The organism is Bacillus sp. ZY-1-1 (assembly GCF_003047165.1).
GTDB classification, from domain to species: Bacteria; Bacillota; Bacilli; order Bacillales; family Bacillaceae; genus Bacillus; species Bacillus velezensis.
In genome coordinates this window covers 1-230,686 of record NZ_CP027061.1, presented here as the reverse complement: position 1 = coordinate 230,686, position 230,686 = coordinate 1, and the positions used below count along the sequence as shown (strand labels likewise).

The following is a 230,686-nucleotide window of genomic DNA, read 5'->3' as shown; positions in this document are numbered from 1 at the left end:
CTCCGGCGCTGCCGGTTCGCTCGTATTGGCGGAGCGCGCATTAGAGACGGCAAACCGGGAGGTGGGAAAATGACGAAACTCTTATTTTTGGAACCGGTTTTTAAAGAAAGATTATGGGGCGGGACGAAGCTGCGCGATACATTCGGGTATGAGATTCCTTCTGAGCGGACGGGAGAGTGCTGGGCGATTTCAGCTCATCCGCACGGTACATCCATCGTGCGGAACGGGCCATTTTCCGGAACATCATTACACCGTCTCTGGAATGAACACCCTGACCTGTTCGGACATCCGAAAGAAGAAGCTTTTCCCCTGCTCACAAAAATTCTTGACGCAAATATGGACTTATCCGTGCAGGTTCATCCGGATGACGCATATGCACATCGGCATGAAAACGGAGAACTCGGAAAAACGGAATGCTGGTACGTGTTGGACTGCAAAAAAGACGCGGAGCTCATTTTAGGGCACCGCGCCCAAACAAAAGAAGATTTCGTTCGGCTCATTGAACGAAACGAGTGGGATCACCTGCTCCGCCGCATCCCCATTAAGCCCGGCGACTTTTTCTATGTCCCGAGCGGCACACTGCACGCTTTATGTGAAGGTACGCTCGTCCTTGAAATCCAGCAAAGCTCTGATGCCACCTACCGGCTTTACGACTATGACCGGACGGATGGGAACGGGAATAAACGCGAGCTTCATCTTCAGAAAGCAATTGACGTAACAGACATTCCCCATACCGATGAAAATGTAAAAAGCACTAAGCATCGGATCGGAGATGCTCTTATTACAACACTCGCCGAAACACCTTTCTTTTCAGTTTATCAATGGGATGTGAGCGGGAAAGCATCATTCCCCGCACCCGGCCGGTATTTACTCGCAAGCGTCATTAAAGGGCGCGGAGAACTGGATGGATGCCCCGTTCACAAAGGCGATCACTTTATCGTGCCGGCGGATTCCGGAGATTTTGTTATAGAAGGAGATTGTGAGGTTATCGTTTCACATCCTTCATCATCTTAAAAATCAGGAGGTCTTTTATATGCTTAAAAAGTTAGCAGTCTGCCTGTCTATCGTTTTATTACTCTTAGGAGCCGCCAGTCCGATATCGGCTCACACCGTTTATCCCGTCAACCCAAATGCCCAGCAGACGACAAAAGATATCATGAACTGGCTGGCCCACCTGCCCAACCGTTCAGAAAACAGGGTCATGTCCGGAGCGTTCGGCGGGTACAGCGATGTCACTTTTTCAATGACAGAGGAAAACCGCTTGAAAAACGCGACGGGACAGTCTCCCGCCATCTACGGCTGTGACTATGGGAGAGGGTGGCTGGAAACAGCGGATATCACCGATACTATCGATTACAGCTGCAACAGCAGCTTAATCTCATACTGGAAAAGCGGCGGCCTCCCTCAGGTCAGCCTGCATCTCGCAAATCCGGCCTTTCCATCCGGAAACTATAAAACGGCCATCTCAAACAGCCAGTACAAAAACATCCTTGACCCTTCAACTGTGGAAGGAAAACGGCTTGAGGCGCTGCTCAGCAAAATTGCCGACGGCCTTACTCAGCTGAAAAATCAAGGCGTCACCGTTCTGTTCAGACCGCTGCATGAAATGAACGGCGAGTGGTTCTGGTGGGGGCTGACAAGCTACAACCAAAAAGACAATGAGAGAATCTCGCTGTACAAAGAGCTTTACAAGAAGATATACCGCTATATGACAGAGACAAGAGGATTGGATAACCTTTTGTGGGTGTATTCGCCGGATGCCAACAGAGACTTTAAAACAGACTTCTACCCAGGCTCATCTTATGTGGATATTACCGGTCTGGACGCTTACTTCACTGATCCGTATGCGATATCAGGCTATGATGAAATGCTGTCTCTGAAAAAACCGTTTGCCTTTGCCGAAACCGGTCCGTCCGGCAATATCGGAAGCTTTGATTATGCTGCTTTTATTAATGCGATCAGGCAAAAATACCCTCAGACCGCGTACTTTTTGACATGGGATGAACAATTAAGTCCGGCGGCCAATCAAGGCGCGCAAAGCCTTTATCAAAACAGCTGGACGCTGAACAAGGGCGAAATATGGAACGGCGGGTCCTTGACGCCGATCGCGGAATAACCGCTTCTTTTGAAAATCGGTTTTAAAAAACGGCTCTGCTGGGCATATTGTTACCGTTCAAAAAGGAGGGTTCAACAATGGAAAATAACAAAAACAGCGAAAAAACGCTTTCCAGTAAGACGACCGGTAAAGGCGAGTCAGAAGACACGCTGACAAACCGGCAGGGCCATCCGGTCACTGACAACCAGAATGTCAGGACAGTCGGCAATAGAGGACCGACGACATTGGAGAATTATGATTTTTTGGAGAAAATCAGCCACTTTGATCGCGAACGGATTCCCGAGCGCGTCGTTCACGCGCGCGGCGCCGGCGCACACGGATACTTTGAGGCGTACGGAAGTTTTGGAGACGAGGAGATTTCTAAATATACAAGAGCGAAAGTGTTTCAAAAGAAAGGAACGAAAACTCCGGCGTTTGTGCGGTTCTCTACCGTCAACCACGGGAAGCATTCCCCGGAAACATTGCGTGATCCCCGGGGTTTTGCCGTTAAGCTTTATACCGAAGACGGCAACTGGGATCTGGTCGGCAACAACCTGAAAATCTTTTTTATCCGTGATCCGCTGAAGTTCCCGGATCTTGTGCACGCATTTCAGCCTGATCCCGTTACGAACATTCAGGACGGCGAGCGTATTTTCGACTTCATTTCCCAATCACCGGAAGCGACTCATATGATCACTTTCTTGTTTTCGCCGTGGGGCATCCCGGCCAACTACCGGCAGATGCAGGGCTCAGGCGTCCATGCCTACAAATGGGTCAATGAAGAAGGAAAAGCCGTGCTCGTCAAATATCACTTTGAACCGAAACAGGGCATACGCAACCTGACACAGAAGGAAGCGGAAGAGATTCAGGGGAAAAACTTTAACCATGCGACACAGGATTTGTATGAGGCGATTGAAAAAGGCGATTACCCTGAATGGGAAGTGTATGCGCAAATCATGACTGATGACGAGCATCCCGAGCTGGATTTTGATCCGCTTGATCCGACCAAGCTGTGGTATAAAGACGATTTCCCTTGGAAGCCGATCGGCAAATTGGTTCTGAACAAAAACCCGGAAAACTACCATGCCGAGGTGGAACAAGCATCATTCGGAACGGGCGTGCTTGTGGACGGCCTTGATTTTTCAGATGACAAATTACTTCAGGGACGGACATTCGCCTATTCAGATACCCAGCGGTACCGCGTCGGCGCAAATTACCTGCAGCTCCCGATCAACTCGCCGAAAAAGCATGTCGCCACCAACCAGGAAGGCGGGCAAATGCAGTATCGGGTCGATCGGGCAGAAGGACAAAACCCGCACGTCAACTATGAGCCGTCCATTATGGGAGGACTCACCGAAGCAAAGCAGGATGGGAAAGACCATATACCTCATGTCGAAGGCGATGTGAAGCGGGAAGCGATCGACCGGCCGAATAACTTCGGCCAGGCCGGTGAAACATACCGCAGATTTTCGGAATTTGAACGGACCGAATTGATCACAAACCTGGTCAATACGCTTTCTTCCTGCCGGAAAGACATTCAGGATCAAATGATTGAGAATTTCACAAAAGCAGATCCGGACTACGGAAAACGTGTTGCGGAAGGGCTGAAAAAAGCCTCCGAAAGCAGCAGCGGCGGGCCGATCGGCACTACTGATACAGCACAAGCCGCAAAACAGGCTGAACAGGAAAGCCATCCGTCTGATCCGTATTAAATAAAAAAACAGGACAATCGCGTCCTGTTTTTTTTTGAGCTAATTCAGCTCCTGTATATTCTGCTCCGCCGCGGCCGCAAATACTTTCGGCTCCGGACGGTCAAGATCTTCATGGAATAAACTTACTTTGTGAATCTGCCGGTTGTCGTACAGATGAAAGTAGTAGTTCCCGGTGTCACAGCACATAACCGACGTATACTGCGTATAATCAATTTCATTCTCCTCTGTGATCACCGCGCCTTTTGGAATATTCACATTGGACAGCACGTGAAAAGCGGCCGTAACGCCATCCGTCTCATGGGCGGCAGGCTCTAAATGCTCTTTCAGATAAGCGGCTCTGATGAACCGGGATGGCGGCGTGTAATCACCGGGAAGCCCGATCGTTCCAGATCCTTGGCCGAAAGCGGTTAATGTCATTCCGCCCAATGTTTTGCTTTCTGACTGCTGCGGCCTGATTCCGATATAATGGCGCAGATTGGTCACATGCCAAGGAAATTCCGGACTGTTGGTCATCACTCCGGGTTTGTTGTCATATACTTTCATTCCCTCCGGTGTCGGCTCGATGACAATGCAGCCGCCCGTGCGGTCTGATAAAATCCAATGAAGAGGCAGCACCGTATCCAATAACATTAACTTCTTCTCTACAATCGTCAGCATTGAGAGCTTTTCCTTTATGTCTTCAAGAGATTCACAGTTTGATAAGGCCCAGGTGACAAACTCATGAGGAGCGATGTGACAGGTGCCCTCCCGTTCCGCTTTCTCGTATCCCGCAAAGCCCGGAAAATACAGCGTCGAACACGACAGCCCTTTTTCATTTACGCCGTCGGCAAACAGAACATTGCCGAGATTTCTCCCCATGCCGATAAATGCGTATTTCGTCTTATGCATCCTGCCGTCAGCTTCGCTTTTCCAGCTGTACTGACGAGGGTAAAGCACGACGTCCGTACCGAGCTGAAATGCAAAATCCATCGTTCGCGCCAATAGGTGATTACCGTCTGTCGTTTTCAATGTAAGACTTGTACACATATCATCAATCCCCTTTTCATTAATGAAATTTACACAAAGTAAACTATTCTTTCAGCTTAACGAATAATGGCTCCATTCGTCAAAAGATTGACACATTTCTCCTTCATACATATTAGTCCGTAAGCATATCCATGCCTTTTAATCCCTGGTAAATCGTTTAGGCGGCAGTGTTTGTACCGTTTTTCAAAAAAACTTTGAACGGCTGTCAGCGAGGCTTTACAATGTTTTTCCTGCATGCTGGAATTTGTAAACGGCAGGTCAATCTGTTAAGCTATGTCTTTATGTTAAAGAAGAACATACGGAGGAGATTATCTATTGAAAGTAGAAAGGCGAACGATTGAACATATTCCGCATGACGAAAGACACGGAAAGGCTAAAGATTTATTCCCCGTCTGGTTCGGGGCTAATATGCATATTACGACGTTAGTCACAGGCACACTGCCTGTTACAATGGGACTCGATCTCTTTTGGAGTATCGCCGCCATTATAATCGGAACCTTTATCGGCGCAATCTTTATGGCGTCTCATTCCGCACAAGGACCTCAGCTCGGAATTCCGCAAATGATTCAAAGCCGCGCGCAATTCGGCGTGATCGGAGCGATTCTGCCCCTCTTTTTGGTCATGTTTATCTACCTGGGCTTCTTTGCGAGCAGTACGATTCTCGCAGCCGGTACACTGAGCAGCTTTGTCCCGATTCCGGCTTCATGGTGTATTATCGGCTTAAGCGCCATCTGTTTTTTACTCACGATCTACGGTCATGATCTGATTCACAAAATGCAGAAAATCCTCTCTTGGACCTCCTTTGCCGTTTTTTTTGCTGCAACGATTCTTATTTTTCAACTGCCGATTCCTTCAGGAAGCTGGGTGCCCGGCTCATTAGATCTGCCTGTTTTTCTAGTGGCGGTCAGCGCGGTGGCCACATGGCAGCTGGCATACGCGCCATATGTCGCAGATTATTCCCGTTATCTGCCGGTCAAAACACCGGCATCGCATACTTTTTGGTACAGCTATGCAGGTACGTCAGTCAGTTCCATCTGGATGATGCTTCTCGGCGCCATTTTGACGACGGCGCTCCCGGAATTTACCGCTAATGCGGGTAATGAGATTGTCCGATTGTTCGGTCCGTTTTCCTTTATTATGCTGATCATCGTCCTGTTCGGGCAAATGGCGATCAACGTCTTTAATTTATACGGAGCCTTTATGTCAACCACGACTACCTTGGAGCCGTTTTTAAAACTGAAGGTGACGCCGAAAACGAGAGTGGTAATGATCCTTTGTGTGACGGCAGCGGGTACTGTATTAAGTCTCTTGGGCCAAAGCAATTTCATGGAACTGTTTTTAAATTTCATCTTTTTCATCAGTTATTTCTTAATTCCATGGACGGCGATCAACCTCGTGGATTACTATTTTATCCGCCGCGGAAAATACCACGTCAAATCGATGTTTGACGTCAACGGACAATACGGCAGGGTCAATTGGATTACAGCGGCCGCCTTCGTTTTGTCGATTATATTAGAAATCCCGTTCATCAATACATCCTTTTACATCGGGCCGCTCGCTGAAATATTCGGCGGAGGCGACATTGCCTGGGTCATCGGCCTGGCCGTTCCGTCGCTGCTGTATTATGTCCTGATGAAATCAAGGTTAAAACAAAAAGAGGCGCCTTCCCTATGAAGACGCCTTTTCTTTATTCATATTCCTTCCATACACGCGGCAGCAGTTCAGAAAGTTCGTGCGCCAATAAGGTATGGGCGGAGCGCTCTTTCGTCCATAATTCCGCACATTCGCCGTGAAGGCGGACGGCGTTCAATACGGCGTGCTTCGGATCTTGATGACAGCACAGCATGCCGAGAATCATTCCCGTCAGCGTGTCGCCGGTCCCGCCTTTTGCAAGCGCGCCGTTTCCGGTTGTATTCCTGCGGCATTCCCCGTCGGGAAAAGCGATAATGGTTTCGTTTCCTTTCAGGACAATCGTGACATGAAGCCGCTCCGCCCATTCCGCGGCATATTCCGCTCTGTTCTGCTGAATCTCTTGAATCGGAAGGCCTGTCATTCTGGAAAATTCGCCGGGATGAGGCGTCAAGATCACGGGAGCTTTCCTCTTCGGATAGGTTCTTTTCGTAATGGCGCCCGCATCCAGTATGACGGGATAATCGCCAGAAAGCAGCTGATCAGCCGCCTGCTGCACCTCGTCTGTTTGGGGAAGGCCCGGCCCGATGGCAGCGGCCCGGATGGTTTCCCCGGGCTGGCCCGCCGCGGCTTTTATCCACCCGTCCCGCCAGTACGTGGCTTCCGGCAGCTCCGGGACGATAAGCGGAATGACGCCTGCCGATGTACCGATGACGAGCTTGCCGACACCGCTTCTCATCGCGCCCAATCCGGCCAGAAGGGCGGCTCCCGGCATGTCATCGCTCCCGGCCAGCAATAACGCCGTCCCGAACGTTCCTTTATGGCTGTCCGCCTCCCGTTTCGGCAGCGTATCTTTCACATCCTGTTCCGTCCAATCCATTATATTCATCCTGTACCTCCTCTTCTGTCTCCTATTTATATTCCAAACAAGAAGAGATTTTAAACCGCACAAAAAAACAGCCGCTCGTTTGCGGCTGTTTATGTTCTGATCGGAACATCAAGACGGTAAAGCTTCCGGTACCGTTCGTTTTCTGCAAGCAGCTCTTGATGGGTTCCTTCCATTTCTGCTTTTCCATTTTCTAAAAAGACGATTTTATCAGCTGTTTCCACACCCGCTAAATGGTGTGTAATCCAGAGGATCGTTTTCTCTTTAAAAACATCAAAAATCGTATCAAGCAATTCACGTTCAGTGACCGCATCAAGGCCGACCGTCGGTTCATCAAGGATAATGACCGGCGTATCTTGGAGCAGAATACGGGCAAGCGCGATCCGCTGCCGTTCTCCTCCTGAGAAACGAATCCCCGTCTCCTGCACGGACGTTTCATATCCGTCAGGCAGTGATTCAATATAATCATGCAGCTTCACTTGCCGAGCCGCACGCTTAACATCTTCATCACTCGCCTTGCCGTTTCCGAGCCGGATATTGTTCATAATGCTCGTGTTAAAGAGATGAGGTTTCTGATTCAAAACGGCCACCGCTGAGGAAATCTGCTCCTGCACGGCCGCAGTTTCCAGCCCGTTCAGCATCACCTTGCCCGAATCGGGAACTAAGGCGCCTTCAATTAAAGCGAGAGAGGTCGACTTACCGGAGCCGCTCCTGCCGAGCAGCGCCATTTTTTCCCCCTGGCGGAGAGTGAAGGAAAAACGGTCAAGCACATGACTGTGCTGATCATAAGAAAACGTCACGTTATCAAATGTAAGTGTCACATCGGATACATCCAGTATCTCATCTGTCTGCTTCACCTCACGACTTCGCAGCTCCGGAGCCGCCTTACTCATTCTTTTGATGGAATCCTGATAAGAAGGCACTTCCGTCAGCGCATCCGAAAGGGGCAGAAACGCCTCCGTCAATGGAAATACGACAAGCACAAAGGCTGCGATCATCGTGTTGGCGATGCTGCCGTCCGCATACTGACCCGCCGTCCAGAACAGCATGATCAATATGAAGCCGCCGACAAGGCATTGCGCGGCGAGATCACGCCATCTCGTAAACCGCTGACGTTTGCTTTCAAGGTCAAACCATGCCTTCTCTTTCTCTTCATAAGAGGAAATAAAGGCCGCCTGTCGTCCCGAGAACATCCAGTCGCTCACGCCGAGCACGGCATCTGTCAGCCGGCTGTAGAGCGTATTCCGGCCGCTTTTCAGCCTCATGTTTTTCGCTCTCGTCACAAGAAGCGACACAACCGGAAACAATACAACCAATATAAACAGGTAAATCGCCGCAAAAGCGGCAAACGGCCAGGAAAAAAAGCCGAGTCCGATAACGGATGCCGCATACAGCAGCAAAGCGGAAACCGCCGGGAAAATCGTTTTTAAAAACGCATCCTGCAAATGCTCAATATCCTCAGCCAAAATGCCGAGCATGTCGCCCGTCCGAAAACGGGATGAAAGCATGAGCGAGGCCGGCTCCAGCATATTGTAAAGCCGCACCCTCATATCGGACACGATTTTCAAAATGATATGGTGCCCCGTCAGGCGCTCGGCGTACCGTGAGACTGAACGGGCAATCCCGAAGGTGCGCACGGCCACAATCGGAACGTACACCAGCAGGATATTCTCAGGCCTTGTCGCCGACTTAGAGATCAAAAAACCGGAAGTGAACATGAGAAAGGCCGCCGAAAAAATCGTCACCGCGCCTAAAAAAATCACAAGAACAAACAAACGGGCATTTTGCTTTATATACGGCAGAATCCATTCTTCTTTTCTCATGTTCTTTCCCCCAGTTGCGCCTTTACAAGTTTGGCATATACGCCTTGTTTCGCCATCAATTCGTCGTGGGTGCCGATTTCCGCCACCGCGCCGTCATCAAGCACGATAATTTCGTCCATCTCAAGCATCCAGTGAAGACGGTGAGTGGCCAGAAAGACAAGTTTGTTTTCAAACAGGTCTTTCATCGTTTCTTTTATTTCATATTCTGTTTCAATATCAAGGTGAGCGGTCGGCTCATCCAAAAGGAGAATCGGCCGGTTTCCTAAAAAGGCTCTGGCCAGCGCGACACGCTGAGCCTGCCCTCCGCTGAGCGCCCGTCCGCCCTCGCCGATCCGGCCGTCAAGGCCGCCGGGCAGATCGCGGATCAGTCCGGAAAGACCCGCTGAATCAGCAGCGCGCGCCGTTTCCTCACGGGAAGCATCAGGATGATAAAACCGGATATTATTCATAAGCGTGTCATCAAAAATGTACGGATGCTGCGGAATATAAAGCAGCTGCTTCTGCCAGCCGTCTGACTGCAGATGCGAGCGGGATTCACCGTTTACCTTGATCTCACCGGACGCAGGCTCTAAAAAGCCGCCCAGCACATCAATGAGTGTCGATTTTCCCGCACCGCTTTCCCCGATAATTCCGATTTTCTTCTTCCCTTTAAAGGACAGATGAAATTCAGACATCGATTCTCGGACGGACAAACGCGTAAGCTGTAATTCATCCCCGTCAGTCCACGTATCAAGTTCGAGCGGCTTTTCTTCTTTAAAACCGGGCTGCGCCAAAATCGCTTGAATGGTTTTCCCCGCCTCCTGCCCGTTTAACGTCGCGTGGTAATCATTTCCCACTTCGCGGACCGGGAGAAAATATTCAGGCGCGAGAATCAGAGCTGTCAATGCCGGACCGAGCAGAATTTGTCCGTCTATCAGCCGCAAGCCGAGAAACACAGCCACTGTCGCCACCGACAGCATCGTAAAGAAATCCAGGGCGAATGATGATAAAAACGCGACCCGGAGCGTGCTCATCGTCGCCTTGCGGTATCTCTCACTGACATGAAAGATGTTTTTACTGTGTGATTTGCTTAACCCTAAAAACCGCAATGTCTCCAGTCCGCGGAGCGAATCCACGAAATGATTGGAAAGCGTCTGATAGGACTTCCATTGGCGATCGGCTTTTTTCTGTGCGACAAGTCCGAGCAGGATCATAAATACAATCAAAATCGGAAGCGCAAGAATCAGAATCAAAGCCGATGTTTTATCCTGAAAAAACACGTAAATAACAACGGCCGCCGGCACAATCGCCATGCTGACCATTTTCGGCAGAAACAGCTCTAAATAACGGCGGAACTGGCTGATGCCTTCCATCGCCAGCGTCACCATCCGGCCCGTCCCCTCTTTTTTCGCAAAGCGGGGGCCGAGACGGAACAATTGCTCAAGAAATCTTTTTCTTAAGTCTGCGCCGGTTTGCGCGGCATATTGGTACACGATTTTCTGCCGGACCGCGGTTACCGCATGCCGGACCAAAAACGCAAGCAGGAAAAAGCCGATAACCGGATAAAGAGAAGCAATCCGCTTCCCGTTAAATAATCCGGTTACCGCCTGGCTCAGCCATTCCGCCTGCAAGATGATGGCGGCCGTTTGTATAATCGTTAATCCCGTAATGATCGCAAGAATCCGCTTCATTCCTTTATAAAGAAACAGGTCTTTTCCCATTAATAAGTCATAGGCTCCTTATGGCTGACGCGTTTCCGGAAGACATAATAGCTCCAGATCTGACTGCCGATGACAAACGGCAGCAGAGTCAGTGCAACAATTGTCATGACCTTAAGTGAATAATCACCGGAAGACGCGTTAGCTACTGTTAAGTCATACGCGCTTTTCAGCGAGCTGACCATGACGCGAGGGAACAGAGAGATAAAAATCATCGCAACTGTCAAAGCAAGACCCGCGCCGGTCATACCGAATGCCCAGCCGTCTTTTTTCTTGCTCATGAACACAACAGCAAGAACGTTGCAGATGACAATCAGCACGAATACCGGAATCGTGATGTTTGCCCGGCGTGTAAACATATCCGTATCGTATGCAGACATCGCAAAGAAAGCAAGTACAACAAGAAAGATAACACCGATTACGCGTTTTGCCATTTTTCTCGCACGCTCTTGTAAATCACCGATCGTGCGCAGTGTGACAAACATTAAACCGTGCAGGAATGAAAGAAGGGTGACGGCTGCTCCGCCAAGGACGGAATACACGTTCACAATATCTGAGAAACCCGCATGCATATTCATATGGCCGTCAATCGGCATGCCGCGGAACAAGCTTGTGAAGATAAGGCCGAATACAAACGGCGGGATAAGGCTGCCGAAGAAAATCACCCAGTCCCATGTTTTGACCCATTTTAAATGATTCACTTTTCCGCGGAATTCAAACGCCACCCCGCGGCCCATTAAAGCAAGAAGGATGATGATAAACGGAATATAATATCCGCTCAGCATCGTCGCATACCAGTTCGGGAATGCCGCGAAGATCGCTCCCGTACCTGTCAGCAGCCATACCTCATTCGCATCCCAGAACGGGCCGATGGTGTTAATCAGCACTCTGCGTTCTAATTCATTATGGCCAAGAAATCGGGTCGAAATGCCGACACCGAAATCAAAACCTTCTAAAAAGAAAAATCCGACAAACAAAACTGAAACGAGTACAAACCAAAGATCATGAAGTGACCCCATGGTAGACCTCCTGACTGAACGGATCCGTTGATACAGGAACATCCTTGTGATCATCATGGTCCGCACCTTTTTTAATTTCACGAACGAATAGGAAGACAAGCAGCGCGCCTAAAATCAAGTACATGACGCCGAAACCGATAATTGAAAACAGCAGAGATCCCGTCGTTACGTTAGGCGAAACGGATTGTGCGGTTGTCATTTGCCCCATAACCGTCCACGGCTGGCGGCCGATTTCAGTCATAATCCATCCGGCAGAGTTCGCAATGAACGGGAATGCGATCAGTGCGATCATGCCCCGTAAATACCACTTGCTCGTATGAAGCTTTTTGCGGCGGTTCAGAATAAAGCCTGCAATCGCGGCAAAAATCATAAGCGCACCCGCTCCCGCCATAATGCGGAAACTCCAGAACGTCGTTTTAACAGGCGGGATATAGTCGCCTTTTCCGTACGTTTTTTCATATTCTTTCTGAAGTGTTTTCATCCCTTTCACACTGCCGCTGAACTTCTGGTAAGCCAAGTAGCTGAGTGCGTAAGGAATTGAAATTTCTGATGTGTTTTTTTCTTTATTCGTATCAATATTCGCAAAAGCCGTCCACGCGGCAGGATCACCGCTGTCATCCCAAAGCGCTTCACTGGCGGCCATTTTCATCGGCTGCGATTCCATTAAATGCTCAGCCTGCATGTGTCCGCTGAACGCAACTCCGATACCGGCGATCAGACCGACAATCATCGAAAGCTTGAAAGATTTATGGAAGAAAGGCACTTCTTTTTTCTTCAATAATTTAAATGCGCTGACACCGGCGATAAAGAAAGCACCCGTCGCAAGCGCTCCGAAAATGACGTGAGGGAATTCAACCCAAAGCTGAGGGTTTGTCAAAAGCGCTCCGAAGTCATTCATTTCCGCGCGGCCGTTTTTAATCGTAAAGCCGACCGGCTCCTGCATGAATGAGTTTGCCGTCAAAATCCAGAAAGATGACATAATCGTTCCGAAGGATACAAGCCAAATGCAAAGCAAATGCACTTTTTTAGATAAACGGTCCCAGCCGAAAATCCATAATCCGATAAAAATAGACTCCATAAAAAACGCCAAAAGCGCTTCAATCGCAAGCGGAGCCCCAAATACGTCCCCGACAAAACGGGAATAATCAGACCAGTTCAATCCGAACTGGAATTCCTGAAGAATCCCTGTGACGACGCCGACAGCAAAGTTAATTAAAAAGAGATGCCCCCAAAATTTAGCCATTTTGAGATAGGTCTCTTGTTTTTTGACAACGTAAAGCGTCTCCATCAAAGCAACCATAAACACAAGCCCGATAGACATAGGCACAAACAAGAAGTGAAACAATGTTGTAGATGCAAATTGAATGCGGGCTAATACCAACTCACTCATGATGTTTTTCCTCCAATCTGGTAAATTGCTCAACATTTCACAAACATAGTGAAATCATTGCTCGGTATTTCACAAAAAATGATATATTTGCTCAATGTTTCACAAATTCGTCAAAACTATTGAAATATCAGCCTGTACACCCTGGGGGACAGCGGCTGTCATAGAAATGATTCAATATCATTACTTTACAACGATTCAGCCCAAAAAAAAAGATCAATATACCTAAAATCAGGCTGAAATTGTGACTGATTATTGTCGGATTTGTAGAGATTTTATGTCAGCACCTAGGATATTTGTCCCTTTGATATCGTACCTCTTTTTTATTCGTGTGGCGAACAAAATGCTTTTCTCGGTGAAAAAGCCCGCCAAATCGCCATTTTGAGAAAGAAAATGTGAAGAAAGCATGCCCTCTAGTAAATTCATAATATATGAACAATTTAAATTTTTTAGTATACTTTAAATGGGGATATTTTTTCACTACATAACGACTGGGGGAACAAGCATGGGAGAACTTCAACCAAAATTGCAAACGGATTCAATCCAAAAACAGGAACGGACTGATAACTGGTTTGCCAGAGCAATGAATATAAGAATCGGCATTATTCCTCTTCCTATCTATATCCTGCTTTTCTTGCTTATTACGGTGTTTGTCATGAGCCGTGATGTAAAAAGCGACATTCTGACATCAATTGCCGTCATGAGTTTTTTCGGATTTACCTTCGGCCAGATCGGAAAATCCATTCCGATCGTGCGGTCCATCGGCGGCCCTGCGATTCTCGCAACCTTTATTCCATCCGCTGTCGTCTACTACCACCTGCTTCCGAAAGACATTATTACTTCAACAACAGAATTCACGGAAAGCTCCAACTTTCTCTATCTATTTATTGCCGGTATCGTCGTCGGCAGTATTCTCGGGATGAAAAGAGAGACGCTCGTCAAAGCTTTCGTTAAGATTTTTATTCCGCTGATCGCCGGCTCTATCGCGGCCGCCATCGTCGGCTTATGCGTCGGGACGCTGCTCGGGCTCGGCTTTCAGCACACGCTGCTTTATATCGTCGTTCCGATTATGGCGGGGGGTGTCGGTGAAGGCGCGATTCCTTTATCCATCGGCTACTCCGATATTATGCCGATGTCCCAGGGAGACGCCTTTGCGCTTGTGCTGCCGTCCATCATGCTCGGCAGCCTGTGCGCCATTATGTTATCGGGTTTGCTGAATGTCATCGGGAAACGCAAACCGGAATGGACGGGCAACGGGAAGGTTGATAAGTCTGATCATTCCGCTCCCGCATTGGAACAGCCGGCCGATGATAAAACGTTTGATTTGTCCTTTTTCGCTTCGGGCGGTATTTTAGCGGTTTCCCTTTATCTGGTCGGCATGCTGGCGCATGATTTCTTTCAGCTTCCGGCTCCAGTCGTGATGCTCGTCCTTGCCGTTCTCATTAAGCTGTTCAGGCTGGCGCCGGCTTCGATTGAAAACGGAGCCTTCGGCGTCTCGCGCTTTTTCTCGACAGCCGTGACCTATCCGCTCTTATTTGCGATCGGCGTTTCAATGACACCGTGGGACAAGCTGATTGCGGCGTTTACGATCAGCAACATCATTACCATTTTATCAATCGTCGTCACGATGATGGCCGTCGGTTTTCTGACCGGAAAATGGCTGAATCTGTACCCGATTGAGACGGCGGTTATTAATGCCTGCCATTCCGGCCAGGGCGGCACCGGCGACGTCGCGATCTTGAGCGCCGCTGAACGGCTGGAGCTTATGCCGTTCGCCCAAGTGTCGACCAGAATCGGCGGAGCGATTACCGTGAGCGTCACCCTTCTGCTGCTTCATCAATTCTATTAAACTGAAAAAAAGCCTCCGCATATGCGGAGGCTTTGTTATTTCATCACATTTTGAATATAAGAGCCGAATGCCGCGCCGGACATGCCCGGCGACACACGGACGCGGTGAAGCCCGTAAAGCCCCTGATCTCTAGACGCCGCTCCCGGCTCTGTCGTGACCGCCATACGGTAGCCTGACGAGGCGGCGGCTTTAAATGTTTCTTTATTATATCGTCCGACAGGGTAGCTGATCATAGACGTCCGCTGCCCGAACATTTGATCAAATAAACGCTTAGAGTCCTTCATTTCACGTCGCTGCTGCTGCGGTGTGAGCCCGTTCAATTCGAGATGGTTCATCGTATGGCTCTGAATGGAAATGCCGTGGGCGGCCATCTCCTTCATCTGCTTCTCAGTCAGATGATTCTTATGCCCGATAAAGTTTCCGATCATAAAGATTGTCGCTTTCATCTTGTATTTCTTTAAAATGGGATAGGCCGCTTTCACATTGTCTGTATAGCCGTCATCAAATGTGATCAGAACACATTTTTCACGCGGCTCCTTATCCTCCGTCAGCATCAGATAGGCTTCTTCAGGAGTCATCGTATAATAGCCGTGATCATGAAGCCACTTCATATGCTGCCGGAATTCTTCCTTCGGCACACGCAGGCTGTTTCCCTCTGAAATGCTGTGATACATCAGAATCGGCAGTCTCGCCGTCCCTTTCGTTTGAACCCAGGCGGACGTATCCGGCTCTTTTTTGATTTGCCGCTTTACGGACTTTTTTTCGCTGTGCGCTTCTGCCTTCGGAATGCTTTGTTCGGCGCTTGCCTCATGACCCGAGCAGGCGGCAAGTGTAAACACGGCAGCCAAAAGGCACATGCACATGATCATGCGTTTCATCGTTTTCCTGCTTTCTGTCTTCTATTTACTATTTATATCGGTTATGCGTCATAAATTGTTACATCAAAAAAACCGGACATCCAGCTGTCCGGCTTTGCGTTATGAGCGGATTCTGATTTCTGTTTCACTGTCAAAAAAGTGAGCCTTATTCATGTCGAAAGCGACGGTCAATTCCTCACCGGCACGAATGTCATGGCGGGCGTCAATCCGGGCGATAAAATCCTGATCCCCGATCCGGGAATAAACCATAATTTCTGACCCAAGCAATTCCGCGACATTGATTTTAGCTGTGATGGATGAATTCTTATAAGATTCTACCACAATCAGCTCGTCATGTATGTCTTCCGGGCGGATGCCGAAGATGATATCTTTGCCGGCATACCCTTTTTCCCGGAGCATTTTCATTTTCCCTTCCGGCACGCTGAGAGCGGCTGAACCGATCTGAATGGCGCCGTCCGTCAGCTTTCCTTTGAAAAAGTTCATCGCCGGAGAACCGATGAACCCGCCGACAAATACGTTTTCGGGATGTTCATACACTTCTTTCGGGGTGCCGATCTGCTGAATTTTTCCGTCCTTCATGACTACGATGCGTGTCGCCATCGTCAGTGCTTCTGTTTGGTCGTGCGTCACATAGATTGTGGTTGTTTGCAGCCTTTGGTGGAGCTTAATAATTTCTGCCCGCATCTGCACCCGAAGCTTTGCGTCCAGATTTGACAGCGGCTCATCCATTAAGAACACTTTGGCGTCCCTGACAATCGCCCGCCCTAATGCAACCCGCTGCCGCTGCCCGCCGGAGAGCGCCTTCGGTTTGCGGTGCAGATACTCTGTGAGCCCCAGCATTTTCGCCGCTTCTTCGACCCGTTTTTTAATCTCCGGTTTCGGCATCTTCCTCAGCTTCAAACCGAATGCGATATTATCATAGACCGTCATGTGCGGATATAACGCATAGTTTTGAAACACCATGGCGATATCCCTGTCTTTAGGAGCGATGTCATTCACTCTCGTGTCACCGATATAGAAATCGCCCTTCGTAATGTCTTCCAGCCCGGCTACCATCCGCAAAGTTGTAGACTTGCCGCACCCCGACGGACCGACAAACACGATAAACTCTTTATCTTTAATATGAAGGTTAAAATCATCGACAGCCGCTTCTTTTTGATCGTAATACTTATAAATATGCTCGAGCCGAAGTTCCGCCATGTATATCCCCCTTTATTTGTAAACGCTTTCTTAAATAGGATTGTAACAGCGTCAGACGGCGGCGGATATAGGCAATGTTCATAAAAAAAGTCCGCTGCCTTCGTGCACATTTCCCATTTAATGTGATTTTTCATATTGCAGACAAATGAAATAAGCCAGCAGGGCGCCCCGATATGTCTTAATATCAATACCTGAGCGTTCCGCAAATTTATCAATCCGATATTGAAGACTGTTGCGGTGCAAATGCAGTTTTTTCGATGTGAGCGACATGTTCGAGTTATGTTCAATAAAAGTCTGAATCGTATGCTTCAGCTCCGGTTCTTTCTGAAACAGCAGCGCCGCTTCTTCGTGAAGCAAGGCTGAGAGCTTTTCTCTGCTTTCCTCCGTGAGCATGGCCGGAAATACCGTTTCCGCGGTCAGCGTGCTCAGCTGCGGGAGATGACGCCGGCCGATCTGACAATATTGCTGTTCTCTCTGATAATGAAGGCGCAGACGTTCCCCCTTGCAGTAATACCTTCCGACGAAAAAACGGACACTGAAATAAAAATCGCCTTCGAGAATCTTCACAAAAGATGCGATGTCATCCGAATCTGGCGCTTCCAGCTTTTCTTCCTCCACAATCACGCCATGATCCCTCCCCGTCCGGACAACTGTATATGAAACCGGCCAGAAATGGCGCAGCGCTTCTGTGAATGCCCCCCAGTCCCGTTCTCCCAATAAGTCATAATGGATAAAACGGACACGCGGCTCCTTGACATCAGGCACCGGACCTTCTTCCAGCAGAAAACGCCGCCACCTCTTTGCTGCCGCCGTCTCCGGAAAAAAAACGCCTTTTTCTTCAGCGGGCGTCAAAAATGATTCCAGAAGCAGTTTCTCCTTCGGGGTGATATCCTCCTTCGGAATGGCGACATAGACCCGCCTTTTCTCATCATAAAAGCAAAAGACATCCTCCGCCGTACAGCACGTATCAGACAACACAGCCCTCGGGTAAATTGCCAATAACGGGTTCATATGCGCTCCTTTCTATCGCTCTATCATATTTTCAGTATAAAACGTCCGGCCGATTGTATCCACTTCGTTTTAAGAAACAGCTTTCAGGCTATTTCCCGGGAAACGGATATAACCGCTTCTGCCGGCATAAGAAAAAAACCCTCCGCGCCGGCAGAGGGATCCTTTTTATTTAGAGATATCGACGAAGCCTTCACCAAAGACATCACGCACATCATGAACAATGACAAACGCTTTTGTATCACAGCTTTTAATAATTTTTTTGAGCATGGAAAGCTCTTGTTTCTGGATGACGATATATAAAATTTCCTTCGACTGCCCCGTGTAATTTCCTTTACCCGACAGCAGCGTAACCCCTCTGTCCATCAGCGTGTTGACCTGTTCAGCGATTTCGTGCTTATGCTCAGATATAATTGTCACCGCTTTTTTCGTATTCAGGCCTTCAATGATAAAGTCCATCACCTTCGTTCCGATGTACAGCATAACAATGGTAAACATCATTTTTTCCGCACCGATGATGAAATAAGAACTGAAGACGACAATCAGATCAAAGAACAAAAGCGCATAGCTGATATTCCAATCGAGATATTTGTTCGCAATCCTCGCCAAAATGGCAGAACCCGCAGTCGTGCCACCGACTCGAATAATGATCCCGATTCCGACACCGGCAAACACACCCGCAAAAATAGTATTAATAATGAGTTCATGTGAAGGCGAGTGCCAATCATGCGTCAGATGCAGAAACAGTGAGTTGGCGACAACGGTAATGATCGTATAAAGCGTTGTTTTTCCGTCTAAAAATTTATATCCGATAATCAATAAAATCCCGTTCAAAATGATATTCGTCACCCCGGGCGACCATTCAAACACATAGTACAAGATCAGGGTGATTCCCGTTACCCCGCCCTCTCCAAGATCATTCGGAATGGCGAATAAATTAACGGCCAAAGCAAAGATAAAAGCTCCAATAATCAGCATCAGCACATCCAGCAATCTCTTTTTCATCCCAGACACTCCCTTTTTTATAAAATCAAAAAAGCCCGGGAGAGCACTCTTCATTAAAAGAGCAGAAACTCCCGGGCTTTTATCCCAACGTGTCACAGCAGGAACCTGCTGTGTGTTTTCTCTCGGTCCAGACCAATTCAGCATTGCGGAACCCTAGAAAACCACTGTTTTTTATGTTCAGTTTTTATATTATCTTTCAAGATTATACGGGAAATCACGAACATGTTCAACCACTCTTTTTTCATTAAACCTATGGAAAATGCGAACGATCTGCCGATACTAAAAAGGACCTTAAAATACATGACTAAAAAATCATTAAAATACTTTTTTTCTCAAAATATTATTGACTATAGGTTATTTTACAGGCATTATAGTATGTAGTTTTTAAGAAATAGTTTACATAGGAGGAAATATTATGGCAGGCAACCTGGTGTCTTGTAAGGCATGCGGCAAAGAAATCGCTAAAGGCGTTAAAAAATGCCCAAACTGCGGTAAAGATCAGAGAAACTTTTTCATGAGACATAAAATCATCACATTGCTTCTGGCAGTGGTGGTTATTATCATTCTCGTAAACATCGGCGGCGGAGGCGGTTCTTCGTCATCTAAAACTGCGTCTTCAAAAGCTGCGGAATCTAAAGAAAAACTGTATAACATCGGTGACACTGTTAAGACTGAGAAAACTGAAGTTACTGTTACGAAAGTGGAAAAAAGAGATTCAGTAGGCTCTCAATTTGTCGAGAAAAAAGCGTCTGACGGCGGCGTTATCGTAGCTGTTCAATACACGGTTAAAAATGTTTCAAACAAGCCGTTAAGCTCTTTCTCCATTCCAAGAGCGAAATTAGTAGATTCTAAAGGAACATCTTATGATTCAGATATTGATGCTTCTTCAAGCTATGCAACAGAAACAAAAGTAGACAACAGTAAAATTTTAAGTGACTTGAACCCGAACATTAAAGTGACTGACGTAAAAGCTTTTGAAGTGGATAAAAACGCATACTCTAAAGGCACTTGGAAATTAAAGTTCAGCAACGATGTTGAAGTGAAAATTAAATAATCATCATAACAAAAGAGACCCTCATCATTTGAAGGTCTCTTTCTTTTTACACCTTTTGGTACCCGTTCACATTGGAGGACTGCCACTTCCAAGAGTCGGCGCACATTTCTTCAAGCCCGCGCTTTGCTTCCCAGCCTAATTCAGCCTTCGCTTTTGCCGGGTCTGCGAAGCATGCGGCGATGTCTCCCGGGCGCCGGTCGGCAAAACGGTACGGCACTTCTTTTCCTGATACTTTTTCAAACGCCTTGACCATCTCCAGAACGCTGTAGCCTCTTCCTGTGCCGAGATTATAGGCGTCGGCGCCCGTTGTGTTCAGCACCTTTTCGAGCGCTTTGACATGGCCCTCGGCAAGGTCAACGACATGGATGTAATCCCGCACGCCGGTGCCGTCCTTTGTCGGATAATCATTGCCGAACACCTGCAATCGCTCAAGCTTGCCCACAGCGACTTGTGCGACGTACGGCATTAAATTATTCGGGATGCCGTTCGGGTCTTCTCCGATCCGGCCGCTCGGGTGCGCGCCGAACGGATTAAAGTAGCGGAGCAGCGCAATGCTCCATTCAGAGTCCGCATTATGCAGATCGCGTAAAATCTGTTCCAGCATCAGCTTTGTCTGCCCGTAAGGATTGGTGGCGCTTAAAGGAAAATCCTCAGTGATCGGCGTTGTTTCCGGAACGCCGTAAACCGTCGCTGAAGAACTGAAGACGATTTTTTTCACACCGTGTGCCTGCATGGCTTCACATAAAATAAACGTTCCCGTCAGATTATTATGATAATAACGGAGCGGAACAGCCACAGACTCACCGACGGCTTTTAATCCCGCAAAATGAATGACGGCTTCAATCTCATTTTCAGCAAACACCCGGTGAACGGCGGCACGGTCAAGGAGATCCGCTTCATAAAACACAAGCCCTTTTCCGGTAATGTCTTTCACACGCTCCAATGCTTCCGGTGAACTGTTTGACAGATTATCCAGAACCACGATGTCATAGCCGCCGTTTAACAGCTCGACACATGTGTGGCTTCCGATATAACCCGCTCCGCCTGTCACTAAAATCGCCATGAAGAAAGCCTCCCCTATTGAATGAATTGACCATATTATATCGGTTTTTTCTTCCTCAATCATCCATTTCCAAAAAGTTTAATCGTTTAGTCATCGTTTCTTCATAATTTATTTTCATTCGCGTAAAAAACAGAGCCCTCGATTCAAACGGGTTGTGAAATAGAAATCCCTCCCCCGCGCATGGTAAGATAAGACAAAGGAGATGACGGTATGAAAAATGAAATCATTGAACGCTTTACCTCTTACGTAAAAGTCGATACACAGTCTGACGAAAACAATGAAAACTGCCCTTCAACCCCCGGCCAGCTGACATTGGCCAACATGCTGGCAGATGAATTAAAGTCGATCGGCATGACAGAAATTACAGTCGATGACAACGGGTACGTCATGGCGACTCTGCCGGCGAATACGGATAAAGACGTGCCGACTGTCGGTTTTCTGGCTCACGTGGATACCGCGACCGATTTTACCGGAAAAAATGTGAATCCTCAGATTATTGAAAGCTACGACGGGCATGATATCGTTCTGAATGACAAACTCAATGTCGTCCTGTCGCCTGAGCAATTCCCGGAACTTTCCCGCTATAAAGGCCAGACGCTGATTACAACAGACGGCACGACGCTGCTCGGAGCCGACAACAAAGCGGGCATTGCCGAAATCATGACGGCAATGGCGTACTTGATCAAACATCCGGACATCAAGCACGGAACGATCCGGGTCGCGTTCACGCCTGATGAAGAAATCGGCAGAGGCCCTCACAAATTCGATGTCGGCCGCTTCAACGCCGCGTTCGCCTACACGATAGACGGAGGCCCCCTCGGCGAACTGCAATATGAAAGCTTTAACGCAGCCGCCGCAAAGCTTACTTGTTACGGAAAAAGCGTCCACCCGGGAACGGCGAAAAACAAAATGGTCAACGCTTCAAAAATCGCGATGGAATTTCATCACGCGCTGCCGAAAGAAGAAGCGCCGGAATATACGGAAGGGTATGAAGGCTTCTATCATTTACTTTCCATGGACGGAGACGTTTCTGAAGCCGCCCTGTCGTACATCATCAGAGATTTTGACAGAGACCGCTTCGCAGAACGAAAAGAATATATGCAGAAAACCGCCGATGCGCTGGCGGCCAAATACGGCAAGGAAAGCATCAAGCTTGAACTGCGTGATCAATATTACAACATGAGAGAAAAAATCGAACCGGTCAAAGAGATAGTCGATGTCGCGTATCAAGCCATGAAAAACCTCGACATCGAACCGATTATCGAACCGATCCGGGGCGGAACCGACGGCTCACAGCTCTCTTACATGGGACTGCCGACACCGAACATTTTCACGGGCGGCCAAAACTTCCACGGAAAATATGAATACATTTCCGTCGATCATATGGAAAAGGCGGTAAACGTCATTGTTGAAATCGCCAGGCTCTTTGAAGAGCGCGCTTAAAACCAAAGCCCCCTGCTTTGGTTTTTTTCTTTCACATGAAACCTTTCCTTCTTTCTTTCCGTATATAAGGTATGAAATGGAAAGAAGGAGTGAAGACTATGGCAAGAGGGACTGTAGCGAAAGAATTGAAAAAAACCTTAAAAGACCCGCGTGTACTGGAGACAAAATCAAACCCTTTTAAAAAACTGCGGAAAATGTTCAAACGATTTTTTTAAGATAACATCTCGTTTTCTTTAAAAAAATAAAGAAAGCGCTGTCAACTCGCAGTCATCTGTTAGAAGCAGTTATTTTGCATATCATAAGGTTTTTTAGGGTACTGAATAACACAAGGCAAACGAAAACACCGAAGTAGTTAATTAGACACTGTCAAAAAATAGTAACAAAGTTATATAAACGATCATCATTCATCAGCCGATACAATCTATAGAACCACAACAAGAGCAAAATTTCTTCAACCCATAGTTATTTTTACGGAAAATGACGTTATTTTTTAAAAAAGTGACAATTGTTTGAATACTTTTCGTTTGTTTTTTCGTACAATAATAATACCAAAACTTTTTTTGGGAGGTATGTAAAATGATGCTACTTATTTTCGCTGCTTTGACAGGGTATCTTGTTTTCTCTTTCAGTAAGGACAACCGCCGGAAAACGCCAAAGACAAGCCCGCTGGTGACAGCTGCCGACACGAATAACATCATTGATTTAAATGCGATCCGTCAAAAACGCCGGATGCCGCTATCATAAAAACGACAGCTGCCGCAAAATCGGCAGCCTTTTTTTATGCCCCGGCCGATATGAAACCTTCCGCCTCCTTTTTTCGTACAACATAAAAAAGGAGTTTTTTTATGTACCATTTTTACATCAAAGAGCGAATGTTTACGTTTAAGAATCGTTTTCAAGTGTTTCTTGAAAGCGGAAAAGAAGTCTACAATGTTGAAGGAAAGCTGTTTTCATTCGGTGATGAACTGAAGCTGACTGATTTGGACGGCCGCACGCTCGCCAGCGTCAATCAGAAACTGATGTCGCTCGTTCCCCGTTACGAGATTTCCGTCAGCGGCAAACCCGTCTGCCAAGTCATCAAGAAAGTCACGTTTTTCAAACCGAAATTTGAAATTTCCGGACTCGGCTGGAATCTTACCGGCGATGTGTGGGGCCGGAATTTTCAAGTGACAGACGGAAAATCAAACCGGATGACCGTCACCAAATCATGGATGAGCTGGGGCGATTCCTATCATTTGCAGATTGAAAAGGAAGAGGATATTGCTCTTTGTCTTGCGATCGCCATCGTGATAGATATGATTCTATTTGAGGGTGACAAATAAAAATATTTATCGAAATATATTGACAATATGAGAAAACATACTAAGATTAAGAGTATTACAGTTTATTCTGAAAAATAGCATATTTCCTTATCAAGAGAGGTGGAGGGACTGGCCCTATGATACCCGGCAACCGCTGTTCAGCAGAATGGTGCTAAATCCTGAAGATAAGGTTGAGATTTGCGGACGCAAGCTCTTCCCTATCCGAGGGAAGAGTTTTTTTATATTTCATCAGGAAAGAAGGAATCGTTCATGTCACAGCAAAACACAGAACAACCATCGCATACTCTTCTAAGAAAAAACCCGCCGTTTCGCGCGGATCAGGTCGGAAGCCTGCTGCGGCCGGCGGCTGTGAAGCAAGCCCGCCTGCAAAGAGGGGCGGGTGAGATTTCGGCAGAACAGCTGCGCGAAATCGAAAACAGAGAAATCATCCGCAGCGTGGAAAAGCAGAAAGAAACCGGCCTCAATGTCGTGACTGACGGCGAATTCCGCCGTGCCTGGTGGCATTTTGATTTTCTCGAAAATTTAGACGGGGTTGAGGCATTTACGCCTGAAAGCGGCATTCAGTTTCACAACGTACAGACGAAAGCGCGCGGCATTAAAGTAACGGGAGATATTGATTTTTCTCAGCATCCGATGCTCGAAGATTATAAATTCCTGCACAGCATTGCCGGCGATGCTGTTCCGAAAATGACCATCCCAAGTCCGAATATGCTGTTTTTCCGCGGAAAATTGGAAAAAGCGGCCTACCAGAATGATTACAAACAATTTCAGCACGATGTGTCAAAAGCGTATAAAAAAGCGATTCAGGCTTTCTATGACGCCGGGTGCCGCTACCTTCAGCTTGATGACACCGCATGGGCCGTTTTCTTATCTGAAGCGGGGCTTCGTCAGATTGAAGATTTCGGCACAACGCCGGATGAGCTGCGCAAGCTGTTTGCCGCTTCCATTAATGACGCGATCAAGGACCGCCCTGACGATCTGAAGGTTACGATGCATATCTGCCGCGGCAACTTCCAATCCACATGGACGGCTGAAGGCGGCTATGATGCAGCGGCTGAAACGATTTTTGACGGGCTTGACCTTGACGGATTGTTCCTGGAATATGATGATTCCCGCTCCGGCGGCTTTGAACCGCTCCGCTATGTCAAACGCTCTGATCTTCAGCTTGTGCTTGGATTGATTACATCAAAACATGGCGAACTTGAAGACAAGGACGCGATTAAACGCCGGATTGAAGAAGCTTCACAATATGTCAGCCTGGATCAGCTTTGCCTCAGCCCGCAATGCGGATTCGCCTCCACTGAGGAAGGAAACCTGATCACAGAAGAACAGCAATGGGCGAAACTGCGTCATGTCGTCAGCATTGCCGGTGAAGTCTGGAAATAAAAAAAAGACACGCGATCAGCGTGTCTTTTCTGTTTACAGAGGACCGGTTCCGATTAAAATATCGATATCTATCGTAATATCCGCCGCTTTTCGGCTGATAAACCGCCGGATGCTTTCATCAGTACATTTCCATGTTAAGGGCGTCATTTTCACAAGCCGCTCGAGGTCAGGCTGCGATAAGGTCTTCGTGTAACACAGCCGTTTGCGCTCAAAGGTTTGAAAGCCTGCTTGGAATCGTCCGGCCGCAGAATCGGCGGTGTCATTCCGCCGAGGACTGTCTCCGAAGAAGAATTCCCTTACTTCCTTCAAATAATCACGCCGCGGCACCGCTTTAATGACTGTGCCGCCCTTTCGTAAAAGCCTGCTGCATTCCTTGTAATTCCAAGGTGATAAAACAGACATCACGACATCAAAACAGCTGTCGGCAAACGGCGCATCCGCCACATCAGCGACGGCAAAAACCAAATGATCCCCGAAGGCCTTTGCGGCATGCAGCACACCTTCTTTCGAGAGATCAATGCCGATTCCCGTCACGGAAAAAGCGGGCTGAAGCCATTTGCATACGGCGGCTAAATGAGTACCTTCTCCGCATCCCGCATCCAATATCGCCGCCGTTGTTTGCGGAGATTGAATGCGGCTGATGATGGCGGCGATCTCCTTTTGAACCGGGACAAAAAATTCCCGGCTGTCAAAAAGAGCGCGTCTCGCTTCGAACAGCCGCCTGTCATAGCGGGTTTTGACCGATTTATTGAGGAAATTCACATATCCTTGCTTTGATATATCAAATGTATGCCCGTGTCCGCACATCAAGCTTTTGTATTGTGAAACCGCCATGGCCGAACTGCATAGCGGACACCTGAATACTGACTGGCATGATTGCAGTAATTCCGCGCGTTTTCTTTTTATAGACGTCAATAAAAACACCTCATTCATTCGTTATTCCGATGAAATGAAAAAGGCATAGACAAATAAACCTCGCAAAATTGGAAGTTTAACCTATTTATCTATACCTCTCATTATCTGTAACGAATGAACTGAATGATCATGAAAATGACCCCTTTTCTGCCGTCTTTTGAAGGCGGTGCCCTCAGATCCATTTTATCAGCTGCATCCCGTCTTTACAATGAACCGGAACTATTTTTCGGGGGCTTTTATACCTTTATTATCCAATTACTTGTGAACATCCTTTATTTTCTTTATTTATAATATAAATTTATTATTTTGAAAATATCTAAAAAGGTTGATTTTCAAAAATTGAAACGATAAAATACTGCTATCTCATGTAATATCGTTATTCTTGTATATGATCAGTAATATGGTCTGATTGTTTCTACCTAGTGCCGTAAAAGACTAGACTACAAGAAAGTTTGCATAAATTTGAACGAGTGAAAAGCATATGATGCTGTCAGTCTATTCTTTTCTTTTGGCTCTTATTTATCACACTTTCTGGCTTTCAGGAATTTGTGACGAATAAGAGCTTTTTTTATTTCCATAATACCCTTATAGGAGTTGCTCACATGTACTTTTTATTGAACATTGTCGGTCTCATTGTTGTCATGGCTGTTGTTTTCTTATGCTCTCCCAACAAGAAGAAGATTAAATGGCGTCCGATTGTCATGCTCCTCGTCTTTGAGTTTCTGATTACTTGGTTTATGTTAGGGACAAAAGTCGGCGGCTTTGTCATCGGGAAGATCGGCGCGTTCTTTACATGGCTGATTTCCTGCGCCAGTCAAGGGATTGCGTTCGCCTTTCCGTCTGTCATGGCGAACCCGACGGTTGATTTTTTCTTCAGCGCATTGCTGCCGATTATCTTCGTCGTGACCTTCTTTGATATGCTGTCGTATTTCGGTATTCTGCCGTGGCTCATTGATAAAATCGGCTGGGTGATTTCTAAAATATCCCGTCTGCCGAAGCTGGAGAGCTTTTTCTCCATCCAGATGATGTTTTTAGGAAATACGGAAGCTTTAGCCGTCATCCGCCAGCAGCTTGCCGCCGTCAGCAACAATCGGCTTCTGACATTCGGGCTGATGAGCATGAGCAGCATCAGCGGTTCGATCATCGGATCGTACTTGACGATGGTTCCGTCCACTTATGTGTTTACAGCCATCCCGCTGAATTGCTTAAACGCGCTTTTAATCGCCAATATGCTGAATCCCGTGGACGTTTCTAAAGAGGATGATATTATTTACGTTCCTTCAAAAGCGGAGAAAAAAGACTTCTTCTCCACGATTTCTAACAGTATGCTTGTCGGCATGAACATGGTCATTGTCATTTTAGCGATGGTAATCGGCTATGTGGCGTTAACGGCTGCGTTAAACGGCGTACTCGGACTGTTCATGCACGGTTTGACCATTCAAAAGATTTTCTCATACATCTTCAGTCCGTTTGCCTTCCTTCTCGGATTAGGCGTACATGACGCGATGTATGTCGCACAGCTGATGGGCATCAAGCTCGCGACGAATGAATTTGTGGCAATGGCCGATCTGAAAGGGCAGCTGAAATCACTTCCGCCGCACACGATTGCCGTGGCTACGACATTCCTGACATCATTCGCAAACTTCAGCACCATCGGTATGATCTACGGATCTTATCAATCTCTGCTTGATGGTGAAAAATCAGCCATCATCGGGAAAAACGTCTGGAAGCTGCTTGTCAGCGGAATTGCCGTTTCCTTATTGAGCGCGGCGATTGTCGGATTGTTTGTCTGGTAAAAGAAAAAAAGCGATACCGCTCCGTTTTGGAGTGATATCGCTTTTTTTTATTGATAGACGGATGCAGGCACGAAAACGTCCCGGATTCCTGCCGCGTACGGTCCGAGATCATATTGTCCGAACACAACGGCAATGCCGTTTTTCGTAAAGAAGAAAGGTCTTTCGTTATTGAGGATGATCTCTTGTTTTTTGACGTCCTGGTCAAACAGATCGTTATGTTTCTTAATGTAGCCGTAAAGATAGTCTCTCGTTTTGTTGGCTTTCGTTTTTGTATTCAGCACATCATTGAGTGTGACCCGTTTTTTTGCGGCCAGGTCGTAATTAAAGGTCTGAACGGCTGTCAGCCCGTGTGCGCCGCCTGTGTAACTGTAGTTTTCCGTCTGAATGCTGAGCTTGCCGCCTTGATTATACTTCACCTTGAAATCTGCCTGGTATTCCGCTTTGTAGCCTTGTTTTTCACCGTCTTTTTTGTTTTTTACATATTCTTTGTACGAGTTTTCAATATAGCGTTTGAAGTCCTGATTGATTTTCTTTTCAAAAGATGCATTTCCCGTATTTGTGACCTCGGGGTACGTCAGCTGCTTTACATGCTTATACGTCTGGCTTTTGACGACGGGCTTTGCGGTTTGCGCGGCCTCTGCTGAAGGCGCGAAACCTCCGAACGGCGCGGCTGTCAGCACGGTTAAGAGCACGGCCGCCATCATTTTGAATGCTTTTTTCATCACAACTCCTCCTTTTCATTACCGTTCCCTTTTTGAAAACGGTTTACACTCTATAGACAGCGCAGATCAGCAAATTGTTTCTGGGCCTTCTTTCACATTTTCTCCATGAAAAAAGAGACATGGATAATCCACGCCTCTTTTACCGTGAAGGTCTTTGCGCAATGGCTTCATAAACGGCTTCCGCCAAATCGGAGTTGCCGAACATCTCCAAAACGCCGATGACGGTTTGATCAGGAATCGGTTCTGATTCCTCCTTCGGCACGACAAGCTCTTCAGCCGTTTTTCGCAGCTCTTTGTTTAAAGGCTGTCCGGGGTAAGCTTTGCTGTAAATGGCCATCGGATCAAGGTCATGATTGACGCACCATTGGGCAAACACCAAAATCATCATGTTTTCGTCACGCCGGTAATATTCTTCGAGTTGTTTTTCGGTAAACGGCTTCACTATCAATCGCTCCTCCAGAAAATCTATCCCTAAGATACACAAACACAGAGCGGAAGTAAACCAAAGAGGGTGAAACATATTATTTCATCAACCCGCCTGCTTTAAATAATGCAATGCCCTGACTGTCCCGGACAGCGGAAGGTACGGATTTGCACGGAAGCAATTTCGTTTTCTCTCAATATTCTTTCACAAGAAAAAAGCGCCCCTCTCATAAAAAGGCGCTTTTTCATTCTTATATGTTTCTGTCCCAATGCCGATGCTCAGCCACGGCTTTCAGAAATTGTTCATGGTTTCCGTCCGGAACAAGACCGGGGCCGCTTTCGGTTCCGGCGGCGAGGGCGAGAAGTTCTTTTCCTTCACCGGAGGCGCCGATCGCTTTGTAATGGCTGAAAGCTTCGTTGACGAAGTCTCTGGCCGATTTTTGGGCTTTGAGGCTGTCTGTGCTTTGTTTTCCGCCCGGAATGAAAACAGCGTCGTACAGGACGGAATCCGCTGTCAGGAACGTGGCTGACGCTTCGAGCTCCGTGCCGTTTTCTCCCTTGACGGTTCCAAGCACAGGACTGATGATATCGGCTCTGACTCCCGCCTGTTTGCACGCGTCAAGCACTTGTTTGACTTTCTCATCAGAAAACCCGTGGTCGGTTAAAACCGCAACCTGCCTTGTCGCTGCCGTCTTCACCGTGTTTTCCTGGCTTAAGGCCGGGGAAGTGAACGTTTCATCAGATTCACGGTCCTTCGGCGGCGGGTTCACCCCGATTCCTTTCGCAACACGCTCGGCAAGACCGGCGTCGACGTGACTGAAGACATCAACCACCTGCTGCTGCACATCCTTGCTGTTCACTTTTCCGACTTCAAAACAGAACGCGGAGATGATATGTTCTTTCTCGGCGGGAGACATGCTGTTCCAGAACATCTTGGCCTGAGAAAAATAGTCATTGAAGCTCTCACTGCGCTGGCGGATTTTTCTGCCTTCTACTTTTTCCTGGTAATGAACGTATCCGCCTTCTTCTTCTGAGGCCGGCGACGGATCATTGTTCTGCAGGGAATTTTTATGATAGGCGACAGGGCCCTTATTAATCGTCATCCGGTGATAGCCGTCGTATTGGTTGTTATGGAACGGGCAGACCGGCCGATTGATCGGAATCTCGTGAAAATTCGGCCCGCCAAGACGGATGAGCTGTGTATCTGTATAAGAGAAAAGCCGGCCTTGAAGAAGCGGATCATTGGTGAAATCAATGCCCGGCACGACATTTCCCGGGTGAAAGGCGACCTGTTCCGTTTCCGCAAAGACATTGTCCTGATTGCGGTCGAGGGTCATTTTTCCGATCAGCTTGACGGGAACCAACTCCTCCGGCCACAGCTTCGTCGGATCAAGGATATCGAAATCAAACTTAAATTCATCTTCTTCGTCAATCATCTGAACACCGAGCTCATACTCGACTTTGCCGCCGTTTTCAATCGTTTCCCACAGGTCGCGGCGGTTGAAATCGGGATCTTTCCCGGCAATTTTCTGCGCTTCATCCCATACGAGGGAATGAACGCCGAGCACGGGTTTCCAGTGGAATTTGACAAAGCGCGCTTTTCCTTTCTCGTTGACGAAACGGAACGTATGCACACCGAAGCCCTCCATCATCCGATAGCTTCGCGTGATGCCGCGGTCAGACATCGTCCACATGACCATGTGCGCGGATTCAGGATTGTTTGCGACAAAATCCCAGAACGTATCATGAGCCGTCGCAGCCTGCGGCATTTCATTGTGCGGTTCCGGTTTTATGGCGTGAACGAGATCCGGGAATTTGATCGCGTCCTGAATGAAGAACACCGGAATATTGTTTCCGACGAGGTCATAGTTCCCTTCTTCAGTATAAAACTTCGTCGCAAATCCCCTGGCGTCACGGACGGTGTCGGCTGACCCCTTGGAGCCTGCCACTGTTGAGAAACGGACGAAAACAGGTGTTTTGACAGACGGGTCCTGCAAAAATTTCGCCCGTGTATATTCCGTCATCGGTTCGTACACCTGAAAATGCCCATGAACGCCGTACCCGCGTGCATGAACAACCCGTTCCGGAATCCGCTCGTGGTCAAAGTGCGTCATTTTTTCACGAAAATGAAAATCCTCCATCAGCGTGGGGCCGCGGACGCCCGCTTTTAAAGAATGCTCATCCTCAGACACGCGAAGCCCCTGATTGGTCGTCATTTTTTTGCCGCTGTTATCAGATCGGTACTGCTCCAGCTGTTCGTCCTTTGAGTGTTCATTTACTCGTTTGTTTTGATCATCACTCATGTCAGTTCCCCCTTCTAAAACGAAACATTCTACAGCACATTTACCCGCGGCGTTCTTCAAATAAACTGCTGATCCGCTCATTAGGATTTTAGGTCTGTATTTACGTATGCGGTCATACACATTTTGAAATAAGCCATTTTCACAGAAACAAAATGTGAAAGCGCTTACAAAACAGCTGTTGAACAGGGGAGGTCATATCATGCTTGCCATACTCGGTTTTGTGATGATGATTGTTTTTATGTACCTTATTATGTCTAACCGGCTTTCCGCACTTATTGCTTTGATTGTCGTTCCTGTTATGTTTGCCCTGATCAGCGGATTTGGCAAAGATCTTGGCGGGATGATGATTCAGGGTGTTACAGACCTCGCTCCTACCGGGATTATGCTGTTATTCGCCATCCTGTATTTCGGCATTATGATCGACTCAGGCCTGTTTGATCCTCTCATTGCCAAAATCTTATCGTTTGTCAAAGGAGATCCGTTAAAAATCGCCGTAGGCACAGCGGTTCTGACGATGACCATTTCGCTGGACGGAGATGGGACAACAACGTATATGATTACGATTGCGGCAATGCTGCCCCTTTACAAACGGCTCGGCATGAACCGTTTGGTGCTGGCGGGGATTGCGATGCTCGGTTCGGGCGTCATGAATATTATTCCGTGGGGCGGACCGACGGCGAGGGTTTTGGCTTCCTTGAAATTGGACACGTCAGAAGTTTTTACGCCGCTGATTCCCGCTATGATCGCCGGCGTTCTCTGGGTGATCGCCGTTGCTTATCTCCTTGGAAAAAAAGAACGGAAGCGTCTCGGCATCATTTCGATTGAACACGCGCCGTCTTCTGATCCGGAGGCGGCGCCGCTGAAGCGTCCCGCTCTCCAGTGGTTTAACCTGCTGCTGACTGTCGCTCTGATGGCCGCGCTGATCACCAGCCTGCTTCCCATCCCTGTTCTTTTTATGATCGCGTTCGCCATCGCCTTGATGATCAACTATCCAAATGTCAAAGAGCAGCAGAAACGGATTTCGGCGCATGCGGGTAATGCGTTAAACGTTGTCTCAATGGTGTTTGCGGCAGGCATATTTACAGGCATTCTCTCAGGCACAAAAATGGTCGATGCGATGGCGCATTCTCTCGTTTCCCTCATCCCTGATGCCATGGGTCCGCATCTGCCGTTGATCACGGCGATTGCCAGCATGCCTTTCACCTTTTTCATGTCGAATGACGCCTTTTACTTCGGTGTCCTTCCCATCATCGCCGAAGCCGCTTCCGCTTACGGAATAGATGCCGCTGAAATCGGAAGGGCCTCCTTGCTGGGACAGCCGGTGCATCTGCTCAGCCCGCTTGTGCCTTCCACCTATCTATTGGTCGGAATGGCAGGCGTCAGCTTTGGCGACCATCAAAAATTCACTATTAAATGGGCCGTGGGAACAACGATTGTAATGACCATTGCGGCGCTTTTGATTGGGATTATTTCGTTTTAATTAAAAAAGGATTTCCGCTGGCGGAAATCCTTTTCTGTACATTATTTTTTTGTATAGCGCACCCAGTCATAATGAGCGTATAGCGGATTTACACCATTGTAGGAACCGAGCCAGTCATCGACACCTATCCCATTCCACAAGTTCATCATGATCTTTCCCGGTGTTGTCGGGATTTGGCTTGTCGCAGTATGTTTTAATTGCCCATCGACATACCATTTAATAGAGTTCGGCTGCCAATCGAACGCATACGTATGATAGGCATTGGCCGCGTCAAATCCGAGATCCGCAACCTTCTCATGGTTTCCCGCGCCATTTGTATAATAATTAAATTGAACCTTTGTCGTGTCTTTTCCTAAAAATTCGATATCAATCTCATCCCAAGGGGTACCATCCGTTGGACCTGTATAAGTGAAGAACGATGAAACGATCCCCGTGTTTTTAGCCGGTTTCATTCTGACTTCATAAAGTCCATAGCCATAGGTTTGAGCGGAGCGGTTCTCCCCGCAGTCAAACTTGTTATAAGACGGGCTTGTCAGCGCCAAACGCATTTCACCTGATGACGTCACAGATACGTTATTTGCACGCCAAGTGCAGTTAAACATATCTCCATTGGAGTAACCATTTGCTTTTTGCCAGAAACCGGAGTTATAGCTGTTAAAAGGTTCAAAAAACGATCCGCCTGTTTGAGCTGATGCAGCAGAAGTGATCGCACACAAACTCAAAAACAATCCAGTGACAAGAATGAGCAGCACTCGTTTCATACGATAAAACATGTCGGCATTCCCCTTTCTTTGAGAGCAATTTCTTTATCGATCATACATGATTCTGTTAAAAGGGAACATCGGTCAGAATAATGATAATAACGAATCTTAAAAAAACCTAAATTACCATCAGCACAAACAGAAATGATCCGCGCTCATTGTAATTTAGGTTTTGCATGCTTATCAGCAACAATCCTAACAAGATCATATGTGAATGTAAGAAAAAATGAATCCAAGAACAATAATGCCAACGCTTTCATTATGCTTGTTTGACTACCCTTTCTATGTGAATCGTTAAATACAGCAGCTCGTCACTGGTGAGCTTGTGCTCATACGCCCTCTCAATGCAAGTTTGGATTTTCTTCGTGCATTCATACGCCCGGCGGTATTTTTCTCCAGCAAAAAGTCGATGTGTGCCGTTAAAAAGACGCTGCGCGAAAAACTTTAAGTGGGTGACAAACCGATAATAGTGAAGCGATTCTTCGTTGAATTCAATCTTAAAATGGTATTTTACGATACTCAAAATCTCTTGCATGACTTTTGTAATGCTGATGATATTGGGCATCTCCTCATTCAGCTCGGCATTTACAATATGCAGCGCAATAAAACCTGCTTCATCCTCCGGCAGAGACACGCCAGTCTTGTTTTTCACCATGGCCAACGCTTGTTTGCCGATTGCAAATTCGTCTTTGTAGAGCCGCTTCGTTTCCCACAGCAAGGCGTTTTTGATATCCAGCCCTTTCTTATTGCGCTGAATGGCAAAGTTAATATGGTCGGTCAGCGACACATAGATGCTGTCGTTGAGCTTTTTGCCAAGCTGTAATTTCGCATAGCTGATAATCTCCTCGGATACTTCCATACACTCGATCGGAATATCATACAAAAGGGTTTTGAACTTCGGATACATCTTTGTTATCGAGGGTGAGCACTTTCTCAATGCGGGCTTCATCTGCCGGATCTCCCGTTTTCTTTTGAAAAGCAATGCCCCGGCCCATGATGACCAATTCCTGATTGCCTTCTTTGAGCACACTGACGACATTATTATTAATGACTTTCGCAATCTTCAATTCCGTCTCCCTCCCGCCTGACCATTTACCTGCTACACCTTGATTGTACATCCTTTTTGTACCAGGTCAATATCTCCAGGTCAATCAGAAAACGCCGTTCAGAAATCATTGTCCAACGATGAGGCAGAGGCGCATATAATGCAGAGAACCGGTTTTTGGGAAGGAGCGTGTGTGATGAAACGGTTTTCGAAAGAAGAAAGCAGCTGGATGCTGTATGATTGGGCCAATTCAGCTTATTCGGTCATTATTATGACGTCGGTGTTCCCCTTGTTTTTTAAAGCGGCGGCGGCGGAAAACGGCGTCAGCGCAGCTGATTCCACCGCTTATTTGGGCTATACGATTGCCGCCGCGACTTTTATTTTGGCGATGCTCAGCCCCGTCTTAGGAACGATTGCCGACTACAAAGGATGCAAGAAACGGTTTTTTGCCTTCTTTTTTCTGATCGGTGTGGCGGGCACCGCCGCGCTGGCTTTGATTCCCGGCGAATCTTGGATGCTGTTATTAATTTGTTATACGATTTCCACGATCGGCTTTGCCGGATCTAATGTGTTTTATGATGCGTTTCTCGTTGATGTGGCCGCAAAGGAGCGGATGAATATGGTGTCCGCCAGGGGGTTTGGACTGGGCTATATCGGCAGTACAATCCCTTTTCTCCTGAGCATTGCCGTGATTCTGTCAGCACAAGCGGAGGTGATTCCGCTGTCCGCCCAGACTGCGGGCCGCATTGCCTTTTTAATTACGGCGGCATGGTGGGGGCTGTTTTCGATTCCGCTCCTTCTCCGCATCCGCCAGCGCTATTATATCGAGAGGGAGCCGCGGCTTGTGATCAGCAGTTTTATACGGCTGGCCGGCACGCTGAAGCAGATCAGGAAGCACCGGGCGCTGTTTTTGTTTCTGCTCGCCTATTTCTTCTACATCGACGGGGTCGGCACCATCATTACGATGTCCACGTCATACGGGGCTGACCTCGGTATCAGCGCGGCAAATCTGCTGATTGTTTTATTTGTCACTCAGGTCGTCGCCGCCCCTTTTTCAATTTTGTACGGGCGGCTGGCCGAACGGTTTAAGGGAAAAACAATGCTTTATGCCGGCATCGGCGTGTATATGATTGTCTGCACGTATGCTTATTTTATGGATTCCGCTTTTGATTTCTGGGTTTTGGCTATGCTTGTCGCCACTTCCCAAGGCGGTATTCAGGCGCTGAGCCGCTCTTACTTTGCCAAGCTTGTCCCCAAACAGCACGCCAATGAGTTTTTCGGCTTTTATAATATCTTCGGCAAGTTCGCTTCGATTATCGGCCCGCTTTTGATTGCCGTGACCGCTCAGCTGACCGGAAATTCGTCAGCGGCCGTGTTCAGCCTGATTTTGTTATTTGTGATCGGCATTGCCATCCTTGCGTTTGTGCCTGAGGAAACGGCGTAAAAAAAGCCTGCACGCGGCAGGCTTTCTTTTTTTATTTCTTGGCTTTATGGACTTTCAGTTTTTTGCCTTTGACCGTCGCATTTTTCATGATATCAAGAACGTGCGGGCCTTTTCCGTTCAGAATTTCGACGTACGATGCGTTGTCCAGAATCGTGATAATCCCGATATCATCGGCTGAAACGCCGTCGATTTTCGCGATCGTCCCGACAAAATCGACCGCTCTGAGTTTTTTCTTTTTCCCTCCGTTAAAATACAGTTTCATGATGTCTTTGTTTAACTGTTCGCTTTTGTCTGTTTTGACATCGGGGCGGGCGTTCAATTTTTCCGCAAATGCCGCTTTCCGTTCCGCTGTTTCTTTCTCCGACGGCGCTTCCCGCTTTTGGATGCGGAAACCGATATATGTCTCAATGTCATTCAGAAACCGCGATTCAGCCGGCGTCACAAACGTAACGGCCCGTCCGCGGTGTCCGGCGCGGCCCGTTCTGCCTGTGCGGTGCACATAGCTTTCTTTTTCAAGCGGAATATCATAATTGATGACGAGGCTGATGTTTTCGATATCAATTCCTCTGGCGGCAACGTCGGTCGCAATGAGATAGCGGAACTCGCCGCGCTTGAATTCATTCATGACGTCAAAGCGGTCTTCCTGCACCATTCCGCCGTGAATTTTATCGCAAGGGTAGCCCAGCCTGTCCAGCTCATCGGTTAACTGGATAACTCTTTCTTTTGTCCGGCAGAATATGATGCAGCTGTCCGGGTTTTCGGTGATCAGGACATCACGCAGCAAAGATGATTTATCCTCTTCTTCTGTTCTGGTGACAAAATGCTCAATGTCTTTTGTCGTCAGGCCTTCCGCTTTTACTTCAATCAATTCAGGGTCTTTCATATATGTGCGGCTCAGCTTCTCGACGTCATCCGGCAGCGTCGCTGAAAACAACATGGTGACTCTGTTTTTCGGCAGATGCTGAATGATGGCTTCCACCTGTTCAATAAATCCCATATTCAGCATTTCATCCGCTTCGTCAATCACCACATACGCCAGCCGTTCAAGCGGCAGCGTCCCTTTTTCTATGTGATCAAGCACACGTCCCGGCGTTCCGGCAACGACGTGGCTTTTTTGCTTCAGTTCGGTTTTCTGTTTGTCAAAAGAAGCTTTTCCGAAAACCGCCGTGGCTTTTATCCGTTTGAAACGGCCGATATTCGTGATATCTTCTTTAATCTGCGCCGCAAGCTCGCGGGTCGGCGTTAAAATCAGGGCCTGCGGTTTGTTTTCCTCCCATTCCGCAAGCTCGCAGATCGGAATGCCGAAAGCTGCGGTTTTGCCGCTGCCCGTCTGCGATTTGACAACGAGGTCTTTTTTTTGCAGCGCGGCGGGGATGACGCGCCGCTGCACTTCAGTCGGCTCGGTGTATTGCAAGCCATTCAGCGCCCGTCGGATCTCGGGGCTGATCGCATATTCATTAAACTCATTCATGACTAAACTCCTTCTCTGTCCGGCTCCCCTCATTATACGCGAAATGCCGCCGCTTTACCCTGACGTTTTGCCGGGCCGTTCGGGGGACTGCTTTTTCTTCATGTCGAGCACGACCCATTTGGCGCAATAAAAGCTCATGCTTCCTTCCCCGTCATTGACATAGTAGCGGATCGATTCCCAGCCGCCGTCAACCGGGCTGATATCCAGATGGATGTCGGTGATGCTTTCAAGATCATCCAGCCGGGCAGACCTCACATCCTCAAACCGCAGTACGGCATCATACTGTCCGTCAGTCAGCTTCAGCTCAAACACCGGGATTTTATCATAATACTCGTTATACCCGGTATAGAACGTAAACTCCGTCAATTCAAAACAACCCGGCGAACCCGGCCCCGGCAGAACTGCTTTCTCATGTTTGTGCCATTCCATTTTGCGCCTCCTTACTTAACACCTTCTTCTCTGCTGCTTCATATTGACGGCAGTAAAAACGGAACGTTTGGTTCTCCCACTCCTCCACGAGAAAATGCTGTCCATCATCTCCGTCAGCAGGATCAATTGCTACAATGCCTGAGCCAGCCGTTTGACTCTCCATTTCTTTTATTTGAACGGAAGAAACGTCTTTGCATGTGAGCCTTACACGAATGAGCTGATGTTCATACTCAGAGGAAAACGCCAGCTCAATTACAGAAATCTCTCGTCCCCGAAGGAGGCGGAATTCTAAAAGCTCCTGAATCAGCCACTTATTCTTTTTCATTTTCTATAAATTCTCCTATAGAAGCGGCATACAACTCAACATCGGCAGTCTCATGATCCCACAGATAGACAGTCTCCTCCATTACACTGTCCGTCTTTTTCAAGCACAGCTTATCCCCGGTTCCGTTGTCGGCAATTACGATCAAATCGTCGGGCATACTCTCTTCTCTGCACACACTGTTTTGCCTGATCACATCATCCCAGGTTTTCTGCAAACGGCTTTGTTCACGGATAGCGAAAAAAATCCACTCTCCGATCTCCGCAGGGTTCTTTTTATGAAGCAGCCGTTTATACGCTTTCGGAAAAGACGCTCTCAAGCTTTTTTCCGCAGCCCTGAACTCTTCTTCTGTCATCCTGTTATTCCCCCCCCCCCGTAAAAACATGAGATTCATTCGCAAGCGGTCTTCACTTTTGAAATAAGACAGGAGCGTTTCTTTCTATCGCCCTTATTAGCGGTGAGCCAAAAACCGTAATGGTTTGCTGCCGCGGATCCCCTAGCAGCCCCCACTGGAAGTCCTGATGAATAAAGAAACAATAGTCTCCATTTGGAATAACGGAGACCAGCCATTCACCGAATTCATCTTTATCAATTGGCGAATGAGGATTAAATAGATAACATTCATGCTGCCAGTCCAGCGCATATATAAACTCTTGCTTTAAGGTACAAGATTGAAGTGCCTTTAGTATCTGCAGTACGATGAGTTCCACTGCATTCATGGTCAGAATGATTGGGTCGCTTGTGTTTATTTTTGTATTGATTTTTGTAAAGACTAATTCCGACATGAACGCACCCTTTCTTCATGCGTTTTCATATAACCCTGCACCCAATCTTTTAATTCTTCAATCGTATGCAGATACGAATCAGGCGAATCTTTCAGATCAAACCCGCTCAAATACACGAGCATCTCCCAAACGTTTTCATCCTCAACCTCCGGATCATCTGCAGCCACGTACTCGCATGCCCAATCCGACACTTCTTCCCTCGCCGCTTGACCGTTCAGGATCAGATCAGCCTTCTTCAGACATTCTGCTATTGTGGGTTCTTTCACGTCAGAAGCCTGCCTTTCTTGTTTAAAATGCTGACCAACAGCCCTCTCACCCGTTCATGCCGCCCGATTTCCCGGCTGAGCTCCGGATAATCTGTTAAAGCGTTTTTCAGCTGCGCATATTGCGGATACAGCTCAAAAAAGGATTTATATAAGGCTTTACGCTGGCGCTTAGGCATTTGTTTATTCGCCAAAACAAAATCTAAGCTGCCGCAGACAAGCGCGAAATACTCATAAAAATCCCCCGCGCAGGCAGCCCCCTCAAAGTCTTCTTCGAATCTCCCAGCATCCGAAGGCAGCGGACCCTCTAATTCTTTTTTGTGTAATTTCAGGTTTTGGATGACGTCATCATTTAAAGAATATCTGTTGGATCTTAACATCTCAGAATCACTCGAATATCACCTAATTCATCGATAATCGTAAACGAAAGCCCGTCATTCTGATGCCGTCCGAGATACAGATGCCCGCAGTTATCAAAATGGAAGAAACGTCCTTTTATTGATTCGTCATGTATCTTGTTCATTTTTATTTTCATGTCATTGCCCCTTGTATTTATAATGCGCCGCGAGCTTTTTTTGAAATTCATCCGAAACAATCTGATCCGGGAATACAACAGATACCCAGTCTAAAACACGGTCGTCTAAGGGCCTCCATGATCCTAACGTTTTTCCCGCAATCTCCTGATCAATACCTAGAATACAGATTTCAAAATCTCTCTCTCCGTAAATCGCCCACTTTAAAGTCGGTGAAGCCCATACGACGCGGGATGCAATATTCATTATGCTGTCATTTTTACTGTGCTTTGGATAATCAGTTAAGATTGAAAGATATTCATCTTCGGTTATATTTAAAGGAATCTTTAACCAGTTAAAATATCCGAATTCCTCGTAAAACCGATTCATATCATCCGGTTGTGTCAGAACAGCCATTAAGATAAATTCATCGTGATGATGATGCGCCAAACTTTTGAGCATTTCCCAGCCTTCTTCAGACAAGACCCAGTGGAATTCTTCGAATAGATAATAATGTTTTCGTTGTTTAAAAACTTGTTCGGGCAACGCTTTGTCTTCATGAAATAAAGAATATATTTGAAATTGAAAGACTGCCGATTCCTTTGTGTTCTTTATAAAAAAGGGATGCATCTTGTACCTCTTTTCGGCGGTTTACACACAAGCTCACAGCCGTATTCTGTGTGAAATAAACAGACAGAAAATGAGAAGGACGGCTCCACTAAAATACAGCTGTTAGAAAGCAGCCGGCCTTCAAAATCTATAAAATCCATGAGACAGTGCAGATGACTTGCACAATCCTTCAGCGCACATTTGATAGCACCGACTTCATTACTATACGGATGAAACAGATAAACAATATCATTCATCCGTTCAACCCCCGTATCCGCAATGTTTTCTAAAATAAGCGATATGGCTGTCTCCTTGTCGCTTATATCAACTTCACGCACTGCACTTGGGAAAGAATTCGATAATATAGTCTCAAATATCTGCCTGCTTTGTTCTGCCTCAGCTAATTGATAAACAAACCCTGATTCTTCACAAGATCTTAGCGAGGCACGCACCTGTTTCATTAAAAAATGCCTCTTGTTTTCCTCAAGCTTGTCAATTAACTTTTCTCTCATCACTGAACACTTCCTTACAGGATATTTTCATTCTGCCGGCATGTATGCTGCATAGAAGTAATCAATACTTCACCAGATATAAATCGTTATCACTAAAGATAAACATGCGATCCTGTACGGCTCTGTACGTTGTTTTTCCTTTTCTATCAATACCGTGTATCATGACGTCAGCCTCTGATAACCCTTTGCTCTCTTCATGAAATGCAAATAGGTTATCCTCGTGATTCTGTATCAGCAGCACCCTATTTTTCGAAACGGACAGCTGGTCACAATAGGAGTATTGATCGCCGTTTAGCACATATTCTGCAACAGTACGAATTCTGTCCCGTCCAATCTGATAATGACCGATGACACAGCAATCCTCTCCCTCAAAACATACATACAAATCAGATTTGATCGATTGTATGGCATAGCATTCGTGCATCATTTCTTTAAAATCGTCTTTAAAATAAAACGTTCTGTCTTCTGCATGAAAAGCAAATATCGCTTTCCCTTGAGGGTTTCTCTCATCATACATACCCTCGTCTGTTAATCCGATCCATAGTAATCCATCCTCACCCAGATGAAATACATTGGCGCTTAATAGAAAAGAACAAATCGGATTGATTTTATTACTGTTTACGCAGTATACAGCTAATTGACACGTATAATTTTCCAGGTAAACGATCACGATAGTGTCATCATACGAATCAACCAGATTGAAATGGGCATCTTCAGAAAATCCGTGTAACTCTTTTTTGATTAAAAGAGAGCTGCCTTTCATAACCTCCAATATTACTTTGTGATCATGCACCGACACAATAAATACTTGATCATCCCGACCCGCATTGAAATAAATGATGTGCTCTCTTTTATATGACCCAACCCGCTTCGCGGTAAGTTCTAACATCAGCAACACTCCGTTGAATAGGAACCTGAAATTTATATTAAATTAATCAATGATATATAAATCTGCTGCATCGTATTCAAACCAAATGATTTTTTCATTACTTTCAGTAGTTACATCAACCTTTTGAGTGTTCAGGTTCATGCAGGACTTATTTTTGGCAGGGTTTGCTATTATAACAACAAAATCATTGATCGATGCTAAAAAATATAATTCATCTAATAAGTAATCTGCCATCAATTCTTCTTTGGTTAGGACACATTCAATATGAATGAACTTTTTCGATACAGTATTCATATTTATCATTTTCTTTTCAACCTTCTTCTTCCATTCTTCAATAAAAGAAGGGAATGCCATTACTTCTATTAGAGCTGTTTCGAACTCTAAGTCATTCATTAATTTGAGAAAAAGTATCTTTACTCACTAGATCACATGAATAAATCGAATTGTATTTAAGCGGATTAATCACATCCAGATTCCCTATAGCCCTCAATGATTCTTTTTGTAAATTTAAAGGAGTGTTCATGTTTGCCTCCGCGAACGATTTCGTTATGTAAGAAAAGAGAGGCTGGGAACCTCTCTTATTTGTTTATTTATGATTTCGGATGATACGCATAAAATGATTGGTCGTCAAAGCGAACTGTTTCAGCTTCTACAGCAATCAGCATTCTGTTCATGTCAATGAGAAAATTAGCATTTGATTGATACTCCGGAATTACAGCATTTGATAGATTACCGATTCCTTCCGGGTGGTAACTCATCTCAAATACTTGCCAATTGTATTCTTCCGAATCTATTTTTTCTAATCTCATATCACCAATATCTGCACTAAAATAAACAGATGCTACATTTTGAAAAAGAATGTTATGCGTATATTCGGCTTTATTTTCAACGACCTGAATCTTAAGTGAAAGTTCTTTTTTAAACACTTGAAAATCAAAATGAAGGACAGCGCACCCCCCATCTATGTAATCTACCCATTCATTAATTGTTTTGTACATCGTTTATCTCCCCAATTACGTTTTGGAGTCTTTGAGATCTGATTTTAAAGTCTTCACGAAAAGTTCTAGCTTCTCTTCATTACAGTTCACTTTATAGAAAGTCGTATTTAAGTGATTTTCCACAAATCTAATGATAAATCTGTAATATTCGTTTTCTTTATCAATACTCAAAATAAAAAATGGTTCAATTGTTTCTAAACGTATCCTGTCTTGATTCCCCGCTAATAATGCTTCAATCCCTGATGTCAGCATTTTATATTCACTTTCTAATAAAACGGCAGAGTAATCGCGGGCGATTACTTTATTAGGTTCCAACAGTTCAAACATTGTTGAGATAAAAGGATCATCCTCCGCCTCTTGATACCTTCTCGGTTTTATTTCAAGTTCCAGACAACCGTCTCCTATTTTGGCCATGCTGTCTTCTCGTTCTCTACTCAGCAGCTTTAATTTTTTAGTAAATGATTTGAATGACGCTCTAATTCAAGCTAAGTTTCAATCGATTGTTCACCTTTTACTGTCTCGGTTCTAATCACCTACCCACTTATATTTTTTTAAAAAAAGAAAGCCTGTTGACCAAAAGATGATCAGCAGGCTCATCTATTTTTTATTTAATGCCATTATTTAATAATGTTTGTAATATTTTCCCTATGTCTAGATCCTATTCTGATTGTCTCGGAATCTGTTATTTCTATATGATAAAGAACATAATCCAGTAAATCTTTAATAATTGTTTTCTCTGCTAAAGGGGCTCCATTTAATATATCTTTTAACTCAACATCTTTTTCCAATAAGATTATATTTTCATGAGCAATTATTGTATTCTTGTACTCTTCTGCTGAGGTTTTCATAAAAGAGATTTTTTTATTAAACAAAGTATTTGTTTTTAAGCTCGCTGAGAATATACAAGTATCACTATCTTTATTTGAAACAGAGTAAGAATACATTGCATATTGTTTATTTTCCATATTTTTTAATATAACAAATATTAAATCCTCTATTGAAGCTTTTCCACAAAGATTTCCTCCTAGGAAAGCAATCTACCAATATACAAGATCGCACCCATATTCCGTGTGCAATATACATAAACCAAACTGACACTCAGGCTCAACCAAGATAAAACTATGATTGGGAAAAACCTTCGTCGAACTCAATACATTCCAATAAGCCCTCATGGTGCTCGAGACATTTTCCAAAAGCACAAACTTCGCTACAGTGTTGATGAAATAGCAGGACGTCCCGGCCATCACAAGCAACATATTGCTGAGTTGTTTTCAAGATCAGATGTTCGCTTCCATTTTTCCGGGAGCATCAACCTCACGGATGTCGGCTGGTATTGAATTTGATAAAACCAGCTCAAGCAATTGCTTGCTTTGACCAGATCAATAAAGCGATAACTTTTGCACAAGGGACTAGTTATTCTTTGATTTGGCTCTTCAATCGGCGAGTTTTTCGATTAATCTTTTTTGAATGAGCTGCATACCCTCCGCCGGCACTTTCTCAAGTTCTTTTAAATTGATTATCCATTCTCTTGTTTTCTTTGTCATTCACCCTTCAGATTTGATCTAAAAAGAGCTTGTATCGCTTATTGATACAAGCTTTCATATTCTACTATTTAAAAATCACCCAGCGGATTATCCCCAAAACGCTCCCACAGTTTTGGAAACCTATCAGTCAAATCTTCTTCTTCCCAATCCAATTCAATACCGTCCGATTCGGCAAGTCCCTTTTGTTCAAGTGCATCTAAAAGATCGTCGTGTACTTTATCATTCCATTCATCGTCACTAGTCTTCTTATATGTCAACGCCTTGATTGCCACTGACAGCAAGTCTTCATTTTGCGGATGGCCTTCCTCGTCAAGCTTCTCTTCTGTGATGTAGGCTGCCAAATACTCATGATCATCAAGTACTTTTTCAAAAGTTTCTTTTCCCTGAGCAATTAGCCAGCCGCGAAAATAATCAAACGTATCGTCTGAGCAACCGTCCATGAGAATGAATGCAGCTGCCCATAGGGAAGACTGGTAGCTTTTTTGAATCAAAGTCTGAATCATAAACTCAAAATCAAGGATCTCATTGGTATCTTTTTCCGATAATATATTACACAGCCACTCGTTAGGTTCTTCCTGGTTGGCAGCTTGGTCAATAAGCTGCCAAAAAGATGATTCATTCATTTGATTTTCCCCCTCGGATATCCCTCTTATAGATCCCCGAGTCTGATATTGCATAAATAGCATTACTTGTTAGTTTCAGCTGTTGTATCGAGAGCTCTCGCCCGTCTGGATCACAGCACTTCACCTCTTGCATCGGCAGACTGACATCAGCCGGTATGAGGGACAGTGATTGTTCATCTTTGCATATCCAAAACCCGTCATCTGAAATCGCTAGCTGGTCGTAAACCCCGGAATATGCTTTATCAGAAACAATCCAAACTCGTTTCACGTCGGTTTCATCAAACGCAGCAATGATTGTATAAGCGTAATACAGCATGTAGATGAGTCCATCTTTTTCTGCAAGCGCATAGCAGTCATCTACAACGGGCGCATATATTTCTGAAAGCTGTTGATCAATATGCGTTTCCTTTAATTGTCCATCTAAAGTGAAGCACAGCACACTTTGACCATTTGAGTTTTCATCATCATAAATGCCTTCATCACTTAAACCAACCCATAGGTTTTGTTTCTCATCCAGAAGACTGCATGAAGCCCCTGAAGGCAGAGAAAATACACTTTGTTCTTTTCCATTTGCTGAAAACACCTTAACTTTATACTCATGCAGCTTAGAGTAAACAAATACATAACGGTCATCCGAACTCTGTTGAAACAATATAATATCCTCGCACAGGATTTGTTCATTGGTTTCAAATCTCCGGATATCGCCGGACAAATCAAAGATCGAAATTATAATTCCTGTTTTACCCTTTTTCCCGATGTACATGCGTTCATGATTATCCACATGAAAAAAACAACCTTCATTTACTTCTTTTTTTATCTTGTTCATTATTAATTTTTTCATTATATCCCCCTAGTACGTTAAGAACTGCCATTAAAAGCAGTTCTATCACAACTTAATATGGAAAACTTGTTACTATTCTTCCATTCCTATCTCTAATAACTCTAACACGTTTAGTTTTTCTTTTATTACCATTCACTCCAACATATCTTTTAAAAGTCTTTTCGTAAACTGTACGTCCATATTTTCCTTTACGCGCTTTCCCTGACCTTAATGTACTTCTTGTTGTTCTTTTTAAAGCTCTGTTACTCTTAAATTTCCCTTTGTTTCCATACTTTTTATCGGAACGCTTTGGACCGTGTCTATCTTTTATATGATGCCAAGACTCTTTATTAAACCAACCTCTTTTTGCCTTATTAGCAAACCTATAAACCCTTTTAGCACCCTTAAATAACTTCCCAGGACCAAAGTTCGAAGCCGCTGCCCAGGCTGCACCTCTCCATCCTTTACCTGATTTATATGCCTTATATCCGTCATAAGCCGCAAAGCCGGCGTTAATGGCTAGCCACACCCAATGCCCATCTGGATCAACATTCATCACCGGGTTGTTGTTTCCGTATGCATATCCATTCTGATCTAAAGAATCCCCATCGCTGCCCGGGTCTGGGTCTAGTGATAAGAATACACCGTTTCTTGGTTCGTAGTAGCGGGCCATGAGATAGTACAGGCCGGTTTCTTCGTCGTATTGGTAGCCTGCGTAGCGGTAGCGGTTGTCTTTTACTTCGTCGCTTGCTTCGGTTTTTGTCGGATTTCCCCACGCATCGTACTGATATTTGGCAACGGTTTTTCCGGTGCTGTCTGAGATGGCGATGACGTCGCCGTGTGCGTTGTAGTGATAGAAATATTTCTTGCCGTTCTCTGTATAGGATAACAGCTGGCCGCTGTCACCGTACGTATATGATTTTGTGACGTTGTTGTCGGCGTCTGTTTCATACAGAACGTTCAAGCTGTCTCCGTCATAGAAGTAGTTCGTAACGTTTCCGTTGACGGTTTTTTGGATTCTGTTTCCTTTTTCATCGTATTTGTATGTTGCGAACGGCTTGTCTTCGCCTTTTTTCGTGACGGCGGTCAGGTTGTCTTCCGCGTCCCACGTATATGTGTATTTGCCGTCAGATATGCGGTTGCCATTTTTATCATAGGACAGGTCTTCGTCATTCACCTTCGTCAGCTGGTTCATGATATTGAATGATGCGTTGACTGATTTGCTTGCGCCGTCCTTTGTGGTGGTGACGTTTGTCCGGTTGCCGAAGCCGTCGTACGTATATTGAATGACGGTGCCGTCTTCATGAGTTTCTTTGACGAGCTGGTTGAGCTTGCCGTATTCGTACTGCACCTTTCCGCCGGCTGAGCTGTCGATGACCGTGCGGTTGCCGTTGGCGTCGTATTCATAGCTTTCCCGGAAGATGCTGCCGCCGTTTTTGGCTCCGATATGAAGAGAACTGACGAGATTCCGCTCATCATACGAGAAGCTCGTGCCGACTTCATTGCCGCTGATGAATGTCTGGACATTGCCGTTTTCATCATAATCAAATGTATAGGCTGAAGTGCCGTCTTTCATTTCAATCATTTGATCAAGTTTGTTGTACGTAAAGCTGTTTGTTCCTTTTTGGCCGCCGTGGCTCCATGAGAAAGTTTTCAGCTTATCTGAATCAGCCGGATACGTCCAGCTTTGGCTGCCGCCGCGGTCGGTTAATTCGGTCAGGCGGTTTTTGTTGTCAAAGGTGCGTTTCTTCGTTGTATTTTGTTCTTTGTTTGTGACTGACGTTTCATTGCCGTTTTTGTCATAGGTAAAGTTGTATTTTTCAGTGCCGTTATACGCTTTTGACTTAACCCGGTCGGTGCCGTCATAGGTCAGCGACACTTCATTGCCGTTGGCGGAAACGGTTTTCGTCAGGTTGCTGTTGGCGTCATATTCACTCTTCAGTACATTGCCGAGCGGGTCGGTTGTTTTGACGAGCTTGCCCATGACGTCATATTCATATTGATAGGTCTGGTCTGCGCCGGCCCGAATCGTTTTTGTCAGCTCATTTCCTTCCTTGTCATAGCTGTGAAGGATGGATGTGCCGTTTGACAGGGTCAGCTTTGTCAGCTGGTCGGCCTGATCGTATTCGTAGGCGGTTGTTTCGCCTTTCGCGTCGGTTTCAGACATTTTCTTGCCAGTCTCGTCATATGAAGCAGTGCTTGCATACCCTAGTTCGTCTTCTTCTTTTGTGACGTAGTTTCCTTTTTCGTCATAGGTGTTTTTCGTCAGGATGCTTCCTTCAATTAAACGGATGTCATCAAACCACGCCGTTCCCGTGGCGCTTTTTTGGAACAGAATGCTGATTTCGATTTTATTGATCGGCTTTGTTTTCGGAATGACTGCCGCCGCCCGGTTCCATTCCTGTGTCCCCTGCGGGAATTTGGCGGTATAGACGCCTGTCGTGCCGTCCGCATAAGTGACGCCGGCCTGAAGCGCGTAATCATTGTCGTTCGTTAATTTTACGCCGTCTGCCTTGGACATCCCTGTCAGCGTAATATATACCGGCTTATCGTCCGCGCTTTGGCCTAATGTAACGGTTTGTTTTGCGGCCGCATTGGCTTGTGATGCATTTGTGCGGGACGCTTTTAATGAGCTGTCATCATCGAAGCCTTCATCAAGGTCAGCGGCGGTTCCGCTTGTGCTCCATCCGTCTGTTTTGGCCGTGAAACTGCTGTTTTGAACCGGGTTATAGCTTGAAGAGACTTCGCCTTTTTCCAGCTGAACCTGATCAAACCACGCTTTTCCTTTGCCGTCCTTGTCTTTATGATCCACTTCCATATAGACGATGGCTTTTCCTGCATTGGCCGGTGTTGTAAAGGTAATCTGCCGTTTCGTCCAGTCATTCTTTCCGGCTAATGCGCCTGATTCATTGTGAATCCATTGAATGCGTTTTTGGTCTTTGTCACGCAGATCAATGTTGAAATACGCTCTCGCCTTTGTCAGATCCGTTTTGATCTGGCCGCTGAGTGTATACGTCGTATTCGGCTCAAGCTGCACTTCCTGCGTTGCGGACGCATGGCCGTGCTCTGTTCCGGCTGAAGCGGATTGTGAGGTGATCTCCAGTGCTTTTTGTCCGGACAGCGCGCCGCTTCTTGCTTTTACAGACGCGATGCTTCCGCTGTCTCTCGTAGCGGTGAGATTCCAGCCCAGCTTTGTTCCTTCAAAGCTGCCGTCTTTCAGCAGGCTTGCCGAAGCTGCCAGCTCTTTGCTTGATTGAATGAGATTTCCATACTTGTCATACACGGCGGCGGATGAGGATTTTCCGCTTTGATCCGTCTCAGAAACAGCATCAAGTCCGTCGTACGCAATATCAGTGACGTTCCCCTCGGTATCCTTCATTTTCGTCACGTCATTGTTTTTGTTGTACTGATACGTTTCGGTGCCGTAGTTGTCTTTTACGGCTGTGACGTTTCCGTCTTTATCATATTGATAGCTTTCTGTCGCTTTGCCCGCATCCGCGTCGTTCGGATCGGTGTCCTGAATGACGTTGTTGCCTTCGTATACAGTGTTGGTCGTGATTTTCAGCCCTTCGGCATCATCGATCAGTTGAATCGGGTTGCCCGCCTCATTATAGCCGTACTGCACTTTGCGGCCGTTCGGCTGCGTCATGAGCAGCGTTTTTTTGTCCGCGTCATAGCTGTAGTTATACGTTTCTTTTTTCGCATTGACGGCTTTGGTCAGACGGTGGCCGCTGTATTGGTATTCAGTGAACAGCGGTTTGTCCTCCGTGCTGTTTGCGGAATACTGCTTGACGAGGCGCCCTTCGGCATCATAGTCGTAGCTTGTGACGCTGCCGTCAGTATCCGTCACCTTTTTGAGAAGGTCTTTGTCATATGAATACGAAATCTTTTTGTTTTTCGGCCCTGTAAGAGATGTGACATGGCCGTTTTCATCATAGGTAAATGTCAGCTTGCGCCCTGATGCGTCTGTTATGGCGGTCAGCTGATTGCTGTCGTTATATTCGTATACGGTTGTGTTGTTGTGTCCGTCAACGACTTTTTGAAGCTTGCCGCCTTTTTTGCTGAAATAAGCGTTCGTCTGATCCTTTGTTTTTAATACAAATTGGTCGCTTGTTTCTGTCAGTTCGAGATAAACACCCGTCGGCGGCTGATACGTGCCGTCAGATTTTTTCGTGAAGACATGTGTTGTCGCGTCCTCATCAATATAAACGGCTCTGCCGTCTTCAGAAAGGATCGACGTTTCCGCATCGGCATACCAGCCTTGGCCGAACATATGGTCAGAGCTGTCAAGGCTGTTAAAGGTCCGGGAGAGTCCGAGCCCCGGCCCGCGTCCGTCGATTGACATATCTTCTTCATTGACGATGACATTTCCCGTCGCGCCGTTCAGCTGTCCGTCCGGAATGTCGATAATAGACCAGAATTCTTCCGTTCCGAGGAATTCCGCACCTTCATGGAAAACAGGGTTAAAAGGTGCCGTCGGTATACTGTCACCATTTGCGTCATAGGCGGTCAGCGTAAAGGAATAGTTCTTCTTCCCTTTGTAATTGCCGTTTGCGTTTTCGTAAACAGGTGAAGGGTCAAGCGCCAGTTCGCCGCCCTTTCCGTCCGTGTGAAGCTGGAATTTTCCCGCTTTCACTTCATCGGCTGACGGCCAGATGTGTTTGTTTTGGGTCGTCCAATGATCGGTATCCCCGACATCGAATGATTGATAGTCTTTTCCGTTGTAAATGTTGATTTTGTAGCCTTTGGCGTTTTTGACCTTATCCCATATGAGATTGACATAACCCGTTTGGCTCGATTTCGTGTTCGTATAGACATAGCCTGTCAGGTTTTTCGGCTTTGCGATATCAGGCAGCGCCGGACTCGCTTCCGGTGAGGCGATCGCTTCTCCGTCTTTGTTATAAGCAATGACTTTAAATCCGTAGGTTTTCCGGTTCGCATCTCCGCCGGCGTTTTTATAAACGGGGCCCGGGTTGATCGGCAATTCCGCGCCTTTTTTGTCTTTCAGGTGAAGCGCATATTTTCCGGCGCTGATTTCCGCCTTTGTCGGCCAGATGTTTTGATCTTTTGTGGACCAGGATGTTTTATTTCCGAGGTCAAGCGTTTCAAAGCCTTTGCCGTTAAAGACTTGCATTTTATACCCGGCTGCGCCTGATACGGCTTTCCAGGAAAGATCAAACCAGCCTGTGACGTTGTTGTTATTAAAGCCTTTCGTGCTTGGTTTCTGAACTCTTCCGATATTCGGAATGACGGGCTTGGCGGCCGCAGACATGGCGCCCTCTCCCTGGTCAAACACCGCGCTGACCGCGACCCAGTAATTTTTACTTGCCGGATAGCTGCCGCCGGCGTTTTTATAGACCGGCGAAGGATTAAGCGCTAATTCAGTTCCGCCTTTTCCGTCTGTATGCAGCTTATATTTGCCGGAGTCGATTTCCGCTTTTGTCGGCCAGATGTTTTTTCCTTTTGTGCTCCAAGAGGTTGCATTGCCGACAGAAATGGCCTGATATTCTTTCCCGTTATAAAGCCACACTTTATAGCTTTTGGCGCCTTCAGCTTTTTTCCAGCTGATATTGAAAAATCCTGTCGAATCTCCGTTATGATACGCTTTGACAGACGGCGTGTCCGCCTTCGGAATCGTGTATGTCACTTCAATGTATGGTTTTTTAGCAGAGTTTGCTGATGACATCAGCTTCTTCCAATATTCTTTTCCGTTGCCGTTTGTGTGAAGCTTAAAGCCGTAATTGGCGCCGCCGCTGTTCCACGACTTGACTGCGGATGTGACATCGAAGCTTGCCCATTGGCCTTTATAGACCTCGGCTTTGCCGATGTTTTTGGAGCCCGGCTTGTTTTTCCACGTGATCTTGGCATTGTCGTAATTGCTGTTTACGGTGTCGAGCCAAAGCCCCGTCGCCTTTGATCCGTAATAGGAGTGGGCTGTGTATGCTTTAAGCGTCGCTTTTGTCACCGTCATGTTTTTGATCGGCTTTAGATTATCAAACTTCATAAATGCGTAGTTCGTTCCGGTTGTGCCGTCATAATAACCTGTTTTCAGCACGTACGCTTTCAATCCGGCGTCCCATTTCTGCGACGCGGCAGAGTAGTTTGTCGTCGGGTACGCACTCATGACAAAGGTATCGGATGACACGGATACTGATGTGGAAGGATCAATAGATACCGGATAAACCCGCTTGGGATCTTTCAGCCATTTTTCATCGGCCGTTACATGCAGCAAGTAGCCTTCGCTGTTTTTTTCAAGCTTGAAGCTGACATCTTCTGACCTGCTGACCTCACCTGACTTCTCGTCGAGATCTGAGTCGGTCATAAAAGGCTTCGGCACGGTGTAGACGACATTGTCTTTGTCATCAGAAAACGCGATCGAGCCGTCTTCCTGTTCTCTTGCCTTAAGGTCGGTTTTGATTTGAAAGGTGAAGGAATTGTAGCCTTCATATTTGTGAAGCACAAGGTCTTCTTTTATGTTTTCGTTAAATGTGTAGGTTTGTAAATCAATAGCAGGAAACACTTGCTGATACGTAAGCTCGTTGCTGTCTTCCTTCACTTTTGCTGAGGCATCTGTCGGAGTGATTGCAGCCTGATCGGGGCCTTTTGCGCCGGTTAATGAGTATGTGAGCTTATGATCATCATGTTCAAATGTAGCGTATAATCCGTTTTTCATTTGCTTCAGAAAATCGGAGTTCAGCACTGTATTTTCCGTCCCGACATCCTTTGAGCCGGTTTTCAATTCAGGGGAAACGTCTTCCCAGTCCGCATTGGCGGTTTCTTTCGTGTGAATGGGGTCTGTGTAGATTTCCTGTTTGTATACACCTTCGCCCTCATAATAAAGTTTTGAATTCTCAGTTCTTTCAGACGTGATCTCACCGTCTTGATTGATATCTTTTTGATCAAACGGCATCTGCTCGGATGCTTTTTCCGCCGGAAGATCTTTTTCCGGGTCTGCTGCCGGAATGGCGGCGGTTTTCGCTTGATCTTGTTTTTCACGCGTTTCTGCCGCAAATACATCGGCAGGCGCAATGGAAATCATAAGCGTTGCCGCAAGAGTGCCGGCCAGCCATTTTTTCCACTTGTTCTTTTTTCCTATTTTCATAGGTTCTCCTCCTTCTTTTGTAATATAGGCTTAACAATAGTAATATTATTGAAATTGTTTATCAATATTTTCCTAGGTATTTAAGGTTATTTTAAGGATTATAGGAATTTTGAACCTTTTATTCATATAAAAAAACCGCCGGCTGCCGGCGGTTTTTCGTATTATGGATAGCGGAGATTTGTATTTTGCGCTCCCGCGTAGGATTGGGCGAAGTTTTTGGCGTCCTGGGCTGAAAGCGTGCCGTAGCTGTAATTTGATCTCGGATTCCAGCCGGTGCGCGGTGATTTCGGGGCTTTGAGCGACGGGAATGAACCGATGTCGGTGAATTGGGCCGTCCCGTAGTCGTCTATCATTCCGCCTTTTTCATTTCCGTTACCGAAATAGTTGGCTTCTGAGAAGACAGTCGCGTTTGTATGAATGGTGAATCCTAAATTGAAATTGGTCACATAGTTGTTTTTTGCGTGAAAATAGCCGTATCTCATCAGGCCCGGTGAACGCACATAGACGTTATTAAAATAGTTGTTGGTGATCGTCATATGCGGATAGCCGATATAATTGCGTCCTTCGTTATCATCATTCGGATAACCGAGAATCAGGCCGTACAGATGGTCTGTGAATTTAGAGTTAGACAGCGTCACAAAATCCGCTTTGGCGCCGACATACAGAAGCTTGCCCAAATCGCTGTGGCTGTTCGGATTGTAGCTGTGTCCTTCAAACCACACGTGGTCAATCCAGTAATTCTGCCCGTTCGCTATGTACATCGGAATGTCGTTGTTGCCTGTAATGGCGGCATTATGGCTGATAATGAGATTTTTGAAAATCACATTGTTTGATCCGGAGCCGGTGGTCAGATAGATGTTGGTCAGCCTGTGGCTGGTATAAGAGCCGACGATGGTTTTATTGGCGCCGACTGTCACAACGGCTTTCCCCGGGGAAGAAATATCACTTGTGATGACGATGGTTTTGCGGTCCGTTCCGCCCGCATTGTTTTTCAGATCATTGAGATTGCTGACGTAGACGACGGGGCCGCCCTGGCCTCCCGATACGGCGGATTTTGCTTTTCCGTTATGATCCTTCGCATTGCCAGCGAATCCGGTAAGTCCCTGCATCACATCCGGATAAGCCGCTGCCGCTTCTGCCTGCTTGGATGCGGAACATACGATGGCCAGACAAAGCGCAAAGCCGAGTGCAGCCAAGAAAGCGAGATGACGCGTCTTCTTTTTCATGCCCTTCACTCCTTTAATCTCTTAAATTGTAAACACATGAAGTATTATACAATTACTATCCTCTTTTTCCATGATCTGTTTGTCTGCTTTTTCGTTATGGCTGAAAAGCCCCAAAATAAAAAAAGCAGCCGGTACGGCCGCCTATATACGGGTGCTGTCTGCCTGAGTTTCCGCCGGCACAGCTTTTTGCTTTCGAATCAGGGACAGCGCCATTCCCGCAAAAATCAATACAATCCCCAAAGATTGATAAAGGTCGGGGCGAAACCCCGTAAATACGGTGTCAAGCACAATCGCCACCGCCGGATCAAGAAATACGATGATTGATATAAACCGGGTGGATAAAAACCGCAAGCTGTCAAAAAAAAGCAAATACACAATTCCCGTATGAATGATACCGGTTGACACAATCATGATCCAGTTCACATGCGACAAATCAGAAAAAGCGCCGAAACGGACGAACGGGAGAAGAATGATAACGCCCAACCCGGTCTGCAAACAGGTGACCGCATATGGGCTGAGACTGTTGATACCTTTCCCGGCCAGTGTCGTAAAGGCGTAAAAAAGGGCGGCCAGCACGGCCCAAATAATACCCGATCCCATCAGCTGAGAAAATGATGTACTTCCGTTGATGCCGGAAATCAGGGCGGTGCCCAGAAAACAAATTACGATGGAAGTGACGGACACAATATGCAGTTTCTCCCGGTATATAAGGCTCCCTAGAAGAAGGACGAGAACCGGAGCCAGATGATAAACGGAAATCGCTATCGTCACTGATGTTTCCTCAAATGATTTAAATAAAAACACCCAGTTCAGCACGAGAAAAAATCCGCAGGCCAATGTCTGCAGCACCTCGCGCCGGTTCCATTGTTCGGTGCGGTGCCGTCCGGAACCAAACCAGCAAACGCCCAGAAACAAAGAGGCGCACAGACATCTCACAAAGACCAGTTCAATTGAAGGAACATTCGTATGTTCCGAGAAAAAGCCGATTGATCCGAAAATGACCATGGAAATGACCATTTTGATGACGGCATTTGATGTTTGTTCAGCTTGCATTGATTCGCTTCCCCCATATCATTGACTGTTTATTCAGACAAATACTAACAGCCATTTTACTTGATTCAGAGGAAGATTTCATCCTATTTTTCGAAAGACGGCGGTCTTTTCTCATTAAAAAAAGCCCCGCATCAGCAGGGCCTTCTATTTAATGAACGATCAGTACAGGACAAGGAGACAATTGTGAGACCTTATGGCTCACGCTTCCGAGCATCATTTCTTTAAATCCGCTGATTCCGCGGCTTCCGACGACAATCAGATTGAAATGCTGTTCTTTCGCTATGTTTAAAATTTGATGCGCAGGTTCGCCTTGGACGTACAGGCTTTCCGCGTTTACCCCGCTTTCAGCCGCTTTCTGCTTGGCATTTTCCAGAATGGCCGCTCCTTTTTGCTCGACTTCATGTTTGATGTCTTCAATGAAGTTTTCCGGAACATAGACAATCCCTGTTAAGGCTGATGTGGAGACAACGGCTTCACGTCCCGCATAAAGAATGGTGAGTTCAGCCTGCTGTTCTTTCGCCAGATGGATCGCTGCGTCCAAAGCTTTGCTGCTCATGTCTGAACCGTCTACTGCTGCAAGAATTTTTTTAAACATATGAATCCCGCCTTTCTGCTTTTATTGTCCTCCTCTCTTTGCTGAATGTCAATTTTGCCGGCTTTCTCCGGAACATTGCGCTTACAGACTTTCTCCGTTTGTGGCGATGACGTTTTTATACCAAACCAAACTACCTCAGCGTTATTTTTTAAGCGCTTAATAAATAGGACTTTATTCTCTTCTTTTTCAGCATTACCTATTGGTAAAAGTAGTGATAAAATGGAATTATTGATATAAAAAAGGAGATTATGATGAGAAATCATAGAGGCTTCCATGAGGAAATTCAGCAACAACAAAAACTTTATCCAACATCACATTGCATTCAACCGGTCAGCCCAAAAGAATATGCAGAGGTTTTGACTTTACATACGGCAAAACAACTGAGCGAGACATTTCAAACACTTGTGGATCAAGATCAGTATGAACAAGCGATTCAGCTGAGCGAGAAGGTTGCCTCTCAGCTTGGAAAACATACGAATTTTTCATTGCCACTTTCCACAGTGCTTTATAGTTTAAATGAAATGGAACTTCCTATTTCAGAGGAATTTTCTCTACATCGTCTGAAACTGCTAGGAAATCATCAAACTCATGAGAACTTTTTCAAAGCATTAAAACACGAAATGTTAACGGCGGATCGGGTAGACTTTATGGTTAGTTTCACAAGGTGGTCTGGTGTTCAGCTTTTGATCCCTCCGCTTCAGGAGCTTGCTAAAAGACATGTCCCTGTACGCATCATTACATCTACCTATATGGGTATTACAGAACCGAAGGCGTTAAGACATCTTCTTCAATTTGAAAATGTTGAGTTGAGAATTGTAAATGAATATAAAAAATCTTTCCATACGAAAGCATACTTATTTGAACGCTGTTCTGGACAGCATAGTGTCATTGTAGGATCTTCAAATCTATCACAAGCTGCCCTTACGACTGGGTATGAGTTAAATGTGAGACTACCTGAAACCAGATATCTCCCCGTTTATCAACAAACAAAAGATTTGTTTGACACTGTTTGGAATGAAAAGACACAGCCTGTTGACGAACAATTTTTACAAGCCTATGAGGAATTCCAAGCTGGAAGCCAAAAGGTAAGTGCTTCCTTTGCTGCTCAAAACTCTCTTTACAAAACGAAAATGTCCCCGAATGCCATGCAAAAGGAAGCATTACGAAACCTTAAAAAAACAAGAAACGAAGGGGAGACAAAAGCAGTCATCATCGCCGCCACTGGAACCGGAAAAACATTTTTAGCAGCATTTGATTTTGAGCAATTTAAACCAAATAAATATCTTTTTCTTGCCCACCGGGAAGAGTTACTTTCAAAAGCAATCGAAACATTCAAGAAAGTCACAAATAATCATGAAGATTTTGGCTTATTGACTGGCACGAAAAAAGAAAGAGATAAGCGTTTTTTATTTAGCACTATACAAACGTTACATAAAAAAGATACTTTGGAATCTTTTTCAACAGATGAGTTTGACTACATTGTGATTGATGAATTCCATCATGCAGAAGCATCTACCTATCAAGCTGTATTAAACTACTTTACACCAAAGTTTTTATTAGGTTTAACTGCAACACCAGAGCGTCTTGACGGTAAAGATGTGCTTCAGATTTGTGATCATAATGTTGTTTATGAAATCAGACTCCGCGATGCCCTAAAGGCAGAGCTACTTGCGCCATTTCACTATTTTGGAATTTCAGATCATACTGTAGATTACGAAAAAGTAAAAGTGAAAAACGGACTGTACGAAGAGAAATCGCTAGTCAATCATTTAAAAACGCATAAACGAGTAGAATATATCATCAAGATGATCAACATGTATGGATTCCACGGCGAGAAAATGGTTGGCTTAGGTTTCTGTACAAACGTCGAACACGCAATATACATGAGTGATGAATTTAATAAATTGGGTTTTTATACAACTTATTTAACAGGAAATGATTCTCCTGCAAAAAGACAAGAGGTCATTCGTCAATTAGAGGACCCGCACCACAGTTTAGAACTTATATTTACAGTAGATATTTTCAACGAAGGAATAGATATCCCAAAGCTCAATCTACTATTGTTTCTTAGACCAACGGAATCACCAACGATTTTCATTCAGCAATTAGGACGGGGACTTAGAAAAACTGACGACAAAGAGTTTGTAACGATACTGGATTTTATCGGAAACTATCAAAAGTCATTCGTTATTCCACTCGCACTATCTGGACAAACAAGCCAAAAATCTTTTGATAAAGATTCCCTCCGAGTGGCCGTGACGCATGAGTTTTCAGATTTACCTGGAGGATCTTATGTTGACCTTTCAGCCATAACGAAGAAAGAAATTTTAAATAAGATCGATCATATTAAACTAAATTCAGATGCCATGCTGAAAACGTTATACAAGCAATTTAAACAAGAGCTAGGGCGCTCTCCAGAATTAATTGATTTTCTATACTCTGAACAGGCACCTGGGCTTACCTTTTTTATAAAGAAATACAAATCGTGGGTACAGACCAAAAAGAAAATGGACGATTTGAATGTTACAGATGAAGGGATTCTCAATAACCCCTTGGTTGTAGGGATAGTAGCAAGATTAGAACAGCAATTACCTATTAAATGGCCTTATGAATGGTTAATTTTACAGAGCGGTTTTCACAAAAATATCATCACAATAGAAGATGTAAAAGAATCGTTAGAAAAACAGTTTCATATTCAAATCACAACAGATACACATGATGACCTCATTCAGCGAGCAATGGAGCGTTTAACGAAATCAGATCAAAAACAGAATTGGCGCTTTGGTACATTACAAGGTGATACATTCAAGTTAGATCCAGAAGTAAGCGAGATTTTAACCGATCCATTATTCGGACCGTATATTAAGGAGCGCGTCCACTATGGACTGATTGAATTTAGACGTATGAACAATATAGAAGCCCTTGCTTCAAAAGAGATTAAGCTAACATTGTATCAGACCTATACAAGAAATGAGCTCATTTATCTTTTTCAGTCAACTGATCAGGAAGGGACTTGGCGAGAGGGTGTACGTAGAGTTAAAAATCACTATTTAATCTTTATCAATTTGAATAAGTCAGAAAAAGTAGAAGATCATTTGCTATATAAAGATTATTTTATTGATCCTAGCCATTTTCACTGGCAAAGTCAAAACCAAACCTCACATATATCAAGCGTAGGGCAAAACTTTATTCACCATAAGGAAAAAGGATACCATATTCATTTATTTGTGAGGAAATTCACTGAAATGCACAACATCACTTTACCATTTATTTATTTAGGAGAAGCGGATTACGTATCAAGCCACGGAGACAAGCCAATGAATGTCAAATGGAAGCTCCATCAGCCTGTCCCAGAAAACTTGTATGTGGATTTAACGAATTAAAGCAGATACGGTCGGAAGATCAGCGGGTGCCCACTCTAGTGATTCTAGCTCACGAATAGGCACCCATCTGAATTCCGCATGCTCTTTTGCTACCGGCTTCCCTGATACAATCCTCGCTTTTATTGAAATTAAATTGACGATGACCTTCTCATATTCATGATGAATATCAGCTATCACATCGCCCGTAACAATTTTACAATCAAGTTCCTCTTCAATTTCTCTTACAAGTGCTTCCCGAGCATTCTCCCCTTCTTCAAGCTTTCCACCAGGAAACTCCCACAGATTAGGAAGAGACATTGTTGGAGAACGTAGAGCGCATAGAATTTCATTGTTTTTATTTTGTATAACTGCGGCGGCTACTTTTATTGTTTTTTTCAAAATTAAACTTCCTTTCGTTTTTTCTTAGGTATGTATTCATATTTTTGTTATCAATTTTATACTGTTCACTGTAAACGATAGAGGTTGAGTCCATCATAATTCAAATGGTTTATTAAAAGCAATAGAAGGTCATTCTCCTAATTAGCAAGAAAAAAGCACCCTCCAAACTGGAGTAGGTGCTTTTTCACTTCACTCCCCAAACAGCCTCCCCATCACCGCTCAGCACACTAAACGTCACAACTTCTTTCTCTCTCGCTGAGTCCCATTCTTTCAGGAAGACACCGTCATAATGTGTGCCGTTCAGGTTGATTCGGGCTTTGCTGCTGTCCGTTATTGTCCAGGTTCCGGTCATTTCCCCGGAAATGGTGCCGTCGTTGTTAAGCCGGATGGTTTTTGGGGGTTTGATCGTAGCTGTAATGTCTTTTCCGTGCTGGATGAGTTTGTAGGCTCCGGATGCGGCGGCTGCCGATATGTGTGTATCCGGTTCTCCTGCGTAGCGGTACGGCGCTGCAACGGGCCATCCGTCTTTGTTCATGTACAGCCGATGCACTCTGACTTCGTGCTCTTCGCCTCTGTTCGGGAAACGGGTGTGGAAAATGAGGTATGATCGTTTCGTTTTCCCGTCGTAAAACACGGAGTTGTGTCCCGGTGAAACGTAGCCCGTGCCTTTTTCAGATTGTGAGGCGAAGCTGTAGCCGCCCATGAGTTTGACCCCGTACGGTTCAATTGCTTTGTCATCGAAGAAACTGCCGTCTTTTCCTTTGGCGTCAAGCATGTTATGGCCTGCGGCGTCATAGTACGGACCGTCCGGATTTTTAGAGCGCGCCACACGCATATTGTAGCCGCCGGCTGTGTCAAGTCCGCCGAATGACAGATACAGATAGTAATATTTCGTTTCCGGATTGTAGCTGATGTACGGGCCTTCGATTCTGCTGTGATTTCCGCCGAGCAGTTTTTTTCCGTAGCCTTGGTTCGGGAGCGGGAAACCGGTTTTCGGATTCATTTCCAGTATAAAAATCCCCCCGGAGTAAGAGCCGTACACCATCCAGAGCTTGCCTTTATGGTCAAAAAACGTTTGCGGATCTACGACGTTCGGGTGAACGTTTGCATGATACGTCGTGCCGTCTTCGCTTTTTCCTTCCATGCCTGATTTCAAAAAGATGCCTTTGTTTTTGTAGGGTCCTTCGATTTTGTCACTCACGGCGACACCGAGAGCGGATCGCGGCGAGTCTCCTTTACAGGCGTTATAGTACATGTAATATTTCCCGTCAGCCAGCTGAGCCACATCCGGCGCCCACAGCGTATCAGACTGGGCCCAGTCGAATGTCCCTTTTAATTCGGAGTAGACGTTCGGGATCAAGGGATTATTGGGATTGACGCTTGAAGACAGTTGCTGCCACTGCATCAGGTTTTTCGACTTGGCGGAAGCCAAATGCGAGCCGAATACATAGTATGTATCGCCTGTTTTAATGACGGACGGATCATGCACGCTGACCTCTGAAAAAACGGGATGCTGGGCTTTTGCCTGCGGCAGAGTGAACCCGATAATCGCTGCTGAGACCAGGCACACACGAAAGAAACTGGTTTTCATTTTCTGAAATCTCCTCGCTCTCTTCTTTTCTTAAAACGCTTTCAAGACAACGCTCCATTTTATGACGCGGATGGCGGAAATATGTGATCAACAGCGCCGGCTTCCCGATGTACCGCTTTAATACAATAGCAATCTGATTTGTGAAAGACTGGAAAAAAAGTTTTGACTTCTGATTCGCAAACACTTAATATAAAAAACAGTTACTAGTTATCAGAATATTTAAGAATTGAGTGAAGCATATATGACCTTACACAAAGACCGCCGCATCGGGCGATTGTCCGTCCTTCTTCTGCTTCATGAGACTGAAGAAAACCAGCAGATCAGCCGGCTGGAACGGGACGGCTGGAAAGTCTGTCTCGGCAGGGTGGGTTCAATGGATGCGCATAAGGTGGTAGCTGCAATTGAAACCGCTTCCAAAAAGAGCGGCGTCATTCAATCTGAGGGTTATCGCGAATCACATGCGCTGTATCATGCCACAATGGAAGCTTTGCACGGAGTGACGCGGGGCGAAATGCTGCTTGGCTCGCTGCTTCGTACCGTGGGCCTGAAGTTTGCCGTCTTGCGGGGAAATCCGTATGAAAGCGAGGCGGAAGGCGATTGGATCGCCGTTTCCCTTTACGGCACGATCGGAGCTCCGATTAAGGGGCTTGAGCACGAAACATTCGGAGTCGGAATTAATCACATATGAATCAGCCCATAGATTTCAGATGATAGGGGGCTATGCGTGAAATATCATTTTCATGGCATAGCTCCTTTTTGTATGGGCGCTTTACCAAAGTAAAGAAAAAGGGGTTGAAATGATGGTAACGTTAGACGGTTCCTCACTGACAACCGCAGATGCCCAGCGTGTGCTGTTTGATTTTGAAGAGGTTCAAGCATCTGCCGAAAGCATGGAACGTGTGAAAAAAAGCAGGGCGGCGGTTGAACGGATCGTTCAAGAAGAGAAGACCATTTACGGGATTACGACGGGGTTCGGCAAGTTCAGCGATGTGCTGATTCAAAAAGAAGACGCCGCGGATCTGCAGCTGAATCTGATTCTTTCTCACGCGTGCGGCGTCGGTGATCCGTTTCCGGAATCTGTATCGCGGGCCATGCTGCTTTTGCGCGCCAATGCCCTGCTGAAAGGCTTTTCCGGCGTGCGGACTGAGCTGATTGATCAACTGCTCGCGTATCTCAATCATCGCATTCACCCGGTCATCCCGCAGCAAGGGTCACTGGGGGCGAGCGGAGATTTGGCGCCGCTTTCTCATCTCGCACTGGCGCTTATCGGGCAAGGCGAAGTCTTTTACGAAGGGGCCCGGATGCCGGCAGCTCATGCTTTGGAAAAGACAAACCTTCAGCCGGCCGTCCTGACCTCTAAAGAAGGGCTCGCGCTGATCAACGGAACGCAGGCCATGACCGCGATGGGGCTGATCGCTTATCTCGAGGCCGAAAAGCTGGCCTATCAGTCGGAACGGATCGCGAGCTTAACGATCGAAGGCCTTCAGGGCATTATCGATGCGTTCGACGAGGACATTCATGCCGCCCGCGGATATCAGGAACAGATGGATGTCGCAGAGCGAATCCGCTATTACTTGTCAGACAGCAAGCTGACGACCGTCCAAGGGGAGCTGCGTGTCCAGGACGCCTATTCGATCCGCTGTATTCCTCAAGTCCACGGCGCATCATGGCAGACATTAGCGTATGTAAAAGAAAAATTAGAAATTGAGATGAATGCCGCGACAGATAACCCGCTCATTTTCGAAGACGGCGCCAAAATCATCTCGGGCGGAAACTTTCACGGACAGCCGATCGCCTTTGCCATGGATTTTCTCAAAGTGGCGGCGGCCGAGCTTGCGAATATTTCTGAACGCCGTATTGAACGGCTTGTGAATCCGCAGCTGAATGACCTGCCGCCCTTTCTGAGCCCTCAGCCCGGCTTACAATCCGGAGCGATGATCATGCAATATGCGGCGGCCTCCCTCGTGTCAGAAAATAAAACCCTGGCCCATCCCGCCAGTGTCGATTCCATTCCTTCATCGGCAAACCAGGAGGATCACGTCAGCATGGGAACCATCGCCTCAAGGCACGCCTACCAGATCATCGCGAATACGAGACGGGTGCTTGCCGTTGAAGCCATTTGCGCACTGCAGGCTGTGGAATACCGGGGTGCGGAACATTGCGCCTCGTACACAAAACAGCTCTATCTCGAAATGAGAAACATCGTGCCGTCCATACAAGAAGACCGCGTGTTTTCTTATGACATCGAACATCTGAGTGACTGGCTGAAGAAGGAGTCTTTTCTGCCGAATGAGCATCACCAAAAACTGATGACCAATGAAGGGGGACTTACAAGATGACTGATGTAAAGAAATCAATCCGCGCCGGCCGCGGCACCGAACTTGAATGCTTAGGATGGGAGCAGGAAGCCGTGCTCCGCATGCTCCGAAACAACCTTGACCCGGAGGTTGCCGAAAAGCCGGAGGATCTGATCGTATACGGCGGCATAGGCAAGGCCGCGCGAAACTGGGATGCTTTTCACGCGATTGAGCGCTCCCTCAAAACGTTAAAAGATGATGAAACACTGCTGATCCAATCCGGAAAACCGGTCGGACTGTTCCGCACGCACAGCCGCGCGCCCCGCGTCCTGCTGGCTAATTCGGTCCTCGTGCCGAAATGGGCGGATTGGGAGCATTTCCATGACCTTGAGAAAAAAGGACTGATGATGTACGGGCAAATGACCGCCGGCAGCTGGATTTATATCGGTTCACAAGGTATTTTGCAAGGCACCTATGAAACCTTTGCGGAGCTTGCGAGACAGCATTTCGGCGGCAGTCTGAAAGGAACCCTTACGCTGACGGCCGGACTTGGCGGAATGGGAGGCGCCCAGCCGCTGTCCGTCACGATGAATGATGGCGTCGTCATCGCCGTTGAAGCGGATGAAACACGGATTGATAAACGGATAGAAACAAACTATTGCGACCGGAAAACCGCATCAATTGACGAAGCGCTGCGCTGGGCCGAAACAGCCAGACAAGCCGGAGAACCTTTATCGATCGGCCTTCTCGGCAATGCGGCAGAGGTGCATCATGAGCTTTTGAACCGCGGCGTCCATATTGACATCGTGACCGATCAGACTTCCGCTCACGACCCGCTGATCGGCTATATTCCGGCAGGATACTCACTTGAGGAGGCCGACCGCCTGCGCCGGGATCAGCCTGATTTATACGTAAGGCTTTCCAAGCAGAGTATGAAAAAGCATGTGGAAGCCATGCTCGCCTTCAAGAAAAAAGGTGCCGTCGTCTTTGATTACGGCAACAATATCCGCCAGGCTGCCAAAGATGAGGGGCTCGCCGATGCTTTTGATTTTCCGGGATTCGTTCCGGCCTACATCCGGCCTTTATTTTGTGAAGGAAAAGGGCCGTTCCGCTGGGCTGCGCTGTCCGGTGACCCTGAAGATATATACCGCACGGACGCTTTATTAAAAGAGCTGTTTCCAGAAAATCAAGCCCTCCACCGCTGGATTGACATGGCGCAGAAAAAAGTCACGTTCCAAGGCCTGCCGTCCCGTATTTGCTGGCTCGGCTACGGTGAACGGGAAAAGATGGGGCTCGCCATCAATGAATTGGTCAGAAACGGCGAGCTGAAAGCCCCGATCGTCATCGGAAGAGACCATTTAGACTGCGGATCTGTCGCCTCTCCGAATCGGGAAACAGAAGCGATGAAAGACGGAAGCGACGCGGTCGGCGATTGGGCGGTGCTGAACGCGCTGATCAACACGGCATCAGGTGCAAGCTGGGTTTCTTTTCACCACGGCGGGGGCGTCGGCATGGGGTATTCCCTTCACGCGGGAATGGTCGCGGTCGCTGACGGCAGCATCCTTGCGGAACAACGGCTTTCCCGCGTTCTGACAAGCGATCCGGGTATGGGCATCATCCGCCATGCGGACGCAGGTTATGAAAAAGCGGTTCAAGTCGCCGAGGAACAAGACATTATGATACCGATGAAAAAGGAGCGGTAACATGCCGAAACAAATAGATACCATACTCACCAACATCGGCCAGCTGCTGACGATGGAATCCGGCGGCCCCCGATCCGGCGGAAGCATGCAGGATCTTCATGTCACGGAAAATGCCGTCATCGGCGTTCACGACGGGCGCATTGTTTTTGCCGGACATCAAGGAGCGGAGAAAGGATACGAGGCAAGAGACATTATCGACTGCGGGGGACGGCTCGTCACCCCCGGCCTCGTCGATCCCCACACCCATCTTGTATTCGGAGGGTCCCGCGAAAAAGAACTGAATTTAAAAATTCAGGGCATGTCTTATTTGGATATTCTGGCGCAAGGCGGCGGTATTTTGTCAACGGTCAAAGACACGAAAGCCGCCTCCGAAGAAGAACTGATTGAAAAAGGGCTTTTTCACCTCGGACGCATGCTGTCATACGGCATCACGACCGCGGAAGTAAAAAGCGGGTACGGACTCGACAAAGACACGGAGCTGAAACAGCTGACCGCGGCGAAAAAACTGGGTGAGCGCCAGCCGGTCGACCTTGTCACGACCTTTATGGGAGCACACGCCATTCCGCCTGAGTACCGGAACAGCCCTGACGAATTTCTGAATCGCATGCTGCAGCTTTTGCCTGACATAAAAGAAAAAGGCCTTGCGCAATTTGCCGATATTTTCACAGAAACAGGCGTCTTTACCGTCAGCCAGTCACGGGACTACCTGAAAAAGGCGGCTGAAGCTGGTTTCGGCCTGAAAATCCATGCTGATGAGATTGACCCGCTCGGCGGCGCGGAATTGGCGGCAGAGCTGCATGCTGTTTCTGCCGATCATTTGGTGGGGGCATCTGATGCAGGCATCGAAAAGCTGGCGGAGTCCGGAACGATCGCCGTCCTGCTGCCGGGCACGACTTTCTATCTCGGAAAACACACTTATGCGAGAGCCCGGGAGATGATTGATGCGGGCGTACGGGTCAGTTTGGCGACTGACTTCAACCCGGGCAGCTCACCGACGGAAAATCTCCAGCTCATTATGTCGATTGCCGCGCTTCATTTAAAAATGACCGCAGAAGAAATCTGGCACGCTGTCACCGTTAACGCTGCGTATGCGATCGGAAAAGGCGAAGAGGCCGGACAAATCAAAGCCGGACGGGCGGCTGACATTGTCATTTGGGAAGCGCCGAATTACATGTATATCCCGTATCATTACGGCGTCAATCATGTCCGCCGTGTCATCAAGAACGGGAAGACGGTCGTTTCAAGGGAGGGAGCCGCTCTTGGATAAGTATTCGTTTCTGCAAAAAGCCGGCTCCCTCTTCAACGACCGCCATGTGACAAGGATCGGCGATGTGACGGAAGCATGGGCGGGACAAACGATCAAAGGGCCGGCTTTGATCGGCGTTCCGCTTTCTAAGTCGTCAATCAGCCATTCCGGCGCCTGCTTTGCCCCCGGTGCGATCCGCCGGGCGCTCGGCGGCATTTCCGCATATTCCGCGGAGCTGCGGGAGCATGTCATTGACCATCTGTACGATATCGGCGATATTCAGATTCACGTCACGGATGTCGTCAAATCTCATGAACACATTTATCGGACCATTTATGACATTCTGACGGACCAGCCTGACTGGGTGCCCGTCATTCTCGGCGGCGACAACTCCATCAGTTATTCCACCATTAAAGCCATTGCGGAAACGAAAGGAACAACGGCCGTCTTTCAATTCGACGCCCACCACGACGTCCGCAACACAGAAGACGGAGGGCCGACAAACGGCACGCCATTCCGCCGTCTGTTAGATGAAAATATCATAAGCGGACAAAACCTGATTCAGCTTGGAATCAGGGAGTTCAGCAACAGCTTGGCATATGAACAATATGTAAAAGAGCGTCAGGCAGACGTGCATACAATGGAGATGATCCGGGAGAAAGGGCTTCTCCGAACGATACAAGACACTTTGCCGGCCGTTCAAAAAAGAGCCGACGCCATTTTTATTTCGGTTGATATGGATGTGCTGGATCAAGCTCATGCGCCCGGCTGTCCTGCGATCGGCCCCGGAGGCCTGTATACCGAGGAACTGCTTCAGGCGGTCCGGTTTTTAGCCCAGGAGGCTGACATCTCGGGTATTGAGATCGTTGAGGTTGATCCGACACTTGATTTTCGCGATATGACAAGCCGGGCAGCCGCACACGTCATTTTACATGCATTGAAGGGATTTAAATTGTCACGTTAAAGTCAAATCCGGCACGCGTGATCTCGGCTGCCGGAAGATTCTGATGCCACGCAAAAAGGGGGAGATCACGATGGATGTTGATCAAGGCGGCAATCAACTAAAGCGCACGATGAAAAGCAGGCACTTATTTATGATTTCATTGGGAGGGGTCATCGGCACGGGGCTGTTTTTGAGCACAGGGTATACATTGAGCCAGGCCGGGCCGGGCGGGACAATCGCCGCTTACCTGATCGGCGGCTTGATGATGTATCTTGTCATGCAGTGTCTCGGAGAATTGTCAGTAGCCATGCCTGTGACCGGTTCATTTCAAACGTATGCGACAACGTTTATCGGGCCGTCCACGGGTTTTATGGTCGGTATCATGTATTGGGTGAATTGGGTGGTGACGGTAGGATCGGAGTTTACAGCTTCCGGTATCCTCATGCAGCGCTGGTTTCCCCACAGCAGCGTCTGGATGTGGAGCGCGATTTTCGCGGCTCTCCTTTTTGCCGCCAATGCATTCTCCGTTAAATTGTTTGCAGAAACAGAGTTTTGGTTTTCCAGCGTCAAAATCGTCACCATCCTTTTATTTATCATCTTAGGCGGCGCCGCGATGTTCGGTTTGATTTCATTGCACGGTTCGGGAGAAGCTCCGATGCTGTCGAATTTCACCTCACACGGCGGACTGTTTCCGAACGGCTTTCTTGCGGTTTTCATCGCAATGATTTCCGTAAGCTTCGCCTTTTCAGGGACGGAGCTGATCGGAATTACAGCGGGTGAAACCGCCAATCCGGCAAAAGATATTCCGCGTTCGATCCGAAATGTCGCCTGGAGAACGGTCATCTTTTTTATCGTCGCCATTTTTGTGCTGTCCGGACTGATCTCCTGGAAGGAAGCCGGTGTGATTGAAAGTCCGTTTGTCGCGGTCTTTTCCCAGATCGGTATCCCATACGCCGCAGATATCATGAACTTCGTGATTTTAACGGCTTTGCTTTCGGTCGCCAACTCCGGACTGTATGCTTCCACCCGGATGCTGTGGTCTCTTGCGAATGAAAACATGATCAGCGCCCGGTTCAAAAAAGTCACGCCGAAAGGCATTCCGCTGAATGCTCTGCTCGCCAGCATGGCCGTTTCCTGCATATCCTTGATCTCAAGCATCGCCGCCCCGGGCACGGTCTACGTGGTGCTCGTGGCAATAGCCGGATTTGCCGGCGTCGTGGTGTGGATGAGCATCGCCCTGTCTCAGCTGTTATTTCGAAAACATTATGTGAAAAACGGCGGACGCGTCGCGGATCTGACCTTCCGCACGCCGTTATACCCTCTCGTTCCGATCGCCGCTGTGATCTTATGTTTCGCTTCATGCGTAGGCCTTGCATTTGATCCCAATCAAAGAATCGCCCTCTTCTGCGGAATTCCTTGTATGATCCTGTGCTATCTCATTCGTTTTTTGAGAAAGAAACAGCCGAAACAATCCGTCCGTGACATTCATTTGGATAAAACCATGCCATAAAAAAAGGCACATACTGATGAGGTATGTGCCTTTTTTGTCTTATTCCGTAATCAGCGTATGAATCAGTTTCGGCGCTTCCGCTTTTTCTGAGATGCGGATGTTGTCATAGACTTTGGCGGTCACGTCGTCAACGTTTTCGCGGTTGGCGTAAAGGGTGACGAGCGGCTCGCCTTTTTCGACGTTGTCACCGACTTTTTTGCGGAGCATAATACCGACGGCAAGGTCGATTTCGTCCTCTTTTGTCGCACGTCCCGCGCCTAACAGCATCGCTGCGACGCCGATTTCGTCAGCGACGATTTCTGAAACGACACCCGCTTCTTTTGCCGGAACGTCAATTTTGTACGCCGCCTGCGGAAGTTTGGACGGTTCGTCAACGACGGAAGCGTCTCCTCCCTGATTGCTCAGGAACTCTTTGAACTTTTCAAGCGCTTTGCCGTTTTTCATGACTTCCTGAAGCTTCGTTCTCGCTTCTTCCAATGTCTCGGCTTTTTTCGCCAATACAACCATTTGGCTGCCGAGCGTGAGGACGAGTTCGTTTAAGTCTTCAGGCCCTTCCCCTCTTAACGTATCAATGGCTTCTTGTACTTCCAGAGCATTCCCGATCGCAAAACCGAGCGGCTGCGACATGTCAGAAATCACGGCCATCGTCTGGCGGCCGACGTTGTTTCCGATGCGGACCATTGCTTTGGCGAGGTTCACGGCGTCTTCATCCGTTTTCATAAACGCGCCGGCTCCCGTTTTGACGTCAAGCACGATGGCATCTGCTCCGGCGGCGACTTTTTTACTCATAATTGAGCTTGCGATCAGCGGGATGGAATTCACCGTACCCGTTACATCACGCAGCGCATACAGCTTTTTATCGGCAGGGGTCAAGTTCCCGCTTTGTCCGATGACGGCTACCTTGTCGCGGTTCACAAGCTTGATGAATTCATCTTTTGACAATTCCACGTGGAAGCCTTCGATCGCTTCCAGCTTATCAATGGTTCCCCCCGTATGCCCAAGGCCGCGGCCGGACATTTTAGCGACGGGAACGCCGAGCGCCGCGACGAGCGGAGCGAGTACGAGAGTTGTCGTGTCGCCGACCCCGCCCGTAGAGTGCTTGTCGACCTTAATGCCTTCAATGGCGGAGAGATCAATCGTTTCCCCTGAATTGACCATCGCCATTGTCAGATCGGCGCGCTCCTGATCCGTCATATCCTGAAAGTAAATCGCCATAGCCAGCGCGCTTGCCTGGTAATCAGGGATGCTTCCGTCCGTGTATCCTTTTACGAAAAATTGAATTTCTTCTGTTGTCAGTTCTTTTCCATTTTGTTTTTTTACAATAAGATCTACCATTCTCATGATCTATCACCTGTCCTTCATTTATGTTCAGTGAATCAATCCGACGATCGCCGCTGTCAGGAAGCTGACGAGCGTTGCGCCGTACAGCAGCTTCAGCCCGAACCGCGCGACGACGTTTCCTTGTTTTTCATGCAGCCCTTTCACCGCACCGGTAATGATTCCGATAGAGGAGAAATTCGCGAATGAGACAAGGAATACAGATACCACTGCCTGTGTATGCGCGCTGAAATGGAAATCGCCGGATGAGAGCGTCTGCATCGCCACAAATTCATTCGATACCATTTTCGTCGCCATAATGCTTCCGGCGCTCACCGCTTCATTCCACGGAATACCGGTTAAAAACGCAAACGGCGCGAATACATATCCGAGCAGCGCCTGGAATGTAATGCCGAAGACCGCGTTAAAAACGCCGTTGACCAGGGCAATGAGTGCGACAAATCCGATCAGCATCGCAGCTACGACGACGGCGACTCTGAATCCATCCATTATATACTCACCGAGCACTTCAAAAAAGGATTGCTTTTCTTCTTCAGGAACGACGATCAAATCCTCTTCTTTGCTGACGGTGTACGGGTTGATGATAGAAGCGATGATAAATCCGCCGAATAAGTTCAGCACAAGCGCCGTCACGACGTATTCAGGCTTCAGCATCATCATGTAAGAACCGACGATCGACATTGAGACCGTCGACATTGCGGACGCGCAAAGCGTGTATAAGCGCTGTTCAGTAAGATAGCCGAGCTGTTTTTTCAAACTGATAAAGACTTCTGATTGCCCTAAAATCGCGGATGCAACAGCGTTGTAAGATTCGATTTTCCCCATTCCGTTCACCTTGCTTAACGCAAGACCGATATACTTCGTGATGAAGGGAAGGACCTTCCAATGCTGCAGAATTCCGATTAAAGCGGATATAAAGACGATCGGCAGAAGCACGCTCATGAAGAACGTCGTCTGTTTCGCATTCACAAGCCCGCCGAATACAAAGTTAATCCCTTCTGATGCATATTCCAGCAAGTAGTTAAATCCTTTTGCAAAACCGCCGACAAGAAAATTCCCGATACCGGTGTTGAGGAGAATATAACCGAGAATCAGCTGCAGCACGAGCATGACGGCGATCGGCCGGATTCTGATTCTTTTTTTGCCGTTGCTGGCAAGCCAGGCAAGACCTAAAAACACAATGATTCCGATAATTCCGATGAGATACTTCATATGTGTTCTCCTTTTATTTGTATTCGCTTACAATTTTTTATGCATCAACAAAGAAAGAGGATGGCGGAAGCTTTCGGCTTCCGCAATGCTGATTAATAGTCGCTGCTGCCGCTGTCTCCGCCGCTCACGATAGAGACGCCCGCACTTGCGCCGATCCGGCTCGCGCCCGCAGCGATCATGCTGTCAACATCAGCTTTTGTTCTGATGCCGCCTGATGCTTTGACCCCGATGTCCGGTCCGACTGTTTTTCTCATGAGAGCGATATCTTCAGCCGTTGCCCCGCCTGTAGAAAAACCGGTAGACGTTTTGACGAAATCGGCGCCTGCGGATACCGCCAAGCGGCACGCACGCTCTTTTTCTTCATCTGTCAAAAGGCATGTTTCGATGATCACTTTGACGAGCGCTTTTTTATCAGCTGCTTCAACTACCGCGCGGATATCAGCTTCAACCGCTTCATCATCGCCGTCTTTTAATGCGCCGATATTGATGACCATGTCAACCTCAGTGGCTCCTTTTGAGATGGCATCCTTCGTTTCAAATGCTTTTGTTTCCGATGTCGTTGCGCCGAGAGGAAATCCGATAACGGTGCAAACGTCAACTCCCGTGCCCTTCAGTTCCTCCGCTGCGAGTTTGACCCAAGTCGGGTTCACACAAACGGAAGCGAATTTATATTCTTTTGCTTCTTTTATCAGTTGTAAAATATCCGCTTTTTGTGTATGCGGTTTCAAAGCAGTATGGTCTATTTGACTTGCAATTGACATTGTATGCACTTCCTTTTTCCTAGGATACGTTTAGAATAACCGAATTTTGAACATATGTAAATTGGTAATTGAAATTATGTTCATGAATTGTCACAATTCTTGAATGAGTTTTTTGGCCGTATGCTGATCGGTAATCAAAACGTTGGCGTACTTTCCTTTCAGGGCACCGTGAATGGCTTTGCATTTTCTGCTGCCGCCCGCCACCAGAATCGAACGCTCTTTCATTTTCAGGTCGCTGAGCTCAACTCCGATCGTCCTGCCGTTAATGCTGCTGCTGCAAATCCTGCCTTCCTCGTCAAAAAAGCGCGAACAAATATCGCCGACTCCGCGTGCTTTCAGCAATTGTTTCTCTTCTTCCCGGAAATAGCCGAGTCTGAAAAGCAGCGCCTCATCCCGGACGGTTCCGACCGTAAACAGGGCGATATTGGCTTGTCTGCCCATTTCAATGATCCGCTTAATATGTCTGTCCCGCTCGACCATCTGTTTCACATCGGCGCTGTCAAATATAACCGGCAGCGGCAAATACCTCGGCATGGTCTGAAATGCTTCGGCGAACAGCTGAATCGTTTCTGACGAATACGTATTGACATTGGAATGACTGATGCCGCCTTTCAGCTGCACGACTTCAACGCTCTTTACCTGCTTCGGCTCCATGCGGCTTGCGATCTGGTACATCGTCGTCCCCCAGCTTACGCCGAGTATATCGCCGTCCTTTACGGTTTTATGCATATAGTCTGCGCCATAGCGGCTTAAGTAATGTGTAATGGCCTGGTAATCGTCGCTTGGAGAAAAGACGACGTGCGCCTCAAGCAGCCCGTATTTTTCTTCCAGCTTCGCGCCGAGTTCATCCAGATCCTCAAACGGGTCCATGACGCGAATTTGCACATACCCTTTTTCCTTTGCGTACTGAAGTAGCCTTGAAACGGTGGGGCGTGACAGATTAAGCCGTTCGGCGATCTGCTGCTGGCTGTAATCTGATTGATAATATAGTTTTGCCGCTTCTATGCTGAGCTGCTGTTTTTCACGATCCATGTCGCGCCTCCCCTCTCCGCTTATCATATCACCAAAACACGCGGTAAAAAAGCACCCTCTGATGGGGTGCCTATTTTTTCAGCACAAGCTCCTGAATCGCATGCGCCACGCCGTGTTCGTTATTTGATTTCGTTTCATAATCAGCAATCTCCCTTACTTCCGGGATGGCATTGGCCATTGCCACGCCGCAGCCGGCCCACTGAATCATGGACATGTCGTTGCCGTTATCGCCGATTGCCATGACGTCTTTCTGTTCAATGCCGAGTTTTTCGGCCAGCAGCTTGACCGCGTTTCCTTTACTGACTTTCGGGTGAAGAATCTCATGGAAGAATGGCGCGCTTTTGACCATTGTGTATGTTTCCCTGAATGATTCCGGAATAGAAGCGATCGCTTTCTCCAGCTTGTCCGGATCGTCAATGAACATGACTTTCGGAATCAGAATATCCTTCGGCACTTCATCGATCGTGCGGAAATGAAGCGGCACTTTCGTAATGTATGATTCGTATACCGTGTATTCACTGATATCCCGGTTCGGCGTGTACAGATTGGCTGTGTCAAAGTAATGCATCGGAGTATCCAGCTGTAAGCTCAGCTCGTAAAGCGACTCCAAATCTTCAAAGCCTAATGACTGCTCGGCCACGACACCATTTGTATACGTATTTTGGACGAGTGCGCCGTTATAGGCAATCACAAAGTCTCCTTCTTCCTGTAAGTTCAGCTCTTCCAAATACCGACGCACGCCGCCGATCGGCCGGCCCGTGCACAGGACGATATTGACCCCTTCCGCTTTGGCGGCATCAAGCGCCCCGCGGACTTCAGCCGTCACTTCATGATGATCGTTTAATAGTGTTCCGTCCATATCTATTGCGATTAACTTGTACATCCTGCATCTCCTTTGTATCCTTTTCTGCTTATGCTTTCATCATATCGTTTTTTCGTTTCAATGAAAAATCAAACGGACAAGTTTCTCCGCCTTCTCTTCCTATACCGGGCCTGCCTCCGGATGCGGGGCCGTCTTTTCCCCTTGTCAGCTTGTTCGCCGCTGTCATCTGTTTTCTGCTTCAAGAGCATCAGCCCCGCCGCAAAGAAAGGGACGGCCGCTATGTCCAGAAGGGCAAGCTTTATTCCCATCGCTGCGGGAAAGTATGCCCATAATGAACGGCTGTTCCGCCTGATCATGATATAAGAAACGATTTCCAGCAGGATAAACAGAGCGTTCACCCATAAGTAAATGAGCATCGCCGCAAACAGAAACAGCAGGAGCGTATTCCGCAGCGTGCCGGAAAACAGAAGAGCGCGCATCATATCAAAGAATGAAAAAGACTGCATGCTGCCGTTGACGACATTGGGATTATAAATGGTAAAACGCCCGAACTGATCAAAAAGCATAAAAAATAACCATAACAGTGAAAACCATTGAATGATATGTACGATGACACCCGTCAAAACGAGTCTGTCGGCAGCCTTATTTCTCATGTGCATCCTCCCCGCCGGTTTTTATTCTTGTCATTGTTTTTGTTTCTCCGTATATCTTCCAAATGAGCGTATCGTTTTTTCCTCTTTTCAACGTGCTTTTGACGGGGTGCGGATGTCCGAGGTATTCAATCTCGATCGTCCCGTCCGTGTTTTGTGAGACCACCTTGTAAACATCTGAGGGCATGGGAACCTCGCCGCGGCCTTTAATGACCTGCTTTGTCAGCACGCTGTCTTTCGTAAACGTAACGGTTTCAGATCTGACCCCGTCCATCGGGCCCGGTTTCAGCCCCGCATCCCATGTCCCGTAATAAAAAGGGGGTTCGTCTGCTTTCTTTTGCGAGCAGCCTGTTATCATGACGCATCCGATAACAAGAACCGTCATGATGAAAATCCGTATGTTCCGCAACATGATCACCTTCCTTTGAAGCTCTTTTTACGCCTGTAAGTTAGGCGGATGCCGTGGCACTGTGCAATTGACTACATAGTGTATAAAGACTTCACTAGATAAGGAGAATGATGAATGAACCCATATCAGTACTACACCCCATCTGCCTATTTCCCTCAGCAGCAGGAATACGAAGTGAGCCCCGTTGAGTATGAGCCGTATCAGCAGCAGGAAAGCTATTATTATGCGCCCCCTCAGTCTGAAGAGCGGCAGCCGACGGCTTTAGAACGGAGAGTCGCCCAGCTTGAAAGACAAAACGCCCAGCAAACGAGAGAGCTCACCCGCCTCTCACAAGAAGACCAGCGCCAAAACCGGGAAATCACGCGTATGAATGAGCAGATCAGACGGCTGAGCCAGTCCATTGAAATCCATACCCGCCGCTTAAACCGTTTGAATCAGCGCCTGCGCGCAGTCGAAAACAGACTCAATATTCCTTTTCACGCTACAGAAGGCGGCTTCTGAGAAAAAGGGCCGGAATACAAAGCTCGACAGGCCATCCCGAGCCTTGTATTCCGCTCTGTACATAACAGGTAAATATTTGAATCCTTTTCTTGCATGAATGCCTCTCCTATTCTTTCACATGATAAATGTGTAAAATCAATCACTTCAGGAGGTCTTCATGATGTATCAAAACCAATACAGCGGAAATCAGCTGCAGCAATGCCGTCAAACAGCACAGCAGCTTATTCAGCAGACACAGCAAAGCAGTCAGCAGTACAAGCAAATGCTCCAGCAGGAACAGCAAAACATTCAAATGCTTCAGCAGATGCTTAACCATGAACAGCATGCCGTTCATACCATTCAGCAAGCGCTGCAGGGGCATGAACTGGCCATTCAGAAATGCCAGCAAATCGTGAATGTGTGCAATCAGCTTCAGCAGGAAGTAAGCGGACACATGCCTGCACCGATGGCAAACGCTAATGTTTCTTCATTCCCGCAAACACAGCATCACACACCGTTTCAGCAGCATTCATACCAGCAATAGGCCGGTCATGCAAATGACAAAGCGCGAGATACCGGCTTTGTCATTTGTTTTTATCTCTGTTTTGTCAGATCAATGCGTTGAGCGGGTTTTCCGCCGAATTTTTCCTCCGCCTCATGCCTTACCGCTTCAAACGCTCTTGCTTCGACGTTTTGTTTAAACACATCAAGCTGTATTAAATAAGCCGCCCGCACTTTCAGCCCGTGGATGATGGAGATGACCCATAAAGGCAGCACGATATACACGCCCGGCGTGCTCGGCAGCACAAAAGCAATTGCTAAAATAATAAAATAGATAAGTCCGTATTTCAGCCATTTTTTGTTCTTGGCCCGGTAGCCGATATAGAAAAAGGCCAAGAAAGCGGTCAGCCCAAACGGCGCGAAAGTCAGCAGCAGCCACCAGCTGTGCAGCACTTCCCACCAAGTCCCTCTTTTCGTAATCAACATTCATTCCTCCTCCTTTACTACTATAACATGGATAATCAAGGAAGGTTTTCTATAAAAAACATAGACGGAATGACGTCTTCCTGCTATATTAATAATGATAATCATTATCACTGAAATAGGGGGATCATTATGAAGAAACAATCATGGCTGATCGGCCTGGCACTTCTGCTTGTTTTCGCATTAAGCGCTTGCAGCGGCGCGAAGGAAAACAACGGATCGGCATCAGGCAAAGGAAAGACAGACATGCGTACATATGAATCAACAAAAGGAAATATTGACATACCCGCACATCCGAAACGGATCGTCACTGACTTTTATGCGGGTGAGCTGCTGTCCGTTGACGCAAATGTCGTCGGGGCGGGCTCATGGGCTTTTAAAAATCCGTTTATCAAAAAACAGCTGAAAAACACCACGGACATCGGCAATCCCGTCAATGTGGAGAAAGTGATGCAGCTGAAGCCTGATTTAATCGTGCTGATGAAGGATGACCAATACGAGAAACTATCGAAAATCGCACCGACGATTGTCATTCCTTTTAACACCGCAAAGAATACGAAAGATACGGTCAGCCTATTCGGCGACATTGCCGGGGCGAAGGATAAAGCCAAAAGCTTTATGGCAGACTTCAACAAAAAGGCCGAAGCCGATCAAAAGCGCCTCAAAAACGTGATCGGCAAAGACGAGACAGTCGGCCTTTATGAAACGACGGATAAAGGCGAAATCTGGATTTTTAATGACAATTCCGGCCGCGGCGGCCAAGCCGTTTATAACGCACTCGGATTGAAAGCGCCGGCCAAAATCGAAAAAGACATCATGAAAACGGGCGCCATGAAACAGGTTTCCCAAGAGGTCATCCCTCAATATGCGGCTGATTATATGTTCATTACCGATTACAACCCGAATGGAGAAAGCAAAACATTTGAGCGTCTGAAAGAGTCATCCGTTTGGAAAAATCTCGATGCCGTAAAGAACAACCGTGTCTTTATCAACGATTTCAACACCTTCTATCCGTATGACCCGATTGCCGTCAGCAAACAGATGGATATCATCACCGACATGCTGATCAAACGGGCTGAAGAAAATAAAAAATAAAAAAAGCGGCACAGTCATGACACTGTGCCGTTTTTCATGTTCACTTTAATTTTGACTGTACGGAGCCCGGCATATCTTCAAATCTGACTTCTTCCCAGGTCTCGACATACTTTCCTTTCGCCTTCACCTTCAAATACGCGTTCTTCCGAAGGTCTTTCCCGGCGAAAAAGGTCACTTCTTCTTTTTTCCCGGATGCGTTATATCCGTCTAATGTATACTCAGTACCGCCCGGGCTAAGATGTTTGCCATCTCGATCAATCTGTACATAAACATCTTGCTGGTGAATAAACGGATTAAATCTGTCTGTAACATCATTATGAAAAAAGAGAAGTCCGTATATGACGGCAGCGGCTGCTAAGACGGCCAGGATTGCCAATGCTTTTTTCATCTGTGCACTCCCCTTACTTGTTCATTTTTTTCAAATAGCTTGTCCGCACCGCTAGGAAGAACAGAAGCTGAAAGATGAAAAACCCTCCGATGGTCAGACTGAGCGGCCCCGCTACATCGGAATAGCCTTCCACCGCTAATGTTCTCAAAGCAAACAGCGTATGCATGACGGCAATGACGAAAGGAAAGAAAAAGAGAATCGCCAATTGTATCGTCACGCTTTGTGCCATTTCACGCTCACTCAGACCGATTTTGGCCAATGAGCGGTAGCGCTCCCGGTCCTCATCTAAATCGGTGAACAGCCTGAAATATAAGAAACTCGCTGCCGCGACAAAGAAAACGATCGCGATAAACAGGCCGATGAATAAACTCAGGCTCGGCAGCTGCACCGTATCATAGTACGTCCCGGCTTTTGCCATAAAATCAGAATGCACGTCGATATAGTTGCCGTAAATCTCATTTTTCAAGGATTGGCTGATCCCAAGACTGTCTTTCCAATGATCATAGCTGTAGCCGTATAATGACGCTTTCTCACCGAGTGATTTCAGCTGATCAAAGGTTTGATCGTTCACCGCGATGATGGCATTCAATGAAATCAGCGGTTTTTTGACTTCTTTTACCGTCAGTTTTTGGTCAGACGGCTTGCCTTTTTGGTTCAGCAGCTTCAGCTGATCCGGCGCGTCGTTTTTGAAATTGCGGTCATACGTGCCCGGGAAATAGACAGCCTCATTATGTTTCAGGCCGTTCAGCTTAACATGGAAGTATGTTGACACATCCGATTCGCTGATCATGTAAACAGGCGGAACAGTATCTCCTTCCTGATAGCGGACATAGGAAACATTTATTTTGTCTTTCTTATACGTAAAGCCGTGTGTTTTCAGTTCATGGTCAATATCTTTCAAATGCGTCTGTTCTTTCGGGTTATTGCTGAAAGATAAATACTCCATCTCATAGGCGGACTCTTCCGCCCCGACGGTCGATTTGTACATCGCGAGCACGCCCGTCGCCGTAAAGGCAACCGCGGAAATAATACTGACGATAAAGAACAGGCGGGCGTTGTCTTTTAAACGATAGACAAGGTCAGAAACCCAAATAACATTTTTCCCGCGCAGATAAAAGGTTTTCCACTTCTTCAGCGCGCGCAGAATCCAGATGCTGCTTTGGCTGAAAAAGAAATACGTGCCGATGACGGTAAGCAGTAAAATGATGAACGGCTCGGTCCCGTGGACATTGCCTTTCAGAACCATGCCGTACCCGCCGCACAGGCAGGCGATGCCGAATAAGGACAGAAGCACGGACGGCTTCGGCTCCGGCTTGATCTTGTCAGTGCCCTTTATTAATTTGATCACCGTATTTGATCTGACAAAAAGGATCGTGAACTGCGATAAAAGGAAAAATAAGAGCAGAAATCCGCCGGCCGTAATGCCGAGCGCTTTCCAAGGCATGTACAGAGGCAGCGCGTCCATTTCTAAAATATAAGCGCCGACCGTAAAGAACGTTTTCGAAAAAATGAAGCCTCCGATAATCCCCGCTGCGATCGACATGACGCCGATGATCATGTTTTCCGCCGTAATGAGCTTTCTCAGCTGCACCGGCGTAATACCCTGCATCAGCAGAATACCGAATTCTTTATTTCTCGATTTCAAAAATGCGTTAACCGAATACAGAACAAATAAGAAAGAAAAAACAAAGATCATCCATTCCGCGGCGGTTAAGCCTTTTTTGGCGATGTTATTCAGGTAGCCTTCCTTTAGTGCCGGATGAAACAGGAACATCGCAAAGGTAAAGAAAATCAAAACGGAAAAGGCGCTGCTCAAGAAGAATGCAAGATAGGCCCTTTTGTTTCTCGTGACGTTTTTATAAGCGAACTGAAGAAAGGTCATTTGCGTTTCCCCCCAGCATAGACAGCACATCAAGAATCTGCTCATAAAAGACTTGGCGGTTTTCCCCGCGGTAAATCTCATTAAACAGTTCGCCGTCTTTTATAAAGATGACGCGGCGGCAGTAGCTTGCCGCAACCGGATCGTGGGTCACCATCAAAGCCGTGACATGATCATCCTGATTCAGGCTCTGCATCGTTTCCATGACATCTTTTGACGCTTTGGAATCAAGGTTTCCCGTCGGTTCATCGGCCAGAATAAGTGACGGCTTATGAATGACCGCTCTTGCGATGGCGGCCCGCTGGCGCTGTCCGCCGGATACTTCAAACGTCCGTTTATTGAGCAGATCTTCGATTCCGAGCTTTTTCGCGATGCCGTGCAGTTTTTCTTCCATGACAGACGGCGCTTCTTTTTCAAGCGTTAACGGCAGCATGATATTTTCACCGATTGTCAGCGTGTCCAGAAGGTTGAAATCCTGAAACACAAATCCGAGCTGCTTGCGGCGGAAATGAGCGAGCTTTGTCCGCTTCAGCCGGTGCGGGTTTTCTCCGTGAATCAGGATATCGCCTGAATCCGGCCGGTCGATCGTTGAAATGATATTCAAAAGTGTTGTTTTTCCGGAGCCGGACGGTCCCATCACCGCCGTGAACCCGCCTTCTTCTATTGAAAATGAAATTTGTTTTAAAGCTTGATAGGATACTTGTCCTTTATAGGTTTTATTTATATGTTTGACTTCAAGCATATTCGCCATGAGAATCCTCCTTATGGTTTTATTCTTGTTGATCTGGGCTGCTTTCATGTAGTGCCGGGGCATTCAGCATAAAAAATCCCCTTGACGTAAATCCATGTTATCAAGGGGAAACAGAATGAGCTATGTTGTTTTCTTAACGCAGTCTTACATTTTTGTAAGAAATGAAAATCGGACCGATGTCCCTTCACCGGGGGACGAGCTGATGTCCACCGTATGATTGAGCTTGCCCGTAATTTCTTTGACGAGATGGAGGCCGATTCCCGTAGATTCTTGGAAACGCCGCCCGTTTTCGCCGGTGTAATAAGGGTCAAACACCCGCTTGATATCTTGCGAGGGAATGCCGACACCGTAATCTTTGACTTCAAGCACCGTCCTGTCTTCATCGCAGAAGACATTCAGCTCCAGTCTGTCACTCTTGCCCGCTGAATACTTGACCGCATTTGTGACCACTTGGCCGATCGCAAATTTGAGCCATTTGGCATCGGTGTAAATCTGATGATCATCGCGAATATCCATTTTCGGATAGACGCGGTATTGAATAAAAAATCGTTTATAGCTTTGAATGACCGATTGGAGAAGCTCTGATAAGGAAACCGCTTCGACTTTAAAATCCCGCTCAAACAGGTCAAGCCTTGATGAATAAAGGAGCGTCTCCAGCCCGAATTCAATCTGCCGGACCTCTTTTTTGATTTGTTCAAAAACGGGCTCATCCTCTTCCTGAATGATTAAATTAATGACCGACAGCGGCGTTTTTACTTGGTGCACCCATTGATTCATATACGTCACCCGCGCGTCGAGCTTGGCTTCGGTCTCGTAGAGCTTCTGGTGCTGCAGCCGGGTCAGCTCCATCTGCTTTTCATACAGCTCTGAACAGAACACTGAAGAACCGAGATACGGGATGTCCGTCCCTTCCTGCTCCGAGCTGAGCCAATGATACACACCGCGGTCTTTGTACCAGCGATAGGCAAGATACCCCGCCAAAATAAGAAGCTGCACGCCCAATATGTAAAACAGGTGGGAAAAAGAATGAAGACCCGCAAACCAGTAATAAAAGAAGACAAACAGCCCTTGAAGGAGAAAAAGCAGAATCAGCACGGCATGAGACCGGAGAAACAGCTTCATGACAGCGCCCTCAGCTGGTAGCCTTCGCCCCGCACCGATTCAATGGAAACAGGCGCGTTCAGCTCCCGCAGTTTTTTTCTGAGCCGCGTGATATACACGTTAAGCGTATTATCATCGACGAAAATGTCGGTGTCCCACGTTTTTTCCATGAGCCGGTCTCTTCCCGTCACCTTTTCTCCCCGCTCCAGCAGCACTTCCAAAAGCTTGCTTTCTTTTTTAGAAAGCTCGCTTTTTTCGTCCTGAAAGCGCAGTTCAAACCGTTCCACAAAGAGCTGCACACCGGCATATTCAACCACTTTCTCTCCCTGCTTGGCGGCGTACTCTCCGTATGCCCTGCGGATCTGGCTTTTGATTTTCGCCAGCACAATATCATAAGAAAACGGTTTTTCGATATAATCATCTCCGCCGTTTTCAATCGCCATCACCTGATCCATTTCCCCGCTTCTGGCTGAGATGAAAATGATCGGGCTTGTAGAATGCTGGCGGATCTGGCGGCACCAATAATAGCCGTCATAAGACGGCAGGTTGATATCAAGCAGCACCACATCAGGCTTTTCCCGCAAAAAGACATCAAGAACAGCCGTGAAATCCGCGGCGGCCACGGTTTGATATCCGTATTTTTCAAGGTAATTCTGCAATAGTCCGCGAATGTCTTCACTATCTTCCACAATCATGATTTTATTCAAACTGAACCACTCCCGTTTCTTACACTGCTGCCATCATCATAATCGTTTCGGGCGTACGGACGCAACACCGCACAAAAAAACCGCCATCTTGGCGGTTTCCGTTTTCATCAGCCGACCTGCTGTTTTACGGCTTTACCGGCTGATCCGAACTCTCTCATTTTGCTTCGCACCGTCTCTTCCACGGCTTCAATGCCGGGTGTCATGTAGCCGCGCGGTTCGTACAGATCGCCGTTTTCCTGAAACATGCGGCGTGTTTCGTCTGTCCAGGCTACCATACATTCCGTGTTGATATTGATTTTCGCGTGGCCGAGCGTGATGGCTTTTTTGATCTGATCCTGAGGAATCCCGGATGCTCCGTGGAGAACGAGGGGAATATCAGTCATACGGGAGATAGCCGCCATTTCTTTAAATCCGAGATTCGGCTCGCCCTGATATTTGCCGTGGACGGAGCCGAGGGCGGCCGCCAGCGCATCGATATTGGTTTCTTGCACGATCCGCTCACATTCGGCGATATCGGCATAGCGTACCCCACCGACCAGCCCGTCTTCCATGCCGCCGACCGTGCCGACTTCGGCTTCTACTGAGACGCCGTGCTTTGCGGCATAATCGGTGACTTCTTTTGTCATCGCGATATTCTCGTCAATCGGCTGATGGGAGCCGTCAATCATCACTGAGCTGAATCCGGCGTCAATGGCCTGTCTGCAGCGTTCCGCACTGCTTCCGTGATCAAGATGGAGCACGACGGGAACGGTAATCGCCATTTCTTCCATTAACGCGCCGACCATGGCGGAAATCGTTTTAAATCCGCCTAAATAGCCGACCAGACGATCGGAAGCCGCGGCGATGACCGGCGATTGCTCCTTTTGCGCCGCTTGCAGAATCGCCTTCGTCCATTGGAGGCCGTTGATATTAAATTGGCCGACTGCATAATGCTCCCGTTTCGCTTCTGCAAGAAGATGTTTCATGGTGACAAAAGCCATGTTCACGCCTCCTTCATGAAGTATTTTGATACGACGGCTTCCGTTGTTTCCTTTGCCGTTTTGATCGTTTCCTCCGCAGTCAGCTTATAATATTCAGGTCTGAACAGCTCTACGGAGACAACATCATTGAATCCGATTTCTTTTAACGCTGACAGATGGGCGTCTAAGTCAATCGCACCCTGCCCAGGCCAGACGCGGTCTTCATCCGTTAAAAAGCCGATCGGAAAGTCTTCTGTATCGTCGATATGATAGATGAAAATTTTCTTTCCGTCCGCCTGCTTCAAGCTCTCAATATTGGAGCCCATCGCGTGGAAATGGAAGCTGTCAAACACCAGTCCGACATTATCGCGGCCGACAGCGTTCACGATGTCATACGCCTGTTCAAATGTATTGACCGTGCATTGCGGGTGGCCGACAAATTCAAGGGCAATGTTTACGCCGTACGGCTCCGCGATGTCCGAAAGCTCAGTCAGCACCTCTATGCTGCTCTTTTTGATTTCTTCTTTCAAGATTTTCCGCTCTGTCACAAGCGGCACGGCCACCACATATTTCACGCCGAGCGTCCTGCAGGTTTCCATCATGCTTTTGAATTCCGAAATGATCTCCCTATAACCCTTCTCATCACGATTGTTGAAGAAAACCAGGGCGTTCAGGGCAAGCGGTTTAATGTGATGGGATTGAAAATATTCCGCCAGATCGGCCAGTGAATGGTCTTTTAAGTATTCCGGCAGCTTATCCATTGTGCGGATTTCAATATAATCATAGCCGTGCTTTTCGCACAGTTCTAAATCCTGTTTCAGGTTTGAATTCTCCAGCGTAGTCGCTTCATTAAAGCAAAGTTTCATGTCAGCCTCTCCCATCCGCGTTTTCGATATGAAGGGAGTCCGGCTGAAGGGCTTTTTTGCCCCGCTCCGCCGAACTCCATACTCAGCTTATGCCATACCCAGTTCTTCTTTTAATTTCTTAAGCATGATCCGGCTTGATTCATCCGCTCTTTCGCCGACCCAAGCAAACACGGCGTTCGTCGCAATTCCGTCGAATTTCATCTCTCTCATCTTTCTGAAAATCGTCTCAAAATCGACCTCGCCTTGCCCGATGTCCAGATGCTGGTGAACCGTTACTTTCGCATCAGGCGGATTGACGATGTAACGCAGGCCGTGCGCCGCTTTATGATTAAAAGTATCTGCAAATAAAACATGTGTGAGGCGGTCGCCGGCTTCATCAAACATGGTTTCGATATCGCCTTTGCCGTCATCATAGAAGAACGTATGCGCAGTCGAGTAGACAAGATTGATCCAATCCTTATCGAGCGCGCGGATCATATCCATCGCACCTTTGTGCGTTTCGATAAAATCGTATGGATGGGCTTGAAGATTGAGTTTAACGCCTTCTTTTTCAAAGACGGGCAGCAGCTCATCCATGGATTTGATGAATTTTTCTTCACTTGTCAACGGATCATACTTTGAACCGCTGAATTCACTGTTCATCAAATCCACTTCAAGTTCAACCGCAATTTCGATCGCCCGTTTCCAGTTGCGCACGGCGGCCTGGCGGCGGTCTTCATCAGGACCCGCCCAGTGGTAAAGCGGAAGAAGGGAGGACAGCTTCACACCTGTATCCTTTAAAAGGCGCTTCAATTGTTTGATTTTTGCTGAATCGACTTTCGGATATTTATAGAAAGGACAAAAATCCTCGCGCGGGGACAGTTCGATATATTCGTATCCGAGTTCCGCCGTTTTATAGACCATTTCCTCTAATGTTAAATCATCGCGGTACATGGATGGATCTAAGGCCAGTTTCATTTTTTCACTCCCGATCTATTATTTGTTCACAGTCGTAAATGATTGATAGAATGCCGGTTTCTCTTGCAGCGCCACTGGCTCTTTCTGTCCGGATTCCTGAGCTTTTACGCACGCGTCTGTTGTCACCGCGGCAATATAACCGTCCCATGCCGTCGGACCGCTGACTTCGCCTTTCTTCCGGATCGAATCAATGAAGTCCTGAATTTCCACATCATACGCAGCCGCAAATCGGCGCTGCCAGTCCATCAGAATATCGGTGCTGAATTTTCCTTCTTTTCTCAAGCTGATGCTTGACGGTTCCGGAAGCTTAATGACGCCGTCTTCCCCGACGACTTCACATTGAATGTCATAGCCGTATTTACAGTTCACATAGATTTCTGCATTGATGACGATGCCGCCTTTTGTTTCGATGATGACCATCTGCGGATCTTTCAGATGCGGCAGCGCATTTTTTGATTTCTTCGGATAGATGACTTGTACGGATTCATAGTCGTCATTGACAAGCCAGTGGAGGACATCAATTTCATGAACGAGCGTATCGACGACGGCCATGTCCGTTGAATAATTCGATGCGACTGTCGGGTTGCGGTGCGCACAGTGAATCATCAGCGGCTCGCCGACCGCACGGTTGTCGATCGCTTCTTTCAGCTGAACGTAACCGCTGTCATATCTGCGCATGAAACCTACCTGCACCAATCGTTTTCCCGTCTTCATTTCTTCCTCGACAATGCGCATACAGCCTTCTGCCGTTGTCGCAAGCGGCTTTTCACAAAACACGTGCTTGCCGTGCTGAATCGCTTTCAACACGCTGGATTCGTGAGCCGGGCCCCAGCTTGTCACTAAGACGGCATCCACATTTTCAGCAGCGAGAAGGCTGTCGTCATCAGGATAAACCGAGGCGTTCAAATTGAAATGCTGAACGGTCTGCTGCGCGGCCTCCTGATTCACATCTGTGACAGCGGTAATTTCCGCGCCCGACAGCTTATTTGTGATGCGGTTGATGTGCTCTTTTCCGATAGCACCGGTTCCGATAACACCTATACGTAAATTCATTGATCGCCACTCCTTCTGATAATCAAATAATGGTTCTCGTCTTTCTTTTCTCTCTGCCGTCCTGAGGAGCACCGTACAGTTCCTCCTGTATCTGTTCAAGCGACTTGCCGGACGTATTCGGTGCGAAGACAAGCCCGATGATCATACTGGCCGTCACACATATGAGCAGAATACCGGCCATAAAACCGATGCCGAATTGTGACATGATGACCGGCACAAATAAACTCCAAATGCCGATTGAAATACGGACGAGAAAGAACATGAGCCCTTGTGCTGACGCTCTGTGTTCTGTCGGGAACAGCTCGCTTGCCCACAGCTGGTAGTTCGCCTGCTGGCCGGCTCCGTTATTGATGCCGATCGCTAAAACAAACAAAAGCAGCATCGGGAGCCCCTGAAACGGCAGCAAAAACAGCGACCAGCCGACAACAGCCATAAAGGCGCAGATTCCGAACACCGTTTTCCGATATTGATCTGCAAAAGGCATGAAGATACAGGCGACGCCGAGCCCGGTGAAGATAAACAGGGCCATCTGCAGAATGTTGGCCGTATTTGCGGATACGCCGCCGACCTGCTGGTAGATGTACGGCATGAAGAATCCCATGACGCCCGCGGCGAGATTCCATACGAGAAACACACCCATTAAAAACAAAATGTTCTTGAAAAATTTCGGCTGAAGCAAGTCAAAATAAGATGTTTTTTTCACGGCGGCAGGCCGCTCTTCACTGTTTTTCCAGGCATCCGACTCAGGTAAACGCTTTCTTATCACATATGTGATCAGGGCGATCACCAATAGATGCGCAAAGACAATTTTATTTCCTAAAAGCCCGAGGTCACCGACCAAAACGGATAACAGCAGAACCACAACGGCTCCGGCGGCCCACGCCACCTGCGCCACTCCGCAATGCCTCGCCCGGTTTTTTTCGGGGGCGTTTTCCGCGATAATGGTCCATGAAGCCGTAATATCCGCGCCTACAGAAATCCCGATAATCATGTATCCGCATAACAGCATGGGAAAGTTGAATCCAAACAAAACCAAACAAATTCCTAAAGCGTACACGAGCATACTGTTTGTGTATACAGCTTTTCGGCCGACCTTATCAGCCAAATACCCGCCGAGCAGCGCTCCGATGGCCGCTGATATCGCGTTTGCGCTGAAGGCGCCGAGCAATCCGATCTGACTGTCGGACAGCTTCAAGTAGCTGACCCACATAGATAAACCCGCTGATCCTGCCACGATGGAACCTGCATCAATGTAATTTGCTAATGCTGCGGCGATGGTCCGTTTGCTGAAAGCTGATTCCGCCTTGGCACTATTCATATAAGTCCCCCTCTAATTTGCAGGATCAAGCAGTTCACTGTCGATGTACTTTCTCGCAATCAGCGCGTACTCAAGCGGATTGGCGACTGCCGGGTCTTGTTCGGCTTCAATGACGATCCAGCCTGAATAATCATGACGGACGAGCGTTTGGTACACTTCGGTAAAATCGATGCATCCGTCTCCGGGCACCGTAAAAATGCCCTGTAAAAACGACTGCCTGAATGACTTGCCTTCCTGTCTGCACCGCTCCATAATGTCAAACCGCGCGTCCTTGAAATGAACGTGTCTGATCCGATCCATATGCTTGTTGAGAATCGTCATATAGTCTCCGTCTGAGATATAGGCATGGCCGGTATCATAAAGTAAATGGACATACCGCGGGTCCGTTCCATCCATCAGCCGGTCAACTTCTTCCGCCGTCTGGACGCCTGTGCCGAGATGATGATGAAACGTGAGCTCCAGCCCGTATTCGTCAGCGATTTTCCCGAGACGGTTCAAGCCTTGGCACAGTGTATCCCATTCTTCATTTGAGAAGTGCGGTTTTTTCTTAAATACATCAATATCCAAGCCCTGGACACTGTACGTCTGTTCAGAAACGATGGCGGCATCCGCTCCGACTTTCTGCAAATAATCACAGTGTTCTGTAAATTGTTCAGCCGTTTTTTCAATACCGTCTTGAATGATAAAGCTGCTGAACCATTTCCCCGCAATCCGCAAGTTCCGGAGAGCCAGCTCCTTATTGAGGACGGAGGGTTCAGGGAAAAACCCTCCCACTTCCGTACCTTGAAAACCGGCGACAACAATATCGCTTAACAAATGCTGCAGCGTATTCCCGGCTCCGATCTCCGGCATATCGTCATTGCGCCACCCAATGGGAGCGATGCCCCACAAAATATTTTGTTTGCCCATCGTGATGCCTCCCCTCTAGTACTGCTTCGCAGACTTCAGCTTCATCTCTTTCGCTTCGTATGCCCGCTGAACGCTTTCCTGCTCAGACACTTCCGCCACGCCGACATGCCACCAGCTGTCATAGCCGTCCGTCATCGTTTTCGGCAGAACCTTCATTTCAATTAAAGTGGATACCTCTTGCGTTTTCGCATCTTCAAGCGCCGCTTTCAGTTCTTCAACCGTATTGGCTCTGTATGTTTTAGCGCCGTAGCCCTCTGCCACCTTCGCGTAATCAACGTTTAAAATCTGATTGTCCTCTGTGCGGAACTCGCAGAAATAACTGCCGCTCCCGTGATCCATCTGCAGGTTGTTGATACAGCCGAACCCGGAGTTGTCAAAGAGCAGGACATTGATTTTTTTGTTATATTGAAGCGCGGTAATCAGCTCTGAGTGCAGCATCAGAAAGCTTCCGTCGCCGACGAGTGAATAGACTTCTTTGTCGGGATGAGCCAGCTTGAGGCCGAGCGTGCCCGATACTTCATATCCCATGCAGGAATAGCCGTACTCCAGATGGTACGTATTCGGGACGTTGGAATGCCACAGCCGCTGCAGATCGCCCGGAAGAGATCCCGCCGAACTGATGACGACGCTGTCTTCAGGAATCGTGTCGTTGATGGTCAACAGCGCCGTTGTTTGCGGCAGCTCAGTCTCGAGCGCGTCGGCATACTCGTTTAACACGTCCTGTGAGAAATGGTTTTTAATTTCCGGCTTGAACGCGTCACGTGTAAAAGTGACCTTGCCGAGCCGGTCCCGTTCAGCCAGCCATTCATCTTTCCAGCCTTTAATCGCCGTGCCGAATGCACTTTTATATCCGTCTAATAAGCCGTGCAGCCTGCCGAGCGTCACTTTCGCATCGGCTACGACCTGAAACGCGTCAAGTTTGTATGCCTGCATGCGGCTGACATTGATATTCAAAAATTTTGCTTTGTCAAAATCAAACGCCGTTTTCGAGGATGTCGCAAAGTCCGTGTACCGTGTGCCGACACCGATGATCAGATCAGCCTGGCGGGCGGCTTTGTTTGCGGCAAGTGTGCCCGTGATGCCCATGCCGCCCAGATTGTTGGCAAAATCGGCTTCAACCGTTGACTTGCCGGCCTGCGTTTCGACAAGCGGAATGCCGTATGTTTCAGAAAGCGCGATTAATTCCTCACGCGCGCCGGAGTACTTCGCGCCGCCGCCCACTAAAATGACGGGACGGCTGCTCTCCTTAATTCTCTCCGCGGCGCCTTTCAGCTCACGCTCGCTCGGCTGCATCCGATCAATGTAATGAACACGTTTTTCAAAGAAGCTTTCATCAAAATCAAATGCTTCTCCCTCTACATCCTGAGAAATGCAGATGGTCGCCGGGCCCGCTTTTGCCGGATCTGTCATCACTTCAAATGCCCGGATTAAGCTGCTCATCAGCTGCTCGGGGCGGGTGATGCGGTCCCAATAGCGGGACACGGGCTTTAACGCATCGTTTGTCGTGACGGCGGCGCTGTATTCCTGCTCCACCTGCTGAAGCACCGGGTCAGGCTGCCTCGTCGCAAAGGTATCGGCCGGAAGCAGCAGCACCGGGATATGATTGGCCAGCGCCGTACCCGCGGCAGCCGTCAAGTTAGCGGCACCCGGACCGACCGATGTCGATACCGCGTAAATTTTTCTTCTCAGCATCTGCTTGCTGTATGCCATCGCGGCATGCGCCATGCCTTGTTCGTTTTTGCCTTGATAGACTTTCAGGTGCCCGGCGTCCTGCTCGAGCGCCTGCCCGATCCCCAACACATTTCCATGGCCGAAAATCGTGAAGATGCCCTCAACGAACGGCTCTTCTTTTCCGTCAACATGAATGTACTGCCGGTTCAAGAATTGAATCAGCGCTTGTGCTGTCGTTAAGCGAATTGTCTTACCCACAAACGATCCCACCTTTTATAAGTTCTATTTACCGTTAAGACTGTGCTGCGCTTCAATCAGTTCGATGATTTCACCGGCAGCCGGCATTGCTTCTGAGGAGCTGTGTTTGCTGACGACGATGGAAGCGGAAGCGCTCCCGTATTTTAAAGACGTTTCAATATCCCGGCCGCTGACCAGTCCGTAGATGAAAGCTGACGCATAGGAATCACCCGCTCCGAAGGTCTTCAGCACCTTTGTTTTATAGGCGTGCGCCCGGAAAACTTCTCCCGATCTGCTGTATGCGTATGATCCGTCAACGCCGTGCTTAATGACGACAAGGTCGGCGGAGTGCGCAAACAAATGGCGGACGGTTTCATCGTTATTTCCGCCGCTGCGGTTTTCCATTACGTCAAATTCGTCACGCGTACCGATGACGATATCGGATTGTTCCGCCGCCAGCGTGTAGTACACGGCTGTTTCTTCTGCCGATTGCCATGTATACGGACGGTAGTCGAGCTCAAACACGACTTTTACGTCATGTTTTTTTGCGATTTGCACCGCTTTTAAGACGGCTTCGCGCGACGGGCTTTTCGCAAGCGCCGTACCTGATACGAGCAGCATTTTCGCGTTTGCGATGTAGCCTTCATTGACTTCGGACGGCTCTAGATACAAATCCGCCACGTCATCCCGGTACATCAGAATGCTGCACTCTTCAGGACTGAGAATTTCCGTAAAAGCGAGCCCGGCTTTGCGTCCTTCTCTGTCAACGGTCATTTGTGACGTATCGACGCCCTTTTCCTGCATATAAGAAACGATAAATCTGCCGTGCTGGTCATCCGGGATTTTGCCGATAAAACCGGCTTTTAATCCGAGCTTAGCGCTGCCGATCGCAATATTTGCCGGGGAGCCGCCGACATATTTAGAAAACGTCATCGTTTCTTCCATCGGCCGGTTGTATTCCGCCGCGTTCAAATCAATACACGCGCGTCCGATCGCGACAATATCAAACTCTTTTTCTTCATTAAATGTATATTTCATCGTTATCTGCCACTCCTCACTTGTCAGCGTTCCAGAATCCATTCATGGGCCGGATCATTATGAAACTTCCATTTTCGTGTCGGGCCCGCCATTACATTCAGGTAGTAAGAGGTATACCCGTCCGGAACACCAACCGGGTGATAGCCCGCCGGCACGATGACAACGTTTTCATTTTCTGCGGTCATCGTCTCGTCAATCGAGCGGTCGTCCGTGTACACACGCTGGAAGACAAATCCCTGCGGCGGGTCCGTTTCATGGTAATAGGTTTCTTCTAAAAATGATTCAGCCGGCAGATTGTCTTGGTCATGTTTATGAGGCGGGTAGCTCGACCAGTTGCCGCTGTCCGTGTAAACTTCAACAACGAGAAGGCTGTTTGCCGATGGATCTGAATCGGGGAGAATGTTATGAACGGTTCGTTTGTTTGCCAGCTTGCCGCGATGTTCCACACCGTTGTCTTCCGCTTTAATCAGCTTTGTCGGAAGCTGGTGTTCGGACGGAGAGTAGCACAGCGCGACCCTCGCCCCGCTGACGGCTGTGATTCCAAAAGAGCGGTCATTGGACACATAAACGCTGTCCGTCGGTTTTCTATCAAATACGCTTTCACGGGTGCCGATGCTTTCAAATGTCTGATCATAATCAGTGACGGTAACTTTTCCAGTTACCGCAACGATGCAGCACTCCGTCTTTTTCAAATCTTCTGTATAGGTTGAGCCGGGAGCGAGATCAACGACTTTAAATCCGACGTATTTGAGGTCTGAATTGGCTGAAGTGACGTCATGTATGATGGTCACGCCTTGAGAAATTTCATCGGCCTGCGGTTTGCGCAGCAAATGACTCATGTTTATTCCTCCTTAATGGATGGTAAAAGAAAACCCGGACGGAATCACAAAGCCGTCCGGGCCGGCTGTCTGATCAATTGAAGTCAGGAGACGGGTATCGTGCCGTCACGACTTTTTTACGTGTATAGAAGTCGACGCTGTCTTTTCCGTTTGCGTGCAATGTGCCGAAGAAAGAAGACTTCCAGCCCGAGAACGGGAAGAATGCCATCGGCGCCGGGACGCCAAGGTTGATCCCGAGCATTCCCGCGTCAATATTCTCACGGAAGTAGCGGATCGCGTTCGCATTTGACGTGAACAGGCAGGCGCCGTTCGCAAATTCAGACTGGTTGGCGATGTCAACCGCTTCTTTTAAATTTTTCACACGCATGACCGACAGAACAGGCGCAAAGATTTCATCTTTCCAGATCGTCATATCCGTCGTCACGTTGTCAAAAATCGTCGGTCCGACGAAATAGCCGTCTTCCGTTACATGTTCACGGCCGTCACAAAGCAGTTTCGCTCCTTCTTCGATGCCTTTTTCAATATAGCTGTGCGTGCGGTTTTTGTTGTCCTCGCGGATGACCGGGCCCAAGAACACGCCGTCATCCAGTCCGTTTCCGATCTTGATGTCTGCGGCCTTTTCCTGTAATTTCGCCATAAACTCATCGGCGATTCCCTCTTCAACCGTCACAACCGCGCATGCCATGCAGCGCTCTCCTGCCGAACCGAATGCCGCGCCGATAATGTTTGTGACCGTATCTTCAAGGTGGGCGTCATTTAACACGATCGTATGGTTTTTTGCGCCCGTTAACGCCTGCACGCGTTTCAAATGTTCGCTGCCTTTTTTGAAAACATACTCGCCGACAGGTTTTGAACCGACGAATGAGATGGCTTTAATCTCCGGATGCTCAAGAATGCCGTTTACGACGTCATGCGCGCCGTGCACGACATTGAAGACGCCCTTCGGCAGACCGGCCTGTTCAAACAGCTCTGCCAGTTTTTCCGTTAACAGCGGCGTGCGCTCAGACGGCTTCAGAATAAAAGTGTTTCCTAATGAAATCGCCATCGGGAACATCCAGCAGGGAACCATCATCGGGAAGTTGAACGGTGCGATACCGCCGACCACCCCGATCGGATAGCGGTAGTTCGCCGCCTCTACATCTGTGGCGATAGAGGCAAGTGAATCGCCCATCATGAGTGACGGCGCGCCTGCTGCGAATTCGACGTTTTCAATTCCGCGTCCCACTTCACCGAGTGCTTCTGTCGTGTTTTTACCGTTTTCCAAAGTGATCAGACGGGCAAGCTCTTCTTTGTTCTGCTGGAGAAGCTGCTGATAGTTAAATAGAATTCTCGCACGGCGCGGCACTGCCGTCTTCGACCATGTTTTAAACGCTTCTGACGCTGAGCGGACGGCGTATTCCACATCCTCCCGCGTAGAAATCGGAACCTGGCACATCACTTCTTTTGTAGCCGGATTGACAACGTCTTCATATTGATCTGTCTTACTTTCAACCCATTCACCATTGATGTAGTTTTTCAATTTTCTGATCTCTGCCATTCTCATTGCCTCCTTAAATAGTAAACATCCTGTTCAGCTGGATAATAACGGATGAATATATTCATCTTTTACATATAAAAGACATGAATTAAACGCTTACAAATGCTAAAATGATGGTGACTCCCAATCTTTTCATGTAAAAGTTGGTCATGTGCCGGATAAAGCAAACGGTTACATCTTTCACTTTTGATTTTACAGGTTATATTTTGGTCATTTCTTGGTTACATTGTAAGCCCAACACACCTTCAAGTCAATCTAAAAAATCAAAATTTTTTCATTATTTTTATCATACTTTTTTTAAGCGGGAAAACAGGAACTTGGAGAACCGTGTCGAATCGTACGGTGGGAACCCTCTTTTTTATCATTTGTTAAGTAACTATTGATTAACTCTTGGTGTTTATTATATATTTTAATTACTTTAAGAATTCTAGAAGGAGTTTTTTTATGAAACTGATGCGGATTCAGGAGATGGAAGAATACATTCTCAAACACGGAGCCACTTCGCTGGATGAGCTGTGCGAGGTATTCAACGTCTCTAAAAACACGGTCAGACGCGATATTAATAAGCTTGCGGAAAAAGGGGTGATCAAAAAGGTGTACGGCGGCGTGACGTCAGCAGAAAAATCTGTGCTCGTCCCTTTTGAGAACCGCACCATTCAACATCAGGATGAAAAAATCAAAATCGCCCGCTATGCGTCGCGGTTTATCGAGGATCACGATCTTGTATTTATTGATTCCGGCACGACGACCAAATCGATGCTGGAGACGCTTGATCCCGACAAGAATGTAACGGTGTTGACGAACAGCCTTGATATTATTAACGCCGCTTCATCCATGAAAAATATCGACCTGATCATCATCGGCAATAACTACAAACGGAAGACAAGGTCGTTTGTCGGCATTGATGATCCGAGCACACTCAATAAATACAACATTAACAAGGCGTTCATGTCCGCTACCGGGACAACGATCACCCACGGCCTGACGAATTCCGACTTACTGGAATACGAGGTGAAAAAGAAAATTTCCGAAAAGGCGAACGAAGTGTATCTGCTCGCGGATCATTCCAAATTCGGCAAATCCACGCTTTTGACATACGCGCCTTTTGACCGGCTTCACAGCATCGTCACTTCTCAGCAGCTCGATGAGGAATATACGAAGTATTGCCAAGAGCACCAAATCGACATTCACTTGGCATAGCGTTATAGTTAATAGAGAACGCTGCCGTATTTTCCCGGCAGGCGCTATGATATCCAATTTTTTCAGGGGGCGAAAACATGAGCAAAGTAACAATCGGCAAAACTGACCTAAAGGTATTTCCGATCGGTTTGGGAACAAATGCGGTCGGCGGACACAATCTCTATCCGAATCTGAATGAAGAAACGGGAAAAGAATTGGTCCGGGAAGCGATTAAAAGCGGCGTTACCATGTTAGATACCGCCTATATTTACGGTGTGGGCCGTTCTGAAGAATTGATCGGCGAGGTGCTGAAAGAATATAACCGCGAGGATGTCTTCATCGCCACAAAAGCCGCTCATAGAAAAGAAGGCAATGACTTTGTTTTCGACAACTCACCGGCCTTTTTGAAACAATCGGTCGAAGACAGTCTGAAACGCCTGCAGACGGATTACATCGATTTATTCTACATCCATTTCCCGGATGAGCATACACCGAAGGACGAAGCCGTTCAAGCATTGAATGAGCTGAAAAAAGAAGGAAAAATCCGTTCCATCGGCGTATCCAATTTCTCTTTGGAGCAGCTGAAAGAAGCTAATAAAGACGGCTTAGTCGACGTGATTCAAGGAGAATACAACCTGCTGAACCGTGAGGCGGAAAAGACTTTCTTCCCTTATACGACAGAACACGGCATCTCATTCATTCCGTACTTCCCGCTCGTATCCGGACTGCTGGCCGGCAAATACGACGAGAACACAACCTTCCCGGAAGGCGACCTGCGCAATGATCAGGCGCATTTCCAAGGGGAGCAGTTTAAAGAAAACATCAAAAAAGTCAACCAGCTCAAACCGATTGCTGAAAAGCACAATGCCGATACGGCGCATATCGTGCTTGCCTGGTACTTGGCGAGACCTGAAATCGATATCCTGATTCCGGGCGCCAAACGCGCGGATCAATTAAAAGACAACATGAAAGCAGCCTCCATTACGCTATCTGCTGAAGAAATCGCGTTTATTGACAAGCTGTTTTCCTAAGAAAAAAAACACGCCTTTTTGAAAGGGCGTGTTTTTTTATGTTTATATTTTTCTCTTCGGGGAATGAAATAGTTATCTAAATAAACTATTATGCGTTCCAAAAGATGAGGAGGATCATCTGTGAAGAAAAACACCAAAAAATACCTGATTTACTTTTTCGGAGCATTGGGCGGGCTGCTTTACGGCTATGACACCGGTGTGATTTCAGGGGCTTTGTTATTTATTAACAATGATATTCCTTTAAACACGCTGACCGAGGGATTGGTCGTCAGCATGCTGCTGCTCGGTGCGATTTTCGGGTCCGCCTTAAGCGGGACATGCTCTGACCGATGGGGCCGGAGAAAAGTGGTTTTCGTCCTTTCACTCATTTTTATTATCGGCGCGCTTGCCTGTGCGGCTTCGCAAACCGTCACCATGCTGATTATCTCCCGTGTCATACTCGGGTTAGCCGTCGGAGGCTCAACGGCGCTGGTTCCCGTTTATCTATCTGAGATGGCGCCGACAAAAATACGCGGAACGCTCGGCACATTGAATAACTTAATGATTGTAACCGGAATTTTACTCGCATATATTGTGAATTACATATTCACCCCGTTTGAAGCTTGGCGCTGGATGGTCGGTCTCGCGGCAGTACCGGCGGCGCTTTTATTAATCGGAATCGCGTTTATGCCGGAATCTCCGAGATGGCTCGTCAAACGCGGCCGTGAGCAGGAAGCCAGACAAGTCATGGAAATGACTCACGACAAAGAGGATATCGCCGTTGAATTGGCGGAAATGAAACAAGGAGAAGCCGAGAAAAAAGAATCTACGCTCGGCTTGCTGAAAGCAAAATGGATCCGTCCTATGCTGCTGATTGGGATCGGCCTCGCCATCTTCCAGCAGGCGGTCGGTATCAACACGGTGATTTACTATGCGCCGACCATCTTTACAAAGGCCGGACTCGGCACTTCGGCGTCCGTTCTCGGCACGATGGGCATCGGTGTCTTAAACGTCATCATGTGTATCACCGCCATGATCTTAATTGACCGGATCGGCCGGAAAAAACTGCTGATGTGGGGAAGTGTCGGCATTACCTTGAGCCTGGCGTCACTATCAGCCATTCTCCTTCTGGCCGGCCTGTCAGCTTCAACAGCTTGGCTGACCGTGCTGTTTCTCGGAATCTATATCGTCTTTTATCAGGCGACATGGGGTCCCGTCGTATGGGTTCTGATGCCGGAGCTGTTCCCGTCAAACGCACGCGGAGCCGCAACCGGATTTACGACATTGATTCTGTCGGCAACCAACCTGATCGTTTCGCTGGTATTTCCGCTTATGCTGAGCGCAATGGGCATCGGCTGGGTGTTCGGAATATTCTCAGTCATCTGCCTTACATCCTTCTTCTTTGCCGCTTACATCGTTCCTGAAACGAAGGGCAAAAGTTTAGAAGAAATCGAAACGCACTTGAAAAAACGGTTCTCCTTAAAGAAGCGCAGCAAACAAAATCAAATTCTTAAACAGCGCACACTGTAATCAAAAAAGGAATCGCCCCGCTGGGCGATTCCTTTTTGGCGTCATACCATGACTTTGCAGATATCATTCGTAAACTCGACCGGATCATGGATCGGCAGCCCTTCAATCAGAAGCGCCTGATTGTACAGCAGGTTTGTGTATAAAGCAAGCTTTTCCCGATCTTGTCCGTGCGCGTTCTTTAACGTCTCAAACACTTCGTGATTCGGGTTGATTTCCAGCACTTTTTCCGCTTTGACCTGCTGGCTGTCAGGCATGGCGTTTAACACTTTCTCCATTTCGATCGTCACTTCGCCGTCTGTCGCAAAGCAGACCGGATGAGATTTTAAGCGTTTTGAGGCTCTGACATTCTTGACTTTATCCGCAAGAATCTCTTTCATGCTTTCGAACAGGTCTTTATATTCGTTTTCTTCGGCTTCAGTCTGCTTATCATCTTCGTCACTGTCGATGCCTAAGTCGGCGCTTGAGACGGATTTGAACTCTTTTTCCTCGTAGCTTGTCAGCATTTTGATCGCGAATTCATCAATATCTTCCGTGAAATATAAAATTTCGTAGCCTTTGTCCGCCACCATTTCAGTTTGCGGCAGCTTTTCAATCCGCTCATATGAATCGCCGGACGCGTAATAGATATATTTTTGATCCTCAGGCATTCTGGACACATATTCGTCCAGAGTGACGAGCTTTTTCTCCTTAGATGAATAGAAGAGAAGCAGATCTTTTAAGACGTCTTTATTCGCGCCGAAATCATTATAGACGCCGAATTTCAGCTGTCTGCCGAAAGATTCATAGAAAGATTCGTATTTTTCCCTTTTGTTCTTCAGCAGGCTCTTCAGCTCGGCTTTGATTTTTTTATTGATGTTTTTCGCAATCAGCTTCAGTTGGCGGTCGTGCTGCAGCATCTCTCTGGAAATGTTCAGCGACAGATCCTCAGAATCCACCATGCCTTTTACAAAGCTGAAATGATCCGGAAGCAGGTCGGCGCATTTGTTCATGATCAGCACGCCGTTGGAATACAGCTCCAATCCTTTTTCGAATTCCTTCGTATAATAGTCAAACGGCATGTTTTCCGGAATAAACAAAATCGAATTGTAGCGCACCGCTCCATCGACGCTGATATGCACGTGGGTCAGCGGTTTATCAAAACCGTAATGCTTCTCGGCGTAAAAAGCCTCGTAATCCTCATCCGTCAGCTCGCTTTTGTTTTTTCTCCAGATCGGAACCATGCTGTTGACCGTCTGTTCTTCCTGAACTTCTTCAAATTCGTTCTCGCTGCCCTCTTTCGGCTTGTTGACCGTCTCTTCCATTTTGATCGGGTAGCGGATAAAATCAGAGTACTTTTTCACGATCGCTTTGATGCGGTAGTTTTCTAAAAACTCATCATAGCTTTCATCTTCTGTGTTTTCTTTTATTTTCAGGGTGATTTCCGTACCGACGGTTTCCTTGTCACACGGCGCGATCGTGTAGCCGGCAGCCCCTTCCGACTCCCATACATACGCCTCGTCACTGCCGAGCGCCTTACTTTTCACCGTGACTTTATCAGCCACCATAAACGCCGCATAAAATCCGACGCCGAACTGGCCGATAATGTCATGGCCGTCTTTCGAGTCATTTTCTTGCTTGAAAGCGAGTGAACCGCTTTTCGCAATCGTGCCGAGATTCTGTTCAAGCTCGTCTTTTGTCATCCCGATACCGGTATCTGTGACGGTGAGCGTTCTCGCTTCTTTGTCCGCCGTCACTTTTATATAGTAATTGTCTTGATCAAACGTTAATGAATCATCGGTTAACGCCTTGTAATAGATTTTGTCAATCGCATCGCTCGCGTTGGAAATTAACTCGCGGAGAAAAATTTCCTTCTGCGTGTAAATGGAGTTAATCATCATGTCCAGCAATCGCTTGGATTCTGCTTTAAACTTTTTTTTCCGCACTTCAGATCTCTCCTTTAATTATGCTTTGATGTTATGTAAAATCTTTTCAGCATCTATTTATCATATACAGTGACAATTGTCAACTAGGATTAGCAGATGCATATATTGTAAATTTAACATGTTAATGGATTCATTTCACCCATTTTATCAATAAAAAAGAGAGAATGTTGATCATCCTCTCCTCTCTGCTTCTTTCCGGCGGCCGAATTCCTTCTTCATCCATATGTATGACGGGTAGAAAAACAAACTAAATAAGATAAGAGATCCCAAGTTTCGCAAAGACTCATGCAGAACATTTCTTACAGTGAGAGGAAACGTAATGTCCTGAAACAGAATAGAGATAACGGTGTAAATCACAAATCCCATAGGAACAATGGCATAACAATAAAACGCTATCTCCTTTTTATGCTGTATCTTCAAAATATGTAAACCTCCCAATGATGTATATACATAATATCAACATATTTAATAGGTATTTAGAAACAAACCTCCGTATGTTTATCCCCCTATTCAGCGGGAACAGATATAGAAAAAGGAGGAATCGCATTATGGGAAGATTAACAGACAAAACCGCAATCATCACAGGGGCCGCGACAGGCATCGGACAAGCGACGGCACGGGTTTTCGCCGATGAAGGCGCCCGCGTGATCTGCGGTGACATCAATGAAAGCGAACTGAATGAAACCGTCAGCGCCATCAGAAAAAACGGCGGAGAAGCAGAAGCCTTTCACCTTGATGTATCAGACGAAGAAAACGTAAAGTCTTTTGCGGACGGCATTCAGCAAAGGTACGGAACAATTGATATTCTGTTTAACAATGCCGGTGTTGACCAAGAGGGCGGCAAAGTCCATGAATACCCAATCGAGCTTTTTGACCGGATCATCGCCGTCGATCTGCGCGGCACATTTCTGTGCAGCAAATACCTGATTCCGCTCATGCTCGAAAAAGGAGGCTCCATCATCAACACCTCCTCCATGTCCGGCCGGGCCGCAGACCTTGACCGTTCCGGCTATAACGCCGCAAAAGGCGGAATCACGAACCTGACGAGAGCGATGGCCATTGATTACGCCAGAAGCGGAATCCGCGTCAATTCCTTATCGCCGGGTACAATTGAAACGCCGCTCATTGATAAATTGGCAGGCACGAAAGAAGACGAAATGGGCGAGGCGTTCCGTGAAGCCAACAAATGGATCACGCCGCTCGGCCGGCTCGGAAAACCGGAAGAAATGGCGGCTGTCGCGCTCTTCCTCGCTTCAGACGACAGCTCTTACATCACGGGAGAAGACATCACCGCAGACGGCGGCATCATGGCATACACTTGGCCGGGGAAAATGCTGATTGATAAGAAGTGGAAGGAAGAGACGGAGTGACGATAGATAATAAAAAAAGCCAGTGCAAAAACACTGGCTGAACAAGCTGAGGGCGGGTTACTTAAACCAGCCCTTTTCCTTTGATCGGGTAATGGCTTCAATTCGATTTTTCACTTCTAGTTTATCCAGAATCATCGAAACGTAATTGCGGACTGTGCCGCTTTTGATGCTGAGGGCGTTTGCGATTTCTTTCGTGTTTTTTCCGTCTGCGACAAGCTCGAGCACCTCTTTTTCCCGTTCGGTCAGCGGGTTTTCTTCACTATAGATGTCCTCCATTAATTCAGGTGCGTAGACGCGTCTTCCTTTCATGACGCTGCGGATGGCGCTGACGAGCTCATCGCTCGGGCTGTCCTTGAGCATGTACCCGCTGACGCCTGCTTTTAGCGCCCGCTGAAAATAGCCGGAGCGGGCAAAGGTCGTCAAAATGATGATTTTCACATCGCTGTCCTTGAGTTCTTCTGCCGCTTCAAGACCTGATTTCCCGGGCATTTCGATATCCATCAGACAGATGTCGGGCGCATGTTTTTCCACGAAATCGATGGCATCCTGGCCGCTTGTGCCTTTGCCGACAACCGTCATATCCTCTTCTAAATTCAACAGCGAACCGAGTGCGCCGAGCAGCATTTGCTGATCCTCGGCAATGAAGATGTTGATCATCTGCTACCATCCTTTTCTTTTGATTTTGAATCATTCGGGATTCTCATGGTCAGCTTTGTTCCGGCGGCTGTATCGATGGCTAAACTGCCGTTTGCGAATTCAAGACGTTCCCTCATTCCAAGCAGGCCGTGCCCCTTTGAAAAAAAGCGGTCTTCTCTGCATTGAAAGCTGCCGTCGTCTTCTACCGTAATGACGACCTCTTTCCAAAGCTGCTGAATGGTGATGCGGCATACTTTGGCGCCGCTGTGTTTCACGACATTGGTGACGGCTTCTTTAATGCACATGCTGACGATGTTTTCGTTCAGCAAAGAGATATGTTTGGGCGCTTCTTTTTCTTCATACACAAATTCAATTCCTGCCGCTTCAAGAATTTGCCGAACATTGCCGAGCTCATCCTTCAATCGGATGCCTTTCATCGATGAGACGATTTGTCTGACCTCATTTAAGGAGGTGCGGGCCGTCTGCTGCACGCTTTTCAGCTCAGTGCGGGCCTGTTCAGGATCCTTATATATCAGCTTTCGGGCAAGGTCGCTTTTCAGTCCGATTAAGGAGAGCTTTTGTCCAAGTGTATCGTGAAGGTCCCGGGCGATGCGCTGCCTTTCTTCCAGCTTCACAAGATCGGCAATTCGCTCATTTGCATATTCTAATTTCTCCTCAAGGCGCTCCCGTGCCTTTCTGCTTCGAATGCTGAGCGGAAGCAGGATGGCACTGATCAGTGTAATGACGATAAACGGAATTTGTGTCAAAAACCATTCTTTTTTCAGAACAAGGCTGAAGTTGACGGCAACCGCCGCACTGATGATATGAATGTAATATAAGATGTAAAATGGAACTTTGTCTCGGATATGGCCGATGAAGTAGGCGATAAAGAAGGCGAAATAAATATAACTGAACAGCATGGCTGAGCCGGTCGATATGCCGATCAGAAGAAGCGCCCATAAGTAAAGCGGCCAGCCTTTTGCAACAAATGCAAAGCGGTATGCGCCAAAGAAAACGAGCGTGAAAATGATGCCGGCCACGATGACAAAGGTAGAAGAGCTTTTAAAAATAAAATAAAAAGGCAGGATGAAAAAAATCGTCCATATATAAGGAGAAATCCCGTTCAGTTTTTGAAATTTAAAATACTTCTTCATCTTTGTTCCACCTTCTGCTGCTTGTGTCTACCATCACTTTATCAAAACACCGCCTTCATTGCACCCTCACGCATGAAGAGAAGGCTCTTTCTGATAAGAGAAAGAGCCGTGCGCCGTATCAGGCATTTTTCTTTAAAGGTTCTTTCGGCACCGGATGGGGCGCCGATGTTTTCCGCGCCTCCCGGAAGGTGACAAACTGCTTTTCGTCCTCATCCCACAGACGGAATTTCATGGATTCAAGACTTGTTTTAAGCGTAATGGTCGGTACGTTTTTTAAAGGCTCGTGTCCCTCATGAGCCGCTTCCAGCTTGTAGTTCGGCACTTTCGGGCTTAAGTGGTGGACATGATGGTAGCCGATATTGCCCGTCAGCCATTGCAAAAGCTTCGGCAGCTTGTAAAAGGAGCTTCCTTCTACCGCGGCCTGCACATAATCCCAATGCTCATCGGCTTCAAAATAAGAATCCTCAAACGTGTGCTGAACATAAAAGAGCCAGACGCCGATTGACCCCGAAATAAGGAAAATCGGACCCTGAACAAGCAAAAAGTTTTCCCAGCCGAGAAGCAGGCACGTCGCAGCAGCCAATAAGACAATCGCCGCGTTCGTGAAATAGGTGTTCCAGCGCTCCTTGCGGCGGGCGCCTTTTACATTGAAACGGTTTTTAATCAGAAATACGTAAATCGGGCCGAGAATAAACATAATAAACGGATTGCGATAAAGTCTGTAGCGTATTTTTGTCCAGGCTGACGCTTCGTTGTATTCCTTGACGGTCATCATCCAAATATCGCCGGTGCCCCGTTTATCTAAGTTGCTGCTCGTCGCATGATGAATGGAATGGCTTCGCTGCCATTGAAGGAACGGAAACAGTGTCAGCACACCTGAAATAAACCCGAACAGCCGGTTCAGCTTCTTTTGTTTGAAAAAGGATTGGTGGCAGCAGTCGTGGAAAATAATAAAGATTCTTGTCAAAAATCCCGCTGCTATAACAGTACAGGCGAGGGTCAGAAGATAGGAGACATTGAGGCTGAAGTAAGCAAGAAACCAAAGGGCAAAAAACGGCACAAACGTGTTGAAAAGCTGAATGATACTATGCTTTGTATCGGCGCCGGAAAATGCGGCAACCTGCTTTTTTAAAGACGCTTGTTTTTGAGTTGCGGCGTGATTGATCATGAATGTCATGTCCCTTCTTTTTCATTATGACCTCAAGTATAACGGGGCGCCCGACGCGGTTGTAGTAGCAGCCATCATGCCCCGAATATGACATTTGTCATGTTTGGCGGCAGAATGCTGATCAGGCGTCATATGGAAGGTTTCTTTCATATCGGCACTTCTCAAAGAAAACAGCAAAAAAGAACCCGGCCTGTTTTCAGCTGAGTTCTTTTTCATCATCCTCACAGCAAAATCACCCGATACTTCTTCACATCCAAAAACTGCAGAAACTCCCGGGCCAGCATATCCGGCGCGTGGTCTTTTCCTTCATGAAGACGATATTGAATCAGACCGACGAGCATGGACGCGACATAGTATGCATAGAGCTTTTTGCCCGCCTGAATGTGCAGAGGCTGATGAAGATAAAACGATTGCAGCGCTCTGAACATTTCCGGGATGACGTCAGGCACTCCTGAACCCTCTCTCAGAAAATGAACGAGCGGAAGGCCGCCGGACAGCGCCGAAAAGAGCCGGACGAGCGCGGCTTCCGCTTCTTCCACGGAGCAGTCGGCAGGGTCTCCTTTTACCGTCAATAATCCGATCAGATCCCGGCATGATTGATGGATGATCGTTTTCAGCAATGCTTCTTTGTTGGCGTAATGGTCATAAAAAGTGGCACGGCGGAGGTTGCTTTGACGGGCAATATCGGAAATCGTGATCGCCGCGTACTCTTTTTTTTCCGCCATTAAGCCGATCATGGCTTCTTGCAAGGCCTGCCTCGTCCTTGTCACCCGGCGGTCGGCGGGCTTTTTTTCTTCTTGTTCCGGCACCCGGCGGCCGAACAGCCAGTAAAACCGTTTTTGAGAAATCAAATCCCACACCTGTCCGCTGATTTCTTCCGGGGATGCCCCGGGCTCCTCATTCAGCCAGTACAACACAATGGCATATGTGTATAACGCGCGGTAATGAATGTACATATCCTGTTCAGTCGGTGAGAAATCCGCATTGACTGGTGACAGCAGCACATCATGCCGGAACACATCTTTTAAAAAAGCATGAAAGTGAAAATACGGCATTTTATGACGAGCCATCATCGTTTGAAAAAACACCCGGTGCCGGTCAACAAAAGACAGTGTCGGATGCACTTTTTGCCATCCGCCCTGTAAATGAAGCACATCTTTATTCTTCAGCGAATCATACAGCGCTTCGCTCAGCCCGTCTTTCATTTCTTCCTCTATATCCTCTAAAATCGCATATTTATCTTCGTAATAAAGGTACAGTGTCCCCCGGCTCACGTGCGCCCGTTCGGCGATGTCCTTCATGGTCACACGGCGGATATCCCGCTCTCCAAGCATGGCCAAAAGCGCTTGTTTGATGTCATTTGTCATAGAATCCGGCATAAGAGACACTCCTTTCATTAGACAGATCACGGCAATTTGTACGGTAACGTATAGATGCGTTTACGCTGTCTTTGCCGCAAAAACACATCACATTATAATAGGCCCTGAAGAAATAAAAAAGCAACCAGAGGAGGAAAACCGATGGATCAGCATATAAAAGCAGACATCAAACGCGTCTTTGCGCTTCAGAAAAAAAATCAAAAAACGCTGCGTGCTTCAACAGCCGGGCAGCGCAGAGAAAAGCTTCAGCGCTTTTTAGATGCCGTCACCGCACATGAAGAAGAAATCATCGAGGCGATCAGACGGGACGTCCGCAAGCCTTATCATGAGGTGAAAAGAGCGGAAACGCAGGGAACGATCAAGGCGATTAAAGATAATATGAACAATCTCGACACCTGGATGGCGCCGAAACGCGTCGGCTCATCCGTCAGCCCCGACGCTGACGGCGTATTAATGTACGAGCCAAAAGGCCTTACCTTAATTCTCGGCCCATGGAATTATCCTTTTATGCTGACGATGGCTCCGCTTGCGGCTGCCATTGCGGCGGGAAACAGCGCGATTGTGAAGCTGTCCGATTTTACGATGGAGACGAGCCATATCGCCGCGACAGTTATTCGCGAGGCATTTCACGAAGAAGAAGTCGCCATTTTTGAAGGTGAGGTCGATGTCGCGACAGAACTGCTCGACCAGCCGTTTGACCACATTTTCTTCACCGGAAGCACGAATGTCGGTAAAATCGTCATGACGGCAGCGGCGAAGCATTTGTCGTCCGTCACGCTTGAGCTTGGCGGAAAGAGCCCGACGATCATCGACAGCGGCTATGATTTGATGGACGCGGCGAAAAAAATCGCCGTCGGCAAATTTGTCAATGCGGGGCAAACATGTATCGCCCCTGACTATCTCCTTATGAAGGAAGATGTACAGGACACCTTTACAGATCTTCTCCAGACCATTGTCAATGCAGGTTTTATGGAGGATGATCATACGGTTGACCGCAACAAATTCACGCAGATTGTCAATGACCGCAACTTTAACCGTGTCAAAGCCCTGTATGATGATGCCATTGAAAAAGGGGCGAAAACGGCGTTCGGCGGCGTATTCGATGCTCATGACCGCACGATTTCTCCGACCGTGCTGACAAACGTCACGCCTGATATGAAGATCATGCAGGAAGAAATCTTCGCACCGATTCTGCCGATTATGAATTACGAAGATATCAGTGAAGCCGTTGATTACATCACTGAACGGGACAAGCCGCTTGCCTTGTATGTATTCAGCCATAATCAGGAGCTGATCGATTATGTTCTGCAGCATACGACGTCCGGCAATGCTTCTGTCAATGATGTCGTCGTTCATTTCACTGACGTCAACCTTCCGTTCGGCGGTGTCAATACGAGCGGGATCGGTTCATATCACGGTGTGTACGGTTTTAAAGAATTCTCTCATGAAAAAGGCGTATTCATTCAAGCCTCTAAATAAAAAAAAGAATCCGCGTGCGCGGATTCTTTTTTATTATTTTTTTGCCCCGAATGCGAGCAGTTTCGTATAAGTGCCGACGTAGAGCGTGCCGTCTTCAGCCAGAACCGGGGAGGAAATGACATTGCTGTCTGTTTGATAGCGCCATTTTTCATTACCGTCAGCGTCAACCGCATAGACGTTTTTATCGTCAGAGCCGAAGTACACATTGCCGTCCGCATCAATCAGCGGCGCCGTTCTCACAGGCCCGTCCGTATAGAAAGACCAGTTCATATTACCGGTTTTGCTGATGGAAAACAGCTCGCCGCTTCCCGAACCGATGTACACATTGCCGTTATGGTCGATCGCTAATGAAGAGCTGGAGAAACCGTTTAACGGGAACGTCCACTTTACAGCACCCGTTGATGTATAGGCGTATAAGTTGCCGTCCTGGTTTCCGGCGTAAACGGTGCCGTCTCTATCAATAACCGGATAACCTTTAAACCCGTTGGACGTCGTTTTTGACCATTTCACTTGGCCCGTTCCGGAATTGATCGCGTAAAAGATATTATTGTACGTTGCCGTATACAAAGTGCCGTTTGATGCTAACACGGGAGCGGAGCCGACCACGCCGTTTGTTTTAAATTTCCACTTCTGCGTCCATGTCGAAGGCGACGTCGGTTTAATCGCATAGATATAGTTATCCAGCGTCGACACATACAGCGTGCCGTCAGAGCCGATAGCCGCATCGGAACTCGGCGCTCCGCTCAGCGGAACCGATGTTAAAATGTTTCCGGTTTCTTTGTCGATGAAATACAGTTTTTTATCGTGAGAAGGAAGATAAATGACACCGTTTGTTCCGAGCACCGGAGTCAGCGTATAGGTCGTCCCGAGGTTTTCCGTCACCCATTTCACAGTACCGTCCGGATGATACGCCGTCAGCTTCCCGTCTTTTGATTGAATAAATACGGTGCCGTCCCCGTCAACCGCGGCTCCCGCACCGTTTTGAGGGGTGGCCGGAACATTCTTTTCCCATTTTAACGCGCCATCGGCAGTGCTTGTAAACCGGCTTTCCCTTGACCAGTTGAACATCGTCGGAGACATCGCCTGCGCGTCATACCGTCCCGCCAAGAAACCGGATGCCGCATGATTTTGTTTAAATACCGTTTCCGCGGCTTGAGCAGCCGCCGGATGCAGCCATTTTGCCCCCGGCAGATCAGAAACCGCCCCCACAGATAAAGCCGCAGCAACCGCAGCGCCGGCCGCCAATGTTTTCATTCGCAATGAAGCTGTCTTTTTTTTCAATGTCAGTTCCTCCCGTTTCTATTAAAAACTGCTATACCGCTTTCATCATACCATAATCATCCTATGAAATATTTGTATTTTCGGTAGATTTATAGAACAAATGTCACATAGCCTGCTGATGCTTCGGGGATGATCGAAACGCGGCAATATACCACACCACATTGACGATGAAAGCCGCGCCTGACCAAACGAAAAGACCGTAATAAAGAGACAGCTCCTGCCCTAAGGAAATTGCGGTCAATAACGCCACCAACAAGACAGCCGCGCAAATGATAAGCCCGATCCCGCAAAAAACAGCCATGATGATTTTCATGCCACGAACACCGAGAATATACATAATGAGCGGGACCGCATATATAACAAGGATCTGACCGACGGCGGCCCACATGCCCGCGGAATTAAAACGATTCGCGTTCGGCCCCGTTTCTGCAAGCGGAGAAAGCGAGACGAGGACCGGCAATAAACAAAACATCAGAGCGGAAAGCAAGGTCACCGCAACCGCACCTTTTTTCTTTTGATTCATGTGAATATCCTCCTGACAATAACCCGGCTTTTTTACCGGTAATCTGATAATATGTTATATTTTAGCACGATATTTACTTAATTTGAGAATGTTTTGTCAAAAACGAATTTACAAATCCAGAAAAATAGATATAATAAACGTTATGGAACCGATATTGATTCATAAAGCGTTATCTAACAAAACACGAAGTGATATTATGACGTGGCTTAAACACCCGGAAGACCATTTTGATGAAAGACCTTATCTTGATCAGGGACTCAGTTTCCGCACCGGAATTTGCGTCGGTGATATTCAGGCAAAGTCAGGGCTTGCGCAGTCCGTCATCTCCAGCTACCTGCTGACGATGCAAAAAGCCGGCCTGCTGGAATCCGAACGAATCGGAAAGTGGACCTATTACAGAAGAAATGAAAAACAAATTAAAGCCTTTGCTGACTATGTCCAGCACCAGCTATAACCATGAAAGGAGGGATTTTTTTGTTCTAACATATCTATTTTTCTATATATGTAGTTAAATAAAAGGAGGCATACATAACAATGAAAAAAAGCAGCTCCATCTTCATTCTATTTTTGGCACTAGGGGTTTTCGGGATTATCACGACCGAGATGGGCATTATCGGCGTTCTTCCGCAAGTGGCGGACAGATTTCATATTTCTGCTTCAAAAGCGGGGTGGCTTGTCAGTATTTTCGCGTTCATCGTCGCTGTGTCGGGACCGTTTTTGACCTTGCTTGCTTCAGGTATAAACCGGAAATACATTCTGCTTTTAGCGGTGCTGATGTTTGCCGTTTCAAATGCGGTCTACGCGTATACGGCGCATTTCAGTGTCATGCTGGCGTTTCGGATCATTCCGGCTTTATGCCACCCGGTGTTCTTTTCTGTAGCGCTTGCGGCCGCGGCCCGGCTTGTCCCCGCCGGCCAATCCGGAAAAGCCGTAACGAAAGTCTTTTCAGGCATCACCGCCGGCTTTGCGTTCGGCGTGCCTTTCACGTCTTATCTGGCGGATCGTCTCTCTCTTGAAGCCGCCTTCTTATTCGGCGCTATCATCAGTCTCATCGCGTTCACGGGCATTCTTCTCTTTTTGCCATCCATGCCGGTCACAGAAAAAATGTCTTTCAGAAGCCAGCTCGGCATTCTTCGCAAACCGGCTTTGTGGCTCAATATCGCTGCCGTCACCTGTCTCTTTGCGGCCATGTTTTCTGTCTACAGCTATTTTGCGGAGTACCTCGGGCGGGTGTCCCATATGATCGGCACATGGGTCAGCTTCATGCTGATGAGTTTCGGGGTGATTATGATAGCCGGGAATTTCGTCTTCGGTGCTTTGTTATATAAAAATATGAAAAAGACCGTCATCCTGTTTCCGCTTCTTTATACAGCCGCCTACTTGCTCATATACGGGTTTGGGACGTCTTTCGCGCCGATGGCTGTCCTCGTCTTCGTATGGGGCGCCGTTCATTCCGGCGGTCTCATTGTCAGCCAGACATGGCTTACTGCGGAAGCAAAGGAGGCGCCTGAATTCGGCAACAGCCTGTTTGTCTCTTTTTCCAACCTCGGCATCACCATCGGAACGGCGGCGGGCGGCTGGTTTATTTCACATTTGGGAATCCATCAGCTGATGTGGTGCGGCATCATGTTTGCCCTTCTGGCTTTCGGGCTGATCATGGGACGCTTGGCATGGGGAAAGAGGCTGCTCGCAGAAGCTTAAGCTCCGTTGCAAAATCCGGAATGATTACGTATAATATTCCAGATTAAAGCAAGGGAGAGAAAAAGATACATGGAAAGACCGGCAGGATTTTGGATTCGGTTTCTGGCTTACGTCATTGATCAAATCATCATAGGAATTCCGATTTTTATCATACAATTTATGGTCTCTTTTTTATTTGCGGCAGGCGTTGCGGCGGCTGACCCCTTCATGACCGAAAATCAGTTTAACATCTCTTTTCTGGTGTTCGGCGTCATTCCGATTCTTGTGAGCTCTATTGTGATCGGCATCTTATATTTCAGCCTGCTCACAGCCTCAAAGATGCAGGGGACCCTGGGAAAAGCATTGCTCGGCCTTAAGGTCGTCAATGAAGATGGCGGACGCATTTCCATCGGCCAGGCCTTCGGACGCGCTTTCGCCTATATCATATCCAAGCTCATTCTTTATATCGGATTCATCATGGGTGCCTTCGGAGAGAAAAAAACGCTGCACGACATCATGTGCAGCACCCGGGTTGTTTATAAATAATGTCCCCAAGTCCGGGCCTTTTGAGCCCGGGCTTTTTTATGACGGCTGTGCCCGCCTGATGTCAATGCCGCCTTCTCCGTCAGCCTCAATGCGGATCGTCCCGTTCACAATGACAGACAGCGGATGGAACTCCGCATGCTGATCAGAAAAAATCCAGCGGCGGCCGCTCGGCCCTAAAAGTAAAAACGCCCCATCATTGTAATCACCCATAAAATGAAACCCGTTTTCCTTAAGAGGCGCGCCGTCTCTCACCGGTATACCGAAACGCTGCAGCTCCTTCCCCGTCGATACCACCTCGGCAGCCGTCAGATTCACCTCGCCGATATTCAGGACGGACTCAATCGAAAAACGTTCCGCGCTTTCCGGCGATGTGCCTCTCGCGATGAATTCCGCCAGATTGTTGGACGGATCTTTGAAATAAAAGGAACGCGCCTGAATATGAGTGAAATACACCTCATCCTCCCCATCTTCCGTTTGAAAAACGACTTTATCCTTTATCCACGCCTTCGCCTCATCAAAACGATTATTCGGAATATTAAACGCGAAATGATACGTCGGATGAGAGTGAGAATCGGCGCGCCTGAATTCCAACTCACTTTCTCCCGCCTTGATGGTAAACGAATCACCGGACTCATCAATTAAAGGAAAACCTAACACCCGTTCATAGAAGTGTTTCGTCTCCTCCAACGCACAACTGTACAAAGTAATGTGATTTATTTGCATGATCATACCCCCTTTGGTTTATACTGCCATATAGAGGGGTTGATTCCTACTGTTTCGATTCACCAATTGAGAATCCCCCTTTCGCCCGGCGCTACACATGACAAACAGCGCCAAACCGCTTATACCAGGCGTTATTAAATGTCTAAAGCAAAAAAAGCAGAAAATAATACCCCATATAGCTTGACAAAAAATAAATGTTATTTAATAATCTATATATAATTAGAATTATTATTGAAAGATAAAGTGAATGCTTTGTCTTTTTAATATATTTCAAATCACATTTCAGGAGGAAGATATTATGTCTTTAATCGGAAAAGAAGTACTGCCATTCGAAGCAAAAGCTTTCAAAAACGGTGAATTCATCGATGTAACAAACGAAGATTTGAAAGGTCAATGGAGCGTTTTCTGCTTCTACCCAGCGGATTTCTCTTTCGTTTGCCCGACTGAACTTGAAGATCTTCAAGGACAATACGCTGCACTGAAAGAATTAGGTGTTGAAGTATACTCTGTTTCTACAGATACTCACTTCGTACACAAAGGCTGGCATGACAGCTCTGAAAAAATCGGCAAAATCACTTACGCAATGATCGGTGACCCATCTCAAACGATCTCCCGCAACTTCGACGTTCTTGACGAAGAAACTGGTCTTGCTGACCGCGGAACATTCATCATCGATCCTGATGGCGTTATCCAAACAGTTGAAATCAATGCAGGCGGTATCGGCCGTGACGCAAGCAACCTAGTAAACAAAGTAAAAGCAGCTCAATACGTTCGTCAAAACCCAGGTGAAGTCTGCCCGGCTAAATGGGAAGAAGGCGGCGAAACACTTACACCTAGCCTTGATTTGGTAGGTAAAATCTAAGGAGTGCATTCCATTGGTACTTGATGCAAATATCAAAGCACAATTAAATCAATACATGCAGTTAATTGAGAACGACATTGTTCTCAAAGTAAGCGCCGGTGACGATGACACTTCTAAGGACATGCTGGCTCTCGTTGACGAACTGGCTTCCATGTCATCTAAAATTTCAGTTGAAAAAACTGAATTAAACAGAACACCGAGCTTCAGCGTTAATCGTACCGGAGAAGACACAGGCGTTACATTCGCCGGTGTTCCTCTCGGCCACGAATTTACATCATTAGTGCTGGCATTGCTTCAAGTCAGCGGCAGAGCGCCTAAGGCTGATCAAAAGGTCATTGACCAGATTAAGAACATCAGCGGAGAATACCGCTTTGAGTCTTATATCAGCCTGACGTGCCACAACTGCCCTGATGTCGTCCAAGCATTAAACATGATGAGCGTGCTCAACCCGAATATCACACATACAATGATTGACGGCGCGGCATTCAAAGAAGAAGTAGAAAGCAAAAACATCATGGCTGTTCCGACTGTTTTCTTAAACGGTGAATCTTTCGGAAGCGGCCGTATGACCATCGAAGAGATTCTCGCAAAAATGGGAAGCGGCGCAGATGCGTCTGAGTTTGCCGACAAAGAGCCGTTTGACGTTCTTGTTGTCGGCGGCGGACCTGCCGGCGCAAGCGCGGCGATCTACACGGCGCGTAAAGGCATCCGCACCGGTGTCGTCGCTGAACGCTTCGGCGGCCAGGTACTCGACACCATGAGCATCGAAAACTTCATCAGCGTCAAAGCGACTGAAGGACCGAAGCTCGCTGCAAGCCTTGAAGAGCACGTGAAAGATTATGATATTGACGTCATGAACCTTCAGCGCGCGAAACGCCTTGAGAAAAAAGACCTCTTCGAACTTGAACTTGAAAACGGCGCTGTACTGAAAAGTAAAACAGTGATCCTTTCAACAGGTGCCCGCTGGCGCAATGTCAACGTACCTGGTGAGCAAGAGTTCAAAAACAAAGGTGTTGCATACTGCCCGCACTGTGACGGACCATTATTTGAAGGCAAAGACGTAGCCGTTATCGGCGGCGGAAACTCCGGAATCGAAGCGGCGATTGACCTTGCAGGTATCGTCAATCACGTGACTGTGCTGGAGTTCGCGCCTGAACTGAAAGCAGACGAAGTCCTGCAAAAACGTCTTTACAGCCTGCCGAACGTCACTGTGCACAAAAATGCACAAACGAAAGAAATCACAGGCGACCAAAACGTAAACGGCATTACGTTCGTTGACCGTGAAACAGGCGAAGAAAAACACGTTGAACTCCAAGGTGTATTCGTCCAAATCGGTCTCGTGCCTAATACAGAATGGTTAGACGAAACCGTCGAACGCAACCGCATCGGCGAAATCATCGTCGATAAGAGCGGCGCGACAAGCGTTCCCGGCCTATTTGCCGCAGGGGACTGCACAGACGGCCCGTACAACCAAATCATTATCTCCATGGGATCAGGTGCAACTGCCGCTTTAGGCGCATTTGATTATTTGATCCGGAATTAATGTAAAAAGCGCTACCCTGCTTACACGGCAGGATAGCGCTTTTTTTATATTAAAACGGCATACTGCATAGCAGTACACCGTCTGAAGTAATTCAATCTGTCTTTCTCCCTCTCGCCCGATAGATAAGAAACAATCCAATAAACCACAGCGGCGTCAGCAGCAAAGCCGGGCGCGTCGCATCCGCAAACAGCATAATCACCAGAATGAAGGCAAACAGCGCCAGCACGGCGTAATTGATAAACGGCGCAAACGGCGCCTTGAAAGACGAGCTTGCGTGTAAGTCCGGACGGGTTTTCCTGTATCTGATATGACAGACAAGAATCACACCCCACACCCAAATGAAACAAATCGCGCTGATGGTTGTCACGATGCCAAAGGCTGCTTCCGGTATCAATTTGCTTAAAAGAGCGCCCGCTGACAGCACAATAACCGATATCCATAACGCGCGGCTCGGCACATGATTTTTATTCAGCTTCGCAAAACTTGCCGGCGCCTGTTTCGTTTTGCTTAAGTTATACAGAATCCGGCTTGTTGAAAACATCCCGCTGTTACAAGCAGAAGCGGCAGACGTTAATACGACAAAATTAATGATTCCCGCGGCTAACGGAATGCCGACCAGACTGAAGGTCTTTACAAAAGGACTTTCCGTTGCATTCAGCTGCATCCACGGGTTAATACATAAAAGAATGATCAATGCCCCGACGTAGAAAAATAAAATCCGCAATGGAATTTTATTGATAGCGGACGGAATATTTTTTTTCGGATTTGACGTTTCCGCCGCCGACACACCCACTAATTCCACACCGACATAGGCGAAGATCACCATCTGAAATGAAAGCAAAAAGCCTGAAAATCCGTTCGGGAACAAGCCGCCGTGCTCCCACAGATTCGCCGCTGAAACCGTTCCGGTATGCGTTTTGAACCCAATCACCAGCAGAACCACCCCGATGACAATTAACGCGAGAATCGTGACTACCTTAATTAAGGCGAACCAAAACTCCAATTCTCCAAAAATCTTAACCGTTAACAAATTAAGCCCTAATAAAATGAGCAAACAGATAAGTGCCGGAATCCACTGCGGAATATCAAACCAATATTTCACATACACACCGACGGCGATCACATCCGCCATAGCCGTCATAATCCAGCAAAACCAGTAGGTCCAGCCGGTGACAAACGCTGCACGCAGTCCTAAATACGCCTCGGCTATATCCGTTAATGATTGGTACCCCGCTTTAGATAACAGCAGTTCTCCCAGCGCCCGCATGACGAAAAAAAGCGCAATACCTACAATAAAATACGCAAAGATGATAGAAGGACCCGCCAGCTGAATCGCCTTACCGGACCCTAAAAACAATCCGGTACCGATCGTGCCGCCAATAGCGATCAGCTGCACGTGCCGATTCGATAAGTCCCTCTTTAGCTCTCGCTGCTCCACATCTGACTCCTCCTTACCTCTCTAGTGAACGATGAGCAAAAAAAGCCAATAAAAAAAGAGATTGGATGCCCTCCAATCTCATGGTCATAAGAATATCAAATTATATTTGCGCCGCTGACAATCAACAGCATGACAAATACATATTCGGTACTCTTCTGTCCTTTTGCCTGAGATTGTGAACCCTTCGGCGCCGCGGAAAACCCGCGGTCTCTCCAGAAGCCGCTCCTGCTGTAGTGCGACCCACAGCAATCATAGCCTGCTACGTATTGAGTTTCCGATAGAAATAACTATCAGCTAACTTTTTATTTTAATGGAAGTTGAATGCATTGTCAACAGGGGTATACGCTCACAGCGTTATCCCGGTCCAATTTTTGATGCCTGAAGCGCCGTATCTTCCGTTTTCATTGTCTCAAAAAGGCGTTATGCGGTACTATCATATAAGGTCTAATCATTTAAACATTATGTCATACTTTAAATTCACTTTATCATACAATTGCTCGTAAATAAAAAGGGGATGGACGAGATTGGAAACCAAATATTTAGATCTGCTCGCACAAAAATACGATTGTGAAGAAAAAGTGGTCACGGAAATCATTAATCTGAAAGCGATACTGAACCTGCCGAAAGGAACCGAGCATTTCGTCAGTGATCTGCACGGGGAGTACCAGGCATTCCAGCACGTGCTGCGGAACGGTTCAGGAAGAGTAAAAGAGAAGATCCGCGATATTTTCAGCGGCGTCATTTACGATAGAGAAATTGATGAGTTGGCGGCTTTGGTCTATTACCCGGAAGACAAACTGAAGCTGATCAAACATGGCTTTGATACGAAAGAGGCATTAAACGAGTGGTATAAAGAAACGATTCATCGGATGATTAAGCTCGTTTCTTATTGTTCTTCCAAGTACACCCGATCCAAATTGCGCAAAGCACTGCCCGCCCAATTTGCTTATATTTCCGAAGAGCTGCTGTACAAAACAGAACAAGCCGCCAACAAGGAACAATACTACTCCGAAATCATAGAACAGATCATTGCGCTCGGCCAGGCCGATAAGCTGATCACCGGTCTTGCCTACAGCACGCAGCGATTGGTGGTCGACCATCTGCATGTGGTCGGCGATATTTACGACCGCGGACCGCAGCCGGATAAAATCATGGAAGAACTGATCAACTATCATTCAGTGGATATTCAATGGGGGAATCATGATGTTCTCTGGATAGGCGCTTATTCCGGCTCAAAAGTATGCCTGGCAAATATTATCCGCATCTGTGCCCGCTATGACAATCTGGATATTATTGAAGACGTTTACGGCATCAATCTGAGACCGCTATTGAACCTTGCCGAAAAATATTACGATGATAACCCGTCTTTCCGTCCGAAAGCTGACGAAAACAGACCGGAAGATGAGATTAAACAAATCACAAAAATTCATCAGGCGATCGCGATGATCCAATTCAAGCTTGAGAGCCCGATTATTAAGAGACGGCCGAACTTTAATATGGAGGAACGGCTGTTACTGGAAAAGATCGATTATGACCGCAATGAAATCACGCTGAACGGAAAAACGTATCAACTGGAAAACACCTGCTTTGCGACGGTGAATCCCAAACAGCCTGATGAGCTGTTAGAAGAAGAAGCAGAAGTCATGGACAAGCTGCTGTTCTCTGTTCAGAACTCCGAAAAGCTGGGCCGCCATATGAATTTTATGATGAAAAAAGGCAGCCTTTATTTAAAATATAACGGCAACCTGCTGATTCACGGCTGTATTCCCGTCGATGAAAACGGCAGCATGGAAACGATGATGATAGAGGATAAAGCTTATGCGGGCCGTGAGCTGCTCGATGTATTTGAACGGTTCTTACGTGAAGCGTTTGCCCATCCGGAAGAAACCGATGATCTGGCGACGGATATGACGTGGTACTTATGGACAGGCGAATACTCCTCCCTCTTCGGAAAACGGGCCATGACAACCTTTGAGCGGTATTTCATTAAAGAGAAGGAAACGCATAAAGAAAAGAAAAACCCGTATTACTATTTGCGTGAAGACGAAGCAGCCTGCCGAAACATCCTGAAGGAATTCGGCCTCAATCCGGATCACGGCCATATCATCAACGGCCATACACCGGTAAAAGAAATCGAAGGCGAAAATCCGATCAAGGCAAACGGAAAAATGATCGTCATCGACGGCGGCTTCTCCAAAGCCTACCAATCCACAACAGGCATCGCCGGCTACACGCTCTTATACAATTCCTACGGCATGCAGCTCGTCGCCCATAAACACTTTAACTCCAAGGCCGAAGTGCTGAGCACCGGAACCGACGTCTTAACGGTGAAACGATTAGTCGACAAAGAGCTGGAGCGGAAGAAAGTGAAAGAAACAAACGTCGGTGAAGAACTGCTGAAAGAAGTGGCGATTTTGGAGAAACTGCGGGAGTATCGTTATATGAAGTGAAGAATATGGAGTTCAGAGATAATTCTCTGGGCTCTTTGTTTACGGTAGCGAACTAAGAAGTCCCTTTCCCTGTATGTAAAACGGATTTAACCGCTTCTTCAATCTCCCTGTAACCCGTACATCTGCAAATATTGGACTCCAGCCAATTTTTTATCGTGTCATCACTTGCATTCGGCTCAGTATTCACTAAAGCATGACAATTCATGAGAAAACCCGGTGTGCAATAACCGCATTGAAACGCGAATTTTTCAATAAAAGCCTTTTGAATCGGCGTATTGATCAGTCCTTCAATTGTCGTAATGTCCTTTCCTTCCCCTTCTGCCGCAAGCATTAAGCAAGATTTCATCGGTACCCCGTCCGTTAATACCGTACAGGCGCCGCAATCCCCATTTAAGCAGCCCGGTTTTGCACCAGTTAATCCGAGACGAAGACGAAGAGCAAATAACAAAGTATCAGCCGGTCTGACCGTCATCTGTCTTTCCTCGCCATTTACTTTCAACGTAATAAGATCAGACATTTGGACCTCCTTCTAATTCCCGTAAGGCATCTAAAATTGTATGTTGCAAGACAAATATTCGGTATTCACTTGAGCCTTCCGCATCATCAAGAACGGGTTTGGGTACATACTGTAAAGACCTGCGCGCTCTATCTTCTAATGAATAGCTTTTATCGTTAAGCACAGCCTCCATTTCAGCAGAACGAAACGGAAATGGACATACGCCGCTGAAGGCCATTCTGATCTCATCATCTTTTTTCAGCGCACAGACTGTCACCAATGGATATCCGACATTCCACTGCTGTCTTCTTTTGATACTGACAAACGGCAGGTCAACGTACGCTCGATCGACAACGATATGAAATAGAAAATCTCCTTTTCGCAATTGTATTTCCTTGTTAAATACTTTATTTATAGGATGGTAATGAATCCCCGCTCTCCCTGCAATCCCTAGCAAACTATCAGAAATCAACAACGGCAGCACGGCCTCACGGTAGTAGATGCCCCCGCAAATGTTTCCGCCCAGGCTGATCTTATTTCGAGTCGTCCGATCGGCTATTTCACTTACCGTTTTACTTAATAGCGGAAATGGATTTTCTTCCTCCAGTTTCGTTAATGACACGCCCGCTCCGATCACCAGATAACGTTCATAAAAACGGATGGCGTGAAATTCCGGAAGCGCGTTCATATCTATCACCGCATCCGTATAGACGATATTCAGCCTTCCTAACGTGATAATTTCCGTGCCGCCGGAATAATACATCGGTGTTTTCTTTTCAGCCGCAAGCGAGTGAAATAGATTGATTGTTTCTTGAATGGTCTTCGGTTTAAAATAATCAAAATCAAACGGTATCATCTTTCCACCCCTCTTGCGTCCTCCATAATTGTTCGGGAATGAGAGGAAGTTGATTCAATTGGACACCTAAAGCGGCGGAAAGGCAATTTCCCAATGCGGCCGGCATCCCCAGCAGTCCGTGTTCCCCGCCGCCGCGCGCTCCATAAGGCGCAATCTCATGCGGGGTTTCAACAAATTCAATGATATATTCAGGCTGCTCTCCATAGTGAAGGGGGCGGTATGTTCTAAGCTGAGGATTTAATACTCTGCCATATGAATCAAAGACAAAGGTTTCTCTTCCTCCGAATGCGATTCCCATACTCATCCCCCCCATCACTTGACCCCTTGCAGCTTTTTCATTCAGTACAGTTCCTATATCCACAACAGAATAGGCTTTTGTAATCCGATACGTATAATCCCGTTTATCCAACTCAACTTCAATTCCCTGAGCACCGACAGCCCACTCGGGTCCCGGCTTTCCTCTTCCCGTTTCCCGGTCTAAATTCGTCATCCGGGTTAATGTATAATTGCCGCTCGCAATGATTTGGCCGCCAATGGTATTTCCATTTGGAAACGTGTATCCGTAAGCAATGTCTTTTATGTCAACATGTACAGCAGGATGATCTATAAAATAAACTTTTCCGTCTGCCACTTCCAATTCCTCGACAGGAACCCGCAACACGCATGATGCCACTTCCTTAAGCTTTCGAATGGCTTCTTCCGCTGCATTCAGTACGGCTCTTCCGGCCATTAACGTCCCTCTGCTCCCCACGGTTTTCCAATGCTCGGGCGTTGTTTGGGTATCTACAAGCATTTTCACGTGAATTTTGCTTATATCCATTTTCATTCGTTCTGCTAAGATTTGGGCTAGCACTGTTTTTGTCCCTGTTCCAATTTCCACTACCCCTGACATCAAATTAATGCTTCCATCAGGATTAAAGGTTAAAATCACCCCGGACGTTGCATTTGTATCAAATGTTGAGGTTTTCCAAATACAGCTGATCCCCTTCGCCCGTATCTTCCGGCCGTCGATTTCAATTCGCTGTCCCTCGTCCCAATTCATTAATTCCTTCAATCTTTCAATACATTTCGGTACATTTCCGACCGTGCTTGAATTGAGAAGAACTTGAGTCGGTGTGGTGTCACCGGGGCGAATGGCATTTTTATAGCGGAGTTCTAACGGGTCCATGTTCAGCTTTTCCGCCAATACATCCATCGTCCGCTCAAAAGCAAATAACACTTCAGCATGGCTGTAGCCCCTGAATGCACTTGGATATGGATGATTCGTATACATACAATATGAATCACACGATATATGGTCGATAGCGTACGGACCCGTACAATCAACCACCGCAGCCCGGCTGATGTCCACTCCTTTATCAGAGTATGCTCCGCCATCAAATAAAAGCTGAATGTCCGCCGCCTTTAAAATTCCATCCTTTGTGGCCCCTAATTTGACAATGGCATCCAATCCTACATGAACGGGAGATGTGATCATATCCTCTTCTCTCGTATTAAACAATTTGACGGGCCGGCCTCCGACTGCTTTTGATGCCAAATAGGCAATCACCTCTAACTGAACGGCTGCTTTTCCCCCGTACGCCCCGCCTACTAAAGGCGTTTTGACGATAACCTTTCCGGGTTCAATTCCAAAATACCACTGCATTAATTTTTTAATGGCAAAAGGAGCTTGAGAGGATGTGGTAATGATAATCTCCTCATCCGCCCGAATTTCAGCGATCGAGCATCTTGTCTCCATCGCAGCGTGATCAGAAGGGTTAAAGGAAATCTGGAATTCTGCTGTCACATGACTTTCCCTAAATCCGTCTTCAATATTTCCTTTTCTAACCTTATCCACGTTTGCGATATTTGTCTTCGGAACCGGGAATACACCTTTTGTCTTCTCATAGCGGTCCGCATGTTCATGGACGAGCGGCGCATCCTTTTGAAAGGCCTCACGGGGGGAATTGACGACGGGAAGAGGTTTATAGGATACTTTGATGGCATCCGCGGCCTTTTTAGCTGTAATCGGATTTTCCGCAACAACAACAGCAACCGGCTCACCATGGTATCTGACCCTTTTGTAAGCAATCGGCGATCTGTCTTTAATTTCCTCACCTGCAAGCGGAAAAGGTTCGTCACCCAATATCGCTCTCACACCGGGAATCTTCCAAGCTTCTGAAAAGTCCATCGACACAATATCGGCATGAGCATATGGACTGGTCAGCATTTTTGCGTGCAACGTCCCTGTTTCTTGAAAATCATCCGTATATTTCGCTTTACCCGTCACTTTTTCAAGGGCCTCTTTCCGAATGACACTCTTCCCGATATACTCCAACTCATTCACTCCCCGAATTTATTCAGCAGCAGCCTATAATCTTCAACTGTATCGACGTCATAAAAAAGCAAAGGGTCTTGAAAGCTGATCATTTTTCCCATATTGATCATACTTTCACGGATGACATGCCGGGCGCCCCGATCTCCCTTTAACTGATGCAATACCGGAAAACATTGATTGGAGAATAAAATGGGGGGCATAGGAAGATGCTGATTTTCAGCGGCGATAAATGAATAACGGCGCTCTTTTTGATAGGAATCAATTAACGTATTGATGATATCTGCGGTGACAAACGGCTGATCTGCAAGGAGAATGATAACGGCGTCAGCCTCGTACGCTGCCGCTTTTTTTACACCGCATTGTATAGAATGGCTTTGGCCCTTACCCGCCTGCTCACATTCTGCCTGGCTCCACTTATTTGACATGGGATCTAAAAAGAAAAAATCCGAAAGCCAATGCAGTGAATCTCCCTTTCCCGTAATAACGAAAATATGATCTAATTCAGATAACAAGGCATGTTTAAGAGCCATACTTCCAAGGGAAACGCCATTGAGAAATAAACTTCGCTTATCCGTCCCCATGCGTCTGCTTGTACCGGCTGCCAGGTAAATGGCTGCTGTTTTCATAAGCGGGACCTTTGTTTTCGCATTTCTTTAATCAGCTCGCCGACGATACTTACAGCAATCTCTTCAGGGCCTTGTGCCCCGATGGGAAGGCCGATAGGGGAATGAATATCTGCCGGAATCTCTGCCCCGCCTAACAGCCGCTCCGTGCGCCTTCTGGGGCCTAAAACGCCTTTATAAAACATATTCTCGTTTTTTATTGTATGTAAAATGATCTGATCTTTTTGAAAGCTGTGCGTCATAATGACAACAAAATCCCTTTTTGTCATGCTCAGGCCTTCCATGACTTCTTCCGGCGCTCCCGTTATCAAATGGCCGGCTTCAGGAAAATGGCCGTGATGACATAAGGCGGGACGCCAGTCAATCACCGTCACACGAAAGCCCGCACGAGCCGCCAACGAAACTAACGGCCTCGCATCTTCTCCTGCTCCGAAGACGTATAAACAAGGTTTTGGCACCATCTGATGGATAAAAAACAAATCAGATGTATGTTCATCCCTTTTGATTCCCTTTTCCGTCTGTCTCAGTTTTTGAATACGGCCTTGTTCCATCACATCCCCGGTTCCAAACACGCTGCCGTCTTCAGCGATATACAGATCTTCCTCCGGCTCTAACGTTTCAGTGAATCGTTTCACTCGGGTCACAGACTTTTTTTCATCTAAGCATGTCTTGACTGTCATCAGATTTCGTTCCAATTCTCCTTTTACAGGCTCAAGCAACACCGTCAAAACACCATTACAGCCAACGCCCTGTCCCCAGGATAAATCGTCTTCCGCGCTCATATCAAAGCGGACAATCAACGGCTGTCCTGCAGCCCAGACCTGTTCTGCCCGTTCAACGAGATCTTCTTCCAGACAACCGGCGGATAACATTCCGACTCTTGTTTTATCCCCTAAAATCAGCATCGAAGCCCCTTCTTTCTTATAAGCGGACCCCTCTGTTTGAATGATGGTAGCCAGTACCTTAGCTTTCTTAGAATTGGCGATGACATCCAAAATCCGGTGTATATCATCCATCTCATGTCCCCCGCTTTTACCTGATCATATCTGTATATCCATATTCTCTTTTTCCAGAAAAATTACAAACGCTTCAGCAATTGCTTCGTTTCTAAAAAAAAAGAGTCTTTATAGACCTTATGACCGGGCGGCGGGTGCGACAGCATGTCGGAGCGGAGAGATTCCAATAACACGTTCTGTTCCTTCTGTTTCCGATTGTCTGTTTCACCCTGCTGTATGCCTTTAAAACCCGCAAAATATTCACTTAACACTTGTAAATTATTCCCCAGCTCCCTTTTGTCACTTGAAGATAAAGCTCCTTCTTTTTCCCATTCTTTTAACGTTTTCACTATATTTGACAGATACTCAAATCCGGCGTTCAACTTTTGCATCTCTATTTGATAGCTTGAAATGATGTTTTTATGTTTTTTTCTGACGGGGTTGAATTTTAAGCTGTCAGAGGCTGTTTGCAGCATCTCTTTTGTCATATGCAGCTCCTGCAGAAGATGGTTCATTTTATATTCCATAAGGTTCCCTTTTCCTTGCCCCCACTCTGATTGCACCCATTTGGAAAGGTCTGAAAGTGTGCCGGAAAGCTGACGGGCCAATGTTTGAAAAGAGTCCGCTGCCTTTTTTGTGTAATCCGGCGGAAACAGGAACATGTGAACCAGAATCGCGATGATGACGCCGATCACCGTATCGATGATTCGGTCGAATGCATAATCTTTAGAGTTTCGTTCAAACGTAAAGACCAATAAAATGGTGAGCGCTACCTGATGCAGAACCGTTACATCTATTCGCAACCACTTCGCTATGTAAGTACCGCCTAACAGGAACAGCCCCAGCATCCAGCCATTCATTGGCAAGTGACTGACAAGAAAGGACGTTAGCATGATCCCAATCGCAGTTCCCGCAATACGATGAAAAGAAAAACGAATCGACTGATCTATCGTTGGCTGCAAACATAAGATAACAGACAGAGGCGCTAAATAGGGGTGATCAGAGCCCGCCAGTTTTGCCGCTTCCCAAGAAACAGCAGATGCAATCGCCATCTTCCAAACCAAAGATGTTTTGTTTTGAATTTTTTCACTTTTCATCATACGCCCCCTCCTTTCAGAAACCTTTTCCACTAGGTTTCCGTGACGGAAAGGGATTTATACTGTCGTGTGGAAAATGCGGAAGAAGCTGTTGTTCGCAATAAAGGTGCTTCTCTGAGCTCTTCTTTACGGTTTCTATCCTCCTTGATAACTTCGCATCAGATATGAACCCTGCTCTCCTATGACTTTCGAAGGGAAACATACAAACCTTGTTGGTTAATGTGATGAAATTGGGTGAATTTTTTATCATTTTATATGGTAAGGGTTTAACAAGCAGAATGCCTTTGTTAGTATGGCAACCAAAGGAGGAGGATCAATGATGCAAAGCAGAATGAAGCTAACCGCAGTGAAACTGGCAGCCTTGGTATTCCTAGCAGGTGCCTTTGCCCTCCCGGTTTTACCCCATGCTGCGGCTGCCGCAGAATCCCAAGCTACATACAAAGTTGAAAACCTCAACGACAGTGAGCTGAAGATGACGTTCAATCATGCAGATGTTCAAATTGACTTTAAAGGCAATGCAACCCTAAAAGACAACATAACGGGCGAGGAGCAGGCTCTTCCGAAAAGCTCTGCTGACAAAAATGGTGACCCCGTTACACTGAAATATGAAAAAATCAAAAATGGCGTTTTAGTCAAAGTAGTGAACAAGGACGCTGGAAAAACGAGCGGGTCAATCAGCACCCAATCAGTCGGGAAATGTATTCTAGGTACTGGCGGCGGTGCGGTAACTGGCGGCGGCACACTGGGTCTTGCAGGAGCTGCTGTAGGCACAGTCACAATACCCGGCATCGGAACAGTAGGAGCGGGTGCTGTCGGAGCAATTACCGGCGCTGTTGGCGGTGCAATGACGGGAGCTGCCGCATCTTGCTTTTAATCATGAAAAAAAAGGGGCCCGCGCCCCTTTCTTTTACTAACTATGGAAGGTGGTCGACATGTACAAAATCATCATTCCTTCAATACTAGCCATCTTCATTCTCTGGATACTCTTACAGATTTCGCTGGAGATAAGCATCGTTAAGAATCCATTGAATTATTTTATTGTATTCATTGTCTTCTTTCTCTTTATTAAGATGGTGAAAGAGAAGCAACAGTAGGTTGCTTCTTTTACCATGTGTAGAAAATAAAAAGTCATATCTTAATGAATTCTTTAAGGAGAAACCAGGCTATTATTCTCTATTGTACCTTGAGAGCAGGTAAAGGAAGCTTAGGTTTTGAACATTATGTTTGAGCGGAAGTTTAGTTTAAGCGAGAAAATAATCTTAAAATGAATCTTTGTAATACAGTAATTGTCGACTCGATGATAATTAAAAATGTATGTTTACCTTTATGATTTAAAGCGGTTCAACAATAGAGTTTACTCTTGGTTAGTATTAAAAATGATATTGTCCATTTCATTTTAATTTGGCAGATGACTACCATACGTTTCTTCGTACTTTTCTATATCACTATAAAAAGGGTATTTTAAGGACTTTAGGCCAGTTACATTTCACTAGAATACTACCGCTGATTACCTGTTATAGTCTTCAATAATCGAAATTGTTTTATTTGCCACTTCACTTCCAAGTGAGGCATACAATTTCTTATCGCCAATAACATAAAATTCTTCTTTAGCTCGTGTAGCTGCAACATTCATCATATTTGGATCAGAAACAGCCCATCTTGCTGCTCCACTGCTATTAGTGTCCGCTCCAAGAACAAAATAGACAATTTTTGCTTCTTTTCCTTGAAAAGTATGGACAGTTCCGATGTTTGTTTTTTTCCCATTTTCGCGTTTCGTAAAGTTAATTTTATCTAAAACTTGTGCAAGTTTATAAGCCACATTTCTAAATGGAGATATAACATAGATTTCTTCAGCTAAGTCTGGATTTTCCTGCAAACGATTATCAATCAGACTTTTCAGTAAGTCAGCTTGTTCTTTAACAAATTTGTCATTTGCTTTTCCGGTTGAATCATACCATTGTGATTTTCCTTGTGACTCATCTTCTGATTTACCTTGTACCATCAACCCATCATACGAGATTTCATTTGAAATCGTAAACATCGGATAATTTGAACGTCTGTGCACCCAAAGTGGTATGCCAATCCATTCATCCTCATTTTTTTGAAAACCATACTGACTTGCAGCATCCACAATCGTTTGAGTAGAAGCATCAGCAGAGACAAATTTTTCATCAACTTTATAATATCTTCCAATCAATGTCAGAACATTTGAATCTAACGTCAATACTGGTTTTATTTGTGATGGATCCCCAACCACCATAACCTTTTTACTTCTAAAAATTGCGCCAACACTTGCCTGCGGTAGTGCTTGACCTGCCTCATCTATGAATAAGTTACCTATTGAGTTTTCATTAAGGTTTTTAAACATCCTGCCAAAGCTGGCAAAAGTAGTACTGACAACAGGGATAGCGAAATTCAACCATTGCCATGATTCTGAAATTAACTGATGTCCATTCTCTTTTCCAATGTATTCGGACTGTTTATTCCAAATAATTCTTGCCGCTTTCAAATTCTTTCTGTTTTCATACAGGAATTGCTTTCTAACCTTTAAGGCTGAAATAAATAATTCTGATTGTAAAATACGAAAGCGCTTGGTAAACCATGGATTAGACTTTTGAAGTTCATCATATGATAGTGAGAAATCTAGTTCTTCTATTCCACTTTGAAATTTGTGTTTTTCCAATAACGCAATTTCTTGTTCCAATTTCTTAAAATTATTTTGTTGAGTAGTGATCCATTGTTTGAAATCAGCTTTTGTGTCCTGAATTTGTTGCCGAGTATTTTCGATTTTAACAGCATTTACCTTTAGTGCATTTTCGAATTTCATGCGCTCATTTAGCAATTTAGTCTTTTGTTGAGAAAGATGATTTAAATGGGCATTCGTATTATTGAGATTTTTGAAATACCGCTCAACTTTTGATTTATTAAATATTTTCTGAAACCATAAAAAACTTGGCTTTTGTGAAGTAACTACATCATAATTCCGTTGAGCTTGAGCTTGTAAATCATTCAAATTTTTGATTTCAATGGAACAATCCGATAACTTTTTTTGGAGATTTACGCTTTCTTGTCTCAGCCTTTCAAGTTCACGCTGCGCTTCTTCCTCTTGTGAAATCAAATTTGCTCGTTTCTCTGTTACTTCTTGTTCAAAAGCAATGGTTTGCTCCTTATGCTTGGTTTTAAATTTTTGAAGAGAATACATTTTCTCGCTATATTCTTGAATTTTTTCTCTTTCACTTTTTATTTCATCATAGAGACGCAAGAATTCTTGATATACACTTACATCTGTACTCGCTTCATAATTTTCTTCTAAATCTTTTTCAATTACTTCAATGGTTAAAAGTAACTTGTTAATATTTGTTGACGCTCCGCCTTCCAACGAAAATGTACCCCAATTATCCTCATTTAAAAGCTCACTTTTTATCTTGCGATTCTTTCCGAAACCTTCACCGGTTAATTTAGAATTAGAAACATCTTTAAAATAATTCGTTTCCTCTAGTTGCTTTTGAAAATCGTCAGCAATCTTTTCTTTCTTTGGTAGCTCCTTAACAATGTTTTGGACTGCCCCATTGTTTGAACTTGCTACAATAATATTCTTATCTGAAATGGAATCCGGTAAAACACCAAGTTTGGCATTCTGCCAATAAACTAGACTACCTTGAATATTTTTATCAGACAGCTGTAAAATTTCCACTGCCTGTTGCACTACTAAATCAGCGAAAATATCTTTTAACAGTGTTGTTTTCCCTGTTCCTGGCGGTCCATTGACACTACGAATATCATTTTCATCATTTAAAGCAAGATTTACCGCAACCTGTTGCATGAATGAAAGCGCAAAATCAGGATTACTTGGGAAACGTCCCAACGGATAAAATTTAGGTTGCAAAATCATCTCGAAAACATGTGAATTAAAATGAGTAGATTCTTTTTTACCATCTAAATTTTTTCTATATCCAGAAAAGCCATTAAAATATCTATCCAAATTTTTATTAGTGATTGTCTTTGCCTTGTTCAGATCGCCAATAAAAAACGAATGTAGATTCACATCCCCATTATCCAAATTTTTCACAAATGCATAGCGGAAATTTTCTGCAGTAACATTATAATTTTGTAAGAGTTCAGAAAATGTGGTATTAAAATCCTCATTAAATTTCCTGTTCAAGTCTTCTCTAAATGAGTTTTCAACTTCTAAAATATCTTTCGGTAAATCGCCATGTCGGCGGATATAACCGCTCATCGTATAGAACAATTTGTCTGCTATAAAATTTAACTGGTTATCAAAATATACAGAGAAGGTGAATTTGTCAGAGTTACTAACTTCTTCGTAGGTTTTAGCGATCTTATATTTCTCCCTCAATATGTCAACAATCTCTTGAAAATTGAATATATCAAAATATAATACTAAGCCCGACTTCTTGAAGAACTTATCTGATACACTTTGCTGTTCTTTTTGTTTAGTTAAAAAGTCTAAAAAAAACTTACTCCAGTCCTTCTCCACTGTATGTAAAGGCTTTAGAGCTTTATCTTTTTTATTAATAGAACCTTCTGATAGTTGCTCTATCGTAATCCAAGCATTTAAAATGTCTTTCCTTCCGTTCATACTATCCCCCGTCATTATCTATATATAGAAAACTTGAATTATATGTTGCATTTGTGTATTTCATTTTTAAAATGAAGAGTTTTTCATTGACAAAATTAGATTTCAACTAGACATCTGCTTAGTTTGTATCAAAAGGCACAACTTATAATTTGTTTTTTCTTTAATCAATTATAAAACCTCACTCACTTATGATAAGGCTCCCCTTAATGCATCTAAATGAGGTTTATCGGTATCAAGGTTTTAAATTATTAAAAGGTCAATTCGTCTACTGTTTTGGATGCTCTTAACATATCATAAAGTGGTGATATGTTCGTATTTTGACAAAAATCATTATCTCTAAGTTTTGAAAAAGTAAAATAAAGATATTTCTTAGCTCTAGATAAGCCTACAAAGAACGTACAAGTGTCTTCTTCTTCTTGGTTTGAATAAGTCCAAAATGCGTTGTCATCAAACCCTACAAAAAATACTGCTTCATATTCTAGACCCTTACTTTTATGGATTGTCATAATAGGAATAGAAAAGCGCCCCTCGAAACTATCAATTGCTTCTTTCCAACTCCCTGTTTTTTGATAAAAGGCAAATAAATAATCTACTAGGCTATCTCGTACTTGATTAAGATATTCTCCCTGTGAATATTGAGGATAGAATTTTCTAATTTTATCTACCCTATAATAATCCATAATGTCTAGGAGGATTTTTCTAAATCCTTCTAGTTCACTAAGTTTATCTAATTCATCTTTGACCTTATTTAAAAACATCTTGAAGTCAAATAAAAGGTGATTGATTGTTTGATTTATTATGGAACCTTTTACTCCTGCTAATTCCATCTTGATGTCCCATATTTTTATCCAAGCATCACTGTTTTTTACGTCTATTGCTGATTTTAAAGTGTTGATTAATAAAATTATTAATTCTTCTTTTAGTAAATCCTGAAATAAAGTTTCATTCCTAGCTACTATATTATAGTTTTCCAACTCACTAATTATATCCTGAGAATATTTATCTACAGTTTGTTTAACAATAATACAAATCTCATTATATGGTGTTTCTAAGGAATAGATTAGTTCATTAATCTTAGTTGCAACAATTTGAGCTTCCTTTTGAGAATTTTCAAAATACCATATTTCTGATATCCCATCTTCAGTTGACCATCTTGAATTTGGAATAGGAGTAAATGGTTGATCTTGCAAATAATTATTCACAACTTTTTGTATTTCTAATAATCTAGGAGCTGATCTATGGTTCATAATTAAATTATATGGCGTTGCAGAAAAATCTTTTTTATAACATTCAAAGATGTCTTTCTTGGCACCCGCCCATACCATAATCCTTTGTCTATGATCTCCTACAGCAGTGAGTGAAATAGATGAACTTATAAAGCAAGTTTTAACTAAGTCATATTGAAGAGTAGTTGTATCTTGAAATTCATCTAAAAAAACATGACTATAAGTTTTTTGTAGTGATTTTAAAATCAAAGGATTGGTATTTAAAATGTATATAGACAATTGGCAAATCATTGGAAAGTTAAGTCTTGCAGAGCTCTCTTCATTACCTTTCAATAAGTAGTTCCATACATTTTTCAACAACTCATCATTTTTTATAGGAAGAGGTTGACTATTTAAGTGCTTTAATAATACATTAACAAATTCATTTCTTTTCATTCCCTTACGTTGAAAAATACCAAATTTAGCATATGCTTTTACAATGTCATTATTACTTTTGTCGAAAAGACTATAGTTTAAATTCGGTCTGTATTCTATAGGTAATGCAGAAATAAAGCTGTCTAATATATTTTTAGCAAATGAATCGAATGTTTTGGAATTGAATCGAACAGCTAATTCTGAAGCAACCCTTAAATTAACTCTTTCTTTTAAATTTACTGCAGCATCTTTTTTAAAACTAATGGCTAATATTCGTTTTGGCTTTGGACAGCTATTAGTCTCTAAAAGAAAGCAAGCTTTTTGCGCTAATAATTCTGTCTTACCAGCTCCAGGTCCAGCAACTACTAATGAATTCTTAAGATTTTTCGTAGCAGATAGAGCATTTTGTTCAAGACTCAATCCACCATTTGGCACCCAACTATTAACTAACTCATTCAAAGTATCCATCCCCACTCTAAAGGTTTAAAATCTGTGTCGCTTTTTCTGCAATTCTTTGTATGACATCTGGAGTTGAATCTTTTAAATGCTGATCCTCAATAAGACTTAATGCTTGAAGGTGTGTTACAGGTTTTCCTCTTGTTAAGAAGAAATAGTTATACCAAATCATTAATTCCTTCTGTTCACTTGTATATGTATCCCCATTGCCACCATTTTCTTTTAATGTTTTTCTAACACTATCGTTTATTCTATCTATATATGCTGCTGTATTCTTATCGGCAGCTGAAAGTTTATGAATTCTTTTATTAGTTTTATCATCAATTGCTAGAAGGGGGCCTTCATTGTGTTTAAGAATCATTAAGTACTCATCTAAAAAGTTTTCTATCATCATAAAATCAATATCTATTGGATTTGAAAAGTACACATTATAGTTATTTAACAAATTTATCCAGCATGATAAATATTCCAATCCCTTTTCATCTAAGGACCACTCATGCATTTTTTCTAAATATTGATTTTCTAATATTTGTCCATTTTTCAAACGCAGTAATTTATTTCTGTCGACACCATTCTCGATTAATTGCTTAAGAGCATACTTAATTCTTCCCCAACCACCACCATTTCGTTCCCTATCTAAATCTAATAACGTGATAAATGGAATATCTAATTGGGTTAGTAATCTCCAAAAGTGATTTACATGTCTTCCTCCTAAGGGAACTACAGAAATTCCGGTTGAATCTAGATTATCGTTATATAAGGTAAGAAACTTAGGTAATAATATTTCTTCACTATCACCTTCACCTAATATTACTAAAGATGAAAAATAGAGCTCAGGATAGGCTTTTACAGCTTCTTTAACAAATTTAAATGCTTCATCATCCTTAGGCGGTAATAACACCTCTTTTACAACAGTTTTACTATTATTCTTTTCTATTCTTAAATGCCTAATTTGAATTGGATCTATTCTTTTTATAATAGAAGGGCTATGAGAAGTTATAATTATTTGAGCATTAGGTTTATCTCCTAAACTCTTAAGATTTTTTATTACTTTTCCCAACAAATGAGGGCTAACATGATTCTCAGGTTCTTCTACTAATACTATAGTTATCGCTGGTGGATCTATATTTAATATTCTACTTTCTTCCGTAACTTCCGAACTAATTTCTTCAATCGCTTTGTTTTCTAACTCTAATAAAGAATCAATTAAGGTTAAATAAAATAAAGATTTTAGTCCGTCTCCTAAATCAGAAACCTTAAATGCCTTTTCCGTATGAGATGGGGTAAATTCAACGTCTAACTTTTTTAATATACTTTCTAAATTGTTACTTCCGAATTTGATATTTGCATTGCTGTATCTTTGGTCATTATGGTAATTTTTCCATTGATCTGCAATTATTGATTTTACGGTTGAAATCCCCTGTTGATTAGCTACTTGAGTATCTAATAAATTAATTTTTTCTTTAATAGCTTCCTTGTCACTTTCTTTCCAATTAATTTGCTTGATAATTCGCCACAATATGGTTCCTGAAGCGTTTTTTAGCTGCTCTGATGGATTTCTAGCAGCAGGAACATAAATTACTTTAATTTTAGATTTATCATGCGCATTAATAGGTTTTAAATGTTCCTCGGAATTTTCACCTTCAGAGCACTGAATAAAGTAATAACGATAGTCAACGCTTCCTTCAGGGTCATTGCTTTTTTGCCATGTTGCATGTAATTGGATTCTAATATAAGGATTACCACCCTCTTCTGAAACTATGAAATTTTCAAAGTAGATGGGAATTCCATAGTCATCAGGGTCACCGTTTTCTTTAAAAAACTCAAACTTTGCTTCGAGTTTAAAGTAATTACTTTCAACTTCTTCAGGAGTTTGATTATTTAACAAGTGAAAATCCGATCTTTTAATATTGGTGCTTTCGCCAAACAATTTTAAAATGGCGCTTAGTACAGTAGTTTTTCCAGCACTATTCGTACCAATTAGAGCTGTTAAATCCGAAATATTTATACTAGTTGGTTCAGGACCAAAACTTCTATAATTCTCAAGAGTTAGTTTAACTAATTTCACAAACACATCCCTCTCTTTCCTATAGTTGTTAATTTTACCACAAAAAAGCCAAAGATTATTGTATCAACAATCTTTGGTTTTGATTAAACCTGATTCACAGAAAATTTCTTACTATTATTTTAACATCTCAAAATAAATAATTTCTTTGATAATCAAAAACCACTCACTTATGATAAGGCTCCCCACGATTAATCCGAAACGCCCGATAAATCTGCTCTACAAGTATGAGACGCATCAACTGATGAGGAAAGGTCATCTTCGAAAATGACAGTTTGTCGTCTGAGCGTTTCATGACGGTGTCGCTTAGGCCGAGTGAGCCGCCGATGACGAAGGTGATTTTGCTTTTTCCATAAGTCGCCAGCTTATCTATTGTATCGGCCAGTTCTTCGGATGTTTTCATTTTTCCTTCGATGGCGAGGGCGATGACGTGGGTGTCCGGGCTGATTTTGGCCAGGATGCGTTCGCCTTCTTTGTTTTTGACGATTTTCATGTCTTGGTCGCTCAGGTTTTCCGGAGCTTTTTCGTCCGGGAGTTCGATGATGTCGATTTTTGCGTAGGCTGAGAGTCGTTTTTTGTATTCTTCAATGCCTTGCTTGAGGTATTTTTCTTTTAGTTTTCCGATGGTCACAATATTGATATTCACAGGTCATCCCCACTTTAGAAACAAGTTATTCATATATATTGTCCACAATTGTGGATATCTTTTCTGTATTTTGTGTAGGATCATTCGTTCCCTACTAGATATGTTGCAGTGTCCCCACATAATTCACAGGCTGTGGATAAACTGTTAGTATGTTCGATTTTTCTGATTTCGGGCGGAAGCTCATGATCATCTATGTACATGTCCAGCACGGTTTCGATATGTTCTTCACAAGAATAATAAGCGGTTTTCATTGTTACATCCTCCGGTTTTCTTTTGCGCGCGGCAATTGTTCTCTTCTCAATATAACCTATTTATACACATGTTAGTAGTGCTTCGGGCTGAGTTTTATCCACAATTCGGCAAATGACGCGCAAAAAGAGCCGGTGTTTTCAGCATCCGGCTCTTTACGTGTTTTCTCTTTTTTCTAAGCGAAGGACGAACAGAATTCCTAATAGACACGCCAGCAGCGTACAGCATACATCAATCCAGTCCGGCTTTCCGCCGTTTAAAAAAGAGTTGGTTATCACGGAAACCAGGAGAATGGTGACGGTCACCGCGGCAAGCTTTTTCTTCATCGGCTCCCTCCTTCATCTGACTGTCTTCTGCTTTTACGGTTCAAATTCCTCTATTTCTTTTTCTTGCTATATAGCCTTATCATGAGGGTCACAACGATATATACAATCATAATCAATGCCCCGTTACTCACATCAGGGTATCCAATCAACATATTCATTATGACAAAAACAATGGTTATACAAATGACGGACAACAATAAGAAGATACTGAATGATTTCAAATGAACACCTTCTTTCCCGCAGTAACGTTTCATTATAAAAAGCTTACCAAAAGCGGCAAGCTCTTCCGAAATGTTCATACTCTTTAAAACCCATCCATCACCTGCACATCATACAGCTTGAGATGGCTTTTCGGCGTGACGATGTTTTTTAAGTTTGGGATGGTCAGGTCGTTCAGCTTTTTGCCCGTTTTCAGGTCGAAGGATTCGATTTTGGCGGGCTTTTTGTAGCTGTACGTGAACAGATACAGCTTTCCGTTTTGATGGGTCAGCTCCTTGAAGTCGGCCTTCATTCGTGATGCGGGGAGGGTGAAGGCCTTTTTGCTTTTTCCGGTCTCAGGGTTGATGCGGTAGACGGTTCCGAAGCCGTCAACGAAATAGAAGCTGCGATGCTCCATGAAAAAGCTTTTTTTGAAGCTGAACGGCATGGAGTCATAGATCGTCTGTTCGTCATTTTTATAAGCGGCGATGTCATACGTTTTGATGGCGCCGCTGTTTTTCATGACTTTCACCATTTGATAGATGTGATCGGCTTTTTCTCCTCTGGTAACAAAGCAGACAGCGCTGTCGTCCACGGCGAGCTGGGATTCGACAGACGTGCCTTCTTTATACGTCCACGTCGCGATTGATGTTGTATGGAGCTTTTCTTTATCGGCCTGAATGTCTTGGACGTGATAGCCTTTTTCGTCATCTGTCGGCGTGAGCGCGAAAAGATGATCTTTAAAAAAGCCTGAGGCGCGGATATAGTGCGGGATGACGTCTTGCTTCCACCTGCCGTCCATCTGGCGGTACAGCTCTGAGCGATAGCTGCCGCCGCTCTTGTCGTAGCCCGAATTATACAGCGTGTAAAAGCCTTTCGCCCGTTCGATATATCCCGCGCTGTCTCCCGTATGCTGGTACGCTCTTTTATACGTGTGAAGGCCGTCCTGAACGGTGTAGATTCCTTTTTTGTCCTCCAGCAGCACGCTTTCGTCATGCACTTTGGCCGATCCGAGCTCAAGCCCCTTCATTTGATAAGAAGAAAGCCGCCCTTTTTCATCGGCGAAGAGGGCGTAGCTTTTTCCGCCGCCGAACGTGTCTTGGTCAGCCGCAGTGGAGAAATACAGCAACGCCTCTTTATCTTTCAGAAAATCAGGGTCATTTAATGTGTCTCTCGCAACCTCCGCAGGGTCTTCCGTGCGGAAATAGAAGAAGCATAAGACCGCTGCGGCGGCGATGATCACTAAGGGTATCCAGATGATTTTTTTCACGTTGTTCTCCTTAGTGAATGGTCAGGATCGTGGTTGTGTAGGACGAGCTTGTGATGTCGCGCGGGTATACGCCTAAGCCGCCGTTAGAGTCGATATCAATCCCCGCTTTTAAAAGGAATGCCGACCACAGCAGTTTTGAGCAGTTTTTGGCGCCTTCATGGCCCGTATTTCTGTTATTGACGAAGTTGAAGGAGTACTCATCACCCACTCTTGATACGGCCCAGTCAGCGGCGGCTTGTTTTTGAGCATCGGTAACTTTCACGGTCTGGACGATTGAATTGTCTTCGACTTCTCTGCCGTTATAAGCAATCTGACGGACGCCGTCTCCCGGCACGGATTCGACAATTTTATCAGCGGATGAATACATGCCGACATGCCCGTGATTGTAATAAGCCGTGTATGAGTTCGTGTAATAAATATTGCCTTTTGTGCTTTTCGGGAGTTTTTTGGTTCCTGACGATCCGCCCATCGCAGAGAGTCCGTCTTTGGAAGCGATTACATTTCCTTGCACCTTGTCTGCCGTGATTTCTTGATGAAACTGCTTGAGAATTGCTTCTGTTGAAACGTGCTTCTGTTTGGCAAGCTCTTTGGCGGATTGGAGAACGTCTTGAGGAGTCGTGCCCTGCTGAAGGTCTGCGATTTCTTTTGCGTAGCGTGGTATTTCTGTTTCTTTCGCTTTTACATTCAAACCGGAGAACGACAGAACCATGGTGAATGACAGGGCAAACGGGAGGACGGCTTTGAACAGCTTTTTACACATTGACTTCGCCTCTTTTCTCAAAGGTTAATTTTTCCACGTTTTCATTATATGACGAAATTGTGATAAAAAAATATACAATTTACAGATTTTTAAAAATTTTATAACAATATGTAAATCATATACATAAATCATTTTCAAATATCAGGAAATCTGGTTATCATACAAGAAAGGGGGAGGACATATGAAGGACAGAACGATCGGTTCGATGCGGGTTTCCGCAATGGGATTAGGGTGCATGGGCATGTCGGAATACTATGGCAGCCAGAGTGAGGAAGAGTCGATCTCCACACTGCATCATGCCGTTCATCTCGGCGTGAATTTGTTTGATACGGCTGATCAATATGGATTGGGTGCGAATGAAGAACTTGTCGGCAGAGCGCTCGCCCCATTCAGAAAGGAGCTGTGCCTCGCGACGAAATTCGGTTATGTCCGAAGCGAAAAGGGTGAGTTTATCGAAATCAACGGACGGCCCGATTATGTGAAAAAAGCGTGTGATGCCAGTCTGAAACGCCTTGGGACGGATTATATCGACCTTTATTATCTGCACCGGGTTGATCCGCGGGTGCCGATTGAAGAAACTGTCGGCGCCATGAAGAAGCTGATTGACGAAGGAAAAGTGAGGTATATCGGATTGTCAGAGGCTTCCGCAGAAACGATCAGGCGCGCCGTCCGCATTCACCCGATTGCCGCGCTTCAATCGGAATATTCTTTATGGAGCAGGGAAGCAGAGGAGCATGTGCTGCCCGCCTGCCGTGAGCTCGGCATCTCATTTGTGCCTTACAGTCCGCTCGGCAGAGGTTTTCTTTCCGGAAAGATGACGTCGACAGATCAGCTGGATGCCGATGATTACAGAAGAAGAACGCCGAGATTCCAGGGAGACAATTTGGCGGTGAATATAGGGCTCGTCCAAAAATTTACCGCCATTGCCCGGGAAATGAATATCACCGCGCCTCAGCTTGCGCTCGCATGGGTTCTCGCAAACGGCGATGACCTCATTCCGATTCCGGGTACAAAAAAGAAACACTACTTGGAAGAGAACCTCGCCGCTCTCGACATTGTGCTTCCGGAGGATGTGAAGGCGCGGTTGGATGAAATGTTTCCGATCGGCACGGCGGCCGGCGAGCGTTACCCGGAACAAATGATGACATTGTTAGATGAATAACAAAAGAGGCCCATCGTGCGGGCCTCTTTTCATGACAGCTTTTTGCTCATAATGACATCCGTCTCCAGGAATCCCGTCTTCTCATACAGCTTCCGCGCCGTTTCGTTATGAGCGAACACATGGAGAGAAATCTTGCGGACACCCAGATCTTTGGCTTTGTCCTCCAGCCTTGCGAGCGCCTCTTTTGCATAGCCTTTGCCGCGGAAAGGCGGATGAAGGCCGAAATCATAAATAAATGCGTCCTGCTGCGGGTGGTCCGGATCGGCGTGCAGCCACAACCAGCCGGCATTTTCCTTTCCGTCCAATGTCAGCGTCCATAAATAGTGATCGGCTGTCTCCAAGCCGTCTGGAAGCAGGTCTTCAAACGTCAGCTCCGCTAATTCCGGCGCTTCGTCAGGCAGCCACGTTCCCGCTTTTACCTTTTCTTCAGCGTAATGCTTGGTTGAATGAGCGAGATAGGACTGAAACTCTTGTCCTGTCATCGGCTGCAGCGTGATAGCCATTGAATCACTCCTTACACGAAAGCGATATCATGCAGTATTATCCGAAGGCTCCGTTTTCCGCCGGTTTTATGATTTGTTCGGCTTGTGCCGTTGAACCAGTTTGTGCAAATAATCCAATCGAAATGAGACTTGCCAAGGCTGCTGAGAGTACAATGAATTTACATGTTTTCATTACGAATCCCCTCCGTTAATCTCAAAATTTGGTCATTGGCATCAATTGATTCCTGAAAATACTTCGCCGCCGGTTTGTATTTCTCCTGTTTTTTAAAATGCGCCGCGGCCTGATACGACAAATCGGAAACGTCACTCCACAGCTCTTTCCTTCTTAACTCGGCGAAAGCTGATTCAAGCGCTTCTTCATTGCGGTCAATAAAGACATGCTGTAAGATGCGCAGCTTTTGGGTGTATACGGGCTCGTTTTTTTCTTCAGCGGCATTCAGCGCTTTATGCAGCCAAAATCGGCCCTCATCCGTCTTTGCCTGCTTCAATAACACTCTGGCCAGCATGTACAGACTCCGCACCGAATACGCTGATCGCAAATGCTCCTTTTGATCAAGAGCCGTTTCAAACTCGACCCGCGCCTCTTCCAGTTTTTCCTGTCTTTCATAGCAAATGCCTGCGTTAAAGTGGGCGAGCGCTTCAATATGCGGATCGCCCGCTTTGGCGGCTTGATGAACCGCCGTCTGCAGGAGCTCTTCGGCTTTCTGATAGTGGAACAAGTCCATTCTGTTACAGCCGATCACCATTAAACACTGTGCTTCTCTGACCGCGTACATTTCATTGGCTTTGTAGATCTCCAACGCTTTTTCCGCGTGGTTCATCGCAAAGTAGTTTTGGCGGATTTCATAGTAGGCAATCGCCACTTGATAATTAAACTCGGCTCTTTCAATCTCATTCGGTATGTGCCGGAGCCTGCTTTCAGCAATCCGGTAAAAATTAATGGCGTTCATAAACCGTTTACGGTAAAACTCGTGCATTCCGGAAAAGAAATAATAATAGTATTGAATCATCTGGTCTGTTTTTTCTTTATCGGCGTTCAGCTGGATCGTTTTTAAAATGCCGTCTGTTTTCTCATACTCTTCCATTAAAAGCTTATAGCGGGAATCAATTAAATTAAAATAAAGGAGCACCGTTTGATTTTGTGTCATATTTTGCAGATCCGTAAGCAGTTGTTCTCTTAACGCCTCAGCCGATTCAGTGTTGTGCTTTTTGATTTCCTCATACCAGTCACTGATTTTTTTCGCAACTGTTTCGTGGGCCATCACCTCAGCCATCTGTCAGGACACCTCCCTTTCCCATTTTGTGTAATAAATATATCATATTTACAGGTCCAAAAAGAGGGTGGCAGCCCGCTAGTTTCCTCGTGGCAACAAAAAAAACCTCCGCAGGTGCGGAGGCGCATATTTTATAATAGTTTTTTTCCTAACAAAGATTCTACCAGCTCGACCGCTGTTTTGCCGGTTTTGTTTTTGTGATCGAGGATCGGGTTGACTTCGACAAATTCAGCTGAAGTGATGATGTCGGCATCATACAGCATTTCCATTGCCAAATGGCTTTCACGGTAGCTGATGCCGCCGACGACAGGCGTGCCTACGCCGGGTGCGTCGCTCGGATCAAGGCCGTCTAGATCAAGGCTGAGGTGAACGCCGTCACAGTCTGACAGGTAGTCAATGGTTTCTTCAATGACCTTTGTCATGCCGAGGCGGTCAATCTCATGCATCGTATAGACTTTCATGCCTGTTTCCTTAATGTATTCACGCTCGCCTTCATCAAGCGATCTCGCGCCGATGATGACGACGTTCTCCGGCTTGATTTTCGGGGCATACCCGCCCAGATTCACCAACGTGTCGTGCCCGACGCCGAGGCTGACGGCCAGCGGCATTCCGTGAATATTGCCTGACGGCGATGTTTCCAGGGTGTTTAAGTCGCCGTGCGCGTCGTACCAGATGACGCCGAGCTGTTTATAGTGCTTTGCCGTTCCTGTCAGCGTTCCGATCGCGATGCTGTGATCGCCGCCCAAGACGAGAGGGAACCGCTCATTCTCAATGACGCTGTCCACCTTTTGGGCGAGCTGCTCGTTCCCCGAGAGCACAGAGTTCAAATTTTTCAGCTCTTCATCATGTTTGAGTTTTTCACGATTGACGGGGATGTCGCCTAAGTCTTCCACCGCATACCCCATGTCAGATAACCGTTCAATGAGATGCGCGTAGCGGATGGCGCTCGGGCCCATGTCCACTCCGCGTCGTGCTTGTCCTAAATCCATCGGCATTCCAATAACTGAGATATTCTTGTTCATCCGTTTTTCCACCTCAACATGTTGTATGTTGTCCTGTGCGGGTTTCTCAAAGATGACTTGGACACGAAAAGATTTAAAGCTCTATCTGTTTTTCTGACTGCTTATGCTTTTTTACATACAGATGATAGACGATAACGCACACCGCCATGAACGGGATGCCGCAATAAAGGGCGAGCCGCTGTTCTGAATCAAATGCGAGACTGATCAGAACGACCGTATTTAACGTCAGCCCGATAATAGGCAGCACCGGGTACAGCGGTGTTTTAAACTTCAGGTCTTCCACTTTGCCGCCTTCGCGGATGTATTTCCGTCTGAACATCAGCTGTGACAGGGAAATCGTAATCCAGCCGACCTGCGCGCTTAGTCCGGCTAATGATAAGAGAAACATATAAACGGTTTCCGGCGCTGCCACTTTAGACAGCAGGGACAGGCAGGCGACGGCCAGCGTCACGATCAGAGCGTTCATCGGCACGCCGCGTTTAGTTGTTTTGCCGAGCGATTTAAAGGCTTGTCCTTCGTTCGCCATGGCATATAAGATACGCGTCGATGCAAACAGGCCTGAGTTGGCCACTGAGAGCAGCGCAATTAAGATAACAAAGTTCATAATATCGGCCGCATATGGAATACCGATTTGTTCAAACACCACGACAAACGGGCTTTCGACCACTCCCGCCTTCTTCCACGGAATCATGCCGGCAATGACGATGATGGAGAGAACGAAAAAGACAAGCGTTCTCCATACCGTCTGCCGGATAGAGCGCGGAATCGTTTTCTCGGGATTTTCACTTTCTCCCGCGGCAACCCCGATCAGCTCCGTTCCCTGGAACGCGAAGTTTACGGTAATCATCGTAATAAGCATAGCCTTAATGCCGTTCGGAAACAATCCATCCTCATAAAAATGAGAGAAGAAAGGAGCCTGCTCGCCGTGTTTCATGTCGATCAGGCCGAACATGGCGGCACCGCCCAAAATAATAAACAGCAGAATGACTAAAATTTTAATGCCGGAAAACCAAAATTCCGACTCAGCGAACGCTTTTGTGGTAATCGCGTTCAAAAGAAACATCAGTCCGACAAACACGAGGCACCACACCCATACGGGAACATGCGGAAACCAGCGGAGCATCAATTGTCCCGCAGATAAAAACTCAATGGCGCATGTCACCGCCCAGCCGAGCCAGTACAGCCAGCCGAATGCGAAACCGAAAGCGGGGCTGATGAATTTGGTTGCGTACGTCTGAAACGACCCTGATACGGGAAGGGCAACCGCAAGCTCGCCTAAGCAGAGCATTGTCAAAAACATAATAAAACCGCCGACCAGATAAGACAGAACCGCGCCCAGCGGTCCCGCCTGGTTAATTGTAAATCCGGTACTCAGGAAAAACCCGGTGCCGATCACTCCGCCTAATGAAATCATAAACAAATGGCGCGATTTCATTGTGCGCTGAAGCTGATTCTCTTTTTGATTTGTATTCACTATTCTGCACCCCTTCAGCAACTTGTATTGGAACCAAGCCGGTGCTTTGAAACCGATTTGCTGTCCAAAGAGCCTCTATTTGTATATGAATGTTATATGAAATTCATTTTCGTACATAAAGATACATTATACTAAAATACTGTCTCCGCGCAAATAGAGTGTGCTGAATTTTTTATTTGTAAATTCCATACAAGCCGAGGGAAAGCATTGCCGCATCAAGGTATTACGCGTTTTGAAGCACGTTTGTGATCTTTTGGATCGCCCAGTCCAAGTCTTCCTTGGAAATCATTAACGGCGGTGCAAAACGGATCACGGTATCATGTGTTTCTTTGCATAAAAGCCCTTCGCCTTTCAGCTTTTCACAGTACGGGCGGGCCGCTTCTGTCAGTTCAACACCGATAAACAGGCCGCGTCCGCGCACGTCTTTTATGATCGGGTTATCAATTTTCTCAAGCTCTTCTTTAAAATACCGGCCAAGCTGAAGGGAACGCTCTGCCAGCCCTTCTTCCTCAAGGACTTCAAGAGATGCGAGCGATACCGCGCAAGCGAGCGGGTTTCCGCCGAATGTCGAGCCGTGGGAACCCGGGTTAAACACGCCGAGAATGTCACGGTTCGCCGCGATGCACGAAATCGGGAAGACGCCCCCGCCGAGCGCTTTGCCTAAGATGAACATATCCGGTACGATATTTTCCCAATCAACCGCGAATGTTTTCCCTGTGCGGCCGAGTCCCGTCTGAATTTCATCAGCGATCAGAAGCACATTTTCTTCCTTACAAATAGCGGCCGCTTCTTGTAAAAATCCTTCCGGCGGAATGACGATGCCCGCTTCTCCCTGAATCGGTTCGAATAAGAAAGCGGCTGTGTTCGGCGTGATCGCCCGGCGCAGCGCTTCTGCGTCCCCGTATGGAATTAATTTTATACCCGGAAGCATAGGTCCGAAACCGCGTTTATACTCATCTTCTGAAGAAAGGGATACCGCAAGCATCGTTCTGCCGTGGAAGTTGCCGATACACGCAATGATTTCCGCCTGATTATCCGCTACTCCTTTGACCTCATATGCCCAGCGTCTCGCCGCTTTGACAGCGGATTCAACGGCTTCCGCCCCCGTATTCATCGGCAGAATCATATCTTTTCCGGTCAGCTTGGCTGTTTTCTCATAAAACGGGCCGAGCTGATCATTATGGAACGCGCGTGACGTCAGAGTGATTTTATCCGCCTGATCCTTCAGCGCCTGAATGATCTTCGGATGTCTGTGCCCCTGGTTCACCGCGGAATAAGCACTCAGCATATCCATATATTGATTGCCTTCAGGGTCTTTTACCCAAACACCCTGCGCTTCGGAAATAACAATCGGCAGAGGATGATAGTTGTTCGCGCCGTAATGTGAAGTTTGACTGATAATTTCTTGAGATTTTGTGAAAGCTGACATAATCTGATTCCCCCTTGTTTTGTAATCATTCAACATTAGATCTTGCTTTCCCTTTTTATAAAGCAAGTTCCGTGCCAATCCGAAAAAACGGGATGTTTCGCCAGCATTCTTTCTTTTCCTGCAAAATATTCCGGCAGTTTGCGTGCAAACTGCATCCAAGCGCAAAATTTTTTTGCGTTTCCTGTTCGATTTATTTTAAAATAATGAATGTTAAGACGATTGAGAGGGGGAATTGACCTGCACACAACCAGCGAATTTTACACACTCGTGTTACAAAGCATTCTGGAAGAGATTGATGTCGGGCTGCATGTGGTGGACGAAAAGGGCAGCACCGTCATTTACAATAAGAAAATGATGCAGATTGAAGATATGGATGAACGGGACGTCCTGCACAAAAACCTGACTGATGTATTTATGTTTTCCAATCAGCAGGACAGCACGCTCGTTCAAGCCCTTCAAGAAGGCAAAACGATTAAAAATGTAAAGCAGAGCTATTTCAATAACAAAGGCCAGGAAATCACGACGATCAACCACACCTTCCCGATTGTGCAAAACGGCGAGATCAAGGGCGCCGTGGAAATCGCCAAGGACGTCACCAAGCTCGAACGGCTGATCAGAGAGAACATGCACAGAAAAGAACAGAACAGCTACACGTTTGACAGCATTCTCGGGAACAGCCCGGTCATTCAGGAAGTCATCGAAAACGCGAAACGGGCAACCCGTACATCATCGTCCGTGCTTTTGGCCGGCGAGACGGGAACAGGCAAGGAGCTGTTCGCCCAAAGCATTCACAACGGCAGCCAGCGCTCAGGCGCCCCGTTCATCTCACAAAACTGCGCCGCCCTGCCGGACAGTCTGGTCGAAAGTATTTTATTCGGCACGAAAAAAGGCGCCTTTACCGGAGCCATCGACCAGCCCGGCTTATTTGAGCAGGCGCAGGGAGGCACCCTGCTCCTCGATGAGATCAACTCTCTCAATCTCAGCCTGCAGGCAAAACTGCTCCGCGCCCTTCAGGAAAAGAAAATCAGGCGCATCGGATCAGCTCAGGACAAACCGATTGACGTCCGTATCATCGCCACGATGAATGAAGACCCGATCACCGCCATTTCAGAAGAGCGGCTGCGCAAAGATTTATACTACCGCTTAAGCGTTGTCACGCTGATCATTCCCCCGCTCCGGGAGCGCAAGGAAGACATTCTGCCTCTGGCCGAAGTGTTTATTCAGAAAAACAACCACCTGTTTCAAATGCATGTCGATTCGATCAGTGACGATGTGCAGCAATTTTTCCTGGAGTATGACTGGCCGGGCAACATCCGCGAGCTTGAACATATGATTGAAGGCGCCATGAACTTTATGACGGATGAAACGACGATTACGGCGGCCCACCTGCCTTACCAATACCGGATGAAAATCAAACCCGCTGACACGGAAAGCAAAGCAGCCGCAAGCACCCAGCCCGGCACAGATTTAAAAGACAAAATGGAAAACTTCGAAAAATACATGATCGAAAAAACCCTGAGAAAACAAGGCAATAACATATCCAAAACGGCAAACGAGCTCGGAATCAGCAGGCAGAGCCTGCAATACCGCCTGAAAAAATTCGGTCTGGACCGGATGAAATGAATCCATACAAAAAAAGGCTGAGGTGCTCCTCAGCCTTTCGTTTATATCTGATTGGCAAGCCGCTCTCCGGTAAACCAAAAGTTTTCGCTCACTGCCAATGTATGTTCCGTATTCTCGACTTGATGCCACCAATGGCGCGGCGCGTAAATGATTTCTCCCGCCTTTTGCCTGAAGCGGATCGGAGACGCCTTTTGCGCCAGCGGTTTTTGCTCTATATCTTTTTCATCAAAGACATTGATATTTCCTTCGTACAAATACGGAGAGTCGTCCGGATGATAGAAAATCCATTCCTTCTCCCCGAAAATGACGCCGTTCCACGCGTGCGTGCTGTTAAAATCCTGATGCAGCGGCGTGCCTGTCTGCTTAGAACCGAGAAAGAACCATTTCCAGTCCCGTCCCGTTTCTTCATCCGCTCTCAATGTGTCTTTTGTAAAATACTCGGGTGCGGAATAGACAAGGTCTAAGTCATTTTGGTTCAGCTGCGTAAAATTCCAGTCACAGTACCATTTGTCATCATTCTGATCAATGTACTCGATATAGTTGGAAAGCTTTACTTGTTTAAACGTTTTGACCCCTTCGATATCTGATTTCCGGATGGTGACCATTCTGTCTCCATAGTGTTCGTCAATGTATTCAAGCGTCCACGGCCTGCATTCCCAGTGATCCATTGCCCCCGTCAAAATAAAAGGTTTCTTATCAGCATACTCGCTTACAAAAAGATCGTACGATAACTCATTGATTGTCAGTCTGTCAATGGTCATATCCATTCCCCTTTTATTCGGCAATCTGCCGTTTTTTTTGTTTGGCGTAACTGTATGGACCTGAAAAGATGGTGACGTTTTGATTCTCAAGCCAGAAAATCTTGTTGAACTTCTCCAGCAGGTTTCTGTCGTGAGAAACGCAGATGATGGTGCCTTGAAACTGCATCAGGCTGTTTTCGAGAATTTCCTGAGATTCAATATCCAAGTGGTTGGTCGGCTCATCCAGGATCAGGACATTCAGCTTTTTTTCCATTAAGATGGACAGCTTCAGCCTGATTCTCTCACCGCCCGACAGGACGGAAAGTTTTTTAAAGACCGAAGACCCGTAAAATCCGTACTTGGCCAGCATATTCCGGGCCATGCCCTCTTCAGTCAGCAGATTTTCTTTAAAGAATTGCAGAATCGTCTGACTCGAATCTCCGACGTGGCTCTTTTGATCAATGTAGCCTATCTTAAGATTTTCCCCCACTTTAATGGTGCCGTCCGACAGTTCTCTTTCCCCGATAATGCAGCGGATCAGCGTTGTTTTGCCGACGCCGTTTCTGCCGACGATGCCGATTCTGTCTTTATGCTTTATACGCAGATTCACATTTTGATATAAAAGGGAAGATCCGTTGGCCACCTTTCCGTTTTCAATGAACACAATATCTTTTGAACCGGCGCCCGCTTCCTGAAATGCGTTTTTTAATTTTTGCTCCGTCCGGACCGGCTTATTGATCAGCTCGATCCTTTTCAGCGCCTTTTCCATATTATTCGCGCGTCTGTGCAGCCCGACAGACGGCGGATTCGAGCGGTTGGCCCAATCTCTCAGCTGGGCGATGGATTCCTTCATCTTCTGTATTTTTCTCTGCTGTTCTTCATATTTCTCAAACTGGGCGATGATGAATTCTTCCCGCTTTTTCAGGTATTCGCTGAAACCGTAAGGCCAAATCTTCACCTCGGTATCGTCAATCTCGAGCACTTTCATCGCCGTCTGGTCGGCAAACGTTTTATCGTGGGTCGTAAACAGAATGGTTTTGTTCGATTTTTTAATAAACCCTTCAAGCCACTCAATCGCATGAACATCCAAATGGTTGGTCGGCTCGTCCAGCAGTATAATGTCGTCGTTGCGGATTAAAATTTCGGCAAGGCCGGCTTTTGTTTTTTCGCCGCCGCTCAGCTTTGAAAACGGCTGATCCTTTAATTCGCTGAGGCTGAGCCCGTTGCATACCTCGTCAATCATCGCATGCATCTGGTAGCCGTTGTTCCGCTCAAATGTTTCCGTGTATTGACTGTACTTTTCCAATAAAGCAGTCAGCTCGTCCTCACCCATCGGTTCCGAAAGCTTCAGCTCAATGGCCTTCATTTCCTTCTGGATCGCCGCGAGAGCTTCAAACGATTTTTCCAGATATTGATACAATGTCAGATCCTCATGGGGATCAGCGATCTGCTTCAGCAAACCGACCTTCGCCCCTTTGTTGATCGCAATCGTTCCTTCATCCGCCTCAAGCTCCCCGGAAAGCACCCTGAACAGCGTGCTTTTGCCGGAACCGTTCGGCCCGGCCACAAGCACTTTTTCGCCTTCATTGATGAAGAAAGAAACTTGTTTGAAAATGGTATCTCCCGCTAAATTTACCGTAAGATTATGAATATTCAGCAACTCACATCATCCCTTTGTCATTCTGGTTCAAAGCTCGACTTTATTCTGGATGGCGACGCTCGCTTTCAGTTTGTAAAAGCTGAGCATCATAAACAGCGACAATAAGATGGATAATACCCCGATTGCGGTCAGCAGCAAAGCTGAATCAAAATAGTCCGTTAAGAATCCGATAAACGGAAAGGCAATGAACATGAAGAGCGAGGTCATCAAACTGATAATGGACAGCAGCGTGGCTCTCGTTCTGGACGGAATCTCATTATTCACCACCTGACTGGATACGGGTTCTATCACATCATAGAGCGCGTTAATGACAACAAAAGCTGCAATCGTCACGTACAGACTGCCCGAAGGTATAAACAGATAGGCCGCCCCGATGATGCAGAATGTCAGCAGAAGCACGCGCCTCGGCGTGAATTTTTCCGCCGGCTTTGAAGAAAAGATGGAGCACAGCGCCTGCAAGATGGACAGCCCCGCAAAAATAATGGATATATTGCGCACGGACAGCCCTTCCTGACTTAACAGATCTTGTCCGTACATATAAAAAACCGATGTAATCGCAAAGAAAACGGAGAGTGACAGCACCAAATATTTAAAGGCTTTGTTCAGCCTGAAGAAATCTTTGACTTCTTTTAAGATGTCCCCGACCGTCTGCGTTTCGTGTTCACTGTTTTCAAATTTGATTTCCGTCAGCTGTGTAATGACCGCCATCGCAATCAGCTGAGTCACAATCCCGGCGATAAACACATACGACCATGATATTTCCTGCAAGTAGCCGCCGATGCCCATGGCGATCGCAAGACCGAGTATGACAAGTCCGTTATAATTTCCGATGGATTTGCCGTACCACTTTTCTTTCCCTTGTTCTTTCAGTGAATCAAACAAAAAGGCGTGATCCGTTCCTGATATAAACGTCAGCCCGATACCGTATATAATATGAGCGATGAAGAGGGCGATGAAGTTATGAAAGCTCAGGAACATTACCAAATAGACAATGACCATAAAATGGCCGAGCAAGAGCGATTTTTTTCTCCCGATTCTGTCCGAGATGACGCCGCTCGGCACTTCCGCCAGAAACATCGCCAAATTCAGGACCGATTGCAGGATGCCCACTAGAAACAATGAATAATTCATGCTTGTTAAATATAAAATCCAAATTCCCCGTTCGAAAAAGAAGTTTCCGAAAAAACCGGAGAAGTAAAGCAAATTTCGATTCCGCAAATGAATACCCCTTTCCAGCTATCTGCATTTAACATCATGAACAGAAAGGAGCCCGTCAGTCTTTACACTAAAACCCTCTATACATGGATCTTGCAGATACAGACTTTTCCCAAAACAAATTGGGCAATAATGAGTTGTATTCTCGAATAACCCAAAAAGTTCCTTCTTTTTTTCAGATCCTATGGCATCAATGATCGTTTTTTTCTTCTCCGAATCGCTGATGTCGCGGATGAAATATTTGATATAGCTCAGCTCATGCATATAAGCCGGCAGAAACAAATGGAGCTCAATATCAAACCCGCTTTTATCCATATGGTAATAATCATTGAAATGACTGACGCGGGAGACGGATACGTCCGCTCCGGCCCTCCGAAACAATTCAGCCAGCCTTTCAATGATCTCTCCATTGGGATAATAATCGGCATAAACAATTCGGATCGGCTCTTCTTTTGTCAAAAGGGGCGGATCTTTCTGCGGTGTCCGTCCGCTTTCCCATATACCGATCAGTGAATCAGTCGGTGTGATGATATGCCCCAAATCCCCGGCCAGCTTTTGTTTATCAAAATAATGCTGAATGAAAGTTCTCAGCATGCCGTCCTTTACCTTGAAGGTAAATAACATCGGCAAATGATTTTCTTTAAAATCAGCATACTGCCGATACCTCATGTTGGAATGATGAAACTGGGTGTGGCAGGTCACATCGGTCTGATTCGCTTCGTACAGCCCGATGCTTTTTTCCAGATCATTATTCAAAATAAATTGGATGATCTGAACGGTGCGGTCATCCGCGGGCGTCATTTTATATTGCGGATTCCGCTCAAATTCCAGTCCCTTCTCAAACGTACGCTTGAATCGGTACGGGCCATTTTCCGGCACATCGCCCCCGGCGGTCGCCGGAATCAGAAAGCTGCTCTGCAAAACGGCTTCTATTTCATCAGACGGCTCGTCCAAGGTGACTTCAAAGCGTTTTTCGCCCGTTACGTTCACCCCGAGCTGATCGGATGAGACGAGGCCTTTTACATACGGAACGGCCTGTTTTATGTTCAGGAAACTGCCGAGATGGGGACTTTGGTTTTCTTTTGTCAGATGATAGATGATCGTTTGAACCACACCCTCGGCGTCACCTAAATAGTCCGGGTGAATGTCCACCTGACAGGTGCGGCGATCTTTGCGGATGATTCGGCAGTTATAGCCGTCCTGCAGGCTTTCATACATAATGCTGCAAATCATCTTGCTTGTGTAATCCTGCGTATCTAATGGGTTCAAGCGTATCGGGCTTGTGTCGATTTCTATTTTCAGAGGGTCGCCCGGTTTTCTCGCCGTACGATGCATCGTCTTCATAAAGCGCTTTCCTTTTGAGAAAGCTTCGTTTCTGTAATATGAAGTCCGTCAAAGTCCAGGCCGATGCGGGTATTCAGGGATTTCGGGCTTCCGCCTGCAAGGTATGTGATAATGTCATGAGACATAAACGAGGATATAATACCGTTTGTCGCTCCTAACGAACCTTTGATCGGTTCATCGGGGTAACAGTTCAGAAGTCCGGCCGGCATGTTTTTTTCATAGGTGACGCCGGATTGATAGGATTCAGGCGTGAGCAGAGGCCCCCATTGGCCGCTGAAGCTGCCGACACCCCCGGTCATAAACGCGATATTCCGCTCCTTACAATACTGATAAACCCATTCAGAAATGTTATGGGGTTTGTCAGCGGCATTTATGACGATATCAATTTCGTACGGATCTAACACACGCAGGTCCTGCGGCTGTGTCATTTCCTGATGGTAAAGTGCTGCGTCCGCATGGGGATTGATACCCGCGATATAATCTCTGCATTCTGAGATCTTTAATTTGCCTACAGAAGATTGAGTATAGACGAATTGTCTGTTCAGGTTATGTACTGATACGGCATCGAAATCAATGAGAATAAAATGCTGCATGCCCGCCGCCAAAAGGTTTTGAAGAATGATCGTTCCGACGCCCCCCAGACCCACGATCGCTGCCCTGCTGCCGTCTAATCTGTTTTGGATCAGATTGGGGTTTTGGTTGTATTTCTCAAAATGGTACAGCTGCTTTTCAGTGATGCAGCCTTCACGGCCGTTTTGCCATGGCTCTATTAAAGCATCCAATTTCATTAACGCATCGAAAAACTGGTTTCCCGCTTCCTCTCCCAGAAGATCAGAAAGCTCTTGTTTTTCACAGCCGGTGATCAGCCGTTCAACCGCCTCTTTGATCTCACTCGTATGCGCAAGCTTAATCGCCTTTCGATATTGAATGATAATATGCCCCGTGTAGGTCAGCACCTGCACGCTGTCTTTAAACTTCCAGCGCTTACAGTCCGTTGACATCATGACATACCCCCTGAATGATAATAACTCCCCAATAAGGGGAGTCACGGCTTTACTAGCAGCGATGCACCAAGCTTGCTGTTTCTGTATCAAGATCAAGTTCTTCAATCTTCATCAGTACACACCCCCTTTGCCAATAACTAGATATTATCATCAATATTGGAAAAGGACAAGTTATTTTTTGAAAATTTAGAATTTATATATAAATTGTGATATTTCTTCCGCTATCCCGGTTTACCCCGGCAGCCGGATGATGAACACGGAGCCTTTTCCCTGCTCACTTTTCACTTCAATTGTTCCGTTATGGCTGTCGATAATGGTTTTTGTAATGGCAAGACCCAGCCCCGCGCCGCCGGATTGACGGGATCGGGAGGTTTCCGTCCTGTAAAACCGGTCAAACACATGAGGCACATGCTCCGGAGCGATTCCCGTTCCGTTATCCGCAATCATAAGCATGATTCCTCCGTCTTCCTGCAGGGAGACGGTGATGACACCCGTGTCTTCATCCGTATGCTGCACCGCATTGTAAAAGAGATTGAGAATGGCCTGCTTCATTTTGTCTTTGTCAAAAACAGCTTCTATCTTTTGATCAACAAAGAACTCGAGTTTCCGGTTTCTCGCGAGCAGCTTCAGCTCAGCCTCCATTTCCAAAATGACGTCTCCCAATGCCCCTTTTTTCATTTCAAAGCTCGGCTCCCGGTCAATCTTCGCGAGAAACAAAAGATCCTCTATCAGCTTATTCGCCCTGACGGATTCCGCGTACATGCTTTGAAGCGCTTTTTCTTTCTGCTCCGGCTTTTCCGCCGCTCCGCGCATTAAAATTTCGATAAAGCCGTGAATGGAGGTAAGCGGCGTTCTCAGCTCATGTGATGCGTCTGATACAAACTGCCGGATGCGCTCCTTCGCTTCTTTTTCCGCCTGAAACGCGGTTTCAATCCGTTCCAGCATCTGATTGATGGAGATGCCCAATGACTCAATTTCGGCCTGCTTCATATCAATCGGCAGCCGTTTATCGAGACTGCCGGCATGAATGTCACCCATCATATGCACAATGCGGGACATCGGCTTGAGTGTGAGCCGGATCACCGGCAAAAAAACAAACAGTCCGATAACCAAAGCCGCAAAGGAAAGCACCGCGAAAATGCTGATCTGGCGGAAAAGCGAATCATTCAGAGGCTGGGTCAGCGTGCTCATCTGTACAACTCCCGCCTGCCTTCCGTCAACGGAAATCGCCTGAAACACGACGATGATTTCCTCACCCGCCTTATTGTGAGCCACCTGATAGTGAAGCGCCATTGTATCTGTCAGCGCATCCCGATACACGTTTTTCGGGAAAGAAGGAGCGGCTCCCGCGTGCGGGTCTTCTGATAAAACTGACATCTTGTATGATTGATTGATAAAAGCAACCGTCACCCCGGGATAAATCACATTCGGATGAGCCGGTGTTTCGGAACGGGCAGGAGTTTTGATTGACCTCCATACGCTTTGATCCATTGAATTGATATCACTCTGAATGCTGATCGCCTGATTTTCATACATCGTCCGTCTCATAAACATGTACTGTGTACCGCCGATGAAACATAACAGCAAGGTCAAAATCGCCAGTGACCTGAACAGGAGCTGGAACCGCAGGGTTCTGTACAGCCGTTTCATGCCAGGTCCACCCTGTACCCGGCGCCCCGAACCGTGCGAATCACCTTGTGTTCTTTGTCCTTCAGCTTTTCGCGCAAAGAACGAATGTATGTCTCGACGATATTGTCTTCCCCGAGAACCGTTCCGTGATGAAGCCCCATCGTTAAAGAATCAATGAGTGCAGACTCGCCGTCTGCACTCAGCAGCTTGATGCCTTTCAACTTATCCATGATGCAGTCTCTCCTTAGATGTATCAGCCTGTGTTTATTTTTTTCGCTTCCCCTTCTATTATTCGCTTTTATCTGAAACAAAACGGAAGCTAAGCTGAATTGGTGAAAATAAACGCTGAAAACGGAGCCATCTGCAAATAAGCTGCCGGCAGTTTCATCTGCCGCTATTCAGCAGCACCAGTCTGTTTCAATCACAAAGTTCTAAGGTCATGTCTGCCTTTTTCTACATATATCCATTTTCAACTGAACGTGTTGTGACCCGCGTTCAGTTCTTTTTATGGCTTCTGAAAAAAGGCATAAAAAAAAGCGCCCCTGAAAAAGGACGTTTAATATGACATGTTTCATTTTCTTAAATTCTGCATTCTAAAATAATTCTTCCTTCACATTCACCCTCGATTTCATTCAATACGATGATCACATCAGCCGTTTTCATGTGTTTCACCTCCCTGCTTCACAATAGTATAATATTAACAAATAAATCAATAAAAAACAGCCCGGATGTCCGGGCTGCTTTTTTATTTCTGTAATCGATCCGCTTCTGTCAGTTTGACTTCCGCTGTTTTTTTCTTTCCCGAACGGTAGAACGTGATGTTCACACGGTCGCCGATCTTTTTGCGATACAGGCGCTCACGGAGATCCACAACGTCATTGACCTTATGTCCGTCGAACCCGGTAATCACGTCGAGCTTTTTCAAACCCGCTTTTCCGGCCGGTGAAAACGCGTCGACACCCATAATGACCGCCCCGGTTTTAACGCCTTTCGGAAGTTTCAGCGTCTGGCTCCAATGGTAGCTCGCAATATCCGTTAAGGATTTCATCTCAATACCGAGGAAAGGCCGTCGGACTTCTCCGTATTTTTCTAAATCCTGAATAACGGGAATGACAAGCTTTGACGGGATGGACAGGCCGATTCCTTCAACGGCGGATTCAGCGATCTTCATTGAGTTGATGCCGACCACCTTGCCCGAAATATCCATCAAAGCGCCGCCGCTGTTGCCGGGATTAATCGCGGCGTCGGTCTGCAGCACTTCCGCATTCCAATCCGGATGTCCGTCGCCGTTTGAGTCAACGGGCACCGCTCTTTCCGTGCCTGAAATGATCCCCTGTGTCACTGATCCCGCAAATTCAAGTCCGAGCGGATTTCCGATCGCAATGACCGGTTCTCCGACTTTGACTTGATCAGAATTGCCGAACTGGGCGGCCGATTTGATTTTATCAGACTTCACCTTCAGTACCGCGAGATCCATCAGACGGTCGCTCCCGATCAGCTCAGCAGGCACGCGCGAACCATCCTTCAGGCTGATCTCAATCTCAGTCGCACCTTCAATGACATGGTGATTGGTTACGATATAAGAAGTGTTTCCGTTCTTTTTGTAAATGACGCCCGACCCGCTTCCCGCTTCGCCGCCCTCTCCCCAAATATCAGTCTTTTGGATATTGAGAACGCCGACTACCGAATCCGATACACGGCTGACCATATTCGTGACAGCGTCATTGACATTTACGTTGACTGTTTTCACCTGTTCGCTGCCGAGACGCCGGCTGGTGCTTTTGCTGCTGTCTCCATGGTCTCCGCCTGTCCAGTACGGCATCAGGAAAGCCATGAGCGCGGCCCCGACGATGACGCCGATCAGACTTGATAGAAAGTATCCTCTCTTGCTGCGGCGGGGCTGTTCGGAGGCGTACTGTTCATCATCGCGATTATAATCCACCCTATCTCAAATCCTTTCAAGAGTACTCGATTTGCTTATAGTGTGGGTCAGATCGCGGATTAATAATCATGATTCATTTGGAAAAATTACACGGCGCACAGCGGCGTCGGAATTTTCGGATCGGTATCAAATAACTGAAACGTTTCCCCGGCGACAAATCCTTTCGCAGCCAATGTCTGCTGCACGGACATTCTCGCCAGTTCCTTCATATTGTTGTCTTGGCTCAGATGCGCCAAATAGATGCGCGATGTGCCGTCGCCGATGACATCAGTCATGGCGAGCGCCGCATCTTCATTCGAGACGTGGCCGACATCGCTTAAAATCCGCCGCTTAATGCTCCAAGGGTATCTGCCCATTTGCAGCATGCCGACGTCATGGTTGCTTTCAAACACAAACACATTGGCCGAACGGATGATGCCTTTCATTCTGTCGCTCACATATCCGGTGTCCGTCATCAGCGCGAGCTTTCTGCCTTGGTAGTGGAAAACATAAAACATCGGCTCGGCCGCGTCATGAGAGACGCCGAATGACTCAACATCAAGCCCGCCGAAAGATTTCACGCTTTCCATCGGGAACAAAAACTTTTGTCCGGTATCCAGCTTGCCGATCTGATTCTCCATCGCTTTCCACGTCTTTTCATTGGCGTAGACGGGTAGACCGTACTTTCTCGCAATGACGCCGAGCCCTTTAATATGGTCGCTGTGCTCGTGAGTGACAAAGATGCCGTCGACGTCGTCTATCTTGCGGCCGATTCTCTCCATCAGCCCGTCCATCGCTTTACCGCTCAGGCCGGCATCCACCAGAAAAGAATGCTCCTCTGTCTCCAGATAAAACGCATTTCCGGTACTCCCGCTCGCAAGCACGCTAAATTGCAAGCCCATTGTGTCTCACTCCATTATTTATTTTGATTGTTATCAATGACTGTGCTTTCCAATGCATTCACAGTGTACGTTTGCTGTGTCTTTTTCTTCGTCCCTTTTGACTTATCTTCAATTGTAATTCTCCATACCGGCGCCAGCACCTGCGTACTTGTCAGCGGGTATTGGGCAATATAGCCGAACTTGACGCTTTTAACGGCGCAATTCGCTTTTAAGTAATTTTGAGAATACAATAATTCGACCGCATCAAGCTCAGGAATCAGGCTCTCGGTCTGGATTCGCTTGAATGACTCCAGCATGGTCTGCTCGTAGGATACGACCTGGTTTTTATCGTTCAGATGCAGAATCACCTGTCCGATCGCATCCGTGGACGAGTCAAAATCCTGATAAATAAACTGTCCGTCATATGTCTGGTAAAAAATGATCTGTTTTTGATCCTTGTCGACTTTCCACAGTTTATATTTTTCACCGCCGGTTACTTTAGAACTGACGAGCGATTCCGCATCCTCCTGCGGTTTTTGCTTCGATAAACCGACCGGATCGGTAAATTTCATTTTCAGCGTTGTGACCTTATGATCATCCGCCGGCATTTCCATTAACGGCTTTTGATCCTTCAAAGCATCAATATCTTCAGCGGTAAATACCTTTTGGCCCGCCGTCAGCCGGTAGCCCGTCGCGGAATCAGAAGACAGGTTGCCGAATGTGATATGGTCCATCTCCATGTCTTTTTCCACGTTTGAATTTTTAATCACTTCGTATTCACTGCTCGAGCGTTTTTCAAAAAACTGATAGCCGAGAAAAATATCGAGGATGAGGAAGGCAATGATGAAGATCGTTTTTGTCTTATTCCACTCCATTATCGTCCTCCTCCTTCCCCAGCAGATCTTTCGTAATCGGGACGATCTTCCCGTTGATCTTCATACTCCAGACGGGTTCCAGTTCAACGAGATCATTCGTTGAAGAAGAGACCATTTGATAGGACAGGAAGATCTGGTCGATTTTGTTCACGTCGTATTTATCCTGCTGCTCCAGCAGAGACACAACCTCATTGCCGTTCATCATTTTTACGTCTTTTGTTTTAATCGGATTCGGCCCGAGAACATAGTTCGGCCGCTTGTAGCTGAGAACCTCGTCATTGGCCCATTGCAGGGTCAAAACAGGTCCGGATCCGAAAGGCTTAGACGTGCTGTTGATCACAGGCATTTGGTCTTTAAACATGTAGAAACTCAGCTGCTGGTTATCACTCACATTGAAAAATTGATAATGATCCGTCCAGCTTCCCGTATCCTCTAAATATTTATAGCTTTTCTTAATCAGCTCACCCGTTTGGTAAGAAGCGCTTTGTGCCAGGTTCCGATGCTGGAATTGAATCTGCCGCTGTGTCGAATTGATTTCCAGACGGCTGATTCCGTCAGTCAGCACATTCCGATTGTAATTCGGGTCCTCTCTGACCGTGCTCGGATCATTAAAAAGCGTCTGCTTAAACAGGTTCGTCTTAATGGTTTCAGTGATAAATTCTTTTTCCTTCATATTAAACCGCGCATTCGGCATGAGAAATTCTTTGCTTTTTCCGACCGAATAGAGGTGGTATAACGGCATACTCGACTTTTTGCTGTACAGCTCATTCATCAGATTGCGGTAATTCGCCGATTCCACAGTCACTTCCAAAATCAGCTGCTTGCTGTACGAGACCATGTAAATCTTCTTATTCGTCTTATTCTCATTAAACGGAATAACAATATGGTCAAATGAGCTGTATTCCATTGACGGATTTGACCATTTAAACATCGATTGGAAGAAATCAATCGGAATGGTGTCATTGAATTGCAGATCGAGCTTTGCCGAATTGCCGTTTCTGCCGTAAAGCCAATTTTTAAAACCGAGCTTGTCGTATTGATCGGAAATATCCTTCATCCCTTTTACTTCCCATTGCGGCAAATCCGCCCACAGGTCATTAAAGAGCGTCTCATCATCCACTTTATAATGAGAGCCGTTTGTATGAATAAACATATCCCGGGGTTTTACCGTTTGCGACACTTTTTGGCTCGTTTTATCAATTTTATGCTTTTCCCGGACAGTCGATTTGGTTGAGGCCGTGCCTTCTGAAAAATTGGGCTGGAATGTCCAAATTCCCCATGTTAAAACAAGACTAATGACGACCAGCACTGACAGTATGACTGTTTTTATATTTTCACGCCTCATCCCAATCATCCTCTTGCTCTTCTTTATATGGAAGAGTAAATGTAATCTTCGTTCCTTTGCCTTCTACACTGTCGGCCCAAATGTCTCCGCCGTGCGCCTGAACCATCTCTTTTGCAATCGCAAGGCCGAGCCCGGTGCCGCCGAGTTTTCTCGTGCGCGCTTTATCCACTCTGTAGAAACGGTCAAAGACTTTTTCCACATCTTTTTTCGGAATGCCGATACCTTCATCTTTTACGCTGATATAAAGCAGCTCTTCTTTCTCGTTCACATCGACTGAGAAAGTGACATGCCCGCCTTCCGGTGAGTATTTCAGTGCGTTAGAAATGATATTATCGAGAACCTGCGTCACTTTATCCTGATCAATCTCCACGTACAGATTTCTGTCCGGAAGCTCGCGGATAAATTCAACATGCTGTTCTTTCGTCATTTCAAAACGATCGATAATCAGTGACATAAAGCGGATCATATGAATCCACTCCCGATTAAACTGATAATCTTTGCTGTCGAATTTAGAAAGCTGAAGCAGGTCGTTCACCAATCTGATCATGCGCTCAGTCTCATTTTGGGTCACCATTAAGAAACGCGGAGCGATATCTTTGTTTTCCCACGCGCCCTCTGCAAGCGCCTCTAAATAGCTTCGCATGGTCGTCAGCGGTGTCCGCAGCTCATGAGACACGTTGGCAACGAACTCTCTGCGTTCCCGATCGAGTTTTTCCTGTTCGGTGACATCATAAAGAACCGCGATTAAACCGTCGATTTTTCCGTGCTCTCTCTGAATAACGGAAAAATTCACCCGCAGTACAGTCGTTTCATCGTCACGTTCGATCTCCAGCAGCATTGAATCCTGCTGTTCTACTAAATCCTCAAATGTAAAGTTCTCTTTTATGCCCAATAAAGACGTAATCGGCATCTCTAAAGCCGTTTCACGTGAAACATTCAGCAGCTCAAGCGCAGGGCTGTTTAAAAGAATAATAGCCCCGTTGCGATTCGTAGCGATGACACCGTCCGTCATATACGCGATAACGGAAGAAAGCTTTCTTCTCTCCCCTTCCGTCATGGCTTGGGCATCTTCAAGCTCTCTCGTCAGATGGTTGAATGTCGTTGCGAGCTGACCGATTTCATCATGCCCGTATTTCCGCACCTTTCTGGAGAAATTCCCTTTTGCCAGTTCCATCGCCTGCTTACGCATATCCGATAGCGGATGGGTGATGGTGCGGGCGAGAAATATACCGAGAAGAGCCGTCAGAACAAGGGCTAAGCCTGTTCCTGAAGCAAGAATCGAGTTGACGGTTTTCATCTGGTTAAAGGTATCTTCCATACTGGCCACGACATAAATCGCGCCGACAACTTCCTGATTCTCTGTGACGACAGGTTTTGCTGAAATCAGCACTCTGTTTTTGCTTTTAGGATCATAATATTTTTTTGAATAGGCCTGTTTTGTTGAGAAAATCCGTTTAAAAATCGGGTCAGTCGTCTGTTTCCCCGCTATTTCCTCGCCATAAGGCCTCGAAGAACCGACGACCTCATAGCTTTTATCAACAAATGTAATCTCCCGTATTTCATTGTTTTTCGTAAAATCATTCAAAATCCGTTTGACGTCATCTTTAATGACGGTGCTGTCATTATCTCCTTTATATTCCTGCTCAATATAATAGGATAGATTGTCAATCCGCTGATTTAACGATAATTCATAGGACTTGAGAAGAGAATTCTCCACCTGTTTCACAAAGTACACGCCGATAATCTGCATGGCGATGATAATGAGAAGCACATAGATCAGCGTGATCTTAAACTGAATCGACCGAAAAAAACCAACCTTATTCATCGCCGGTTAGTCCTGTTCAGGATTTCTCAAGTAATAACCGACACCCCGTCTTGTGACGATCCAGTTCGGATGGCTCGGATTATCCTCGATTTTCTCACGGAGACGGCGCACTGTTACATCCACCGTTCTCACGTCACCGAAATAGTCATAGCCCCACACAGTCTGCAGCAGATGCTCACGGGTCATGACCTGTCCGATATGTTTGGCTAAGTAATGAAGCAATTCAAACTCACGATGAGTCAGCTCGATCGTTTCTTCTCTTTTTGATACGACATAAGCGTCAGGGAAGATGACGAGAGAACCGATATGAATGTCATTAGAAGCTGATTCTTCCTCAGCCGGCGCAACCGTAAGCTGGCGGCGCAGGTTCGCTTTGACGCGGGCCAGAAGCTCACGCGTGCTGAAAGGCTTCGTGACATAGTCATCCGCTCCGATTTCAAGCCCGATGACCTTGTCAATCTCCGAGTCTTTTGCCGTCAGCATAATAATCGGCATATCATATTTTTTCCGGACTTCCCGGCACACTTCAACTCCGTCTTTATTCGGAAGCATAATATCTAAAAGAATTAAATCAGGCTGAAGCTCCTCCACCATTTCCACGGCTTCGTTTCCATCGTACGCACAATGCACGTCATAGCCTTCTTTTCTTAAATTAAACTCTAATATATCTGCAATCGGTTTTTCATCATCGACTACAAGGATTTTCTTATCCATCATCTTGATTTTCCTCCTGCCAGAATGACTTCATTTCATCTATTGATGTTTCATGATGATCACAATTCGTATCGTGAAAAACGTTCCCCGTCTATTATAACGGTTTCAGGTCAAAAGATAAAAAAATTAAAGAGAACAGCGCAAAAACGTATTGAACTGCCATCCTTTTGTCATGTTTTTTATTTTCTTTTAAAAAATAATATTTTTTTGAAACCTCAAGAAAAAAAACGCCGTCTAGTGTTTGACGTCTTCTTCTGGGCCGGCTGAAAAGCCGGCTCTCCCTTTTTTATAACAAAAGAAAAAACGCACCTACTATTGCAGATGCGTTTGGGTAAGTGGCTCGGGACGGAATCGAACCGCCGACACACGGATTTTCAGTCCGTTGCTCTACCAACTGAGCTACCGAGCCAGATGTTTCTTTTCTATACTATAAAGTAAAGTAAAATGGCGGTCCGGACGGGACTCGAACCCGCGACCTCCTGCGTGACAGGCAGGCATTCTAACCAACTGAACTACCGGACCTTACAGTAATTTGTCCGGAGAACCGTATCGTGGCGGTCCTCCGAGGACAAATAAGGAGTTAGCAATAACGCTAAAGTAAATCAATGACCCGTACGGGATTCGAACCCGTGTTACCGCCGTGAAAGGGCGGTGTCTTAACCGCTTGACCAACGGGCCATAAAAAGTGGTGAGCCATGAAGGACTCGAACCTTCGACCCTCTGATTAAAAGTCAGATGCTCTACCAACTGAGCTAATGGCTCTTGATGTGTCGGATTATGTATCATAGAGCATTGAGACAAAAGCTTTCTTGCAGTACTCTATTGAAGCTGTTCCGTAACAACGAGATTTATAATATCATAGAACATTCGAAAGTGGCAACTACTTTTTTGAAAAAAATCTATTATTTTTTTCCTACATAAAAAAACAAGCCTCCGTGACCGGAGGCTTGTTTGCTGCAAATTCTTAGTTAGCGCGGTATACACTGCGGATGACGTTCGTTTGTGAACGGTCAGGACCGACAGAGAAAATAGAAAGCGGAATACCTGTCAGCTGAGATACGCGTTCCAGATAATGGCGCGCATTTTCAGGAAGATCGCTTAATGTTTTTGCGCCTGTGATATCTTCCGTCCAGCCAGGCATTTCTTCATATACCGGTTCACACTCTGCGAGAGCTTTCAGACTTGCCGGGAATTCTTCAATCACTTCACCTTTGTAGCGGTAAGCGACACAAATTTTCAATGTTTCAATGCCAGTCAGCACATCGATTGAGTTCAGAGAAAGATCTGTGATTCCGCTGACACGGCGGGCATGGCGGACAACAACGCTGTCAAACCAGCCGACACGGCGCGGACGGCCTGTTGTTGTGCCGTATTCGCGTCCGACTTCACGGATTTGATCTCCGATTTCATCTTTCAGCTCAGTCGGGAAAGGACCGTCACCGACACGGGTTGTGTACGCTTTAGATACACCGACGACGTGCTGGATTTTTGTCGGACCTACGCCTGAACCGATCGTCACCCCTCCGGCGACCGGGTTGGATGAAGTGACAAACGGGTATGTCCCTTGGTCAATATCAAGCATAACCCCTTGAGCGCCTTCAAATAAAACGCGGCGGCCTTCATCCAGCGCGTCATTCAGAACGACGGATGTATCGCATACATACTTTTTAATCTGCTGGCCGTATTCATAATACTCATCCAGAATATCTTCAATTTTGAAGCCTTCCGTTTCATACATTTTTTCCAGCAGACGGTTTTTCTCTTCAAGGTTCCGTTCAAGCTTTTCTGCAAACACGTCACGATCTAGCAGGTCTGCGATCCGGATGCCGATCCGCGCCGCTTTGTCCATATAAGCAGGTCCGATGCCTTTTTTCGTTGTGCCGATCTTGTTGGCCCCTTTGCGTTCTTCCTCTACTTCATCCAGTTTCAGATGGTATGGAAGAATGACGTGGGCTCTGTTGCTGATTCTCAAGTTATCCGTGCTCACATTGCGTTCATGAAGATACGCAAGCTCCGTTACGAGCGCTTTCGGATCAACAACCATTCCGTTCCCGATGACACACGCTTTTTCTTTATAAAAAATTCCTGATGGGATTAAATGAAGCTTGTACGTGACGCCATCAAACTTGATGGTATGTCCTGCATTGTTTCCGCCTTGATAACGTGCGATCACTTCTGCATTTTCTGATAGGAAATCTGTAATTTTACCTTTTCCTTCATCGCCCCACTGCGTACCTACTACGACTACTGAAGACATATATCCGTGCACCTCCGTTAACCTTTCAAAACGATATCTCATTCAAACAAATTAAGTGTATCAGTGCCGAAACAGAAAGTCAATCGTAAATCCGAACATTAAAATCTTATTATTCTATATTTGTTCGCCTTAAACCTGATTAAAAGCGTTTTCTCTTTCATTTGCTATCTATTACTCCCGAAACTTTCATACTTTAACACGAAAAAGAACCCATATCCCGGGTTCTTCAGACAGTCATTTATATTCCGCTTGTATTCATCAGGACGATCCGCCAGCCGTCAGGATCTTCGATGGTCACGCCTTTTTCTTCCCAGTACGGGTTTTCGGGTTCTTTCTCCTCATATCCCATCTGCTTTAATTTCGTGCTGATGCGAATGACCTCCTGCTGATCAGGGATGTAAAAGACAAGCAGGCTGTCGCCGTGCGGAACGGGCGCCGGCTGAGACGAGCCGGTTTCTTCGGTGAATTCTAAGTGATATTGCGTATGCGGCAGGCCGAACATGACGCCGCTGTAGCCCTCATGTCCGGAAAAACTGCCGACCCTCTTCAATCCGAGGCCTTCTTCATAAAACCTGATGATTTCTTTGAGCTGTCCGGTCGGCCGGGCAATCCGGATTTGCGCCGCTTGAAATTGCGGAAATTCAATTGTCATCATCATCCCTCCCTTAATGCCATTATATAAAAGCGCTTTCTTTTTATCGACTGCCGAACAGACGGCATTCTCTCATTCTTTCGGATGAAAAAAAGCCTCAAGACATTGCTTGAGGCTTTACGCACCTGCCGGAACACCGCCGTCATCAAAGCGCCTTTCCAGATTTACGAACTTATTGTATTCTTTCACAAAAGCCAGTGAGACGGTGCCCACCGGGCCGTTACGCTGTTTGGCGATAATGATTTCGATGATGTTTTTGTTTTCGGATTCTTTATCATAGTAATCATCACGATACAGGAAGGCGACGATGTCGGCATCCTGCTCAATACTTCCCGACTCACGGATATCTGACATCATCGGACGTTTATCCTGCCGCTGCTCAACACCCCGGGAGAGCTGAGACAGGGCGATGACCGGGACTTCGAGCTCCCGCGCCAGCGCTTTTAGCGCCCGTGAAATTTCCGATACCTCTTGCTGACGGTTGTCGCTCGAACGGCCGCTTCCCTGAATGAGCTGCAGGTAGTCAATTAAAATCATGCCCAATCCGTTCTCCTGCTTCAGCCGGCGGCATTTTGAACGGATTTCGCTGACGCGGATGCCGGGGGTGTCATCTATAAAGATACCGCTGTTTGACAGGCTTCCCATCGCCATCGTCAGCTTGCCCCAATCTTCTTCCGTCAGATTACCCGTTCTGAGATTTTGGGCGTTAATATTCCCTTCGGCGCAGAGCATACGCATGACAAGCTGCTCGGCACCCATCTCAAGACTGAATATCGCGACGCTCTCATCCGTTTTGGTGGCCACGTTTTGCGCAATATTTAAGGCAAACGCCGTTTTCCCCACAGACGGACGGGCTGCGACAATGATCAAATCATTCCGCTGAAAACCCGCCGTCATCCGGTCAAGCTCGATAAAGCCGGTCGGAATCCCGGTAATATCGCCTTTCCGGTTGTGAAGCTGCTCAATGTTGTCATATGTTTGAACAAGCACGTCTTTAATATTTTGGAAGGCGCCCGAATTTTTTCGCTGCGCGACCTCCATAATCGTTTTTTCCGCATCGCTTAATAAATCTTCAACTTCATCCTCGCGCGTATACCCGTCTTGAGCGATCGAGGTCGCCGTTCTGATTAAACGGCGGAGAATGGATTTTTCCTCAACGATTTTCGCGTAATATTCTATATTAGCCGCTGTCGGAACGGAATTCGCGATGTCCGTCAGGTAAGAGACGCCTCCCACCTCTTCTAACAAATCGGTATTCGCAAGCTCTGACGTTACCGTGACCAAATCAACCGGTTCACCGCGGTCTCCGAGCACGAGCATGGCATTGTAAATTTTTTGATGTGACATTCTGTAGAAATCATCCGGAATCAACACTTCAGAAGCCAGTGTCAACGCAGACGGCTGTAAAAAAACAGCACCTAACACGGCCTGCTCAGCTTCTATGTTTTGCGGCGGCAGCCGATCATTCAGAAGGTCTGTCATGCTAAGCACCGTCCTTTCCTTAAAAAATATCCAAATTTCATTTTACCATTTCTCATGAAAAAGAATAGAAAAATATCACTTTCCCTGTATTTGTCAGGAGAGGGTTATGTGTTTTACCGTTCCGAATGCCGGGAAACAAATAAATAAATCGAAACCGGGAGGTAAGAAGGATGAAAACATATGCAGTAACACCCAGTGTTGATGCGGACGGATGGTTTGTGAAGGTGGAAAATGTGGCGCCGACGGCTCTTTGTACATCAAAGGACGCGGCGATTGAAAAAGCGGAGCAGATGGCGAAAGAGAACAGCCCGGCTAAGCTTGTCATTTATGATCAGCATAAAAACATTGAAGAGGAACGTTCCTTTTAAGAAAAGCCTTCGCCCGTGCGAGGGCTTTTCTTATTCGATGAAACGGATGTGCAGCACCGTCTGCGCCATGAGATCGGCCGTTTTTTGATACAGCTCCCATTCTTCAAAGGCGGCGAATACTTTCATCATGTCCTGCAATGTCTGTTTCAGTATGATAAATTCGTCAATTGTCCGCAGTTCTGCGGCTTTTTTCTGATAATCAGCCAGCTTCAGCTGTAATAACATCAATGGCGATTGCATAAAAAACCTCCCCCATTCTGTTATAAAGCCCCGCTTTTCAAACCTCCATTCCTTTGTCATATCCTCTTACGATAGATTTCTGATTTTAGTACAATAAAGAAACGGAAGGAGTGATCACATGAAACCGCTGCAAATTTCCGCCGAAACGGCGCAAAAGCTCGCAGAATCACTGAATATGCCGCTTGAGAGAATCATGCACATGCCTCAGCACATTCTGCTTGCCAAATTAGCTGAAATCCAAAAAGAGAACGATCACAAATAAAGGCTGCTCTCTCATATATATGTGCGGGAGGCGGAAGCGATGGCTTTCCGCCTCTTTTTTCCATGAAGAAAATTTCGGTAAAACCGTCTCACAGCTGAAAAAACTTGTTGACGAAGGAAAAGTGAACTATTTCTTATTATCCGGAAACAATTCAGGCAACACAAAGCTTGTCTCATGGATTAAAAAGAACGGCACAAAAATCTCAGCTGACCGATACAGCACCGGAAAAACAGGCTCAGCCCGATGAGGAATGACAGGCGGCCCGGGCGGACAAAGTCAGCAGACTCTGTATGAGATGAAAAAACAGCTCGGAAAGAGGCTGGATAGTTAAACACCGGCCTCTTTATTTTGCTCTTGAAGCACCTGCCATGCGGCGCCGGTATCATTCAGAAAAATGATTGATAAATCCTTTCTATTTTTGAAACCATCAGTTCCTGACGCAGATGCCGGCCGGCATAGGAGCGCGCTTCTTTTCCAAGCCGTTCCCTGAGAGACTGATCCGTAATCAGCTTTACGAGGGCATCAGCAAGTTCGCGGCTGTTGCCGGGCTGACAGATAAGCCCTGTGTCCTCGTGCCGGATCATCTCAGGGATTCCTCCGCAGTCAGTTGCGACAATGGCTTGACCTGAGAACATCGCTTCGATGATCGCTATGGGGAAATTATCATTCAATGTCGGCAGGACAAATATAGATGATTCAGCCAAAAGCGCCGGCACATCATGTCGTTTTCCGAGGAAAAACACATTTGTGAGGCCCAGTTTCCGTCTCTTCTCTTCCAGAAACCCTCTCATGTTTCCGTCCCCGATGATCCATATATCCACTCCGGATAAATGGTGCCGGATGCGGGCGAGAGCGTCCAGCAGCACATCATGTCCTTTTCGCTCGGTCAGACGGGAAACGCACGCAATCACGACCTTTTCAGCACGTTTTGGCTCGGGTGCAACCCGGATGTCAATGCCGGTATGAACAGTCGTCAGCTGAGCCTCCTTCGCTCCGTACTCCAGCAAGGGCTCGTGAAAGGAGTCGCTGATTGTAATGATTTTATCCGAAGCCCGAATACCCTGCCTTTCTATTTCACTGAAATATGCCTCTTCTATTGAACCCTTTTGGATTTTATGAAACTTCATCCGGCTTTTCGTGAAATGTCCGTGCGGCGTGAAAAAAAGCGGACGCCGATACGTTTGATTAAGGTATCCCAGCAAAAATGCCGCAAATAAATCCTGCGCGTGAAACAGGTCATATTGTTCTAAGTCCTTCTCCTTCAAAAATCTTTGAAAGACATGTAAATAGCTGAGATTCTTCACAAACTTTTCGTTTGCGGCCCCGTATCTGCCAACAAGAAACGCTCTGATCTCGTCAGCGGCCCGCGGGATATCTTCCTGAAAAAAAGTTGGCGGCATTTGGAGCGGCGAGATGACATCCGCCTGGTGACCGATGCGCTCAAAACCCGTCTTAATTGACGTGATATAACTCGCCAGTCCTCCGACATTCGGGTAACGGAGAAAGGTTGCGTACAGAATACGCAATGGCTTTTTTCGTTTGGGGGAGCTTTTTCCTTCCGCACAGAACGAATACAGCATCTCCGGCTCACTTTGATGTTCGATCCCGTAAAATTGATCCATGACGCGCAATAAGGCAAGAGGCACCAGACCGTTCGGCTTGCCGATCTCTTCTTTCAAATCCGCTCCCCCTCTCTTAAACTTATAATCCTAATTCCCGTCCCCATTTTGACACTTTGTCAACATGATACGGCAGCAGTTCTCCTCCCCGATTGTCGAAGATTCTCCGCAATTGGGTATGAAGCCCTTTCTCAAGTGTTCTCTGCAAATAAGCCATTTTATAAAGCGTCATAGGAGGGGTCTGAAAATGAATGCCCCGCTTTTTCATTTCTTTCGTATACACTTTTACGCAATACGTTCGAATATCTTCTGCGTGCCGGCTCCAGTCTTTTCTGAAGCCGAGCAGAATTTCGACCAGCACCGTCATATCAAACCAAACCGGCGCGTACTTTGCGGATTCCCAATCGATGAATTGAATATCCCACGGTTCATGTCCGGACGCATTGTGGGTGCAGATATTCTGCATATGAAGATCACCGTGTGTGATGGCTGAGCCGTTTTGGATCAATTCAGGGAAAAAATCCGGCTCCTCCTGCTCCAACAAGTTTGTGATTTGCCGATAATGAGGCTTCACGATATCTTTTGTGCGCTCATCTTTAAGAGCTCTATCCAATAATTCCGCTGTCTTTTTGATCTGCTTTTTACGCCCTTTTCTCATGGTTTCCGATTCGTATACCGGCAGCCACGACCGCCATTTACCGTCAGAAACAGTCTTGTTTTCAAAGGTGCGGCTGTGCAGTTCTGCGACAGACGGAATAATATACTTGAAATGCTTCGGATGAAATGTAAGCTGTCCTCTGATCTGGCTGACAAACTCCATAAATATCCACGTTTCATGGTCACTTTCCTCTATAAGATAGATGTCCGGCAGCAAATCCCCTAAAACAGAACGGGCTTTCCCGTATATATTAATCTCGACCTTGTTTTTTTCACGTGAAGATTTATACACCTTCAATATCAGCGGAACAATTCCGGATTTTTTCTTTACAAACAGTTTATAAATGGCGCTTCTGTCTGTTGATTTCAGGCATGTGATGTCATCCGGATTCACCGCGGCCCTTTCACCGAACGAATACGACAGTTTTTCGTCAATTCTCAGTTTTTGAAATGCGTCATACAAAAGATCCTTTTCATACATGCCGATCTTCCTTCCGCTTCCGTTTCCAGCTGTTTTTGAGATGAGACCAAGTGTTTCTGATAAATGGCATCGGGTCATTCCAAGCAAAAAGAGCGTACTCTTTTTTTCCTTTAAATCCTTTCCAAAAATCCCGGAACGTCATTTCTCCTCTTTTTCGTTTCTTCAAAAACGTTAAGAAGTAACGCACCTCATAAATCCAGTTGATTCCGTCTTTTTGTTCGAGCTGGGGCTTCACATGTTGTCCGGTCAAATACAGATAGTACATGTAAACGAAATGAATGCCTGCCGGTTCTGTCAGGCTATGGCTGAGCCAAAAGCGCGGATTAATTTCGATAAACTTATAAACATTGTCCCGGGGGTCCTTTTTAAATTCCGCCATGCCTACTCCCTTCAGCTGAATCGCTTCAAAAAACGGCAGGGTCTTCTCGATTAAATCAGGAAGCCGTTTGCTGACGACGTGGGCCCCCGCGCCAAAATCAGCAGGGAATTGATGGTTCTTTTGCAGAGAGAATAAGCCCATTAATTTCATTTGGTCATCATAAAAAGTGGCGACTTTATAAAAACACTGGTTGTCTCCGGGGATGATCTCCTGCACGAGCAGTTCTCCATTTTCTCTGTAGGAGCTGAACTCCTTGCGCAATTGTGCGGCATCCTTCATTACAATTGCTTTTTTGTTTACTTTTTTTCTGTATTCATGGCCGGCCACCGGTTTTAAAATACACGGGAAGTCAATATTGGCGATGGCCTCTTCCAGCTCATCCCGGTTGTTCGGAAAAAAGGTTTTCGGGCAGGGGATGTTATGCTTGACCGCTAATTCATATGCTTTGCTTTTATCTAAGACCGTTTCTAACAGAGAGCGGCTCGGGAGCAAAAATAAAAAAAAACCGGCTAATGTCTCGCGGAATTTAGATATAAATCCCGCATAATCATCAGAACCTGCATACAGAACCGGCTTTGCTTGGAATCGCTTCCCGAAATCAGTCAGGAATGTCAGCAGTTCTTCCTCTTGTGTTAAAGGGCTGGGACATATCCCGCAATCTGCCAATCTTGATTTTCCGATACGATAAGGTCCCTCCGTGTCAAACGCGTAAACATCGATTCCTCTTCGGGCCAGGCTGCGAATGATCCCAATCCCGTTGGCACTGAAATCAAGTACAACGGCTGCATGTTCATGTTTCATGATCTCCCTCCGAGCTGTTGGTATTTTGATAAATCGATTCGATATTTTTTATCATCGTCTCACTGCTTAAATATTTCTCCGCGTAGGCCTTTGCGTTTGAAGCAGCTATCTTCCGCGCAGATTTGTTAGTGATAAAAAACGCTAAAGCCCGGGCAAGAACCTTTGCATTTCCCGGCTCGACAATAAGCCCCGTTTTGTTATGGCGGATCAGATCCGGAATACCCCCGCAATCGGTCGCGATGATAGCCGAGCCGCTGAACATCGCTTCAATAATCGAAATAGGCAGACTATCATTAATGGTTGGCAGTACGAATATGTCCGTCATATTCAAAATAGCGGGAACATCATCTCTTTTTCCTAAAAAGGAAACCATAGATAGATTCAGTTTTCGAGCCTGTTCCTCTAAGGCGCTCCTCATCTCTCCGTCGCCCGCGATCAGCACTTCAACATGCTCAAGTACATCAGATGGAATTCTCGAAAGTGCGTCCAGTAAATATTTGTGACCTTTTCTCGGGCCTAATCTTGCAATACACGAGATGATGATCTTATTTTTCGGTACCGGGATTTTTCTTTTCCCGCCTGTTTTTGCATCGTAATCGATTCCTGTGATCACCGTTGTCATGTCTTCCTGTTCGGCTCCGAGCTTCATGAGCGGGCTGCGGAACGTATCGCTGATAATAATCAGGCGATCTGCGTATTCAATGGCTTTCATCTCTAGTTTTTTATAATAAAACTCTTCTACCGAGCCTTTTTTAAAGATGTGAAATTTTAGTCTGTTGAAAGTAAACATGCCATGCGGTGTGAAAAATAAAGGTTTCTTATAGATTTGATTGAACCTGCCTAACATATTGGCTGTAAATAAATCTTGAGCGTGGAACACATCATATCTTTCCAAATGAATCTTTTGAAGCATTTGCTCGTATATAAACATCAGCCGATTATTTTTCAAAATATGATCGTTATAATCCCCATATCTGTCTTTAAAGAAATCTTTTAATTTCGGAACAACAGCCGCCCGCAGTTCTTTTACCTGTGCGGACGGAAACAGATTAGGGGAGATGACATCGACCTTATGACCTCTCTTTTTCAGGCCTTCACTAAGCGTTTTAATATAGTTTGATAAACCGCCCGTGTGCGGGTAGTCCCAAAACGTGGCAATCAAAATGGATAACTTCTTTTTTTTCCTGTATAACCGCGGAATATGATGTTCATGTTTCAACTGTGTCTTTACTGCCGCCTTTTTTTGAGGGCGCGTTTTGACCCCGTAGTAGCGGTCAAGCGTCTGAACCATATACGGATACGGGACGGAAAATGTCTTGATCATTTCCAGATCCTCCGCACGACTTCAAAAGCTTCAGCGTATTCCACACCCGCCGTCATCCCTCTGACTCTTCCTAAATGTTTAACGCCTTCATATGAACGGGGATGAGGGTAATCCCTCATTTCTACGTCATAGTGGTGAAGCGCCGCGAGTTTGGCATCCATTGTGTCTGTGATGTTAACGAAGTAATTAGGTTTGAAGAGTTTATCAGCCGTATTCCTCTCCCACTCGCTTGAAGATAGCGTTTCGAACGTAAGCAGTTCGATAGGCTTTTGATTCGGAAGCGGTCTGGCGGCTGTTAAAACTGCTTGGAATGTTCTCTGGTGGTCCATATTGATATCGCCGTAATGATGTGTAAAGATTTTATCAGGCTGATAGACGCGAATGAGCTGCTCTAATTCTTTGACAAGCTTATGAAGAGGGATACATTCCAGCTCTAAATTCGTATGCTCCAAAAAGATGACTTTCTCAATTCCAAGCTCTTGATTCGCGCGTTCGCCTAATTGTTTAATATGATGAGCTTCTTCTTTTCTTCCTAATGCCGTAATAATGGAAATCACTTTATATCCTTCATTGATCAGCCGTTTTATGGTGCCCGCTGCTCCCAATAGTTCATCATCGGGATGAGCGCCGATAACCATAATGTATTCTGCCATTTTTTCCACACTCCACCAAACAAATGTTACAAATATCATATGACGACCCTAAAAAAAGGAAACTTACATGTGCGGATTTTCAGAAACTTACATGTGCGGCTGCCATTCCAGGTAACGTGACGGATTTAATTTTTTTATAGTATTCAAAAACTCATCCGCCAAGCCGTATTTGTCCAGTCCTTTTAATAGTTTTACGGGAAACCGGGTAATAGCGGAAAAAGCTCTTTTATGGTCGATGACTTTAAGATTTCCGTGTTCATTGATCAGAATGTGCCTGATTTCGGCATCCCATCTGGTAAAACCGATTCTTTTTAATTCATCCAGCATATTTAAAATATCAGCAGTCAGTTTGACGGACAGGGATTTTTCTTTTCTGATATGGCGGGCAAGAGAGGTGCCTTGGACGTATTCCATCACAATATAACGATCTCCGTATTCATACAGTCTTGGAATCACCGGGGAACCTTGTCCGGTCTTTAAAGCCGCCAATTCCTTCTTGCATGTCCCTTTTTCAAAGAAGTATTTTATGCATTTGTTGTGTGTTAAGCGGTAGACTTCCCCGTCTTTTCCGTCTCCGATCAGCGGATAATGCTCCAGCGCCTTTTTATTCTCCGGATTATTAAAATATGTTTCAGAAAAAAATCGTTTCATACCGACACATCCTTCGTTATGATGTAATATAATATGCAATCTGGTAACGATCGGAAATGAAACAATCTCATCATTTTCTTGCGCTGCGCCGTCTGCTGCATGAAAAAAACCCGCCGGATCGGCGGGTTTTTCATTGTGTATTACGCTTCTTCTTTTACGTGAACCTTCAGCACAGCCTGAACTTCAGGGTGCAGCTTTACAGGAACGTTTGTATATCCCAGTGTGCGGATACCGTCTTGGAGCTCCAGTTTCCGTTTATCCACTTTAATCTTATGCGTTTTTTGCAGCGCTTCTGCAATCTGCTTGCTTGTGACAGACCCGAACAGGCGGCCGCCTTCACCGGATTTGGCACTCAGCTCAACAGTCAGCTGTTCAAGCGTTTCTTTCAAATCTTTCGCTCTTTCAAGCTCGGCAATCGCTTCTTTTTTCTCTTTTTCTTTCTGTCCTTTCAATGCGCTGATGTTTGTCGCATTTGCTTCGACAGCGAGGCCTTTTTTAATGAGAAAGTTATGTGCATAACCGTCTGCTACGTTTTTCATTTCGCCTTTTTTTCCTTTACCTTTTACATCTTGTAAGAAAATAACCTTCATCTCTGAACGCCTCCCTCAAAATATTCATCAATGGCTTCCTTCAGCCGGACGAGCGCTTCTGATACAGAAATGCCCGATAACTGGGTTGCCGCATTGGTTAAATGCCCTCCGCCATCCAGCGCCTCCATAATAATCTGCACATTGACCTCGCCCAGCGATCTCGCACTGATGCACACCGTATGCTCATCCCGTCTGGCTACCGCAAATGAAGCTTCCACTTCACTCATCGATAAGAGGGAATCAGCCGCCTGCGCAATCAGCACCTGGTCAAAGTACTCCTCTTCGTTCTCAGGAAGAGAAGCAATCGCGATATGTTCTTTATAAAGAGCTGTATGCTGGATCAGTTTCGCCCGCTTGATATAAGAACCGACGGATTCTTTGAGAACTTTCTGCACCAGAACCGTATCTGCGCCTTTCGCTCTCAAATAAGAAGCGGCGTCGAACGTCCGCGAGCCCGTGCGAAGGGAAAAACTCTTCGTATCCACTATTATACCAGCTAACAGGGCCGTCGCTTCAATCATATTGATTTTGAGCCGCTTCGGCTGGTATTCAAGCAGCTCCGTCACGAGTTCTGCGGTGGATGAAGCGTATGGCTCCATATAAACGAGCAGCGGGTCTTTAATAAATTCCTCGCCTCTGCGGTGGTGGTCAATCACAACGATGTGCTCGATTTTGTTCATGAGACGCTCTTCCATCACAAGGGACGGTTTATGTGTATCAACGACGACAAGCAGCGTGTCGTCATTTGAAATCTCCATCGCCTCTTCCGGCGTGATGAACCGCGACCACAGCTCTTCATATTTTTTAATTTCTTCAATCAGGCGCTGAACGCTTGATCCGATCTGGTTCGGATCAATGACGATGTAGCCTTCTTTGCCGTTGGCCTGCGCCACCTTCAATATTCCGATTGCGGCTCCGACTGCGTCCATATCAGGAAATTTGTGCCCCATGATAATGACATTGCTGCTTTCTGAGACAATCTCCTTGAGCGCGTGAGAAATCACCCGGGCGCGCACCCTTGTGCGTTTCTCCATCGGATTTGTTTTGCCGCCGTAAAATTTCACCTTGCCGTTCGGCATTTTGATCGCCACTTGGTCGCCTCCGCGGCCGAGAGCCAAATCGAGACTGGACTGCGCCAGATCTCCAAGCTCCTTCAAGGAAGAAACCGATGCGCCGATCCCGATGCTGAGAGTCAAAGATACAGTGTGAACGGATGTTTTTTCACGGATTTCATCCAAAATCGAAAATTTCGCGTTTTCAAGCTCCGTTAAAATGTGTTCATTTAACACCGCGATAAACCGCTCCGAGGACGTCCGTTTCAGGAAAATGCCGTACTCCTGCGCCCACGCATTTAATAATGAGGTGACCTGGCTGTTCATCGTGCTTCTCGTTTGGTCATCCAGCCCCTGTGTGACGTCATCATAGTTATCTAAAAAGATATATGCCAGCACGGTTCTCTCATTTTCGTACTGCTTTTCAATCTGAATCTGTTCTGTCACATCAAAGAAATAGAGCAGCCGCTCATCTCTTTTAATCACTACTTTAAACTTCCGCTCATTCAAGGTGATCGTTTCCGAATCGACCTCCTGCTTGATCAGCGGCACGACGGCCTCGCATGTGTCATACAGCGAGCGCCCGACGAGCGTACTTTCATTAAAACAGGAAGACAAAAACGGATTCGCCCACTCAATGTAATATTGATCATTAAACAGCATAATCCCGATAGGCATTTCCATTAATGCCTCTTCGCCTACTTTTTTCAATCTATACGATAACGTGGAGATATAATCGTCAATTTCTTTTCTGATCAGAGAATCCGCACGCTTAATGAAAAACAGGATCACGGCGAGCAGCACAACGCCGATGGCTCCTATCAGCCAGTTAAAGTAAATGCTGATGAGGATTATGATGATTGACAATGCAATCAATGCATAGATGGGATACCGAAACAACGGTTTTTCATAAAAACTAGGCATTTCTATCAACTCCCCACCTGTAAGTCACACTCAATTTCGCGTCACCTTATTTCTTATGTTAAAGCCTATGTCAATGATGCCTAAGAGGAGATACACGGACAAGATGAGCGGAAAAAGCACACCCAGCACAATTGCTAAAACAGGAACGGCTTTCGGCATCTCCATTTCGCGGCAATAGAAAAAAATAAACGCTAACCCTTGAATACAAATCAGCAAGCTGAGAATAAATCCCCCATTCAATGAAACCGAATACAGCATATGCCCTTTTTCTAAAGGCAGAAACCCTAATATCGTCACAATAAAATACAGAATGACAACGCTTTGCGGGAGTTTGAGCTCTCTAAAAGGCTTCATCTTCGGAAGATCAGGGGAAAATCGCCGTAAAAGCGGCCTTGCCATAGCATAACTGAGGAAAGAAAAAACGATGCCGGTCAATACGAGCACTGTCGGAAAAAGATATTGAACCGTGCTCAGCTGACTTTCCATCAGCTTGATCTGCTTCCCGAACTGATCTCCGTAACCGAGCTGCTTTGACATGGTTTCTGCTAAAGACATCGACTCCCGAAGCTGGGACATGGTGGTATCGATCACATTCATATTAAGAAACACGATGCTGACCACAAAAAAAACGACGCCGCACAGCACATACGCCATAGCGCCGGCAGCAACCGCATAGCCGGGCTGTTTCTTTTTAAAATAATATCCCATGGCGATTCCCGTACAGGCCGCCATAAAAGCGCCTGTAAGCCCGGTAAACGAACCTACAATAAAGCTGACAGGAAGGCTGGCAAGCCCCATCCAAACCCCGGGCTTCAGACCGTGCCGAATGGTGTAAAGAATGATCGGCAGCGGCAAAGCAAAGAGAAGAATTGCCCCCAGTAAAGGGAGGTACACGACCAAAAGGGAAATGATTGCAAAAATACTGATCAAAATGGCGCCTTCTATTAGAGCCCTTGTATTTTTCACTTACTCACCTCAAACCTTGTATCATTCGAACATACGAATAGAAAAGAGCAGCTTAGACGACTGCTCTTTTGACGCCGCAATGTCTCTTTCAAGACCTGAATTTTCCATAAACTCTCCAAAATACACGTATATATTTTAACATAAGTCGAAATCGCAAGTAAAATGAGCGCGGACAGCCGTAATGTTCCATGTGAAACATGAAAACAGACAAACGGACATCCCCGTGAAAGAATGCCCGTTGTATCAGTGATCCTGATCATCCATGAAACCAGAAGTATCTCTGTTTTTCTTTTTGGTTTTTCGTACATATAACAAGACGATAACGATAAGTAAGAGAGTGGTCGCCTGTAAAACCCCGCTGCTGAAAAGGAAGAAGTTCTTTATCATGTCCCACATATAGTTTCACCTCTATTTCGTATTTCCTTTACATTGAGTTTCCCTTTCTGGAAACTTCAAAACATCAGGAACAACATCGGGACCGGGGCATATGCTGAAAGTGAAAATGAAGGATAAAGGAGATTCTTACACTATGACCGAGCGGAGAACATTAGCATGGCATGAAACGTTAGAACTGCATGAGTTAGTGGCTTTCCAGGCAAACGGACTTGTGAAATTAAAAAGAACAGAGCGGGACGTAAGCGATGCCAGATTAAAACAGCTTTACCGATTTTCCATCCATTCGCTGGAACAAAATCTGCGTGAACTGCTTCCTTTCTTCCCTGAAGCTCCCGCTTTTCGTGAGGATGAAACAGAAGAGCGCGCTGATTCCGCGTTTTACAGCGGCGGCCTGCTGAGCATGGCCAAAACGTCTGTGCGCAATTACGCCGGAGCCATTACAGAGACGGCCACACCCCAATTAAGACACGTTTTCGTCAAGCACTTAAACGCGGCCATCAAGTGGCATCAAATGGTCTTTGAGTATATGGAAGAACGCGGTCAATATCCGGCTTACAACCTGAGCGAATTGCTGAAGAATGATGTGCGCAACGCCAGAAAAGCCATCGCGATGAAATAAAAAAAAGCAGCAAGGAATTTAATCCTTTGCTGCTTCTTATTTTTGAGCGGACTGATCTTGAGGCGACGTTTTTTCCCGGTATGTCTCGAGAAACTCCCGGTTGGCATCTCCCCATTTCTTCATTTGCAAAACGATCGGTTCCAGCGACCTGCCGAATTCGGTAAGAGAATACTCCACCTTTGGAGGCACCTGCTGATATACCTCGCGATGCACGATGCCGTCCGCCTCAAGCTCGCGAAGCTGAAGCGTCAGCATACGCTGCGTAATGCTGGGGCAAATGCGCCGAAACTCATTAAACCGCTTTTTTCCGCCGATCATATGATAAAACAAAATACCCTTCCACTTTCCGCCGATAACGGAAAGCGTCAGTTCAACCGGACAACCTTCTTTATTCGGATATATGTTCATTTTTCATCCTCCATAGTACCTTTTTTGATACTATATGCTGATTAGCATCTGACTTACCCAGTATTTTACTCGCAATCCTCCTCACCGCTCAACAAAAATGCTTCTTTTTCACATCAATTTTTAAGGTTTTGAAGATTACACCCTCCGCAAGACGTGTTAAACTATAAAAAGATTGTTTACACTACAAAAAAGGACAAGGAGTTATTATGGAAAAAATTCTTATTTTCGGACATCAAAACCCAGACACAGATACCATTTGCTCTGCCATTGCCTACGCTGATCTAAAAAATAAACTCGGCTTCAATGCTGAGCCCGTCCGCCTTGGACAAGTCAACGGCGAAACACAATACGCGCTTGATTATTTCAAGCAGGAAAGCCCGCGTTTGGTGGAAACAGCCGCAAACGAAGTAAACGGCGTCATCCTTGTTGACCACAATGAACGCCAGCAAAGCATCAAAGATATCGAAGACGTTCAGGTTCTTGAAGTGATCGACCACCACCGTATCGCCAACTTCGAAACAGCGGAACCTCTTTACTACCGTGCTGAGCCGGTCGGCTGTACGGCTACGATCTTAAACAAAATGTACAAAGAAAATAACGTGAAAATCGAGAAAGAAATTGCGGGCCTCATGCTGTCAGCAATCATTTCCGACTCTCTGTTATTTAAATCTCCGACTTGCACGGAGCAAGATATCGCAGCGGCAAAAGAGCTTGCTGAAATTGCCGGCGTAGATGCGGAAGAGTACGGCTTAAACATGCTGAAAGCGGGCGCCGACTTAAGCAAAAAAACTGTGGAAGAACTGATTTCTCTTGATGCGAAAGAGTTCACGCTCGGCAGCAAAAAAGTCGAAATCGCCCAAGTCAACACAGTTGATATTGAAGATGTCAAAAAGCGGCAGCCGGAATTAGAAGCGGCTCTTTCAAAAGTAATTGCCGAGAAGAACCTTGACCTCTTCCTTCTCGTGATTACGGATATTCTGGAAAACGATTCCCTTGCGCTTGCCATCGGTGATCAAGCGTCAAAAGTGGAAAAAGCATTCAACGTGACGTTAGAAAACAACACGGCCCTTTTAAAAGGCGTCGTATCCAGAAAGAAACAAGTCGTTCCTGTTTTAACAGACGCGATTGCAGAATAACCAAAACACCCCGGCAACCAGCCGGGGTGTTTTTTTACGGTCTTTTTTTGTAAGCGCTCACCCATCACATTTTGATATGTAGTATATCAAGAGTGAGGCGTTTGTTTTTCTAAGAATTGCCCCCTAGCCATATCTTTAGGGTGTTTTCATTTAAAGCAATAAATAGCGCTATGGAGCAGAAGGGAACTTAGAAAAGTACCGCTGTTCTGAATGCTGTGGAGTGACCGGATCTCATAGACAACAGCCTTTTTTTAAGGATAGAGTCTAAGATAATAGTTTGGAAGGACTAATATTGGAGAAACCTCTAAACGTGCTCAGATTCGTTTCTGAGCGGTTTAAAAAGCAAACATGATTAAATAACAGAACGGTAATTCGACAGCAAATACAAGAGAAAAAGCCTTTTTCTAGATTTATCCAGGAGAATTCTATAATTGATCCGCAATAACGCAGCATTTTTTCCTTAACACCCTGATTAGACCAATATAACCACATACCAGAGATGAAGGTTCAAATTTAACGACTGTTAACCTATGGCGAAATGCAAAAACAGACTTAAAGAAACGAGTCTTTTGTCATTTTCCGTCCGAAAATACGTAAATATCTCCAAATTTTAGTATTTTAGTCGGATGTAAAATCTTCTGATTACTATTATTATATTTAAAGTGATGATTAATGAACCATATTGACATAGGAGGTATTACTTAATGAAGAAGAAGTTAATTATGATATTAGCCGCTTTGGTTATTGCATTGACAAGCTTTACAGCCGTTGACCTTGCGAATAACAAAGCACAAGCTAAAGACTGGAAAAAAACAGGTGGACTTTGGACTGAATACTGGCATTCAGGTTCTTTTAAAAATTACACATATACTCCAGTATTCCATCCATATTATAAAGGCAAAGTGTCTGGTTTCTTAACAGCTAATGGATCAGGAAGTGGAAAAATCCAAGCTGTTCTTCAACAGAAGACAAGTAAAGGTTGGAAAAATGTAAAAACATTTTACGCTAAGAAAAAAGGGAAAACGAGTATGTATTATAACAAGGCATCAAAAAGCTACTCTGCGAGTTATAGATTCAAACTTACCAACACGGGCACTAAGAAAACTGTAAATTATAAATTTATGTCCATGTATTAAGATCATTTTGATGACCGGATAAGATTTTTTAACCTTGATTATTATAGTTTGAGCTACTGATCCGAACAGTAGCTTTTTATTTTAATTATCATAGGAGGATTATGAAATTGAAGAAAAAAATGGGGGTAATTTCTGTTCTTTCAACTGCATTATTACTATCTGCTTGCAGTAATCATGATGACGGTTCAACAAAGAAAGCTGAGAAAAAAGTCGAAACAACATCACAATCTGAATCAAAGAGTAAAGAAAATAATGCCTCTTTTACAGATAAAACATCTTCGGAGTCTGCAAAGAATGGTGTTTTGAATTCTTATATTGCAGATTCAACTAAAGGGCAAGCAGATGTCATTTTCAATAACGCAAATCCGAAAATCGATCTGAACTTCGATGGATTTAAATTCAAGGTATCTCACTATCAAGTGGTTCATGTGAAGAATGCTGAAAACGAGCCGTACAGTTTTGACGGAGATAAAGAAGGATATGTAATAACACTTAAAGCCACTGTAGAAAACCAGACAGGCGGCAAGGCTTATTTCAACAATCCGGCAGTTCAGGGGAAAGATGAATACAATACTAAACAACCGGACGTCAGTTTAGTTGATGAAACAGACAGGGTAAAGCCTAAAAAAGATGGTACGCCAAGTAATCCAGCATACTACGATAAAGGGGAATCTAAAACTGGATTCATTCAATATGAATTATCGAAAGAAAAATATGAAATTCTTGTTAAAGAAAAATCAAAACTGGTAGTCTCTAATGCTTCTAAAGATTCTATGATGAGAGAACACTTGGGAGAAAAACAAATCGTTGATTTTCCTTTATCAGATGCTTCCGCTAAAAAACAAAAAAGTGATAACAAGTTCTTTGATGATCAGATTGTTACCAAAAACATTGCTGAAAAAACGTTACTGGAACAGAAAAATGAAATTAACGAGAAACAGTCTCAGAATAATATTGAGCTTACATTGACAGGCGTACAATTTACAAAATTAGATCCAACTGATTCATTCAAAAACTCTTTCAGAGGTTTCGGCAATGAAGACATTGTTGCAGTTACAGTCAAGATGACAGTCAAAAACGGATCAAGTGATTCATTACCAATCAATCAATTTAGTGCATTTTTAGATACTGATGCTATGCATTATTTTAACCAAGGTTCGTTAGAGAGCGATTCTGGGGATGTTAAGAGCGGGCAAAGAGGCGATAAATATTTAGTATTCTTGCTTAAGAAGTCAGAATTTGAAAAGAATAAAAACTTCAAACTGAAGATTAGACATATCGAGGGTAATAGTGGGGATGCATTGAAAGATCACGAACTATCCTTCAATATAAAACGCTGAAACAAAAAAACACCCCGGCAACCAGCCGGGGTGTTTTTTTTCTGCTCTTTCATCAGACGGCCGTTTTGTAAGCGCTTACTCTAAAATTATTTTGACGCCTATTAATATACAATATATAATATATCACATGTAAGGCGTTCTTTTTTCTAATTATTGTAAGTTGCTATCACAACATCAGAATCGGGGGTGTCTATCCTGGAAAAACACGCTGCTCTTTCTTATTCACGAACAACAGGCATTTGGCTTGTGCTTACAGGAGCTATCTTATGGGGGGTCTCAGGAACGGTTGCCCAGTATCTGTTCCAGCACCGCCATTTTAATACAGAATGGCTGACTTCGGTGCGCCTTCTGGTGTCAGGGGCGCTTCTGCTCGGAATCGCGTACCGCAAAGAAAAAGGACGGATATGGGCTGTTTGGAAAGACAGACAGGACAGAATTCCCCTTCTTTTATTCGGGATTTTCGGAATGTTAGGTGTTCAATACACCTACTTCGCGGCAATTGAGCATGGCAACGCGGCAACAGCTACCGTTCTTCAGTATTTAGGGCCGGCGATCATTACATGCTTTTTAGCGATTCGCGCAAAGAGAATTCCTTCAGGAAAAGAGCTGCTCGCCGTCTTATTGGCGGTTGCCGGCACATTCATTTTGGTCACGCACGGGAATGTCGGAAGCCTGTCCATATCCGGTCTGGCCGTCTTTTGGGGAATCAGTTCGGCGTTTGCACTGGCGTTTTACACCCTTCAGCCGCATCGTCTGCTGAAAAAATGGGGATCCGCCATTGTTGTAGGATGGGGCATGCTGATCGGCGGAGCCGCCCTCAGCTTGATCCGCCCGCCCTGGACATTTGAAGGCGAGTGGTCCTTTCCTGCATATGCCGCGATTGTGTTTATCATCATTTTCGGAACGCTCATCGCTTTTTATTGCTACTTGGAAAGCCTGAAATATCTGAGTGCCTCTGAAACCAGCCTGCTCGCCTGTGCAGAGCCGCTGTCGGCAGCTTTTTTAGCTGTTATCTGGCTGCATGTTCCCTTCGGAATATCAGAATGGCTGGGTACTTTGCTGATTTTAGCCACTATCGCTTTATTATCTATCAAGAAAAAATAACCTCTCTTTTTTAGAGAGGTTTTTTCCTAGGCCCAGAGCACCCCTTAGTCTCAATTACCCATATATTAAAAGGCCTTTTTTCATTTTACTATCATCCAAAAGAGGAAAATAGACCAGTTGTCAATAGAATCAGAGTCTAATAGAATGATGTCGACAAGTAAATCATGCAGGATTGTTACTGATAAAGCAGGCAAGACCTAAAATGTGTTAAGGGCAAAGTGTATTCTTTGGCGTCACCCCATACATATTTTAGGTCTTTTTTTCTGTAACAAACCTGTCATCCATGAATGCAGGAGGATCGAATCGGCAGATCGCAAAAAAAGGTACATACAAAAGGAGACATGAACATGAACATCAAAAAATTTGCAAAACGAGCCACAGTTCTAACTTTTACGACTGCACTTCTGGCAGGGGGAGCGACTCAAGCCTTCGCGAAAGAAAATACCCAAAAACCTTACAAAGAAACGTACGGCGTCTCTCATATCACACGCCATGATATGCTGCAGATCCCTAAACAGCAGCAAAGTGAAAAATACCAAGTGCCTCAATTCGACCCATCAACAATTAAAAATATCGAGTCCGCGAAAGGACTGGATGTGTGGGACAGCTGGCCGCTCCAAAACGCTGACGGAACAGTAGCTGAATACAACGGCTATCACGTCGTGTTTGCTCTTGCCGGAAGCCCGAAAGACGCTGATGACACATCCATCTACATGTTTTATCAAAAAGTCGGCGACAACTCGATCGACAGCTGGAAAAACGCGGGCCGTGTCTTTAAAGACAGCGATAAGTTCGACGCCAACGATGAAATCCTGAAAGAACAGACACAAGAATGGTCCGGTTCTGCAACCTTTACATCTGACGGAAAAATCCGTTTATTCTACACTGACTTTTCCGGTAAACATTACGGCAAACAAAGCCTGACAACGGCGCAGGTAAATGTGTCAAAATCTGATGACACGCTCAAGATCAACGGAGTGGAAGATCATAAAACGATTTTTGACGGCGACGGAAAAACATATCAAAACGTTCAGCAGTTTATCGATGAAGGGAACTATACATCCGGCGACAACCATACGCTGAGAGACCCTCACTACGTTGAAGACAAAGGACATAAATACCTTGTATTCGAAGCCAACACGGGAACAGAAAACGGATACCAAGGCGAAGAATCTTTATTTAACAAAGCGTACTACGGCGGCAGCACAAACTTCTTCCGTAAAGAAAGTCAGAAGCTTCAGCAAAGCGCTAAAAAACGCGATGCTGAATTAGCGAACGGCGCCCTCGGTATGGTAGAGTTAAACGATGATTACACATTGAAAAAAGTCATGAAGCCGCTGATCACTTCAAACACGGTAACTGATGAAATCGAGCGCGCGAATGTTTTCAAAATGAACGGCAAATGGTACCTGTTCACTGATTCACGCGGTTCAAAAATGACGATCGACGGTATTAACTCAAACGATATTTACATGCTTGGTTATGTATCAAACTCTTTAACAGGTCCTTACAAGCCGCTGAACAAAACTGGTCTTGTCCTGCAAATGGGTCTTGATCCTAACGATGTAACGTTCACTTACTCTCACTTCGCAGTGCCGCAAGCCAAAGGCAACAATGTCGTGATCACAAGCTACATGACAAACAGAGGCTTCTTTGAGGATAAAAAGGCGACATTTGCGCCAAGCTTCTTAATGAACATCAAAGGCAAGAAAACATCCGTTGTTAAAAACAGCATCCTTGAACAAGGACAGCTTACGGTTAACAACTAATAACAACAAAAAGAAAATGCCGATACTTCATTGGCATTTTCTTTTATTTCTCAATAAGATGGTGAATTCAATCATGGCACGAAAATGGCCCGTTGTAATATTGATCTTTTTGGGTGCGTTCCTGTTTGTCGGCTTACTGCCGAACAAAAACCACAATTCCTCTGACACAAACAACACGGAGCATAAGAAGGATTACCGGGCGGCGTATCATTTTACGACTCCGGACAAATGGAAAAACGACCCTCAAAAGCCCATTTTTTTCGAGGGAAAATATCATTACTACTATCTTTATAATCGGGATTACCCGAACGGCAACGGCACAGAATGGCGGCACGCCGTATCAGAGGACTTGGTGCACTGGACGGACGAAGGCACGGCTATTCCGAAATACACCAACGAAAACGGCGATATCTGGTCCGGTTCTGTCGTCATTGATAAACACAACACCGCGGGCTTCGGCAAAAACGCGCTGGTCGCCGTCACAACGCAGCCGACAGCCAAAACAAAAGCCCAGGAACAATATTTATGGTACAGCACGGATAAAGGAAAAACGTTTACTTCCTATAGTGATCAGCCCGTTATGAAAAACCCGGGAACTAAGGATTTCCGGGACCCGAAAGTGATCTGGGATGAACAGGATGACAAATGGGTGATGGCCATGGCCGAAGGAGAAAAAATCGGTTTTTATGAATCACCCGATTTAAAAAATTGGAAATACACGGGCGGTTTTATCACTCAGCAGATCGGCCTCATCGAATGCCCCGACCTTTATATGATGCGTGCAGATGACGGCACAGCCAAGTGGGTTCTGGGCGCAAGCGCAAACGGCAAACCCGCAGGCAAACCGAATACGTACGCGTATTGGACCGGAAACTTTGACGGGAAGGAATTTACCGCCGATCAAGAAGAACCGCAATGGCTTGATTACGGCTTTGACTGGTACGGCGGCGTCACATTTGAAGACGGTAATAGCGAAGATCCGCTGACAAAACGCTATGCGCTGGCATGGATGAACAATTGGGATTATCCGAATGAAACACCGACACTAAAAAACGGCTTTAACGGCACGGATTCTATCGTCCGTGAAATCCGTCTTCAGCAGCAGGACGGCGGCACATACAGCCTTGTGTCAGAGCCGATTAAAGCATTGAACCAATTAACTTCTTCAACTGACAGCATAGAACACAAACAGGTGAACGGTTCAGAGACACTGCCGATCAAAGGTGATACATATCAGCTTGATATGGATATCGCTTGGTCAGATATCAAAAATGCAGGCGTCAGACTCAGAGAATCAGCAGACCAAAGCCGGCATATTGATGTCGGTATTTCAGCAGAAGACGGCTGTGCCTATGTGAACAGATCGTTTACAGACCAGCCTGATAAAACCGGCGCATACGTCGAAAGCAAAGCTCCATTTGACGGAAACAAAGGGCGCGTCCATCTGAAAATTCTCGTGGATAAAACCAGTATTGAAGTATTTGCAGACGACGGAAAAACCGTTTTGACAAATGAAGTGTTCCCAAAACACGAAGATCAGGGAATCACGCTCTTTTCTGAAGGCGGCTCCGCTGACTTTCAGCATATTGAGATGAAGCATCTCGGTTCGATTCATTCTTAGACGTCCCTCTTCATTTCTAACCGGCGCCCGGACTGTGGTAAAATGTAAATATGTATACTACGATTCATGAGGTGTTCCATTGGATAATCAAAACAAAGAACCTGTGCTGAAAAGAACCATCATGCGGGACGAAGTGTATCGCACACTCAGAAACTGGATCATAACGGGCAAGCTCAAACCGGAAACAAAGTTAAAGGACAAGGATTTGTCGGAAACATTGGGAATCAGCCGCACCCCGATACGGGAAGCCTTATTGCGGCTGGAAGATGACGGCTTGGTGATAACAAAAGCGAACAGATGGACGCTTGTCGCTCCGATTGAGTTAAAAGAAGCGGAAAACTTGTATTCCATCGTCTGGACGCTTGAGAAACTCGCATTGCAGCAAGCCCTCCCGCGTATGGACGATGCCGTGATTCAAGAATTGAAACAGCTGAATGAAAATCTTCTTCAAACGATGAAAGACGGCGATAAAATGGCCGTTCTGGAAGCGGATAATGCTTTTCACCATCGCATCATTCTGCTTGCGGACAACGCTGAACTTCACAAATTGCTAGTAAGCCTGAAAGTCAAAATTCAGAGACTGGAAATCCGCTATTTCAGTGAAAACGGCGCTTTAAACAGATCATATAATGAACACTCTGATATCATTCACGCATTAGAACAGCAAGATGCCGCCGCTGCTTTTACAGCGCTTGAAGCGAATTGGAAAAACAGTTTAGAACGGCTGCAAAACATGGCATAGCAAACGAAAAAGCCAAATCACTCATATGATTTGGCTTTTTTACGGATATCACAAGACAGCCGCGTTGGCTGTCTTGTTTACTTTTTGTTTATATATAAATAAATACCGTAATCCGTCGGCACAGAAGCATACCCCATCTGTCTGAGCATGGCTGTTATATTCCCGCGGTGATACGTTCCGTGGTTCACAACATGGAGGATCATATCGGCCGCTGCGGTATTCATGATGTCACCTGACGGATGCTCTATTTCAAGGGGGAGACTGATATTTTCCTCCTTTTGCAAAAATAGTCGATATCGGTCTGATAATTCCAAAAATAGATCTTCCAGCTCTTCTATCTCTTTAGACAAGATGTCCTCTTTTTGCTGTTCAGCTGATTTCAGCGTATCCTCCAGACGCTCTCCGGAGAACACATCAAACCACCCCTTATCCGACAGATACACATGAGTCAATACACCGGCTATCGACGGAAAGACACTTTGAATCTCCTTACGGTACACATCCTCCGGAAGCTCTTTAAGCCGGGTGAATATTTGCTGATTTGCCCAAAGATGATAATCATACAATTGCAGTGCCAGATGTCCCACATTACCCTCTCCTCTCTCGATATAGAACGTACGTTCCTAATTATACTACACTACATGCCGCTCTGTACCATTTTCTTCATTCGCAGCTGAGAAAATCCGATAAAAGCCGAAATTAATAAGAGAAGGCCTGCGCCAATATAAATAAACCGCACGCCGAATACATCCGAGATAATCCCCGTTCCGATAATGGAAAACATAAAAATGAACTGAACTAAAGCTGATCTCGCCGCTAATATATTGACCCGTGTCTTTTCGGTCGTGATATTTTGAAGTAATGTTTCCTGCGTGAGATCTCGTAATACACAAGCCGGCCCCATACACAGCACCAGAAAAAGAGCCGTAACGGCGCTTGTGATCAGCCCGTAAATAAACGTGAACATTCCATATGCCAAGGCTCCCGTCAGCATAAGCGGAATGAGATGATGCTGAAGCTTACCGGATAACTTATAGATGATCAGTCCGCCGATCATCGTCCCTGCATAATAGACTCCGTTGACATACCCCCACCAAGCCTCTCCTTTATGAAGGACGTCATGCACATAAGTTAAGGACACAGACCCGATCCATATCATGCCTGCCCACGATTCGATCACATCCATCACAATGAGAACCTTGAGCTGTTTTTGCTGAAATAAATACACCCAGCCGCTTGCCGCATCTGCAAAAAGGGAACGTTCCCTGACTGCTGCCGGCGCACACATGCGTACTTGAAGAAACAGAATGATGCCCAACACCGAAGAAACCAATAACATGACAGTGACGATCATTGTATCGCTCTCTCCCAGGAACGCTATGATGACGCCGCCCAGAGACCACCCCGCAAACTGAACGGTCTGATCCGCCGCCGATAATAAACTGTTCGCTTTCGCCCTTCGATCAGGAGGAATGATTTCCCCAATCAGCGCGCTTTTTATCGGAGCAAACCATCCGTTGCAAAAAGAAATGCCTCCGATCAGACAAAACAGCAGAAAAAAGAATGCGGATGAACCGGTTTGGATGACAAAAAACAAACAGACTAACAGTGTGATCTGTATCAATTGAGAACTGATTAACAAAGAACGAAGCGTGAACCGACCGGTGACCAGCGGCAAAACGGCGCTGCCCAATACGCGGCATACAATGCTGACGAGCGTCATAAGAGAGGCCATCGCCGTCGAACCGGTTTTTGTAAACAAAAACAAGATGACGGCCATCGTATAAAGTGAAAACCCCAAGTTGATAGCGGTCTGGCTGTATAAAATAGCGTAATACGCTCTCTTCATATTCATCCTCTGCAACCCCACTCCCTGATTATGTAAATCATACCATATTTGCCGATCAGCTTTTTTTAAAAAAACAGATTGACATGGAGTCCACTCCATCTATTAGGCTTTATTAGCAGATAGAAGACTTTCAGCAAATAACAATTAAGAAGGGGTGACAGCTGATTTGACATCCCCAATCTATAGTGATGTATATAAGAAATGATTTTCAAAACAGAATAAAAAAAGAGGGCTTCCTTTCCGGAAACCCTCACTCACTCCGTCTGCTACGCCAATAAAAGAAAAATAAGCGCTAAAACAGCCGGAAGTCCTTGTTTTACGATAATTGATTTGTTTGAAGTAAAGCCTCCGAAAATGGCCGCGATGACCACACAGATGACGAAAAACATTTGAATCATATGGCCAATCGGATCAGCTCCGAGGATCAGTCCCCAAATGAGGCCGGCAGCCAGAAATCCATTATACAGACCTTGATTTGCAAACATGACCGCCACATTCCGATCACCTTCTAAATGCTTCGGCAATTTGAAAGACCGCTTGGCAGCCTTCGAATTGATAAAAAACATTTCAAGTATCATGATAAATATATGTTCTAAAGCTACAATTCCGACGAAAACAGCCGCAATTATGTCCACTGTCCCTCTCCTCTCAGCTTCACTTCAACCTTATTTCCATTGTGCGATTGTTTCGATAGGAAGACGGTAGGAAGCATATCCTTCGTCTGCCGCTTTTCCAATTGATAACAGCATGACCGGTACATAACGCTCTTTATCCATTCCGAAAACCTCGGCAATCTTTTCTTTATCATAGCCGCCGATCGGGTTTGTATCATAGCCGTGCGCACGTGCCGTAAGCATCAGCTGCATGGAAACAAGACCTCCGTCGATCAGAATCGTTTCACGGTTCACTTGCTCCGGCAGTTTTTCAAAATGCGCCGTCAACGCAGCGATTTGTCTGTCTTTTACTTCCTGCGGCATGTAGCCCAGTTCGACCGCTTTTGAATAAATTTCTTCTAAATAGTCATCACTGTTCATATCTGCGAAAACCGCGATCACCGCAGATGATGTGCTGACCTGTGTTTGGTTAAAGCTGGCAAGCGGCGCGAGTTTTTCTTTTCCTTCAGGGCTGTCAATGACGAGGAAACGCCATGGCTGCGCGTTAACTGAAGACGGCGCTGTCGTTGCTTCTTCCAATATTTGAGTCATTTCTTCTTTGCTGATTTTAACAGCCGGATCGTAATTCCGAATGGAACGGCGGCCTTTCATAATGTCCATAAAATCGTTTGTTTTCAGTTCTGTTTTCATGTGTAATACACTCCTATGCTTTCATATTTTCTATATTATTCTGCATCTGCGACAATACGTTTTTTAACATACTGCGTTCTTCCTCGCTGACACCGGCAAGCATTTCCTTTATGAAACGCTCCTTCTCCTTTTTGGAAGCCTCAATTCTCTCCCGCCCCTGATCAGTAAGCCGGACAAGTATAATTCGGTTGTCCTCGGGCTTCCGCCTTCTTGTGACCATTTCTTTGGCTTCAAGCTGTTTCAAGTGTCTTGTCACAGCTGCGCCGTCAATATTCACCTTTTTCTGAAGATCGCTTTGGCTGATCTCATCGACGTAAAAAAGCACGGCGAGAAGCTCAAGGCGGGATTGGCTGATTCCGGTGCACGCTTCAAACTTCGTGCCGATCACTTTGTGCAGTGATTGGAGCTGATACAAAATCTCGCCTTCCTCTGAACAACATGCTGTCAAAACCCATCCCTACTTTCTTTTGCGCAATTAATTGACTAGTCAATGTTTGATATATCAATAATATACATCCGTTATTCTTTTTTTGCAAGTGTTTTCTCCTTTTTTAAAAAAAGCTGCCGGTGAACGGCAGCTCCTTCTTAATGATTATGGATTTTTCTGAAATTACTGCCTTTTACTTCAGCGACATCATATACCGTCACAAAGGCTTGATTATCAATGTCATTAATAATTTCCTTCAGTTTGGTTTCTTCCAAACGGTTGATGACACATGTGATTTCTTTGAATTTTTCATGAGAAAAACCGCCGTATGCTTCTTTATACGTAGCGCTTCGGCCCAATTCTTCACGAATGGTCTCTACCATTAATGCAGGCTCATTGGTGATAATCTGAAATGTTTTAGAACCGCTTAAGCCTTCCTCAACCACATGGATCACCTTGGATGCGATGTAGTAAGCAATGACGGAAAGCAATGCGCCTTGCAGCCCGAATACAAAAGAAACAAAAATAAACACAAACATGTTTAAAAATAAAATGAGATCGCTCGTGCCAAACGGCAATTTCCGTGACAGAAGCACAGCCAGCATATCAATTCCATCTAAGGCGCCGCCGTTGCGCAATGCCAATCCCATTCCCAAGCCGAGAATAATCCCGCCGACAACGGTGATTAACAGGGTATCTCCCTCAATGATAGCCGGCGTGTGGTGGAAAAAACTCGTGCCCGCGGCAAGTGAGACAATACCGATAATTGATAGAAACGCAAAACCTTTCCCGATTTGCTTATATCCTAACCAGACAAACGGTATATTAATCACCGCAATCAAGATCCCAAGAGGCAAATGAAAGAGCTGTGAACCGACAATGCTGAGCCCGGTTACACCGCCGTCAGATACACTATTCGGAATCAGTACGGTTTCCAGTCCATACGCGGCAATAATTCCGCCGATGATGACCATGATGGCCCGTACGATTGATTTGGCTCTGAATTTCTTACGTCTTTGTTTTTCGATTGTACTCATATCATTCCCCGCTTCAATTATTTTGTCTTATTTAAATATACCATAATTGATACTTTTCGTTAAAAATAAGCCTATCGGCTAGTTGAAGCAGGAACCGAGGAAGGAGATTTCACAGATAACGTATCCATTTATGACTTTAATCATTCACAACGCAATCATTCAGTAAAAGGAATTATCATCCATTAATAGTCTCTTTTGTTTCCCTTCTTCACATATTCCCAATCATGCTCTATATTTTTTCTCACCCGCTGAAGAAGGCTGAAAATGGTTTCTTTTTCCTCAGACGTAAAGCCGGACAGGGCTACTTCCGCAGAGTGCTCTCCTTCTCTTTGCAATAACGGATAAACCTTTCTCCCTTTTTCGGTCGGGAAAAGTTTTTTTATTTTTTTATTTTGATCATCAGGACGCTTTTCAACAAATCCTTGTATTTCCAGTTTTTTGATCGCTCTCGCCGCTGTTGTTCGATCAACTTTAATCATTTCCGCCAGTTTTTCCTGTATCACTCCCGGGTTTTCACATATACGCACAAGATAGAGATACTGCCCTTTTGTTAAGTCTAATTCTTTAAATTCAATATTGCTGATGGAATCCAATGCCCGTGCGATCATGCCGATTTCACGCAAAATATCAGTCATATCTTTTCAAACCCTTCATGTTTTTGTTGCACTTGCAATATAAATGTTTTGTCGTTACTTCTATAAGACCACAAGCAAGCGGTGCAGTCCAGACTAATATGTGAAAAGGGTTGGTTGATCATGAGGATACAACAGAAATTGATTTACAAGCAGCGCTTGAGATTAGAAAAGCAGTATTCATTGAGGAACAGCAAGTACCTGAATCCGATGAATTTGATCAGTTCGATGCGCTTGAGGAACAGTGCGGGCATGTCTTGGTTTATCATGAAAATCAGCCTGCCGGCACAGGACGCGTCCGCATCGTAAACCAAACAGGCAAGCTCGAACGAATCTGCATCCTGAAACCTTACCGTAAATACGGGTTGGGCAAAGTAATCATAAGCGAATGAGAAAACATGGTAAAAGAAAAAGGCATCACCCAATGTAAACTGAATGGACAAACACATGCGGAAGGCTTTTATCACATCTTAAATAGTCCGATTAAAATCTATTAATAATTAACAGTTGAAGAGATGGTGAAAAAAGCTGATTCTCTCTATTATGGACTCCTGCCGCGTTACATTTTTTCTATCTTCACATATCTTTACTATTAAGTACGTTTAAATTGATTTCAGGAGGAGATATGAAGTGGAAGAAACGAGTATGGAGCCATCACGACTCTGCAAAGAATTTGCAAGAATTCTCAATTCAACGCCCAGTGTCGTAAATGGCGTATGTACGGCGACAAGATTTCGAAGCAACATTCACCCGGTGGTACTCGGAAGAAGAGCCGAGGCATTTCCTTTTATTCCTCAGGCCTTTTCATTTGAGAGCATGGACTCGGAAGGCAGAGCCTTATGTTTAGGTGAGACTGTTTTACTGCAAGAAGAAGTGAACCCATTAATGAGTGAACTGCGCAAATTCGGTATCATCGTAACTGCCGTTCATAACCATTGGCTGTTTGATAAACCGCGTCTGATGTTTATGCATTTTGAATCAATTGACAAACCTCTCAATTTTGCAAGAAAAGTAAGAGAGGCCCTAAGAGTTCTGACTGCTAAAACTGTGCGTGCGGTACCAAAAACTGACGGGGAAATGATTGAACGGCATGGTCTTTGTGACGAATTCAACGATATTCTGGGCGGAACCATGCATACGTTTGAAAATGGAATTTGTACAGTAATGAGATCACGAACGAATATAAAACCGGTTGTACTGGGACGGCCCGGAAGATCATTTTTGCTCATTCCGCAAATGTTTTCATTTGAATCAATGACAAAAGACGGCCGTGCTCTTTGCAGCGGAGAAACTGTAATTCTGCAAAAAGAAATCAATCCATTTATCAGCGCTCTTCGGAAACATGATCTGATTGTAACGTCTCTACACAATCACTGGCTGTTTGACAAACCGAGACTGATGTATATTCATTTCGAAGCGATTGATAAACCTGTCAACTTCGCCTTAAAAGTAAGAAATGCTTTAAAAGTGCTTACTGATAAAGAGGTCGAAGGTTAGCATGTTTCTAAGTATCAAAAAGCGATTCATATAATCGCTTTTACATATGATCAGCCGAAAACAAAAAAGAGGTCAGACATTTGTGTTAAAAAACAGCCTTATAGGCTGTCGTTTTGTGTATATTCTATTGATGAGTTTATACTACTTCATCCCGCATTCCATACAAGCTCTTTATTTCTCAATGGCTTTCTACATGCCGCTGTGCAAACACCTTCTTAGCCACTGAAAGAGCATTAAGTACACGCGGGAAGCCTGTATAAGGAACCAATTGGGTGATACTCTCTACAATCTCAGTCGGTGTTAATCCGGATGTAAGCCCTGTATTGATATGAAGTTCAAGCTGCGGCTCGGTTCCTTGCGTTACAAGGGATGAAATGGTAACAAGCGCACGTTGTTGATTGGTTAATCCCGGTCGTGAATATATATCTCCGTAAGCAAATTCTATAATGTACTTACTTACATCTGGAGCGATATCTTTCAAGTCTTCAGAAATCTTTAAATGCGTAGAAATTTTATCATCGCTTGTTAAAGTGTACTCCATTAATTTGTCTAAACCTTGCTGGTAACGGCTTTGATCCATTTGAAATTCCTCCTGAAAGGTACTTATTTCCTGACATAAGATAATATATCGCAGCCCTCTCTAACCGTAAAATACATAAAAACTATAAAAACCATTCATTTTTTTCATGAGTGATCTTAGTCTACGTAATTACTCTTACAAAAAGATGAAATATACCGGATAAATTCGCGTACTGCGTGTGAAACGTATTTTCCTTTTTTTAAAATAATCGCCACTTTCCAAGGAATGGATGGGTTAACAATGGAGATTGCCTTAACTAAACTTTGATCAGTCTTTTTCACTATCGACTGAGGGAAAATGGAAATACCTAGTTCTTCTCCAATCATTTCGCTGATAAAATCCCATTGAGAACTTTCATAAACAATATTTGGACGAAAACCGGCTCTAATACACTCCTGAATAATCCGATCGTGAAGAGAAAAGTCTTCACTAAACAGGATGAAAGGTTCATTTTTCAAGTCTTGCATTTCCACAATCTCTTTATGAACAAGCGGGTGAGCGGAATGAACGAAGAGCATCAGTTCTTCATTAAGCAATGGAATGATATCAAACTGCTCTTTGTCCACTGGTTCAATAACCACGCCAAGATCCAGTACTCCATCTTCAACCTCCTGTTTCACCTTGTTTCCTCCATGTTCTATCAGCTTGATGTTCACATCAGGATACAATTGTTTAAACCCTCTAATGATTTTAGGAAAAAACAAGACACCGATCAGCGGCGGTATTCCAATTTTCACTTTTCCTTTTTTTAAATGCAAAAGATCGTATAAGTTCGTCGACAAATCATCTAATGACTTCATAATCATTTGGCCTTGCTCAAATACAATTTCGCCCGCATCTGTCAAAGCGATTTGTCTAGCGGATCGATCAATGAGCTCAACCTTTAATTCCTCTTCCAAACTTTTAACCATCTTACTTAAGGCAGGCTGTGACAAATGCAGATTTTCTGATGCCTTAGTAAAACTGTTGGATTTAGCAACTTCAAGAAAGTATGTGATTTGGCGTATATCCATCGTATGATCTCCATTCCATAAGTTTAACGAATACATTATATTCTTTTTATTCATTTTACTTATACAATTGCCGGGTGTAAACTTTTAGGAGACCAAAATGTTTCCTGGAGGGGTTACTATGAGTAAATTATTAGAAAGTAAAGTTGCTCTTGTTACAGGCGCGGCTAGCGGAATTGGTTTAGAAATTGCACGTGAATTCGCTAAAGAAGGCGCAAAAGTGGTAATTTCCGATTTGAACGAAAAAGCCGTGCATCATGCAGCTGAGGAACTTAAGGGACAAGGATATGAAGTCCTGCCTGCGGTTTGTGATGTAACAAACGAAGAACAAGTTGAAAAAAGTTTCTCTAAGACACTTGAAACCTTTGGGCGATTGGATATTCTGGTAAACAATGCGGGGATTCAGCATGTGTCCGATATAGAAAACTTCCCGACTGATAAATTTGAATTTATGCTGAAATTAATGCTTACTGCTCCTTTTGGTGCGACAAAAAGAGCGTTCCCTTTGATGAAAAAACAAAAATTTGGCCGCATCATCAATATGGCTTCCATAAATGGTTTAATTGGTTTTGCAGGGAAAGCAGCTTATTGCAGCGCTAAACACGGTTTGATCGGTTTAACTAAAGTATCAGCATTAGAAGGGGCGGAATACGGAATTACTGTCAATGCCTTGTGTCCGGGATATATCGACACTCCATTGGTACAAAACCAGTTACAAGATATTGCAGAGACTAGAGGCATTTCTATAGAAAAGGTGTTTGAAGAAGTCATTTACCCCTTGGTTCCTCAAAAACGTTTGTTAGCCGTGCAAGAAATCGCTGATTACGCAGTATTCCTCGCCAGTGACAAAGCTAAAGGAGTTACAGGGCAGGCCGTCGTAATGGATGGCGGCTATACAGCCCAATAATCTAAATTTCATCTGCAGGAGTAATAGTGCTTTGGATTAAATGATTTACTCTTCAAGAACCAAGCCGATGGTTTTTTAGGAAAGACATAGCTATACAGATTGAAGTTTGATATATATTTGGTATATTAACTTAAGAAAAGCCGCCCTGTTGGCGGCTTTTTTATCCTGCATCCTGTAATGTGAAAATGTTAAAAAGCAACGGAATAGTTGTTGTCTTGCAGAATGCGAAGAAGCTGTTGGGGCTTTCACAAAGTATGTGGGTGAAGCTGCAGATAAGTGTGTAAGATTCCCCTCTCCCCATAATGCGCCCGCACTTTTTAGAATTAATACTATTCTGCTTCAATTTATCTTCAATTGTTGGTATTCTGGCAACGAAATCTTCATAACGCTGAAATTGGTCAAACGGTATACTTAATTTTCCGGATACATATATAATCAACTTGAAAGAACATTAGAAATAGTCGAAGAAAAATCTGCAGCTGTAAAAATACCATCTAAATGGACATTGATGGAGTATGCGTCAACAATATAACAATTAAATTAAATTAATTCGGTTCCTCTTTCCCTAAGGAGCCTAAAAATCAGTCACATCATCCATCTTCAGCCTTCAAACATTATCAAGCCTTGATGAGGCAAGAAACACGGGGTATCATAGACACACAAAAAAGATCTCATTATCCAAAGTCAGATTGAGTATTTTTAGTTGTATAAGATAAAGGAGGAAATAGATTGACTTTACATCATTTTATTGGGGCGGATAAAGAACTTCCTATTGGTGAGTATGGCAGTAATCCTACACTTAAGCCCATTTCTGAACTAAAAATAAAAGGAGATGTCAACAAACGCTCTCAATTTAAAAACAATCGAAAGAACAGTGAAAATTCACTTGTAAAGGTTTATGACACAGAAGAAGATGCATACGGAATTGATATTGTTCATTTAGATCCTGGATATGAAGCAGTCAGAAACAAATTCACACATCCTTATATATATGAATTACAAGGGTACTTACATGCCAACAATACACCTGGCCAACGTAAATCTATTAAATCACTTTTTCTTTTCATTGAAAAACACTTGTCAAAAGGTGAATCAATTGAAATATATTCCTGCTTAGATGGATATGAAGATGAAGATAAAGATGAAAGCATGGGTGTAGTTATCAATTTAAATACTTTACAATTTGGAAAACATATAAAGTTTAAAGATATAAATCACCTTAGTCATATATTCTATTTGGAAGATAAACAATATGTATTAGTCAAGAAATAAACAAGAAAAATCCCAACTTGAGTAATGTTGGTTTAATAAGTAAGGAAACCATTCTATACGGTTTCCTTACTTATATATATTATTCACTAAAATCATTCAATTTTTTTATAAAAAATTGAATGATTTTAATCCCATCTTTCAAAATGCACTTTTAATCCTGGTATACTCAATATTCTTTGTATTTCTTTATCATCTTCAGTATCGATATAACTTTCTTCTTCATGAGAGCATGTTACCAACCACTCCTTTCCATCTTTAAAAAAAGACAAGTCTTCTGGTAAATGTGGCTGCTCCCAAGAATATAAAGAATTTGCGGATTCTTTCAGAATGTTTTTTGCGTTTTCATCTGTATAATAGTAATAAACTTTTGCTTTTTGATTGTCTCCTAGAATGGTACTGGCCCATTCTGATTGCTCTTTCATTACTTTTAACGAACTTTCAAGTTTTTTTAACAGAGGATCGAATGATTTTAAAGATCCCATATCTTTTCTTAAAACTAAATGAAATTCGTCGCAAATCTCGAAAGCCAAATCAATTAACTCTGAATACAGCTGATCCTTTGGGTTGTGATCAATAATTAACATAGTTACCTCCTTCTCCTATTATAATTTCCTATCTTTTAATTACTTTAAAGTTAGGTGTTTATAAATTAATCTAAATTATCTTGCTGCCCCATAGAAAGCATGAGCTTTCATACGGACACCTTTTCCATGTTTATACCTAGAGATCGAGTGATAATGATAATGTTTACCTTTACCCTTTTTATCTATCTCCGGACCAACAATTTTTTTAATCGGACTTGCGGCTTTAGCAATAGATTTGGCATTGTTCTTCGACGTAGACCAAGTGTCATCACCCCTTTTAAGGCGTGCAATTGCAGCAGGTCTTTTCAAACCATTACCGATAAATAATCCTTTAGACTTTCTTACTGCCATATAATGAGAATAGGTTCTTTTACGCTTCTTAAACTCAGAATAGGCAACATAAGTCACTCCTGAAATAGTCACAGCTAATCCAATTGAAATTAAATGCGCTAAAAGTGCCTCTCCAATAACTATTCCTATAGGTATAAACCAAACAAAAGAAGCTGTTACCTCATCTGAATTAATCTCATACTTTTTATTTGTTTCCGTATCAGTAAAAGTTGCTTCTATCTTCTCATTTGTAGCATTTTCAATATCAACTTTATATTCTTTACCTTTTTCTCCAGTCTTCTGAGAAGTTTCATCGGTTATTAATGAAAGTTTCATATTTTCTTTATCTAAAGTCATTAAACCTTTAACTCCGCCTTTTTCTGCTGTGATTACTAATTTCTCTTCATCATTTGTTACAATTTGGTAATACCTATTGTTTATAGCCTCAGCTTTTGATTCATTATGTAAAATAAAAGTAAAAGTTAATATTAGACTTAAAAAAACAGCAATACTCTTTTTAAAACATTTCATTGAAATTAGCCCCTTTACTTAAAAGATAAAAATCCTTTTCCATAAATTTCATCTCTCCCTTTCTTTCCAAGATCGATGGACAATTTGGACAATACACGGTTAACTTGATTATAAATATCCTCTTTTGAATCAATTCCGAATTTATCTCTATTTTGTAAAATTAATGATATTACTCCGGTAACATGTGCAGCTGCTAAAGATGTACCACTTTCAGTTTTATATCCATTATTGAGGGATAGTATCGGTATATCTACACCAGGTGCAGAAAAGTCAATCTTTCCTTTAGGTGAAAAGTTAGCTAGTTTATTATTTCTATCTACAGCATTAATAGAGAGAACTTTTTCATAAGCTGCTGGATAATCAACATCCCCGCCATAATTGTTACCTGCGGCTGCAACGATTATGATCCCACTGTTTACTGCTTTATCAATTGCACCTCTTAACAACGGTTTATCTTTGGTTAATCCAAAACTCAAATTTATTACCTGAATATTATTATCAATACACCACTCTATACCTTTAACAAGGGTATCTAGCGAACCTTTTCCTTCTGAATTTAGTACTTTAACTGAATATATCTCAGTGTCTGGAGCAATTCCAACTAATCCAAAGCTATTATCTTTAGCTGCTATAATGCCTGCAATAGCAGTTCCATGCCCCACATCATCATCTGAGGTTAAAGTCATGTTTATTGGATTAAATTCCCCTTTAATTTTCCCTTTTAAATCTTTATGCTCTTTATCAATACCACTGTCTAATATAGCAACTTTCACTTTCTGTTTCTCTCTTAAAGTCCATATTGAAGCAGCATTGATTTTTTTCACTCCCCATGGTACTTCTTGTACACGGTTATGATTAATTTTTTCTGTTTCATTTCTCTCTATATGCTTAAAAATGAATAAAAAGCACGCAAAAAAAACCTAATGTAAAAATTAATATAAATAATAAAATATGAGGTTTTTTAATTGCTAACACCACTTTTTGAAGATTTGTAAATATTCTCATCCTTGGCCAAGAATAACAAACCTATTATATCAATCTGCAATTAAAAATCAAAGTTTTTCAGGAAATATTTCATTAATAAATTACGGTTATAAAGTAGTGTAATTCTTAGTTCTTAGTCATCATAAAATTGACCTTCAAATGCATATTTAAAACAAATCTCAATAAAGACCGGTATATTAACTTAAATAATTTTGAAGACTTCTGCTAGTGACGGTTTTAAAGATAATCTCTCTCTTACAGCTCTTTGAATATCAAGTTCTCCTAAGTATTTTTTAACCAGCACCCCAACCGTAGTCAGCGAACAATCCGCGTGTCATTGGTGTCATGTCTCTTTCTATTAAAGTAATTATGATAAATTTATCTGCTTGCCAATTCCTTAATCATCAAACCCAATTCATAAATTCCCTTTTGAAGGTCTTCAAGAGATGCATAAGCATATGATAAGCGAATATAACTCCCTTTTTCCTCAGCATAGATCCTGCCGAGATTGAGCAGAATCCCTTTTGATAAGGCTTTGGTATAAAGTAATTTCATGGATATGGAAGGCAATATTTTTACCCAGACAAAGAATCCTCCCTTTGGGATATTCCATGTCGCTACATCTTTCAAATGAGTTTCTAAAACACTCAAGGCCAATTCTCTTCTCACCTTTAATTGACTTCTCACCTGTTCTAGATGCTGCTGGTATTCACCGGATATAAACCACTCTGCCGCTACTCTCTGGGATAACGAACTGGAGCCGTAATCTGTTTGCATTTTTATGTCGGATAAACGTTCAATCACTGGTTCCGGCCCGACGATCCAGCCAATCCTCAAGCCCGGACTTAATGTTTTCGATAAACTGCCTATGTAAAGCACATGCCCATTTTTATCTATTGTTTTAATAGGATCCGGGGGAATCTCATCTATCCATAACTCACGATAAATGTCATCTTCAATAATGGGAAGCTGTGTATTCTCACTTGCCGCAAGGATTTCTTCTCGTCTCTTTTTTGACATTAAAATACCTGTCGGGTTTTGAAAACAAGGATTTGTATATAATATAGCCCTCCCCCGTTCCCCCCTTGCCATGCGGATATGTTCCGGCAAAAGTCCATCATGATCCATAGGAACTCCAGTCAGCTTCATACCGGCTGATTGAAAGACGTGTAATGAATAAAGATAGGAAGGCTGATCGAGAAATACGGTCGATCCTCTTTGTAAAAGCCCCATTGATATAAGCTGTAAGGCTTGCAGCGCTCCAGAAACAATAAGAATGGAAGAAGGAGAAGCTTGAATGCCGATTGTTCTTAAATAGCCGCTTAATGCCTCTCTCAAAGGCAAATATCCTTTTGGTTCCTCATATCCGAATGCCTCTATGTTTTGAGATACCTTTCCCATGATCTCTTTCATAACAGCTAAAGGAAAAATCTCATGTGAAAGTTCTCCTTTACTGAGCTGTATAAGATCAGAATTTGATTCTGATTTATTGATCTCTTGAACAATTTTTTGGCTTGGCTGCTGGATTCCGGAGGTTACATACTGATCCCAATCGGGAGCGGAATTCTTAGCCAAAAGTGTCCATGTATTGTTCGTAACAACTGTCCCTTTGCCCATTCTGCCTTCGATTAATCCATCCGCCGTCAATTCCTCTAAAGCTGTAATGACTGTGCTCCTGTTCACCTCAAAGTGTTTGGCAAGCGTGCGCTGGCTTGGAATCTTACTTCCGATCGGCCATTCTCCATTTCCTATTTTCTCTTTTATAAATTGAATGATTTGTATGTACTTAGGAAGCTTTCTCATCTTTTTTTCTTCTGGAGCGCTCATAAAAAGGATCCCCCTTAAAGTGGTTGGGTCAAAATCTATTTAACTGGTTGAAGTCATCTCCTCAAATCTTTATTAATATAGAAACACATTAAATAACTGGTTGGTTTTTGTAAAGAGGAGTGAGAAAGATGAGAAAGAAAACAGTTCGAATCGGCATATCTTACAGTCTGATGATTGGGTTGTGGGCATCAGCTTTCCCGGGAATTCGCGCGGGTCTTGAGAGTTACACGCCGGAACACCTCGCTTTGTTTCGCTTGTTGATTGGGTCAATGGCATTGGTGGTTTTTGCTGTTTTGACTCATATGCGTTTACCTGACATGAAAGATATCCCTGTTATTTTCTCTTTAGGATTTTTAGGTTTTGCACTATATCACATTTTGCTGAATATCGGAGAAAAAACCGTCAGCGCAGGGGTAGCAAGCTTACTCGTGACCATGACACCTATTTTTTCTGCAATGTTATCTCGTCTGTTTTTTGGTGAACATTTTGGGCTTTATAAATGGATTGGCTCTATCATAAGTTTATTGGGTGTGTCGATCATTTCTTTCGGGGCAGGAAACTATACAAATTCAGTGAACGGCATTTTGTTAATCCTGCTGGCAGCTTTTTCGGAGAGTATTTATTTCGTTTTTCAAGCCCGCTATATAAAAAAATATGGTTTTATTCCATTTGTGACATTCACCATTTGGGGTGCAACATTGCCTATGCTGATGTTTCTTCCGGGATTATGGGGAGAAGTTGTTCACGCTTCAATGAACTCAACATTGTCTGTCGTTTACTTAGGCTTATTACCAACAGTTGTGCCTTACTTTGCACTTGCGTATGTCACTTCACTCGTCGGTGCTTCAGAAGCAGCCATTTCACTTTATTTAACACCAGCCATAACCTTGGTCATTTCTTGGGTGTGGTTAGGTGAAGTACCTGCGTTTATTTCTCTTCTGGGCGGCGCAGTTACAGTCGCCGGGGTGTGTTTCACTTATCTAACAGTAAATAAAATGATAAAGATTTTAAATCCTTATTTCTTATCTAAAAAGCAATAAAGTGGATGACATTTAACCCTGAAAATAGAGTCGTAAGCCGTTCTCCTTTTTAATGACTTGGGTTTGGATCACAAAGTTGAGTGTATGAATTTTTTTAGAGGATTGTGGTATGTTAAACATACAAATATGAATAGAAAGCAGGTGAGCCCATGCCAAACAATAGTAAACCCAACAGTTTAATCACGGAGAAGTCCCCCTATCTGCTCCAACACGCCCACAACCCCGTAAACTGGCACCCTTCGAAAAAGCGAAACGCTTAAACTTAAACAAGCCGGTTCTTGTCAGCATCGGCTATTCGACTTGTCACTGACGCCACGCAGATTACCATATAATCCTCTCCAATTCCCTCCATTAAAATTTTTCGATCCAGAGGGGATGCTTTATCTTTAAATTGCTGAATATTATAATGTTGATAAAACCATTTTTTACAGGTTTATTAAGACAAATGAAAGCAGAAGGATTATGATCATGAAGAATTTTTTCTCTATTGGAGAGGTATCCAGGTTATTTCACGTCAAAATATCCACTCTCAGATATTATGATGAGATCGGTCTTTTGAAACCTGCATACAAAGACAAGCAAAATAACTACAGATACTATTCCACAGAGCAGTTTGAGAGACTGGATACAATCAAATATTTGCGGGCTTTAGGCTTGCCAATAAACAAACTCCTAGATTTTTATAATTCCCACAATGCAGATACCTTAATTCAATTACTGAAAAACCAAAAAACCGAAATCGATCGTAAAAAAAGGGAATTAGAGCTTATTGAAAAAAAGATCACCCGCCGTTTAAACAAAATAGAAGATGCCGTTAATAAACCGTTAGACAAAATTACAAAAATCAAACTTCCGGAGTTGCGTGTCGCTTATTTACAGCATGAGTATATTCTAGGTCATGATATTGAACACTCTCTAACAGAATTGAGAAATGATCTTACTATTAAAGAAGACATATTTTTAGGAAAGATTGGATTATCGATTTCAGTGTCAAACCTAAAAGCGCATAAGTTTGATCGTTACTCCAGTATTTTTATGATCTTAGAAGACGAGCATAATTTGCCCCCATCAGTAATCACCTTACCATCAAATGAATATTTACAAATCAGGTTTAAGGGGTCGCATAAAGAGGCCAAACAATATTATAAAAAGTTACTGACATATATGAAAAAGCATCATCTGGAGTTAGCGGCCGACTCCATTGAGATAACGTTAATTGATTATGGTGTTACTAATAATCCGGATCATTATGTGACCGAAATCATGCTGCCCATTAAATAATCCCTTGACTCTCTAGTTACTGGAGAGTTTATTTTTTTAAAAGCACACTTTATTGGGGGAGAAAGCACATGATTGGAACAATTTTTAACACATTTATGATCTTCGCAGGATGTTTACTCGGAGGGCTATTCAAGAAAGGAATGAAAGGTGAATATCAAGATATTCTTATGCAAGCGATGGGGTTTGTTGCAGTTGGATTAGGAATAAACGCCATTACACAGCATTTATCGGATAGTAAATACCCTATTCTTTTTATTGTAAGTTTAGCTGTTGGCGGACTACTTGGACAGTTTGTAAATTTGGAACTTAGATTCAACCATCTAGTCAGCAAGTTCTCTAAAAATAACTTAGCTGAAGGCTTATCAACTGCAATCTTATTGTTTTGCATGGGATCATTGTCGATATTAGGGCCTATTGAATCCGCGATCCATGGTGATTCCACTTATCTTCTTACAAACGGTATGTTGGATGGCATCACTTCTATTGTTCTCGCATCAGCGTTTGGCTTTGGAATAGCCTTATCTGCTGTTGTGTTATTTGCCTGGCAAGGCTCACTCTATTTATTTGCAAAAGTAATGGAGAGTGCATTAAGTGCAGACATGATTAATGAAATAACAATTGTGGGCGGAATACTGATACTAAGCTCGGGGTTAAGCATTTTGGGAATTAAAAAATGTAAAACCTTAAATCTTCTGCCATCACTTATCATTCCGCCTGTTGTTATCTTTGTTATGAAAGCTTTTGGATTAGGCGCATAGCTCTATATCAGTTGTCAGGCACCTTGTCCATTCTGTCAACTACAGACTAGTTTTCTTTAGACAGAAACAAATAAAGAATAGACTGCACATCTTTATGGTACAGTAAAGATATATCAACGGTAATACGAACGAAAGAAGGTGATCCCATGCCAAATAAAAAAGTACCCAATAGATTAATCGACGAGAAGTCACCGTACTTACTCCAACATGCTTATAATCCCGTGGATTGGTATCCTTGGTGCGATGAAGCATTTGAAAAAGCGAAACGAGAGAATAAACCTGTTCTCTTATCTATTGGGTACGGGTAGCTTAGCGAACTTGCCACTGGTGTCACGTAATGGCTCACGAGTCCTTTGAGGACGAAGAGATCGCCGGTATGTTAAACGATAAATTCATAGCCATCAAGGTTGATCGTGAGGAGCGCCCTGATGTGGATTCCGTGTATATGAGAATCTGCCAGCTGATGACGGGGCAGGGCGGGTGGCCGCTGAACGTGTTCGTCACACCAGATCAGAAGCCATTTTATGCGGGGACGTATTTTCCGAAGACGAGCAAATTTAACCGTCCGGGCTTTATCGATGTGCTTGAACATCTGTCCGAAACGTTTGCGAATGACCGGCAGCATGTCGAGGATATCGCCGAAAACGCCGCCGCTCATCTTGAAGTCAAGATTCACCCGGCTGAGGGCATGCTTGGCGAACAGGCGGTTCATGACACGTATCGCCAGCTGGCCGGCGGGTTTGATACGGTGTACGGCGGGTTCGGCCAGGCTCCGAAATTTCCGATGCCGCATATGCTCATGTTTCTGCTTCGCTACTACAGCTATACGGGCAAGGAACAGGCTTTGGCCGGCGTAACCAAGACACTCGACGGCATGGCGAACGGCGGAATTTTTGACCATATCGGATTTGGCTTTGCCCGCTACTCGACTGATAATGAATGGCTCGTGCCGCATTTTGAGAAAATGCTGTATGACAACGCCCTTCTCCTGACTGCATATACGGAAGCCTATCAAGTCACAGGTAATGAGCGCTACAAACAGATTGCGATGCAGATCGTAACGTTTATTCAGCGGGAAATGATGCATGAAGACGGCAGCTTTTTCTCAGCTTTAGACGCTGATACCGAAGGCCGTGAGGGGAAATATTACATATGGTCCAAAAAAGAAATCATGAATCTTCTCGGTGATGAACTCGGCCCGCTTTATTGCAAGGTGTATAACATCACAGATCAAGGCAATTTTGAAGGCGAAAACATCCCGCACCTCATTTTCACGCGGCGTGAGGCTATCCTCGAAGAGACCGGCCTCACCGAACGTGAGCTGGCCGAACGTCTTGAAGAGGCAAGAACAAAATTGCTGGAGGCCCGTGAAAACAGAAGCTATCCGCATACAGATGACAAAGTGCTGACCTCATGGAACGCGCTCATGATTGCCGGGCTGGCAAAAGCCGCAAAGGTATTTCACGAGCCTGACTATCTCAGCATGGCGGAAACAGCCATCCGCTTTCTCGAACGGCACCTCATGCCGGACGGGCGCGTCATGGTCCGCTATCGCGAGGGCGAAGTGAAAAACAAAGGGTTTATCGATGATTACGCTTTTCTCATCTGGGCTTATCTTGAACTGTATGAAGCGGGTTTTCATCCGTCTTATCTGCAGAAAGCGAAAACGTTATGTACAAGCATGCTGGAGCTGTTCTGGGATGAACGGCACGGGGGTTTCTTCTTTACGGGGAATGATGCTGAGACCCTTCTTGTCAGGGAAAAAGAGGTTTATGACGGGGCCGTGCCTTCCGGAAACAGCGCGGCTGCCGTACAGCTGCTTCGTCTCGGCCGCCTGACGGGTGATGTATCACTGATTGAAAAAGCCGAAGCGATGTTTTCCGTGTTCAAACGGGAAATAGAGGCCTATCCGAGCAGCAGCGCTTTCTTCATGCAAAGCGTACTGGCACACACAATGCCCCAAAAAGAAATCGTTGTGTTCGGAAGGAAAGATGACCCGGACAGAAAACGTTTCATTGAGGCGCTTCAGGAGCATTTCACTCCCGCCTATACGATTCTCGCCGCAGAACATCCGGATGAGCTTGATGGCATTTCTGACTTTGCCGCGGGTTATCAAATGATCGACGGAAAGACAACAGTCTACATTTGTGAGAATTTCGCCTGCCGGAGGCCGACGACGGATATTGATGAAGCGATGAACACCTTACAAATCAGCAGCAGAGCCTAGGCGGCCTGCTGCTTTTCTTTTTTCACAAAACGGAACGCGAGCCATGCGAAGATGATATTGATCACCAGAGTCGATATGCAATCGTATATTTCATAGCCCCCGGCTGCTGTTGTAAATACCGACGGAATGCCGCCGTACACCGAATGATCCTCTGTGAGAAAGATAAATAAAAACATATTATTGGCAGCGTGACCGCCAAGGGACATCTCCAGACTGCCTGTTTTAACCGTGATAAAGGTCCAGATCATGCCGATGGTGACATATCCGATTCCCGCCCATAGAGCCCCATTATCCATCTCCGGATTTCCGAAATGAAGTGCGCCGAATAATCCGCCGATAATGACCGTCAGAACCACCGCGTTTGCCGTCAATTTTCCGGCGAACTGTAGCAGAAAACCGCGAAAGAGAAATTCCTCCGCAGAGGTTTGAATCGGAACCAACAAGACGGCTGCCGCTAACAGCAGCAGAAAACGTGAAGCATGGAATTCCTGAAGCGTGAAACGATCCGGATGAATTAAAAAATCAATCAGCCCCGCGACAAACATCAGCACAACATATGTGCCGAATCCAAAGAAAATTCTCTTCCAGTTCAGCGACTGATTCGGTGTAATGATGGATAAAAAACGCCGCTTCATAATGAAACGAACCGCTATCCATATGCCCGGAATCGCTATGAAATAGACGATATGCTGTAAATAAATATCCGCCAGCGGGTCACTTAATGCCGCCTCATCCCAATTTATCGTCAGTGAAGGATTGAAAGCAGACGTGAGAAACATATAAAACACGGTCAGTATGCTTCCGAAAAAGAACAAACCCACAATGACCAACAGAGAAAGAAGATATCTCGATACACTATTTCTTCCCTCTGCGGGCCGTACAAACGTATTCATATTTATGCATCAACTTCCTTTCCTTCAACATTTTACAATATAAACAGAAACTGATATAGGAAATGTTATATATTTTAAGAAGAAAGCGCTATGCCGTTTCCTTTGGCTCTGGTTATTTACACTCTGTTTTTGCCAAAAAAAGACCTTTATAATGTATTCGTCAGATAAATTTACAGTATTTTCTGATTACAACTGCTAAGTCAGGGGGTTTTTTATGAAACATCAGACATTCTCAAATGTAGCGAACCGATTAGACCGTCTCCCCATTTCGCTTGTGCACTATCAAGTATTAACCGCTCTCGGAATCATCTATTTTTTCGATCTAGCTGACCTGTTTACGCTCAGCAACGTGGCTCCGGCGCTGATTGAGCATTGGGGCGTGAAGCTGTCCGTCATTGCCGACATCACGGCCGCATCCTTCCTGGGCATGTTTTTAGGCGCCTCCATCGGCGGAAGGCTGTCCGATCGGATCGGCAGGAAAAAAGCGCTGAATTGTTTTGTCCTTGTCTTTTCGATCTCATCTTTTCTGAATGCGCTGGCATGGGACATTCCGTCCTTAATGATTTTCCGCTTCTTGACCGGGCTCGGCGTCGCGGCCGCCATGATTGTGACGAACAGCTATTTGGCGGAATTTTTTCCATCCTCCGTACGGGGAAAATACATCTCCTTTTGCGCCATGATCGGACTAATCGGCGTTCCCGTCACAAACGTTGTTTCCGCTTTTGTCATTCCTTTAGGCTCATGGGGGTGGCGGCTCGTATTCGTATGGGGGGCGGCCGGTCTCATTTATTTCTTTTTTATCCGCCGGCTTGAGGAATCGCCGCGATGGCACGAAAATCGGGGCGCATATGATCAGGCAAACGCCATTATGAACCGTCTTGAAGCACGTATAGAGAAAGAAAAAGGCCCGCTTCCCGCGCCAAAAGAGGCGGCAGAAGTACATACAGTGAAGCACGCAGGCTACTTAGGGCTGTTTCAGGGCAGGAATTTAAAGATCACCATCATCCTGTCAGCGGTATGGATTCTTGAAACCTTTGGCTTTTACGGCTTTGCTTCATGGGTGCCCAGCCTGCTGAAAAGCAACGGCATCACCATGGAAAAAACGCTGTGGTACAATGTGCTTCACTCTGTCGGCGCACCGCTTGGCGCATTGCTCGGTTCCATGATATCCGAGACGTTCCAAAGAAAATGGATTCTGGCCGCAAGCGCTTTTCTGACTGCCATTGCCGGACTGTTATACGGCATGACGTTTATTCCCGTCATGATTATTGTGTTTGGATTTGTCGTCAATGTCACGGAACGGGTTTTCACCTCAAACTTATACGCATATACATCGGAGCCGTATCCTACGGAATATCGCTCGGCCGGGAGCGGGCTGGCGTACGGGCTCGGCCGTTTTTCCAATATATTCGGATCCCTGCTCGTCGGATTTATTGCCGTTAAGCTCGGCTACATCAGCGTCTTTTTGTTCATCGGCGGCTGCTGGCTTCTATGTTCCGTTTTGTTAATTCTATTCGGTCCGAAAACTAATGCTCAGCAAATTTAATCAATAAAACAGTGCGGGTTCCCCCGCACTGTTACACTGTGATTTCTATCAAATTGCCTTCCCCATCCTCTATCACGCTCTCATAATATCCGTCACCCGTCACGCGCGGGCCGCTTACAACCTGAAATCCGTCATTTTTAAACGTCTCCGTCAATTCATTCACCCGCTCCTTGCTGCCTGTAGAAAATGCGAGATGCGCCCATCCGGTCATATTCTGTGACGGAGCTTCATCAATGCCGCCTTTTTTCATAAGTTCCAGCCTGCATCCGGAGTCAAACGAAAGAAAGTACGATTTGAAATCTTTTTTCTCATTATGATAAAGGTCATTGGCCTTGGCGCCGAAGTATTTCTCATAAAATTCTTTCATCCGTTCTAAATCTTTCACCCATATGGCCGCATGTTCAATTCGCATATGTCCGCCTCCTTTTTTTCTCAATCTAGTTATAAAGCATGAAACCCATTTCAGCTCAAGACTTTTTCCGCTGAAATTGATGCATAATTTGTTTTTTAGCCGTTTCTCCGTGCAAAAACAGCAAAAATGCTTCCCTTCCGACCCGTTCCAAATGAAGTTCCAGAGATGGGATATTCAATGCCCGGCTGACGCTCAGATTTCCCTCGCCGATGATCTCCGCGTCCCATTTCTGTTCTTTCGCAAACTGGTACAAGCCGGCAGCCACGTCATCACTGTGCGCATAGATGGCCGTCGGCGCCTTGTCGAAACCCCAGAAGTGTTCACCTGCCCGCTTTCCGTCGTCCATATCATGGCATCCGATCAGAATGCGGGTTTCATCAAGAGAGCCGAAAACCGCCTTATATGCGGTTACCTTGTCGGCCGTACTCGGGCTTTTTTCCGCTTCCCGCACACATGTAAAAGCAACGTCTTGATGTCCGCGGTTTTTCAAATACAAAAAGCTTTCTCTGTAAGCTGCCTGCCTGTCATTATAAGCGCAGGGAATCTCTTGATGCTGCGTATATTCACAAGCGACAATGGGGCCGTATTCCAGGTAAGGCACGGCGGTTTCCCATTCATTCGCGCGGGACGTGACAATCAGTCCGTCAATCTTTTTCATTTTCAGCAGTTCGAAATAGGTCATCTCTATAGCGGGGTCATAGTTGGTGGGGAGAAGGGTTGTCACGTAATCATGGGCAAACGCTTCCTTCGTGATACCGTTTACAATTTTGTCAAAGCAGGGATGGTCGCTGTACGGCAAAATCACGCCTATTGTATTGGTCTTTCCTCGAATCAGATCAATGGCGGTTCGATTAGGGGTATAATCCAGCTCCTTCATCACTTGATTCACAAGACGCCTTTTCTCCTCAGATACGTACGGGTGTCGGTTTAATACACGTGATACGGTAGCCACCGACACATTCGCCAGTTTCGCAATCTCTTTTATATTTGCCATGTGCTCCTCCATTTTGGTGATAAAAAAGCAGCAAGAGTGGATTTCTCTTACTGCTATCTCATCATAAATCCACTGTCATTTCAACAGGGCAATGGTCAGAACCCATGATATCGGCACAAATGGCCGCTTGGCTGATCCGCGTCTTCAGTCTGTCTGAAACAATGACGTAATCAAGCCGCCAGCCGATGTTTTTCTCACGTGCGTTCGTCCTGTAAGACCACCAGGAATAGGCGCCTTCCCGATCAGGATATAAATAGCGGAATGAGTCGGTAAATCCGGTGTTCAGCAGGGCGCTGAACGCTTCCCGCTCCTGATCCGAGAAACCGGCGTTCTTCCGGTTGGCTTTCGGATTTTTTAAATCTATCTCCCTGTGTGCGACATTCAGATCGCCGCATAATATCACGGGCTTCTTCCGGTCAAGCTTCTGCAGATACTCCTTAAAATCGGCTTCCCATTGAAGACGGTAATCAATTCGCTCTAATCCGCGTTTGGCATTCGGCGTATAACAGTTGACGACGAACAGGTTCTCAAATTCAAGTGTGATCACCCGTCCTTCTTGATCATGATCGTCAATTCCCAATCCATAAAACACGTGAAGCGGCTTTTCTTTCGAAAAAACAGCCGTGCCTGAGTAGCCTTTTTTCACCGCATAGTTCCAATAGCCATGATACCCTTCAAGCTGTAATGATACTTGTCCGTCCTGTACTTTCGTTTCTTGCAGACATAAAATATCGGCTTCCGTTTCCTGAACGTAAGTATTGATATCTATCTTTTTCATCACAGCACGTAAGCCGTTTACATTCCAAGAAATCAGTTTCATGTGTTCCCTCCTGTCCGGCTCAGCCGTCATTCCAGTGTTTCAATGTTTCCGCCCTCTAATGCCAGCAGCTGCTTTTTCATTTCTAAACCGCCTCTGAATCCGGTCAGTTTCCCGTTTTTTCCAATGACGCGATGGCACGGAACCGTAATCAATACCGGATTTTTTCCAATCGCGGCGCCCACGGCTCTTACGGCTGACGGTTTCTGAATCATTTTTGCTATATCCGAATAGGAGTATGTCTCGCCGTACGGTATGTCCATAAGCGCTTTCCATACAGCAAGCTGAAATTCTGTCCCGTAAAGATCCACCGGCACTGAAAAAGCTGATCTGCCATTTTCGATGTACTCGGACAGCTCTGCCGTGTAAGACGCCAGCTTCTCATCATCACGTGCCAATTGGTATTGCGGCAGTGATTTTTTTGCCCACTGCTCAAGCTCTTCAAAGCTTCCATGATTTGAACCTATAAAGCATAGCCCCTTAGATGTGGCGGCTGTATACAGGCTCCAATCATTCCGTGTGAAAAGTGTCCAATAGACCATTGTCTCTTTACTCATATTGAACCTCCCTTTCCCATTCCGGCAGTTTTTCGGTATTCTGTGGGCGAATTTCCGGTTCTCTTTTTAAAAAGAGTGGCGAAATGCGCTGTGTTTGGAATTCCGACCGTCAGAGCGATCTCCATGACTGTCATATCAGTATGCTTTAAAAGGTGTTCCGCCTTCGACAATCTTCTTTTCTGTATATACTCAATCGGGGATATTCCCCTGATTTTTTTAAATGTCCGCTGTAAATGATAAGGGCTGCCGTGACACATTTCGGCCAGTACACTCAGAGTCAGAGATTCGTGATAATGGCGGTCAATGTACTCAATGATTTGAACAATCCATTCTTCATCAGGAAGACGAAGACCGTTCGGCCGGCACCTTTTACAGGGACGAAAATGTTTCTCGAGCGCTGCATCAGCCGTATCAAACACCAGCACGTTTTCTTTATTCGGAACTCTCGATTTACAAGAAGGCCGGCAGAAAATCCCCGTCGTCTTTACTGCATAATAAAATGCCCCGTCATAAGAAGCATCATTACGTATGATTGCGCTCCACTTTTCATCAGTCAGGATATTTCTGTCTGTCTCCATCTCAGCCACCCCCTGTTCTTCAGTATAAACAAATTCATTGCATAAGTACGCGTATTTGAATAGAGGAGCAAGATAACAAAGGAGTAAGAAGCACTTCCATGTTTCATGTGAAACATTTCGGCAGAATGGAGGAGGACTGATATAAAAAAAGAGCAGGAGCCCGCAGGCTCTTGCTCTTTTCTTTCGGCTTACTCGCCAGTTACGTATGGAAGTAAAGCCATTTGACGTGCGCGTTTGATCGCGATAGTCAATTTACGTTGGTATTTCGCATTTGTTCCAGTTACACGGCGAGGTAAGATTTTACCACGCTCAGAAACAAACTTTCTAAGAAGATCTACATCTTTGTAATCGATGTGCGTAATGCCGTTAGAAGTGAAGTAACAAACCTTACGGCGTTTCGCACGACCGCCTCTGCGTCCTCCTGCCATTGTCATTTCCCACCTTTCTCGTTATGAATATAGCGATAATCTATTAGAACGGAAGATCATCATCCGAGATGTCAATCGGCTTGCCGTCGTTGGCAAATGGATCATCATTAAAGCTGTTCCCTTGATTTCGTCTCTGGTTGTTCTGATTTCCGCCGAACGGATTATCATTTTGGCCTCCGCCAAAGTATTGGCCTCCGCCGCTGTTTCCTTCGTTGTATCCGCCTGATCCAGAACCGCCGCTGTTTTTAGGCTCAAGGAATTGAACACTTTCAGCTTGGACTTCTGTCACGAAGACACGCTGTCCCTGCTGATTTTCATAATTTCTTGTCTGGAGTCGGCCGTCTACGCCGGCAAGGCTTCCTTTTTTAAGAAAGTTTGCAACGTTTTCGGCTTGTCTTCTCCAAGTGACACAATTAATGAAATCGGCTTCACGTTCTCCGGACTGGTTCGTGAATGTACGATTCACAGCAAGAGTAAACGTGGCGACAGCCGCACCGCTTGGCGTATAACGAAGCTCTGGGTCTTTTGTCAGTCTTCCGACTAATACAACTCGGTTAAGCATATGAAAGACCACCTTTTAACATTATATATTTCAAATTGCTTATTCTTCTTCTTTAACAACGATGTGGCGAATGATATCGTCACTGATCTTAGCTAAACGGTCGAATTCAGCAACCGCTGCAGCTTCAGACTGAACGTTTAAGATTTGGTAGAAACCGTCACGGAAATCGTTGATTTCGTAAGCAAGACGACGTTTACCCCAATCTTTTGTTCCAGTGATCTCCGCTCCGTTAGAAGTCAATACGTTGTTGAAACGCTCGATAACTGCCTTCTTTGACTCTTCGTCAATGTTCGGACGGATAATGTACATAACTTCGTACTTTTTCATCTGTTTGCACCTCCTTTTGGTCTAAGCGGCCCTATAATGGGCAAGGAGCAATAATTCTATTACTCACAAGTTTATATTATACCAAAGCTCTTGTCCCTTTACAACTGTGTCCTATACATTAAATCGGAAATGAATGACATCTCCGTCTTGGACTACATATTCCTTACCTTCCAGACGCACTTTTCCGGCTTCTTTCGCTCCGGACATTCCGCCGCCTGCCAAAAGGTCTTCATAAGCAACCGTTTCAGCGCGGATAAAGCCGCGTTCAAAGTCAGTGTGGATGATACCCGCACACTCAGGAGCTTTCATGCCTTTTCTGAATGTCCATGCGCGCACTTCCTGTTCGCCCGCCGTAAAGTATGTTGCAAGGCCGAGAAGAGAGTATGACGCTTTAATCAGCTGATCAAGACCTGATTCTTCGATGCCGAGCTCCTCAAGGAACATTTGCTTTTCTTCGCCTTCCAATTCGGCAATTTCAGACTCAATTTTCGCACAGACGACGATAACTTCGGCATTTTCACCCGCGGCGTACTCACGGATTTTCGCAACGTATTCATTGTCTGAAGGATCAGCCACTTCATCTTCGCTTACATTCGCCACATAAAGCACGGGTTTTGACGTAAGCAGATGAAGCTGCTTCACAAGCTTTTGCTGTTCTTCCGTAAATTCAACGGAACGGGCAGGCTTTTCTTGTTCGAAAGCTTCTTTCAATTTAGACAGAATGTCAAATTCAAAAACCGCTTCTTTGTCTTTTTGCTTCGCAAGCTTGCTTACACGCGTGATGCGTTTTTCGACTGTCTCCATGTCGGCAAGAATCAATTCAAGATTGATCGTTTCAATATCGTCAATCGGATCGACTTTCCCTGACACGTGCGTAATATTGTCATCAGCGAATGCACGTACAACGTGGCAGATCGCATCAACCTGACGGATATGAGAAAGAAACTTATTTCCGAGTCCTTCACCTTTAGATGCGCCTTTTACGATCCCCGCGATATCAGTGAATTCAAACGCAGTCGGCACCGTTTTTTTCGGGTTCACCAATTCAGTCAGCTTTTGCAGACGTTCATCCGGCACTTCCACGATTCCCACGTTCGGATCAATTGTACAGAACGGGTAGTTGGCTGATTCGGCACCAGCCTGGGTAATTGCATTAAATAACGTCGATTTTCCGACATTCGGCAAACCGACAATTCCAGCAGTTAAAGCCATTCTTTCATCTCCTCTATATCAAACCATCATCGTATAAACGTATTGTAAACCTAGAGCAATTATAAGGAGGTTCATAGGAAAAGACAAGCTGAGAAAAAAGCATTTCCCGCCCTCTCTCTCCTTAGATTATCCTTTTTTAACCGCTACCAGACAGTCAAAAAGCGTACTTCCCATTCCATTATCGGAATTTGAATCCTTTGTGAGCATGTTGACGGAGCCTCCGAATGCCGCCCACATGCCTTCATCTATATTCACCGTCTTCGGGTGAGCCTGCTTCATGATTTTCACCCTGCCGCGCAGACGGCCGCGGTCATTGTATACCTCTGCTGTATCTCCGTCTTGAAGAGAAAGCTCTTTCGCGATATCCGGCGACAGGTCCACCTGAATCTGCTGAAGCTTTTCAATAAACGGCACGTGCTGTGAATGATTGGAGCGCTGCGGGTGAATGGACAGCAGCGTATACGGATATTTCCCTGCAAGCCCGGCGTCATGATAAACAGACTCCTCCGGCACCTCCAATTGAGGGAGGCCGCTGTATCCTTTCTCTTCTGCCAGTAACGAGACGAATTCAAATTTTCCGCTCGGGGTTAAAAATTGAAAATCACTCCACGGAACCTGTTTAACCGGAAGCGGCATATGTCCTTTTTCCTTTAATTGCTCAAGGGTGATTCCTTCTTTCTCCAAAGAAGAGAGCCCCATTTTTAAGAAATCTTCCGCACTGTAATCAAACAGCTCCCCGAATCCGAGACGCTTTGCGAGTTCCGTCCAGATCCAGCGGTCTGATTTTGCCTCTCCCTGCGGTTCCGCAAGCTTCTTGCCATATTGAACATAGTGATGATACATGCTGGAATAATAAATATCTTCCTCTTCGAAAACAACGGCCGTCGGCAGCACATAGTCACAGAGCTTCGCCGTATCGGTCATAACCGAATCAATGGCCACTGTGACCGGTGTTTTTTCAAACGCTTCCTTCACTTTTTTTGTATTCGGCACCTGTGTCAGCGGATTGCCGCACGTCACGATGATCATCTCAATCGGCGGGTCGGCTGCATTCAGCGCCTCTTCAGCTTGAGTCATCATCGAAAACGTTCTCGAACTTTTCTTCAAATCAGGACGAGTGAGCTCGGCCTTTGCAAAGCTTTCACCGACTTGCACATTTCCGAAGTTTGCGCCGCCGCCTTTGATACCGACATTTCCGCTCGCCGCAGCTAAGGCGTCAATCCACCGTATCGTCCCGCCCCCGTTTTTATATCTCTGCATCCCAAGACCCATAAAAGTGGAGGCGGGACCGTCAGCATATAAATCGGCAAGATATTCAAGCACTTCTAAAGACGTTTCTGTTTTCTCAATGATCTCCTCAAAAGAAATCGTCTGCAGAAGCTTGTCTATTTCCTCAAAACCGACCGAATGCTTTTGAATAAAATCAGAATCGGTTCTGCCGGTTTGGCATAATATTTTTAAAACACCCGCCGCAAGCCAGCCATCCATGCCGGGTTTGACGGATATATACCGGTCGGCAAGCTTTGCAGTCGGGTTAAAAATAGGATCAATGACCGTCAGTGTCGCTCCTTTTTTCTTCACCTGCTGCAGATGATGATAGAGGTGCATATTCGTCCGGGACACGTTTCTGCCCCATACGATCACATGCTTGCTGTGATAAATATCAAGCGGTCCATGCCCGTAAGAACGCCCGAAATCCCAGCGCTGCGCTTCAATGCCGGAACCCCAGCAAATGCTGCCCGCAATCTCGGTTACACCGCCGTATCCATTGAAAAAACGCTGGTCGAGCGCCTTCAAAAGACCGTTATTGGCGTAGTCATGACTGTGCAGCACTGCGGCAGTGCCCAGCGTCTCCTTAATCACCGCCATTTTTTCAGCAATTTCATCTAACGCCTGCTCCCAGGAAATCCGGACAAATTCGCCGTCTTTCTTTTTTAAAGGGAAACGAAGCCGTTCCGGCGCATTCGTTTTCGTCTCCAGCATTCTGCCCCGGCCGCAAATTTTCCCTTCCGTAATGGGATGATTCGGGTCTCCGTCTACTTTCGTCACCTTTCCATCCTCAACTGTCACCAAAAAGCCGCAGCTATCCCAGCAATTCAGCGGGCACGCTGACTGATGCACTTTGCTCATCGGGCCTCTTCCTCTCCTCTATATGAAAAAGCATGAGCGCCAGCCCTTATGATGTAGGCTCCTCATGCTTGACGAGTACTTTTTTCAGCTTTCTCTCAAAATCTCTTCTCGGAATCATGACACTGTGGGAACAACCCGTGCATTTGATCCGAATATCCATCCCCATCCGAATGATTTTCCACCTGTTTTCACCGCAAGGATGCGGCTTCTTCATTTCAACAATATCATTCAGGCCAAAGTCTTTATCCGCCAAGACCCTTCACCTCTCTCCATAGACTGCTTTATTTATTGTACAAAAAAAGACAGGATAAGAGCAACGGCCGCACTCAAAATGAGCATTATACTTTTTTCCATCTCCCTAAAATAGGGTAAAGAAGAAGACATACCAGCAAATAAAGACTTAAAAGCCCGTAAATGGGATATAAAATGGCGATCAAATCTGAAAAACCGATTGTCGTAAAAGGCACCATCACAGCTAAAAGAAGAGATACGAGCGTCCATCTCGGCAATTTCACAAATGCAAGCATGCGGCTGGACAGCCCGAAAAGACCGGTCACCGTTGTCGTATAGATGGCTAAAAAAAGCACGGCGGCCATACAAAGAAATAACGGATAAGGAGCGCCTTCAAGGACGGCGAAAAGAGGAATCTCATATTGTGTAAGACTGCCTGAAAGCTGTACAAGCGTTTCATTGTAAACAAATGAAATCATACCGAAAATCAGCCCGCTTGCAACGCTTGCGATTTTGGCTTCTCCCAGTCCCTTCATATCTTTCCCGATTGAAGAAAGAACAGCGACAACAGAAAGAATGTTTAAGGACGTGAAGGTAATGCTTGCCGGCCAATTATACTGGCGGGTCAAATCTATCGTCCACGTGTAATGATGGGTTGTCTGAAAAAAGACCAATGCATATAACAGCCCCGCTACAAGAATCGGTATCAAAATACTATTCAGAGATAATATTCCTTTTATATCCCAAAAGAATAAACCGACGGTTACAATGCAAAGAAGAAAAATACCGATCCAAAACGGCAGCTTGTACATTTGCAGCGTCACACCGCCGCCGGCAATCATAACCATCGTCATTGAAAACAAATAAAACATAATAAGCACATCATAGACTTTAGCAAGAGCCGGCCCCATCAGATGCTCAAGCACAGGTAAAAAGTGCGTTGATTGAACCCGATAGCTGATCTTCAACACAATATAAGCCGAAATCGTAAACATGACTGTAAACAATACAATAGCCAGTCCGCTTTCGACACCGAAAAACTGCCATATTTCCTGCCCGCTTGCATACCCGGCCCCAATCTGGCTGCTTAATATGAGCAGCATCCACTTCATCCCGGCTCTCCACACCCTCATCACCTCATAAAATTTCTGATCATCTCCGCATATTGCTACTATATTGAGTGACAGCGGCAAACATTCATACAAATGGGACAAATATGGTATGATAACGACGATTGACTATTCAGAAAATTTATTTATGTTAGGCGCTCAAATCATGTACATCAGGCGTTTAACCGCAAGTGATACCCGATATCAGGCTCAAAGCTTTGAAAGATCACCCCGACGCATTCGCCGTCAGCTATGATGAGGAGAAAGAATGGCCGTCCGAAAAATGCAAAGCAAGGCTTGAAGACGGCAATGCCATCGTGCTTGGCGCCTTTGAACAAGACAGACTGATAGGAATCCTCAAGATCTCCAAGCATTCGCTGTTTAAACTAAGACACATTGCGGTTATTGGTTCTATGTATATTTCCCCCAAACACCGAGGGTCAGGCGCGGGAAAAGCTTTAATGACGGAAGCCATCAGCCAAGCAAAAAAGATGAAAGACACAGAACAGCTCCATCTCTCTGTGACTTCAACAAATGAACCCGCAAAAAAACTCTGCGCCTCAGTTAGGATTTATCCTCTTCTCTGCAGAAAAAAGAGCGCTGAAATTAGATCATCAGCAATATGTTGATGTAGATCAAATGGTCTTATTTCTTTCATGAACTTAGAGAATAACTGCTCTGGGTTCTTTTTTCTATCCCGCTCTTTTCAAACAACCGGCATGCTGATCATGACATAAGCATAAAAAAAGGCAGCGCTGGATATACTGTAAACAACCATACATCACCAAAAACAACAATGTAATACTCGTATGACATGACAAGGAAGTGAACCTTATGAATCGAAAAGGCGGGCTTTTTTCTCAAGAACGGGCAAAACAATATGTATCCCATACGGATTCTTCTGCTGCGAATCAAATACAAGCGATCCTTACTTCATCTTTACGTAAAGCAGCCGGCAGACCGTTAGTCACCGTGTGTATCGGTACAGATCGGTCGACCGGAGATTCATTAGGTCCGCTCGTAGGAACAAAGTTAGAAAAAATGAATTTAGACAGATTGCACGTTTACGGCACGCTGTCAGATCCTGTTCACGCCGTCAATATGAAAGACAAGCTGAAAGATATTCAACATCTACATAAAAATCCGTTTATTATAGCGGTTGATGCTTGTTTAGGCCGCGTCAAAAGCGTAGGCTCATTTCAAATCGGCGATGGGCCGCTGAAGCCCGGAGCAGGTGTTCAAAAAGACCTTCCTGAAATCGGTGACGTCCATATCAATGGAATCGTCAATGTCAGCGGGTTTATGGAGTATTTTGTCCTGCAGAATACGAGGCTTCATCTTGTTATGAGCATGGCAAATGTTTTAGCAGAGGGGTTACAGCTGACAGATAAATCAGAAGGCCGGCAGGAACGGCTCAGTCCGTTTCATAAGCTGACAAGACGTATATAAAAAACCATCTTTTTTTAAAAAGATGGTTTTTACGCTTCTCTTTCGGACAATAGTTCCAGGATACGTTCAAGATCTTCATTTGAGAAAAACTCAATCTCAATCTTCCCTTTTTTCTTTTGTCTCTTAATATTGACTGTTGTTCCGAAGTAATTTTGCAAATACGATTCCCGCTCTTTTAACACAACATCTTGAACAGGTTCTTTTTTCTTTGTTTCACGTGGAACATTGTTGTTTAACTGCTGAATCAGCTGCTCAAGCTGGCGGACGTTCAGCTGTTCTTCAACCACTTTCTTCACAAGCGGTTCAAGCTTGTTTTTATTTTTCAAGCCAAGCAAGGTTCTGCCGTGTCCCATGGATAACGTACCTTCTGCAATGAGGTTCTGGATGCTTTCCGGCAGCGTCAGCAGTCTTAAATGGTTGGCAATATGAGGCCTGCTTTTCCCGAGCCGTTTAGCGAGCTGTTCCTGGGTTAAATCCAAATGCTTCAGCAGTGAGTCATATGCCAGAGCTTCTTCAAGCGGTGATAAGTCTTCACGCTGAAGGTTTTCCAAAAGAGCGATTTCCCGCATCAGCGATTCAGATAAATCCCGCACGATAGCCGGCACTGTCTCTTTACCGGCAAGTTTTGCGGCGCGGTAACGGCGTTCGCCGGCTACAATATCATAGCCCTTCAATGATTTTCTCACGATAATGGGCTGAAGAATGCCATGCTGAATGATGGATTCCTTCAGTTCAGCTAATGACTCATCATCAAATTGTTTTCTTGGCTGATAAGGATTGGGGCGTAAATCACTGATTTTAATTTCTTCCACTGTCTCTTCAGACAAATCAACCTGATTAAACAACGCGTTAATCCCTTTTCCGAGCCCGCCTTTAGCCATTCGCTGCCACTTCCTTTGCTAAATCTAAATATACTTCCGCACCTCTCGAACGCGGATCGTATAATATGATCGGCTTGCCGTGACTCGGCGCCTCACTTAAACGGACATTGCGAGGAATAATGGTTTGATACACTTTATCTCTAAAGTATTTCTTTACCTCTTCTATCACTTGAATGCCGAGATTCGTTCTGGCATCAAGCATCGTCAGAAGCACTCCTTCTATCATTAAGTCGGTATTTAAATGTTTTTGCACAAGCCGAACTGTATTTAATAATTGACTCAATCCTTCAAGAGCGTAGTATTCGCACTGAACCGGGATAACGACTGAATCTGAAGCGGTAAGCGCATTAATCGTTAATAACCCGAGAGACGGAGGACAATCAATAATCATGTAATCGTAATTTTGTTTCACAGATTCTAATGCTCTTTTCAGCCTGACCTCCCGTGAGATCGTCGGAACCAATTCGATTTCCGCTCCCGCAAGCTGGATCGTGGCCGGAATGACATCTAAGTTCTCTACTGAAGTCGGTTTAATAATTTCTGTAACATCTGCATCATCTACTAAAATGTCGTACACACAATGATCCACATCGGCTTTTTCAATCCCTAATCCGCTCGTTGCATTGCCCTGCGGATCAATATCAACAAGAAGAACCCTTTTACCTATGTAAGCCAAGCAAGCCCCCAGATTAACAGAAGTCGTCGTCTTCCCGACTCCGCCTTTTTGGTTCGTAATTGCTATGATTTTTCCCACGATGTCACCTACCTTCACATGAACATGTACTGTCTTGTTTCTATCTTATCAAAAAAAGAGTAAAGCGTTTTATTTTTTTCATAATTTGTTTATCAGCAAGTGAAAAAAATGTAAACGAAAAAGACACTTTCTAATATAAGTTCTCCGATAAAGTGACTTTTTTGACTGTAAAAAGACAATTCACGACACAAAAAGATAAAATTTTACATATATAATGTATAGTGCACAATAAATCTATTATTATCTCAAAATAGTTTTTTGATTAAAATAAAAACTCCCCTGCTGATCAGGAGAGTTTTTATTTAGGTATCCGAATGGTAAGCTGGATGTACTCTTCGAATTCTTCTTCTTCAGTGTTCAGCCTGACGCCGCTGTCTTCCACCATGGACAGTGACTGACGAATCGTATTCATCGCAATTCTTGTATCCCTGCTGAACGCTTTGCGTCTCGGCTTTGGTTTCTGCTTATTCTGTTCAAGCATTTTCACCACTCTGTCTTCTGTCTGCTTGACGTTTAAGCTTTTCTCAATGATTTCCGCAAGCAATGTGACCTGAAACTCCGGCTGTTTGAGCGGAATCAGTGCTCTTGCATGACGTTCCGTAATTTTTTTCTCCATAATCGCATCCTGGACGGGTTCCGGGAGCTTTAACAATCGGAGCTTGTTCGCAATCGTTGACTGGCCTTTTCCTAAGCGCTGCGCCAAGGCTTCCTGTGTTAAATCATGAAGTTCTAACAGCCTTGCGTACGCATGAGCTTCCTCAATGGAGGACAATTCTTCCCTTTGCAGGTTTTCAATCAAAGCGACAGATGCTGTTTCCGTATCAGAAAAATCTTTAATAATTGCGGGAATCTTCTCCCATTCAAGCGTCTGTACCGCTCTCCAGCGCCTTTCACCCGCAATGAGCTCATATTGTCCTTCATCTTCTGTATGTCTGACAACAATCGGCTGAATGATGCCGTGTGTATGGATAGTCATTGCTAACTCTTTGATTTTTTCATCTGAGAAAATGGTGCGTGGCTGAAAACGGTTGGGAACGATAGCATGTACCGGTATTTCGAGTATCTCTTCTTTGTTTGTATCATGCTCAGCTATCTCCGGTTCCTCTTCCTTCTCACCAAACCCGAAGAAACGAGAGAATGAATGCTTCATGTACCTACACCACCTTTAAAAACTGCCATTTTTATAATTCTATTTTCTCATGGTTTTTCCTGCTGTATCTTCATCAATTTTGCAGAAAATATGATGGAATTGTCACATCAGGCTGTCTAAATTACCCTTCAATTGGCGATTTATTTGGAGTACCCGGTTTTCTCGGATATTTTTTCGGAGTGCTTTTCGTCTTGCGAATGATCATAATGTTCCGTTCACTTTCTTCAACGGGAAGTGTAAAGGAATGAACTTGTTCAAGCTCTCCTCCCAATACTTTAATCGCCTTTTGCCCCGCTTTCAGCTCTTCATCAGCGGCTGCAGCTTTTAGTGCCGCAAATATACCGTTTTTCTTGGCCAGCGGCAGACAAAGCTCACTCAGGACTGACAGACGCGCCACTGCACGGGCCGTCACGAGATCGAAGCTTTCCCGTACGTCTTTCCGCTGTCCGAATGTCTCCGCTCTGTCATGGACAAATGTCGTATGCTCTAATTGTAAAGCATCAGAGAGAGTTTCCAAAAACGTAATCCGCTTATTCAGTGAATCGACGATGGTGACATGCAGATGCGGGAAGCAGATTTTGACGGGCAGGCTTGGAAAACCGGCGCCGGCGCCGACGTCACAAAGAGTGGTGACCTTTTCAAAATCAATATAAAATGCCGCCGTTATCGAATCATAAAAATGCTTGAGATAAACTTCCTTTTTCTCAGTGATGGATGTCAGATTCATTTTTTCGTTCCATTCCACGAGCATCCGGTAATACAACTCGAATTGCTCCAGCTGGCGGTCAGAAAGGGAAATCCCTTTCTCCGCTAAACTGGATGTAAATTGCTCTATATTCATGCCGTCATCCTTTCTATTCAGCTACCTTGGCAATACGGCCCTGCTCCAGGTATACCAGCAGGATTGAAATGTCTGCCGGATTGACGCCGGAAATACGGGACGCTTGAGCAACTGATAAAGGACGCACTTCTTTCAGCTTTTGACGGGCTTCAGTAGCAATTCCTTTAATGGCGTCATAATCAATCCGATCAGGGATTTTTTTGTTTTCCATTTTCTTCAGCTTTTCCACTTGCTGCAAGGATTTTTCGATATATCCTTCATATTTCACCTGAATTTCCACTTGTTCCGCCACATCTTGCGGAACCGGAGAATCTGCAGGCGCAAGTTTTGTCACTGTTTCATAGTTCATTTCCGGACGTTTCATTAAATCTGTGCCGCGCACTCCGTCTTTCAGCTCGCTTCCGCCGAGTGAACGGATATATTCCTGATTCTCAGGAGACGGCTTGATAATAACAGACCAGAGACGTTTTTTCTCTGCCTCGATCGCCGCTTTTTTCTTCTCAAACGCTTCATAGCGCTCATCAGAAATTAAGCCGATCTCATGGCCGATTTCCGTCAGGCGAAGATCCGCGTTGTCGTGACGGAGCAGCAGTCTGTATTCCGCCCGTGAAGTCAGCAGACGATACGGTTCATTGGTTCCTTTCGTTACCAAATCATCAATCAATACACCGATATAAGCATCGGAACGGCTGAGGATCACTTCTTCTTTTCCAAGCGCTTTGCGGCCTGCGTTGATCCCTGCCATAATTCCTTGCCCGGCTGCTTCCTCATAACCTGATGTACCGTTAATTTGACCGGCTGTGTACAGGTTAGGGATTTTTTTCGTCTCCAGTGTAGGCCAGAGCTGCGTCGGTACAATCGCGTCATACTCAATCGCGTATCCGGCTCTCATCATCTGCACCTTTTCCAGTCCCGGAATGGTCGCCAGCATCCGCTGCTGCACGTCCTCAGGAAGACTCGTGGATAGACCCTGAACGTATACTTCCTGCGTATTTCTGCCTTCCGGCTCAAGGAAAATCTGATGGCGCGGTTTATCATTAAACCGAACGACTTTATCTTCAATCGAAGGGCAGTATCTCGGTCCCGTTCCTTTAATCATACCGGAATACATCGGCGAACGATGCAGGTTGCTGTCGATGATCTCATGAGTCTCAGGACTCGTGTAAGTCAGCCAGCAAGGCAGCTGATCGGTAATGTATTCAACCGTTTCATATGAGAAAGCGCGCGGAACTGGGTCCCCCGGCTGGATTTCTGTTTTGCTGTAATCAATGGAATCGCTTGAGACACGAGGAGGCGTGCCCGTTTTAAAACGGACGAGATCAAAACCGAGCTCCTCTAAGTGCTCAGAAAGTTTAATAGACGGCTGCTGGTTATTCGGACCGCTTGAGTAAGACAGATCCCCGAGAATGATCCGCCCTCTTAAATACGTTCCGGTTGTCAGCACGACCGTTTTTGCCTTGTATTCAGCACCGGTTTGCGTAATGACACCGCGGCACTCTCCGTCTTCAATGATTAAACGCTCGGCAATCCCTTGAAGAAGTGTCAAATTCGGTGTTTTTTCCAGCGTATGCTTCATTTCGTGCTGATATTGGAATTTATCCGCCTGCGCACGCAGCGCCCGTACGGCCGGACCTTTTCCTGTATTCAGCATTCTCATTTGAATATGAGTTTTATCTATATTTCTAGCCATTTCTCCGCCGAGCGCGTCAATTTCGCGGACGACAATCCCTTTCGCGGGGCCGCCGACAGACGGATTACATGGCATAAACGCAACCATATCAAGATTAATCGTCAAAACAAGCGTTTTGGCTCCCTGGCGCGCGGATGCGAGGGCAGCCTCAACACCGGCATGCCCGGCGCCGATGACAATCACGTCGTATTGGCCTGCTTCATACCCCATGGTTTTTTCCTCCCTTTTATTTACCTAAACAAAATTGTGAAAAGAGCTGATCAATTAAGCTTTCGTGGACGGCATCACCGATGATTTCGCCCAGCAGTTCCCAGCACCTTGTCAAATCAATTTGCACCATATCAATCGGAACATCCTGTTCAATCCCGTTCAGCGCATCATCAATCGCTTGCTTTGCCTGATGCAGAATCGAAATATGACGGGTGTTGCTGACATAGGTGAGATCTCCGCTTTCGATCGCTCCTGTATAAAATAGCGACTGAATCGCTTCCTCTAAATCTTGAATGCCTTCTTCTTTCAGCAATGAGGTCGTGACGACAGGCCGGCCTTTCGCCAGTTCCTTGACGCGCTCAGCGTCAATCTTAGCCTCAAGGTCCGTCTTATTCATAATGACAATGACGTCCATTCCCTCAACCGCTTCAAACAATTTCACATCTTCTTCAGAAAGCGCTTCGCTGTGGTTAAGCACAAGCAAAATGAGATCCGCTTCCTTCAGAACCTGCCGTGACCGTTCCACACCGATTCTTTCGACGATGTCTTCTGTCTCACGGATTCCGGCGGTATCGACAAGCCGAAGCGGCACGCCTCGCACGTTGACATATTCCTCAATCACATCACGCGTCGTTCCCGGAATATCGGTTACGATCGCCTTCGTTTCATGGACAAGGCTGTTAAGCAGAGAGGATTTCCCGACGTTCGGACGGCCGATGATCACGGTAGACAGTCCCTCACGCAAAATTTTCCCCTGCTCAGACGTACGGAGCAGCGCCTCGATTTCTTTCTTCACGCCGCTTGCCTTCTCCACTAAAAGCTGATGCGTCATTTCTTCGACGTCATCATATTCCGGATAATCTATATTCACCTCAACATGGGCAAGTGTTTCTAACAACTCATCACGCAGACGGCGGACAAGCGCGGAAAGCCGTCCTTCCATCTGGTTCATGGCGACATTCATGGCACGGTCCGTTTTGGCCCTGATCAGATCCATCACCGCTTCCGCCTGTGAAAGGTCAATCCGTCCGTTTAAAAATGCGCGCTTCGTAAACTCACCGGGTTCTGCCAGTCTCGCACCTTCTCTTAAAGCAAGCTGGAGCACCTGATTAACCGTCACAATACCCCCGTGACAGTTGATTTCAATGACATCTTCCCTTGTGAATGTTCTGGGCGCTCTTAAAACAGACACCATGACTTCCTCAATAATCCGTCCCGTCGTACTGTCCGCGATATGCCCGTAATGAATGGTATGCGATTCTGCCGAACTGAGCGTTTTGCCTTTCGGACCCTTGTACATTTTGTCGGCGATCTTTACGGCTTCCGGGCCGCTCAGCCGAACGATCGCAATCGCGCCTTCACCCATCGGAGTTGAAATCGCTGCAATTGTATCCATGCTGTTCACCTCTCTTTATCTCTGTTTCCATCTATATAAAAAATTTATTTATGCCAAAATTAAAAGATAACATAGTTTGGTTTGAAGTGGAAGATACGTTATCCACAAAAGCAGGAATTCATCCCTTATTACTTTAACTTATCCACATGTGAATAACAATTAATTTTATTTCCTAAAACCTTTTTTATCAACAGCATAGACCGAAAAAGAAAAAACTTAAACGCAAAAAATGCGATTCTGCTCAGGAATAGAGCCATTTTTACCAATAAAAAAACCGAAGTTCCGATTTTACCCGGACTTCGGTTTTCTGCTATCTTTATGGGAAATAACGAGATGGCGGTACCGGCCTTCACCGGTAGAAAACGTTTTGATATTTGGATGCTTTGACAGCGCGTCATGGATGATTTTTCTTTCACCTGACGGCATCGTTTCTAAATGCACCTCTTTTTTCGTTTTCGACACTTGCTTGGCCAGCCTGTTTGCCAGCTGATCCAGAATTTCTCTTCTTTTCTGCCGATAATTCTCAGCGTCGACAACGGCTTGGCGATACTGGCCGGAGCCGCGGTTCAAAACAAGCTGCGTCAATGTTTCCAAGGCATTGAGTGTTTGTCCTCTTTTGCCAATAAGCAGCGCCGCTTTTTCACCTTTAATGTGAAAACAGACTGTTTTCTTGTTTTCTTCCGTAACAATCTCAGAAGGCCCGGCAATGGAATGGATGATTTCTTCTAAATACGCTTTCGCTTCCTGAACAGGATTTCTTTTCTCTTCCAGTTCTACGATCGCATTCTTTTTTCCGAAAATACCCAAAAACCCTTTATATTCTTCTTGCACCACCGTTATTTCTACTTGATCTTTCGTCAGTTGAAGTTCCTGAAGGCCTGATTGAACTGCTTCTTCGACATTCCGTCCCGCAGCAGTCACCTTCTTCACTTTTTCTTTCCTCCGGCTTTCTGCGTTTCCGGATCGTGTTTAATGTCAGGTCCTTTAATAAGGAATGTCTGAGCAATCATAAACAGGTTTCCGACTACCCAATACAGAGAAAGCGCGCTCGGGAAGTTGATCGCAAATACGATGATCATGATCGGCATAATCCATACCATCATTGCCATTTGAGGATTCTGAGTCGGATTTCCCGCCATCATCAGCTTCTGCTGGACAAAAGTGGCCACACCGGCAACGATAGGAAGAATATAGTAAGGATCCTTCTCTCCTAAATCAAACCATAAAAAGCTGTGCTGTGAAATGGCTTGCGTACGCATAATGGCGTGGTAGAATCCGATCAAAATCGGCATTTGAATCAGGATCGGGAAACATCCCGCCAGCGGGTTTACCCCGTGCTTTGAAAACAGGGCCATTGTTTCCTGCTGAAGCTTCTGCTGCGTTTTTTGATCTTTAGAGCTGTATTTTTCTCTGAGCTTCTGCATTTCAGGCTGCAGCGCCTGCATCGCTTTTGAGCTTCGAAGCTGCTTGATCATCAGCGGCAGAATCAGCAGACGAATTAAAATCGTAACGATGATGATCGACAAACCATAGTTATCGCCCGTCAGTTTCGCTACGTACGTAATGACTTCTGACAATGGATACACAACATATTTGTCCCAGAAATGCGGACTATTCGCCGTAATCGGCTCTTTCACACTCGAGCACCCGGCCAGCAGCACGAGCATACCGACCATACTCAGTAGTAACCATATTCTCCTTTTCAAGAACGTTTCCTCCTATACCAATCTTTATAAACCTTGTATGTATTTTAGCATCTTTCAGTTTCAAATGGCGTTCATTTTTCGCCAAATAAAAGGAAGCGCTTTTAAAAACGTGAAGAAAACAAAATATGAGCTATTTTGACGAAGATTTCTTATATAATGAGGTTTTTCTGAATAAGTGCTGCAGACTCTTTTTCGTTTCTTCAAAACTGAGGTCGCCGGCGGGTTTTCTTGCGATAATAATAAAATCTTTCGGCTTGAGCAGCTCTTTTTCCTCCTGAACCGCCTGCCTGATTAACCGCTTCACCCGATTGCGCACGACGGCATTGCCGATTTTTTTACTGACAGAAAGCCCTACCCGGAGCTCTTCCTGTTTCGGCTGATCAAGCGTATACAGCACGAACTGGCGGTTTGCCATAGACGTTCCGCGTTTAAACACTTTTTGAAAATCTTCATTTTTCTTTAACCGATTTCGCTTCTTCACTTTAATTCACTCCGATATTCACTCGCAGAAACTTTTATTTCTATCTAAAAAAAACGGGCCGCCGGAATACTGAAGAAATTTCTCCAGTACCGGGCGACGCATGACATCTCTTTTCTCTTAATGTGAAAAAAGACCACTGACATTATTCAGTGGCCTAAGCTGATAATACTTTTCTGCCTTTGCGGCGACGGCGTGCTAATACTAGACGACCGTTTTTTGAACTCATACGGCTTCTGAAGCCATGAACTTTACTGCGTTTACGGTTATTCGGTTGGAATGTTCTTTTCATTTATGACACCTCCCTCGAGGAATAGCTGTTAAAGACAGTCTTACTTATTATATTTGTGCTGCCTATTCATTGTCAACTTCAGCAGTGCTTTTATTTCTTACAACCATAATAGGATAACATACCTTAACCAGATTAGAAACCTTATTTTTCATATTCCTTTTTTTAACGCACAAAAAAAGCCGCGCTCCCCCGAAAAAACGACATGTGGATAATTTTTCGGTCTTTTTTTAATATCCACAATCGTTATCGACAACATTTTCACATTGCTAACCCCTGTGGACAAAGATTTTTCAACAAGTTGTCAGGTTTGTGGATAAGATTACGAGAACCATTGCAAGTCCTCGCTTAATTTGATATTATATTTGTGTTTTAACTCTTAATTACTTATCCAGTCCATTCTCTTTATCCACAAATTGTGGATAAGTTGTGGATTGTTTTCACACAGCTTGTGTAGATTGTTGTCCACAACTTGTGGAATTTGTCGAAAAGCTATTTTTCTACTATACTATATGTTTTCAACATTTCGTGTGTACGAATGGTCAGAGCCATATGCTCTTTTTTTGTGTTCTATAACAGGGGAAGGGCGCTGATTTTTAAAGAAAAGGAGGGCTGTGCCGGATAATGGAGAATATATTGGATCTTTGGAATCAAGCTCTAGCTCAAATTGAGAAAAAGCTAAGCAAACCGAGTTTCGAAACTTGGATGAAGTCGACGAAAGCCCATTCGCTGCAAGGAGATACCTTAACCATCACCGCTCCCAATGAATTTGCCAGAGACTGGCTGGAGTCCAGGTACTTACATCTCATTGCAGATACCATATATGAATTAACCGGGGAAGAATTGAGCGTCAAATTTGTCATTCCTCAAAATCAGGACGAAGAAGACTTTTTGCCGAAACCGCAAGTGAAAAAAGCGGCAAAAGAGGAACCGTCTGATTTTCCCCAAAGCATGCTCAACCCGAAATATACATTCGACACATTCGTCATCGGATCGGGAAACCGATTCGCCCATGCAGCATCACTGGCTGTGGCGGAAGCACCCGCTAAAGCGTACAACCCTTTATTTATATACGGGGGAGTCGGTTTAGGAAAAACCCACTTAATGCACGCGATCGGCCATTATGTCATTGATCATAATCCTTCAGCCAAAGTGGTGTACCTGTCTTCTGAAAAATTCACAAATGAATTCATCAACTCAATCCGCGATAATAAAGCCGTTGATTTCCGCAACCGCTACCGGAACGTTGATGTACTTTTGATAGATGATATTCAATTTTTAGCCGGAAAAGAACAAACACAGGAAGAGTTTTTCCATACATTCAACACGCTTCATGAAGAAAGCAAACAAATCGTGATTTCCAGTGACAGACCGCCGAAAGAGATCCCGACCCTTGAAGACCGCCTGCGTTCGCGGTTCGAATGGGGATTGATTACAGATATCACACCGCCGGATCTGGAAACGCGGATTGCCATTCTGAGAAAGAAAGCGAAGGCGGAGGGCCTTGATATTCCGAACGAGGTCATGCTTTACATCGCCAATCAGATTGACAGCAACATCCGCGAACTGGAAGGGGCATTAATCCGGGTTGTCGCCTATTCATCCTTAATCAATAAAGACATTAACGCAGACCTGGCTGCAGAAGCATTGAAAGATATTATTCCGTCTTCTAAGCCGAAGGTCATTACGATAAAAGAGATTCAGCGGATTGTCGGACAGCAGTTCAACATTAAGCTTGAAGATTTCAAAGCGAAAAAGCGTACGAAATCAGTGGCTTTCCCAAGACAAATTGCGATGTATCTTTCAAGAGAAATGACGGATTCTTCTTTGCCTAAAATCGGGGAAGAATTTGGCGGGAGAGACCATACAACCGTCATTCACGCCCACGAAAAGATTTCAAAACTGCTGATTGATGACGAGCAGCTTCAGCAGCAGGTGAAAGAAATAAAAGAACTGCTTAAATAATAGTGTCCTCGGATGAATCGGGGAAAGTGTGAATAACTTTTTCATAGCCATACACAGTCTGTCCACATGTGGATAGGCTGTGTTTCCTGTCTTTTTCAC

Annotated in this window: 217 protein-coding genes, 4 tRNA genes, 5 pseudogenes and 4 riboswitches (1 of these 230 cut by a window edge); of the genes and pseudogenes, 64 read left to right on the top strand and 162 right to left on the bottom strand. The window is 45.5% G+C overall.

The features are described from left to right. The 4 genes from C5I45_RS01130 to katX all read left to right on the top strand — a co-directional run. Positions 1 to 73, top strand: the 3' end of a protein-coding gene (locus C5I45_RS01130; RefSeq protein ID WP_107994178.1) for an ROK family protein. 809 nt of this gene lie to the left of the window's left edge; 73 of the gene's 882 nt are visible here — the last part of the coding sequence; the start codon falls outside the window, past its left edge; its stop codon occupies positions 71 to 73. Beyond that, a complete protein-coding gene (manA, locus tag C5I45_RS01125) occupies positions 70 to 1,014 on the top strand; it encodes a mannose-6-phosphate isomerase, class I (protein ID WP_103695205.1) in 945 nt (314 codons plus the stop codon). The genes C5I45_RS01130 and manA overlap by 4 nt, the downstream gene beginning before the upstream one ends. 19 nt (positions 1,015 to 1,033) lie before the next feature. Continuing rightward, positions 1,034 to 2,116: a glycosyl hydrolase gene (locus C5I45_RS01120; RefSeq protein ID WP_043867544.1), complete on the top strand. Its 1,083-nt coding sequence runs from the start codon at positions 1,034 to 1,036 to the stop codon at positions 2,114 to 2,116. 77 nt (positions 2,117 to 2,193) lie between these two features. Then, positions 2,194 to 3,807, top strand: coding sequence for a catalase KatX (katX, locus tag C5I45_RS01115; RefSeq protein WP_107994177.1), 1,614 nt, complete (start codon positions 2,194 to 2,196; stop codon positions 3,805 to 3,807). Between the two features lie 39 nt (positions 3,808 to 3,846). On the opposite strand, the gene C5I45_RS01110 is transcribed toward katX, so the two are convergent. Beyond that, positions 3,847 to 4,833: a choloylglycine hydrolase family protein gene (locus tag C5I45_RS01110; RefSeq protein ID WP_107994176.1), complete on the bottom strand. Its 987-nt coding sequence runs from the start codon at positions 4,831 to 4,833 to the stop codon at positions 3,847 to 3,849. A gap of 315 nt (positions 4,834 to 5,148) precedes the next feature. On the opposite strand from C5I45_RS01110, the gene C5I45_RS01105 reads away from it, so the two are divergent. Continuing rightward, a complete protein-coding gene (locus C5I45_RS01105) occupies positions 5,149 to 6,507 on the top strand; it encodes a purine-cytosine permease family protein (RefSeq protein WP_014306090.1) in 1,359 nt (452 codons plus the stop codon). Positions 6,508 to 6,520: 13 nt separating this feature from the next. On the opposite strand, the gene C5I45_RS01100 is transcribed toward C5I45_RS01105, so the two are convergent. The 5 genes from C5I45_RS01100 to C5I45_RS01080 form a co-directional block, all read right to left on the bottom strand. Further along, the gene (locus C5I45_RS01100; RefSeq protein WP_107994175.1) at positions 6,521 to 7,351 is read right to left on the bottom strand and encodes an NAD(P)H-hydrate dehydratase; all 831 of its coding nucleotides are present in this window, start codon (positions 7,349 to 7,351) and stop codon (positions 6,521 to 6,523) included. Between the two features lie 89 nt (positions 7,352 to 7,440). After that, on the bottom strand, positions 7,441 to 9,171 hold the full coding sequence (gene cydC, locus C5I45_RS01095; protein WP_003150835.1) for a thiol reductant ABC exporter subunit CydC: 1,731 nt from the start codon (positions 9,169 to 9,171) through the stop codon (positions 7,441 to 7,443). Further along, entirely contained in the window at positions 9,168 to 10,871 is a 1,704-nt protein-coding gene (gene cydD, locus C5I45_RS01090; RefSeq protein ID WP_003150833.1) for a thiol reductant ABC exporter subunit CydD, read from the bottom strand. Before cydD ends, cydC begins: the two co-directional genes overlap by 4 nt. Continuing rightward, positions 10,871 to 11,887, bottom strand: coding sequence for a cytochrome d ubiquinol oxidase subunit II (gene cydB, locus C5I45_RS01085; RefSeq protein WP_015387513.1), 1,017 nt, complete (start codon positions 11,885 to 11,887; stop codon positions 10,871 to 10,873). The genes cydD and cydB overlap by 1 nt, the downstream gene beginning before the upstream one ends. Then, on the bottom strand, positions 11,871 to 13,277 hold the full coding sequence (locus C5I45_RS01080) for a cytochrome ubiquinol oxidase subunit I (RefSeq protein WP_014306093.1): 1,407 nt from the start codon (positions 13,275 to 13,277) through the stop codon (positions 11,871 to 11,873). The genes cydB and C5I45_RS01080 overlap by 17 nt, the downstream gene beginning before the upstream one ends. Positions 13,278 to 13,779: 502 nt before the next feature. On the opposite strand from C5I45_RS01080, the gene C5I45_RS01075 reads away from it, so the two are divergent. Next, on the top strand, positions 13,780 to 15,123 hold the full coding sequence (locus C5I45_RS01075; RefSeq protein WP_014306094.1) for a citrate/malate transporter CimH: 1,344 nt from the start codon (positions 13,780 to 13,782) through the stop codon (positions 15,121 to 15,123). A gap of 35 nt (positions 15,124 to 15,158) precedes the next feature. Here C5I45_RS01075 and C5I45_RS01070 read toward each other — a convergent pair whose 3' ends face one another. The 4 genes from C5I45_RS01070 to C5I45_RS01055 form a co-directional block, all read right to left on the bottom strand. Next, a complete protein-coding gene (locus C5I45_RS01070) occupies positions 15,159 to 16,001 on the bottom strand; it encodes a polysaccharide deacetylase family protein (protein WP_014306095.1) in 843 nt (280 codons plus the stop codon). A 99-nt stretch (positions 16,002 to 16,100) separates the two neighbouring features. Further along, the gene (locus C5I45_RS01065; protein ID WP_014306096.1) at positions 16,101 to 17,201 is read right to left on the bottom strand and encodes an ABC transporter ATP-binding protein; all 1,101 of its coding nucleotides are present in this window, start codon (positions 17,199 to 17,201) and stop codon (positions 16,101 to 16,103) included. Positions 17,202 to 17,318: 117 nt separating this feature from the next. After that, positions 17,319 to 18,212 carry a PucR family transcriptional regulator gene (locus C5I45_RS01060; protein ID WP_003150820.1) on the bottom strand — a complete coding sequence of 298 codons (894 nt, stop codon included), beginning with the start codon at positions 18,210 to 18,212 and terminating at the stop codon, positions 17,319 to 17,321. Positions 18,213 to 18,377: 165 nt separating this feature from the next. Beyond that, positions 18,378 to 19,214 (bottom strand): YitT family protein, encoded by an 837-nt coding sequence (locus C5I45_RS01055; protein ID WP_003150818.1) that lies wholly within the window; start codon positions 19,212 to 19,214, stop codon positions 18,378 to 18,380. 66 nt (positions 19,215 to 19,280) lie between these two features. After that, positions 19,281 to 19,382, bottom strand: a riboswitch (guanidine-I (ykkC/yxkD leader). A gap of 346 nt (positions 19,383 to 19,728) precedes the next feature. On the opposite strand from C5I45_RS01055, the gene C5I45_RS01050 reads away from it, so the two are divergent. Continuing rightward, positions 19,729 to 20,268: a DUF4352 domain-containing protein gene (locus tag C5I45_RS01050; protein ID WP_119834765.1), complete on the top strand. Its 540-nt coding sequence runs from the start codon at positions 19,729 to 19,731 to the stop codon at positions 20,266 to 20,268. Positions 20,269 to 20,314: 46 nt separating this feature from the next. Here C5I45_RS01050 and galE read toward each other — a convergent pair whose 3' ends face one another. After that, a complete protein-coding gene (gene galE, locus C5I45_RS01045; protein WP_003150811.1) occupies positions 20,315 to 21,331 on the bottom strand; it encodes a UDP-glucose 4-epimerase GalE in 1,017 nt (338 codons plus the stop codon). A gap of 210 nt (positions 21,332 to 21,541) precedes the next feature. On the opposite strand from galE, the gene pepT reads away from it, so the two are divergent. From pepT to C5I45_RS01030, 4 genes are all read left to right on the top strand, one after another. Beyond that, positions 21,542 to 22,774: a peptidase T gene (pepT, locus tag C5I45_RS01040; protein WP_003150810.1), complete on the top strand. Its 1,233-nt coding sequence runs from the start codon at positions 21,542 to 21,544 to the stop codon at positions 22,772 to 22,774. 576 nt (positions 22,775 to 23,350) lie between these two features. Next, positions 23,351 to 23,518, top strand: coding sequence for a hypothetical protein (locus C5I45_RS19710; RefSeq protein ID WP_003150808.1), 168 nt, complete (start codon positions 23,351 to 23,353; stop codon positions 23,516 to 23,518). Positions 23,519 to 23,619: 101 nt separating this feature from the next. Further along, positions 23,620 to 24,096 carry an LURP-one-related/scramblase family protein gene (locus tag C5I45_RS01035; protein WP_003150780.1) on the top strand — a complete coding sequence of 159 codons (477 nt, stop codon included), beginning with the start codon at positions 23,620 to 23,622 and terminating at the stop codon, positions 24,094 to 24,096. An 84-nt stretch (positions 24,097 to 24,180) separates the two neighbouring features. Further along, positions 24,181 to 24,267: riboswitch (SAM riboswitch) on the top strand. Positions 24,268 to 24,345: 78 nt separating this feature from the next. Then, positions 24,346 to 25,482: a 5-methyltetrahydropteroyltriglutamate--homocysteine S-methyltransferase gene (locus C5I45_RS01030; RefSeq protein ID WP_107994174.1), complete on the top strand. Its 1,137-nt coding sequence runs from the start codon at positions 24,346 to 24,348 to the stop codon at positions 25,480 to 25,482. A 33-nt stretch (positions 25,483 to 25,515) separates the two neighbouring features. Here C5I45_RS01030 and C5I45_RS01025 read toward each other — a convergent pair whose 3' ends face one another. Then, positions 25,516 to 26,397, bottom strand: coding sequence for a methyltransferase domain-containing protein (locus C5I45_RS01025; RefSeq protein ID WP_021734073.1), 882 nt, complete (start codon positions 26,395 to 26,397; stop codon positions 25,516 to 25,518). A 362-nt stretch (positions 26,398 to 26,759) separates the two neighbouring features. Continuing rightward, positions 26,760 to 26,860: riboswitch (purine riboswitch) on the top strand. 139 nt (positions 26,861 to 26,999) lie between these two features. Here C5I45_RS01025 and C5I45_RS01020 point away from each other — a divergent pair. Continuing rightward, complete coding sequence (locus tag C5I45_RS01020; protein ID WP_044052787.1) at positions 27,000 to 28,193, top strand: NupC/NupG family nucleoside CNT transporter; 1,194 nt, start codon at positions 27,000 to 27,002, stop codon at positions 28,191 to 28,193. Positions 28,194 to 28,240: 47 nt separating this feature from the next. Here the strand turns inward: C5I45_RS01020 and C5I45_RS01015 are convergent, their stop codons facing one another. The 3 genes from C5I45_RS01015 to C5I45_RS01005 form a co-directional block, all read right to left on the bottom strand. Next, positions 28,241 to 28,915, bottom strand: coding sequence for a DUF3298 and DUF4163 domain-containing protein (locus tag C5I45_RS01015; RefSeq protein WP_003150773.1), 675 nt, complete (start codon positions 28,913 to 28,915; stop codon positions 28,241 to 28,243). Between the two features lie 139 nt (positions 28,916 to 29,054). Continuing rightward, on the bottom strand, positions 29,055 to 29,303 hold the full coding sequence (locus tag C5I45_RS01010) for a hypothetical protein (RefSeq protein WP_046376745.1): 249 nt from the start codon (positions 29,301 to 29,303) through the stop codon (positions 29,055 to 29,057). A 286-nt stretch (positions 29,304 to 29,589) separates the two neighbouring features. Beyond that, on the bottom strand, positions 29,590 to 31,641 hold the full coding sequence (locus C5I45_RS01005) for a catalase (RefSeq protein WP_107994173.1): 2,052 nt from the start codon (positions 31,639 to 31,641) through the stop codon (positions 29,590 to 29,592). 199 nt (positions 31,642 to 31,840) lie between these two features. Between C5I45_RS01005 and citH the strand changes: the two genes are divergently transcribed. Then, the gene (citH, locus tag C5I45_RS01000) at positions 31,841 to 33,121 is read left to right on the top strand and encodes a citrate transporter CitH (protein WP_024085972.1); all 1,281 of its coding nucleotides are present in this window, start codon (positions 31,841 to 31,843) and stop codon (positions 33,119 to 33,121) included. A 41-nt stretch (positions 33,122 to 33,162) separates the two neighbouring features. On the opposite strand, the gene bglS is transcribed toward citH, so the two are convergent. Further along, the gene (bglS, locus tag C5I45_RS00995) at positions 33,163 to 33,894 is read right to left on the bottom strand and encodes a beta-glucanase (RefSeq protein ID WP_003150769.1); all 732 of its coding nucleotides are present in this window, start codon (positions 33,892 to 33,894) and stop codon (positions 33,163 to 33,165) included. 247 nt (positions 33,895 to 34,141) lie between these two features. Further along, positions 34,142 to 34,949 (bottom strand): annotated as a pseudogene (licT, locus tag C5I45_RS00990) (BglG family transcription antiterminator LicT). A gap of 171 nt (positions 34,950 to 35,120) precedes the next feature. Between licT and C5I45_RS00985 the strand changes: the two are divergent. Then, complete coding sequence (locus C5I45_RS00985; protein WP_107994580.1) at positions 35,121 to 36,371, top strand: MFS transporter; 1,251 nt, start codon at positions 35,121 to 35,123, stop codon at positions 36,369 to 36,371. 31 nt (positions 36,372 to 36,402) lie between these two features. Here the strand turns inward: C5I45_RS00985 and C5I45_RS00980 are convergent, their stop codons facing one another. The 22 genes and pseudogenes from C5I45_RS00980 to C5I45_RS00880 form a co-directional block, all read right to left on the bottom strand. Then, positions 36,403 to 37,842 (bottom strand): DEAD/DEAH box helicase, encoded by a 1,440-nt coding sequence (locus tag C5I45_RS00980; protein ID WP_003150760.1) that lies wholly within the window; start codon positions 37,840 to 37,842, stop codon positions 36,403 to 36,405. Between the two features lie 54 nt (positions 37,843 to 37,896). Then, the gene (locus C5I45_RS00975; protein WP_032857207.1) at positions 37,897 to 38,271 is read right to left on the bottom strand and encodes a hypothetical protein; all 375 of its coding nucleotides are present in this window, start codon (positions 38,269 to 38,271) and stop codon (positions 37,897 to 37,899) included. Continuing rightward, positions 38,252 to 38,596: a hypothetical protein gene (locus C5I45_RS00970; RefSeq protein ID WP_015387504.1), complete on the bottom strand. Its 345-nt coding sequence runs from the start codon at positions 38,594 to 38,596 to the stop codon at positions 38,252 to 38,254. Before C5I45_RS00970 ends, C5I45_RS00975 begins: the two co-directional genes overlap by 20 nt. Then, positions 38,583 to 38,948 carry an SMI1/KNR4 family protein gene (locus C5I45_RS00965; protein WP_003150757.1) on the bottom strand — a complete coding sequence of 122 codons (366 nt, stop codon included), beginning with the start codon at positions 38,946 to 38,948 and terminating at the stop codon, positions 38,583 to 38,585. Before C5I45_RS00965 ends, C5I45_RS00970 begins: the two co-directional genes overlap by 14 nt. Positions 38,949 to 39,000: 52 nt before the next feature. Further along, a complete protein-coding gene (locus C5I45_RS00960; protein ID WP_014306110.1) occupies positions 39,001 to 39,378 on the bottom strand; it encodes a DUF2716 domain-containing protein in 378 nt (125 codons plus the stop codon). After that, positions 39,366 to 39,644, bottom strand: coding sequence for a hypothetical protein (locus C5I45_RS00955; RefSeq protein WP_015387502.1), 279 nt, complete (start codon positions 39,642 to 39,644; stop codon positions 39,366 to 39,368). The genes C5I45_RS00960 and C5I45_RS00955 overlap by 13 nt, the downstream gene beginning before the upstream one ends. Continuing rightward, the gene (locus C5I45_RS00950) at positions 39,641 to 40,021 is read right to left on the bottom strand and encodes a YxiJ family protein (protein ID WP_014306112.1); all 381 of its coding nucleotides are present in this window, start codon (positions 40,019 to 40,021) and stop codon (positions 39,641 to 39,643) included. Before C5I45_RS00950 ends, C5I45_RS00955 begins: the two co-directional genes overlap by 4 nt. Beyond that, positions 40,015 to 40,176, bottom strand: a complete 162-nt coding sequence (locus tag C5I45_RS19705; protein WP_003150751.1) for a hypothetical protein — start codon at positions 40,174 to 40,176, stop codon at positions 40,015 to 40,017. The genes C5I45_RS00950 and C5I45_RS19705 overlap by 7 nt, the downstream gene beginning before the upstream one ends. A 1-nt stretch (position 40,177) precedes the next feature. Beyond that, the gene (locus tag C5I45_RS00945) at positions 40,178 to 40,783 is read right to left on the bottom strand and encodes a hypothetical protein (RefSeq protein WP_003150748.1); all 606 of its coding nucleotides are present in this window, start codon (positions 40,781 to 40,783) and stop codon (positions 40,178 to 40,180) included. Beyond that, positions 40,765 to 41,274: a YxiF family protein gene (locus C5I45_RS00940; RefSeq protein ID WP_003150746.1), complete on the bottom strand. Its 510-nt coding sequence runs from the start codon at positions 41,272 to 41,274 to the stop codon at positions 40,765 to 40,767. The genes C5I45_RS00945 and C5I45_RS00940 overlap by 19 nt, the downstream gene beginning before the upstream one ends. Before the next feature lie 61 nt (positions 41,275 to 41,335). After that, positions 41,336 to 42,163 (bottom strand): hypothetical protein, encoded by an 828-nt coding sequence (locus tag C5I45_RS00935; protein WP_107994172.1) that lies wholly within the window; start codon positions 42,161 to 42,163, stop codon positions 41,336 to 41,338. Between the two features lie 42 nt (positions 42,164 to 42,205). Then, the gene (locus tag C5I45_RS00930; protein WP_231135879.1) at positions 42,206 to 42,466 is read right to left on the bottom strand and encodes a hypothetical protein; all 261 of its coding nucleotides are present in this window, start codon (positions 42,464 to 42,466) and stop codon (positions 42,206 to 42,208) included. A 287-nt stretch (positions 42,467 to 42,753) separates the two neighbouring features. Continuing rightward, positions 42,754 to 43,161 carry a YxiG family protein gene (locus C5I45_RS00925; protein ID WP_107994171.1) on the bottom strand — a complete coding sequence of 136 codons (408 nt, stop codon included), beginning with the start codon at positions 43,159 to 43,161 and terminating at the stop codon, positions 42,754 to 42,756. 15 nt (positions 43,162 to 43,176) lie between these two features. Beyond that, positions 43,177 to 43,575 (bottom strand): WapI family immunity protein, encoded by a 399-nt coding sequence (locus tag C5I45_RS00920; RefSeq protein ID WP_107994170.1) that lies wholly within the window; start codon positions 43,573 to 43,575, stop codon positions 43,177 to 43,179. Positions 43,576 to 43,778: 203 nt separating this feature from the next. After that, entirely contained in the window at positions 43,779 to 44,126 is a 348-nt protein-coding gene (locus C5I45_RS00915; RefSeq protein ID WP_234415023.1) for a hypothetical protein, read from the bottom strand. Between the two features lie 72 nt (positions 44,127 to 44,198). Beyond that, positions 44,199 to 44,630: pseudogene (locus tag C5I45_RS00910) on the bottom strand (YxiF family protein). 143 nt (positions 44,631 to 44,773) lie between these two features. Next, positions 44,774 to 45,328 (bottom strand): DUF4240 domain-containing protein, encoded by a 555-nt coding sequence (locus C5I45_RS00905; protein WP_107994169.1) that lies wholly within the window; start codon positions 45,326 to 45,328, stop codon positions 44,774 to 44,776. Then, a complete protein-coding gene (locus tag C5I45_RS00900) occupies positions 45,321 to 46,169 on the bottom strand; it encodes a hypothetical protein (RefSeq protein WP_044052783.1) in 849 nt (282 codons plus the stop codon). The genes C5I45_RS00905 and C5I45_RS00900 overlap by 8 nt, the downstream gene beginning before the upstream one ends. 52 nt (positions 46,170 to 46,221) lie before the next feature. Continuing rightward, positions 46,222 to 53,250, bottom strand: coding sequence for a DNRLRE domain-containing protein (locus C5I45_RS00895; protein WP_107994168.1), 7,029 nt, complete (start codon positions 53,248 to 53,250; stop codon positions 46,222 to 46,224). Positions 53,251 to 53,411: 161 nt separating this feature from the next. Beyond that, a complete protein-coding gene (locus C5I45_RS00890; protein ID WP_014306116.1) occupies positions 53,412 to 54,476 on the bottom strand; it encodes a polysaccharide lyase family 1 protein in 1,065 nt (354 codons plus the stop codon). A 141-nt stretch (positions 54,477 to 54,617) separates the two neighbouring features. Beyond that, a complete protein-coding gene (locus tag C5I45_RS00885) occupies positions 54,618 to 55,529 on the bottom strand; it encodes a DMT family transporter (RefSeq protein ID WP_043867562.1) in 912 nt (303 codons plus the stop codon). A 148-nt stretch (positions 55,530 to 55,677) separates the two neighbouring features. Further along, on the bottom strand, positions 55,678 to 56,124 hold the full coding sequence (locus C5I45_RS00880) for a universal stress protein (RefSeq protein WP_004393301.1): 447 nt from the start codon (positions 56,122 to 56,124) through the stop codon (positions 55,678 to 55,680). 251 nt (positions 56,125 to 56,375) lie between these two features. Between C5I45_RS00880 and C5I45_RS00875 the strand changes: the two genes are divergently transcribed. Continuing rightward, complete coding sequence (locus tag C5I45_RS00875; RefSeq protein ID WP_107994167.1) at positions 56,376 to 59,507, top strand: DUF3427 domain-containing protein; 3,132 nt, start codon at positions 56,376 to 56,378, stop codon at positions 59,505 to 59,507. Here C5I45_RS00875 and C5I45_RS00870 read toward each other — a convergent pair. Both C5I45_RS00870 and C5I45_RS00865 read right to left on the bottom strand, forming a co-directional pair. Beyond that, complete coding sequence (locus tag C5I45_RS00870) at positions 59,496 to 59,885, bottom strand: (deoxy)nucleoside triphosphate pyrophosphohydrolase (RefSeq protein ID WP_107994166.1); 390 nt, start codon at positions 59,883 to 59,885, stop codon at positions 59,496 to 59,498. The two genes, C5I45_RS00875 and C5I45_RS00870, sit on opposite strands and share 12 nt — an antisense overlap. Positions 59,886 to 60,069: 184 nt before the next feature. Next, positions 60,070 to 61,476 carry an arabinan endo-1,5-alpha-L-arabinosidase AbnB gene (locus tag C5I45_RS00865; protein ID WP_107994165.1) on the bottom strand — a complete coding sequence of 469 codons (1,407 nt, stop codon included), beginning with the start codon at positions 61,474 to 61,476 and terminating at the stop codon, positions 60,070 to 60,072. Between the two features lie 241 nt (positions 61,477 to 61,717). Between C5I45_RS00865 and hutP the strand changes: the two genes are divergently transcribed. The 6 genes from hutP (at position 61,718) to C5I45_RS00835 (ending at position 69,175) form a co-directional block, all read left to right on the top strand. Then, a complete protein-coding gene (hutP, locus tag C5I45_RS00860; protein ID WP_004393292.1) occupies positions 61,718 to 62,164 on the top strand; it encodes a histidine utilization transcription antiterminator HutP in 447 nt (148 codons plus the stop codon). Positions 62,165 to 62,276: 112 nt separating this feature from the next. Continuing rightward, complete coding sequence (hutH, locus tag C5I45_RS00855) at positions 62,277 to 63,815, top strand: histidine ammonia-lyase (RefSeq protein ID WP_025853677.1); 1,539 nt, start codon at positions 62,277 to 62,279, stop codon at positions 63,813 to 63,815. Then, positions 63,812 to 65,476 (top strand): urocanate hydratase, encoded by a 1,665-nt coding sequence (gene hutU / locus C5I45_RS00850; protein WP_025853678.1) that lies wholly within the window; start codon positions 63,812 to 63,814, stop codon positions 65,474 to 65,476. Before hutH ends, hutU begins: the two co-directional genes overlap by 4 nt. A gap of 1 nt (position 65,477) precedes the next feature. Next, positions 65,478 to 66,743 carry an imidazolonepropionase gene (gene hutI / locus C5I45_RS00845; RefSeq protein WP_004393286.1) on the top strand — a complete coding sequence of 422 codons (1,266 nt, stop codon included), beginning with the start codon at positions 65,478 to 65,480 and terminating at the stop codon, positions 66,741 to 66,743. Then, positions 66,736 to 67,686 carry a formimidoylglutamase gene (gene hutG / locus C5I45_RS00840; RefSeq protein ID WP_015387491.1) on the top strand — a complete coding sequence of 317 codons (951 nt, stop codon included), beginning with the start codon at positions 66,736 to 66,738 and terminating at the stop codon, positions 67,684 to 67,686. The genes hutI and hutG overlap by 8 nt, the downstream gene beginning before the upstream one ends. A 70-nt stretch (positions 67,687 to 67,756) precedes the next feature. Further along, on the top strand, positions 67,757 to 69,175 hold the full coding sequence (locus C5I45_RS00835) for an amino acid permease (protein ID WP_107994164.1): 1,419 nt from the start codon (positions 67,757 to 67,759) through the stop codon (positions 69,173 to 69,175). Positions 69,176 to 69,214: 39 nt separating this feature from the next. On the opposite strand, the gene C5I45_RS00830 is transcribed toward C5I45_RS00835, so the two are convergent. From C5I45_RS00830 to C5I45_RS00800, 7 genes are all read right to left on the bottom strand, one after another. Next, positions 69,215 to 70,516, bottom strand: coding sequence for a pyrimidine-nucleoside phosphorylase (locus C5I45_RS00830; protein WP_107994163.1), 1,302 nt, complete (start codon positions 70,514 to 70,516; stop codon positions 69,215 to 69,217). A 27-nt stretch (positions 70,517 to 70,543) separates the two neighbouring features. Continuing rightward, a complete protein-coding gene (locus C5I45_RS00825) occupies positions 70,544 to 71,725 on the bottom strand; it encodes a NupC/NupG family nucleoside CNT transporter (RefSeq protein WP_004393280.1) in 1,182 nt (393 codons plus the stop codon). A gap of 92 nt (positions 71,726 to 71,817) precedes the next feature. Continuing rightward, positions 71,818 to 72,486, bottom strand: coding sequence for a deoxyribose-phosphate aldolase (deoC, locus tag C5I45_RS00820; protein WP_004393277.1), 669 nt, complete (start codon positions 72,484 to 72,486; stop codon positions 71,818 to 71,820). 90 nt (positions 72,487 to 72,576) lie between these two features. Beyond that, positions 72,577 to 73,518, bottom strand: a complete 942-nt coding sequence (locus C5I45_RS00815; protein ID WP_004393275.1) for a DNA-binding transcriptional repressor DeoR — start codon at positions 73,516 to 73,518, stop codon at positions 72,577 to 72,579. Positions 73,519 to 73,588: 70 nt separating this feature from the next. Continuing rightward, positions 73,589 to 74,401, bottom strand: coding sequence for a sugar-phosphatase (gene yidA / locus C5I45_RS00810; RefSeq protein WP_004393274.1), 813 nt, complete (start codon positions 74,399 to 74,401; stop codon positions 73,589 to 73,591). 68 nt (positions 74,402 to 74,469) lie between these two features. Further along, a complete protein-coding gene (locus C5I45_RS00805) occupies positions 74,470 to 74,994 on the bottom strand; it encodes a hypothetical protein (protein WP_032858434.1) in 525 nt (174 codons plus the stop codon). Then, positions 74,984 to 75,403, bottom strand: coding sequence for a lipocalin family protein (locus tag C5I45_RS00800; protein WP_015387486.1), 420 nt, complete (start codon positions 75,401 to 75,403; stop codon positions 74,984 to 74,986). The genes C5I45_RS00805 and C5I45_RS00800 overlap by 11 nt, the downstream gene beginning before the upstream one ends. 111 nt (positions 75,404 to 75,514) lie before the next feature. Here C5I45_RS00800 and C5I45_RS00795 point away from each other — a divergent pair, with 111 nt between their 5' ends. Next, on the top strand, positions 75,515 to 75,901 hold the full coding sequence (locus tag C5I45_RS00795; RefSeq protein WP_004393267.1) for a hypothetical protein: 387 nt from the start codon (positions 75,515 to 75,517) through the stop codon (positions 75,899 to 75,901). Between the two features lie 160 nt (positions 75,902 to 76,061). Continuing rightward, positions 76,062 to 76,424 carry a hypothetical protein gene (locus C5I45_RS00790; RefSeq protein WP_004393264.1) on the top strand — a complete coding sequence of 121 codons (363 nt, stop codon included), beginning with the start codon at positions 76,062 to 76,064 and terminating at the stop codon, positions 76,422 to 76,424. Between the two features lie 50 nt (positions 76,425 to 76,474). Here the strand turns inward: C5I45_RS00790 and C5I45_RS00785 are convergent, their stop codons facing one another. Beyond that, positions 76,475 to 76,867 carry a hypothetical protein gene (locus C5I45_RS00785; RefSeq protein ID WP_004393261.1) on the bottom strand — a complete coding sequence of 131 codons (393 nt, stop codon included), beginning with the start codon at positions 76,865 to 76,867 and terminating at the stop codon, positions 76,475 to 76,477. Between the two features lie 129 nt (positions 76,868 to 76,996). Here C5I45_RS00785 and C5I45_RS00780 point away from each other — a divergent pair, with 129 nt between their 5' ends. Continuing rightward, on the top strand, positions 76,997 to 77,959 hold the full coding sequence (locus C5I45_RS00780) for an iron-hydroxamate ABC transporter substrate-binding protein (protein WP_004393259.1): 963 nt from the start codon (positions 76,997 to 76,999) through the stop codon (positions 77,957 to 77,959). A gap of 40 nt (positions 77,960 to 77,999) precedes the next feature. Here C5I45_RS00780 and C5I45_RS00775 read toward each other — a convergent pair whose 3' ends face one another. The 15 genes from C5I45_RS00775 to iolA form a co-directional block, all read right to left on the bottom strand. Further along, complete coding sequence (locus C5I45_RS00775) at positions 78,000 to 78,347, bottom strand: YxeA family protein (protein WP_004393256.1); 348 nt, start codon at positions 78,345 to 78,347, stop codon at positions 78,000 to 78,002. A gap of 13 nt (positions 78,348 to 78,360) precedes the next feature. Beyond that, positions 78,361 to 80,229 (bottom strand): ABC transporter permease YxdM, encoded by a 1,869-nt coding sequence (gene yxdM / locus C5I45_RS00770; protein WP_004393253.1) that lies wholly within the window; start codon positions 80,227 to 80,229, stop codon positions 78,361 to 78,363. Continuing rightward, positions 80,204 to 80,977 carry an ABC transporter ATP-binding protein YxdL gene (gene yxdL, locus C5I45_RS00765; protein WP_004393250.1) on the bottom strand — a complete coding sequence of 258 codons (774 nt, stop codon included), beginning with the start codon at positions 80,975 to 80,977 and terminating at the stop codon, positions 80,204 to 80,206. The genes yxdM and yxdL overlap by 26 nt, the downstream gene beginning before the upstream one ends. Before the next feature lie 144 nt (positions 80,978 to 81,121). Continuing rightward, positions 81,122 to 82,099, bottom strand: a complete 978-nt coding sequence (gene yxdK / locus C5I45_RS00760) for a two-component system sensor histidine kinase YxdK (protein ID WP_014306127.1) — start codon at positions 82,097 to 82,099, stop codon at positions 81,122 to 81,124. Continuing rightward, positions 82,096 to 82,785 (bottom strand): two-component system response regulator YxdJ, encoded by a 690-nt coding sequence (yxdJ, locus tag C5I45_RS00755; RefSeq protein ID WP_004393241.1) that lies wholly within the window; start codon positions 82,783 to 82,785, stop codon positions 82,096 to 82,098. Before yxdJ ends, yxdK begins: the two co-directional genes overlap by 4 nt. 107 nt (positions 82,786 to 82,892) lie before the next feature. Beyond that, complete coding sequence (gene iolJ / locus C5I45_RS00750) at positions 82,893 to 83,765, bottom strand: 6-phospho-5-dehydro-2-deoxy-D-gluconate aldolase (protein ID WP_107994162.1); 873 nt, start codon at positions 83,763 to 83,765, stop codon at positions 82,893 to 82,895. Between the two features lie 2 nt (positions 83,766 to 83,767). Further along, positions 83,768 to 84,610, bottom strand: a complete 843-nt coding sequence (iolI, locus tag C5I45_RS00745; RefSeq protein ID WP_015387483.1) for a 2-keto-myo-inositol isomerase — start codon at positions 84,608 to 84,610, stop codon at positions 83,768 to 83,770. An 87-nt stretch (positions 84,611 to 84,697) separates the two neighbouring features. Then, entirely contained in the window at positions 84,698 to 85,567 is an 870-nt protein-coding gene (locus tag C5I45_RS00740; RefSeq protein ID WP_014306128.1) for a sugar phosphate isomerase/epimerase family protein, read from the bottom strand. A gap of 18 nt (positions 85,568 to 85,585) precedes the next feature. Continuing rightward, on the bottom strand, positions 85,586 to 86,620 hold the full coding sequence (locus C5I45_RS00735) for a bifunctional inositol 2-dehydrogenase/D-chiro-inositol 1-dehydrogenase (protein WP_024086000.1): 1,035 nt from the start codon (positions 86,618 to 86,620) through the stop codon (positions 85,586 to 85,588). Positions 86,621 to 86,642: 22 nt separating this feature from the next. Beyond that, positions 86,643 to 87,938 (bottom strand): MFS transporter, encoded by a 1,296-nt coding sequence (locus C5I45_RS00730; protein WP_014306129.1) that lies wholly within the window; start codon positions 87,936 to 87,938, stop codon positions 86,643 to 86,645. Positions 87,939 to 87,950: 12 nt separating this feature from the next. Next, positions 87,951 to 88,847 carry a myo-inosose-2 dehydratase gene (iolE, locus tag C5I45_RS00725; RefSeq protein WP_004393234.1) on the bottom strand — a complete coding sequence of 299 codons (897 nt, stop codon included), beginning with the start codon at positions 88,845 to 88,847 and terminating at the stop codon, positions 87,951 to 87,953. A 15-nt stretch (positions 88,848 to 88,862) separates the two neighbouring features. Continuing rightward, entirely contained in the window at positions 88,863 to 90,776 is a 1,914-nt protein-coding gene (iolD, locus tag C5I45_RS00720) for a 3D-(3,5/4)-trihydroxycyclohexane-1,2-dione acylhydrolase (decyclizing) (RefSeq protein ID WP_015387478.1), read from the bottom strand. Positions 90,777 to 90,800: 24 nt separating this feature from the next. Further along, complete coding sequence (gene iolC / locus C5I45_RS00715; protein WP_014306131.1) at positions 90,801 to 91,793, bottom strand: 5-dehydro-2-deoxygluconokinase; 993 nt, start codon at positions 91,791 to 91,793, stop codon at positions 90,801 to 90,803. A 23-nt stretch (positions 91,794 to 91,816) separates the two neighbouring features. Then, entirely contained in the window at positions 91,817 to 92,632 is an 816-nt protein-coding gene (gene iolB, locus C5I45_RS00710) for a 5-deoxy-glucuronate isomerase (RefSeq protein ID WP_015387476.1), read from the bottom strand. A gap of 73 nt (positions 92,633 to 92,705) precedes the next feature. Beyond that, a complete protein-coding gene (gene iolA, locus C5I45_RS00705) occupies positions 92,706 to 94,169 on the bottom strand; it encodes a methylmalonate-semialdehyde dehydrogenase (protein ID WP_014306132.1) in 1,464 nt (487 codons plus the stop codon). 444 nt (positions 94,170 to 94,613) lie between these two features. Here iolA and C5I45_RS00700 point away from each other — a divergent pair, with 444 nt between their 5' ends. From C5I45_RS00700 to C5I45_RS00690, 3 genes are all read left to right on the top strand, one after another. After that, positions 94,614 to 95,369 (top strand): DeoR/GlpR family DNA-binding transcription regulator, encoded by a 756-nt coding sequence (locus C5I45_RS00700; protein WP_004393223.1) that lies wholly within the window; start codon positions 94,614 to 94,616, stop codon positions 95,367 to 95,369. Positions 95,370 to 95,446: 77 nt separating this feature from the next. Then, entirely contained in the window at positions 95,447 to 96,379 is a 933-nt protein-coding gene (locus C5I45_RS00695) for an aldo/keto reductase (RefSeq protein WP_004393219.1), read from the top strand. A 120-nt stretch (positions 96,380 to 96,499) separates the two neighbouring features. Beyond that, positions 96,500 to 97,888, top strand: a complete 1,389-nt coding sequence (locus C5I45_RS00690; RefSeq protein ID WP_004393218.1) for a sugar porter family MFS transporter — start codon at positions 96,500 to 96,502, stop codon at positions 97,886 to 97,888. A gap of 41 nt (positions 97,889 to 97,929) precedes the next feature. Here C5I45_RS00690 and htpG read toward each other — a convergent pair whose 3' ends face one another. Both htpG and C5I45_RS19825 read right to left on the bottom strand, forming a co-directional pair. Further along, positions 97,930 to 99,810: a molecular chaperone HtpG gene (htpG, locus tag C5I45_RS00685; RefSeq protein ID WP_004393216.1), complete on the bottom strand. Its 1,881-nt coding sequence runs from the start codon at positions 99,808 to 99,810 to the stop codon at positions 97,930 to 97,932. A 171-nt stretch (positions 99,811 to 99,981) separates the two neighbouring features. Next, on the bottom strand, positions 99,982 to 100,230 hold the full coding sequence (locus C5I45_RS19825; protein WP_014306134.1) for a hypothetical protein: 249 nt from the start codon (positions 100,228 to 100,230) through the stop codon (positions 99,982 to 99,984). Positions 100,231 to 100,358: 128 nt separating this feature from the next. Between C5I45_RS19825 and C5I45_RS00675 the strand changes: the two genes are divergently transcribed. Beyond that, positions 100,359 to 101,180 (top strand): SDR family oxidoreductase, encoded by an 822-nt coding sequence (locus tag C5I45_RS00675; protein ID WP_095318277.1) that lies wholly within the window; start codon positions 100,359 to 100,361, stop codon positions 101,178 to 101,180. Positions 101,181 to 101,237: 57 nt separating this feature from the next. Here the strand turns inward: C5I45_RS00675 and C5I45_RS00670 are convergent, their stop codons facing one another. From C5I45_RS00670 to C5I45_RS00650, 4 genes are all read right to left on the bottom strand, one after another. Next, positions 101,238 to 101,837, bottom strand: a complete 600-nt coding sequence (locus tag C5I45_RS00670) for a response regulator transcription factor (RefSeq protein WP_102422101.1) — start codon at positions 101,835 to 101,837, stop codon at positions 101,238 to 101,240. Next, the gene (locus tag C5I45_RS00665) at positions 101,834 to 102,970 is read right to left on the bottom strand and encodes a sensor histidine kinase (protein WP_014306135.1); all 1,137 of its coding nucleotides are present in this window, start codon (positions 102,968 to 102,970) and stop codon (positions 101,834 to 101,836) included. Before C5I45_RS00665 ends, C5I45_RS00670 begins: the two co-directional genes overlap by 4 nt. Before the next feature lie 118 nt (positions 102,971 to 103,088). Next, positions 103,089 to 104,138, bottom strand: a complete 1,050-nt coding sequence (locus C5I45_RS00660; RefSeq protein ID WP_004393209.1) for a Delta(5) desaturase DesA — start codon at positions 104,136 to 104,138, stop codon at positions 103,089 to 103,091. 221 nt (positions 104,139 to 104,359) lie between these two features. Then, entirely contained in the window at positions 104,360 to 105,517 is a 1,158-nt protein-coding gene (locus C5I45_RS00650) for a TetR/AcrR family transcriptional regulator (RefSeq protein ID WP_107994161.1), read from the bottom strand. A 141-nt stretch (positions 105,518 to 105,658) separates the two neighbouring features. Here C5I45_RS00650 and C5I45_RS00645 point away from each other — a divergent pair, with 141 nt between their 5' ends. Further along, positions 105,659 to 106,996 carry an aldehyde dehydrogenase family protein gene (locus tag C5I45_RS00645; RefSeq protein WP_004393206.1) on the top strand — a complete coding sequence of 446 codons (1,338 nt, stop codon included), beginning with the start codon at positions 105,659 to 105,661 and terminating at the stop codon, positions 106,994 to 106,996. Positions 106,997 to 107,029: 33 nt separating this feature from the next. Here C5I45_RS00645 and C5I45_RS00640 read toward each other — a convergent pair whose 3' ends face one another. Then, positions 107,030 to 108,250 (bottom strand): outer membrane protein assembly factor BamB family protein, encoded by a 1,221-nt coding sequence (locus tag C5I45_RS00640; protein WP_088005523.1) that lies wholly within the window; start codon positions 108,248 to 108,250, stop codon positions 107,030 to 107,032. Between the two features lie 130 nt (positions 108,251 to 108,380). Next, positions 108,381 to 108,800: a DUF5391 family protein gene (locus C5I45_RS00635; RefSeq protein ID WP_004393203.1), complete on the bottom strand. Its 420-nt coding sequence runs from the start codon at positions 108,798 to 108,800 to the stop codon at positions 108,381 to 108,383. Between the two features lie 142 nt (positions 108,801 to 108,942). On the opposite strand from C5I45_RS00635, the gene C5I45_RS00630 reads away from it, so the two are divergent. The 3 genes from C5I45_RS00630 (at position 108,943) to C5I45_RS00620 (ending at position 111,026) form a co-directional block, all read left to right on the top strand. Next, complete coding sequence (locus C5I45_RS00630) at positions 108,943 to 109,254, top strand: ArsR/SmtB family transcription factor (RefSeq protein ID WP_007407855.1); 312 nt, start codon at positions 108,943 to 108,945, stop codon at positions 109,252 to 109,254. A gap of 80 nt (positions 109,255 to 109,334) precedes the next feature. Continuing rightward, entirely contained in the window at positions 109,335 to 110,501 is a 1,167-nt protein-coding gene (locus tag C5I45_RS00625) for an MFS transporter (RefSeq protein WP_004393191.1), read from the top strand. 69 nt (positions 110,502 to 110,570) lie between these two features. After that, positions 110,571 to 111,026, top strand: coding sequence for an RDD family protein (locus tag C5I45_RS00620; RefSeq protein ID WP_043867577.1), 456 nt, complete (start codon positions 110,571 to 110,573; stop codon positions 111,024 to 111,026). Positions 111,027 to 111,062: 36 nt separating this feature from the next. Here C5I45_RS00620 and C5I45_RS00615 read toward each other — a convergent pair whose 3' ends face one another. Then, a complete protein-coding gene (locus tag C5I45_RS00615) occupies positions 111,063 to 111,749 on the bottom strand; it encodes a VOC family protein (protein ID WP_043867578.1) in 687 nt (228 codons plus the stop codon). Positions 111,750 to 112,047: 298 nt separating this feature from the next. On the opposite strand from C5I45_RS00615, the gene ahpC reads away from it, so the two are divergent. Together ahpC and ahpF are read left to right on the top strand one after the other, a co-directional pair. After that, positions 112,048 to 112,611 (top strand): alkyl hydroperoxide reductase subunit C, encoded by a 564-nt coding sequence (ahpC, locus tag C5I45_RS00610; RefSeq protein WP_004393188.1) that lies wholly within the window; start codon positions 112,048 to 112,050, stop codon positions 112,609 to 112,611. A 13-nt stretch (positions 112,612 to 112,624) separates the two neighbouring features. After that, a complete protein-coding gene (gene ahpF / locus C5I45_RS00605) occupies positions 112,625 to 114,154 on the top strand; it encodes an alkyl hydroperoxide reductase subunit F (RefSeq protein ID WP_007614902.1) in 1,530 nt (509 codons plus the stop codon). Between the two features lie 91 nt (positions 114,155 to 114,245). On the opposite strand, the gene C5I45_RS00600 is transcribed toward ahpF, so the two are convergent. Further along, entirely contained in the window at positions 114,246 to 115,592 is a 1,347-nt protein-coding gene (locus C5I45_RS00600; protein ID WP_060658651.1) for an amino acid permease, read from the bottom strand. A gap of 145 nt (positions 115,593 to 115,737) precedes the next feature. Continuing rightward, positions 115,738 to 115,818, bottom strand: a riboswitch (glycine riboswitch). Positions 115,819 to 116,116: 298 nt separating this feature from the next. Here C5I45_RS00600 and fbp point away from each other — a divergent pair. Then, complete coding sequence (gene fbp, locus C5I45_RS00595; protein WP_052586932.1) at positions 116,117 to 118,042, top strand: fructose-1,6-bisphosphatase; 1,926 nt, start codon at positions 116,117 to 116,119, stop codon at positions 118,040 to 118,042. A gap of 52 nt (positions 118,043 to 118,094) precedes the next feature. Here the strand turns inward: fbp and C5I45_RS00590 are convergent, their stop codons facing one another. The 6 genes from C5I45_RS00590 to C5I45_RS00565 form a co-directional block, all read right to left on the bottom strand. After that, complete coding sequence (locus tag C5I45_RS00590; protein ID WP_044052762.1) at positions 118,095 to 118,559, bottom strand: (2Fe-2S)-binding protein; 465 nt, start codon at positions 118,557 to 118,559, stop codon at positions 118,095 to 118,097. Beyond that, complete coding sequence (locus C5I45_RS00585; protein WP_052586933.1) at positions 118,552 to 119,394, bottom strand: FAD binding domain-containing protein; 843 nt, start codon at positions 119,392 to 119,394, stop codon at positions 118,552 to 118,554. The genes C5I45_RS00590 and C5I45_RS00585 overlap by 8 nt, the downstream gene beginning before the upstream one ends. Further along, the gene (locus C5I45_RS00580) at positions 119,381 to 121,711 is read right to left on the bottom strand and encodes a xanthine dehydrogenase family protein molybdopterin-binding subunit (protein ID WP_107994160.1); all 2,331 of its coding nucleotides are present in this window, start codon (positions 121,709 to 121,711) and stop codon (positions 119,381 to 119,383) included. The genes C5I45_RS00585 and C5I45_RS00580 overlap by 14 nt, the downstream gene beginning before the upstream one ends. Before the next feature lie 5 nt (positions 121,712 to 121,716). Continuing rightward, the gene (locus C5I45_RS00575; protein ID WP_095315519.1) at positions 121,717 to 122,337 is read right to left on the bottom strand and encodes an NTP transferase domain-containing protein; all 621 of its coding nucleotides are present in this window, start codon (positions 122,335 to 122,337) and stop codon (positions 121,717 to 121,719) included. Further along, positions 122,334 to 123,350: an XdhC family protein gene (locus C5I45_RS00570; protein WP_095315520.1), complete on the bottom strand. Its 1,017-nt coding sequence runs from the start codon at positions 123,348 to 123,350 to the stop codon at positions 122,334 to 122,336. Before C5I45_RS00570 ends, C5I45_RS00575 begins: the two co-directional genes overlap by 4 nt. Positions 123,351 to 123,412: 62 nt before the next feature. Next, positions 123,413 to 124,429, bottom strand: coding sequence for an FUSC family protein (locus C5I45_RS00565; RefSeq protein ID WP_107994159.1), 1,017 nt, complete (start codon positions 124,427 to 124,429; stop codon positions 123,413 to 123,415). 316 nt (positions 124,430 to 124,745) lie between these two features. Between C5I45_RS00565 and C5I45_RS00560 the strand changes: the two genes are divergently transcribed. Together C5I45_RS00560 and C5I45_RS00555 are read left to right on the top strand one after the other, a co-directional pair. Continuing rightward, a complete protein-coding gene (locus tag C5I45_RS00560; RefSeq protein ID WP_032859581.1) occupies positions 124,746 to 125,300 on the top strand; it encodes a hypothetical protein in 555 nt (184 codons plus the stop codon). A 58-nt stretch (positions 125,301 to 125,358) separates the two neighbouring features. Next, positions 125,359 to 125,520, top strand: coding sequence for a hypothetical protein (locus C5I45_RS00555; RefSeq protein ID WP_004393168.1), 162 nt, complete (start codon positions 125,359 to 125,361; stop codon positions 125,518 to 125,520). A 413-nt stretch (positions 125,521 to 125,933) separates the two neighbouring features. Here C5I45_RS00555 and C5I45_RS00550 read toward each other — a convergent pair whose 3' ends face one another. From C5I45_RS00550 to C5I45_RS00515, 8 genes are all read right to left on the bottom strand, one after another. Continuing rightward, positions 125,934 to 129,026, bottom strand: a complete 3,093-nt coding sequence (locus C5I45_RS00550) for a DEAD/DEAH box helicase (RefSeq protein WP_199907351.1) — start codon at positions 129,024 to 129,026, stop codon at positions 125,934 to 125,936. Between the two features lie 248 nt (positions 129,027 to 129,274). Continuing rightward, positions 129,275 to 131,134: a UvrD-helicase domain-containing protein gene (locus C5I45_RS00545; protein ID WP_107994158.1), complete on the bottom strand. Its 1,860-nt coding sequence runs from the start codon at positions 131,132 to 131,134 to the stop codon at positions 129,275 to 129,277. Positions 131,135 to 131,141: 7 nt separating this feature from the next. After that, positions 131,142 to 133,190 carry an ATP-dependent nuclease gene (locus C5I45_RS00540; protein ID WP_107994578.1) on the bottom strand — a complete coding sequence of 683 codons (2,049 nt, stop codon included), beginning with the start codon at positions 133,188 to 133,190 and terminating at the stop codon, positions 131,142 to 131,144. 163 nt (positions 133,191 to 133,353) lie between these two features. Further along, positions 133,354 to 133,833 carry a 23S rRNA (pseudouridine(1915)-N(3))-methyltransferase RlmH gene (rlmH, locus tag C5I45_RS00535; RefSeq protein ID WP_107994157.1) on the bottom strand — a complete coding sequence of 160 codons (480 nt, stop codon included), beginning with the start codon at positions 133,831 to 133,833 and terminating at the stop codon, positions 133,354 to 133,356. 80 nt (positions 133,834 to 133,913) lie between these two features. Then, positions 133,914 to 134,084, bottom strand: coding sequence for a CxxH/CxxC protein (locus tag C5I45_RS00530; RefSeq protein ID WP_004393147.1), 171 nt, complete (start codon positions 134,082 to 134,084; stop codon positions 133,914 to 133,916). 153 nt (positions 134,085 to 134,237) lie between these two features. Next, positions 134,238 to 134,408, bottom strand: a complete 171-nt coding sequence (locus C5I45_RS19700) for a hypothetical protein (protein ID WP_004393146.1) — start codon at positions 134,406 to 134,408, stop codon at positions 134,238 to 134,240. Between the two features lie 304 nt (positions 134,409 to 134,712). Beyond that, positions 134,713 to 135,876: a hypothetical protein gene (locus C5I45_RS00520; protein WP_044052754.1), complete on the bottom strand. Its 1,164-nt coding sequence runs from the start codon at positions 135,874 to 135,876 to the stop codon at positions 134,713 to 134,715. A gap of 10 nt (positions 135,877 to 135,886) precedes the next feature. After that, on the bottom strand, positions 135,887 to 136,636 hold the full coding sequence (locus C5I45_RS00515; protein ID WP_015387448.1) for a YiiX/YebB-like N1pC/P60 family cysteine hydrolase: 750 nt from the start codon (positions 136,634 to 136,636) through the stop codon (positions 135,887 to 135,889). Positions 136,637 to 136,817: 181 nt separating this feature from the next. Here C5I45_RS00515 and C5I45_RS00510 point away from each other — a divergent pair, with 181 nt between their 5' ends. Continuing rightward, a complete protein-coding gene (locus C5I45_RS00510) occupies positions 136,818 to 137,798 on the top strand; it encodes an aldo/keto reductase (RefSeq protein WP_014306155.1) in 981 nt (326 codons plus the stop codon). Between the two features lie 29 nt (positions 137,799 to 137,827). Here the strand turns inward: C5I45_RS00510 and C5I45_RS00505 are convergent, their stop codons facing one another. The 6 genes from C5I45_RS00505 to C5I45_RS00485 form a co-directional block, all read right to left on the bottom strand. After that, on the bottom strand, positions 137,828 to 138,301 hold the full coding sequence (locus C5I45_RS00505; RefSeq protein ID WP_063174413.1) for a GNAT family N-acetyltransferase: 474 nt from the start codon (positions 138,299 to 138,301) through the stop codon (positions 137,828 to 137,830). 37 nt (positions 138,302 to 138,338) lie between these two features. Then, positions 138,339 to 138,473 (bottom strand): hypothetical protein, encoded by a 135-nt coding sequence (locus C5I45_RS20045; RefSeq protein ID WP_007407881.1) that lies wholly within the window; start codon positions 138,471 to 138,473, stop codon positions 138,339 to 138,341. Continuing rightward, complete coding sequence (locus C5I45_RS00500; protein WP_015387445.1) at positions 138,460 to 139,575, bottom strand: response regulator aspartate phosphatase; 1,116 nt, start codon at positions 139,573 to 139,575, stop codon at positions 138,460 to 138,462. Before C5I45_RS00500 ends, C5I45_RS20045 begins: the two co-directional genes overlap by 14 nt. Positions 139,576 to 139,706: 131 nt before the next feature. Beyond that, entirely contained in the window at positions 139,707 to 140,597 is an 891-nt protein-coding gene (gene rocF, locus C5I45_RS00495) for an arginase (RefSeq protein WP_014306158.1), read from the bottom strand. Positions 140,598 to 140,670: 73 nt separating this feature from the next. After that, complete coding sequence (locus C5I45_RS00490) at positions 140,671 to 142,071, bottom strand: amino acid permease (RefSeq protein ID WP_015387444.1); 1,401 nt, start codon at positions 142,069 to 142,071, stop codon at positions 140,671 to 140,673. A gap of 223 nt (positions 142,072 to 142,294) precedes the next feature. Beyond that, positions 142,295 to 143,500, bottom strand: coding sequence for an ornithine--oxo-acid transaminase (locus tag C5I45_RS00485; protein ID WP_004393130.1), 1,206 nt, complete (start codon positions 143,498 to 143,500; stop codon positions 142,295 to 142,297). A gap of 207 nt (positions 143,501 to 143,707) precedes the next feature. On the opposite strand from C5I45_RS00485, the gene C5I45_RS00480 reads away from it, so the two are divergent. Continuing rightward, positions 143,708 to 145,123, top strand: a complete 1,416-nt coding sequence (locus C5I45_RS00480) for a sigma-54 interaction domain-containing protein (RefSeq protein WP_046341460.1) — start codon at positions 143,708 to 143,710, stop codon at positions 145,121 to 145,123. Between the two features lie 41 nt (positions 145,124 to 145,164). Here the strand turns inward: C5I45_RS00480 and C5I45_RS00475 are convergent, their stop codons facing one another. The 20 genes from C5I45_RS00475 to dnaB form a co-directional block, all read right to left on the bottom strand. Further along, positions 145,165 to 145,884 (bottom strand): cupin-like domain-containing protein, encoded by a 720-nt coding sequence (locus C5I45_RS00475; RefSeq protein ID WP_004393125.1) that lies wholly within the window; start codon positions 145,882 to 145,884, stop codon positions 145,165 to 145,167. A gap of 13 nt (positions 145,885 to 145,897) precedes the next feature. Further along, a complete protein-coding gene (locus C5I45_RS00470) occupies positions 145,898 to 147,523 on the bottom strand; it encodes an ABC-F family ATP-binding cassette domain-containing protein (RefSeq protein WP_024086026.1) in 1,626 nt (541 codons plus the stop codon). A 27-nt stretch (positions 147,524 to 147,550) separates the two neighbouring features. Further along, the gene (locus tag C5I45_RS00465) at positions 147,551 to 148,741 is read right to left on the bottom strand and encodes an MFS transporter (RefSeq protein WP_014306161.1); all 1,191 of its coding nucleotides are present in this window, start codon (positions 148,739 to 148,741) and stop codon (positions 147,551 to 147,553) included. 18 nt (positions 148,742 to 148,759) lie between these two features. Next, positions 148,760 to 150,082, bottom strand: coding sequence for a periplasmic substrate-binding domain-containing protein (locus tag C5I45_RS00460; RefSeq protein ID WP_024086027.1), 1,323 nt, complete (start codon positions 150,080 to 150,082; stop codon positions 148,760 to 148,762). Continuing rightward, entirely contained in the window at positions 150,079 to 151,086 is a 1,008-nt protein-coding gene (locus C5I45_RS00455; RefSeq protein WP_014306163.1) for a ThiF family adenylyltransferase, read from the bottom strand. Before C5I45_RS00455 ends, C5I45_RS00460 begins: the two co-directional genes overlap by 4 nt. A gap of 231 nt (positions 151,087 to 151,317) precedes the next feature. After that, positions 151,318 to 152,736 carry a sensor histidine kinase gene (locus C5I45_RS00450; protein ID WP_107994156.1) on the bottom strand — a complete coding sequence of 473 codons (1,419 nt, stop codon included), beginning with the start codon at positions 152,734 to 152,736 and terminating at the stop codon, positions 151,318 to 151,320. Then, the gene (locus C5I45_RS00445; RefSeq protein WP_024086030.1) at positions 152,733 to 152,945 is read right to left on the bottom strand and encodes a winged helix-turn-helix domain-containing protein; all 213 of its coding nucleotides are present in this window, start codon (positions 152,943 to 152,945) and stop codon (positions 152,733 to 152,735) included. The genes C5I45_RS00450 and C5I45_RS00445 overlap by 4 nt, the downstream gene beginning before the upstream one ends. 515 nt (positions 152,946 to 153,460) lie before the next feature. Beyond that, positions 153,461 to 154,657, bottom strand: a complete 1,197-nt coding sequence (locus C5I45_RS00440) for a S1C family serine protease (protein ID WP_015387437.1) — start codon at positions 154,655 to 154,657, stop codon at positions 153,461 to 153,463. 86 nt (positions 154,658 to 154,743) lie between these two features. Beyond that, the gene (locus tag C5I45_RS00435) at positions 154,744 to 155,538 is read right to left on the bottom strand and encodes an MBL fold metallo-hydrolase (RefSeq protein ID WP_004393110.1); all 795 of its coding nucleotides are present in this window, start codon (positions 155,536 to 155,538) and stop codon (positions 154,744 to 154,746) included. 14 nt (positions 155,539 to 155,552) lie between these two features. Continuing rightward, the gene (locus tag C5I45_RS00430; protein ID WP_004393108.1) at positions 155,553 to 156,392 is read right to left on the bottom strand and encodes a two-component system regulatory protein YycI; all 840 of its coding nucleotides are present in this window, start codon (positions 156,390 to 156,392) and stop codon (positions 155,553 to 155,555) included. Then, positions 156,379 to 157,737, bottom strand: coding sequence for a two-component system activity regulator YycH (yycH, locus tag C5I45_RS00425; protein ID WP_004393107.1), 1,359 nt, complete (start codon positions 157,735 to 157,737; stop codon positions 156,379 to 156,381). The genes C5I45_RS00430 and yycH overlap by 14 nt, the downstream gene beginning before the upstream one ends. Then, on the bottom strand, positions 157,727 to 159,562 hold the full coding sequence (gene walK, locus C5I45_RS00420) for a cell wall metabolism sensor histidine kinase WalK (protein ID WP_004393106.1): 1,836 nt from the start codon (positions 159,560 to 159,562) through the stop codon (positions 157,727 to 157,729). The genes yycH and walK overlap by 11 nt, the downstream gene beginning before the upstream one ends. Before the next feature lie 6 nt (positions 159,563 to 159,568). Next, positions 159,569 to 160,276 (bottom strand): cell wall metabolism DNA-binding response regulator WalR, encoded by a 708-nt coding sequence (gene walR, locus C5I45_RS00415; protein ID WP_004393104.1) that lies wholly within the window; start codon positions 160,274 to 160,276, stop codon positions 159,569 to 159,571. Between the two features lie 336 nt (positions 160,277 to 160,612). Beyond that, positions 160,613 to 160,685 (bottom strand) — tRNA-Phe (locus C5I45_RS00405). Between the two features lie 36 nt (positions 160,686 to 160,721). Beyond that, positions 160,722 to 160,798, bottom strand: a tRNA-Asp gene (locus C5I45_RS00400). 84 nt (positions 160,799 to 160,882) lie between these two features. After that, a tRNA-Glu gene (locus C5I45_RS00395) sits at positions 160,883 to 160,954 on the bottom strand. An 8-nt stretch (positions 160,955 to 160,962) separates the two neighbouring features. Beyond that, positions 160,963 to 161,038, bottom strand: a tRNA-Lys gene (locus C5I45_RS00390). A 202-nt stretch (positions 161,039 to 161,240) separates the two neighbouring features. Further along, complete coding sequence (gene purA / locus C5I45_RS00385) at positions 161,241 to 162,533, bottom strand: adenylosuccinate synthase (RefSeq protein WP_004393102.1); 1,293 nt, start codon at positions 162,531 to 162,533, stop codon at positions 161,241 to 161,243. Positions 162,534 to 162,771: 238 nt separating this feature from the next. Continuing rightward, positions 162,772 to 163,185, bottom strand: coding sequence for a VOC family protein (locus C5I45_RS00380; RefSeq protein WP_004393101.1), 414 nt, complete (start codon positions 163,183 to 163,185; stop codon positions 162,772 to 162,774). A gap of 117 nt (positions 163,186 to 163,302) precedes the next feature. Next, positions 163,303 to 164,667, bottom strand: a complete 1,365-nt coding sequence (gene dnaB, locus C5I45_RS00375; protein WP_004393100.1) for a replicative DNA helicase — start codon at positions 164,665 to 164,667, stop codon at positions 163,303 to 163,305. A gap of 170 nt (positions 164,668 to 164,837) precedes the next feature. On the opposite strand from dnaB, the gene C5I45_RS00370 reads away from it, so the two are divergent. Then, on the top strand, positions 164,838 to 165,035 hold the full coding sequence (locus C5I45_RS00370) for a DUF2188 domain-containing protein (protein WP_004393099.1): 198 nt from the start codon (positions 164,838 to 164,840) through the stop codon (positions 165,033 to 165,035). Between the two features lie 30 nt (positions 165,036 to 165,065). Here C5I45_RS00370 and C5I45_RS00365 read toward each other — a convergent pair whose 3' ends face one another. Continuing rightward, entirely contained in the window at positions 165,066 to 165,275 is a 210-nt protein-coding gene (locus C5I45_RS00365; RefSeq protein WP_014306171.1) for a hypothetical protein, read from the bottom strand. Positions 165,276 to 165,393: 118 nt separating this feature from the next. Between C5I45_RS00365 and C5I45_RS00360 the strand changes: the two genes are divergently transcribed. Beyond that, entirely contained in the window at positions 165,394 to 165,537 is a 144-nt protein-coding gene (locus tag C5I45_RS00360; RefSeq protein WP_014306172.1) for a YycC family protein, read from the top strand. A 19-nt stretch (positions 165,538 to 165,556) separates the two neighbouring features. Then, positions 165,557 to 165,784, top strand: a complete 228-nt coding sequence (locus C5I45_RS20180; RefSeq protein WP_058906486.1) for a mannosyltransferase YkcB-related protein — start codon at positions 165,557 to 165,559, stop codon at positions 165,782 to 165,784. 139 nt (positions 165,785 to 165,923) lie between these two features. Here C5I45_RS20180 and C5I45_RS00350 read toward each other — a convergent pair whose 3' ends face one another. The 10 genes from C5I45_RS00350 to C5I45_RS00305 all read right to left on the bottom strand — a co-directional run bounded on the left by C5I45_RS00350 (position 165,924) and on the right by C5I45_RS00305 (position 176,030). Then, on the bottom strand, positions 165,924 to 167,216 hold the full coding sequence (locus C5I45_RS00350; protein WP_107994155.1) for a glycosyltransferase family 4 protein: 1,293 nt from the start codon (positions 167,214 to 167,216) through the stop codon (positions 165,924 to 165,926). Positions 167,217 to 167,238: 22 nt separating this feature from the next. Beyond that, on the bottom strand, positions 167,239 to 168,294 hold the full coding sequence (locus tag C5I45_RS00345; protein WP_015387434.1) for a phosphotransferase: 1,056 nt from the start codon (positions 168,292 to 168,294) through the stop codon (positions 167,239 to 167,241). Then, the gene (locus C5I45_RS00340; protein ID WP_004393071.1) at positions 168,287 to 169,474 is read right to left on the bottom strand and encodes a carboxylate--amine ligase; all 1,188 of its coding nucleotides are present in this window, start codon (positions 169,472 to 169,474) and stop codon (positions 168,287 to 168,289) included. Before C5I45_RS00340 ends, C5I45_RS00345 begins: the two co-directional genes overlap by 8 nt. Beyond that, the gene (locus tag C5I45_RS00335) at positions 169,464 to 170,798 is read right to left on the bottom strand and encodes a glycosyltransferase family 4 protein (protein ID WP_107994154.1); all 1,335 of its coding nucleotides are present in this window, start codon (positions 170,796 to 170,798) and stop codon (positions 169,464 to 169,466) included. The genes C5I45_RS00340 and C5I45_RS00335 overlap by 11 nt, the downstream gene beginning before the upstream one ends. Continuing rightward, positions 170,795 to 171,451: a PIG-L deacetylase family protein gene (locus C5I45_RS00330; RefSeq protein ID WP_004393067.1), complete on the bottom strand. Its 657-nt coding sequence runs from the start codon at positions 171,449 to 171,451 to the stop codon at positions 170,795 to 170,797. Before C5I45_RS00330 ends, C5I45_RS00335 begins: the two co-directional genes overlap by 4 nt. A gap of 87 nt (positions 171,452 to 171,538) precedes the next feature. Then, positions 171,539 to 172,102 carry a protein kinase family protein gene (locus tag C5I45_RS00325; RefSeq protein WP_032858248.1) on the bottom strand — a complete coding sequence of 188 codons (564 nt, stop codon included), beginning with the start codon at positions 172,100 to 172,102 and terminating at the stop codon, positions 171,539 to 171,541. A 140-nt stretch (positions 172,103 to 172,242) separates the two neighbouring features. Further along, positions 172,243 to 172,692: a 50S ribosomal protein L9 gene (gene rplI, locus C5I45_RS00320; protein WP_004393063.1), complete on the bottom strand. Its 450-nt coding sequence runs from the start codon at positions 172,690 to 172,692 to the stop codon at positions 172,243 to 172,245. Then, on the bottom strand, positions 172,689 to 174,668 hold the full coding sequence (locus tag C5I45_RS00315; RefSeq protein WP_014306180.1) for a DHH family phosphoesterase: 1,980 nt from the start codon (positions 174,666 to 174,668) through the stop codon (positions 172,689 to 172,691). The genes rplI and C5I45_RS00315 overlap by 4 nt, the downstream gene beginning before the upstream one ends. Positions 174,669 to 174,698: 30 nt before the next feature. Next, positions 174,699 to 175,634: a YybS family protein gene (locus C5I45_RS00310; protein ID WP_014306181.1), complete on the bottom strand. Its 936-nt coding sequence runs from the start codon at positions 175,632 to 175,634 to the stop codon at positions 174,699 to 174,701. 243 nt (positions 175,635 to 175,877) lie between these two features. After that, positions 175,878 to 176,030, bottom strand: coding sequence for a hypothetical protein (locus tag C5I45_RS00305; protein WP_004393059.1), 153 nt, complete (start codon positions 176,028 to 176,030; stop codon positions 175,878 to 175,880). A gap of 133 nt (positions 176,031 to 176,163) precedes the next feature. On the opposite strand from C5I45_RS00305, the gene C5I45_RS00300 reads away from it, so the two are divergent. Continuing rightward, positions 176,164 to 176,649 (top strand): spore coat protein, encoded by a 486-nt coding sequence (locus C5I45_RS00300; protein ID WP_004393056.1) that lies wholly within the window; start codon positions 176,164 to 176,166, stop codon positions 176,647 to 176,649. Between the two features lie 36 nt (positions 176,650 to 176,685). On the opposite strand, the gene C5I45_RS00295 is transcribed toward C5I45_RS00300, so the two are convergent. Then, entirely contained in the window at positions 176,686 to 177,057 is a 372-nt protein-coding gene (locus C5I45_RS00295) for a winged helix-turn-helix transcriptional regulator (RefSeq protein WP_004393054.1), read from the bottom strand. A gap of 206 nt (positions 177,058 to 177,263) precedes the next feature. Between C5I45_RS00295 and C5I45_RS00290 the strand changes: the two genes are divergently transcribed. From C5I45_RS00290 to C5I45_RS00260, 7 genes are all read left to right on the top strand, one after another. After that, positions 177,264 to 178,193: a manganese-dependent inorganic pyrophosphatase gene (locus C5I45_RS00290; RefSeq protein WP_004393053.1), complete on the top strand. Its 930-nt coding sequence runs from the start codon at positions 177,264 to 177,266 to the stop codon at positions 178,191 to 178,193. Positions 178,194 to 178,897: 704 nt separating this feature from the next. After that, entirely contained in the window at positions 178,898 to 179,329 is a 432-nt protein-coding gene (locus tag C5I45_RS00285) for a hypothetical protein (protein WP_025854049.1), read from the top strand. Positions 179,330 to 179,436: 107 nt separating this feature from the next. Further along, positions 179,437 to 180,669: a DUF5068 domain-containing protein gene (locus C5I45_RS00280; protein WP_071543394.1), complete on the top strand. Its 1,233-nt coding sequence runs from the start codon at positions 179,437 to 179,439 to the stop codon at positions 180,667 to 180,669. Positions 180,670 to 180,855: 186 nt separating this feature from the next. Next, positions 180,856 to 181,773 carry an EamA family transporter gene (locus C5I45_RS00275; RefSeq protein ID WP_279574546.1) on the top strand — a complete coding sequence of 306 codons (918 nt, stop codon included), beginning with the start codon at positions 180,856 to 180,858 and terminating at the stop codon, positions 181,771 to 181,773. Positions 181,774 to 182,120: 347 nt separating this feature from the next. Beyond that, positions 182,121 to 183,542 carry a glycoside hydrolase family 68 protein gene (locus tag C5I45_RS00270; protein ID WP_014306184.1) on the top strand — a complete coding sequence of 474 codons (1,422 nt, stop codon included), beginning with the start codon at positions 182,121 to 182,123 and terminating at the stop codon, positions 183,540 to 183,542. A gap of 61 nt (positions 183,543 to 183,603) precedes the next feature. After that, entirely contained in the window at positions 183,604 to 185,163 is a 1,560-nt protein-coding gene (locus C5I45_RS00265) for a glycoside hydrolase family 32 protein (RefSeq protein WP_107994577.1), read from the top strand. Between the two features lie 79 nt (positions 185,164 to 185,242). Then, positions 185,243 to 185,905 carry a GntR family transcriptional regulator gene (locus tag C5I45_RS00260; RefSeq protein WP_014306186.1) on the top strand — a complete coding sequence of 221 codons (663 nt, stop codon included), beginning with the start codon at positions 185,243 to 185,245 and terminating at the stop codon, positions 185,903 to 185,905. 77 nt (positions 185,906 to 185,982) lie between these two features. On the opposite strand, the gene C5I45_RS00255 is transcribed toward C5I45_RS00260, so the two are convergent. The 7 genes from C5I45_RS00255 to C5I45_RS00225 form a co-directional block, all read right to left on the bottom strand. Beyond that, entirely contained in the window at positions 185,983 to 186,492 is a 510-nt protein-coding gene (locus tag C5I45_RS00255; RefSeq protein WP_069449122.1) for a DinB family protein, read from the bottom strand. A gap of 50 nt (positions 186,493 to 186,542) precedes the next feature. Next, complete coding sequence (locus tag C5I45_RS00250; protein ID WP_024086037.1) at positions 186,543 to 187,760, bottom strand: MFS transporter; 1,218 nt, start codon at positions 187,758 to 187,760, stop codon at positions 186,543 to 186,545. Positions 187,761 to 188,020: 260 nt separating this feature from the next. Beyond that, entirely contained in the window at positions 188,021 to 188,389 is a 369-nt protein-coding gene (locus C5I45_RS00245; RefSeq protein WP_004393040.1) for a DUF1304 domain-containing protein, read from the bottom strand. 30 nt (positions 188,390 to 188,419) lie between these two features. After that, entirely contained in the window at positions 188,420 to 189,058 is a 639-nt protein-coding gene (locus C5I45_RS00240; protein ID WP_004393039.1) for a nitroreductase family protein, read from the bottom strand. A gap of 13 nt (positions 189,059 to 189,071) precedes the next feature. Next, positions 189,072 to 189,506, bottom strand: coding sequence for a MarR family winged helix-turn-helix transcriptional regulator (locus tag C5I45_RS00235; protein WP_004393037.1), 435 nt, complete (start codon positions 189,504 to 189,506; stop codon positions 189,072 to 189,074). 137 nt (positions 189,507 to 189,643) lie between these two features. Continuing rightward, positions 189,644 to 190,522: a YitT family protein gene (locus C5I45_RS00230; protein ID WP_015387425.1), complete on the bottom strand. Its 879-nt coding sequence runs from the start codon at positions 190,520 to 190,522 to the stop codon at positions 189,644 to 189,646. A 182-nt stretch (positions 190,523 to 190,704) separates the two neighbouring features. Further along, the gene (locus C5I45_RS00225; RefSeq protein ID WP_014306189.1) at positions 190,705 to 191,157 is read right to left on the bottom strand and encodes a MarR family winged helix-turn-helix transcriptional regulator; all 453 of its coding nucleotides are present in this window, start codon (positions 191,155 to 191,157) and stop codon (positions 190,705 to 190,707) included. Positions 191,158 to 191,267: 110 nt separating this feature from the next. On the opposite strand from C5I45_RS00225, the pseudogene C5I45_RS00220 reads away from it, so the two are divergent. Beyond that, a pseudogene (locus C5I45_RS00220) lies at positions 191,268 to 191,651 on the top strand (GNAT family N-acetyltransferase). Between the two features lie 133 nt (positions 191,652 to 191,784). Further along, positions 191,785 to 192,651: a DUF1259 domain-containing protein gene (locus C5I45_RS00215; protein WP_004393029.1), complete on the top strand. Its 867-nt coding sequence runs from the start codon at positions 191,785 to 191,787 to the stop codon at positions 192,649 to 192,651. Between the two features lie 178 nt (positions 192,652 to 192,829). On the opposite strand, the gene C5I45_RS00210 is transcribed toward C5I45_RS00215, so the two are convergent. After that, complete coding sequence (locus C5I45_RS00210; protein ID WP_007615035.1) at positions 192,830 to 193,231, bottom strand: carboxymuconolactone decarboxylase family protein; 402 nt, start codon at positions 193,229 to 193,231, stop codon at positions 192,830 to 192,832. Between the two features lie 116 nt (positions 193,232 to 193,347). Next, positions 193,348 to 194,244, bottom strand: coding sequence for a LysR family transcriptional regulator (locus C5I45_RS00205; RefSeq protein ID WP_024086038.1), 897 nt, complete (start codon positions 194,242 to 194,244; stop codon positions 193,348 to 193,350). 118 nt (positions 194,245 to 194,362) lie between these two features. Between C5I45_RS00205 and C5I45_RS00200 the strand changes: the two genes are divergently transcribed. Beyond that, complete coding sequence (locus C5I45_RS00200; RefSeq protein WP_015387420.1) at positions 194,363 to 195,148, top strand: 3-hydroxybutyrate dehydrogenase; 786 nt, start codon at positions 194,363 to 194,365, stop codon at positions 195,146 to 195,148. A 729-nt stretch (positions 195,149 to 195,877) separates the two neighbouring features. After that, complete coding sequence (locus C5I45_RS00190; RefSeq protein WP_025854048.1) at positions 195,878 to 196,420, top strand: hypothetical protein; 543 nt, start codon at positions 195,878 to 195,880, stop codon at positions 196,418 to 196,420. Between the two features lie 125 nt (positions 196,421 to 196,545). Here the strand turns inward: C5I45_RS00190 and C5I45_RS00185 are convergent, their stop codons facing one another. From C5I45_RS00185 to C5I45_RS00170, 4 genes are all read right to left on the bottom strand, one after another. Beyond that, the gene (locus C5I45_RS00185) at positions 196,546 to 197,004 is read right to left on the bottom strand and encodes a hypothetical protein (RefSeq protein WP_032859511.1); all 459 of its coding nucleotides are present in this window, start codon (positions 197,002 to 197,004) and stop codon (positions 196,546 to 196,548) included. Between the two features lie 75 nt (positions 197,005 to 197,079). Next, positions 197,080 to 197,865 carry an SAR2788 family putative toxin gene (locus C5I45_RS00180; RefSeq protein WP_079004968.1) on the bottom strand — a complete coding sequence of 262 codons (786 nt, stop codon included), beginning with the start codon at positions 197,863 to 197,865 and terminating at the stop codon, positions 197,080 to 197,082. A gap of 14 nt (positions 197,866 to 197,879) precedes the next feature. Further along, positions 197,880 to 198,689, bottom strand: a complete 810-nt coding sequence (locus tag C5I45_RS00175; RefSeq protein WP_234415021.1) for a S8 family peptidase — start codon at positions 198,687 to 198,689, stop codon at positions 197,880 to 197,882. Positions 198,690 to 199,227: 538 nt separating this feature from the next. Continuing rightward, the gene (locus C5I45_RS00170; protein WP_107994153.1) at positions 199,228 to 200,676 is read right to left on the bottom strand and encodes an aminotransferase-like domain-containing protein; all 1,449 of its coding nucleotides are present in this window, start codon (positions 200,674 to 200,676) and stop codon (positions 199,228 to 199,230) included. A gap of 128 nt (positions 200,677 to 200,804) precedes the next feature. Between C5I45_RS00170 and C5I45_RS00165 the strand changes: the two genes are divergently transcribed. The 6 genes and pseudogenes from C5I45_RS00165 to C5I45_RS00140 all read left to right on the top strand — a co-directional run bounded on the left by C5I45_RS00165 (position 200,805) and on the right by C5I45_RS00140 (position 205,982). Beyond that, entirely contained in the window at positions 200,805 to 201,716 is a 912-nt protein-coding gene (locus C5I45_RS00165) for a DMT family transporter (protein WP_107994152.1), read from the top strand. A 149-nt stretch (positions 201,717 to 201,865) separates the two neighbouring features. After that, positions 201,866 to 202,023: pseudogene (locus C5I45_RS00160) on the top strand (DUF255 domain-containing protein); the annotation flags it as partial. Positions 202,024 to 202,184: 161 nt separating this feature from the next. After that, on the top strand, positions 202,185 to 202,997 hold the full coding sequence (locus tag C5I45_RS00155; RefSeq protein ID WP_014306200.1) for a MerR family transcriptional regulator: 813 nt from the start codon (positions 202,185 to 202,187) through the stop codon (positions 202,995 to 202,997). 68 nt (positions 202,998 to 203,065) lie between these two features. Next, the gene (locus C5I45_RS00150; protein WP_014306201.1) at positions 203,066 to 203,755 is read left to right on the top strand and encodes a DUF554 domain-containing protein; all 690 of its coding nucleotides are present in this window, start codon (positions 203,066 to 203,068) and stop codon (positions 203,753 to 203,755) included. A gap of 146 nt (positions 203,756 to 203,901) precedes the next feature. Next, a pseudogene (locus C5I45_RS20040) lies at positions 203,902 to 204,057 on the top strand (DUF255 domain-containing protein); the annotation flags it as partial. Between the two features lie 35 nt (positions 204,058 to 204,092). Beyond that, entirely contained in the window at positions 204,093 to 205,982 is a 1,890-nt protein-coding gene (locus C5I45_RS00140) for a thioredoxin domain-containing protein (RefSeq protein WP_107994151.1), read from the top strand. Here the strand turns inward: C5I45_RS00140 and C5I45_RS00135 are convergent. Further along, on the bottom strand, positions 205,979 to 206,875 hold the full coding sequence (locus C5I45_RS00135; RefSeq protein ID WP_107994150.1) for a CPBP family intramembrane glutamic endopeptidase: 897 nt from the start codon (positions 206,873 to 206,875) through the stop codon (positions 205,979 to 205,981). The genes C5I45_RS00140 and C5I45_RS00135 overlap by 4 nt on opposite strands. Before the next feature lie 214 nt (positions 206,876 to 207,089). On the opposite strand from C5I45_RS00135, the gene C5I45_RS00130 reads away from it, so the two are divergent. Beyond that, positions 207,090 to 208,421, top strand: a complete 1,332-nt coding sequence (locus C5I45_RS00130; RefSeq protein ID WP_107994149.1) for an MFS transporter — start codon at positions 207,090 to 207,092, stop codon at positions 208,419 to 208,421. Between the two features lie 31 nt (positions 208,422 to 208,452). Here C5I45_RS00130 and C5I45_RS00125 read toward each other — a convergent pair whose 3' ends face one another. The 12 genes from C5I45_RS00125 to C5I45_RS00070 form a co-directional block, all read right to left on the bottom strand. After that, positions 208,453 to 208,833 (bottom strand): VOC family protein, encoded by a 381-nt coding sequence (locus C5I45_RS00125; protein WP_004392999.1) that lies wholly within the window; start codon positions 208,831 to 208,833, stop codon positions 208,453 to 208,455. A 55-nt stretch (positions 208,834 to 208,888) separates the two neighbouring features. Continuing rightward, positions 208,889 to 209,827 carry a LacI family DNA-binding transcriptional regulator gene (locus C5I45_RS00120; RefSeq protein WP_014306206.1) on the bottom strand — a complete coding sequence of 313 codons (939 nt, stop codon included), beginning with the start codon at positions 209,825 to 209,827 and terminating at the stop codon, positions 208,889 to 208,891. Positions 209,828 to 209,888: 61 nt separating this feature from the next. Continuing rightward, positions 209,889 to 210,647, bottom strand: coding sequence for an exodeoxyribonuclease III (xth, locus tag C5I45_RS00115; RefSeq protein ID WP_048367905.1), 759 nt, complete (start codon positions 210,645 to 210,647; stop codon positions 209,889 to 209,891). A 26-nt stretch (positions 210,648 to 210,673) separates the two neighbouring features. Continuing rightward, positions 210,674 to 211,201 (bottom strand): methylated-DNA--[protein]-cysteine S-methyltransferase, encoded by a 528-nt coding sequence (locus C5I45_RS00110; protein ID WP_048367907.1) that lies wholly within the window; start codon positions 211,199 to 211,201, stop codon positions 210,674 to 210,676. Continuing rightward, entirely contained in the window at positions 211,198 to 211,779 is a 582-nt protein-coding gene (locus C5I45_RS00105) for a bifunctional transcriptional activator/DNA repair enzyme AdaA (protein WP_025854038.1), read from the bottom strand. The genes C5I45_RS00110 and C5I45_RS00105 overlap by 4 nt, the downstream gene beginning before the upstream one ends. Positions 211,780 to 211,967: 188 nt before the next feature. Next, positions 211,968 to 212,207 carry a 30S ribosomal protein S18 gene (gene rpsR, locus C5I45_RS00100; protein ID WP_004392983.1) on the bottom strand — a complete coding sequence of 80 codons (240 nt, stop codon included), beginning with the start codon at positions 212,205 to 212,207 and terminating at the stop codon, positions 211,968 to 211,970. Positions 212,208 to 212,250: 43 nt separating this feature from the next. Continuing rightward, entirely contained in the window at positions 212,251 to 212,769 is a 519-nt protein-coding gene (ssbA, locus tag C5I45_RS00095; RefSeq protein WP_004392979.1) for a single-stranded DNA-binding protein SsbA, read from the bottom strand. A 39-nt stretch (positions 212,770 to 212,808) separates the two neighbouring features. Beyond that, complete coding sequence (gene rpsF, locus C5I45_RS00090; protein WP_004392977.1) at positions 212,809 to 213,096, bottom strand: 30S ribosomal protein S6; 288 nt, start codon at positions 213,094 to 213,096, stop codon at positions 212,809 to 212,811. Between the two features lie 111 nt (positions 213,097 to 213,207). Next, positions 213,208 to 214,308, bottom strand: a complete 1,101-nt coding sequence (gene ychF / locus C5I45_RS00085; RefSeq protein ID WP_004392975.1) for a redox-regulated ATPase YchF — start codon at positions 214,306 to 214,308, stop codon at positions 213,208 to 213,210. A gap of 126 nt (positions 214,309 to 214,434) precedes the next feature. Next, entirely contained in the window at positions 214,435 to 216,438 is a 2,004-nt protein-coding gene (locus tag C5I45_RS00080) for a molybdopterin-dependent oxidoreductase (RefSeq protein WP_025854037.1), read from the bottom strand. 46 nt (positions 216,439 to 216,484) lie between these two features. Continuing rightward, positions 216,485 to 216,691 (bottom strand): DUF951 domain-containing protein, encoded by a 207-nt coding sequence (locus C5I45_RS00075; protein WP_004392973.1) that lies wholly within the window; start codon positions 216,689 to 216,691, stop codon positions 216,485 to 216,487. 85 nt (positions 216,692 to 216,776) lie between these two features. Then, positions 216,777 to 217,802, bottom strand: coding sequence for a YkvI family membrane protein (locus C5I45_RS00070; protein WP_088005468.1), 1,026 nt, complete (start codon positions 217,800 to 217,802; stop codon positions 216,777 to 216,779). Between the two features lie 167 nt (positions 217,803 to 217,969). Between C5I45_RS00070 and C5I45_RS00065 the strand changes: the two genes are divergently transcribed. After that, a complete protein-coding gene (locus C5I45_RS00065; RefSeq protein WP_234415020.1) occupies positions 217,970 to 218,407 on the top strand; it encodes a GNAT family N-acetyltransferase in 438 nt (145 codons plus the stop codon). 205 nt (positions 218,408 to 218,612) lie between these two features. Further along, positions 218,613 to 219,227, top strand: coding sequence for a spore protease YyaC (gene yyaC / locus C5I45_RS00060; RefSeq protein WP_048367912.1), 615 nt, complete (start codon positions 218,613 to 218,615; stop codon positions 219,225 to 219,227). 29 nt (positions 219,228 to 219,256) lie between these two features. On the opposite strand, the gene C5I45_RS00055 is transcribed toward yyaC, so the two are convergent. The 10 genes from C5I45_RS00055 to rpmH form a co-directional block, all read right to left on the bottom strand. After that, a complete protein-coding gene (locus C5I45_RS00055; RefSeq protein WP_004392966.1) occupies positions 219,257 to 220,108 on the bottom strand; it encodes a ParB/RepB/Spo0J family partition protein in 852 nt (283 codons plus the stop codon). Then, positions 220,101 to 220,862, bottom strand: coding sequence for a sporulation initiation inhibitor protein Soj (gene soj, locus C5I45_RS00050; protein WP_004392964.1), 762 nt, complete (start codon positions 220,860 to 220,862; stop codon positions 220,101 to 220,103). The genes C5I45_RS00055 and soj overlap by 8 nt, the downstream gene beginning before the upstream one ends. A 298-nt stretch (positions 220,863 to 221,160) precedes the next feature. Beyond that, entirely contained in the window at positions 221,161 to 222,012 is an 852-nt protein-coding gene (gene noc / locus C5I45_RS00045; RefSeq protein ID WP_007409900.1) for a nucleoid occlusion protein, read from the bottom strand. A gap of 121 nt (positions 222,013 to 222,133) precedes the next feature. Then, positions 222,134 to 222,853 (bottom strand): 16S rRNA (guanine(527)-N(7))-methyltransferase RsmG, encoded by a 720-nt coding sequence (rsmG, locus tag C5I45_RS00040; protein WP_004392961.1) that lies wholly within the window; start codon positions 222,851 to 222,853, stop codon positions 222,134 to 222,136. A 13-nt stretch (positions 222,854 to 222,866) separates the two neighbouring features. Next, positions 222,867 to 224,753: a tRNA uridine-5-carboxymethylaminomethyl(34) synthesis enzyme MnmG gene (gene mnmG, locus C5I45_RS00035; protein ID WP_004392959.1), complete on the bottom strand. Its 1,887-nt coding sequence runs from the start codon at positions 224,751 to 224,753 to the stop codon at positions 222,867 to 222,869. A 16-nt stretch (positions 224,754 to 224,769) separates the two neighbouring features. After that, the gene (gene mnmE, locus C5I45_RS00030; RefSeq protein ID WP_004392954.1) at positions 224,770 to 226,149 is read right to left on the bottom strand and encodes a tRNA uridine-5-carboxymethylaminomethyl(34) synthesis GTPase MnmE; all 1,380 of its coding nucleotides are present in this window, start codon (positions 226,147 to 226,149) and stop codon (positions 224,770 to 224,772) included. 288 nt (positions 226,150 to 226,437) lie between these two features. Next, positions 226,438 to 227,079, bottom strand: a complete 642-nt coding sequence (gene jag / locus C5I45_RS00025) for an RNA-binding cell elongation regulator Jag/EloR (protein ID WP_107994148.1) — start codon at positions 227,077 to 227,079, stop codon at positions 226,438 to 226,440. After that, a complete protein-coding gene (gene spoIIIJ / locus C5I45_RS00020; protein WP_007409906.1) occupies positions 227,076 to 227,825 on the bottom strand; it encodes a YidC family membrane integrase SpoIIIJ in 750 nt (249 codons plus the stop codon). The genes jag and spoIIIJ overlap by 4 nt, the downstream gene beginning before the upstream one ends. A 160-nt stretch (positions 227,826 to 227,985) precedes the next feature. Further along, entirely contained in the window at positions 227,986 to 228,336 is a 351-nt protein-coding gene (rnpA, locus tag C5I45_RS00015; RefSeq protein ID WP_004392944.1) for a ribonuclease P protein component, read from the bottom strand. A gap of 154 nt (positions 228,337 to 228,490) precedes the next feature. Next, positions 228,491 to 228,625, bottom strand: coding sequence for a 50S ribosomal protein L34 (gene rpmH / locus C5I45_RS00010; protein ID WP_003178075.1), 135 nt, complete (start codon positions 228,623 to 228,625; stop codon positions 228,491 to 228,493). Between the two features lie 621 nt (positions 228,626 to 229,246). On the opposite strand from rpmH, the gene dnaA reads away from it, so the two are divergent. Beyond that, positions 229,247 to 230,587, top strand: coding sequence for a chromosomal replication initiator protein DnaA (gene dnaA / locus C5I45_RS00005; RefSeq protein WP_004392913.1), 1,341 nt, complete (start codon positions 229,247 to 229,249; stop codon positions 230,585 to 230,587). Positions 230,588 to 230,686: the final 99 nt, after the last annotated feature.

Bases quoted from the DNA above. Each gene is read 5' to 3' on its own strand.
- manA (WP_103695205.1), top strand. From the start codon at position 70: ATGACGAAACTCTTATTTTTGGAACCGGTTTTTAAAGAAAGATTATGG.
- C5I45_RS01120 (WP_043867544.1), top strand. From the start codon at position 1,034: ATGCTTAAAAAGTTAGCAGTCTGCCTGTCTATCGTTTTATTACTCTTA.
- katX (WP_107994177.1), top strand. From the start codon at position 2,194: ATGGAAAATAACAAAAACAGCGAAAAAACGCTTTCCAGTAAGACGACC.
- C5I45_RS01110 (WP_107994176.1), bottom strand. From the start codon at position 4,833: ATGTGTACAAGTCTTACATTGAAAACGACAGACGGTAATCACCTATTG.
- C5I45_RS01100 (WP_107994175.1), bottom strand. From the start codon at position 7,351: ATGAATATAATGGATTGGACGGAACAGGATGTGAAAGATACGCTGCCG.
- cydC (WP_003150835.1), bottom strand. From the start codon at position 9,171: ATGAGAAAAGAAGAATGGATTCTGCCGTATATAAAGCAAAATGCCCGT.
- cydD (WP_003150833.1), bottom strand. From the start codon at position 10,871: ATGGGAAAAGACCTGTTTCTTTATAAAGGAATGAAGCGGATTCTTGCG.
- cydB (WP_015387513.1), bottom strand. From the start codon at position 11,887: ATGGGGTCACTTCATGATCTTTGGTTTGTACTCGTTTCAGTTTTGTTT.
- C5I45_RS01080 (WP_014306093.1), bottom strand. From the start codon at position 13,277: ATGAGTGAGTTGGTATTAGCCCGCATTCAATTTGCATCTACAACATTG.
- C5I45_RS01075 (WP_014306094.1), top strand. From the start codon at position 13,780: ATGGGAGAACTTCAACCAAAATTGCAAACGGATTCAATCCAAAAACAG.
- C5I45_RS01070 (WP_014306095.1), bottom strand. From the start codon at position 16,001: ATGAAACGCATGATCATGTGCATGTGCCTTTTGGCTGCCGTGTTTACA.
- C5I45_RS01065 (WP_014306096.1), bottom strand. From the start codon at position 17,201: ATGGCGGAACTTCGGCTCGAGCATATTTATAAGTATTACGATCAAAAA.
- C5I45_RS01060 (WP_003150820.1), bottom strand. From the start codon at position 18,212: ATGAACCCGTTATTGGCAATTTACCCGAGGGCTGTGTTGTCTGATACG.
- C5I45_RS01055 (WP_003150818.1), bottom strand. From the start codon at position 19,214: ATGAAAAAGAGATTGCTGGATGTGCTGATGCTGATTATTGGAGCTTTT.
- C5I45_RS01050 (WP_119834765.1), top strand. From the start codon at position 19,729: ATGAGACATAAAATCATCACATTGCTTCTGGCAGTGGTGGTTATTATC.
- galE (WP_003150811.1), bottom strand. From the start codon at position 21,331: ATGGCGATTTTAGTGACAGGCGGAGCGGGTTATATCGGAAGCCACACA.
- pepT (WP_003150810.1), top strand. From the start codon at position 21,542: ATGAAAAATGAAATCATTGAACGCTTTACCTCTTACGTAAAAGTCGAT.
- C5I45_RS19710 (WP_003150808.1), top strand. From the start codon at position 23,351: ATGATGCTACTTATTTTCGCTGCTTTGACAGGGTATCTTGTTTTCTCT.
- C5I45_RS01035 (WP_003150780.1), top strand. From the start codon at position 23,620: ATGTACCATTTTTACATCAAAGAGCGAATGTTTACGTTTAAGAATCGT.
- C5I45_RS01030 (WP_107994174.1), top strand. From the start codon at position 24,346: ATGTCACAGCAAAACACAGAACAACCATCGCATACTCTTCTAAGAAAA.
- C5I45_RS01020 (WP_044052787.1), top strand. From the start codon at position 27,000: ATGTACTTTTTATTGAACATTGTCGGTCTCATTGTTGTCATGGCTGTT.
- C5I45_RS01015 (WP_003150773.1), bottom strand. From the start codon at position 28,915: ATGAAAAAAGCATTCAAAATGATGGCGGCCGTGCTCTTAACCGTGCTG.
- C5I45_RS01010 (WP_046376745.1), bottom strand. From the start codon at position 29,303: ATGATGATTTTGGTGTTTGCCCAATGGTGCGTCAATCATGACCTTGAT.
- C5I45_RS01005 (WP_107994173.1), bottom strand. From the start codon at position 31,641: ATGAGTGATGATCAAAACAAACGAGTAAATGAACACTCAAAGGACGAA.
- citH (WP_024085972.1), top strand. From the start codon at position 31,841: ATGCTTGCCATACTCGGTTTTGTGATGATGATTGTTTTTATGTACCTT.
- bglS (WP_003150769.1), bottom strand. From the start codon at position 33,894: ATGTTTTATCGTATGAAACGAGTGCTGCTCATTCTTGTCACTGGATTG.
- C5I45_RS00980 (WP_003150760.1), bottom strand. From the start codon at position 37,842: ATGAATGAGTTTAATGAATATGCGATCAGCCCCGAGATCCGACGGGCG.
- C5I45_RS00975 (WP_032857207.1), bottom strand. From the start codon at position 38,271: ATGGAATGGCACAAACATGAGAAAGCAGTTCTGCCGGGGCCGGGTTCG.
- C5I45_RS00970 (WP_015387504.1), bottom strand. From the start codon at position 38,596: ATGAAAAAGAATAAGTGGCTGATTCAGGAGCTTTTAGAATTCCGCCTC.
- C5I45_RS00965 (WP_003150757.1), bottom strand. From the start codon at position 38,948: ATGACAGAAGAAGAGTTCAGGGCTGCGGAAAAAAGCTTGAGAGCGTCT.
- C5I45_RS00960 (WP_014306110.1), bottom strand. From the start codon at position 39,378: ATGTCGGAATTAGTCTTTACAAAAATCAATACAAAAATAAACACAAGC.
- C5I45_RS00950 (WP_014306112.1), bottom strand. From the start codon at position 40,021: ATGTTAAGATCCAACAGATATTCTTTAAATGATGACGTCATCCAAAAC.
- C5I45_RS19705 (WP_003150751.1), bottom strand. From the start codon at position 40,176: ATGAAAATAAAAATGAACAAGATACATGACGAATCAATAAAAGGACGT.
- C5I45_RS00945 (WP_003150748.1), bottom strand. From the start codon at position 40,783: ATGCATCCCTTTTTTATAAAGAACACAAAGGAATCGGCAGTCTTTCAA.
- C5I45_RS00940 (WP_003150746.1), bottom strand. From the start codon at position 41,274: ATGAGAGAAAAGTTAATTGACAAGCTTGAGGAAAACAAGAGGCATTTT.
- C5I45_RS00935 (WP_107994172.1), bottom strand. From the start codon at position 42,163: ATGTTAGAACTTACCGCGAAGCGGGTTGGGTCATATAAAAGAGAGCAC.
- C5I45_RS00930 (WP_231135879.1), bottom strand. From the start codon at position 42,466: ATGATAAATATGAATACTGTATCGAAAAAGTTCATTCATATTGAATGT.
- C5I45_RS00925 (WP_107994171.1), bottom strand. From the start codon at position 43,161: ATGTACAAAACAATTAATGAATGGGTAGATTACATAGATGGGGGGTGC.
- C5I45_RS00920 (WP_107994170.1), bottom strand. From the start codon at position 43,575: ATGGCCAAAATAGGAGACGGTTGTCTGGAACTTGAAATAAAACCGAGA.
- C5I45_RS00915 (WP_234415023.1), bottom strand. From the start codon at position 44,126: ATGGAAAATAAACAATATGCAATGTATTCTTACTCTGTTTCAAATAAA.
- C5I45_RS00905 (WP_107994169.1), bottom strand. From the start codon at position 45,328: ATGAATGAATCATCTTTTTGGCAGCTTATTGACCAAGCTGCCAACCAG.
- C5I45_RS00900 (WP_044052783.1), bottom strand. From the start codon at position 46,169: ATGAAAAAATTAATAATGAACAAGATAAAAAAAGAAGTAAATGAAGGT.
- C5I45_RS00895 (WP_107994168.1), bottom strand. From the start codon at position 53,250: ATGAAAATAGGAAAAAAGAACAAGTGGAAAAAATGGCTGGCCGGCACT.
- C5I45_RS00890 (WP_014306116.1), bottom strand. From the start codon at position 54,476: ATGAAAAAGAAGACGCGTCATCTCGCTTTCTTGGCTGCACTCGGCTTT.
- C5I45_RS00885 (WP_043867562.1), bottom strand. From the start codon at position 55,529: ATGCAAGCTGAACAAACATCAAATGCCGTCATCAAAATGGTCATTTCC.
- C5I45_RS00880 (WP_004393301.1), bottom strand. From the start codon at position 56,124: ATGTTTAAAAAAATTCTTGCAGCAGTAGACGGTTCAGACATGAGCAGC.
- C5I45_RS00875 (WP_107994167.1), top strand. From the start codon at position 56,376: ATGAGAAATCATAGAGGCTTCCATGAGGAAATTCAGCAACAACAAAAA.
- C5I45_RS00865 (WP_107994165.1), bottom strand. From the start codon at position 61,476: ATGAAAACCAGTTTCTTTCGTGTGTGCCTGGTCTCAGCAGCGATTATC.
- hutP (WP_004393292.1), top strand. From the start codon at position 61,718: ATGACCTTACACAAAGACCGCCGCATCGGGCGATTGTCCGTCCTTCTT.
- hutH (WP_025853677.1), top strand. From the start codon at position 62,277: ATGGTAACGTTAGACGGTTCCTCACTGACAACCGCAGATGCCCAGCGT.
- hutU (WP_025853678.1), top strand. From the start codon at position 63,812: ATGACTGATGTAAAGAAATCAATCCGCGCCGGCCGCGGCACCGAACTT.
- hutI (WP_004393286.1), top strand. From the start codon at position 65,478: ATGCCGAAACAAATAGATACCATACTCACCAACATCGGCCAGCTGCTG.
- C5I45_RS00835 (WP_107994164.1), top strand. From the start codon at position 67,757: ATGGATGTTGATCAAGGCGGCAATCAACTAAAGCGCACGATGAAAAGC.
- C5I45_RS00830 (WP_107994163.1), bottom strand. From the start codon at position 70,516: ATGAGAATGGTAGATCTTATTGTAAAAAAACAAAATGGAAAAGAACTG.
- C5I45_RS00825 (WP_004393280.1), bottom strand. From the start codon at position 71,725: ATGAAGTATCTCATCGGAATTATCGGAATCATTGTGTTTTTAGGTCTT.
- deoC (WP_004393277.1), bottom strand. From the start codon at position 72,486: ATGTCAATTGCAAGTCAAATAGACCATACTGCTTTGAAACCGCATACA.
- C5I45_RS00815 (WP_004393275.1), bottom strand. From the start codon at position 73,518: ATGGATCGTGAAAAACAGCAGCTCAGCATAGAAGCGGCAAAACTATAT.
- yidA (WP_004393274.1), bottom strand. From the start codon at position 74,401: ATGTACAAGTTAATCGCAATAGATATGGACGGAACACTATTAAACGAT.
- C5I45_RS00805 (WP_032858434.1), bottom strand. From the start codon at position 74,994: ATGAGAAATAAGGCTGCCGACAGACTCGTTTTGACGGGTGTCATCGTA.
- C5I45_RS00800 (WP_015387486.1), bottom strand. From the start codon at position 75,403: ATGTTGCGGAACATACGGATTTTCATCATGACGGTTCTTGTTATCGGA.
- C5I45_RS00795 (WP_004393267.1), top strand. From the start codon at position 75,515: ATGAACCCATATCAGTACTACACCCCATCTGCCTATTTCCCTCAGCAG.
- C5I45_RS00790 (WP_004393264.1), top strand. From the start codon at position 76,062: ATGTATCAAAACCAATACAGCGGAAATCAGCTGCAGCAATGCCGTCAA.
- C5I45_RS00785 (WP_004393261.1), bottom strand. From the start codon at position 76,867: ATGTTGATTACGAAAAGAGGGACTTGGTGGGAAGTGCTGCACAGCTGG.
- C5I45_RS00780 (WP_004393259.1), top strand. From the start codon at position 76,997: ATGAAGAAACAATCATGGCTGATCGGCCTGGCACTTCTGCTTGTTTTC.
- C5I45_RS00775 (WP_004393256.1), bottom strand. From the start codon at position 78,347: ATGAAAAAAGCATTGGCAATCCTGGCCGTCTTAGCAGCCGCTGCCGTC.
- yxdM (WP_004393253.1), bottom strand. From the start codon at position 80,229: ATGACCTTTCTTCAGTTCGCTTATAAAAACGTCACGAGAAACAAAAGG.
- yxdL (WP_004393250.1), bottom strand. From the start codon at position 80,977: ATGGCGAATATGCTTGAAGTCAAACATATAAATAAAACCTATAAAGGA.
- yxdK (WP_014306127.1), bottom strand. From the start codon at position 82,099: ATGAAGCTGTTTCTCCGGTCTCATGCCGTGCTGATTCTGCTTTTTCTC.
- iolJ (WP_107994162.1), bottom strand. From the start codon at position 83,765: ATGGCTTTTGTCACCATGAAACATCTTCTTGCAGAAGCGAAACGGGAG.
- iolI (WP_015387483.1), bottom strand. From the start codon at position 84,610: ATGAAACTTTGCTTTAATGAAGCGACTACGCTGGAGAATTCAAACCTG.
- C5I45_RS00740 (WP_014306128.1), bottom strand. From the start codon at position 85,567: ATGAAACTGGCCTTAGATCCATCCATGTACCGCGATGATTTAACATTA.
- C5I45_RS00735 (WP_024086000.1), bottom strand. From the start codon at position 86,620: ATGAATTTACGTATAGGTGTTATCGGAACCGGTGCTATCGGAAAAGAG.
- C5I45_RS00730 (WP_014306129.1), bottom strand. From the start codon at position 87,938: ATGAATAGTGCCAAGGCGGAATCAGCTTTCAGCAAACGGACCATCGCC.
- iolE (WP_004393234.1), bottom strand. From the start codon at position 88,847: ATGGGCAAACAAAATATTTTGTGGGGCATCGCTCCCATTGGGTGGCGC.
- iolC (WP_014306131.1), bottom strand. From the start codon at position 91,793: ATGAAATATACATTTAATGAAGAAAAAGAGTTTGATATTGTCGCGATC.
- iolB (WP_015387476.1), bottom strand. From the start codon at position 92,632: ATGAGTCATTTGCTGCGCAAACCGCAGGCCGATGAAATTTCTCAAGGC.
- iolA (WP_014306132.1), bottom strand. From the start codon at position 94,169: ATGGCAGAGATCAGAAAATTGAAAAACTACATCAATGGTGAATGGGTT.
- C5I45_RS00700 (WP_004393223.1), top strand. From the start codon at position 94,614: ATGAAACTGATGCGGATTCAGGAGATGGAAGAATACATTCTCAAACAC.
- C5I45_RS00695 (WP_004393219.1), top strand. From the start codon at position 95,447: ATGAGCAAAGTAACAATCGGCAAAACTGACCTAAAGGTATTTCCGATC.
- C5I45_RS00675 (WP_095318277.1), top strand. From the start codon at position 100,359: ATGGGAAGATTAACAGACAAAACCGCAATCATCACAGGGGCCGCGACA.
- C5I45_RS00670 (WP_102422101.1), bottom strand. From the start codon at position 101,837: ATGATCAACATCTTCATTGCCGAGGATCAGCAAATGCTGCTCGGCGCA.
- C5I45_RS00665 (WP_014306135.1), bottom strand. From the start codon at position 102,970: ATGAAGAAGTATTTTAAATTTCAAAAACTGAACGGGATTTCTCCTTAT.
- C5I45_RS00660 (WP_004393209.1), bottom strand. From the start codon at position 104,138: ATGATCAATCACGCCGCAACTCAAAAACAAGCGTCTTTAAAAAAGCAG.
- C5I45_RS00650 (WP_107994161.1), bottom strand. From the start codon at position 105,517: ATGCCGGATTCTATGACAAATGACATCAAACAAGCGCTTTTGGCCATG.
- C5I45_RS00645 (WP_004393206.1), top strand. From the start codon at position 105,659: ATGGATCAGCATATAAAAGCAGACATCAAACGCGTCTTTGCGCTTCAG.
- C5I45_RS00640 (WP_088005523.1), bottom strand. From the start codon at position 108,250: ATGAAAACATTGGCGGCCGGCGCTGCGGTTGCTGCGGCTTTATCTGTG.
- C5I45_RS00635 (WP_004393203.1), bottom strand. From the start codon at position 108,800: ATGAATCAAAAGAAAAAAGGTGCGGTTGCGGTGACCTTGCTTTCCGCT.
- C5I45_RS00630 (WP_007407855.1), top strand. From the start codon at position 108,943: ATGGAACCGATATTGATTCATAAAGCGTTATCTAACAAAACACGAAGT.
- C5I45_RS00625 (WP_004393191.1), top strand. From the start codon at position 109,335: ATGAAAAAAAGCAGCTCCATCTTCATTCTATTTTTGGCACTAGGGGTT.
- C5I45_RS00620 (WP_043867577.1), top strand. From the start codon at position 110,571: ATGGAAAGACCGGCAGGATTTTGGATTCGGTTTCTGGCTTACGTCATT.
- C5I45_RS00615 (WP_043867578.1), bottom strand. From the start codon at position 111,749: ATGCAAATAAATCACATTACTTTGTACAGTTGTGCGTTGGAGGAGACG.
- ahpC (WP_004393188.1), top strand. From the start codon at position 112,048: ATGTCTTTAATCGGAAAAGAAGTACTGCCATTCGAAGCAAAAGCTTTC.
- C5I45_RS00590 (WP_044052762.1), bottom strand. From the start codon at position 118,559: ATGTCTGATCTTATTACGTTGAAAGTAAATGGCGAGGAAAGACAGATG.
- C5I45_RS00585 (WP_052586933.1), bottom strand. From the start codon at position 119,394: ATGATACCGTTTGATTTTGATTATTTTAAACCGAAGACCATTCAAGAA.
- C5I45_RS00575 (WP_095315519.1), bottom strand. From the start codon at position 122,337: ATGAAAACAGCAGCCATTTACCTGGCAGCCGGTACAAGCAGACGCATG.
- C5I45_RS00570 (WP_095315520.1), bottom strand. From the start codon at position 123,350: ATGGATGATATACACCGGATTTTGGATGTCATCGCCAATTCTAAGAAA.
- C5I45_RS00565 (WP_107994159.1), bottom strand. From the start codon at position 124,429: ATGATGAAAAGTGAAAAAATTCAAAACAAAACATCTTTGGTTTGGAAG.
- C5I45_RS00560 (WP_032859581.1), top strand. From the start codon at position 124,746: ATGCAAAGCAGAATGAAGCTAACCGCAGTGAAACTGGCAGCCTTGGTA.
- C5I45_RS00555 (WP_004393168.1), top strand. From the start codon at position 125,359: ATGTACAAAATCATCATTCCTTCAATACTAGCCATCTTCATTCTCTGG.
- C5I45_RS00550 (WP_199907351.1), bottom strand. From the start codon at position 129,026: ATGAACGGAAGGAAAGACATTTTAAATGCTTGGATTACGATAGAGCAA.
- C5I45_RS00545 (WP_107994158.1), bottom strand. From the start codon at position 131,134: ATGGATACTTTGAATGAGTTAGTTAATAGTTGGGTGCCAAATGGTGGA.
- C5I45_RS00530 (WP_004393147.1), bottom strand. From the start codon at position 134,084: ATGAAAACCGCTTATTATTCTTGTGAAGAACATATCGAAACCGTGCTG.
- C5I45_RS19700 (WP_004393146.1), bottom strand. From the start codon at position 134,408: ATGAAGAAAAAGCTTGCCGCGGTGACCGTCACCATTCTCCTGGTTTCC.
- C5I45_RS00515 (WP_015387448.1), bottom strand. From the start codon at position 136,636: ATGTGTAAAAAGCTGTTCAAAGCCGTCCTCCCGTTTGCCCTGTCATTC.
- C5I45_RS00510 (WP_014306155.1), top strand. From the start codon at position 136,818: ATGAAGGACAGAACGATCGGTTCGATGCGGGTTTCCGCAATGGGATTA.
- C5I45_RS00505 (WP_063174413.1), bottom strand. From the start codon at position 138,301: ATGGCTATCACGCTGCAGCCGATGACAGGACAAGAGTTTCAGTCCTAT.
- C5I45_RS20045 (WP_007407881.1), bottom strand. From the start codon at position 138,473: ATGAAAACATGTAAATTCATTGTACTCTCAGCAGCCTTGGCAAGTCTC.
- C5I45_RS00500 (WP_015387445.1), bottom strand. From the start codon at position 139,575: ATGGCTGAGGTGATGGCCCACGAAACAGTTGCGAAAAAAATCAGTGAC.
- rocF (WP_014306158.1), bottom strand. From the start codon at position 140,597: ATGAACAAGAATATCTCAGTTATTGGAATGCCGATGGATTTAGGACAA.
- C5I45_RS00485 (WP_004393130.1), bottom strand. From the start codon at position 143,500: ATGTCAGCTTTCACAAAATCTCAAGAAATTATCAGTCAAACTTCACAT.
- C5I45_RS00480 (WP_046341460.1), top strand. From the start codon at position 143,708: ATGTTAAGACGATTGAGAGGGGGAATTGACCTGCACACAACCAGCGAA.
- C5I45_RS00475 (WP_004393125.1), bottom strand. From the start codon at position 145,884: ATGACCATTGACAGACTGACAATCAATGAGTTATCGTACGATCTTTTT.
- C5I45_RS00460 (WP_024086027.1), bottom strand. From the start codon at position 150,082: ATGAAGACGATGCATCGTACGGCGAGAAAACCGGGCGACCCTCTGAAA.
- C5I45_RS00455 (WP_014306163.1), bottom strand. From the start codon at position 151,086: ATGATGTCAACGGACTGTAAGCGCTGGAAGTTTAAAGACAGCGTGCAG.
- C5I45_RS00450 (WP_107994156.1), bottom strand. From the start codon at position 152,736: ATGAAACGGCTGTACAGAACCCTGCGGTTCCAGCTCCTGTTCAGGTCA.
- C5I45_RS00445 (WP_024086030.1), bottom strand. From the start codon at position 152,945: ATGGATAAGTTGAAAGGCATCAAGCTGCTGAGTGCAGACGGCGAGTCT.
- C5I45_RS00435 (WP_004393110.1), bottom strand. From the start codon at position 155,538: ATGGGCTTGCAATTTAGCGTGCTTGCGAGCGGGAGTACCGGAAATGCG.
- C5I45_RS00430 (WP_004393108.1), bottom strand. From the start codon at position 156,392: ATGGAGTGGAATAAGACAAAAACGATCTTCATCATTGCCTTCCTCATC.
- yycH (WP_004393107.1), bottom strand. From the start codon at position 157,737: ATGAGGCGTGAAAATATAAAAACAGTCATACTGTCAGTGCTGGTCGTC.
- walK (WP_004393106.1), bottom strand. From the start codon at position 159,562: ATGAATAAGGTTGGTTTTTTTCGGTCGATTCAGTTTAAGATCACGCTG.
- walR (WP_004393104.1), bottom strand. From the start codon at position 160,276: ATGGATAAGAAAATCCTTGTAGTCGATGATGAAAAACCGATTGCAGAT.
- purA (WP_004393102.1), bottom strand. From the start codon at position 162,533: ATGTCTTCAGTAGTCGTAGTAGGTACGCAGTGGGGCGATGAAGGAAAA.
- C5I45_RS00380 (WP_004393101.1), bottom strand. From the start codon at position 163,185: ATGACAATTGAATTTCCGCAATTTCAAGCGGCGCAAATCCGGATTGCC.
- dnaB (WP_004393100.1), bottom strand. From the start codon at position 164,667: ATGACAGACCTTCTGAATGATCGGCTGCCGCCGCAAAACATAGAAGCT.
- C5I45_RS00370 (WP_004393099.1), top strand. From the start codon at position 164,838: ATGAAAACATATGCAGTAACACCCAGTGTTGATGCGGACGGATGGTTT.
- C5I45_RS00365 (WP_014306171.1), bottom strand. From the start codon at position 165,275: ATGCAATCGCCATTGATGTTATTACAGCTGAAGCTGGCTGATTATCAG.
- C5I45_RS00360 (WP_014306172.1), top strand. From the start codon at position 165,394: ATGAAACCGCTGCAAATTTCCGCCGAAACGGCGCAAAAGCTCGCAGAA.
- C5I45_RS20180 (WP_058906486.1), top strand. From the start codon at position 165,557: ATGTGCGGGAGGCGGAAGCGATGGCTTTCCGCCTCTTTTTTCCATGAA.
- C5I45_RS00345 (WP_015387434.1), bottom strand. From the start codon at position 168,294: ATGTATGAAAAGGATCTTTTGTATGACGCATTTCAAAAACTGAGAATT.
- C5I45_RS00340 (WP_004393071.1), bottom strand. From the start codon at position 169,474: ATGAAACATGAACATGCAGCCGTTGTACTTGATTTCAGTGCCAACGGG.
- C5I45_RS00335 (WP_107994154.1), bottom strand. From the start codon at position 170,798: ATGATCAAGACATTTTCCGTCCCGTATCCGTATATGGTTCAGACGCTT.
- C5I45_RS00330 (WP_004393067.1), bottom strand. From the start codon at position 171,451: ATGGCAGAATACATTATGGTTATCGGCGCTCATCCCGATGATGAACTA.
- C5I45_RS00325 (WP_032858248.1), bottom strand. From the start codon at position 172,102: ATGAAACGATTTTTTTCTGAAACATATTTTAATAATCCGGAGAATAAA.
- rplI (WP_004393063.1), bottom strand. From the start codon at position 172,692: ATGAAGGTTATTTTCTTACAAGATGTAAAAGGTAAAGGAAAAAAAGGC.
- C5I45_RS00315 (WP_014306180.1), bottom strand. From the start codon at position 174,668: ATGCCTAGTTTTTATGAAAAACCGTTGTTTCGGTATCCCATCTATGCA.
- C5I45_RS00305 (WP_004393059.1), bottom strand. From the start codon at position 176,030: ATGTGGGACATGATAAAGAACTTCTTCCTTTTCAGCAGCGGGGTTTTA.
- C5I45_RS00300 (WP_004393056.1), top strand. From the start codon at position 176,164: ATGACCGAGCGGAGAACATTAGCATGGCATGAAACGTTAGAACTGCAT.
- C5I45_RS00295 (WP_004393054.1), bottom strand. From the start codon at position 177,057: ATGAACATATATCCGAATAAAGAAGGTTGTCCGGTTGAACTGACGCTT.
- C5I45_RS00290 (WP_004393053.1), top strand. From the start codon at position 177,264: ATGGAAAAAATTCTTATTTTCGGACATCAAAACCCAGACACAGATACC.
- C5I45_RS00285 (WP_025854049.1), top strand. From the start codon at position 178,898: ATGAAGAAGAAGTTAATTATGATATTAGCCGCTTTGGTTATTGCATTG.
- C5I45_RS00270 (WP_014306184.1), top strand. From the start codon at position 182,121: ATGAACATCAAAAAATTTGCAAAACGAGCCACAGTTCTAACTTTTACG.
- C5I45_RS00250 (WP_024086037.1), bottom strand. From the start codon at position 187,760: ATGAATATGAAGAGAGCGTATTACGCTATTTTATACAGCCAGACCGCT.
- C5I45_RS00240 (WP_004393039.1), bottom strand. From the start codon at position 189,058: ATGAAAACAGAACTGAAAACAAACGATTTTATGGACATTATGAAAGGC.
- C5I45_RS00230 (WP_015387425.1), bottom strand. From the start codon at position 190,522: ATGAGTACAATCGAAAAACAAAGACGTAAGAAATTCAGAGCCAAATCA.
- C5I45_RS00225 (WP_014306189.1), bottom strand. From the start codon at position 191,157: ATGACTGATATTTTGCGTGAAATCGGCATGATCGCACGGGCATTGGAT.
- C5I45_RS00210 (WP_007615035.1), bottom strand. From the start codon at position 193,231: ATGGATCAAAGCCGTTACCAGCAAGGTTTAGACAAATTAATGGAGTAC.
- C5I45_RS00205 (WP_024086038.1), bottom strand. From the start codon at position 194,244: ATGGATATACGCCAAATCACATACTTTCTTGAAGTTGCTAAATCCAAC.
- C5I45_RS00200 (WP_015387420.1), top strand. From the start codon at position 194,363: ATGAGTAAATTATTAGAAAGTAAAGTTGCTCTTGTTACAGGCGCGGCT.
- C5I45_RS00185 (WP_032859511.1), bottom strand. From the start codon at position 197,004: ATGTTAATTATTGATCACAACCCAAAGGATCAGCTGTATTCAGAGTTA.
- C5I45_RS00180 (WP_079004968.1), bottom strand. From the start codon at position 197,865: ATGAAATGTTTTAAAAAGAGTATTGCTGTTTTTTTAAGTCTAATATTA.
- C5I45_RS00170 (WP_107994153.1), bottom strand. From the start codon at position 200,676: ATGAGCGCTCCAGAAGAAAAAAAGATGAGAAAGCTTCCTAAGTACATA.
- C5I45_RS00165 (WP_107994152.1), top strand. From the start codon at position 200,805: ATGAGAAAGAAAACAGTTCGAATCGGCATATCTTACAGTCTGATGATT.
- C5I45_RS00155 (WP_014306200.1), top strand. From the start codon at position 202,185: ATGAAGAATTTTTTCTCTATTGGAGAGGTATCCAGGTTATTTCACGTC.
- C5I45_RS00150 (WP_014306201.1), top strand. From the start codon at position 203,066: ATGATTGGAACAATTTTTAACACATTTATGATCTTCGCAGGATGTTTA.
- C5I45_RS00140 (WP_107994151.1), top strand. From the start codon at position 204,093: ATGGCTCACGAGTCCTTTGAGGACGAAGAGATCGCCGGTATGTTAAAC.
- C5I45_RS00135 (WP_107994150.1), bottom strand. From the start codon at position 206,875: ATGAATACGTTTGTACGGCCCGCAGAGGGAAGAAATAGTGTATCGAGA.
- C5I45_RS00130 (WP_107994149.1), top strand. From the start codon at position 207,090: ATGAAACATCAGACATTCTCAAATGTAGCGAACCGATTAGACCGTCTC.
- C5I45_RS00125 (WP_004392999.1), bottom strand. From the start codon at position 208,833: ATGCGAATTGAACATGCGGCCATATGGGTGAAAGATTTAGAACGGATG.
- C5I45_RS00120 (WP_014306206.1), bottom strand. From the start codon at position 209,827: ATGGCAAATATAAAAGAGATTGCGAAACTGGCGAATGTGTCGGTGGCT.
- xth (WP_048367905.1), bottom strand. From the start codon at position 210,647: ATGAAACTGATTTCTTGGAATGTAAACGGCTTACGTGCTGTGATGAAA.
- C5I45_RS00110 (WP_048367907.1), bottom strand. From the start codon at position 211,201: ATGAGTAAAGAGACAATGGTCTATTGGACACTTTTCACACGGAATGAT.
- C5I45_RS00105 (WP_025854038.1), bottom strand. From the start codon at position 211,779: ATGGAGACAGACAGAAATATCCTGACTGATGAAAAGTGGAGCGCAATC.
- rpsR (WP_004392983.1), bottom strand. From the start codon at position 212,207: ATGGCAGGAGGACGCAGAGGCGGTCGTGCGAAACGCCGTAAGGTTTGT.
- ssbA (WP_004392979.1), bottom strand. From the start codon at position 212,769: ATGCTTAACCGAGTTGTATTAGTCGGAAGACTGACAAAAGACCCAGAG.
- rpsF (WP_004392977.1), bottom strand. From the start codon at position 213,096: ATGAAAAAGTACGAAGTTATGTACATTATCCGTCCGAACATTGACGAA.
- ychF (WP_004392975.1), bottom strand. From the start codon at position 214,308: ATGGCTTTAACTGCTGGAATTGTCGGTTTGCCGAATGTCGGAAAATCG.
- C5I45_RS00080 (WP_025854037.1), bottom strand. From the start codon at position 216,438: ATGAGCAAAGTGCATCAGTCAGCGTGCCCGCTGAATTGCTGGGATAGC.
- C5I45_RS00070 (WP_088005468.1), bottom strand. From the start codon at position 217,802: ATGAGGGTGTGGAGAGCCGGGATGAAGTGGATGCTGCTCATATTAAGC.
- yyaC (WP_048367912.1), top strand. From the start codon at position 218,613: ATGAATCGAAAAGGCGGGCTTTTTTCTCAAGAACGGGCAAAACAATAT.
- C5I45_RS00055 (WP_004392966.1), bottom strand. From the start codon at position 220,108: ATGGCTAAAGGCGGGCTCGGAAAAGGGATTAACGCGTTGTTTAATCAG.
- noc (WP_007409900.1), bottom strand. From the start codon at position 222,012: ATGAAGCATTCATTCTCTCGTTTCTTCGGGTTTGGTGAGAAGGAAGAG.
- rsmG (WP_004392961.1), bottom strand. From the start codon at position 222,853: ATGAATATAGAGCAATTTACATCCAGTTTAGCGGAGAAAGGGATTTCC.
- mnmG (WP_004392959.1), bottom strand. From the start codon at position 224,753: ATGGGGTATGAAGCAGGCCAATACGACGTGATTGTCATCGGCGCCGGG.
- mnmE (WP_004392954.1), bottom strand. From the start codon at position 226,149: ATGGATACAATTGCAGCGATTTCAACTCCGATGGGTGAAGGCGCGATT.
- spoIIIJ (WP_007409906.1), bottom strand. From the start codon at position 227,825: ATGGTCGGTATGCTCGTGCTGCTGGCCGGGTGCTCGAGTGTGAAAGAG.
- rpmH (WP_003178075.1), bottom strand. From the start codon at position 228,625: ATGAAAAGAACATTCCAACCGAATAACCGTAAACGCAGTAAAGTTCAT.
- dnaA (WP_004392913.1), top strand. From the start codon at position 229,247: ATGGAGAATATATTGGATCTTTGGAATCAAGCTCTAGCTCAAATTGAG.